At 55.1% G+C, this 230686-nt stretch carries 212 protein-coding genes, 10 tRNA genes, 10 pseudogenes and 1 riboswitch (2 of these 233 only partly in view); of the genes and pseudogenes, 136 read left to right on the top strand and 96 right to left on the bottom strand.

Annotated features, from left to right (window positions below; genetic code table 11):
• The 15 genes and pseudogenes from Q3H59_RS14950 to Q3H59_RS14880 form a co-directional block, all read left to right on the top strand.
• Positions 1 to 516, top strand: the 3' portion of a protein-coding gene (locus Q3H59_RS14950; RefSeq protein ID WP_309835608.1) for a hypothetical protein. Its footprint begins 402 nt before the window's first position; 516 of the gene's 918 nt are visible here — the last part of the coding sequence; its start codon lies off the left edge, out of view; the stop codon is at positions 514 to 516.
• A gap of 74 nt (positions 517 to 590) precedes the next feature.
• Positions 591 to 1466 (top strand): GTPase family protein, encoded by an 876-nt coding sequence (locus Q3H59_RS14945; RefSeq protein WP_309835606.1) that lies wholly within the window; start codon positions 591 to 593, stop codon positions 1464 to 1466.
• Positions 1467 to 1551: 85 nt separating this feature from the next.
• Positions 1552 to 2388 carry a DUF932 domain-containing protein gene (locus Q3H59_RS14940; RefSeq protein WP_309835604.1) on the top strand — a complete coding sequence of 279 codons (837 nt, stop codon included), beginning with the start codon at positions 1552 to 1554 and terminating at the stop codon, positions 2386 to 2388.
• Between the two features lie 206 nt (positions 2389 to 2594).
• Positions 2595 to 3311 carry a WYL domain-containing protein gene (locus tag Q3H59_RS14935; RefSeq protein ID WP_309835602.1) on the top strand — a complete coding sequence of 239 codons (717 nt, stop codon included), beginning with the start codon at positions 2595 to 2597 and terminating at the stop codon, positions 3309 to 3311.
• The gene (locus Q3H59_RS14930; protein ID WP_309835600.1) at positions 3308 to 3937 is read left to right on the top strand and encodes a hypothetical protein; all 630 of its coding nucleotides are present in this window, start codon (positions 3308 to 3310) and stop codon (positions 3935 to 3937) included. Before Q3H59_RS14935 ends, Q3H59_RS14930 begins: the two co-directional genes overlap by 4 nt.
• 15 nt (positions 3938 to 3952) lie before the next feature.
• Positions 3953 to 4402 carry a YfjS/YafY family lipoprotein gene (locus tag Q3H59_RS14925; RefSeq protein WP_309835598.1) on the top strand — a complete coding sequence of 150 codons (450 nt, stop codon included), beginning with the start codon at positions 3953 to 3955 and terminating at the stop codon, positions 4400 to 4402.
• The gene (locus Q3H59_RS14920; RefSeq protein WP_405042230.1) at positions 4402 to 4839 is read left to right on the top strand and encodes an IrmA family protein; all 438 of its coding nucleotides are present in this window, start codon (positions 4402 to 4404) and stop codon (positions 4837 to 4839) included. Before Q3H59_RS14925 ends, Q3H59_RS14920 begins: the two co-directional genes overlap by 1 nt.
• Positions 4840 to 4965: 126 nt before the next feature.
• Positions 4966 to 5379, top strand: coding sequence for an antirestriction protein (locus Q3H59_RS14915; protein WP_309835594.1), 414 nt, complete (start codon positions 4966 to 4968; stop codon positions 5377 to 5379).
• 14 nt (positions 5380 to 5393) lie between these two features.
• Entirely contained in the window at positions 5394 to 5861 is a 468-nt protein-coding gene (gene radC, locus Q3H59_RS14910) for a DNA repair protein RadC (protein ID WP_309835592.1), read from the top strand.
• Positions 5862 to 5871: 10 nt separating this feature from the next.
• Positions 5872 to 6198 (top strand): type IV toxin-antitoxin system YeeU family antitoxin, encoded by a 327-nt coding sequence (locus Q3H59_RS14905; RefSeq protein WP_309835591.1) that lies wholly within the window; start codon positions 5872 to 5874, stop codon positions 6196 to 6198.
• 31 nt (positions 6199 to 6229) lie between these two features.
• A complete protein-coding gene (locus Q3H59_RS14900) occupies positions 6230 to 6610 on the top strand; it encodes a TA system toxin CbtA family protein (protein ID WP_309835589.1) in 381 nt (126 codons plus the stop codon).
• Positions 6607 to 7098 carry a DUF5983 family protein gene (locus Q3H59_RS14895; RefSeq protein WP_309835587.1) on the top strand — a complete coding sequence of 164 codons (492 nt, stop codon included), beginning with the start codon at positions 6607 to 6609 and terminating at the stop codon, positions 7096 to 7098. Before Q3H59_RS14900 ends, Q3H59_RS14895 begins: the two co-directional genes overlap by 4 nt.
• A 91-nt stretch (positions 7099 to 7189) precedes the next feature.
• Positions 7190 to 8023, top strand: coding sequence for a DUF4942 domain-containing protein (locus Q3H59_RS14890; RefSeq protein ID WP_309835585.1), 834 nt, complete (start codon positions 7190 to 7192; stop codon positions 8021 to 8023).
• A gap of 110 nt (positions 8024 to 8133) precedes the next feature.
• Positions 8134 to 9381, top strand: coding sequence for a PD-(D/E)XK nuclease family protein (locus Q3H59_RS14885; protein WP_309835583.1), 1248 nt, complete (start codon positions 8134 to 8136; stop codon positions 9379 to 9381).
• Positions 9382 to 9840: 459 nt separating this feature from the next.
• A pseudogene (locus Q3H59_RS14880) lies at positions 9841 to 11040 on the top strand (tyrosine-type recombinase/integrase).
• Here the strand turns inward: Q3H59_RS14880 and Q3H59_RS14875 are convergent.
• Positions 11037 to 11312 (bottom strand): hypothetical protein, encoded by a 276-nt coding sequence (locus Q3H59_RS14875; RefSeq protein WP_309835582.1) that lies wholly within the window; start codon positions 11310 to 11312, stop codon positions 11037 to 11039. The pseudogene Q3H59_RS14880 and the gene Q3H59_RS14875 overlap by 4 nt on opposite strands.
• Before the next feature lie 27 nt (positions 11313 to 11339).
• On the opposite strand from Q3H59_RS14875, the gene Q3H59_RS14870 reads away from it, so the two are divergent.
• Positions 11340 to 11987, top strand: a complete 648-nt coding sequence (locus Q3H59_RS14870) for a hypothetical protein (RefSeq protein ID WP_309835580.1) — start codon at positions 11340 to 11342, stop codon at positions 11985 to 11987.
• 327 nt (positions 11988 to 12314) lie between these two features.
• On the opposite strand, the gene Q3H59_RS14865 is transcribed toward Q3H59_RS14870, so the two are convergent.
• The 12 genes and pseudogenes from Q3H59_RS14865 to Q3H59_RS14810 all read right to left on the bottom strand — a co-directional run bounded on the left by Q3H59_RS14865 (position 12315) and on the right by Q3H59_RS14810 (position 23240).
• Positions 12315 to 13418 carry an XRE family transcriptional regulator gene (locus Q3H59_RS14865; RefSeq protein WP_309835578.1) on the bottom strand — a complete coding sequence of 368 codons (1104 nt, stop codon included), beginning with the start codon at positions 13416 to 13418 and terminating at the stop codon, positions 12315 to 12317.
• A complete protein-coding gene (locus Q3H59_RS14860; RefSeq protein WP_309835576.1) occupies positions 13399 to 14049 on the bottom strand; it encodes a hypothetical protein in 651 nt (216 codons plus the stop codon). Before Q3H59_RS14860 ends, Q3H59_RS14865 begins: the two co-directional genes overlap by 20 nt.
• 211 nt (positions 14050 to 14260) lie before the next feature.
• Positions 14261 to 14702, bottom strand: a pseudogene (locus tag Q3H59_RS14855) (IS21 family transposase); the annotation flags it as partial.
• A 25-nt stretch (positions 14703 to 14727) separates the two neighbouring features.
• Positions 14728 to 15249 carry a type VI secretion system lipoprotein TssJ gene (gene tssJ / locus Q3H59_RS14850; RefSeq protein ID WP_309835574.1) on the bottom strand — a complete coding sequence of 174 codons (522 nt, stop codon included), beginning with the start codon at positions 15247 to 15249 and terminating at the stop codon, positions 14728 to 14730.
• Between the two features lie 6 nt (positions 15250 to 15255).
• On the bottom strand, positions 15256 to 16344 hold the full coding sequence (locus Q3H59_RS14845) for a phage late control D family protein (RefSeq protein WP_309835572.1): 1089 nt from the start codon (positions 16342 to 16344) through the stop codon (positions 15256 to 15258).
• A gap of 36 nt (positions 16345 to 16380) precedes the next feature.
• On the bottom strand, positions 16381 to 17037 hold the full coding sequence (tssL, locus tag Q3H59_RS14840) for a type VI secretion system protein TssL, short form (RefSeq protein ID WP_309835570.1): 657 nt from the start codon (positions 17035 to 17037) through the stop codon (positions 16381 to 16383).
• A gap of 556 nt (positions 17038 to 17593) precedes the next feature.
• The gene (locus tag Q3H59_RS14835) at positions 17594 to 18076 is read right to left on the bottom strand and encodes a tellurium resistance protein TerW (RefSeq protein ID WP_192236659.1); all 483 of its coding nucleotides are present in this window, start codon (positions 18074 to 18076) and stop codon (positions 17594 to 17596) included.
• Between the two features lie 175 nt (positions 18077 to 18251).
• On the bottom strand, positions 18252 to 19196 hold the full coding sequence (locus Q3H59_RS14830) for an HpcH/HpaI aldolase/citrate lyase family protein (protein WP_280172561.1): 945 nt from the start codon (positions 19194 to 19196) through the stop codon (positions 18252 to 18254).
• A pseudogene (locus tag Q3H59_RS14825) lies at positions 19196 to 20276 on the bottom strand (cysteine protease StiP family protein). Before Q3H59_RS14825 ends, Q3H59_RS14830 begins: the two are co-directional and overlap by 1 nt.
• Positions 20266 to 21051, bottom strand: coding sequence for a hypothetical protein (locus Q3H59_RS14820; protein WP_271460070.1), 786 nt, complete (start codon positions 21049 to 21051; stop codon positions 20266 to 20268). Before Q3H59_RS14820 ends, Q3H59_RS14825 begins: the two are co-directional and overlap by 11 nt.
• On the bottom strand, positions 21044 to 22171 hold the full coding sequence (locus Q3H59_RS14815) for a phosphoribosyltransferase domain-containing protein (RefSeq protein WP_309835568.1): 1128 nt from the start codon (positions 22169 to 22171) through the stop codon (positions 21044 to 21046). The genes Q3H59_RS14820 and Q3H59_RS14815 overlap by 8 nt, the downstream gene beginning before the upstream one ends.
• A gap of 10 nt (positions 22172 to 22181) precedes the next feature.
• Positions 22182 to 23240: an ATP-grasp domain-containing protein gene (locus Q3H59_RS14810; RefSeq protein WP_309835566.1), complete on the bottom strand. Its 1059-nt coding sequence runs from the start codon at positions 23238 to 23240 to the stop codon at positions 22182 to 22184.
• 320 nt (positions 23241 to 23560) lie between these two features.
• On the opposite strand from Q3H59_RS14810, the gene Q3H59_RS14805 reads away from it, so the two are divergent.
• From Q3H59_RS14805 to Q3H59_RS14780, 6 genes are read left to right on the top strand one after another with little or no spacing between them, the layout of a single operon-like run.
• Positions 23561 to 24145: a TerD family protein gene (locus Q3H59_RS14805; RefSeq protein ID WP_101763278.1), complete on the top strand. Its 585-nt coding sequence runs from the start codon at positions 23561 to 23563 to the stop codon at positions 24143 to 24145.
• Complete coding sequence (locus Q3H59_RS14800) at positions 24145 to 25326, top strand: TerD family protein (protein ID WP_271460067.1); 1182 nt, start codon at positions 24145 to 24147, stop codon at positions 25324 to 25326. The genes Q3H59_RS14805 and Q3H59_RS14800 overlap by 1 nt, the downstream gene beginning before the upstream one ends.
• A gap of 20 nt (positions 25327 to 25346) precedes the next feature.
• Entirely contained in the window at positions 25347 to 25802 is a 456-nt protein-coding gene (locus Q3H59_RS14795; protein WP_192236653.1) for a tellurite resistance TerB family protein, read from the top strand.
• Positions 25803 to 25826: 24 nt separating this feature from the next.
• Positions 25827 to 26864, top strand: a complete 1038-nt coding sequence (locus Q3H59_RS14790; protein ID WP_217547281.1) for a TerC/Alx family metal homeostasis membrane protein — start codon at positions 25827 to 25829, stop codon at positions 26862 to 26864.
• A 50-nt stretch (positions 26865 to 26914) separates the two neighbouring features.
• Positions 26915 to 27493 carry a TerD family protein gene (locus tag Q3H59_RS14785; RefSeq protein ID WP_008103744.1) on the top strand — a complete coding sequence of 193 codons (579 nt, stop codon included), beginning with the start codon at positions 26915 to 26917 and terminating at the stop codon, positions 27491 to 27493.
• A 57-nt stretch (positions 27494 to 27550) separates the two neighbouring features.
• Positions 27551 to 28126, top strand: a complete 576-nt coding sequence (locus Q3H59_RS14780; RefSeq protein WP_101763275.1) for a TerD family protein — start codon at positions 27551 to 27553, stop codon at positions 28124 to 28126.
• A gap of 125 nt (positions 28127 to 28251) precedes the next feature.
• On the opposite strand, the gene Q3H59_RS14775 is transcribed toward Q3H59_RS14780, so the two are convergent.
• Positions 28252 to 28932 carry an HAD family hydrolase gene (locus Q3H59_RS14775; RefSeq protein WP_101763273.1) on the bottom strand — a complete coding sequence of 227 codons (681 nt, stop codon included), beginning with the start codon at positions 28930 to 28932 and terminating at the stop codon, positions 28252 to 28254.
• Between the two features lie 111 nt (positions 28933 to 29043).
• The gene (locus Q3H59_RS14770; protein WP_101763272.1) at positions 29044 to 30168 is read right to left on the bottom strand and encodes an AI-2E family transporter; all 1125 of its coding nucleotides are present in this window, start codon (positions 30166 to 30168) and stop codon (positions 29044 to 29046) included.
• 204 nt (positions 30169 to 30372) lie between these two features.
• Between Q3H59_RS14770 and Q3H59_RS14765 the strand changes: the two genes are divergently transcribed.
• The 4 genes from Q3H59_RS14765 (at position 30373) to Q3H59_RS14750 (ending at position 34877) form a co-directional block, all read left to right on the top strand.
• Positions 30373 to 30603 carry a DUF1272 domain-containing protein gene (locus Q3H59_RS14765; protein WP_192414137.1) on the top strand — a complete coding sequence of 77 codons (231 nt, stop codon included), beginning with the start codon at positions 30373 to 30375 and terminating at the stop codon, positions 30601 to 30603.
• Positions 30604 to 31401: 798 nt separating this feature from the next.
• Positions 31402 to 31887, top strand: a complete 486-nt coding sequence (locus Q3H59_RS14760; RefSeq protein ID WP_137385350.1) for an RcnB family protein — start codon at positions 31402 to 31404, stop codon at positions 31885 to 31887.
• Positions 31888 to 31995: 108 nt separating this feature from the next.
• A complete protein-coding gene (locus Q3H59_RS14755) occupies positions 31996 to 32823 on the top strand; it encodes a Cof-type HAD-IIB family hydrolase (RefSeq protein ID WP_309835558.1) in 828 nt (275 codons plus the stop codon).
• Between the two features lie 125 nt (positions 32824 to 32948).
• Positions 32949 to 34877: a methyl-accepting chemotaxis protein gene (locus Q3H59_RS14750; protein WP_309835556.1), complete on the top strand. Its 1929-nt coding sequence runs from the start codon at positions 32949 to 32951 to the stop codon at positions 34875 to 34877.
• A gap of 32 nt (positions 34878 to 34909) precedes the next feature.
• On the opposite strand, the gene Q3H59_RS14745 is transcribed toward Q3H59_RS14750, so the two are convergent.
• Entirely contained in the window at positions 34910 to 36061 is a 1152-nt protein-coding gene (locus tag Q3H59_RS14745) for an iron-containing alcohol dehydrogenase (RefSeq protein ID WP_309835554.1), read from the bottom strand.
• A gap of 283 nt (positions 36062 to 36344) precedes the next feature.
• Here Q3H59_RS14745 and gntT point away from each other — a divergent pair, with 283 nt between their 5' ends.
• Complete coding sequence (gene gntT, locus Q3H59_RS14740) at positions 36345 to 37661, top strand: gluconate transporter (RefSeq protein ID WP_309835552.1); 1317 nt, start codon at positions 36345 to 36347, stop codon at positions 37659 to 37661.
• Positions 37662 to 37700: 39 nt separating this feature from the next.
• On the opposite strand, the gene Q3H59_RS14735 is transcribed toward gntT, so the two are convergent.
• A complete protein-coding gene (locus Q3H59_RS14735) occupies positions 37701 to 38783 on the bottom strand; it encodes a malate/lactate/ureidoglycolate dehydrogenase (protein WP_210081530.1) in 1083 nt (360 codons plus the stop codon).
• A gap of 106 nt (positions 38784 to 38889) precedes the next feature.
• Positions 38890 to 39135 carry a hypothetical protein gene (locus tag Q3H59_RS14730; RefSeq protein WP_309835550.1) on the bottom strand — a complete coding sequence of 82 codons (246 nt, stop codon included), beginning with the start codon at positions 39133 to 39135 and terminating at the stop codon, positions 38890 to 38892.
• Positions 39136 to 40082: 947 nt separating this feature from the next.
• On the opposite strand from Q3H59_RS14730, the gene pagP reads away from it, so the two are divergent.
• The 3 genes from pagP to Q3H59_RS14715 all read left to right on the top strand — a co-directional run bounded on the left by pagP (position 40083) and on the right by Q3H59_RS14715 (position 41797).
• A complete protein-coding gene (gene pagP, locus Q3H59_RS14725) occupies positions 40083 to 40655 on the top strand; it encodes a lipid IV(A) palmitoyltransferase PagP (RefSeq protein WP_101763264.1) in 573 nt (190 codons plus the stop codon).
• Between the two features lie 150 nt (positions 40656 to 40805).
• Positions 40806 to 41015, top strand: coding sequence for a transcription antiterminator/RNA stability regulator CspE (cspE, locus tag Q3H59_RS14720; protein ID WP_007890714.1), 210 nt, complete (start codon positions 40806 to 40808; stop codon positions 41013 to 41015).
• A gap of 356 nt (positions 41016 to 41371) precedes the next feature.
• The gene (locus tag Q3H59_RS14715; protein WP_309835548.1) at positions 41372 to 41797 is read left to right on the top strand and encodes a GNAT family N-acetyltransferase; all 426 of its coding nucleotides are present in this window, start codon (positions 41372 to 41374) and stop codon (positions 41795 to 41797) included.
• On the opposite strand, the gene Q3H59_RS14710 is transcribed toward Q3H59_RS14715, so the two are convergent.
• On the bottom strand, positions 41781 to 43136 hold the full coding sequence (locus Q3H59_RS14710) for an aminotransferase class I/II-fold pyridoxal phosphate-dependent enzyme (protein WP_309835545.1): 1356 nt from the start codon (positions 43134 to 43136) through the stop codon (positions 41781 to 41783). The two genes, Q3H59_RS14715 and Q3H59_RS14710, sit on opposite strands and share 17 nt — an antisense overlap.
• A gap of 137 nt (positions 43137 to 43273) precedes the next feature.
• On the opposite strand from Q3H59_RS14710, the gene Q3H59_RS14705 reads away from it, so the two are divergent.
• From Q3H59_RS14705 to tatE, 6 genes are all read left to right on the top strand, one after another.
• Positions 43274 to 44233, top strand: coding sequence for an ABC transporter substrate-binding protein (locus tag Q3H59_RS14705; protein WP_101763261.1), 960 nt, complete (start codon positions 43274 to 43276; stop codon positions 44231 to 44233).
• Positions 44234 to 44235: 2 nt separating this feature from the next.
• A complete protein-coding gene (locus Q3H59_RS14700; RefSeq protein WP_008103707.1) occupies positions 44236 to 45030 on the top strand; it encodes a deaminated glutathione amidase in 795 nt (264 codons plus the stop codon).
• 19 nt (positions 45031 to 45049) lie between these two features.
• Complete coding sequence (locus Q3H59_RS14695; RefSeq protein ID WP_110865710.1) at positions 45050 to 45937, top strand: ABC transporter substrate-binding protein; 888 nt, start codon at positions 45050 to 45052, stop codon at positions 45935 to 45937.
• The gene (locus tag Q3H59_RS14690; RefSeq protein WP_309835541.1) at positions 45934 to 46893 is read left to right on the top strand and encodes an amino acid ABC transporter permease; all 960 of its coding nucleotides are present in this window, start codon (positions 45934 to 45936) and stop codon (positions 46891 to 46893) included. Before Q3H59_RS14695 ends, Q3H59_RS14690 begins: the two co-directional genes overlap by 4 nt.
• Complete coding sequence (locus Q3H59_RS14685) at positions 46890 to 47660, top strand: amino acid ABC transporter ATP-binding protein (RefSeq protein WP_101763257.1); 771 nt, start codon at positions 46890 to 46892, stop codon at positions 47658 to 47660. The genes Q3H59_RS14690 and Q3H59_RS14685 overlap by 4 nt, the downstream gene beginning before the upstream one ends.
• A gap of 98 nt (positions 47661 to 47758) precedes the next feature.
• Positions 47759 to 47962, top strand: a complete 204-nt coding sequence (gene tatE / locus Q3H59_RS14680; RefSeq protein ID WP_064740541.1) for a twin-arginine translocase subunit TatE — start codon at positions 47759 to 47761, stop codon at positions 47960 to 47962.
• Positions 47963 to 48050: 88 nt separating this feature from the next.
• Here the strand turns inward: tatE and Q3H59_RS14675 are convergent, their stop codons facing one another.
• From Q3H59_RS14675 to leuS, 14 genes are all read right to left on the bottom strand, one after another.
• Positions 48051 to 49079 carry a hypothetical protein gene (locus Q3H59_RS14675; RefSeq protein ID WP_309835538.1) on the bottom strand — a complete coding sequence of 343 codons (1029 nt, stop codon included), beginning with the start codon at positions 49077 to 49079 and terminating at the stop codon, positions 48051 to 48053.
• 147 nt (positions 49080 to 49226) lie between these two features.
• Positions 49227 to 50192: a lipoyl synthase gene (gene lipA, locus Q3H59_RS14670; RefSeq protein WP_101763255.1), complete on the bottom strand. Its 966-nt coding sequence runs from the start codon at positions 50190 to 50192 to the stop codon at positions 49227 to 49229.
• 176 nt (positions 50193 to 50368) lie between these two features.
• A complete protein-coding gene (gene lipB, locus Q3H59_RS14665) occupies positions 50369 to 51019 on the bottom strand; it encodes a lipoyl(octanoyl) transferase LipB (RefSeq protein WP_309835535.1) in 651 nt (216 codons plus the stop codon).
• Positions 51020 to 51088: 69 nt separating this feature from the next.
• Complete coding sequence (gene ybeD / locus Q3H59_RS14660) at positions 51089 to 51352, bottom strand: DUF493 family protein YbeD (protein WP_008103691.1); 264 nt, start codon at positions 51350 to 51352, stop codon at positions 51089 to 51091.
• A gap of 96 nt (positions 51353 to 51448) precedes the next feature.
• Positions 51449 to 52660 carry a D-alanyl-D-alanine carboxypeptidase DacA gene (dacA, locus tag Q3H59_RS14655; RefSeq protein ID WP_101763253.1) on the bottom strand — a complete coding sequence of 404 codons (1212 nt, stop codon included), beginning with the start codon at positions 52658 to 52660 and terminating at the stop codon, positions 51449 to 51451.
• 117 nt (positions 52661 to 52777) lie between these two features.
• A complete protein-coding gene (gene rlpA, locus Q3H59_RS14650; protein WP_309835532.1) occupies positions 52778 to 53872 on the bottom strand; it encodes an endolytic peptidoglycan transglycosylase RlpA in 1095 nt (364 codons plus the stop codon).
• Positions 53873 to 53882: 10 nt separating this feature from the next.
• The gene (gene mrdB, locus Q3H59_RS14645) at positions 53883 to 54995 is read right to left on the bottom strand and encodes a peptidoglycan glycosyltransferase MrdB (RefSeq protein ID WP_101763316.1); all 1113 of its coding nucleotides are present in this window, start codon (positions 54993 to 54995) and stop codon (positions 53883 to 53885) included.
• 8 nt (positions 54996 to 55003) lie between these two features.
• Positions 55004 to 56908, bottom strand: coding sequence for a peptidoglycan DD-transpeptidase MrdA (mrdA, locus tag Q3H59_RS14640; protein ID WP_101763251.1), 1905 nt, complete (start codon positions 56906 to 56908; stop codon positions 55004 to 55006).
• Positions 56909 to 56941: 33 nt separating this feature from the next.
• On the bottom strand, positions 56942 to 57412 hold the full coding sequence (gene rlmH / locus Q3H59_RS14635) for a 23S rRNA (pseudouridine(1915)-N(3))-methyltransferase RlmH (RefSeq protein ID WP_008103678.1): 471 nt from the start codon (positions 57410 to 57412) through the stop codon (positions 56942 to 56944).
• A 3-nt stretch (positions 57413 to 57415) separates the two neighbouring features.
• On the bottom strand, positions 57416 to 57733 hold the full coding sequence (rsfS, locus tag Q3H59_RS14630; protein ID WP_008103673.1) for a ribosome silencing factor: 318 nt from the start codon (positions 57731 to 57733) through the stop codon (positions 57416 to 57418).
• 91 nt (positions 57734 to 57824) lie between these two features.
• On the bottom strand, positions 57825 to 58469 hold the full coding sequence (gene nadD / locus Q3H59_RS14625) for a nicotinate-nucleotide adenylyltransferase (protein WP_192414165.1): 645 nt from the start codon (positions 58467 to 58469) through the stop codon (positions 57825 to 57827).
• A complete protein-coding gene (gene holA, locus Q3H59_RS14620; protein ID WP_110865717.1) occupies positions 58462 to 59493 on the bottom strand; it encodes a DNA polymerase III subunit delta in 1032 nt (343 codons plus the stop codon). Before holA ends, nadD begins: the two co-directional genes overlap by 8 nt.
• Positions 59490 to 60089 carry an LPS assembly lipoprotein LptE gene (gene lptE / locus Q3H59_RS14615; protein ID WP_110865718.1) on the bottom strand — a complete coding sequence of 200 codons (600 nt, stop codon included), beginning with the start codon at positions 60087 to 60089 and terminating at the stop codon, positions 59490 to 59492. Before lptE ends, holA begins: the two co-directional genes overlap by 4 nt.
• A gap of 14 nt (positions 60090 to 60103) precedes the next feature.
• A complete protein-coding gene (gene leuS, locus Q3H59_RS14610; protein WP_137385363.1) occupies positions 60104 to 62686 on the bottom strand; it encodes a leucine--tRNA ligase in 2583 nt (860 codons plus the stop codon).
• A 222-nt stretch (positions 62687 to 62908) separates the two neighbouring features.
• Here leuS and Q3H59_RS14605 point away from each other — a divergent pair, with 222 nt between their 5' ends.
• Positions 62909 to 63391 carry a zinc ribbon-containing protein gene (locus tag Q3H59_RS14605; RefSeq protein ID WP_007890691.1) on the top strand — a complete coding sequence of 161 codons (483 nt, stop codon included), beginning with the start codon at positions 62909 to 62911 and terminating at the stop codon, positions 63389 to 63391.
• Positions 63392 to 63475: 84 nt separating this feature from the next.
• On the opposite strand, the gene Q3H59_RS14600 is transcribed toward Q3H59_RS14605, so the two are convergent.
• The 9 genes from Q3H59_RS14600 to miaB form a co-directional block, all read right to left on the bottom strand.
• The gene (locus Q3H59_RS14600) at positions 63476 to 64201 is read right to left on the bottom strand and encodes an amino acid ABC transporter ATP-binding protein (protein ID WP_008103661.1); all 726 of its coding nucleotides are present in this window, start codon (positions 64199 to 64201) and stop codon (positions 63476 to 63478) included.
• Complete coding sequence (gene gltK / locus Q3H59_RS14595; RefSeq protein ID WP_101763247.1) at positions 64202 to 64879, bottom strand: glutamate/aspartate ABC transporter permease GltK; 678 nt, start codon at positions 64877 to 64879, stop codon at positions 64202 to 64204.
• Positions 64879 to 65619 carry an amino acid ABC transporter permease gene (locus tag Q3H59_RS14590; RefSeq protein ID WP_061717388.1) on the bottom strand — a complete coding sequence of 247 codons (741 nt, stop codon included), beginning with the start codon at positions 65617 to 65619 and terminating at the stop codon, positions 64879 to 64881. Before Q3H59_RS14590 ends, gltK begins: the two co-directional genes overlap by 1 nt.
• Positions 65620 to 65780: 161 nt before the next feature.
• Positions 65781 to 66674, bottom strand: coding sequence for a glutamate/aspartate ABC transporter substrate-binding protein (locus Q3H59_RS14585; RefSeq protein WP_101763246.1), 894 nt, complete (start codon positions 66672 to 66674; stop codon positions 65781 to 65783).
• Between the two features lie 437 nt (positions 66675 to 67111).
• Complete coding sequence (lnt, locus tag Q3H59_RS14580) at positions 67112 to 68638, bottom strand: apolipoprotein N-acyltransferase (RefSeq protein ID WP_309835518.1); 1527 nt, start codon at positions 68636 to 68638, stop codon at positions 67112 to 67114.
• A gap of 4 nt (positions 68639 to 68642) precedes the next feature.
• Positions 68643 to 69524 carry a CNNM family magnesium/cobalt transport protein CorC gene (corC, locus tag Q3H59_RS14575; RefSeq protein WP_101763244.1) on the bottom strand — a complete coding sequence of 294 codons (882 nt, stop codon included), beginning with the start codon at positions 69522 to 69524 and terminating at the stop codon, positions 68643 to 68645.
• Positions 69525 to 69606: 82 nt separating this feature from the next.
• A complete protein-coding gene (ybeY, locus tag Q3H59_RS14570; protein ID WP_008103651.1) occupies positions 69607 to 70080 on the bottom strand; it encodes an rRNA maturation RNase YbeY in 474 nt (157 codons plus the stop codon).
• Positions 70077 to 71150 (bottom strand): PhoH family protein, encoded by a 1074-nt coding sequence (locus tag Q3H59_RS14565; protein WP_101763243.1) that lies wholly within the window; start codon positions 71148 to 71150, stop codon positions 70077 to 70079. The genes ybeY and Q3H59_RS14565 overlap by 4 nt, the downstream gene beginning before the upstream one ends.
• A gap of 207 nt (positions 71151 to 71357) precedes the next feature.
• Positions 71358 to 72782: a tRNA (N6-isopentenyl adenosine(37)-C2)-methylthiotransferase MiaB gene (gene miaB, locus Q3H59_RS14560; protein WP_309835517.1), complete on the bottom strand. Its 1425-nt coding sequence runs from the start codon at positions 72780 to 72782 to the stop codon at positions 71358 to 71360.
• 169 nt (positions 72783 to 72951) lie between these two features.
• On the opposite strand from miaB, the gene ubiF reads away from it, so the two are divergent.
• Positions 72952 to 74124 (top strand): 3-demethoxyubiquinol 3-hydroxylase, encoded by a 1173-nt coding sequence (ubiF, locus tag Q3H59_RS14555; RefSeq protein WP_309835516.1) that lies wholly within the window; start codon positions 72952 to 72954, stop codon positions 74122 to 74124.
• 103 nt (positions 74125 to 74227) lie between these two features.
• Here the strand turns inward: ubiF and Q3H59_RS14550 are convergent.
• The 12 genes and pseudogenes from Q3H59_RS14550 to nagB all read right to left on the bottom strand — a co-directional run bounded on the left by Q3H59_RS14550 (position 74228) and on the right by nagB (position 81122).
• Positions 74228 to 74302, bottom strand: a tRNA-Gln gene (locus tag Q3H59_RS14550).
• Between the two features lie 28 nt (positions 74303 to 74330).
• A tRNA-Gln gene (locus tag Q3H59_RS14545) sits at positions 74331 to 74405 on the bottom strand.
• 6 nt (positions 74406 to 74411) lie between these two features.
• Positions 74412 to 74488: transfer RNA gene (locus tag Q3H59_RS14540), tRNA-Met, on the bottom strand.
• Between the two features lie 26 nt (positions 74489 to 74514).
• Positions 74515 to 74589 (bottom strand) — tRNA-Gln (locus Q3H59_RS14535).
• A 34-nt stretch (positions 74590 to 74623) separates the two neighbouring features.
• Positions 74624 to 74698 (bottom strand) — tRNA-Gln (locus Q3H59_RS14530).
• Positions 74699 to 74719: 21 nt separating this feature from the next.
• Positions 74720 to 74804: transfer RNA gene (locus tag Q3H59_RS14525), tRNA-Leu, on the bottom strand.
• A 7-nt stretch (positions 74805 to 74811) separates the two neighbouring features.
• Positions 74812 to 74888 (bottom strand) — tRNA-Met (locus Q3H59_RS14520).
• A 215-nt stretch (positions 74889 to 75103) separates the two neighbouring features.
• Positions 75104 to 76771 carry an asparagine synthase B gene (gene asnB, locus Q3H59_RS14515; RefSeq protein WP_008107047.1) on the bottom strand — a complete coding sequence of 556 codons (1668 nt, stop codon included), beginning with the start codon at positions 76769 to 76771 and terminating at the stop codon, positions 75104 to 75106.
• Between the two features lie 317 nt (positions 76772 to 77088).
• A pseudogene (locus Q3H59_RS14510) lies at positions 77089 to 77842 on the bottom strand (HAD-IIA family hydrolase).
• A 41-nt stretch (positions 77843 to 77883) separates the two neighbouring features.
• The gene (locus tag Q3H59_RS14505; protein WP_137385370.1) at positions 77884 to 79104 is read right to left on the bottom strand and encodes an N-acetylglucosamine repressor; all 1221 of its coding nucleotides are present in this window, start codon (positions 79102 to 79104) and stop codon (positions 77884 to 77886) included.
• Between the two features lie 7 nt (positions 79105 to 79111).
• Positions 79112 to 80260, bottom strand: a complete 1149-nt coding sequence (gene nagA, locus Q3H59_RS14500) for an N-acetylglucosamine-6-phosphate deacetylase (RefSeq protein ID WP_309835515.1) — start codon at positions 80258 to 80260, stop codon at positions 79112 to 79114.
• Between the two features lie 61 nt (positions 80261 to 80321).
• Complete coding sequence (gene nagB, locus Q3H59_RS14495; protein WP_110865725.1) at positions 80322 to 81122, bottom strand: glucosamine-6-phosphate deaminase; 801 nt, start codon at positions 81120 to 81122, stop codon at positions 80322 to 80324.
• 341 nt (positions 81123 to 81463) lie between these two features.
• Here nagB and nagE point away from each other — a divergent pair, with 341 nt between their 5' ends.
• From nagE to Q3H59_RS14480, 3 genes are all read left to right on the top strand, one after another.
• A complete protein-coding gene (gene nagE, locus Q3H59_RS14490; protein ID WP_192414251.1) occupies positions 81464 to 83491 on the top strand; it encodes an N-acetylglucosamine-specific PTS transporter subunit IIBC in 2028 nt (675 codons plus the stop codon).
• Positions 83492 to 83643: 152 nt separating this feature from the next.
• The gene (gene glnS / locus Q3H59_RS14485) at positions 83644 to 85311 is read left to right on the top strand and encodes a glutamine--tRNA ligase (protein ID WP_271460053.1); all 1668 of its coding nucleotides are present in this window, start codon (positions 83644 to 83646) and stop codon (positions 85309 to 85311) included.
• A 236-nt stretch (positions 85312 to 85547) separates the two neighbouring features.
• Positions 85548 to 85943, top strand: a complete 396-nt coding sequence (locus Q3H59_RS14480) for a hypothetical protein (protein WP_101763235.1) — start codon at positions 85548 to 85550, stop codon at positions 85941 to 85943.
• 61 nt (positions 85944 to 86004) lie between these two features.
• Here Q3H59_RS14480 and fur read toward each other — a convergent pair whose 3' ends face one another.
• The 4 genes and pseudogenes from fur to ybfF all read right to left on the bottom strand — a co-directional run bounded on the left by fur (position 86005) and on the right by ybfF (position 88685).
• A complete protein-coding gene (gene fur / locus Q3H59_RS14475) occupies positions 86005 to 86454 on the bottom strand; it encodes a ferric iron uptake transcriptional regulator (RefSeq protein ID WP_007890672.1) in 450 nt (149 codons plus the stop codon).
• A gap of 354 nt (positions 86455 to 86808) precedes the next feature.
• Positions 86809 to 87340 (bottom strand): annotated as a pseudogene (gene fldA, locus Q3H59_RS14470) (flavodoxin FldA).
• 137 nt (positions 87341 to 87477) lie between these two features.
• The gene (gene ybfE, locus Q3H59_RS14465) at positions 87478 to 87753 is read right to left on the bottom strand and encodes a LexA regulated protein (RefSeq protein WP_309835514.1); all 276 of its coding nucleotides are present in this window, start codon (positions 87751 to 87753) and stop codon (positions 87478 to 87480) included.
• A gap of 167 nt (positions 87754 to 87920) precedes the next feature.
• Positions 87921 to 88685: an esterase gene (gene ybfF / locus Q3H59_RS14460; protein ID WP_309835512.1), complete on the bottom strand. Its 765-nt coding sequence runs from the start codon at positions 88683 to 88685 to the stop codon at positions 87921 to 87923.
• A 248-nt stretch (positions 88686 to 88933) separates the two neighbouring features.
• Here ybfF and seqA point away from each other — a divergent pair, with 248 nt between their 5' ends.
• Together seqA and pgm are read left to right on the top strand one after the other, a co-directional pair.
• On the top strand, positions 88934 to 89473 hold the full coding sequence (gene seqA, locus Q3H59_RS14455) for a replication initiation negative regulator SeqA (RefSeq protein ID WP_110865729.1): 540 nt from the start codon (positions 88934 to 88936) through the stop codon (positions 89471 to 89473).
• A gap of 24 nt (positions 89474 to 89497) precedes the next feature.
• Positions 89498 to 91138 (top strand): phosphoglucomutase (alpha-D-glucose-1,6-bisphosphate-dependent), encoded by a 1641-nt coding sequence (gene pgm, locus Q3H59_RS14450; protein ID WP_309835510.1) that lies wholly within the window; start codon positions 89498 to 89500, stop codon positions 91136 to 91138.
• A 39-nt stretch (positions 91139 to 91177) separates the two neighbouring features.
• Here pgm and kdpE read toward each other — a convergent pair whose 3' ends face one another.
• Complete coding sequence (kdpE, locus tag Q3H59_RS14445) at positions 91178 to 91852, bottom strand: two-component system response regulator KdpE (RefSeq protein WP_101763229.1); 675 nt, start codon at positions 91850 to 91852, stop codon at positions 91178 to 91180.
• Positions 91853 to 92100: 248 nt separating this feature from the next.
• Between kdpE and Q3H59_RS14440 the strand changes: the two genes are divergently transcribed.
• From Q3H59_RS14440 to nei, 11 genes are all read left to right on the top strand, one after another.
• Entirely contained in the window at positions 92101 to 92301 is a 201-nt protein-coding gene (locus tag Q3H59_RS14440; RefSeq protein WP_309835508.1) for a YbfA family protein, read from the top strand.
• Positions 92302 to 92454: 153 nt separating this feature from the next.
• On the top strand, positions 92455 to 93411 hold the full coding sequence (locus Q3H59_RS14435; protein WP_101763228.1) for a 2-thiouracil desulfurase family protein: 957 nt from the start codon (positions 92455 to 92457) through the stop codon (positions 93409 to 93411).
• A gap of 12 nt (positions 93412 to 93423) precedes the next feature.
• Entirely contained in the window at positions 93424 to 94851 is a 1428-nt protein-coding gene (gene phrB, locus Q3H59_RS14430) for a deoxyribodipyrimidine photo-lyase (RefSeq protein WP_309835505.1), read from the top strand.
• Positions 94852 to 94869: 18 nt separating this feature from the next.
• Positions 94870 to 95613: a type 2 GTP cyclohydrolase I gene (locus Q3H59_RS14425; protein WP_222181643.1), complete on the top strand. Its 744-nt coding sequence runs from the start codon at positions 94870 to 94872 to the stop codon at positions 95611 to 95613.
• Positions 95614 to 95787: 174 nt separating this feature from the next.
• Positions 95788 to 96444, top strand: a complete 657-nt coding sequence (gene pxpB, locus Q3H59_RS14420; protein WP_309835503.1) for a 5-oxoprolinase subunit PxpB — start codon at positions 95788 to 95790, stop codon at positions 96442 to 96444.
• Positions 96438 to 97370, top strand: a complete 933-nt coding sequence (pxpC, locus tag Q3H59_RS14415) for a 5-oxoprolinase subunit PxpC (RefSeq protein WP_309835501.1) — start codon at positions 96438 to 96440, stop codon at positions 97368 to 97370. Before pxpB ends, pxpC begins: the two co-directional genes overlap by 7 nt.
• Complete coding sequence (pxpA, locus tag Q3H59_RS14410) at positions 97360 to 98097, top strand: 5-oxoprolinase subunit PxpA (protein WP_309835499.1); 738 nt, start codon at positions 97360 to 97362, stop codon at positions 98095 to 98097. The genes pxpC and pxpA overlap by 11 nt, the downstream gene beginning before the upstream one ends.
• Positions 98098 to 98156: 59 nt before the next feature.
• Positions 98157 to 98885 (top strand): DUF969 domain-containing protein, encoded by a 729-nt coding sequence (locus Q3H59_RS14405; RefSeq protein WP_101763222.1) that lies wholly within the window; start codon positions 98157 to 98159, stop codon positions 98883 to 98885.
• Entirely contained in the window at positions 98885 to 99901 is a 1017-nt protein-coding gene (locus tag Q3H59_RS14400; protein ID WP_309835497.1) for a DUF979 domain-containing protein, read from the top strand. Before Q3H59_RS14405 ends, Q3H59_RS14400 begins: the two co-directional genes overlap by 1 nt.
• A 7-nt stretch (positions 99902 to 99908) precedes the next feature.
• Positions 99909 to 100556 (top strand): pyroglutamyl-peptidase I, encoded by a 648-nt coding sequence (pcp, locus tag Q3H59_RS14395; RefSeq protein WP_101763220.1) that lies wholly within the window; start codon positions 99909 to 99911, stop codon positions 100554 to 100556.
• An 11-nt stretch (positions 100557 to 100567) separates the two neighbouring features.
• Positions 100568 to 101356, top strand: coding sequence for an endonuclease VIII (nei, locus tag Q3H59_RS14390; RefSeq protein WP_309835495.1), 789 nt, complete (start codon positions 100568 to 100570; stop codon positions 101354 to 101356).
• A gap of 36 nt (positions 101357 to 101392) precedes the next feature.
• Here nei and Q3H59_RS14385 read toward each other — a convergent pair whose 3' ends face one another.
• Complete coding sequence (locus tag Q3H59_RS14385; protein ID WP_008107361.1) at positions 101393 to 102676, bottom strand: citrate synthase; 1284 nt, start codon at positions 102674 to 102676, stop codon at positions 101393 to 101395.
• 636 nt (positions 102677 to 103312) lie between these two features.
• On the opposite strand from Q3H59_RS14385, the gene sdhC reads away from it, so the two are divergent.
• From sdhC to Q3H59_RS14275, 22 genes are all read left to right on the top strand, one after another.
• On the top strand, positions 103313 to 103702 hold the full coding sequence (sdhC, locus tag Q3H59_RS14380) for a succinate dehydrogenase cytochrome b556 subunit (protein ID WP_101763218.1): 390 nt from the start codon (positions 103313 to 103315) through the stop codon (positions 103700 to 103702).
• Positions 103696 to 104043, top strand: coding sequence for a succinate dehydrogenase membrane anchor subunit (sdhD, locus tag Q3H59_RS14375; RefSeq protein WP_049850912.1), 348 nt, complete (start codon positions 103696 to 103698; stop codon positions 104041 to 104043). Before sdhC ends, sdhD begins: the two co-directional genes overlap by 7 nt.
• Positions 104044 to 105810 (top strand): succinate dehydrogenase flavoprotein subunit, encoded by a 1767-nt coding sequence (gene sdhA / locus Q3H59_RS14370; protein ID WP_101763217.1) that lies wholly within the window; start codon positions 104044 to 104046, stop codon positions 105808 to 105810. It begins immediately after the preceding gene.
• 14 nt (positions 105811 to 105824) lie between these two features.
• A complete protein-coding gene (locus Q3H59_RS14365; RefSeq protein ID WP_007890649.1) occupies positions 105825 to 106541 on the top strand; it encodes a succinate dehydrogenase iron-sulfur subunit in 717 nt (238 codons plus the stop codon).
• A 207-nt stretch (positions 106542 to 106748) separates the two neighbouring features.
• Positions 106749 to 109556, top strand: a complete 2808-nt coding sequence (gene sucA, locus Q3H59_RS14360) for a 2-oxoglutarate dehydrogenase E1 component (RefSeq protein ID WP_110865741.1) — start codon at positions 106749 to 106751, stop codon at positions 109554 to 109556.
• Between the two features lie 15 nt (positions 109557 to 109571).
• On the top strand, positions 109572 to 110798 hold the full coding sequence (gene odhB / locus Q3H59_RS14355) for a 2-oxoglutarate dehydrogenase complex dihydrolipoyllysine-residue succinyltransferase (protein ID WP_101763215.1): 1227 nt from the start codon (positions 109572 to 109574) through the stop codon (positions 110796 to 110798).
• Positions 110799 to 110858: 60 nt separating this feature from the next.
• Positions 110859 to 112034 carry an ADP-forming succinate--CoA ligase subunit beta gene (gene sucC / locus Q3H59_RS14350; protein WP_309835487.1) on the top strand — a complete coding sequence of 392 codons (1176 nt, stop codon included), beginning with the start codon at positions 110859 to 110861 and terminating at the stop codon, positions 112032 to 112034.
• Positions 112034 to 112909 carry a succinate--CoA ligase subunit alpha gene (gene sucD / locus Q3H59_RS14345; protein WP_110865742.1) on the top strand — a complete coding sequence of 292 codons (876 nt, stop codon included), beginning with the start codon at positions 112034 to 112036 and terminating at the stop codon, positions 112907 to 112909. The genes sucC and sucD overlap by 1 nt, the downstream gene beginning before the upstream one ends.
• 664 nt (positions 112910 to 113573) lie before the next feature.
• On the top strand, positions 113574 to 115145 hold the full coding sequence (gene cydA, locus Q3H59_RS14340; RefSeq protein ID WP_101763213.1) for a cytochrome ubiquinol oxidase subunit I: 1572 nt from the start codon (positions 113574 to 113576) through the stop codon (positions 115143 to 115145).
• 11 nt (positions 115146 to 115156) lie between these two features.
• Positions 115157 to 116296: a cytochrome d ubiquinol oxidase subunit II gene (gene cydB, locus Q3H59_RS14335; protein WP_192236625.1), complete on the top strand. Its 1140-nt coding sequence runs from the start codon at positions 115157 to 115159 to the stop codon at positions 116294 to 116296.
• A gap of 15 nt (positions 116297 to 116311) precedes the next feature.
• Positions 116312 to 116425 carry a cytochrome bd-I oxidase subunit CydX gene (gene cydX / locus Q3H59_RS14330; protein WP_007890642.1) on the top strand — a complete coding sequence of 38 codons (114 nt, stop codon included), beginning with the start codon at positions 116312 to 116314 and terminating at the stop codon, positions 116423 to 116425.
• On the top strand, positions 116425 to 116718 hold the full coding sequence (gene ybgE / locus Q3H59_RS14325) for a cyd operon protein YbgE (RefSeq protein WP_192414186.1): 294 nt from the start codon (positions 116425 to 116427) through the stop codon (positions 116716 to 116718). The genes cydX and ybgE overlap by 1 nt, the downstream gene beginning before the upstream one ends.
• Positions 116719 to 116916: 198 nt before the next feature.
• Positions 116917 to 117321 (top strand): tol-pal system-associated acyl-CoA thioesterase, encoded by a 405-nt coding sequence (ybgC, locus tag Q3H59_RS14320; RefSeq protein ID WP_008107385.1) that lies wholly within the window; start codon positions 116917 to 116919, stop codon positions 117319 to 117321.
• Positions 117318 to 118004 (top strand): Tol-Pal system protein TolQ, encoded by a 687-nt coding sequence (gene tolQ, locus Q3H59_RS14315; protein ID WP_309835482.1) that lies wholly within the window; start codon positions 117318 to 117320, stop codon positions 118002 to 118004. Before ybgC ends, tolQ begins: the two co-directional genes overlap by 4 nt.
• A 13-nt stretch (positions 118005 to 118017) precedes the next feature.
• Positions 118018 to 118446, top strand: coding sequence for a colicin uptake protein TolR (gene tolR, locus Q3H59_RS14310; protein ID WP_008107389.1), 429 nt, complete (start codon positions 118018 to 118020; stop codon positions 118444 to 118446).
• 26 nt (positions 118447 to 118472) lie between these two features.
• Positions 118473 to 119750, top strand: a complete 1278-nt coding sequence (tolA, locus tag Q3H59_RS14305; protein ID WP_309835479.1) for a cell envelope integrity protein TolA — start codon at positions 118473 to 118475, stop codon at positions 119748 to 119750.
• 116 nt (positions 119751 to 119866) lie between these two features.
• Entirely contained in the window at positions 119867 to 121162 is a 1296-nt protein-coding gene (tolB, locus tag Q3H59_RS14300) for a Tol-Pal system beta propeller repeat protein TolB (protein ID WP_101763208.1), read from the top strand.
• 64 nt (positions 121163 to 121226) lie between these two features.
• The gene (gene pal, locus Q3H59_RS14295) at positions 121227 to 121745 is read left to right on the top strand and encodes a peptidoglycan-associated lipoprotein Pal (RefSeq protein WP_101763207.1); all 519 of its coding nucleotides are present in this window, start codon (positions 121227 to 121229) and stop codon (positions 121743 to 121745) included.
• Between the two features lie 9 nt (positions 121746 to 121754).
• Positions 121755 to 122549: a cell division protein CpoB gene (gene cpoB / locus Q3H59_RS14290; protein ID WP_101763206.1), complete on the top strand. Its 795-nt coding sequence runs from the start codon at positions 121755 to 121757 to the stop codon at positions 122547 to 122549.
• 166 nt (positions 122550 to 122715) lie between these two features.
• Positions 122716 to 122791 (top strand) — tRNA-Lys (locus Q3H59_RS14285).
• 53 nt (positions 122792 to 122844) lie between these two features.
• A tRNA-Lys gene (locus tag Q3H59_RS14280) sits at positions 122845 to 122920 on the top strand.
• Positions 122921 to 122947: 27 nt separating this feature from the next.
• Positions 122948 to 123023, top strand: a tRNA-Lys gene (locus tag Q3H59_RS14275).
• Positions 123024 to 123463: 440 nt separating this feature from the next.
• Here Q3H59_RS14275 and Q3H59_RS14270 read toward each other — a convergent pair.
• Complete coding sequence (locus Q3H59_RS14270) at positions 123464 to 124930, bottom strand: AlkA N-terminal domain-containing protein (protein ID WP_309836714.1); 1467 nt, start codon at positions 124928 to 124930, stop codon at positions 123464 to 123466.
• 158 nt (positions 124931 to 125088) lie between these two features.
• On the opposite strand from Q3H59_RS14270, the gene Q3H59_RS14265 reads away from it, so the two are divergent.
• The 3 genes from Q3H59_RS14265 to pnuC all read left to right on the top strand — a co-directional run bounded on the left by Q3H59_RS14265 (position 125089) and on the right by pnuC (position 127542).
• Complete coding sequence (locus Q3H59_RS14265) at positions 125089 to 125595, top strand: methylated-DNA--[protein]-cysteine S-methyltransferase (protein ID WP_110865747.1); 507 nt, start codon at positions 125089 to 125091, stop codon at positions 125593 to 125595.
• A 135-nt stretch (positions 125596 to 125730) separates the two neighbouring features.
• Positions 125731 to 126792 (top strand): quinolinate synthase NadA, encoded by a 1062-nt coding sequence (nadA, locus tag Q3H59_RS14260; protein WP_101763203.1) that lies wholly within the window; start codon positions 125731 to 125733, stop codon positions 126790 to 126792.
• Positions 126793 to 126819: 27 nt separating this feature from the next.
• A complete protein-coding gene (gene pnuC / locus Q3H59_RS14255) occupies positions 126820 to 127542 on the top strand; it encodes a nicotinamide riboside transporter PnuC (protein ID WP_110865748.1) in 723 nt (240 codons plus the stop codon).
• Here pnuC and zitB read toward each other — a convergent pair.
• The 4 genes from zitB to Q3H59_RS14235 form a co-directional block, all read right to left on the bottom strand.
• Positions 127536 to 128501 (bottom strand): CDF family zinc transporter ZitB, encoded by a 966-nt coding sequence (gene zitB, locus Q3H59_RS14250; protein WP_309835473.1) that lies wholly within the window; start codon positions 128499 to 128501, stop codon positions 127536 to 127538. The two genes, pnuC and zitB, sit on opposite strands and share 7 nt — an antisense overlap.
• A complete protein-coding gene (locus Q3H59_RS14245) occupies positions 128470 to 131556 on the bottom strand; it encodes an ATP-binding protein (protein WP_309835472.1) in 3087 nt (1028 codons plus the stop codon). The genes zitB and Q3H59_RS14245 overlap by 32 nt, the downstream gene beginning before the upstream one ends.
• Entirely contained in the window at positions 131538 to 132122 is a 585-nt protein-coding gene (locus tag Q3H59_RS14240) for a response regulator transcription factor (protein ID WP_110865750.1), read from the bottom strand. The genes Q3H59_RS14245 and Q3H59_RS14240 overlap by 19 nt, the downstream gene beginning before the upstream one ends.
• A 103-nt stretch (positions 132123 to 132225) precedes the next feature.
• Positions 132226 to 132582 (bottom strand): YbgS-like family protein, encoded by a 357-nt coding sequence (locus Q3H59_RS14235; protein ID WP_192236776.1) that lies wholly within the window; start codon positions 132580 to 132582, stop codon positions 132226 to 132228.
• Between the two features lie 299 nt (positions 132583 to 132881).
• Here Q3H59_RS14235 and aroG point away from each other — a divergent pair, with 299 nt between their 5' ends.
• Complete coding sequence (gene aroG / locus Q3H59_RS14230) at positions 132882 to 133934, top strand: 3-deoxy-7-phosphoheptulonate synthase AroG (protein ID WP_110865751.1); 1053 nt, start codon at positions 132882 to 132884, stop codon at positions 133932 to 133934.
• Between the two features lie 60 nt (positions 133935 to 133994).
• Here the strand turns inward: aroG and gpmA are convergent, their stop codons facing one another.
• From gpmA to galT, 4 genes and pseudogenes are all read right to left on the bottom strand, one after another.
• Complete coding sequence (gpmA, locus tag Q3H59_RS14225; protein WP_008109047.1) at positions 133995 to 134747, bottom strand: 2,3-diphosphoglycerate-dependent phosphoglycerate mutase; 753 nt, start codon at positions 134745 to 134747, stop codon at positions 133995 to 133997.
• A 150-nt stretch (positions 134748 to 134897) separates the two neighbouring features.
• Positions 134898 to 135933: pseudogene (galM, locus tag Q3H59_RS14220) on the bottom strand (galactose-1-epimerase).
• A pseudogene (galK, locus tag Q3H59_RS14215) lies at positions 135927 to 137076 on the bottom strand (galactokinase). The pseudogenes galM and galK overlap by 7 nt, the downstream one beginning before the upstream one ends.
• The gene (galT, locus tag Q3H59_RS14210; protein ID WP_222233149.1) at positions 137077 to 138120 is read right to left on the bottom strand and encodes a galactose-1-phosphate uridylyltransferase; all 1044 of its coding nucleotides are present in this window, start codon (positions 138118 to 138120) and stop codon (positions 137077 to 137079) included.
• A 90-nt stretch (positions 138121 to 138210) separates the two neighbouring features.
• Here galT and Q3H59_RS14205 point away from each other — a divergent pair, with 90 nt between their 5' ends.
• Entirely contained in the window at positions 138211 to 138411 is a 201-nt protein-coding gene (locus tag Q3H59_RS14205; RefSeq protein WP_309835468.1) for a hypothetical protein, read from the top strand.
• On the opposite strand, the gene modF is transcribed toward Q3H59_RS14205, so the two are convergent.
• Together modF and modE are read right to left on the bottom strand one after the other, a co-directional pair.
• Positions 138412 to 139884: a molybdate ABC transporter ATP-binding protein ModF gene (gene modF / locus Q3H59_RS14200; RefSeq protein ID WP_192414199.1), complete on the bottom strand. Its 1473-nt coding sequence runs from the start codon at positions 139882 to 139884 to the stop codon at positions 138412 to 138414.
• Between the two features lie 76 nt (positions 139885 to 139960).
• Positions 139961 to 140743 carry a molybdenum-dependent transcriptional regulator gene (modE, locus tag Q3H59_RS14195; RefSeq protein WP_101763193.1) on the bottom strand — a complete coding sequence of 261 codons (783 nt, stop codon included), beginning with the start codon at positions 140741 to 140743 and terminating at the stop codon, positions 139961 to 139963.
• A 118-nt stretch (positions 140744 to 140861) separates the two neighbouring features.
• Here modE and Q3H59_RS14190 point away from each other — a divergent pair, with 118 nt between their 5' ends.
• The 4 genes from Q3H59_RS14190 (at position 140862) to modC (ending at position 143669) form a co-directional block, all read left to right on the top strand.
• Positions 140862 to 141020 (top strand): AcrZ family multidrug efflux pump-associated protein, encoded by a 159-nt coding sequence (locus Q3H59_RS14190; protein WP_007890616.1) that lies wholly within the window; start codon positions 140862 to 140864, stop codon positions 141018 to 141020.
• A 128-nt stretch (positions 141021 to 141148) separates the two neighbouring features.
• Entirely contained in the window at positions 141149 to 141922 is a 774-nt protein-coding gene (modA, locus tag Q3H59_RS14185) for a molybdate ABC transporter substrate-binding protein (protein ID WP_309835461.1), read from the top strand.
• The gene (gene modB, locus Q3H59_RS14180; RefSeq protein WP_176971419.1) at positions 141919 to 142611 is read left to right on the top strand and encodes a molybdate ABC transporter permease subunit; all 693 of its coding nucleotides are present in this window, start codon (positions 141919 to 141921) and stop codon (positions 142609 to 142611) included. Before modA ends, modB begins: the two co-directional genes overlap by 4 nt.
• Positions 142611 to 143669 carry a molybdenum ABC transporter ATP-binding protein ModC gene (modC, locus tag Q3H59_RS14175; RefSeq protein ID WP_280172594.1) on the top strand — a complete coding sequence of 353 codons (1059 nt, stop codon included), beginning with the start codon at positions 142611 to 142613 and terminating at the stop codon, positions 143667 to 143669. The genes modB and modC overlap by 1 nt, the downstream gene beginning before the upstream one ends.
• A gap of 62 nt (positions 143670 to 143731) precedes the next feature.
• Here the strand turns inward: modC and Q3H59_RS14170 are convergent, their stop codons facing one another.
• On the bottom strand, positions 143732 to 144550 hold the full coding sequence (locus Q3H59_RS14170; protein WP_176971421.1) for a pyridoxal phosphatase: 819 nt from the start codon (positions 144548 to 144550) through the stop codon (positions 143732 to 143734).
• 148 nt (positions 144551 to 144698) lie between these two features.
• On the opposite strand from Q3H59_RS14170, the gene pgl reads away from it, so the two are divergent.
• On the top strand, positions 144699 to 145694 hold the full coding sequence (gene pgl / locus Q3H59_RS14165; RefSeq protein ID WP_309835457.1) for a 6-phosphogluconolactonase: 996 nt from the start codon (positions 144699 to 144701) through the stop codon (positions 145692 to 145694).
• 60 nt (positions 145695 to 145754) lie between these two features.
• On the opposite strand, the gene Q3H59_RS14160 is transcribed toward pgl, so the two are convergent.
• Positions 145755 to 146231 carry a kinase inhibitor gene (locus Q3H59_RS14160; protein ID WP_101763187.1) on the bottom strand — a complete coding sequence of 159 codons (477 nt, stop codon included), beginning with the start codon at positions 146229 to 146231 and terminating at the stop codon, positions 145755 to 145757.
• A gap of 30 nt (positions 146232 to 146261) precedes the next feature.
• Complete coding sequence (gene bioA / locus Q3H59_RS14155) at positions 146262 to 147557, bottom strand: adenosylmethionine--8-amino-7-oxononanoate transaminase (RefSeq protein ID WP_309835455.1); 1296 nt, start codon at positions 147555 to 147557, stop codon at positions 146262 to 146264.
• 88 nt (positions 147558 to 147645) lie between these two features.
• On the opposite strand from bioA, the gene bioB reads away from it, so the two are divergent.
• The 4 genes and pseudogenes from bioB to bioD all read left to right on the top strand — a co-directional run bounded on the left by bioB (position 147646) and on the right by bioD (position 151237).
• Positions 147646 to 148677 carry a biotin synthase BioB gene (bioB, locus tag Q3H59_RS14150; RefSeq protein ID WP_192236606.1) on the top strand — a complete coding sequence of 344 codons (1032 nt, stop codon included), beginning with the start codon at positions 147646 to 147648 and terminating at the stop codon, positions 148675 to 148677.
• Positions 148678 to 149830 (top strand): annotated as a pseudogene (gene bioF / locus Q3H59_RS14145) (8-amino-7-oxononanoate synthase). It abuts the gene before it with no gap.
• Complete coding sequence (bioC, locus tag Q3H59_RS14140) at positions 149814 to 150569, top strand: malonyl-ACP O-methyltransferase BioC (protein ID WP_309835452.1); 756 nt, start codon at positions 149814 to 149816, stop codon at positions 150567 to 150569. Before bioF ends, bioC begins: the two are co-directional and overlap by 17 nt.
• Positions 150566 to 151237: a dethiobiotin synthase gene (bioD, locus tag Q3H59_RS14135; RefSeq protein ID WP_309835450.1), complete on the top strand. Its 672-nt coding sequence runs from the start codon at positions 150566 to 150568 to the stop codon at positions 151235 to 151237. The genes bioC and bioD overlap by 4 nt, the downstream gene beginning before the upstream one ends.
• Positions 151238 to 151276: 39 nt before the next feature.
• On the opposite strand, the gene Q3H59_RS14130 is transcribed toward bioD, so the two are convergent.
• Entirely contained in the window at positions 151277 to 151993 is a 717-nt protein-coding gene (locus Q3H59_RS14130; protein ID WP_110865765.1) for an ABC transporter ATP-binding protein, read from the bottom strand.
• 901 nt (positions 151994 to 152894) lie between these two features.
• On the opposite strand from Q3H59_RS14130, the gene uvrB reads away from it, so the two are divergent.
• The gene (gene uvrB / locus Q3H59_RS14125; protein ID WP_101763180.1) at positions 152895 to 154916 is read left to right on the top strand and encodes an excinuclease ABC subunit UvrB; all 2022 of its coding nucleotides are present in this window, start codon (positions 152895 to 152897) and stop codon (positions 154914 to 154916) included.
• 86 nt (positions 154917 to 155002) lie between these two features.
• On the opposite strand, the gene yvcK is transcribed toward uvrB, so the two are convergent.
• Positions 155003 to 155905, bottom strand: a complete 903-nt coding sequence (yvcK, locus tag Q3H59_RS14120; protein ID WP_309835447.1) for a uridine diphosphate-N-acetylglucosamine-binding protein YvcK — start codon at positions 155903 to 155905, stop codon at positions 155003 to 155005.
• A gap of 195 nt (positions 155906 to 156100) precedes the next feature.
• Positions 156101 to 156236: riboswitch (molybdenum cofactor riboswitch) on the top strand.
• On the opposite strand from yvcK, the gene moaA reads away from it, so the two are divergent.
• The 7 genes and pseudogenes from moaA (at position 156226) to Q3H59_RS14085 (ending at position 160874) form a co-directional block, all read left to right on the top strand.
• Positions 156226 to 157212: a GTP 3',8-cyclase MoaA gene (gene moaA / locus Q3H59_RS14115; protein WP_110865767.1), complete on the top strand. Its 987-nt coding sequence runs from the start codon at positions 156226 to 156228 to the stop codon at positions 157210 to 157212. It overlaps the preceding riboswitch by 11 nt.
• Positions 157213 to 157229: 17 nt before the next feature.
• Positions 157230 to 157746, top strand: a pseudogene (moaB, locus tag Q3H59_RS14110) (molybdenum cofactor biosynthesis protein B).
• Between the two features lie 2 nt (positions 157747 to 157748).
• On the top strand, positions 157749 to 158234 hold the full coding sequence (moaC, locus tag Q3H59_RS14105; RefSeq protein ID WP_101763176.1) for a cyclic pyranopterin monophosphate synthase MoaC: 486 nt from the start codon (positions 157749 to 157751) through the stop codon (positions 158232 to 158234).
• Positions 158227 to 158472: a molybdopterin synthase sulfur carrier subunit gene (gene moaD, locus Q3H59_RS14100; RefSeq protein ID WP_101763175.1), complete on the top strand. Its 246-nt coding sequence runs from the start codon at positions 158227 to 158229 to the stop codon at positions 158470 to 158472. Before moaC ends, moaD begins: the two co-directional genes overlap by 8 nt.
• A gap of 2 nt (positions 158473 to 158474) precedes the next feature.
• Positions 158475 to 158927 (top strand): molybdopterin synthase catalytic subunit MoaE, encoded by a 453-nt coding sequence (gene moaE / locus Q3H59_RS14095; RefSeq protein WP_280172881.1) that lies wholly within the window; start codon positions 158475 to 158477, stop codon positions 158925 to 158927.
• A gap of 81 nt (positions 158928 to 159008) precedes the next feature.
• A complete protein-coding gene (locus tag Q3H59_RS14090; protein ID WP_309835443.1) occupies positions 159009 to 160103 on the top strand; it encodes a DUF1615 domain-containing protein in 1095 nt (364 codons plus the stop codon).
• Between the two features lie 63 nt (positions 160104 to 160166).
• Positions 160167 to 160874 carry a Bax inhibitor-1/YccA family protein gene (locus Q3H59_RS14085; RefSeq protein ID WP_101763172.1) on the top strand — a complete coding sequence of 236 codons (708 nt, stop codon included), beginning with the start codon at positions 160167 to 160169 and terminating at the stop codon, positions 160872 to 160874.
• Positions 160875 to 160931: 57 nt separating this feature from the next.
• Here the strand turns inward: Q3H59_RS14085 and Q3H59_RS14080 are convergent, their stop codons facing one another.
• The 3 genes from Q3H59_RS14080 to Q3H59_RS14070 are packed head-to-tail and all read right to left on the bottom strand — an operon-like array spanning position 160932 to position 163908.
• Positions 160932 to 161906 (bottom strand): lysylphosphatidylglycerol synthase domain-containing protein, encoded by a 975-nt coding sequence (locus Q3H59_RS14080; RefSeq protein WP_101763171.1) that lies wholly within the window; start codon positions 161904 to 161906, stop codon positions 160932 to 160934.
• Positions 161906 to 163150, bottom strand: a complete 1245-nt coding sequence (clsB, locus tag Q3H59_RS14075; protein ID WP_137385413.1) for a cardiolipin synthase ClsB — start codon at positions 163148 to 163150, stop codon at positions 161906 to 161908. Before clsB ends, Q3H59_RS14080 begins: the two co-directional genes overlap by 1 nt.
• Entirely contained in the window at positions 163147 to 163908 is a 762-nt protein-coding gene (locus Q3H59_RS14070; protein ID WP_101763169.1) for an endonuclease/exonuclease/phosphatase family protein, read from the bottom strand. Before Q3H59_RS14070 ends, clsB begins: the two co-directional genes overlap by 4 nt.
• Positions 163909 to 164085: 177 nt before the next feature.
• On the opposite strand from Q3H59_RS14070, the gene Q3H59_RS14065 reads away from it, so the two are divergent.
• The 4 genes from Q3H59_RS14065 (at position 164086) to Q3H59_RS14050 (ending at position 168423) form a co-directional block, all read left to right on the top strand.
• Entirely contained in the window at positions 164086 to 164478 is a 393-nt protein-coding gene (locus Q3H59_RS14065; protein WP_101763168.1) for a YbhQ family protein, read from the top strand.
• A 215-nt stretch (positions 164479 to 164693) separates the two neighbouring features.
• The gene (gene rhlE / locus Q3H59_RS14060; RefSeq protein WP_008102680.1) at positions 164694 to 166082 is read left to right on the top strand and encodes an ATP-dependent RNA helicase RhlE; all 1389 of its coding nucleotides are present in this window, start codon (positions 164694 to 164696) and stop codon (positions 166080 to 166082) included.
• A 4-nt stretch (positions 166083 to 166086) separates the two neighbouring features.
• Complete coding sequence (dusC, locus tag Q3H59_RS14055) at positions 166087 to 167037, top strand: tRNA dihydrouridine(16) synthase DusC (protein ID WP_309835435.1); 951 nt, start codon at positions 166087 to 166089, stop codon at positions 167035 to 167037.
• 177 nt (positions 167038 to 167214) lie between these two features.
• On the top strand, positions 167215 to 168423 hold the full coding sequence (locus Q3H59_RS14050; RefSeq protein WP_101763166.1) for an MFS transporter: 1209 nt from the start codon (positions 167215 to 167217) through the stop codon (positions 168421 to 168423).
• Between the two features lie 44 nt (positions 168424 to 168467).
• Here the strand turns inward: Q3H59_RS14050 and Q3H59_RS14045 are convergent, their stop codons facing one another.
• Complete coding sequence (locus Q3H59_RS14045) at positions 168468 to 170078, bottom strand: inorganic phosphate transporter (RefSeq protein ID WP_309835433.1); 1611 nt, start codon at positions 170076 to 170078, stop codon at positions 168468 to 168470.
• A 162-nt stretch (positions 170079 to 170240) separates the two neighbouring features.
• Between Q3H59_RS14045 and Q3H59_RS14040 the strand changes: the two genes are divergently transcribed.
• The gene (locus tag Q3H59_RS14040; protein ID WP_280172606.1) at positions 170241 to 171266 is read left to right on the top strand and encodes a transporter; all 1026 of its coding nucleotides are present in this window, start codon (positions 170241 to 170243) and stop codon (positions 171264 to 171266) included.
• Positions 171267 to 171349: 83 nt separating this feature from the next.
• Here the strand turns inward: Q3H59_RS14040 and Q3H59_RS14035 are convergent, their stop codons facing one another.
• Both Q3H59_RS14035 and Q3H59_RS14030 read right to left on the bottom strand, forming a co-directional pair.
• Positions 171350 to 172402, bottom strand: coding sequence for a L,D-transpeptidase family protein (locus tag Q3H59_RS14035; protein ID WP_101763163.1), 1053 nt, complete (start codon positions 172400 to 172402; stop codon positions 171350 to 171352).
• Between the two features lie 196 nt (positions 172403 to 172598).
• Positions 172599 to 174413, bottom strand: a complete 1815-nt coding sequence (locus tag Q3H59_RS14030; protein ID WP_101763162.1) for a glycoside hydrolase family 15 protein — start codon at positions 174411 to 174413, stop codon at positions 172599 to 172601.
• A 117-nt stretch (positions 174414 to 174530) separates the two neighbouring features.
• On the opposite strand from Q3H59_RS14030, the gene Q3H59_RS14025 reads away from it, so the two are divergent.
• On the top strand, positions 174531 to 175307 hold the full coding sequence (locus Q3H59_RS14025) for an SDR family oxidoreductase (RefSeq protein ID WP_110865774.1): 777 nt from the start codon (positions 174531 to 174533) through the stop codon (positions 175305 to 175307).
• On the opposite strand, the gene Q3H59_RS14020 is transcribed toward Q3H59_RS14025, so the two are convergent.
• A complete protein-coding gene (locus Q3H59_RS14020; RefSeq protein WP_137385418.1) occupies positions 175308 to 175883 on the bottom strand; it encodes a DedA family protein in 576 nt (191 codons plus the stop codon).
• 166 nt (positions 175884 to 176049) lie between these two features.
• Here Q3H59_RS14020 and Q3H59_RS14015 point away from each other — a divergent pair, with 166 nt between their 5' ends.
• The 3 genes and pseudogenes from Q3H59_RS14015 to Q3H59_RS14005 all read left to right on the top strand — a co-directional run bounded on the left by Q3H59_RS14015 (position 176050) and on the right by Q3H59_RS14005 (position 180589).
• The gene (locus tag Q3H59_RS14015) at positions 176050 to 176637 is read left to right on the top strand and encodes a Yip1 family protein (RefSeq protein WP_101763159.1); all 588 of its coding nucleotides are present in this window, start codon (positions 176050 to 176052) and stop codon (positions 176635 to 176637) included.
• Positions 176638 to 176962: 325 nt separating this feature from the next.
• Positions 176963 to 177893 (top strand): annotated as a pseudogene (pbpG, locus tag Q3H59_RS14010) (D-alanyl-D-alanine endopeptidase).
• 254 nt (positions 177894 to 178147) lie between these two features.
• On the top strand, positions 178148 to 180589 hold the full coding sequence (locus tag Q3H59_RS14005) for a DUF3772 domain-containing protein (RefSeq protein ID WP_101763157.1): 2442 nt from the start codon (positions 178148 to 178150) through the stop codon (positions 180587 to 180589).
• Positions 180590 to 180902: 313 nt separating this feature from the next.
• On the opposite strand, the gene dld is transcribed toward Q3H59_RS14005, so the two are convergent.
• Positions 180903 to 182612 carry a D-lactate dehydrogenase gene (dld, locus tag Q3H59_RS14000; RefSeq protein WP_309835427.1) on the bottom strand — a complete coding sequence of 570 codons (1710 nt, stop codon included), beginning with the start codon at positions 182610 to 182612 and terminating at the stop codon, positions 180903 to 180905.
• 154 nt (positions 182613 to 182766) lie between these two features.
• Between dld and bglX the strand changes: the two genes are divergently transcribed.
• Together bglX and Q3H59_RS13990 are read left to right on the top strand one after the other, a co-directional pair.
• On the top strand, positions 182767 to 185064 hold the full coding sequence (bglX, locus tag Q3H59_RS13995; protein WP_280172609.1) for a beta-glucosidase BglX: 2298 nt from the start codon (positions 182767 to 182769) through the stop codon (positions 185062 to 185064).
• 145 nt (positions 185065 to 185209) lie between these two features.
• Positions 185210 to 186073: an oxygenase MpaB family protein gene (locus Q3H59_RS13990; protein WP_192414235.1), complete on the top strand. Its 864-nt coding sequence runs from the start codon at positions 185210 to 185212 to the stop codon at positions 186071 to 186073.
• A 3-nt stretch (positions 186074 to 186076) separates the two neighbouring features.
• Here the strand turns inward: Q3H59_RS13990 and Q3H59_RS13985 are convergent, their stop codons facing one another.
• Positions 186077 to 186370 carry a hypothetical protein gene (locus Q3H59_RS13985; RefSeq protein WP_192414237.1) on the bottom strand — a complete coding sequence of 98 codons (294 nt, stop codon included), beginning with the start codon at positions 186368 to 186370 and terminating at the stop codon, positions 186077 to 186079.
• Between the two features lie 225 nt (positions 186371 to 186595).
• Between Q3H59_RS13985 and Q3H59_RS13980 the strand changes: the two genes are divergently transcribed.
• The gene (locus Q3H59_RS13980) at positions 186596 to 187708 is read left to right on the top strand and encodes a suppressor of fused domain protein (RefSeq protein WP_008102641.1); all 1113 of its coding nucleotides are present in this window, start codon (positions 186596 to 186598) and stop codon (positions 187706 to 187708) included.
• A 152-nt stretch (positions 187709 to 187860) separates the two neighbouring features.
• A complete protein-coding gene (locus Q3H59_RS13975; protein ID WP_192236589.1) occupies positions 187861 to 189756 on the top strand; it encodes a methyl-accepting chemotaxis protein in 1896 nt (631 codons plus the stop codon).
• A 615-nt stretch (positions 189757 to 190371) separates the two neighbouring features.
• On the opposite strand, the gene Q3H59_RS13970 is transcribed toward Q3H59_RS13975, so the two are convergent.
• A complete protein-coding gene (locus tag Q3H59_RS13970) occupies positions 190372 to 192600 on the bottom strand; it encodes an AAA family ATPase (protein WP_101763151.1) in 2229 nt (742 codons plus the stop codon).
• 854 nt (positions 192601 to 193454) lie between these two features.
• Here Q3H59_RS13970 and idi point away from each other — a divergent pair.
• Entirely contained in the window at positions 193455 to 193988 is a 534-nt protein-coding gene (idi, locus tag Q3H59_RS13965; RefSeq protein WP_192236588.1) for an isopentenyl-diphosphate Delta-isomerase, read from the top strand.
• Between the two features lie 39 nt (positions 193989 to 194027).
• Here idi and Q3H59_RS13960 read toward each other — a convergent pair whose 3' ends face one another.
• On the bottom strand, positions 194028 to 195494 hold the full coding sequence (locus Q3H59_RS13960; RefSeq protein WP_101763149.1) for an MFS transporter: 1467 nt from the start codon (positions 195492 to 195494) through the stop codon (positions 194028 to 194030).
• Between the two features lie 215 nt (positions 195495 to 195709).
• Here Q3H59_RS13960 and Q3H59_RS13955 point away from each other — a divergent pair, with 215 nt between their 5' ends.
• Genes Q3H59_RS13955 through Q3H59_RS13940 form a run of 4 tightly spaced genes read left to right on the top strand, consistent with a single transcriptional unit; the run spans position 195710 to position 199447 of the window.
• On the top strand, positions 195710 to 196618 hold the full coding sequence (locus Q3H59_RS13955; RefSeq protein ID WP_101763148.1) for an ABC transporter substrate-binding protein: 909 nt from the start codon (positions 195710 to 195712) through the stop codon (positions 196616 to 196618).
• Between the two features lie 3 nt (positions 196619 to 196621).
• The gene (locus tag Q3H59_RS13950; protein WP_101763147.1) at positions 196622 to 197788 is read left to right on the top strand and encodes an ABC transporter permease; all 1167 of its coding nucleotides are present in this window, start codon (positions 196622 to 196624) and stop codon (positions 197786 to 197788) included.
• Positions 197781 to 198716 (top strand): ABC transporter ATP-binding protein, encoded by a 936-nt coding sequence (locus Q3H59_RS13945; protein WP_309835415.1) that lies wholly within the window; start codon positions 197781 to 197783, stop codon positions 198714 to 198716. Before Q3H59_RS13950 ends, Q3H59_RS13945 begins: the two co-directional genes overlap by 8 nt.
• Positions 198716 to 199447 (top strand): ABC transporter permease, encoded by a 732-nt coding sequence (locus tag Q3H59_RS13940; protein ID WP_309835413.1) that lies wholly within the window; start codon positions 198716 to 198718, stop codon positions 199445 to 199447. The genes Q3H59_RS13945 and Q3H59_RS13940 overlap by 1 nt, the downstream gene beginning before the upstream one ends.
• A gap of 170 nt (positions 199448 to 199617) precedes the next feature.
• Here the strand turns inward: Q3H59_RS13940 and Q3H59_RS13935 are convergent, their stop codons facing one another.
• Positions 199618 to 200352, bottom strand: coding sequence for a MerR family transcriptional regulator (locus Q3H59_RS13935; RefSeq protein WP_101763312.1), 735 nt, complete (start codon positions 200350 to 200352; stop codon positions 199618 to 199620).
• Between the two features lie 151 nt (positions 200353 to 200503).
• Between Q3H59_RS13935 and Q3H59_RS13930 the strand changes: the two genes are divergently transcribed.
• Both Q3H59_RS13930 and Q3H59_RS13925 read left to right on the top strand, forming a co-directional pair.
• A complete protein-coding gene (locus tag Q3H59_RS13930) occupies positions 200504 to 201067 on the top strand; it encodes a helix-turn-helix domain-containing protein (RefSeq protein ID WP_277974673.1) in 564 nt (187 codons plus the stop codon).
• Positions 201064 to 201582: a GNAT family N-acetyltransferase gene (locus Q3H59_RS13925; RefSeq protein ID WP_192236583.1), complete on the top strand. Its 519-nt coding sequence runs from the start codon at positions 201064 to 201066 to the stop codon at positions 201580 to 201582. The genes Q3H59_RS13930 and Q3H59_RS13925 overlap by 4 nt, the downstream gene beginning before the upstream one ends.
• A 188-nt stretch (positions 201583 to 201770) precedes the next feature.
• On the opposite strand, the gene Q3H59_RS13920 is transcribed toward Q3H59_RS13925, so the two are convergent.
• Positions 201771 to 202742, bottom strand: a complete 972-nt coding sequence (locus tag Q3H59_RS13920; protein ID WP_192236582.1) for a LysR family transcriptional regulator — start codon at positions 202740 to 202742, stop codon at positions 201771 to 201773.
• A gap of 157 nt (positions 202743 to 202899) precedes the next feature.
• On the opposite strand from Q3H59_RS13920, the gene argH reads away from it, so the two are divergent.
• The 7 genes from argH to Q3H59_RS13885 are packed head-to-tail and all read left to right on the top strand — an operon-like array spanning position 202900 to position 209914.
• Entirely contained in the window at positions 202900 to 204327 is a 1428-nt protein-coding gene (gene argH, locus Q3H59_RS13915; RefSeq protein WP_309835410.1) for an argininosuccinate lyase, read from the top strand.
• Between the two features lie 9 nt (positions 204328 to 204336).
• Positions 204337 to 205215, top strand: a complete 879-nt coding sequence (locus Q3H59_RS13910) for an amino acid ABC transporter permease (RefSeq protein ID WP_101763141.1) — start codon at positions 204337 to 204339, stop codon at positions 205213 to 205215.
• A gap of 13 nt (positions 205216 to 205228) precedes the next feature.
• On the top strand, positions 205229 to 205993 hold the full coding sequence (locus Q3H59_RS13905; RefSeq protein ID WP_008102604.1) for an amino acid ABC transporter ATP-binding protein: 765 nt from the start codon (positions 205229 to 205231) through the stop codon (positions 205991 to 205993).
• A gap of 17 nt (positions 205994 to 206010) precedes the next feature.
• Complete coding sequence (locus Q3H59_RS13900) at positions 206011 to 206832, top strand: ABC transporter substrate-binding protein (protein WP_309835406.1); 822 nt, start codon at positions 206011 to 206013, stop codon at positions 206830 to 206832.
• A gap of 11 nt (positions 206833 to 206843) precedes the next feature.
• Entirely contained in the window at positions 206844 to 207689 is an 846-nt protein-coding gene (locus Q3H59_RS13895; protein WP_101763139.1) for a polysaccharide deacetylase, read from the top strand.
• Entirely contained in the window at positions 207682 to 208569 is an 888-nt protein-coding gene (locus tag Q3H59_RS13890; protein WP_309835404.1) for a polysaccharide deacetylase, read from the top strand. The genes Q3H59_RS13895 and Q3H59_RS13890 overlap by 8 nt, the downstream gene beginning before the upstream one ends.
• On the top strand, positions 208553 to 209914 hold the full coding sequence (locus Q3H59_RS13885; RefSeq protein ID WP_309835403.1) for an MmgE/PrpD family protein: 1362 nt from the start codon (positions 208553 to 208555) through the stop codon (positions 209912 to 209914). The genes Q3H59_RS13890 and Q3H59_RS13885 overlap by 17 nt, the downstream gene beginning before the upstream one ends.
• Positions 209915 to 210173: 259 nt before the next feature.
• Here the strand turns inward: Q3H59_RS13885 and Q3H59_RS13880 are convergent, their stop codons facing one another.
• Together Q3H59_RS13880 and speB are read right to left on the bottom strand one after the other, a co-directional pair.
• Positions 210174 to 211259 carry an iron-containing alcohol dehydrogenase family protein gene (locus Q3H59_RS13880; RefSeq protein ID WP_192413944.1) on the bottom strand — a complete coding sequence of 362 codons (1086 nt, stop codon included), beginning with the start codon at positions 211257 to 211259 and terminating at the stop codon, positions 210174 to 210176.
• Positions 211259 to 212215, bottom strand: coding sequence for an agmatinase (speB, locus tag Q3H59_RS13875; protein WP_405041826.1), 957 nt, complete (start codon positions 212213 to 212215; stop codon positions 211259 to 211261). The genes Q3H59_RS13880 and speB overlap by 1 nt, the downstream gene beginning before the upstream one ends.
• A 124-nt stretch (positions 212216 to 212339) precedes the next feature.
• On the opposite strand from speB, the gene Q3H59_RS13870 reads away from it, so the two are divergent.
• Genes Q3H59_RS13870 through ybiB form a run of 3 tightly spaced genes read left to right on the top strand, consistent with a single transcriptional unit; the run spans position 212340 to position 216456 of the window.
• The gene (locus tag Q3H59_RS13870) at positions 212340 to 213236 is read left to right on the top strand and encodes a LysR family transcriptional regulator (protein WP_101763134.1); all 897 of its coding nucleotides are present in this window, start codon (positions 212340 to 212342) and stop codon (positions 213234 to 213236) included.
• Between the two features lie 54 nt (positions 213237 to 213290).
• Complete coding sequence (gene dinG, locus Q3H59_RS13865; RefSeq protein ID WP_101763133.1) at positions 213291 to 215435, top strand: ATP-dependent DNA helicase DinG; 2145 nt, start codon at positions 213291 to 213293, stop codon at positions 215433 to 215435.
• A 52-nt stretch (positions 215436 to 215487) separates the two neighbouring features.
• Positions 215488 to 216456, top strand: coding sequence for a DNA-binding protein YbiB (gene ybiB / locus Q3H59_RS13860; RefSeq protein WP_309835397.1), 969 nt, complete (start codon positions 215488 to 215490; stop codon positions 216454 to 216456).
• 163 nt (positions 216457 to 216619) lie between these two features.
• Here ybiB and Q3H59_RS13855 read toward each other — a convergent pair whose 3' ends face one another.
• The gene (locus Q3H59_RS13855) at positions 216620 to 217777 is read right to left on the bottom strand and encodes a M20 aminoacylase family protein (RefSeq protein ID WP_309835394.1); all 1158 of its coding nucleotides are present in this window, start codon (positions 217775 to 217777) and stop codon (positions 216620 to 216622) included.
• Between the two features lie 313 nt (positions 217778 to 218090).
• On the opposite strand from Q3H59_RS13855, the gene Q3H59_RS13850 reads away from it, so the two are divergent.
• Positions 218091 to 219245, top strand: coding sequence for an IS481 family transposase (locus tag Q3H59_RS13850; protein WP_309832769.1), 1155 nt, complete (start codon positions 218091 to 218093; stop codon positions 219243 to 219245).
• A gap of 99 nt (positions 219246 to 219344) precedes the next feature.
• On the opposite strand, the gene hutU is transcribed toward Q3H59_RS13850, so the two are convergent.
• Both hutU and hutH read right to left on the bottom strand, forming a co-directional pair.
• Complete coding sequence (gene hutU, locus Q3H59_RS13845) at positions 219345 to 221030, bottom strand: urocanate hydratase (RefSeq protein ID WP_192413984.1); 1686 nt, start codon at positions 221028 to 221030, stop codon at positions 219345 to 219347.
• A 10-nt stretch (positions 221031 to 221040) separates the two neighbouring features.
• Complete coding sequence (gene hutH / locus Q3H59_RS13840) at positions 221041 to 222594, bottom strand: histidine ammonia-lyase (RefSeq protein WP_309835390.1); 1554 nt, start codon at positions 222592 to 222594, stop codon at positions 221041 to 221043.
• 319 nt (positions 222595 to 222913) lie between these two features.
• Here hutH and hutC point away from each other — a divergent pair, with 319 nt between their 5' ends.
• Positions 222914 to 223669, top strand: coding sequence for a histidine utilization repressor (gene hutC / locus Q3H59_RS13835; protein WP_008102577.1), 756 nt, complete (start codon positions 222914 to 222916; stop codon positions 223667 to 223669).
• Here the strand turns inward: hutC and Q3H59_RS13830 are convergent.
• Both Q3H59_RS13830 and Q3H59_RS13825 read right to left on the bottom strand, forming a co-directional pair.
• The gene (locus Q3H59_RS13830; RefSeq protein WP_309835388.1) at positions 223653 to 224192 is read right to left on the bottom strand and encodes a HutD family protein; all 540 of its coding nucleotides are present in this window, start codon (positions 224190 to 224192) and stop codon (positions 223653 to 223655) included. The two genes, hutC and Q3H59_RS13830, sit on opposite strands and share 17 nt — an antisense overlap.
• Positions 224189 to 225544, bottom strand: coding sequence for a formimidoylglutamate deiminase (locus Q3H59_RS13825; RefSeq protein WP_309835385.1), 1356 nt, complete (start codon positions 225542 to 225544; stop codon positions 224189 to 224191). Before Q3H59_RS13825 ends, Q3H59_RS13830 begins: the two co-directional genes overlap by 4 nt.
• A gap of 85 nt (positions 225545 to 225629) precedes the next feature.
• Between Q3H59_RS13825 and hutI the strand changes: the two genes are divergently transcribed.
• The 6 genes from hutI to Q3H59_RS13795 form a co-directional block, all read left to right on the top strand.
• The gene (hutI, locus tag Q3H59_RS13820) at positions 225630 to 226847 is read left to right on the top strand and encodes an imidazolonepropionase (RefSeq protein WP_309835383.1); all 1218 of its coding nucleotides are present in this window, start codon (positions 225630 to 225632) and stop codon (positions 226845 to 226847) included.
• On the top strand, positions 226844 to 227635 hold the full coding sequence (gene hutG / locus Q3H59_RS13815; protein WP_309835381.1) for an N-formylglutamate deformylase: 792 nt from the start codon (positions 226844 to 226846) through the stop codon (positions 227633 to 227635). Before hutI ends, hutG begins: the two co-directional genes overlap by 4 nt.
• Positions 227636 to 228027: 392 nt before the next feature.
• Positions 228028 to 228879, top strand: a complete 852-nt coding sequence (locus Q3H59_RS13810) for a transporter substrate-binding domain-containing protein (RefSeq protein WP_309835379.1) — start codon at positions 228028 to 228030, stop codon at positions 228877 to 228879.
• Between the two features lie 12 nt (positions 228880 to 228891).
• On the top strand, positions 228892 to 229611 hold the full coding sequence (locus Q3H59_RS13805; RefSeq protein ID WP_101761023.1) for an ABC transporter permease: 720 nt from the start codon (positions 228892 to 228894) through the stop codon (positions 229609 to 229611).
• 11 nt (positions 229612 to 229622) lie between these two features.
• On the top strand, positions 229623 to 230351 hold the full coding sequence (locus tag Q3H59_RS13800) for an ABC transporter permease (RefSeq protein ID WP_101761022.1): 729 nt from the start codon (positions 229623 to 229625) through the stop codon (positions 230349 to 230351).
• 1 nt (position 230352) lies between these two features.
• Positions 230353 to 230686, top strand: the 5' portion of a protein-coding gene (locus Q3H59_RS13795) for an ABC transporter ATP-binding protein (protein WP_101761021.1). It continues 461 nt past the right edge of the window; the window shows 334 of its 795 coding nt (coding positions 1-334); its start codon is at positions 230353 to 230355; the stop codon falls past the right edge of the window.

The following is a 230686-nucleotide window of genomic DNA, read 5'->3' as shown; positions in this document are numbered from 1 at the left end:
ATTGTAAGCTTTATAGATTATTGTGCATTAAGGCATGGTCGTGAAAGTTTAACCAAGTTTATAAATTTGAAATGTTCACAATGGCATCAAAGCGTTTGTCGATCATTGAATTCTCTTTGGATAGATAGTGACAAAGTTATCAAATCTAAAAATAGTGAGTATGATTGGATTTTAAAAAGACTACATGATGAAAGAATATTTTATACTACACCGTCATTTGAAAGCAATGAGTTAAAAAGTGCATTTATTTTTTGTCGTTTGGATTTATGGGTTTCAAATAATAGAAATGCTGAAGTGGATTTGTTTTTTATAAAACTTAAGAAATCGTGGTCACAGAAGAAATTTAGAGATGGAGTCAAAGATAAGAAAGTATTGAACACTTACATCAGTGGTGAATCCAAGTCCAAACTTGAAAAAATGGCGAAGTTTAAGGGGGTGAAGTTGAATGAAGTGTTAGAGGAAATTATTGATTATTCATACGGAAATTGGATCTCATCAAAGAATGGATTGGAATAATTAATAAATATATATTATCTCTTTGAAGTGATGGTTATTACTAATAAATTAAGCATGATCACCAAGAGATATAGATGACAAAACTCAATGGATATAAAGTTATAGAGAGTAGATTGCAATACATACCACTGCCTACAGCCCATGCCATAATGGGTAAAATCAGTGAAATAGTAAACTCAGAACCTGTCATTGGCATTATGGGTAAAACCGGGGCGGGCAAGAGCAGCCTATGCAATGCTCTCTTTCAGGGTGAAGTATCGCCAGTAAATGATGTTAGCTCATGTACCCGTAATGCTTTACGTGTTCGCATAAATACTGGAGACCGTTATTTAACGCTAATTGATCTTCCTGGCGTGGGCGAAAGCCAGCAACGCGACCGGGAATATACTTCGCTTTATCGGCGTTTGTTGCCAGAAGTTGATTTGATAATCTGGGTGATAAAAGCCGATGATCGGGTGCTAGCGGTAGATGAACATTTTTACAGAGATGTATTAACCGATCCTTATCAGGGCAAAGTGTTATTTGTCATTAACCAGGCTGACAAAATTGAACCGTGTCACGAATGGGACTTCAGAAGGAACCAACCTTCACCTCTTCAAATCGCTAATATCGATCTCAAAGTTCAGGACATCACACGGCTATTACAGCCAGTCAATCCGGTCTGCTCCATTTCAGTTAAGACCAACTGGAATCTGAAAGAGATGGTAGAGGTCATGGTCGAATGTCTGCCGGAAAAATCCAGTAGCCCTGTAACAGCGCAACTACATCGTCATCTTCGAACTGAGCGCGTCAAAGAGACGGCAAGAAACGATTTTGGCAGCGCCGTCGGTGGAATACTGGATGTTGTAGCTTCGCTTCCTGTAGTTCCCAGGCCAGTAAAATCGCTGATTCATCAGATTCGTGATGCAGTGGTTTCGATCGCCCGTTCTGTATGGGATTTTTTCTTCTAAGCAGTAATCTTCACGAATTTACACGGAAAGGCCCCGACGCATATGCGTCGGGGCCTTTCTTTTATTATGCAAACAGGAGTTAATCATGGTTCGTCTCGCTTCACGTTTCGGTGCTGCCAACGTCATTTGCAAAGATCGCCCACTCACGCACGATGAACTGTTTCGCACTGTGCCCAGTATTTTCAGTGAAACTAAACATGGCTCCCGTAGCGATCGTTACACCTATATTCCCACGATCACTCTGCTGGACAATCTAAAGCGAGAAGGTTTCCAGCCTTTCTTTGCCTGCCAGACACGAGTCAGAGATCTCAGTAAGCGGGATCATACTAAGCACATGCTGCGACTGCGCCGGGAAGGACAGATAACGGGCAATCAGGTTCCTGAGATCATTCTGCTTAATTCGCATGATGGATCCAGTTCCTATCAAATGTTGCCGGGCCTTTTCCGCGCAGTGTGCCAGAACGGACTCATTTGCGGTGAAACATTTGGGGAGGTTCGCGTACCTCACAAAGGTGATGTGGTCGAGCGGGTGATTGAAGGCGCTTATGAAGTGCTAGGTATCTTCGAGAGTGTCGACGAAAAGCGGGAGGAGATGCAACAAATGATACTTCCTCCGCCCGCTCAGCAGGCACTGGCAAAAGCAGCGCTTACCTATCGCTTTGGTGATGAGCATCATCCTGTCACTGAGTCGCAAATATTATCGCCACGACGCTGGCAGGACAATAACCCGGATCTCTGGACGACATACCAGCGCATCCAGGAAAACCTGATTAAAGGCGGACTCAGAGGCAGAAATGCACAGGGCAGAAACCAGCAGACGCGCTCGGTTCGGGGCATTGACGGTGACGTGAAGCTTAATCGCGCACTCTGGGTGATGGCTGAAACCATGCTGGAACATGCTCAGGGACGCACGCCTATATAACTTGGCAGAAAAATTAACAAATTAGGGACACACCCTGTCCGCATTGTGTATTACCTGGTTTGGTCAATTCCAGCAAGTTTCACTGAATCCCGCCTGCAACCCCGCTTCAGCAAATCTCAAAATATTTTCTCATGCGGTCATAACCTGTCCGACCCAACCTTTAAAATAACCTCAATATTTCAGTATGTTAATTGCGGAGATGACCTATGTGTCAAGCCAAACGTCGCTATGACAAACTTGCCATAAGGTTGTCGTTGATCATCAGCCGTCTGGTGGCCGGAGAGACGCTTAACTTGAGCAAACTGGCGGTTGAGTTCGGCGTTTCAGTACGTACTCTGCGGCGCGATTTCCGGGAAAGGCTTATATACCTAGATCTGGAATATCACAACGGGAACTGCCGGTTGCTTACCGGGGGCAACGTGGTCCGGCGCGAGCACATCGCGCTGGCTTTTGCCCGCCAGAGTGGTGTGGCTGGATTATTTCCGGGACTCGATCACCGCTTGGTCAATACCCTGCTTGAAAGTGGTATCGAAGCGCCGTGCATTGTCTGGCAGCCCGCATCAACAATGGGTGAATCACATCAAGGAATTTTCCAGCGGATTACTTCCGCTATCACCGGGCGGCGTCGCATCACGCTTCTGGCTGAAGGGCACCGTTGTGAGCAACTTGCGCCATATCGCCTTATCTCGCTTGAAGGTCGCTGGTATCTCACGGGCGAACTCGAAGGCCAGATATCGGTAATTACCCTGACTGATATTCAGACCATCGCCATCAGTAGTGAAAACTTCACCATGAATGAGCCTTTATTGACGCTGATTTCAGACTCTGAATTTATCAAGGCACTTCCCCATTTTCGATTCTTCAAGTCTTTGCTTACCGGTGCCGATAACCGGTTAACATTTCATAAGGATAACCAGCAATGAAATACTCTCCTATTAAGGCATTGATTGCCTCGTTAATGCTCGCCGCGACATTTCAGAGTAGCGCGACCATAACCGGAACGGTTAAGGCGTGGCCTTATATGCAATCCGCTGGCTGGAAGTCAGCAGATGGATATGATTTTGAAAAGATGCACAATGCACTCTATCAGGCCGAAATAATCGACAACTATCCGTGGACGAAACAATTTCTGCTGCGCGTTCGCGGCGGTGGTTCATTCTATCTGGCGGATAAAGCCTCCAAAACTGTTCGCCATCTAAAGATCAAGCCGGAGAGTGGTTACAGCTCAGATTTGACTTCAGTCTATCAGGGTGAGGATAACGGTAAAGGATGCTTCCTTGCTGTTATCGATGGAAAAGCGCTGGCGCTGAACAAAGCTGAGGATGACATCACCGCCAGTTTTCCTCCCCGGCCAAATGCCTCTCACGAACTGGCGCAGGTCAGAGAACAGTTTAAGCCAGAAGTTGTCGCCGTATTTCCGGACAACTGTGTTAACAAGCAGCAGGAAGCGGCTATGAATGCCAAACGTTCGTCGGATGAACGAACCCTGCAGCAGTGGGTCGCTAAAGAAAGCCTAAAAGAATTGTGCCGCAGGACGGGCAATTGCTAATCAGGGAGAGAGCCGATGATTCATTTTCCAAAACTGCTGGTTGCAGTTGCCTTAACGACTTCAGTGCTGCTGACGGGATGTGACAACAGTGATGATGGTGGTATTAACACGATTTCTAAATACCAGGACCTGACACCGCCACCCTTCAGCGATATCGTGTCGTCGAAAAGTGATATCGCCTACCAGTGGATCAAAAAAGATGCATTTGGTCAGGAACAGTATCGGGTGATTAAAACGGTTAAATCACCTGATGGTTGTAAATCAGGTAATTATTACTACATCGCCGATATGCGGGAGAAGACAGTCCAGCCACTCATGTCTGCGCTATGCCTATCCGATAATATTGCGCTGAGCTTTAAAGAAGAAACCGATAACTATACCGGTGAAAAATCCGTCATTTATTCCCATGATGGAAAAGAGATGGGTAAAATCTACATGCCTAAAAATCAGGAGGATAATCAATGATAAAAGGAAGTCGAACAATTCTGGCTCTAATAGCACTCTCCATCTCAGGCATTTCATCAGCTTATGCCGAAGAACAGCGCTACATCAGCATACGCAATACTGACAGTGTCTGGGTACCAGGTGGGATATGTTCTCTTCAGTTCCGGCTGGACAATGGCGGCAGCGGTCAGGGCTTTAACAAGCTTGCTGTGACTATGCGGGTTAAAGATAACAAGGGAGACATTCTTGAGGAGGGGATAATGGATGTCGAACCCTTTGGCGACAGTGATGCCACGCGCTCGCAAAATGCTTATCTTGAAACCACTTGCAATGATGACGCCAGCTCGGTTGAGGTTGTTAAGGCAACTGAAATGATAAATGGTAAAGAGTTCAGTTTGCCATTGTCAGTATTCGATACGCAGTATTATAAGCCACTGACAGTCACTGTTAATAAGTAACCCGCCTTAATATAAAACATAAAGCTTAGAGCCCCCACTGCTTCCGCAGTGGGGGCTTTTTATTTATCAAATGCTCGTTAGCAAATCAATTTTATTTAAACTGAAATTTAATAAGGCATTATTTAAATGAAAGAATCTTTAATTACCAATGATTCGGTTTCAGAAGAAATGCGACTGCAATTCTGGCCGAAACACTTCGGCAAAATCCCGCAGTGGATGCTGCTGGAGCCTCGCGCTTTCGCATGGATGGATCGCCTGTGCGAAGCCTACAACGGTGGATACTGGAATTATTACACGCTCAGCAACGGCGGTGCCTTCATCGCACCTGACAGCGAGGACAGCTGGGCGATGTTCAACAAGCTGAATGGCAACAGCGCGGAAATTAGCAGCGAAGCCGCTGGCATCGCAGTCTGCCTGCTGAACTGGAGCCACCATGCCTGCAGAACTGGCAGCCACGCCATGAGTGAACACTACTATCGCCTGCGCGAATTTGCGCTGAGACATCCTGAAAGCAACGCCATCATGCACATCATCGACTGAAGGTGGAGAACATTATGGAAAGTACTGCATTACCTCATCCACTCACTTCACACCGCACCATAAAACGCGCCCTGACGCTTATCGAAAATCACCTGCGCGAACCCGGAGTGGCGTTTACTTCGGCAGCACTCACCCGCGACTGGCTGCGGCTGAACCTCGCTGGACTGGAGCGGGAAGTGTTTATGGTGGTGTTTCTGGATAATCAGAATCGGCTGCTGGCGCACGAAACCCTGTTCCACGGCTCCATCACCAGCACGGAAGTTCATCCTCGTGAGGTGGTTAAAGCCGCACTGCGGCACAACGCCGCTGCGGCAATCTTTGCTCACAACCATCCGTCTGGATATGCCGAGCCCAGTGACGCCGACCGGCGTATAACCGAACGGCTGAAAAAAGCGCTGGCACTGGTTGTGGTGCGCGTGCTGGATCATCTGATTGTCGGCAGCAAAGAGATTGTTTCGTTTGTCGAACGCGGCTGGTCATAAAGGAGGACATATGCATTTTGAACAATGGGGACTGACGTGCGGTAAAAAGCCGTGCTTCGGTGCCAGGCTGGTGCAGGAAGGCAACCGGCTGCACTTCCTGGCTGACCGGGCAGGATTCACCGGCGACTTCAGTGACGATGAGGCACTGCGGCTTGACCAGGCTTTTCCACTGATAATGAAACAGCTGGAACAGATGCTTTCAACCGGTGAGCTGAATCCTCGCCATCAGCAACGCGTTAACTTGAATCACATTGGACTGACCTGCGAAGCTGACACGCTTGGCTCACACGGTTATGTTTACATCGCGATATATCCCTCTTCGACTGTAACCGGCTGACCGGCCGCCTCCAAAAAACAGGACACACCCAATGCAAACTTTACCGTTACCCAAGCCACGGGCGGCTGAGCCATGCCCGTCGCCCGTGCAGGTCTGGCAGTTGCTGCTCACACATCTGCTGGATAAACACTATGGCCTCACGCTCAACGACACCCCGTTTGGCGATGACAGCGTGATTCAAGCGCACATCAACGCCGGTATCTCCCTATGTGATGCTGTCAATTTGATTGTGGAAAGGTATGAACTGGTGCGCACCGACCACAGCCGTTTCAGCCTCACCGAACACTCTTCACTGATTGGTGCCATCGACATTCTGCGTGCCCGTCATGCAACCGGACTGATAGTAAGCAGCGGCTACAGCACCATAACCCGCATCACAACGGGCCGGTATCGGGAGGAAAAAGCACAGTGAAAATCGGTCTGAACTTCAGTGCTGACAGCATCAATGTGCTGGCGCTGAACATGGGGAAAATCGCTATTGAGGTTGACGGCATCGACATCGCTGAGCTGATGAATGCCGTTAATACGCAGGGACTGTCGCTGCGTATCGCGGAAGAATCCGGCAAAGTGGTGGTTGAAAACCCGCTGCCTGCAGGCACCCGCCTGACTGGCGTCTGCTGCAGCACTGCCCATATCACCAGCGAGGATAATTCGCTGCTGTATACGCTTTCTCTCCAGGCACAGGAGTACAGCGATGCGGAGTGGATACATTTTACCGAATCAGGTTACCTCATCAGGCTCGATATCTGGTCATATCCGCTGCTGCGCCTGAAGCGGCTGGGCCTTTCAAAAGTCTGCCGAAGGCTCGTTGCTAGGCTGATAAGCCATTACGGCATCGGCCTGGTTCATCTCGATGCATTTGGCGAACTGCTGCCGGGATTTGACACTTTTGATTGGTAACCTTACCTGCCCAATCCTTTCATATTCCTTTCTCACATCAACACATTCACCCGCCCTTAAACCGGCGAGTGTTTTCATTTATGGAGACAACATGCAACCAGAACCAGACGTACTTACCGACCATACCGATATTATCTGTTCCACCAGCTTCGAACGCATCGTCACCGGACGTGATGCCGCACTGGTACAGATTGGGCAATTGATTCAGCAGCTCAACACCATTTCTCAGCTCACTGCCGGAATCGGTGGCGGAAATGCCTCTGACTGGGCGATGAAGCAGGGGCATCGCTATGACTGCTGGCTGATGGAAAAACCGGAGAAAGCGTTGCCAGAGATCACCCGCAATATTGACCGTAGCCTGTGGCGCGAGCTGATGCTGAAATCCGGCATGCTATCGCTGATGGATGCGCAGGCTCGAACACAGTGGTATCAGAATCTGGACGATGGCGACCTACCCGCCATTAGTGAAGCCAACATCCTCAGCACCTTTGAACGGTTACATCAGAGCAAAGCAGAAGTGTTTGAACGCGGCATCATCAACGTGTTTAAAGGACTGTCATGGGATTACAAAACCAACAGCCCGTGCTTCTTCGGCAAGAAGATCATCATCAACAATCTGGTGACGCACAACCGTTGGGGCTACAGTCTGACGTGGGGGTTCAGGCGTGATCAACTGGCCGACCTTGAAAGAATGCTGTACTTGCTCGATGGCAAAGTGATACCTGACAATCGCGCAGACATTTCCATCAACCTGATGGATCACATCCGTGACAACCCTGGCAAGGATGTTTATAAAGATGCGTACTTCTCCATCCGCTACTTTCAGAAGGGCACTGCACATGTCACCTTCAAGCACCCTGAGTTAGTGGAGAAGATGAACGACATCATCGCTAAGCATTATCCAGGAATGTTGGCTGAAAGATAGCGAAGGATTAGAATAAGTTGGCCTCAAGCGCAGGTGATCTTAGTCAGCAATTGCCTGTAAAATAGCCGAAGTGTTTTAAGAGGCCAATTTATCACACAAGGGACTGAATAATGGAAAAGATCAATGAGTGGCGAGATATAAGAGAGTTGCTGCGTAGCACTGTGTTAATGCAAGAAGGCTATCATCAAGCAAAGAAACGTTATTCCAGTAAGATAGCTCCTGATTTCCGTTTGTTACGTTTTTTCAATATTAATGAAAATACGCTTTCTAAGTGTTTGGCATTCCTTCTTAGACCCGACGAAAGCCATGCCCAAGGTGATCTGTTTCTCAGTAGTTTTTATCAATTAATAGATAAATCAGAAGTGATCAAAGCTGATATGAAGGCTCAGATTTCAACTGAATACACTATTTTTAATAGTCGTAGAATTGATATATTGGTCTCGGATCAAAACGAGTTAACAGGTATTGAAAACAAACCTTGGGCAGTCGACCAAAAGGATCAACTTTATGATTATGCTCACTGGTTAGCAGCGGAAGCGAAACGGCGAGGCGGCGGATGGTCCTTAGTATATCTCTGTAATAATGAGATAAGTGAGTTTACTTTTCGCTCAAAGTCATCTGATGATATAAACAAGCATGTTAAACCCATCACTTTCTTCCAATTGGAAAACTGGCTTTCGCAGTGTGCATTGCACATTGAGGCACCAGCAGTACGATGCTTTGTAGACGCTCTAATAAAATTCATTCGCGAAGATATCAATGGAGAAACAGCTATGGAATTGCAAAATGAACTCACAGAAAAGCTGGTCGCTTCACCGCAAAATCTCAGCGCAGCATTTTTAATTACTCAGAATATGCGCCAGGTTAAAGAACGCCTGTGGAATGATTTCATCGTATATCTGCGTCAGCAACTATCCCCAATGGGATTCAAGGTTGATATGAATGATGAGTTGAGGACGGGCAGTAAATACGCAACGTTCTCGGTGTTATTTAAAGAAGGTGATGATTTCAAATTATGCTGGGAGTTTGAAACCAGTGATTACCGCAATCTGGCTTTCGGGATCTGCTCAACTGTTGAGCCACACGAGAAATTGCATAATGAATATTTTCCTGCAATCGCTCAAGCGATGAGACATGTTTTTCCTGAAATCGATGCAAAAATCGAAAGCGAAGGATGGTGGCCTTGGTGGTGCTATATTGATGCGGGCATGAATGTCCCACGCAATTGGAATATGGAATCAGATGCCTGGGCATTGCTGCTTGAACGTGGTGAAGGTAGTTTTGCACAATCAATAACCAATATTGCAAAACGCATCCATGACGAAATGGACTTATCCTTGTTAAGGACGTCTTCCTAAAATCAGAGTGAAGGTTTGAACGCTCAGCGTTTATTGCGACCTCTGACCCACTGAACTCTTCAGCTTCTGATCGAGTTGAAGAGTAGTCACTCCGGCTTGTTGGTTGCGTGGAAGCTAACAGTTAAAATTATCAGTCTCATGCTAAGGGTAACTAAGCAGATCCAACCAGCAAAACCACGCAAAACAATGTGTTGGTATAATCGTTGGTATAAATTTTTTCGAACACGATTTTGTGGTTTTCAGTCAATGGGTTAGGTTGTTAATTTGAATCCTGTAGGGCGTACCATTTCTAAGTAACACATCTCTTCTGAACCTTCTTTGTTTACTTAATACTCCCTGATATCGCCGGGTTTTATCTGTCGCGAGCTCAACCAAATTCTACTCAGTTCTACCTAAATCAAGTGGTATCTGAGGGCCTTAGCGGGGACTTATCTCGTTCAGTGGGAATTAGGGGCCCACATGCAACTGAATGCACGGTAGTTCGACACTGCAAAACCAAGAGAGAAAGAATACAAATTAACGGATGGCGGCGGGCTCTACCTGCTGATCAAACCCAACGGAGCTAAATACTGGCGCTTGAAATACCGCGTGATGGGTAAAGAGAAGAAGCTCTCTATCGGTGTTTATCCCGACATCTCATTGGCTGATGCTCGTTTGAAGCGAGAGGAAGCGCGCAAGGTCGTTGCGCTTGGCGGATATCCAAGTGAAGAGAAACGGGTTGAAAAACTGGCGCAGAAGGCAAATGTTGAAAATAACTTCAAAGCTATCGCGCTGGAATGGCATGAGTATAAGCGTACCGGATGGTCGAAAGGGTACGCTGATGACTTGATGGAAGCGTTTGAGAACGACATTTTCCCAGATCTTGGTAAGCGACCAATTACAGAGATAAAGCCGCTGGAGATGCTGACAACGCTGCGTAAGTTAGAAAAGCGCGGTGTTCTCGACAAACTGCGCAAAATCCGACAGGCGTGTAACCAGGTATTCAGATACGCGATTGTTACTGGCCGGGCGGAGAGTAACCCTGCTTCTGAGCTTTCAAGTGCATTGGCAACGCCAAAATCACAGCATTTTCCCCATCTGCTCGCTGAGGAGTTACCCGAGTTCTTACAGGCGCTAGAAGCTTACTCGGGTAGCCCAATTACTTGTCTTGCAACGCGTATTCTAATGCTGACCGGTGTGCGCACTATTGAGCTACGTCTGGCTGAGTGGAAAGAGTTCGATTTCGATAAAGCGATTTGGGAAGTGCCTAAAGAACGTATGGAGATGCGGCGGCCACATATGGTGCCATTGTCAATTCAGGTGGTTGAAGCACTTCGCGAAATCCAATCGGTTACAGGGCGTTATTCTCTGGTATTTCCAGGACGCAATGACATTACTAAACCGATGAGTGAAGCGAGTATAAATCAGGTGTTAAAGCGTATTGGGTATCACGGGAAGGCGACAGGACATGGGTTCAGGCACACGATGAGTACCATCCTGCATGAGCAGGGGTACAACACTGCATGGATTGAATTGCAGTTGGCACATGTGGACAAGAACACGATTCGAGGGACATACAACCACGCGCAGTATCTGGAGCAGAGAAGGGAAATGTTGCAGTGGTATGGGGATTATGTGGATGCCTTACGATTGAATAAAAGTTTCGCCAAAGTTAGTTAACAACGCCCCAGCTTACATCCATAGGGGGTAACCTGAACATCAAGAACCGTGATGACAAAGCCAAGGTTTCCCTGAACAAAGCGGTCTATCTGAGCCCCGAGTTTCAGGCGCTGTGGGATCGTATTAAATACAAAACTACGTTCCGCGTAGACTTTGATACCAATGCGCTGATCGAAAAGTGCGCCGAAGAAATCAAAATCAACCTTCAGGTGGGCAAGGCTCGCTTCACTTACCGCAAGGCGAAGACTGAAATAGACCGTGGTGGAGTGCATACACAACAGGTTCAGGAAACAACCAGCGTGTACGAATCCCGCGCGTTCGATTTGCCCGATTTGATCACTTACTTACAGAACGAAACAAACCTGACGCGCCGCACCATCGTTGCTATTATCAACAAAAGTGGTCGTCTGGAATCATTCAAGAACAACCCTCAGAAGTTTATCGAGCAGGCCGCCAACATCATCAAAAGCCAGATGCGGCTTTTTATCGTCGATGGTATCAAGTACCAGAAAATTGGCGATGATCAGTTTTACGGACAAGAACTGTTTGAAACGAACGAGCTGTTTGGCTATCTGAAAGACAACATGGTGAAAGCTGAAAAATCAGTATTCGACCACGTGGTTTACGACTCCGATATAGAGCTTGAATTTGCCTCGGCCTTCGAACGAAATGACGACATCAAGCTCTACGCCAAACTCCCCGGTTGGTTCAAAATCGATACGCCATTGGGCGGTTATAACCCCGACTGGGCAGTGCTGATTGAGCAAGATGGTAAAGATAAACTCTATTTCGTTGTCGAAACCAAAAGCACGCTCTTCTCGGTGGAACGTCGCCCGGAGGAAAATGCCAAAATCAAATGTGGGTTCGCACACTTTGAAGCGCTGGGTGACGATGTTATCTTTACCGTATCGAACTCGATGGATGAGTTTTCCGGGCAATATCAGTGAGGGGTATGGGGCTGAAATATGCCCCACTACTCTGACCTGCTCTCGGTGATTCAGTACATTCTTGATGGTACAATTTCGCAATACCGGATGGACAACACGACTGGGAAGATCGTGGCGAAGAGAGATACTGATCATTCGTGAGACTTGAATGTTACCTCAGCGCCATACTGCGAATCGGGCAATAATAATTAGGTGTGAGCTAATTAAATTAAATGAAAAAAGGGTCCATGATGAACATGAACCCTTTTTTCACCAGCCACTAGATCAATCAAACGATTCTTACACGATCGGCACTAGCCAATGTCGGGTTGCTTTCGATGCTAAAATTCAAACAAGTTGGAATAAATTTTTTGGATTTGAAAATGGGCGATTTACAGAGAAAAGTTCTCTAACCAGTTGCTGGCTTAACCCAGTTTTCATGAGAATTTTCACCCACGTTTCATCGTCCAACATTTCGATGGCTTCAGCTAGCATACTAGGCTCTTCAGGACGTAATAGTTCATCACCAGGCTCTACTTTTGTATAGCCTTTCGAATTCAGATGCATGTAACCAGTCCTAGCTTGATCCTGGGTTAACAGCCCCAATGTACTGGCTCGATAAATGCACATTTTAAGGCTAATTTTCCATCTGAGTTTAAACTCAACCAAAGCGTTCCAATCAAATTGTTTCCCTCTAATACGTGGAAATTCTTTAATGAACGATAATCTAGGAACTAACAGCGCACTCGAAAAGCGATCAGCTTGTGACTCTGTCAGATTATCACCAGTAGTAATACCCTCATGCATTACCAAGTGCCCTAATTCATGGCCCAAATCTGAGCGAAATCTGCAGATGCTTTTTTTAACATTGTTCCTGATAATAACTGGTCTGTTATTATGGACGGTGAAAGCATCAACTCTATCATCTACCCCTGTGACATGAGCAACTATCACCCCCAGACTCTCAGTCAGTTTAACCATTGACGAAATCGGCCCCAGACCTAAGCTCCAGGCTCTCCGACAATCCTCTGCCACTCGTTCAATATCATTCGGAGTAAGCAATTCAGCTCCTGGATGTTCAGGTATAGAGACATCCGGGAATTCAATTTCACCTTCAATAGCTGAGATTATTATATTTAGTATCTCAGCCCTGGCTAAGACACTATTTGTGAGTGTTTGTGTCCTTGACTTTTTACTCCGGAAGTGGCAAACATCACTTTCAAGTGCATATTTTCGCTCTGTAAAAAGAAAATCAGGATTAATCATGAGAGCAGAAGCTATCAGCTCTAACATTTGCTCAGATGGTCTAAATCCTTTCTCAAGTTTGCTAACAAATTGCTTTGTCTTGCCAATTTTCTCGGCTAACTCTTCGCAAGAAAGCCCAACAGCCATCCTAGCTAGTTTGAGCTTATCACCACGGTATTCAGTGAAGTCAATCACCTGATGTTCCATTGTTGCTCACATCCGAATCTTGATCTTTGTTACGACGGCGAAGTGACGCTTTGCCGATCTCTGCTTCGTCAGGGAGGGTATTAGAATTAAGAGGCATAAGCGGCACAGAAGCGGTGGATTGATGAGAAACCATGCTCACCTGAGCGCCATATGCATTAAATCCTACGAGAGCAACCTCCCAGCGCGGTAATGTTGACTCTAACTCACCATCTTCCTCTTCAGATATAAATGGCTCAGCTAAAATACGCCATGTGATATCTTGTTCGGGCTCAATATCACCAAATAAAGAAAGCTGTTCGTGTTCAACTTTGTTCCGGAGCAGGCGATGCCTTTTCTTAGGGTTATTTATGCAATCCTTAGAAAATTGCAGAGGGATTTGATTTAAGGCTAGGACGTAATCCAAACCTTTTGACACCATTTCCAGACCCGGAATAGTCCCTTCACTTTGAATAAGATGATTTCTCACCCAGTCATATGCTCTGACACCTTCAGACCAATTACTATCCAACGTGTGCTTATGGTAGTACAACAACTCTAGAACGTTAGCAATCTCTGCCAACAGTTGTCGTACGTTGCTTTCAGCAAGATAAGGCTGAAACTCCCAACAAGGTGCTAATTGGTCGCTGCTCATTTCAAGTTTCGCTTTTTTTGTGATTCGTAAACCACATGTTTTCGCATTATCTTGATTTTGTCAACCAAGAAGAATGAAAAAATCGCAAAAGCGTAACACCGTTTACTTAAGATGTTTTAAGTGAACGGGATACTGGGTTTTTGAGCTTCGAACGGTCTTCTTTTTGGGCCGTTTTCTCTTTCTTGCCAAGATAAATTGCTTCACATTTTCTTCAGCTTCGTTGGGCTACCGCCAGCATGGACTGCTGCTCTTCAGTCCAGCGATCACAGGGGAGCGTTTTGATCGTTTCATGAACTCGCTGATTCGCTACATCGTATAACCACCGTAGGCCATGCCGGTTGGCGGTCTCAACATCAACAACGATGTCCATCGGACGAAGTCGAGTCATCAGCGGGGATGTAGAAGCTGTTGCGGGTATATTGCACCATGCGTTCAACTTTTCCTTTTGTCTGCGCACGGTACGGTCGGCATAGCCTGGGAGTAGAGCCCATCTCTTTACCGAACTGCCAGAGTGATGGATTAAAGCGGTGGCCGCCTGGCTGATACGCATCACGTTCCAGCACGACTGTCTTCATGTTGTCGTAAAGGATCTCCTGCGGAACACCACCAAAAAAACGGAAGGCATTACGATGGCAGCTCTCCAGCGCGTCATAATCTCAAAAAAAAGAGGCTGTTGAATTAGTTGCTGGCCTGCTTTAGCTGCAGGGCATACTTTGCCATCTCAACCACCCGCGCCTTATCCGGATCAAGCTCCTCCCGACTCAACACAAGCCGCCAGTCATTTTTACGAATATCCGGCGTGCGATATTGTACGACGATGGCAACAAATTGTGCCTGTTCATCCAGCGGCATGGTGAACGGCACCGTTTGCTGCGGGCGAATCTGTACTTCTCTTTCTGCCACCAAATCGGCGCTCAGCGCATGCTCAGCATCACTAATCAGGGTGTTGTAGTCGGCTTTATCAAATCCCTGTCGGTCCTTGAGCGTAAATACCTGTACGCGCGTTGCGAGTGACATGCCATCCTCATCTGGGTTCAGCTCTGCGCGGGCACGAAACTCCAGATGCACGGTTTTTACCTTTTTATAAAACACCGCTTTTGCCACGTCTTTTGTGCCGTCAGTGACGCTCTGCGTCAGGCCACATCCTGCCACCAGCGCGGCGAACATCAGGGGCAGGGTGCGTTGTATTCTCCGTTTCATTAATCGTTAGGCGGTATCGCGCGAAATACGGGTTGATGAGGTAGACACTACCAGCAGGCCATCCGGCGCGTCTGGCCACTCTTTACCTTGTGGCGAGATCACCATGCCCGGACGGATATCCATGCCGTTGCTCATACCGTCGAAAGTGACCTGCTCGGTGATCAGGCGTTCCTGGCGACGTCTGACAAACCACTGTCCCTGTTCCGGTAGAGCCTGGTACTCCTTGCCCAGTAACTGATAGTTTTCACCACAGCGATACAGCTCTCCCGTAAGCGCAGGCTTATCAGGATCGGTTTCCGCTTGCGCCAGCATGTCATTTTGCGCGTTGCGGTAATACTCATCATTGAGTCGTGTGCTGGCGGCAACGGATTGGCGATTAACGGAAATATCCCAGAGAGATTCCAGGCCGCCATCAAATAACCCTGACGGATGGCGAAAGACGATGCTTTGCTCAGCACCATAGGCCTGCGCGCTGTCACCCAGTACCAGCACATCTCGGTGGTTTTCTTCATCCCAGGTGAAGTAATAAAAGACACCAATGCGCGACAGATGACGCTCTATAAAGGCGAGATCGCTCTCCGCATATGAGATATAGAAATCGCGAATCGGATATTGAGTATTCAGGCGAAAGTGATAATCCAGCGAGGAGTATTCCCAGCGTTTAAGGATATCCTCTACCGCACCCGGTACACTTTTATGCTGGTAAACGGCATAGGTCAGACTGTTTTTTAGCAGCGCAAGGCGCGATTCCAGCGTGACCACATAACGTGTTTGGTCAGCAGAGGATTCGCACTGCTGGAAAGCGGTAACTACACCGCGCAAAATGCGGGGTTCCACTGACTGCCAGGGTTGGCCGTCAGGGTAAAACAATAACTGGGCCGTGCTGTTAATCAGAATATCGGCGGGAATATCGCGTGTAGCACTGGTGAGTTCAATACTGTACTTCCACGGCGAATTTAATGCCTCTTCACCGCTAAAACGCAGCACTGACAAAAGAATATCGGGACGCTGATTTTTCAGCGTCTGGATGCTCAGTTGATAGTGGCTGTATATCGGCGTCTTGCCAGCCGTAATCACAAAATCCTTCTTGCCCATTTACAGATTCCTTCCTGAAATTTGTTTGCCTGAAGCCTACCCTTTGACTAACAGATATTGCAGATGACCGTTCATGATGAAAGTGGCGAGAATAATGGCAACCAGCACACTGCTGCGAATAAGCCACGGAGAACGTTGCCAGAAAGATGTTTTATGTTTCGAGCGCTGGATAATTATTGCTGAGTCGGCAGATCCAATCTGCTTCGGCATTAGCGCTTTTAGCTGCTGCATCAGCAACTGGCGCTCCTCATCGTCTTCCGTTCGGTATTTTCCGGCATAACCCAAATGCAACATTCTGTAGTAGCAGCTAATAGCGGCTTGAGCTGTTGCAGGTTCACGAAGCAGATTTTTGACGCGGTCAAAGAATTGCTCACCACCAATGAGGTGCCCGAGAAAGTGCCCCTGCAAAGGTGTGCGTTTCCACCAGGCAGAGATATCAGCTTGCGGAATGGTCATGATCAGTTCGTCGAGAAAGACGCAGTGCGCAAATTTGATTTCTTCGCAGAGAGAAGCTGATGCTCCCGCTGTCGTGAGGTGATGCTGAACCTGTTGAATCGTATTGAAGCAGCGCTGATAGAGTGCATCATCAATCGTGATGGATTGCCCATTACGGATCGCGAGCGCCAATAGCCAGGTATCCTGCATCAGCTCATCGAGAGTATTCGCTGTGATGTTGTGTTGTGAAAACGTCATGGGCACCTTCCTGGTAACGCCTGAACATTGTTAATCCATTAATCCAATTACCGATTTCAATCGAGAAATGGCTGTTGCTCACGCTGCTTACTTAGCCGAGCAAAGGTGGACTCGCTGCCCTGAAAGAGCGATCTCCACCTACCAACGGCCCTGAGGATATTACAAGGAGTGATAGTTGATCAAACTAACAATTTGAGTTTGTGAAACAGGATTCCAATTTTAAGCAAGGATTTTCACTCGACATTACTAGTAATCCTAATGCGATTCAGTAACTGCGGTTTTTTATTTTACATTCTGATTTTGAACGATTTTTGATAATTTAATAAAGGGGAAGGCTGTTCTGCGTGAGTAAACATGTGGTGCGAAGATGTGAATGTTGAGGATGAAAATAACGATCGATGAAACGTGATTACGTTAACAGTTTTGGCAGGTTAGGGGACATTGGCAAGGTCTATAAGGTCCAGCAAAAATTTAAGGGCCTGAGGTAGATTGGTATCGCTGAAGTGCGTCGGCAATACATCCCACCACTCAATGTTGTTAAACCACTGCTGAAATATTACTGCCGTTTTAACTCGTTCTTTTTAAGCACTAACTTTTCAATCAACTCATCCAGCCCGCTCTCGACCAGCATCTCCACCGCATCACTCCGTGTCGTTTCACTCAATCGCACAACCTGGTCGATCTTCCTTAAAACAGACATCCTCAACGACAGCGACACCGCTTTCTTTTTCTCTTTATCCAGAAATACCCGGCTGACGGTTTCGCTCTGTTGCAGTTCGGCATTAAGTTTGAGCGCTTCATTAATATGGCGCAGGCTTTTCTTATCGAGTTTGCCGGGTTCAGTGAGTTGGTAGCAATGGGTGAGGCGGCTGTATTTGATCTCCGCAGACCAGGATTCACGCAGCTCTTTTAGCGCGCGCGTCAGCGTGGGTTCGGAGCAGTCTAGCGAGGCGAGAATACGGCTGGATGCAACCGGTTTGCCGCTGCTGAGCAGTGAGGCGAGCATGAATACGCGTGTCTGTCGGGTACTGAGTTGCATGGTCGATTGAGGCCTGCGTTAGTGGTCAATGGTCGGTATCGCCCTCCTGGCAAATGGTTTTCGACAGTATCAGAGGGTATTTAAATATCAGGTAAATAGGGCCCGAAAATTCCTACGTCCGGTTTGTGATTCAGTGGTAACGCGGTGGGCAGGAATGCCCACCCTGCGGGGGTTGTCAGGTTACCAGCATCAAGGCGCCGTCTGAGCGGGTATCAGGTGCGATGCCATATTCCTGCGCGCGCGCCAGGATGGCGGCGGCCCAGCGGCGATGCGTCGCCGGTTCGCACATCGCGCCCTGCGATTTGAATACCGCCTGGCTTGAATTAAGGATGCGGAAGGCATCCGCTTGATCGCTGGCGGAAACCATCAACATCTCCTGAATCTTGCCGATTTGGCTCGGGTGAATGGCGGTTTTGCCCACCAAACCGTGCGCGATATCCAGCGCCAGTTCCTGATCCATAATCTGCTGATCGTCGATGTGCTCGCACACCGGCGCGGTCAGCGCAAAATCGCGCGACGCGAATACCGCCACCAGCATTTTGATGGTGTAACCCATCGGGCTGTCATACAGCGTGAAGTGGCGCGAACGGCGCAGCGACAGCACATTCATCAAATCGTTACCGCCGATGCGCAGGGCGATCACGCGCTCGCGGCAGGCATGGTTTTGCAGCGTGAGGGCCAGCTCGCGCATCGCCACCACATCGAACACCTCTTCGGTTTCCAGCGTCGGCATCATGCACAGATGGCTCGGTTCGAGAATCTGCCACCACATCGGCAAGGAGTCGGCGGTGAATTTCGGCAGCACAAAACCGTCTATCGCGCTGAGGTTGAGGTTTTCCACCAGCCACGCGCCCATCTCGCTGTTGCGCGGACGGATAAACACCAACGGCCACTGCGCGTTGCCATTGGCACGCTGTTCGGCGTTCAACACATTTAAGATTTGCTGGAGATTGTGCAGCGCCTGCGGCAAATCCGCATCACTGACCGCATCTTCCAGGCAGATCACCAGCGAGCGCAGGCCACTGATTTTATTGTGCAGAATGGCATCGACGATATCGCTGCGCACCGCCGGCATATACAGCGTTGCGCCCAATCGCCATGGAGAGAGACGGCCGTTCATCACAGCACCTTTTTGATTATCGTCACGGCGCGGTATTGCCCAAGATCGGCACCCGCTTCTGTGATGGTTCAGCCCTTTTTGTTGGGCAAGATAGACCAGCAGCGCCACGTCGGGATCGTTCACCGAACGGACCAGCACCTGATCCGGCACGCGACGCAGCACGGCGCGCGTGGCTTCGGCGATGCCCGGCTTAATGCGGTTGATGCTGTTCACCTGATAACGCGCCGCCAGCATGGCGATCACCGCTTCACTTTGCGCCACCAGCTGCTGCTGATGTTGTGGATCCTGCTGGCACGCGGGCAGGGCGCTGACATCCAGCGATCGCGCATATTCCGCCACGGTGTTCACCAGCTGCTGGCTGCAATCGTATTGCGCCAGATGGTCGCACTGCACGCAGCCGTGCAAGCCCGCTTCAGACCACAACGAGCGCGAGATTAACCCTGAAACCGGCGCGCCCATAATGCCAAACGGGATCAGCCAGTCATCATCGCTGGCCGAAAGCCACGCCCGACCGCACGGATCGGCCAGCACCACCAAGCGCGGCTGTGCCGGATAGCCGGGACGATGTTCGAGGCTGCGGATCAGCTCGCCGGTGATGGCGCCTTTGCCGGTCCAACCATCGACGAACACAATGCCTGCGGTGCCGTGGCGCGCTTCGATGATCTCCAGCGCAGCCTCATCAATCCCGCGATCGCGGATGATGCTGATGCCGTAATGGTACGATTCGCGGCCCATCGCGCGCAGCGCCTGTTGCAGCATCACGCCGAGCGGCACACCCGCGCGTACCAGGCTGGCGAGCACAATCGGCGTGTCGCCAAACTGGTGTGCCAGCGTCCGCGCCAGCATGGTGACTTCTTTCGCCAGGCGCCCGGCACCTGCGTCAAGCGCGCGGGAAAACAGCTCAAGGTGCCAGCGCGTCGGTTCCGGTTCCTGGCTCAACATCTCGGAATAGTGACGCGCACCGGATTGGATCAGCTGCTCTTTTTGCTCCACCGGCGTCATGTCGATCTCGACCGGCTTAAGCAGAAATTCGACGTCGCCGGCTCGGTACGATCCAGAGAAAGGCAAGTTATTCACCATCTGTTTGTTCTCCGAATATGGCCTGGTTGATGCGTTCGGCAAACTGGCTCTGACGCGGAATGCCGTACCAGCTGCACAGCTTCATAAAGCGGTGATCGCTGAGGCTGTCGCCAAGGCCAATCACCGGGAAAACGCCGCGCTCGTCACGCAGTTTTTCCAGCAGGTAGCTGACGGCTAAACCTTTTTCCACCACGTTCGGTAGCCAGGCGACGTTGTTGCTGTTGCGATGGATGTAGTAGCCGGCGGTGGGGAAGCGTTGCTCGATTTCATCGGCGATGGCGTAAAGCTCTTCGAGGCGCGTGCTGTCGCGGTGCTTCATCACCAGATAGATCGGCGTGACGCCATATTCATAGTTGATGCGCGCCCAGCCGTTGATGTCGCGCTCTGCCATCAGGTCGGTGATCGCCTGCTGCATTGAGAGCAGCGCCGGGCCGTACGGCGTCAGTTTTTCCAGCATCTGCGCGCGCCATTCGGCATCTTCCTCGCCTTGCGGGTTAAGGATCACCGCGCCGTGCGTGGTCACCGCCCACGATCGGAAAGGGATCTGCACGCGGGCGATCTCTTCGGTGCCGCGGGCGGTGACCGGGATCAAATCGGCCTGCTCGATCATCCAGTCAACCAGCATCGACTGCTCTTCGGTCATAAAGCTGCGCGGTTGCAGGCTGAGATCGAGCGCGCCGGTACGGAACGGCTCAAGATCCAGCTCGTCCACCATTTTGCGGCGCGTTTGAAATAGCGTGTCGTCAAGGTCGGAAAAAATCACCGGTTTATTCATAGCTAATTACTTCCACCTGTGGCGCAACTTGGGCCAGTGCCGTGGTTAACAGCGGATCCACGCTGTCGACCGGCGTTTCGATGCACAGCAAAATGCGGTCAAACTGCTGATGCGCCACGTTGTAAACGAAGTTGGCGATGCCGAGACCGTAGTTATCACCGAAGGCGATAGCTGATTCGATGGCAAATCCGGTAGCGATTGGCGAGCGCGTGGTGGAGCTGTATTTCACCTCTGCGCCCTGAGTCGCCAGACGTTCAGCCAGCAAGAAAGGTTCCCAGACAAATTCGCTGCTGCCGAGCACGAGGATTTTTTCTCCCGGCTGCGCCTGAATCGCGCAACCCAGATCGCCCGCTGGCGCTGCCATACCAAGTCGGCCCCAGCGCTGTTTGCCGGTGATGGGCACGGTGGCGGCATCGTTAAGCACCATCGCTGGCATCGGTGGCAGTGCGGCGTCGGGATCCTGCTGCCAGTGCCAGTCGCCTTGCACCAGCGACACGCTGCGCATCGGCACCGGACAGCGCGCGGATAACGCATCGCCGCTCCAGTCGGTGAGCGTGACGGCGATAACCTGCTCGATCTGCGTTAAGCCGCCGTCGTTGCGCAGCGCGTCGAGCAGGTTAATAAAGGTGTTGCCGGTGGTGGCTTCGTCATCAATCATCACCAGCGTGCGCGCGTTGAGCACGCGCTGACGCAGCTGCGCATCATCGGGCAGGTAGATCAGATGATCGGTGGCGTGGCTGTGATTCTCTTTAAACTCGCACAGCAAATCCGCCTGCTGCGGATGGCGCGTTGAGGTGAGATACACCGGCTCACTGACGTGCTGGCGCACTTCATCAAACACGCCTGCGCCGAGGCCAACGGCGGTTTCCGCCATGCCGATAAACAGCACCGGGCCGTCAGAAAGCGGCGGAAACTGCTCCGCCAGCTGGCGATACACGGCGCGCATTTTCTCCGGCGCCACCGGAATGTGGCGGCCAAGCACTTTACTGACGAACAAAAAAGCGCGCTTGGGATTGCGGCGCTCGGCGATCTCGAACAGATCGTCGATGGCGCTGATGCCGCCGGTTGGCGTAACGCTCAGCGTGCCGCATGACAGCGTCCTGCTCCAAAGTGTGGTCATGGATTGTTCCTTATTGAACCTGGTTGGACAGGACGGGGTTGTACGCCACCACGTCGCTCAGCGCGCGGACGGTGGCTGGCGTGAAGTCGCGGCGGGCGTTGTCGATCACCTGCTGCTGACTGATCAAGCCTAGCTGGCGCAGGGCAAACAAGCCGGGAAGATTGACGCCGCTGAAACGGGTGTAACCAATGCCGCCGGAAGGGCGCATATTGATCTCCAGTAATAGCGGTTTGCCGCTGGCGTCATTGCGCGTCTGCACGTTGATCAATCCATCCGCGCCCATCGCAGCGGCACAGGCTAGCGCCAGCTCAAAGGCTTCGCCGCGGTTTTCCAGATACTGCAGCGCCCCTTCTTTGCGGCGCGCCACGGCGGCCAGCACCTTGCCGTTTTCCGCCAGCATATCAACCGAATATTCCGGGCCTGGCAGATACGGCATCAGAACCAGCGGCTCCATGCTGTCGGCGGCCTCCAGCGCCTGTAAGTAATATTCGGCTTTCACCCGGCGTGCGTCGGGATGGGTAAACGGCGCCATCGGCGAGACGCTTTCATCAAACTGCCAGAATCCCATGCCATAAATACCGGTAACCGGTTTTACGCACAGCGGCAGATCGCCAAAGGGTTTACCGGCGATCAGCTCACGCAACTGTACGGGCGAATCAATGCGCAGTGAAGGCACCACCGGCAAATTCAGGCTTTTCATATGGTGGGCAAACGCGATTTTGTCATCGGCCAGATCCAGCATCGCAACATCGCGTGCGCCGGTGGTTAAGCGCGCACCGCTGGCTTCGATAGCGGCGCGATGGGCTTCAAACCAATGAGCATGTCGACCGGTATGGATTGCCTGAATGGCATATTTTTCTACGGTAGAAAGAATAAATTTGAGGCGCTGATTAACATCACCGGGTTCAATTAATGCATGATCCGCCAGAGAAAGTATTTCATTACGCGATTGGCGATGTGATGCATAAATCGACACGTTGTAGTTATGTTTTTTAGCTGCAGATGTTATGCCATTAATTATATCGCGCTGGGAGGATAAACCTTCCATTAGCCAAATTTTGTGAGACATTTCTAATTATTTCCGCAAGAGGCTGGTGGCTGGATTATGGTTTGCGAGTTTATTTCTCACTTCGAAATGAGTCAATCATAATATGATTTTTTACCCTAACGTAACCTTATGAATTTTAATGTAAAGAATTGTCATGTTTAGTGCGTTGCTGGTTCGGGCTGGATTCTTTTAAGTTGTTCTTATGCAAGGCTTTATTGTGTTTCATAAAATTGCTGTGAAAATTAATGCTGAACATGAATATCCTCATGTTATGATTTTGCCCTCATGGAATTTGATGCAAATATAAAACCCTTTTCAAACCTGTTTGAAGGAATTATGACATGGTTTCATTAAGCAAGAATCAGACGGTTTCACTCAGCAAACAAACCGCTTCGCTGAATAAATTACATTTCGGCTTAGGCTGGGATCCCATTAAAAAGAAAGGCTTCATGGGCAAGCTTTTTGGTGGTGGCAGCGATTCCATCGATCTGGATGCCAGCTGCGTATTACTGGATCAATCCGGTCACGCCATTGATACCATCTGGTTCCGCGCATTAACCTCCAAATGTGGTGCGGTGAAACACAGCGGCGATAATCGTACTGGCGAAGGCGATGGCGACGATGAAGTGATCATCGTTGAGTTGTCACGTCTGCCAGCTAACGTTGAGTATCTGGCGTTCACCGTGAACAGCTTCCAGGGGCAAACCTTCAACGAAGTGGAAAATGCCTTCTGCCGCGTGGTGGATCAAAACGGCAAAGAGCTGGCGCGCTATGAGCTGACTGAGCAAGGCAGCCATACCGGCATCGTGATTGCTTCGCTGCACCGCAACGGCGGACTGTGGGACTTCACGGCGCATGGCCGCGCGAGTGCCGGCCGTACCATTGACGCGATGCAAAACGACATCGTTGCCGCAGTGGTGCGCTAATGAATATGACGCCGGGGAGCAATGCTCCCGTTCCCGCTAATCTGCTGACGGTGCGCGTACTCGCTGGCGCCGCCGTTGATGCTTCGGCCTTTCGTCTGTTCACCAGCGGCAAAGTCAATGGCGATGCCGATATGGTGTTCTACGGTCAGCCGGATAACGATGACCGCACCATCAGCCTGAAAAGCGAAGGGCACAACTCTGCCTTTTCTGTCGATCTCACCCGCTTGCGTCCTGACGTGCAGAAAGTGGCCTTTACCGTTACCTGTGACGGCGGCCGCAACGTGTCGGGTTTGCAACGTCTGGCGATTCAGGTGGAGCAGAGCGGTGAAGTGTTGCTGAATGGCAGCGTGGAGCTGGTAGGACGTCAGGAAGCGGCGTTGATCCTCGGCGAACTTTACCGCCGCAATAATGAGTGGAAATTCCGCTTTATTGCGCAGGGTTTCAACGGCGGCTTAAAGCCACTGGCGGAACATTTTGGTGTGGATGTGGCTGAACCCGCGCCTGCCCCAACGCCTGCGCCTGCACCGCAGGCGGCACCGGCTCCAGCACCGACACCCGCGCCGGCAAAAATCAATCTGAGCAAAGTGTCTCTTACCAAAGAGAAGCCAGCCATCAGCCTGACCAAGCGCGATAACTTCGGTGAGATCCGCATCAATCTGAACTGGCACCGTGAAACCAGCAGTGGCGGCGGCGGATTGCGCGGATTGTTCGGCGGCAACAAAGGCGTGGATCTCGATCTCGGCGCCTTCGTTGAGCTGCAAGACGGCTCGCGCGGTGTGATCCAGGCGCTGGGCGGCAATTTTGGCGCTATGCATGCCAAACCTTTCGTACACTTGCAGGGCGACGATCGCACTGGCGAAGTGACCGACGGCGAATGGCTGCACATCAACGGTCGCGAATGGAGTCAGATTCGCGAGGTATTAATTTTCGCCTTCATCTATCAAGGTGCGGCGAGCTGGGACAAGACGGATGGCGTAGTCACGCTGCACATTCCAGACCAGCCTCCGATTGAAACGCGTATGACTGAAGGGGAGAACCGCCGCAACATGTGTGCGATTGCTCGCCTGGTCAATGAGAACGGCAGTATCCGCGTCGAGCGTATCAATCAGTTCTTTAACGGGCATTCCGATATGGACAAAGCTTTCGGTTGGGGATTCAACTGGCGAGCCGGCTCCAAATAATAACAGACAGAGGATTCACTATGAGCTTTTTCAACAAGGTCAAAGGGGCATTTAATTCCGGCCGCGATGAATTAACCAAACAGGTTAGCCGCTTTAAGAACAAGAAATTTATGCAAGGCACCGTCGCGGTGTGCGCACGCATTGCGGTGGCAGACGGCGGCGTGAGCGCGGAAGAGAAGCAGAAGATGATCGGTTTTCTGCGCGCCTCCGAAGAGTTGAAAGTCTTTGATACCAATGAAGTGATTGAGTTCTTCAACAAGCTGGTGAGCAGCTTTGATTTCGATCTGGAAATCGGCAAGGGCGAAACCATGAAGCACATCATGGCGTTGAAAGATCAGCCGGAAGCCGCACAGTTGGCGATCCGCGTAGGTATTGCTGTCGGTAAGAGTGATGGTGATTTTGATGCTGACGAGCAGAAAGCGGTGCGCGAAATCGCCGTCGCTTTGGGCTTTGATCCAGCAATATTTGGTCTGTAATTTTTTATCTTTTAAGGGTTCATCATGGTGTCTACGCACATTGGCTTCCCAACTGAAACTGTCGCGGTTTTCATCGCGCTGTCGGTGGGCGCTATTTTTATCGACCTGTTCATGCACCGCGGCGACAAGCCGATTTCGCTGAAAAGCGCGGCGCTGTGGTCGGTGTTCTGGGTGGCGGTGGCGATGGGTTTCGCCGGCTTCCTCTATATCCATCACGGCGCTGAAGTTGCCAGCCTGTTCGTGACCGGTTATGCGCTGGAGAAAGTACTCTCCGTCGATAACCTGTTCGTGATGATGGCGATCTTCTCGTGGTTTGCTGTTCCGGACCGCTATCGTCACCGCGTGCTCTACTGGGGCATCATCGGTGCCATCGTTTTCCGTGGCATCTTCGTGGCGATCGGTACCGGCTTGCTGAGCCTTGGTCCGTATGTCGAAATCGTGTTTGCGCTGATCGTCGCGTGGACGGCGGTGATGATGCTGAAAAGCGGCGACGACAGCGACGAGATCGAAGATTACTCGCAGCATCTTGCTTATCGCATGGTGAAGCGCTTCTTCCCAATCTGGCCAAAAATGCGCGGTAACGCCTTCCTGCTGAATCAGAAGGAAGTTGATGAAGAGCTGCAGAAGCCAGAAAACAAAGACGTAGTGATTGGTCGCGGCAAGAAAGCGGCGCTGTATGCCACGCCGTTGATGCTGTGTGTGGCGGTGGTTGAACTCTCTGACGTGATGTTCGCCTTTGACTCCGTGCCGGCGATTATCGCAGTAAGCCGTGAACCGCTGATCGTTTATAGCGCCATGATGTTCGCCATCCTCGGCTTGCGTACACTGTACTTCGTACTTGAAGCATTGAAGCAGTATCTGGTTCACCTCGAGAAAGCCGTTATCGTGCTGCTGTTCTTCATCGCGGTGAAACTGGGTCTGAATGCTACCGATCATATCTGGCATCACGGCTACAGCATCTCTGCTAGCGCCAGCCTGTTTGTGGTACTCGGCGTGTTAGCGGTCGGTATCGTGCTCAGCGTGATGTTCCCCGGTAAACCCGAGGAAAAAGAAGAGAGTTGATCTTCTGCCAGCAATGAGTCTGAAAAATCATTAACCAAGAGGTAATTACAATGAGCGTTTCTCTTTCTAAAGGCGGTAACGTTTCGCTGAGCAAAGCGGCACCAACCATGAAAAACGTCCTCGTTGGCCTTGGCTGGGATGCACGTTCCACCGATGGTCAGGACTTTGACCTTGATGCGTCAGCGTTCTTGCTGTCCGCCAGCGGCAAAGTCCGCGGCGATGCTGACTTTATTTTCTACAACAATCTGGTCTCTTCCGACGGTTCCGTTTCCCACACCGGTGACAACCGTACTGGTGCAGGCGATGGCGATGATGAATCGCTGAAAATCAAACTGGATTTGATCCCGGCTGACGTCGACAAGATTGTGTTTGTGGTCACCATCCACGATGCGCAGACCCGTCGTCAGAGCTTTGGCCAGGTTTCCGGCGCGTTTATCCGCCTGGTCAACGATGACGATCGCAGTGAAGTGGCGCGTTACGATTTGACCGAAGATGCCTCCACCGAAACCGCGATGCTGTTTGGTGAGCTGTACCGTAACGGCGCCGAGTGGAAATTCCGCGCGGTAGGCCAGGGTTATGCCGGCGGCCTCGCTTCGGTATGTGCTCAGTACGGCATCAACGCGTCTTAATTATCACGGGCAGCTTCGCGCTGCCCGCATCATCCAATTAAAAGCAGGAGCTTTAAAATGGCAGTTTCTCTGGTAAAAGGCGGTAACGTTTCCCTGACTAAAGAAGCACCCACCATGAATGTTGCCATGGCGGGTCTGGGTTGGGATGCACGTGTAACAGATGGTCAGGATTTCGACCTCGACGCGTCAGTATTTATGGTCGGTGACGACGGTAAAGTGCTGAGCGATGCCAGCTTCATCTTCTTCAACAACAAGCAGAGCGCTTGTGGTTCCGTTGAGCATCAGGGCGATAACCGCACCGGTGCCGGCGATGGCGATGACGAGCAGGTTAAAATTACCCTGTCTAAAGTACCGGCTGAGGTGAAGAAGCTGGTCTTCGCGGTGACCATTTATGATGCCGAAGCGCGTAAGCAGAACTTCGGCATGGTGAGCAACAGCTTCATGCGTATCTTCAATAATGACAGCGGTGCTGAAATCGCCCGTTTCGACCTGTCTGAAGATGCCTCTACCGAAACCGCGATGGTGTTCGGTGAGCTGTATCGCAATGGTGCCGAGTGGAAATTCAAAGCCGTTGGTCAGGGCTTCGCAGGCGGCCTGTCAGCGCTGGCTTCGCAGCACGGCGTGAGCGTCTGATTCAAAGCATTGCTAACAAAGCCCCGGCTGGTCCGGGGCTTTTTACTGTCTCAATAATGGATCAAAACGACTAAGTGCTTATTGCGTAGCGACGAAGTGTCAATCGGTCGCCATGAATGGTGCGCCTAAGGATCCAGACGCAGCATGCGCAGTTTTTCCATTGGCACGCGGCGTTTTTTCCACGTTGGATGGAAATGACGCCAGTGTGGATCCTGCGCGGCGGCCAGTAACTCAAAATCACCGCGCGTATCGCCCCAGGCGCGCAGGTGATAGTTATGCAGCGGGCCGTAAACGCTTTCCAGTCGCTTGACCTTTTGCCCGCAGCGGCAGTTATGGCCGGTAATTTTACCAGTAAGAATGCCGTCAACGACTTCTAATTGGGTACCGATCAGATTGATGCCCAGACGCTCGGCGAAGGGTTCTAACACCATCGCTGGCGAGGCGGAACAGATGGTCACTTCGGCGCTGGAGTTCACTTCAGCGGCAACCGCTAACAGCCCGGCTGGGCGCATTAGCTTATTCCAGTTTGCCGCGCAGAAAAGTTGCGCCTGCTGGCGAATCCATTGCTCCTCAACGCCGGTTAAAAAGGTGTGAATCAACACTTCTTTTAACTCATCACGCGTTAGCTTTTTCCGCATGCAGCGCAGCGTAGGGAATGCCAGTTTGGCAATTTTGCGTGCGAACGCGCGTTTGCCAAAGCTGAAACGCAGAAAGGGGATGAAGCTGTCGTGAATGGTCAGCGTGCCGTCAAAATCGAAGACTGACAGAACCTGATTTTCACGCGCTAAGGAGGATTCCATGGACATGTTGTTCTCTTTTGTCGCAAGCCGTAATCAATGCCACGATGATAGCAAATGGCTGGCCGATATTCTCATGCGTGAATGCGGCTACCGATAAACGGTAGCCGTTTGAAACGCTTACTCGCGGATTTTGCCCTCTTCCTCGCGGGTTTTACCCTCTTCGATAAACTCTTCGTCAATCTCTTCAGAGTTCTCACGGTTATCGCGACCGGAGAGCAGATTCCAGCAGGCAATAAACAGCGCGGCGATCAGCGGACCAATGACAAAGCCGTTGATGCCGTAAACTTCCATGCCGCCCAGCGTGGAGATCAGGATCAGATAGTCCGGCATTTTGGTGTCTTTACCGACCAGCAGCGGACGCAGAATATTATCCACCAGGCCAACCACCACCACGAAGAAGCCAATCAGGAACAGCGCTTTCCAGATGGCGCTGGTGGCGAAGAAGAAGATGGTTGCCGGTACCCAAACAATGGCGGAACCGACCGCCGGAATCAGTGACAGGAACGCCATCAAGGTGCCCCACAGCAAGCTGCCATCAATGCCAGTGATCCAGAAGGCGATGCCGCCCAGCACACCTTGTACCACCGCAACCACCACCGTGCCTTTGACCGTGGCGCGCGATACCGCTGCGAACTTCATCAGCAGGTGATGTTTCACGTAGGTTGAAAGCGGCAGCGCTTCAAGAATTAAATTCACCAGCCAGGCGCCATCTTTCAGCAGGAAGAACAGCAGATAGAGCATCACGCCAAAGCCAACGGTAAAGGTGAAGGTCCCTTTGCCGATCAGGAACACGCTGCCCGCCATGTATTGGCCGCCTTTCAGCGCAAAGCCAGAGAGCTTCTGCTGAATCTCCTGCGCGTTGTTCAGGTTGTTATCGGCGAGATAGTTGCGTGCCCAGGAAGGCAGATGCTGCAGCAGATCGGCAAACACCGCAGGGAACTGCGCGGAGTTGTTCTGCAGCTTGGTGTAGACGGTGTTAACTTCAACCACCATTGAAGAGGTGATCAGCGCCAGCGGCGTGAACACCATCAGGCAGATAATCAGTAACGTAGCGAACGAAGCCAGACCGTTGCGATCGCCCATTTTACGGCGCAGCAGCGACTTCAGTGGATGGAAGATCACCGCCAGAATCGCGGCCCAGAAAATGGCAGAAAAATAGGGTGTCAGCACATCAAAAAAGGCGAAGGTGACGATCGCCAAAATAACGATAAAGAAGCCTAAATTAAGTCCTTTAATACGCATTACATAGTCTCGTCAGTAGATAGGGCGAATGAACTATAGAACGCTTAAAGGGGAAAGTAATGTTTTTAGGATCGATGGTTCGTTTAAGCTCGTGAAGAGAGCAGACACAGGATGTCCCGATTTGTCCGCCTGATGTCTGTTCACTGGCTGGCGCGGCAGCACTATAACGGTGATGATGGTGGCTGAAACTCACCGGAGGAAATCATGCTGGAACTACGTCCTAACTGCGAATGCTGCGATAGAGATCTGCCGCCGGCGTCGCTTGAGGCGCGCATCTGTTCATTTGAATGTACGTTCTGTGTGGCGTGCGCGGAAGGTATCCTGGCGCAGCGCTGCCCGAATTGCAGCGGTGAACTGGTGCGTCGACCGATTCGTCCTGCTGCAGCGTTAGCACGTCATCCGGCGTCCTCAACGCGCCATTTATCTTCTTCATGAGATAGTGAGCGTGCAAACGAATATTCTGCTCATGTAAACGTTTACCCTAAATAGTTTATCACGCTGCCTCGTGATATTTAAACGTTACGAAAGCAGGGTAATTTTGAGCACGATAGTAATCACCGCTGTGTATTAATGTTGGTGATAAACAATCCGGGACTAATAAGGAGCAGTAATTGTTAAATACTCATCAGGTTGCGTGTGAGGCGTGCTGAGATTATAAAGGTTTAAGAAGTCAATGCTGTTGTTTTTAAAGGGCTATTAACCATTCTTGATAGCATGGATTAGCTGCTTGAATGCCTTGTTATTGTGTCTTTGCTGAATCTGGTCAGAGCACAGACCTTATTTACCCTGAAACATCGTTCCTAAAATAATATTTGTTTCTGTCATTTAATTTTTGCGTATTTTTCTGAAAAATAGCCCTTTTCAAAAGAAGTTTTCAATTTTAAATGGTATTGTTTGCTGGCAATGCTAGTGATGTGGCGTTGTGTGCTTCAGTTTTACCCTCACTTTTGCAGGGTTTACCCCTTTATGCAATTTATGGAAATTGAATTATCCTCCCGATCCTTGCGATCGGGTTTTTCTTTATATTTCCCGCTCTCGCCGCAATAAACGCTGATGCGTCTCTTCGATCCTGTTAATGTCAGAAAATACACAATCGTTAAGAAAGTGATAAGTTGACGTAATTTCCTGTAAGTATGCGGTTTTTAAGAGTTTTGGAAATGCTTTTCTGTCTCCAGTTAATCAATAGTAATGCTTAACGGCACAGCAACCGCCGTTATCATTGGAGGCAACACCATGAAAAAAACAACATTAACTCTTATTGCGTCATTTATTGCATGCAGCACACTGTTATCTAGCGTCTCCTGGGCAGACGGCCCTGGTGACCAGCGCTGGCAGCCGCACGGCGGCGACCAGCATCAGGACCACGGACGTGGCCCGGATCGTGGCGGCGACCGCGGACCGGATCGCGGCAATCATCATGACCGTGGCCACGATCGCGGCCCCGGCCCGGATCGTCATGACCGTTATGCTGACCATCGTATGCCGGAAGGGCATCGTGACGGCGACCGCTTCGCCTGGGGCGGACATGACTTCCGTCGCGGCTATCCGGCACCGCCGGAGTTTCGTGGTCCGCATTATCGCGTAGATGACTGGCGTGACCGTGGTCTGTATGAACCACCGCGTGGTGAGCATTGGGCTTACATCGACGGTAATTACGTGCTGGTGGCCGCAGCAACCGGCATCATTACCGCGATTCTGCTCAACGGCGCGTTCAACTAATCTCCCCGGCGGATGGCTGCGGCCATCCGTGTTTCTCTGCGCTTTATCCGCTCACCAGGTTATTCTCTCTACGACCCGTTTTTCCTTTCGATACGTTAAGGAGTGATGATGACCGTGGTAAAAATGGTGGCGGTGGATAAAGACGGCACCTTTCTCGACGACAATAAACAGTACAACCGCGCGCGTTTTAACGCCTGCTATCAGGAAATGAAGCAGCGCGGCATCAAGTTTGTGGTAGCCAGCGGCAACCAGTATTACCAACTCAAATCCTTCTTCCCTGAGATCGCCCACGAAATTGCCTTCGTGGCGGAGAACGGCGCGTGGATTATCGATTGTGATGAAGAGTTATTCTGCGGCGAGTTTTCCCATCCTGATATTGATGCGGTGCTGGATACATTGCACAACGGTAACTATCCCGAACTGCGTTACATCCTGTGCGGACGCGACAGCGCGTACTACTTCGAAGGCCTTGATGAAAAGTGGCTGGTGAAAATGCGTCACTATTGCCACCGCCTGAAGGCGATTCGCAGCCTCGATGACGTGGCGGGCGATAAGCTGTTCAAGTTCGCGCTGAATCTGTCTGATGATTACGTGGAACCGCTGATGGCGGACATTGAGCGTCTGCATCAGGGGGCGGCCGCCGCCACGTCCAGCGGTCATGGATCGGTGGATTTGATCGTGCCGGGCAACCATAAAGGTCACGGCCTCGATCTGTTGGGCAAACGCTGGGGCATCGAACGCAGTGAAATTCTGGTGTTTGGCGACGGCGGTAACGATCTCGAAATGCTGCAGCAGTCGGGCTTCAGCTTTGCCATGGCGAACGCACCGCAGAAGGTCAAAGATGCGGCCCGCTTTGAAGCGCCGGGTAATAACGACGAGGGCGTTTTACAGGTGATTGAGCAGATGCTGGCCGGCAAACCGCCGTTTGTCATCTGATCGTCATTTACAGCTGAATTTATTCTTTGCTTTGCCGATATTCGATTGTGACGGAACGCACAATTCGCCGCTGAGCGGCACTTCTTATCTCAATCGTTAATGCAGTCGGTTAGAAAGGATAAATTATGTTGCCAACCCGTTTGGCTGCCCGCATGACGCTGGGTGGCCTGCTATTACTGTGCGTCACCACCGCAGTCGTATTTTCCGTTCTGTTGTTGCGCGGTCAGCCGCGCGTCATCGAAGCCAGCCATACGCTGATTGAGCAGGCCGGTAGCAATCTGGTCAGCCAATTAAATCAGCAGCTGGTGCGCATTGAAGGCGAGGCCGTCAGCATGGCGCGCCTTGCTGAAGTGTTGCCGCACGATGCCACGCTGTGGCAGCAAAGCTTCCCACAAATCATCAACAGCAGCGGCAATAAAACCATTGCCGGCGGCGGCGTGTGGCCGGAACCCGATGCGTTTAGCGCCGGAGTGCAGCGTCGTAGCTTCTTCTGGGCGCGTCAGGGTGATGGCGCGCTGGCCTATTCCGATGACTACAACCTGCCTGCGGGCAACGGCTATCAACAGGAAAGCTGGTACAGCGCGGTGCGTAACGGACCGCGCGATCGTTGCGGTTGGTCGGAGGTGTATCAGGATCCGGTCTCCGGTGTGAAAATGGTGACCTGCAGCGTGCCGTATGCGGCGGGCGATCGGTTTGCCGGTGTCGCAACGCTGGATGTGCAGCTGGATAATCTTGCGGGCTTTATGCAGCAGAAAGGGCAGGTGACGGGCGGTTATGCCTTTGCGCTCGATAGCGCGGGCAATCTGCTCTATTACCCAGGCCAGGATATGAAATCGCTCACCACCTTGAGCAGCCTGGCGGAAAAATCCAGCTGGCTGGCGCCGCTGGCCGCCCGTATCACCCAGTTGAAGGGCGATGGCGATGTATTACAACTGTCGGATTTTGCAGACGGCTACTTGCACAACAGCGCGCAGGTGACGCTGTTCCGCATGCCCGGCACCGGTTGGGTGATTGGCCTGGTAACGCCGGAAAGTGCCGTCAGCGGCCTGGCGCGTACCATGATGCGCGACATCTTCACTTTCCTGATTCCGGCGATGATCGTGCTGCTGCTGTTAACCTGGGCGTTTACCCAACGCATTGGCCAACGTCTGAAGGCGACGCACGCGGCGCTGGATGAGATTGCCAATGGCGATGGCGATTTAACCCGCCGTCTGACCAAAAGTGGGCGCGATGAGCTGGCGGATATTGCCGGTGCGTTCAACAGCTTTGTCGATAAGATCGCTGGCGTGATTACCCGCGTGCAGGGCAGCGGCGAAACGGTGGCGGCCAACGCATCGGGATTAGCGCACAGCAACACCGCGCTGTCGGAGAAAATCGCTGAGCAGGCTGCGGCGCTTGAGCAGAGTGCGGCGGCGATGGAGCAGCTTAACGCCACCGTGCAGCAAAACGCTGAAAATACCCGACTGGCCGATGCTGCCGCCGAACAGACCGCGCAGATTGCCCGCAGCAGCAGCGAAGTGATGGGCGAAGTGGTGAGCACCATGGGCGCTATTCAATCCTCGTCGCGCCGCGTGGCGGAGATTCTGACGGTGATTGACAGCATCGCGTTTCAAACCAACATCCTTGCCCTGAATGCGGCGGTGGAAGCGGCACGCGCTGGTGAGCAAGGGCGTGGTTTTGCGGTGGTGGCATCTGAAGTGCGCGCCTTAGCCCAGCGCAGCGCCACGGCGGCGCAGGAGATCAAAGCGCTGATTGCCGATTCCGACAGCAACGTGCTGGCCGGCAGTAAACTGGTGGAAGGCGCGGGGCAGCAGCTTTCGCAACTGGTTTCCGACGTGCATAAAGTGAAGCAGGTAGTCAGCGAGATGCGCGTGGCTGGTGATGAGCAGAGCAAAGGTATTGCGGAAGTGACGCTGGCCGTATCACAGATGGAGCGCGGTATTCAGCAAAACCTGAGGCTGGTGACGCAAACCGCCGAAAATACCCAGGCGCTGCGTGATGAAGCGGCGCAGCTGGCGCAAGAGATGGCGATGTTTAAAGTGGCTGAGCAGTAAAAAATCGGGCAGCGTCGGCTGCCCGTTATCATTTAGACGATGCGCCAGGCGGCGGCAATCATCTCGGTTAACGTCGGTGCATCGTAGCTGACCCAGCCGTTTTTGCTGTTGGCGCGCGACACAATCCAGTCAACGTCGATGGCTGACAGCGTTGGGCCTTCTAACCAGAACGGCACGATCGCCTGCTGCTGGATCCAGGCTTTCAACGCCAGCGCGGGCGGCGCGGGATCGTCCGGCAGCAGCTGTTGGCCGAACTGCGCCATCAAACGTTGCTGTTCAGCATGCTCGGTTTCTGCCAGCACCTCGAGGAACGGGAACAGTAAACGTCCGCACACTTCGCCGTGATGGAACGGCTTGATTGCCCCCAACTCACCGGCAATGCCGTGGATCACGCCCAATCCGGCGCTGCTCAGACACACGCCACCCAACCATGACGCCATCATCATCGCTTCGCGCGCGGCATCTCCACGCTCGTCGTCACGGTTTAAATCTGGCCAGGCCTGGAAGAACAGTCGCAGCCCATTAAGCGCAGTTTGCTGGGTGAACAAATTGCCTTTGCGCGACAGATAGGCTTCGAAAAGATGGGTGAAGGCATCGATGGCGCAGGTTGCCAGCACGCTGTCGGGCGCGCCTTTTAGCAGATCAGGATCGAGAATTGCGACCTGCGGCACAAACACCGGATGGCGCAGCGACGCTTTGACCTGAATATGCTGCTGATCGGTCACCACTGCGTTCTGCGTGGCTTCGCTGCCGGTGCCGGCCGTGGTGGGAATGGCGATCAGCGGCAAGGTCACCGCTTGCACTGGCGTATCACCGACTTTCTCCAGATAGCGCGCGGTATTCAGCGGGTGCTGCATCATCGCGCTAAAGGCTTTAGCCGCATCCAGCACGCTGCCGCCACCAATCGCCACCACGCGATCAACATGGCCGCGCCAGCGTCGCACCCAGCCATCAATCTCATCTGGCGAGGCTTCATGGCTGACAATCTCGTAACCGATGATGTGATCGTTGAGCGCGGCACCTAAGCGCGTCCAGGCCGGACCATTCAGGAATGAGCGGCCGCAAAACAGCAGCGTCGGCTGGGTATTGGCCGCCAGCAGCGGAATCAGTTGGTCAATGCTGCCGCGCCCAAACAGGGTTTGTTGATTACTGTACAACTCGATCAGATTCTCACTCACCTGCACGTCCTTCTTGTTTGGCTCAAAGACCTAAGTGTAACCATAAGCCATGACACTCCCGCTGCAAACATTCTGATAACCCGCTGGCAAAAAGTTGATCACCTTCGCAAAACAGAAATTCCGCTGCGGCGCCAGGTGCTTTGTACGCAATGTTACCCTTAACATGATACCCGTAACATTGCTCGGCAGGATGTTTCCTGTGGTGCACGTTGTTGATTCTCATGTCCTCTGGGATAACCAAAATAAACCGCTGCCGGTAACTTACCGTGCGCAAAAGTGGAGAAAAATTATGCCATTACTCTATGTGGCGATTGGCGTAGCGTTACTGCTGTTGCTGATGATTCGTTTCAAACTGAACGGATTTATTGCGCTGATTCTGGTGGCGCTGGCCGTTGGCATGATGCAGGGCATGCCGGTCAACAAAGTTATCGTTTCGATTAAAACCGGCGTCGGCGGCACGTTGGGCAGCCTCGCGCTGATCATGGGCTTCGGCGCGATGCTGGGTAAACTGCTGGCGGATTGCGGCGGGGCGCAGCGAATCGCCACCACGTTAATCGCTAAATTTGGTGAGAAGCATATTCAGTGGGCGCTGGTATTGACCGGCTTCACCGTCGGCTTTGCGCTGTTCTACGAAGTGGGCTTTGTGCTGATGCTGCCGTTGGTGTTCAGCATCGCCGCCTCCGCGCGCGTGCCGCTGCTGTACGTGGGTGTGCCGATGGCGGCCGCGCTCTCGGTCACACACGGTTTCTTGCCACCGCATCCGGGCCCAACTGCGATCGCCACGCTGTTCAACGCCGATATGGGGAAAACGCTGCTGTACGGAACGCTGCTGGGGATTCCTACCGTTATTCTTGCCGGTCCGGTTTATGCGCGCTTCCTGAAAGGCATTGATAAGCCGATCCCGGAAGGCTTATGGAACCCGAAAACCTTTACCGAAGCGGAAATGCCTGGCTTTGGCGTCAGCGTCTGGACGGCATTGGTGCCGGTGGTGCTGATGGCGTTGCGCGCGGTGGCGGAGATGCTGCTGCCGAAAGGTCACGTGTTGTTGCCGTATGCCGAGTTCTTTGGTGACCCCATTATGGCAACCTTGATTGCCGTGCTGATCGCCATCTTCACCTTTGGTCTCAACCGTGGCCGCAGCATGGAAGACGTGATGGGCACCATCACCGATTCGATCAAGATCATCGCGATGATGCTGTTAGTGATTGGTGGTGGCGGGGCGTTCAAACAGGTGCTGGTGGACAGCGGCGTCGATAAATATATCGCCAGCATGATGCATGAAACCCATCTTTCGCCGATCTTCATGGCGTGGTCGATTGCTGCGGTGCTGCGTATTGCGCTGGGTTCCGCTACCGTGGCGGCGATTACGGCAGGCGGGATTGTCGCACCGTTGATCATCACCAGCGGCGCCAGTCCGGAACTGATGGTGATTGCGGTCGGCTCCGGCAGCGTGATTTTCTCTCACGTCAACGATCCGGGCTTCTGGCTGTTTAAGGAGTATTTCAACCTGACCATCGGCGAAACTTTCCGCTCATGGTCGGCGCTGGAAACCATCATTTCGGTATGCGGTTTGCTGGGTTGTTTACTGCTTGCCAACGTCATCTAAGCATCAAGGCTGAGGCACTGCGCCTCAGCCGCTTGCGGTTTACTGTGTTAAGGCGCGGAACGCCGCGAGTTCCTCTTGCGGCATTCCCGCTTGTAACGCCGCGTCACAGATTTGCTCCCAGCTGTTGCTGTCGAGAGGAATGCCATCGCGTTCACGTGCCACGCGGTTCTGCTCTTCCCACTCGCCGGGCACCTGAATTGGTGCTTCGCCACTTTGCGGCGACTGTTTCACCCAATCCAGGAATGATTCCGCTTCTTCCTGCATCGCAGGCGCATCAAACGCATCCGGATTCACGATGATGGTGGTCATGCAGTTGAAAATGGCATCGTGGCTGGTGACCAGCGTCTCATCATGCGTGGTGCGTCCGCCGGACAGCGCGCCGCCGAGAATTTCACACATGGTTGCCAGCGCATAGCCTTTGTGCAGACCAAACGGCATCAGTGAACCATACGGCGCCTGATGCATCACGCCCGGTTCGGTGGTCGGCTGGCCTTGATGATCAATCAGATAACCTGGCGCGACCTGCTGCTCTTTATTCCACGCCACTCGCGTTTTACCAAAGGCGATGCCGCTGGTGGCGAAATCGAGCAACAGCGGTTTGGCATTGCGGCGCGGGAAAATGGCGCAAAAAGGATTAGTGCCAAAACGACGATCGCTACCGTTAAACGGCGCGACCATCGGATCGCCCATCACGTTAACAAAGTGGAACGAGACAAAACCGGCGGCCGCACACTGTTCTGCCCAATGGCCGATGCGACCAATGTGGTGCGAATGGTGTAAACCAACCGCCGCAATACCTAACCTGGCTGCGCGCTCAATACCGAGTTGCATCGCCTCAAAGGCCGCCACCTGACCAAAACCGTTGTGCCCGTGCAGCGTCAGCACCGCGCCGGCGTCTTTTGCAATGCTGGCATGTTGGTTGAGTTGCAAAAAGCCCTGTGCCAGCGATTTCATGTAGCTCGGAATCATGCCAACGCCGTGTGAATCGTGACCCGCCAGATTCGCGGCCACCAAATGGTCGGCGACCAGGCGCGCTTCTTCGGCGCTGCTGCCAGCATGTAACCAAATGGCTTGAACAAACTGATGAAGGCGAGAAGGGGGAATAAGATGCAGAGTACTCATACGGTCAATCTCCTTATCATGAACAATCATGCATCCTGTGCCGAAACCAGTAATAACCGCAAGTCAATGATAAGAAGTAAAGGGCCACAACGTGTGGCCCAAAAACTCAGTGCGGCTGTGCAAAGCCCGCTTTAACCATCTGATCGCGCAGCGCGTGGGTAATTTCACGGTTTCCGCCAGTGATCGGATAAATGACATTGTTGACGACATCGTCAAGATAGTGCTCTTCAAATTCCTGCAGGGTGAGTTGCGTGCCACCTTCATCATTAATCGCAATACTGCCGCTGATGTGGTTGCCGTAATCCTTTGCCTTAAGGCTATAACGCCCCATGCTGGTATTAATCGTGCTCATAAGAATCTCCTTGTTACGTCGGCATTGATAACAATCGAGGCCTCTTCAGGCGCTATAAGTTTAGACTGCGGACAGGCGCTGAGTGCGGAATCAAGGAGAGGGAAAATCGCAGGCTGCGACCCGTCTCGCAGAATTCAATCGGCATTAAGCGAAACGATAGCAAAGGGTTGTGACCACTCTCGCAGCGCCCAGCGAAAGCAGAATGATCATCTATACTGGTTAGCAGACACGTTATTTTTCATACTTGAAGGAGCGAACAATGAAAATAATTCTGTGGGTTATCGCCATCATCTTCATCGTTGGGTTACTGACACTAACAGGCGTCTTTAAACTGATTTTCTGACAACAACAGGCACCTGCGGGTGCCTGAATTTTTTATTCAGCATAGGATTTTTCGCTGTCATTAAAAGACGCAATCGGCAGGATGAGATCGCCCAGCGTCAACGGTTTCTGACACTGTGCGCAGCAGGCACCATGATGATTTATTGCATCGACCTGTTTGCAGTCCGTTAAGGTGTAAAAAAATTTAGTGCAACCGCAGCGGCTACAACGAATAGTCATGTCAGTTTTTTCCCCATCTCCGTCCTGGAGTATCGAGATTTATCTTATTCGTCGGGCGAGTTCAATTGATAAATTTTATTAATTTATTCCATGCGTGAATAGTTGACACTAAGTCACTGAAAGCTATCTTATTGCTTGCCGTCATCCTCACAACATGATTGCACTTTGTGTACATCCCTCAGTAATACCTTTCCGTTTATCCGGCGTTTCAATTTCACGTTCCGCATGAGGTAAAATTCGCCGTCAACCGAGAATTAGCCTGGAGATATTAAGCCTGTTTTTTAATATCCTTTTGGCGATTACTTAGGAATGCGTCGTACAAGAATCTGAAAAATTTACCTCAGGGTAGTGCATTTTTTCAGCACGAATTAACAGGAAATTACGTTGTGAATCGGCACTTTTCTGCAGTTTTGTTAGGCTGCATTTTGACCTCATCGGTCTCATTTTCGGCATCAGCGGTAACAACTTCACAAGCCATCAAATCAGGCTGGAACACCTTTAGCGATAACGTGTCGCAAACCTGGTCGCAACCGCAGAATTATGATTTTTATCTGCCGGCGATTACCTGGCACAACCGTTGGACTTACGACGATGAACACATCGATAAATACAACGAGCGCCCGTGGGGCGCAGGTGCGGGCGTTTCGCGCTGGGATGAGAAAGGTAACTGGCACGGTTTGTACCTGATGGCGTTCAAGGACTCCTTCAACAAATGGGAGCCGATTGGCGGTTACGGTTGGGAAGCGACCTGGCGACCGCTTAGCGATCAGAACTTTCATTTGGGCGCCGGATACACGGCGGGTGTAACGGCGCGGGATAACTGGCGCTACATCCCGGTTCCGCTGATATTGCCTTTGGCATCAATTGGATATGGTCCTGCCACTTTCCAAATGACTTATATTCCCGGCACTTACAATAACGGCAACGTTTACTTTGCTTGGCTGAGATTTGAGTTTTAAGCGCTGGCGGCACGCATAAAGTGTGATCAGCATGCAAAAAATCAATATTTATCACTTTTTCATCAAATCGCACTGGACAAATGTCACCGCAATTGCTGTACTAGACGTCGACACAGTTTAGTGTCCTTTTTTCATGTAAAGGTAATATAGATGTCTAAGATCAAAGGTAACGTAAAGTGGTTTAATGAGTCGAAAGGCTTCGGTTTCATTACTCCAGAAGATGGCAGCAAAGATGTATTCGTACACTTCTCTGCAATCAACAGCAACGGTTTCAAAACTCTGGCTGAAGGTCAACGCGTTGAGTTCGAAATCACTGACGGCGCTAAAGGCCCATCAGCTGCTAACGTTATCGCACTGTAATTTAACAGTTCGAATTCTGAAAACCCGCCTTATGGCGGGTTTTTTTTATTCATTTTTAGGCTCGCCACCAAATAATCATCCAGCTCGCTAAGGCAAGCATGCTGATGCTCAGCGCCATTAACTCATCGAAAGTGCGTGGAATAAGGTTTTTCATTTCGCCTGCCTCAGAAAGAGATTTCCCTCAGCATGCCAATGCCAGATTAAGCCAGCCTTAAGCCGTTATGACATTCTCGTGACAAGGCAGATTCTGCGGCACATCTCACAGATAACTTCCGTAACATAGCCACAACAATGCTTACTTGCAGATTTTTGTCCGGCAACGCTATATAACTGCTCAGGGAAAATGAGGAGGCAGGATGAACATACGTCAGGCACAGGCAAAAGACAGTTTTGCATTGAGCGCGTTGCTAACCGAATTAGGTTATAGCGCGACGGAAGGATTTATCGATACGCGTTTGACTCAGCTTATTCATCATCCCGATGAAATGTTGTTGGTCGCGGAACACGGCAATCAGGTGCTGGGCTTCCTCTCGTTGCACTTTATTCCGCAGCTGGCATTGGCCGGCGATTTTGCCCGAATCAGCTACTTCTGTATTGCCGAAGGCGAGCGCAGCAAAGGCAGCGGGCAGCAGTTATTGAACCACGCCGAACAGCTGGCGCGGTCACGCGGTTGCGACCGTATGGAAGTGCACTGCCATTCATCGCGCCTCAAAGCCAACCAGTTCTATGCGCGTGAAGGCTATGTGGAATCACCGCGCTATCACATTAAAGCTCTGGGTTAAGATTGAGCTCGCGTCCGCTGGCTATTACGATGGCATCGGCGATGCTGTCGAGTTGTGCAACAGGCAGCAGCGCGGCGCTGACGCGAATGAACTGCCGGCTGCTAATGCTACAGCGTTCCCCGGGCAGCACGGCGATACCGCGCGCGGCTAGCGTGATCATCGCGTACTGCTCCGATTCCACCGGAATCCAAACGCTCAATCCATCGCGCTCTTCCAGCACCAGACCGCGTTTCGCCAGCGCGGCCAGTAACTGCTGGCGACGCTGCGCATAGGTGGCTTTGGCCTGCTGAATACGCTGCTGAGTCTCTTCATCATTGAGCATCCACGCCACGGCATCCTGCAAAATACGGCTGGTCCAGCTCACGCCAAAGTTGCGCCACGCTTGCAGGCGCTTCACCATTTCGGCGTTTCCTGATAACACCGCCAGCCGCAAATCCGGCCCATAAGCTTTAGAAAACGAGTGCACATGCAGCACGCGTTCGGGATAGTGGAAGCCGAGGCTAAACACCGGGTAGCGCGACAGATCGCCAATGCCGTCATCCTCGACAATGACGGTGCTGCTGTTTGCCAGCACGCGCGCCAACTCTGCACTGCGACGCTGGCTCACGCTGTTTCCGGTAGCGGAATGGGTGCGCGGTTGATAAATAAACATCGCCGGAGATTTCTGCATCAGCGTGGTCAGCGTCGAGGGAATGGGACCTTGCTCATCGCAGGGCAGCGGCAGAATTTCAGCACCGATGTTGTCTAAAATATCCAGTAATCGCGTGGCGGTAGGATCTTCGATTACCACACGGTCGCCCGGTGACAGCAACGTCTGCACGATCAGGTTCATGGCATCGAAGCCGCCATCGGTTGCCAACCAGGCTTCGGCGGGATAGGGCCAACGTGGCGCTACGGCATCCAGCAATTGCGGTGAAATCGCCTCACGCTGATAACTATTCAGTTGCGGCGATGCAATGCCCGCCAGCATCGCCCGACGCAGATCCGGCAATAACGTTGGATCCGGTGAGGCCATCGCCAGTGACGCCTGAACATTCTCGCCGTAATTGCCGATCTTCTCGAAGCGAATCGGACGCGGCATCACGCTGTTACCGCTCACCCACACGCCGCTGCGACCTTTACCCGCCAGCACTTTCTGCTTCTTCAGTTGCGCCCAGGCAGCCGAAACGGTTGCCGGGCTCACGCCTAATCGCTCAGCCAATTCCCGTACTGCCGGCATCTGCATGCCCACCGCAATCTGCCCATCGCGAATTAGCGTGGATGCCGCATGCGTGATGCCTTTCACCGAAGCATCCGTGATCTGCTGGCTGAGCCACTCCAAATCCACACTTTGCGTCATAAGAAAATCCTTTGTTCAGTAACAAATAATAGATTGTTCAGATTAGTATTCGCGATTTAGACTCAAATTCAAGCACTATTTGCTGCATAAATAATCACAGCCGCAGGGCTGGCAGAACAGACGGGGAAGGCAAAACTATGGTAACCATCAGACTGGCGGTACGTGACTGGGATTACTTCACACCGCTGGCACTTGGCGATATCAAGCCGGAAGGTTTCACGCTGGAGATCGATCGCGTTGGCACGCTGGTGGATAACCTCGCCACCAGCGATAAATACGATGCCGGTGAGGTGTCGTTTAGCCGCTTTGCTCAGGCTCGGGCAAAAGGTGACACTTCACTGTTGGGCCTGCCACACTTTCTGATGCGCGGTTTCCGTCAGCGCTGCATCATTACGCGCAGCGACAGCCCGATTACCTCGCCAGCGCAGCTGAAAGGTAAAAAAATCGGCGTCACCGGCTGGCAGGATTCGGGCAACACCTGGACGCGCACCGTGCTGCGTGAAGCGGGAGTGGAGATTGATGATGCGTACTGGTTTGCCGGGCGTTTGACTGAGGATCACCCGATTGTTGATCGTCTGGCCGGTTTTGGTCGTCCGGGGCGTATTGAACCGGCGCCAGGTGAGCGTCCACTGATCGCGTTGCTGAAAGCCGGTGAGCTGGATGCTGTCTTTACCCCTTTTATGCCGGAAGGTTTTTTCCTTGCCGATTCGGGTTTGCGCCAGCTGCAGGTGGATTTTGCTGCTGCCGAGCGCGACTACTTTAATCGCGTCGGTTATGTGCCTGGCATTCACTTACTGGCTCTGAAGCCCGCCTTAGCGGAGGCGCATCCGTGGCTGCCTCAGGCGCTGAGCGACATCATCGATCGTTCGTACCAGATGTGGATGAAGAAGCGCGAGAAATACGCCGACACTACGCCGTGGCTGCTGGACGATTTGCGGCGCACCGCGCAGGAATTACCGGCCAACTGGAATCAGAACGGATTTTCCGTTAACAAAAAGATGATTGCCGACTTTGCGAATGAGCTGTTCCAGCAAGGCCTAACCCAAACATTGCTGACGCCGGAAGCGATTTTCCCGGCTGCGGCGCAAGGAGAATAACCATGAAAGTAGCAATGGGACAATTCGCCGTTAGCCGCGAATGGCAGGAAAACACCGATATCTGCATCGGATTGATGAACCAGGCATTGGCGGGCGGTGCTGATCTGCTGGTGCTGCCGGAAGGCGTGCTGGCGCGTGATATCGCCGATCCTGATCTGGTATTGAAAGCGGCGCAGCCACTTGATGGTCCTTTCGTCACGCAGCTGCTGGCGGTTAGCAAAGGCAACAATCTGACCACCATGATGAGCGTGCACGTGCCGACAGAAGGGCAGAAGGCGCTCAATGTACTGATCGCCATTCGCAACGGCGAAATCATCGCCGAGTACGTGAAACTGCACCTTTACGATGCCTTCGCCATGCAGGAGTCGCAGCGCGTGAATCCGGGGCGCGAAATTCCGCCGCTGGTTGACGTGGCGGGCATGAAAGTCGGGTTGATGACCTGCTACGACGTGCGCTTTCCAGAGCTGGCGCGTCGCTTAGTGCTTGACGGCGCGGATGTGCTGGTGCTGCCGGCAGCGTGGGTGAAAGGCCCGCTGAAAGAGATGCACTGGGAGTTGCTGACCACCGCGCGTGCGCTGGAAAACACCTGCTACATGGTGGCGGTGGGCGAATGTGGGCCACGCAATATCGGCAACAGTCTGGTAATCGATCCGTTGGGCGTGGCGATTGCCAAAGCGCCGGAATCGGCCGCGCTGGTGTTTGCCGATCTCGATCCACAGCGCATCGCCTACGCTCGCAGCGTACTGCCGGTGCTGGAAAATCGCTGTTTTGCGCGTCCCGAACTTAAACCACTTTGATCGCTGGGGAATCTGACTGATGAAAATTCTTGCTACCGCCATCGCGCTGTCATTGGGCCTCACGGCCTGTTTCGCTCAGGCCGCCGACGTGATTCCTGCGCAAAAAGTGGATCAGGCGCTGCACGATCGTCTGCCAGCAGAGATCAAAAGCAGCGGTAAAATGATCTCGGTGAACAACGGATCTTTTCCTCCGTATGAGATCGTTAACGGTCCGCACTCAATGGACGGCGCTTCCGCCGATCTCACCGAAGCGCTGGCACAATTGCTGGGCGTGAAGATTGAACATGCCACCGTCAGCGGTTTATCGGGCGTGCTCACCGGCATTAATTCCGGCCGCTACCAGATGGCGATTGGCCCGATTGGCGATTATCCGGATCGTCAGCAGAAGGTTGATTTTATCGACTTCGTGCAGGAGTTCGTGGTGTTTGGCGTGCAGAAAGGCAATCCCTCGAAGATTAACGGTCTGGAAGATACCTGCGGTAAACGCATTGCGGTAATGGCGGCCGGTTCTGCGGAGCAGGTGATTCGCAAGCAGTCCGATGCCTGTGTCGCGGCGGGTAAACCGGCGGTGGTGGTGCAATCCTTCACCGACCAGCCATCGTCGATTTTAGCCGTGCGTTCAAAACGTTCCGATGCTTTCTTCTCCTCGCAGGCGCCGCTGACTTACTTCATCGAACAGGCCAATGGCCAGCTGGAGCTGTCGGGCAAAGGCAAGAAAAACGGCTTTGGCGACATTTTCCAGGGCACCGTGGTACCCAAGGGTTCTGAACTCGGCAACGTGGTGCTGGATGCGTACAAAGAGCTGTTCAATAACGGCACTTACGCGGCCATCATGAAGAAGTGGAAATTAGACGGCAACGTGTTGCAGCAACCGGGACGTAACCTGGCGCAAGGGGCTGCAAAATGAGTCCGGTCACCAACAATTCGCGAGCCAGGGATAAGGCCGACGTGCAGCAGCGCGATGTGGCTTTTGCCCGCAGTGCGCCCACTTATGGGCGCTGGATCTCATGGATTTTGGTGCTGGTTATTGCCGCGAACTTCCTCTGGCTGGTGGCGACCAACCCCAATTTCGAGTGGAACGTGGTGCTGCAGTGGTTCACCGAAGGTTCGGTGATGAAAGGCCTGCAGGTCACGCTCGGCTTGACGGTGGTGTCGATGATTCTCGGCACGCTGCTCGGGCTGCTGTTGGGCGTCTGGCGTCTCTCGGAAAACAAATTGCTGAGCGGCTTATCGTCGCTCTACATCTGGTTTTTCCGGGGTACGCCGCTGCTGGTACAGCTGATCTTTTGGTACAACCTGTCGACGCTGTTTCCCACCATCGCAATCACTCTTCCGTGGACGGATATCACTTTTGCCAGCTGGAACACCAACGATCTGATCACGCCACTGACCGCAGCCATTGCCGGACTGGCGCTCAATGAAGCGGCTTATATGGCCGAGATCATTCGCGCCGGCCTGCTGTCAGTGGATAACGGTCAGGTCGAAACCACCCAGGCGTTTGGCATGAGCCGCAGTCGTGCGCTGCGCCGCGTGATCATTCCACAGGCGATGCGTTCAATTATTCCGCCTACCGGCAACCAGTTGATCAGCATGATCAAAGCGACCTCGCTGGTAAGTGTGATCGCTATGGGCGATCTGTTGTACTCGGTGCAGGCCGTTTATAACCGCACCTTTGAAATTATCCCGATGCTGATGGTCGCAGTGATCTGGTATCTGCTTATCACCTCGATTCTTAACGTTGGCCAGTCCGCCATCGAGCGTTACTACGCCCGTGGCACCACCCGCACGGTGGTGAATAAACGTCGCGTTTCTGCTAACGAAGCCGCGCCTGCCGTCGCGCACCGTCTGAAGGAGGATGTATGAGTGAAGTTCAGCCACTGGTGCGTGCGCGTAATGTGCAGAAGAGTTATGGCGATAATGAAGTGCTGAAAGGCATCGATCTCGATGTGTTTCCCGGTGAAGTGGTGGTGATTCTCGGGCCATCAGGTTCGGGTAAATCCACCTTTTTACGCTGTATTAACCATCTGGAAGACATGAATGCCGGTTCGATTGTGGTCGGTGACGATCAGATCGGTTATGAACTGAAGCGCGGTATTTTGCATCGTCTGTCGGCGCGTAAAATTGCTCATCAGCGCCAGAAAATCGGCATGGTGTTTCAGCAGTTCAACCTCTATCCGCACATGACGGTGCTGCAAAACATCATTGAAGCGCCGATAGGTGTGCACAAGTTTACACGGCAGGATGCACTCAAGCATGCGCGTGAACTGCTGGCGACCGTGGGATTGAGTGACAAAGCCGACGCCTGGCCGCGTCATCTATCCGGTGGCCAGCAGCAGCGCGTGGCGATTGCGCGTGCGCTGGCGATTAAACCGGCGCTGATGCTGTTCGATGAACCCACTTCGGCACTCGATCCGGAATTAGTTGGCGAAGTGCTGGCCACCATGCGCACCTTAGCCGATCAAGGGCTAACCATGATTGTCGTGACCCATGAAATTGGTTTCGCGCGTGAGGCGGCCGATCGCGTGGTGTTTATGGATGGCGGCGTGGTAGTGGAGCAGGGTAGTCCGGAGCAGGTGATTGGTAACCCGCAACATCCGCGCACGCAGGCATTTCTCAGCCGCTTTATCTGAGCAGGCGGTCTCACTCTGTTACAGATTGCAGTTGAGGCCGTTTATAAACTGCGCGTTAATAGTCAGGTCCGTTTTTCACATTGGTTGAAAGGTAAATTATGGAAGGTATCAGTATTGCCAAACTGCTGATCATCGGTGCGCTCATCGTACTGCTTTTTGGCACCAATAAGTTACGTTCACTGGGTGGCGATCTGGGTTCCGCAATCAAAGGCTTCAAAAAAGCCATGAAAGATGATGAATCCGGCGCATCCAAAAGCAGCGCTGAAGAAGTGCCTGCTGAACGTGTCAGCCACAAAGAGTAATCTCTGCGCCTAACGTCAATAAGTGTAAATATTTATTACGTTGATAAAAAACCAGACTGTCGCCAGCCTGGTTTTTGTTTTTTGCGTCTTAGTGCCAATTGGCGTAAATGATTTCCTGCTCATCCACATCAAATATTGTTGAGCCATATAAGCCATCAAAGTCGCTCAACCCATCCTGTGTATGCCAGCCCTGCAACATATCATCAGTTAAAATTAAGGGTATCAACGATATTGTTTCTTCTTCCTCGGCTGTAATAACATCAATGAGTGCTATTTCAATTTTATCTGATTCACTCTCATCAATTGGCATAATGATTTCGCCTATTTTAGGCTTAGTCAAAAACGGATAATCAATTTTGCCACCCATTACGCCTTGCGGATTAATGGGGACTGCACTAAAAACATGTTGAGCGACAGAAATATCGGTGGGCAGTTCAAACTGCCAACGGCCTTGGCTATCAATTTCAGAGCTGCCGACCCACACATCATCAAGATAAAAGTATAACGTCGTACCAACTGGCGCATTACCGCTGAAAGACCCTTCATCCTCATTCAGATCATCAATGATGACCTCATCTTCAGTGATGACCTTTGACTTTACCTGTACTGAAAGTTGAGGTTTGGCACTCTCGCGTTCAGGTAGCGTGGTAATTTCCACAATCTCGTGGTGCATGCCGATAGCCGGTTGCCACAGTTGTGGCTGAGGAGCATTGAATTTCGCTTCCAGCAAATCAAAATTCCATTCAGGTTCAGGCTCTTCATTAATCACAGGGAGTACATTCTCCTGGGAAGTTTGAAAAGCGATGTCTTCAGCATAAGGCATGATGTGTCGCACCTCTTCGGGCATTACAGCGACAGTTTCATGACCCTTTAGTGGCAACTCTAAATGAATTTCATCGTATCGATGCTCAATACTGATAGCGGTAGCGATAAATGCATTGGCACAGGAGGCGTGAGATGAAGTATAGGGATTGGTGTTATCTATGGGCGTGGTGCGCGCTTTAAGCGCATCCAAACTCTCTCCGGATGCACTGTTAAGCCGCACATCGGGTATTTGACCTGACAAATCGGGTTCCCGGAGAAAATCGAGCCCCTTTAAGTGAGAGGATGTTTGCATTATCTGACCTTCAAAAATAAGCACTGAGAAAAGAGAAATAGGCTCTTATGGCCTCAGCGATTAAAGCGACAGATTTGAGACAGGGATTAAGACTTTTAAGGAGATATTTGCGATTGCGCCCTGGTAAGAGCGCAATCGCGAAGCATATTACTTAACTTCCAGACCTTTGGCCTGCATATCAGCATGATAAGAAGAGCGCACAAACGGGCCGCAGGCGGCATGGGTGAAGCCCATTGCCATTGCTTCTTCTTTCATTTCGTCAAACTCGGCCGGGCTAACGTAGCGCTGCACCGGCAAGTGGTGACGGCTCGGCTGCAAATACTGTCCCAGCGTCAGCATGGTGACGCCGTGGCGACGCAGATCGCGCATCACTTCAATGATTTCAGCATTGGTTTCGCCAAGGCCGACCATCAAACCCGATTTAGTCGGGATATCCGGATGCGCTTCTTTGAAACGCTCCAGCAATTTCAGTGACCAATCGTAGTTGGCGCCAGGACGGACCTGACGGTACACGCGCGGCACGTTTTCCAGATTGTGGTTAAACACATCCGGTGGCGTCGCGGTGAGGATTTCCAGCGCGCGATCCATACGACCACGGAAGTCCGGCACCAATGTTTCAATTTTGATGGTTGGGCTTTTTTCGCGAATCGCGCTGATGCAGTCAGCAAAGTGCTGGGCACCGCCGTCGCGCAGGTCATCACGGTCCACAGAAGTGATGACCACATAACGCAGCGCCATATCGGCAATGGTTTGTGCCAGTTTCAGCGGTTCGTTAGCATCAGGCATATTCGGACGGCCGTGCGCCACGTCGCAGAATGGGCAGCGACGGGTACAGATCGCGCCAAGGATCATAAAGGTCGCGGTACCGTGGTTGAAACACTCTGCGAGGTTAGGGCAGGAGGCTTCTTCACACACCGAGTGCAGACCGTTTTTACGCATCGCGGCCTTGATGCCCTGAATGCGGCTGGAGTCCGCAGGCAGTTTGATCTTCATCCATTCCGGCTTACGCAGAATTTCTTCACGCTCAACCATCACGGTTTTCACCGGGATCAGCGCCATTTTGTCGGCATCGCGATACTTGACGCCACGTTCCATCTGAATTGGTTTACTCATAAATCTGCAGGTTCCGGTCGGGATTGCGATTTGAAAGCTTCCTCACTCAAACTGAGAACCAGGCTTTCAACTTTTTTTGAAAATATGGCAAAAATTATATCATCTCGTCTGCTCATAAGCAGCCGATTCGCCGGTGCAAAAGTTACAATTTTGTAAATAGGCACGTACAGTCAAGGTCAGACCGCGGCATCACTTTGCCATTCCAGTTGGGTAAATCCGGTTAAACGGGCGAAATGCTGCACCAGACGCGGCTGCACATCTGCCGGCGTGACGCCCGGCTGCAGCTGGCTAAGCTGCGTCATTTGCATCCCGGCATATCCGCACGGATTGATGCGCAGGAACGGCGTTAAATCCATCGCCACATTCAGTGCCAGGCCGTGAAACGAGCAGCCTTTACGAATACGCAGTCCCAGCGAACAAATCTTGTCATCGCCAACGTACACGCCCGGCGCATCCGGTCGCGCCCGCGCGCTGATGTCATAGTCGGCCAGCGTGGCGATCACCGTTTCTTCTAACGCCGTCACTAACTCGCGCACGCCCATCTTGCGACGTTTCACGTCAATCAGCACATACATTACCTGTTGGCCGGGGCCGTGATAGGTTACCTGGCCGCCGCGATCGCTTTGTACCACCGGAATATCGCCCGGCATCAGCAGATGTTCAGCTTTCCCTGCCTGGCCCTGGGTAAACACCGGATGATGTTCCACCAGCCAGATTTCATCGGCAGTGCTGCTGTCGCGTTGATCGGTAAAGTGATGCATGGCATCGGAGATGGGTTGCCAATCGCGCTGGCCGAGTTGACGAACAAGAAGCGTATTAGCTGACAAAGCAGAGATCCGGTAAAGAGTGGAAGGCAGAGTATAACGCTGGCAAAGCGGACTTTGCCAGCGCCAGAATTACAGCACCATGCGCACGATTTCGATGTTGCCCAGCTCTTCATACAGGGTTTCAACCTGCTCAATGTGGGTGGCGATGATGGTAATGGAAACAGAGTGATAGTTGCCTTTGCTGCTTGGCTTAACGTCCGGTTTGTAATCGCCTGGCGCGTGGCGCTGCACCACTTCAACCACTTGATCAACCAGCTCCGGTTGCGCCAAACCCATCACTTTGTAAGTGAAAGGCGTAGGGAATTCGAGCAGTTCATTCAATTTGGTTTTCATACATTGACTCCGGTGCTTAAAAAACAGGCTCCCGCCGAGGCGGGAGCAAAGATAGTAACTTAATTGGGGGCAAATTGGCGTTTTTTCAAGCGCGCCTTAGCCGAACCAGTGGTGGAACATCAGTTTGATGTAATCGATGATGCGGCCGAAGAAACCACCTTCTTTCACTTCATTCAGCACCACCAGCGGACGCTGTTCCACAGTTTTGCCGTCGAGCTGGAAGTTGATGCTGCCCACTACCTGATTTTTCTGCAGCGGCGCATGCAGTTCAGTGTTGTTCAGCACATAGCTGGCTTTGAGATCTTTCATGCGGCCACGCGGAATGGTCAGATAGGCATCTTTCTCCACGCCCAGCTGGACACGATCGCTGTCACCGAACCACACAGGCTCAGAGGCAAACTCTTTGCCCGCTTTCAGCGGTGCGACGGTTTCAAAGAAGCGGAAGCCCCACGTCAGCAACTTCTTGCTCTCGGTTTCACGGCCTTTAAAGGTACGACCGCCCATCACCGCGGAGATCAAACGCATCTGGCCTTCTGTTGCCGAGGCGACCAGGTTGTAACCCGCTGCGTCTGTGTGGCCGGTTTTAATGCCATCGACGTTCAGGCTGGTATCCCACAGCAAACCGTTACGGTTGGTCTGCTTGATGTTATTAAAGGTGAAATCTTTTTCACGGTAAACCGCGTACTCATCGGGTACGTCACGGATCAGCGCCTGGCCGATCAACGCCATATCGCGCGGCGAGCTGTATTGGCCTTCGGCATCCAAACCGTGCACGGTCTGGAAGTGGGTGTTTTTCAGACCCAGCGCGCCAACGTAGTTGTTCATCAGGTTGACGAATGCGTCCTGGCTGCCAGCAACGTAATCCGCCATCGCTACACAAGCGTCGTTACCTGATTGCAGCACGATACCGCGCGTCAGCTGAGAAACCGGCACACGATCGCCAGGCTTGAGGAACATCAGTGATGAACCTTTGAATACCGGATTACCGGTTGCCCAGGCATCTTTACCCACGGTCACGATGTCATCGTTATGGATTTTTCCCGCTTTGACCGCCTGACCAATCACGTAGCTGGTCATCATTTTGGTCAGGCTTGCCGGATCGCGGCGTGCATCCGCGTTCTTTTCGGCCAGCACTTTGCCGGAGTTATAGTCGATCAGCACATAAGCTTCAGCATCAATGTCCGGTACACCCGGAATCATAGTCTTAAGATTAACATCGTCCGCAAATGCGGCATGGCTGAGAGAAAGGGCGACCAGTGATCCCACTGTCAGGCGTTTCAGAAAACGAGAAGGTTTCAGCGTATTCATGTTCAGGACTACAACATCCGTGGGTTTAGAGTGAAAAAAGTGCCTAACTATAGCAAACGTCCGATCGGGCGACATCTTGCTTTGCAAATCAGTTTCAGCAGGAAATGTCACTGTCCGTTACATCGATGGACGGGCAGTGGTAATAAATGAGCTCATTTGCGCTTCAGTGTTCAGACGCTGCTGCAAGGCAGCGGCTTCGGCACGGCTTTTATAGCCACCTAACTGAATGCGATAGACGTTGCCATTGGCTTCAACCGCGCCCGGCACGCCAAAGCGTTTACCCAGGCTTTCGGCCAACTGACGTGCACGCGCCGGATCGTTAATCGCGCCAACCTGAACCACATAACCGCTGCCGGCATGGGCATTCTGGCTGGTAGCTGGTGCGGCGGCAGCGGCTGGCGCCGAAGACGTTGCTGGGGCTGGGGCGGCAACCGGCTCGTTGCCTTCCAGCACGCCCGTAGCTAACGGCTGTGGTGCGCCGAGAAAACCACTGCTCTGGACGGGCGCACCCATGCTGTCACTGCTTTGCAAGGTGCTGTTATCGACAGCGCGCACATCCTGCGGTGCAGGCGCTGGCGCAGCATTGGCGCTGCCGCCCATCATCACCATGCCGCCGCCGAGATCGGGACGCGCGGGCAGGGCATAACTCTGTTTGGCGACGGTGGTACCGATGGTGCCGGGACCGGAAACGGAACCATCCGGCGCCACTTTAATGTAATCAACGCGCACGCGGGTGTTGTTAGAGATATTCAGGCGATCGCCCGCCGCACGCGACAAGTCGATAATGCGGCCTGGCGTGTAAGGGCCACGATCGTTGACGCGTACCACAATTTGGCGGCCGTTGGCGAGGTTAGTGACACGCACATAGCTCGGCAGCGGCAGCGTTGGATGCGCGGCGGTCATGCCTTCCGGATCGTAAGATTCACCGATAGCGGTGCGATTCCCCTGCGCTTCGTCACCGTACCAGGTGGCTAAACCCACTTCGCTGTAGTTCGAAGGATCTTTGATCACGCGGTAGTTTTTACCGTTGACGCTGTAATCCTGGCTGGTGGAAGGATTGATCGGTTCATAACGTGGTTCCACGCCAGGAATTTCCACTACCGGGCCGTTATAGGCCGGTTGCGGTGGCGCAGTATTATTCTGCTGTTCCGGTGTGGAACAGGCAGCCAGTACCAATGATGCCAGTGCAACCCCAAGCCAGTCCTTACGCATGTGCAGCCTCTTAAACGCTTTTAGATAACATTTTTCGATGAGTATGGATCGACATCACGATGCCAAATCCAGCCATTAACACAATCAATGCCGATCCGCCGTAGCTCACCAGCGGCAGCGGTACGCCAACCACCGGTAAGATACCACTTACCATGCCAATGTTAACGAAAACATAAACGAATAAAATCAGCATCAAACCGCCCGCCATCACGCGACCAAAGGTGGTTTGCGCACGCGCCGCGATAATCAGTCCGCGCATGATCAGCAGCAAATAGAGTACCAGCAGTAACAACACGCCAACCAGACCAAGTTCTTCCGCTAAAACGGCAAAAATAAAGTCGGTATGGCGTTCAGGCAGGAATTCCAGCTGCGATTGGGTGCCGTGCAGCCAGCCTTTGCCGCGCAGGCCACCGGAACCGATAGCAATCTTCGACTGAATGATGTGATAACCGGCGCCGAGCGGATCGCTTTCCGGGTCCAGCAGCATCATCACGCGGGCGCGCTGGTAATCGTGCATCAGGAAGAACCACAAAATCGGGATAAAGGCGGCGACCAGCAATACCGCGATACCAATCAGCTTCCAGCTCATGCCGGATAAGAACAGTACAAACAGGCCGGAAGCGGCGATCAGAATCGAGGTGCCGAGATCGGGTTGTGCCGCCACCAGCAGCGTCGGCATGAAAATCAGAATCAACGCGATGCCGGTGTTTTTCAGCGTCGGCGGGCAGACATCGCGGTTAATAAAGCGCGCCACCATCAGCGGCACGGCAATCTTGGCAATCTCCGAGGGCTGAAAACGCACAAAACCAAGATCGAGCCAGCGCTGTGCGCCTTTACTGATGTGACCAAACGCGTCCACCGCTATCAGCAATATCACGCAGACAATATAGAGATAGGGCGCCCAGCTTTCATAGACGCGCGGCGGCACCTGCGCCAGCACCAGCATAACGATGATGCCCATGGCAATCTGCCCGAACTTACGCTCGGTCATGCCTGGATCCTGTCCGCTTGCGCTCCAGATGACGATGGCGCTGTAGGTCAGCAAGCTGAGAATGATCAGCATAAACAGGGGGTCGATATGGATGCGCGTCCAGATCGATCTTTTCTGCGGACTATCGTTCATGGACATTGTCATTCACCTTCGTAGCCGGGCGGTGTCGGTGCGGCTTCTGGCAGCACGGTATTGTTGTCGCCTAACATAATGTGGTCGAGAATCTGGCGCATAACGGTGCCGACAGCCGGGCCTGCGCCGCCGTTTTCCAGAATCATGGTGACGGCCACGCGCGGTTTATCGTAAGGCGCATAGGCAGTCATTAATTTATGGTCACGCAGACGTTCGGCAATCTTGTGCGCGTTATAGACTTCATTTTCTTTCAGTCCGTAAACCTGCGCGGTACCGGATTTGGCAGCGATTTTGTAGGGCGCATCGGCAAAGCTCTTGTGCGCGGTACCGTTAGCGCGGTTGGCTACGCCATACATGCCGTCTTTGGCAATTTCCCAGTAACCTGAATGAATATCGCCAATCGGTGCATCCGGAACCTGGCGATAGGGCACCATCACCTGGCCTTCACGCGTGGCGCGCAGTAAGTGCGGCACTTTGATCACACCGTCATTGATCAGGATCATCATCGCTTTGTTCATCTGAATGGGCGTCGCGGTCCAGTAACCCTGGCCGATACCAACCGGAATGGTGTCACCTTGATACCACGGCTTCTTAAAGCGCTTCAGCTTCCATTCGCGCGTGGGCATGTTGCCCGCGCTCTCCTGCGGCAGATCAATGCCGGTGCGATGGCCGTAACCAAACTTGGTCATCCACTCTGACAGGCGATCGATGCCCATATCGTAGGCAACCTGATAGAAGAAGGTATCCGCCGATTCTTCCAGCGATTTAGTGACGTTCAGGCGACCGTGGCCCCATTTTTTCCAGTCACGATAGCGCTTTTCCGAGCCGGGCAGTTGCCACCAGCCGGGATCGAATAGGCTGGTATTGCGGTTGATCACGCCTGCGCTCAGCGCCGACACGGCAACGTAAGGTTTCACCGTTGACGCTGGGGGATAGGAGGCCTGCAGCGCACGGTTATACAGCGGACGATTTTCGTCGCTTAATAGCGCTTTATAATCTTTGCTCGAGATACCGTCGACAAACAGGTTCGGGTCGTAACTGGGGGTAGAAACCAGTGCAAGAATTTCGCCGGTGCGTGGATCGCTCACCACCACTGCCGCGCGGCTGCCGGTCAACAAGGTTTCGATGTACTGCTGCAGTTTGAGGTCAACCGTCAGGTAGATATCGCGTCCGGCCTGCGGAGATTGCTCGTGCAGCTGTCGAATGACGCGGCCACGGTTGTTAACTTCAACCTCTTCATAACCGGTTTTACCGTGCAGCACATCTTCGTAATAATTTTCGATGCCGAGCTTGCCGATATCATGCGTAGCCGCATAGTTCGGCCATTTGCCTTCCTGATCGAGGCGTGTAACGTCGCGATCGTTGATTTTGGAGACGTAGCCCACTACGTGCGTCAGCGTCTGGCCATACGGATAGTAGCGGCGCTGATAGCCTTTTACTTCCACGCCAGGAAAACGGTATTGATTGACGGCGAAACGCGCCACTTGCACTTCGTTTAAACCGATTTTGACCGGAATCGAGGTAAAGCGGCGCGAGCGTTTGCGCTCTTTGTCAAACGCATCGAGATCGTCGTCGGTCAGATCCAGTACCGGACGCAGATCCTGTAAGGTCTGCTTCAGATTGTCGACCTTTTCCGGCATCAGTTCGGCCTGATAAATCGTGCGGTTTACTGCCAGCGGGACGCCGGTGCGATCGAAAATAATGCCGCGGCTCGGTGCCACCGGCACCAGCTTAATGCGGTTTTCATTTGAACGGGTGCTGTAGTCGTCAAAGCGCAGAATTTGCAGGTGGTACATGTTGACCACCAGAATGCTGGAGAGCAGCAGAATGCCAACAAAAGCCACCAATGCTCGGCGGACAAAAAGTTTCTGTTCGGCAGTGTAATCGCGAAAGGCGTTGCTCTGTAATTTCATCCGCTACATTTATTGTCTGGGGTTGTCAGGCGTTTATTCACGATGATAAGGATGATTCGTGGTGATGCTCCACGCACGATACAGGCTTTCCGCTACCAGCACACGCACCAGCGGATGTGGCAACGTGAGCGCTGACAGTGACCAGCTTTGTTCAGCAGCGGCTTTGCACGCGGGCGCCAGTCCTTCCGGACCGCCGATTAACAGGCTGACATCGCGGCCATCCAGTTTCCAGCGTTCAAGCTGCTGCGCCAGCTGTGGGGTTTCCCACGGCTGTCCGGGAATATCCAGCGTGACAATACGATTGCCTTTACCCACGGCGGCCAGCATCGCTTCACCTTCTTTTTCCAGAATGCGTTTGATGTCAGCGTTCTTGCCGCGTTTGCCGGCAGTTACTTCGATCAGTTCAAACGGCATATCTTTCGGGAAGCGGCGCAGATACTCCATGAAACCGGTCTGAACCCAGTCGGGCATTTTGGTGCCGACGGCCACAAGCTGCAGTTTCACGTCTTAGCTCCAGAGTTTTTCCAGCTCGTACAGCTGGCGGCTCTCTGCTTCCATCACGTGCACAATCACGTCACCCAGGTCAACGACCACCCAATCGGAGGCGGTTTTACTGTCTACACCCAGCGGCTTAAGGCCCGCAGTGCGCGATTCCTGCACCACATGATCGGCGATAGAAGCGACGTGACGTGTTGAAGTGCCGGTGCAAATGATCATGCAATCGGTGATGCTGGATTTGCCCTGAACATCAATAGCAATGATGTCCTGGCCTTTGAGATCATCAATCTTATCAATAACGAACTCTTGGAGTGCTTTACCTTGCAAAAGGTTCCCCTTAAAAACAGGTGATTACGGACGGGCTAACGATGCGAGAAAGGTAGCCGAAAATGAAGCGGCGCAGTATAGCATGCTGCCTTTAGCTGCGATATAAGCCAACGCTATCGATGTAGCCGATCACTGCATCTGGCAGTAAATCCGCGCAGGAGATGCCTGCATGGCGGCGCTGACGGATTTCGGTGGCGGAAATGTCGAACAGCGGCGTATCCGCCAGCCAGATGTGTCCTGCTGGCGAGTGATGAAGCTGCTGCACATCATCGGCCAGATGCTCATCAAGCCACTGCTGCATCTCGGGCGTCTCCATCTGCGTGGCGTAACCTGGACGCTTACACACCAGCAAATGGCACAGCGACAATAGATCCTGCCAGCGATGCCATTTGGCTAACGTTAGCAGAGAATCCTGACCAATGATAAACCCGAGGGGCTGTTCTGGGCCGCGTTCCGCACGCAGTGCTTCCAGCGTGGCAACTGTCCAGGACGGCGTTGCACGCGCCAGTTCACGCGTATCGATATCAAATAGCGGGCGATCGGCAATAGCACAGCGCAGCATCTCAACGCGCTGTTGTGCACTGGCTTCCGGCTGCGGGCGATGCGGCGGCACGTTGTTCGGCAGCAGCGTGACCTTTTTTAATCCCACTTGCTGTGCCAGCGCTTCTACCGGGCGCAAATGGCCGTAGTGAATCGGATCGAAGGTGCCGCCAAACAGAGCGTAGAGTTTAGACATCAGTAAAGCTCAATGGGAAATCGCGGTGACACAGCAGCAGCGACAGTGTTTCCAGCTGCGGCCACAGGTTTTGTCCGTAATCCTGCTTCATGCTGAGTTCCAGCTCTGCCAGCAAATGCACCGCGCGCTGTAAACGCTGTGCATCAAGGCGCTGCAAGGCTTCAGTAAACAGCGCGCGACGGTTTTGCCAGATACGTTGCTGATCCATCAGCGTGCGCAGCGCTTGTTTCGCCTGATTCCGCTGCAGGTGCAGCAGCGTGAGTAAATCGCGTTGCAGCGTGCGCAGTAGAATCACCGCTTCGCTGTCCTCTTTCTCCAGCTGATGCAGGATGTGCAGGGCGCGTTTACTTTTCCCTGCCAGCAATGCATCCACCCAATGGAACGGGGTAAAGTGCGCGGCATCGTTGACGGCGGCTTCCACACGCGGCAGCGTTAATTTGCCATCCGGCCACAGCAGCGATAAGCGTTCCAGCGCCTGCGACAGCGCCAGCAGATTCCCTTCGTAGCAGTAGCAAAGCAGCTGGATCGCCGCATCATCTACGCTGAGTTTCATCGCTTTGGCGCGACTCGCCACCCAGCGCGGCAGCTGTGCCTGTTCAGGCGTCTGGCATGGGACCATTACCGCCTGCGTACTCAGCGCTTTGAACCAGGCGCTGTTCTCCTGCGCTTTGGTCAGTTTCGCCAGGCGCAGCACCAGCAAAATATCGCTGTGCAGCAGCGTGGAGAGTTTCACTAACTGCTCGGCGATAGCGGCATTGGGGCCGTTTTCGGGCAGTTGCAGCGTCAGGGTTTGGCGTTGGGTAAACAAGCTGAGCGATTGGCAGCTAACGAAGATCGCATCCCAGTCGGTTTGCGCATCAATGGTGACGCTGAAGTGCTCTTCAAATCCCTGTGCGCTGGCGGTAGCACGGATTGCATCCGCGCTTTCCTGAATCAGCAGAGGTTCATTACCGGTGAGAAAATAACAGGCGCGCAGCCCCTCTCGAAGCTGCGCGCTCAGTTGTTCAGGATAAATCCTGATCATTGCAGACTGGTAGCTGACGAAGAGGACACTTCCGGTGAGTTCTGTCCCGGTGCAATCGTCTCAGGCTGCGGCAAAGTATCTTTGTTGCTTTCCTGCGCGGCATGCACGGTCAGCAGTTTACGTACTAACTGCTCGGACGCGCGCTGACGCATCTCCTGCACGATCATATCTTGCTCGGCATCCTTCGCCAGTGCGGCGTTCGGGTTGTCGAAGAAAGAACGATACACGGTGGTGCTGATCGGGTAGATACCTTTACCCGGCAGCAGAACCTGTGCGGTGACCGTCATCACCAGCGAGTATTCCGCGGTGGTACCGCTGATAAACACCGATGCGGTATCGCGTCCCTGGCCTTCAGCACCCAGACGCAGCGTTGGGTATTTGGCGCTGGCCGCTTTGCTGTCTTCAATGATGGTGACATTGTTGATGCGCAGCTGCTGGCGCACGGCACGCGCCAGTGGGCCATAGGGATCGCCGCTCTGGACGATAAGGGTTTTCATCTCACTCGGCACCGAGGTGGTGCCGCGCGGGTGGAAACCACAGCCTGCGGTAATCACTACCGCAAGCAGGACAAACAGCCTGATAATCAGTTGTCGCACAGTTCCTCCTGAACTTAACCTACGACCAGGTTAAGCAGTTTGCCAGGGACATAAATCACTTTACGAATGGTGACGCCATCCAGATATTTCGCCACCAAATGCTCCTGCGCAGCACGCGCCTGCACCTGCTCCTGCGTGGCATCCGGCGCAACGGTAATCTTGCCGCGCACTTTGCCATTCACCTGCACTACCACCAGCAGCGAATCTTCCACCATGGCCGCTTCATCGGCTACCGGCCAGCTGGCTTCGTCGATGCTGCCTTCGCCGCCCAGCGCTTGCCACAATACATAGCTGGCGTGCGGAGTGAATGGATAGAGCAGACGCGTCACTGCGACCAGCGCTTCCTGCAGCAGCGCGCGATCTTGCTCGCTCTCCTGCGGGGCACGGATCAGTTTGTTCATCAGCTCCATAATGGCAGCGATGGCGGTGTTGAACGTCTGACGACGACCCACATCATCGGCCACTTTGGCGATGGTTTTGTGCAGATCGCGACGCAACGCTTTCTGGTCGTCATTCAGGTTATTGACGTCCAGCGCCACGGTCGCGCCTTTCGCAATGTGCTCGTAAGCCAGTTTCCATACGCGCTTCAGGAAGCGGTTAGCACCTTCAACGCCCGATTCCTGCCACTCCAGCGTCATCTCTGCTGGCGAAGCAAACATCATGAACAGACGAACGGTATCTGCACCGTAACGCTCAACCATCAGCTGGGGATCGATGCCGTTGTTTTTCGACTTCGACATTTTGCTCATGCCGGCGTAAATCACTTCACGACCTTCGTTGTCGGTGGCTTTGATAATGCGGCCTTTCTCGTCGCGTTCTACGGTCACGTCAACCGGAGAAACCCAGTTACGCTCGCCGTTCACGCCGAGGTAGTAGAACGCATCAGCCAGCACCATGCCCTGACACAGCAGGCGTTTGGCCGGCTCATCAGAGTTCACCAGGCCAGCATCACGCAGCAGCTTGTGATAGAAGCGGAAATACATCAGGTGCATGATGGCGTGTTCGATACCGCCAACATACTGATCGACCGGTAGCCAGTAGTTCGCCGCCGCCGGATCCAGCATGCCTTCATGATAGTTGGCGCAGGTATAACGCGCGTAATACCAGGATGACTCCATAAAGGTGTCAAAGGTGTCGGTTTCACGCAGCGCAGGCTGGCCATTAACGGTGGTTTTGGCCCACTCAGGATCGGCTTTGATTGGGCTGGTGATACCATCCATCACCACGTCTTCTGGCAGGATGACCGGCAACTGATCTTCTGGCGTTGGCATCACGGTGCCATCTTCCAACGTCACCATTGGAATTGGCGCGCCCCAGTAACGTTGACGGGAAACGCCCCAGTCGCGCAGACGGTAATTGACTTTACGCACGCCCACGCCTTTGGCAGCCAGCGCATCGGCGATGGCGTTAAAGCCCGCCTGATGATCCAGACCGTTGTATTCACCCGAGTTGAACAGCGCGCCTTTTTCGGTCATCGCGGCAGCACTCAGGTCCGGTTCAGAACCGTCGAGATTCAGGATCACCGGCTTAATGTTCAGGTTGTACTTGGTAGCGAACTCCCAGTCACGCTGATCGTGGCCTGGAACAGCCATTACCGCGCCGGTGCCGTATTCCATCAGCACGAAGTTAGCGACCCACACCGGAATTTCTTCACCGGTCAGCGGATGGATAGCGAACAGGCCGGTGGCCACGCCTTTCTTCTCCATCGTTGCCATATCGGCTTCGGCGACTTTGGTGGTACGGCATTCGTCGATAAATTCAGCCAGCGCAGGATTAGTGGCAGCTGCTTGCTGCGCCAGTGGGTGACCTGCGGCAACCGCCACATAGGTTGCACCCATAAAGGTGTCTGGACGGGTGGTGTAAACGGTCAGCTTCTCAGCGCTGTTGGCAACGTCAAAGGTGATTTCCACGCCTTCAGAGCGGCCAATCCAGTTGCGCTGCATGGTTTTGACCTGCTCCGGCCAATCTTCCAGCTTATCGAGATCGTTGAGCAGCTCTTCCGCATAGGCGGTGATTTTGACGAACCACTGTGGGATCTCTTTGCGCTCAACTTTGGTATCACAGCGCCAGCAGCAGCCGTCGATAACCTGTTCGTTGGCCAGCACGGTCTGATCGTTAGGGCACCAGTTCACCGCCGAGGTCTTTTTATAGACCATGTCTTTTTCATATAGCTTAGTAAAGAACCACTGTTCCCAGCGATAGTATTCTGGCTGGCAGGTCGCCAGTTCGCGGCTCCAGTCATAGCCAAAACCCAGTAATTTCAGCTGGTTCTTCATGTAAGCGATATTGTCGTACGTCCACGGCGCCGGCGCGGTGTTGTTTTTCACCGCAGCGCCTTCGGCTGGCAGACCAAACGCATCCCAGCCAATTGGCTGCAGAACGTTTTTGCCGAGCATACGCTGGTAACGTGCAATCACATCGCCAATGGTGTAATTACGCACGTGCCCCATGTGCAGGCGGCCAGAAGGATAGGGCAGCATCGAAAGGCAATAATATTTCTCTTTGCCTTCCTGCTCGGTCACTTTAAAGGTTTCGTTTTCGTCCCAGTGTTGTTGGACGCGGGATTCTATCTCTTCCGGGCGGTATTGCTCTTGCATGGCTGCCTGTGGTCCTTTGTGAAAATCGCTAAGCATACTTTTAGATCCACATAGCATACCCATAAGGCTGCGCATCAACAACTTTTCACGCCCTCGCCGGCCGGATTTCTGCCGAATGCGCCGCCGCTTTCACCCTTTTGTGATTTCTTAGGTTGCTGCCGATGCAATTGTGACAAAACCGCTAAACTTAACAGCAGTATCCGCAGCGGAAAGGAGAATAAAATGAATAATGTGGCGCAGGAATACCGTGCAACGATTGAAGCATTATCCCAACGATTGGATCATGGCGAGCGCGATGTTGATGCGCTGGTGGCCGAGGCGCGGCAAAGTTTGCTGGCGAAAAAAACGCTGTCACCCGCCGAGGTCAATGAAGTGATGCGCGCCGTGCGGCGCGATTTACACGAGTTTGCGCTGAGCTATCAGGAGTCTTCTGATGTGGTCGGCGATTCAGTGTTTTTGCGCGTGATTCGTGAAAGCCTGTGGAAAGAGCTGGCGGATATCACCGATAAAAGTCAGCTCGAGTGGCGTGAAGTGTTTCAGGATTTGCGCCATCACGGCGTCTACCAGAGCGGTGAAGTGGTGGGGCTGGGGAATTTAGTCTGTGAGAAGTGCGGCTTCACACGGGCGATTTATACGCCAGAGAGCTTAACGCGCTGCCCGGAGTGCGGGCACGATCAGTTCCAGCGCCAGCCGTTTGAACCCTGATTTTATGAATGAATAACCCCGCGCGATGAATCGCGCCGCTACGGGTACGAGCACTTATCGTAGCGGCGCAATTTATTGCGCTAATCAGTGCAGGATCTTCGCCAGGAAGTCTTTCGCACGATCGGATTGCGGATTGTTAAAGAAGTCATCCTTATTGGTGTCTTCGATAATTTTCCCTTCATCCATAAAGATCACGCGGTTAGCGACTTTGCGCGCAAAGCCCATTTCATGCGTCACCACCATCATGGTCATGCCTTCATTCGCCAGCTCAACCATCACGTCCAACACTTCGTTGATCATTTCAGGATCAAGCGCTGACGTCGGCTCATCAAACAGCATCGCCACCGGATCCATGCACAACGCACGCGCGATTGCCACGCGCTGCTGCTGGCCGCCGGAAAGCTGGCCGGGAAACTTATCCGCGTGCGCAGAGAGCCCAACGCGTTTTAGCAAGCCCTGCGCTTTCTCACGTGAGGCCGCTTTATCACGCTTCAGCACTTTGACCTGCGCCAGCGTCAGGTTCTCGATGATGCTGAGATGAGGGAACAGCTCGAAATGCTGGAACACCATGCCCACTTTGCTACGCAATTGAGCGAGGTTGGTTTTTTTGTTGTTCACTTCGGTGCCGGTCACCTGAATGCTGCCCTTTTGAATCGGCTCCAGGCCGTTCACGGTTTTAATCAGCGTTGATTTACCTGAGCCAGACGGACCGCAGACCACTACCACTTCACCTTTTTTCACTTCGGTGGAGCAGTCGGTCAGCACCTGAAAGTGCCCATACCACTTTGAAACATTTTTCAGGCTAATCATTTAAACCGTCCTCTTTCTTTTCAGATAGGTAACCAACAGCGAAGCGCTCAGGCTGATCACAAAGTAGACCAGACCAGCAAACAAAATCATTTCAACCTGGGTTCCGTCACGCTCACCTATGGTTGAAGCGGTGCGGAAGAAATCGGCCAGGCTCAGTACATACACCAGCGACGTATCCTGGAACAGCACGATGCCCTGCGTCAGCAGCAGCGGCACCATGGCGCGGAACGCCTGCGGCAATACGATCAGTTTCATCGATTGCCAGTGCGTCATGCCGAGCGCCAGCGCGGCATTGGACTGCCCGCGTGAGATGCTCTGAATACCGGCGCGGATGATTTCCGAGTAGTACGCGGCCTCAAAGAGCGCAAATGCCACCATGGCAGAAATCAGGCGGATATCTGATTTAGGCGATAAGCCCAGCACCTGTTGCAGGAAGGCGGGCACCACCAAATAGAACCACAGCAGCACCATCACCAAGGGTACGGAGCGGAACAGGTTGACGTACAGCTTGGCAAACCAGCGTATCGGCGCAATCGGCGACAAGCGCATCACCGCCAAAATCGTGCCCCAGATAATGCCAAACACCACGGCAATCGCGGTGATCTTGAAGGTAATGATCAACCCATTCCACAAGTAAGGCAGGCTGGGAACAATTGAACTCCAGTCAAACTCGTACATTATTTGCCTCCCATATTGCCAGGCAGGCGAATTTTGCGTTCTACCACACTCATAATCAGCATGATGACCAGGTTAATGCCGACGTACGCCAGAGTGATGGCGGTAAAGGATTCATAGGCATGCGCGGAGTAATCCAGCAGCTTGCCGGCCTGCGCCGCCATATCCACCAGTCCGATGGTTGAGGCGATCGCCGAGTTCTTCACCAGATTAAGCATTTCCGACGTCATCGGCGGCACAATCACGCGATAGGCATTCGGCAGCAGCACATAGCGATAGGTTTGCGGCAGCGTCAGGCCCATCGCCAGGCCGGCATTTTTCTGACCGCGTGGCAGCGACTGAATCGCCGCGCGTACCTGTTCACAGACGCGCGCTGCGGTGAACAAACCAAGGCAAATCGTCGAGGAGACGAAGAACTGAATATTGGGATCCAATTCCGACTTAAACCACATGCCCAGCTTTTCGCCCACCAGTTCTGGCGCAACCAGATACCAGAAGAAGAACTGCACAATCAGCGGGATATTACGGAATAGCTCCACGTAGCAGGTGCCAATTGCCGCCAACAGGCGGTTGGGCACGGTACGCAGAATGCCAAATAAGGAACCTACCAGGAAGGCGATAATCCAGGCGCAGCAGGACACCGCAATGGTGACCTGAAAACCGGACCACAGCCAGCCGAGGTAAGTCGTATTGCCGAACGGGGCCTGTTCAAGAAAAATGCCCCAGTTCCAATCGATACCCATAACGAGCTCCGGTAAAAAAAGGGTAGCGAGGCTACCCATAAGATTGTTGAGCGGTGTCTTGCATCCTGCTTCAGGGGAACGGCCTGTTACAGTCTGTCTGTCCGCACCGCATGTTCAGCAATCGAGAGGGCAGCGGGGCTGCCCTTGTTGTCGTTGTTAATTCAGAGTGCTTTGTCGTTCGGTGCTTTGAACAGGGCCTGCATATCGCTTGAGAGTTCGAAGTTTAGGTTCAGATTCTTCGGTGGAATCGGTTTTTTGAACCAGGTTTCAAACCATTTTGAGGCTTCGCCAGAGGTTTGCGCTTTAGCAATGGTTTCATCCATCAGCTGTTTGAACTGTGGATCCTGATTACGCAGCATGCAGCCGTAAGCTTCTTTCGACTGCGGTGTACCCACGATGTCCCAGTTGTCTGGCTTCTTGGCTTTGGCACGTTCACCTGCCAGCAGCGCGTCATCCATCATGAAGGCCACAGCACGACCGGTTTCCAGCGTACGGAAAGAATCGCCATGGTCTTTCGCGCTGATGATGCGCATATCCATTTTTTGCTCGTCGTTCAGTTTGTGCAGCAGAACTTCTGAAGTGGTACCGGAGGTCACGACAACGGTTTTACCCTTCAGATCAGGGAAATCTTTGATGTCGCCGCCTTTTTTCACCAGCAGACGCGTACCGATGATGAACACGGTGTCAGAGAATGCCGCTTGCTTCTGACGCTCCAGGTTGTTGGTGGTAGAACCGCACTCAAAATCGTAAGTTCCGTTCTGCAACAGAGGAATACGGTTCTGCGAAGTAATCGGCAGCATTTTGATCTGCAAATCAGGCTTATTCAGTTTGGCTTTAATAGCCGCGATGATGGCGTTTGAATAATCCTGTGAATAGCCAACCACTTTTTGCTGGTTGTCATAGTAAGAAAAGGGAACTGATGATTCACGATGCCCAACGACGATCACGCCGCTATCATTGATTTTTTTCAGGGTACCGGTGAGATCTTCCGCCTGGGCCGCTCCCGCTGCTGCTCCCAACAGCAAAAGAGATAATGCCACTTTGCGTATCTGCATGTTCCAACTCCTTCGTATGGATGTCGCGCAGAACATAAACTGCGCAGATTGTGATATTGTGTGTATTTCGTGCTGCTTTTTTTGTTATCCCATAGCGCAACCGCACGCAGGATAGTGATTAACATAGCGAATTGTTAACGCAATGAAACAAAAAAGTTTCTTTTTTGCGAGCCGCTCCGCACCAATAAAAGGCAAAAATTCCCCGATGCGCTAATAGAGTGCGCATCATTGCCATAAATTAGCGCGTAAAGGTTGCACTACGCTGACAAAAGCCGATGTTTGCGAAAATCACTGAAATAAATAGCAATGATCGTGCCAGCACGATGAAGAAGTGTAAAAAGCCAGCAGAGAATCGGGGAAAGCACCACGGAAGGAAGAGAAAACAGCGCATAAAAAAGGCGAAGTATTCACTTCGCCTGTTTGCATAGCTGCCTGAACTAATGGCGACGGCGCAGAATGGCCAACACAATGCTAATCAACGTCACTAGCCACACTGGCCAGATGCCCGCTTTCGCATACGGCGTTTCACCCTTGGTTGGCGTGACTTTGGCTTCCAGCACATTGCGTGTGAACTGCGGCAACGCTTTCTCCACCTCACCATTGGCATTCACTACTGCGGTAACACCGTTATTGGTGGAGCGCAGTAACGGACGTCCCAGCTCCAGCGCACGCATGCGCGCCATCTGGAAATGCTGCCACGGTCCGATGGAGTGACCGAACCAGGCATCGTTGGAGACGGTCAGCAGGAAGTTGGTATCGGGACGGAAGTTGGCGCGCACTTGTTCGCCCAGCACGATCTCATAGCAGATAGCGCTGGTCAGGTTATAACCCGACACTTTCAGCTGCGGCTGGACATAGGCGCCACGGCTGAAGGAGGACATCGGCAAATCGAAGAACGGCGCCAGCGGACGCAGCAACGCTTCCAGCGGCACAAACTCACCAAATGGCACCAGATGATTCTTCTGATAGCGGTTCTGGCTTTGATAGCTGTAAGGCTGCTCGCCACCCAGCACAATTACCGAGTTATAGTCGTGATAGCGATTATCGCCTTCCACGCGAGAATCCACGATACCGGTAATCAGTGAGCTGCCGCGCGCGCGCAGGTCAGCATCCAGCGCCCGCAGGAACGGCTGCTGGTTGCTTTCCAGATCGGTAATCGCTGATTCGGGCCAGATAATGATCGGTGCTTTGCCGATAAAAGGCTGGCTATAGGAGGTGTAAACGCGCAGCGTGTTCAGCAGTTGCTGCGGATCCCACTTCATCGACTGCGGAATATTGCCTTGCACCATCGCAACATCAACGCTGCGTTCCGGCAGCGGCTGATACCACTGCATCATGCGCAGCGGCCACGGCAGTAACAGCAGGAGCGCGGCGGCTATCAAGCTTTTCACGGTACGATGATGCAGCGCGTGCACCAGCAAGCCGGCGATCACCATCAACAGGAAGGTAATGGTTTCAACGCCTGCGAGCGGCGCGAGGCCTTTTAGCGGACCGTCAATCTGGCTGTAGCCAAACTGCAGCCACGGAAAGCCGGTGAGCACCCAACCGCGCAGGAATTCGCTAATCTGCCACAGCGCGGGTGCCGCTAAAGCCAAACGCCACAGCGTGGCGCGCGGCCAGAAACGGTTGAGCAGGATGGCAAACAGCATCGGATAGAGCGACAGATAAGCCGCCAGCAGAATCACCAGCAAGATGTTTACCGGGCCGGGCATGCCGCCAAAGGTGGCGATGCTGACGTAAACCCAATTGATGCCGCTGCCAAACAGTCCAAAGCCCCAAACGAAGCCGATTGCCGCAGCCTGCGCAGTGCGACGTTCCAGCAGCAACAGTTGCAGACCAAACAGCGAAATTATCGCCGCAGGCCAGAAATCGTAGGGGGAAAAGGAAAGGGTGCCAATGGCACCCGTAACTAACGCCAGCAGCAGGCGAACCCGCTGCTGCGAGTAAAGAGAGGCTAAAGCCATAACGTTATTCGTCTTCCAGTTGCGGTTGTGGTGAGTCTTCCGGAATTTTTACATGCACCTGGATGATACGGCGGCTGTCAGCCATGGCGACTTTGAACTGATAGCCATCAATGACAATACTTTCGCCGCGAGCGGGAAGGTGGCCGAATCCCTGCATGACCAATCCGCCAATGGTATCGACTTCGTCATCGCTGAAATCGGTGCCAAAGACCTCATTAAAATCTTCAATTGGCGTTAAGGCGCGCATGGTGTAGGTGTAACGATTGAGCTGGCGGATATCACGATCTTCTTCATCGTCATACTCATCTTCAATTTCGCCAACAATCAGCTCAAGAATATCTTCAATGGTCACCAGACCAGAGACGCCACCAAATTCATCAATGACAATCGCCATGTGATAACGCTGCGAGCGGAACTCCTTCAGCATGCGATCGACGCGCTTGCTTTCAGGAACCACCACGGCGGTGCGCAGCACTTTTTCCATACTGAACGGCTCAGACGCGCTGGCCATAAACGGCAGCAGGTCTTTGGCCATCAAAATGCCTTCGACGTGGTCTTTGTCTTCGCTGATCACCGGGAAGCGTGAGTGGGCGGATTCAATAATCACCGCAAGGCACTCTTCCAGCGTTTGGTTGCGTTTCAGGGTGATCATTTGCGAGCGAGGGATCATGATGTCGCGCACGCGCTGTTCGGCAATGTCCAGCACCCCTTCGAGCATGTCGCGGGTGTCCTGATCAATCAGCTCTTTTTGCTCAGAATCGCGGATTAACCCCAGCAGTTCATCACGGTTTTTGGGTTCACCGTGAAACAGTTGGTTGATTAACAGGGAGAAAAATCCCTTTTTACTACTGGGTGCGTCGCTGTTTTGAGAATGGTCGTCGCTCATGGCGTTTTTATTTCGTTCTCTCTAATGAGGGATTGGGGCTGCTGGCATCCGCGCCAGCAGCGCAATAACCTGAACCAGCGGCTCAGGCGTCTTCTTTCTCCGAAATGTACGGATCAGGATAACCAAGAGCAAGCATTATCTCGGTCTCCAGCGCCTCCATCTCTTCGGCTTCTTCATCTTCGATATGGTCGTAACCCAGCAGATGCAGCGTACCGTGCACCACCATATGCGCCCAGTGGGCTTCGACGGTTTTGCCTTGTTCAGCAGCCTCTTGCTCGACAACCTGACGGCAAATAATCAGATCGCCGAGCAGTGGCAGTTCAATTCCCGGCGGTGCTTCAAACGGGAATGACAGCACGTTGGTCGGCTTATCTTTTCCGCGATAAGTCAGATTAAGCTCATTACTCTCGGCTTCATCCACCAGACGAATCGTGACTTCGCTTTCCGGTTGAAACGGCGTTACCGCCGCTTCCAGCCAGCGTTGAAAATCACTCTCCGCTGGCAGATGGTTTTCATCGGCGCAGGCCAGTTGTAAATCAAGAATCACCGCGCTCATGAACGCTCCTGCGGGCTTGTTTGGCTGGCAAGCTGAGCCGCGATAGCTTCGCGTTTGCGCTCTTCTGCCTGTTGATCACGGCGTTTCTGGTCGGCGGTTTCCCAGGCTTCATAAGCATTCACGATGCGCGCGACAACCGGATGACGCACCACGTCTTCGCTGTGGAAAAAGTTAAAGCTAATCTCATCGACTTCTGCCAGCACTTCAATGGCGTGGCGCAGGCCGGATTTGGTGCTGCGCGGCAAGTCAATCTGCGTGATATCGCCGGTAATGACCGCTTTGGAATTAAAGCCGATACGCGTCAGGAACATCTTCATCTGTTCGATAGTGGTGTTCTGGCTCTCATCGAGAATCACAAAGGCGTCGTTCAGCGTGCGTCCGCGCATGTAGGCCAGCGGAGCCACTTCAATCACGTTGCGCTCAATCAGTTTCTCTACGCGCTCAAAGCCGAGCATTTCGAACAGCGCGTCGTACAGCGGGCGCAGGTAGGGATCGACCTTCTGGCTGAGATCGCCGGGCAGGAAGCCGAGTTTCTCACCCGCTTCAACCGCCGGACGCGTCAGCAGAATACGGCGAATCTCCTGACGCTCCAGCGCATCCACTGCGGCAGCGACCGCCAGATAGGTTTTACCGGTACCGGCCGGGCCGATACCAAAGGTAATGTCGTGCGAGAAGATATTGGCGATGTATTGCGCCTGGTTAGGCGTACGCGGTTTGATTACGCCACGCTTGGTTTTGATGTTCACCGCTTTGCCGAATTCCGGCACGCTCTCAGCGCTCTGTTCCAGAACGCCGCTCTCTTTGATTGCCAGGTGAATCTGGTCCGGTTCGATATCTTTGATCTGACCGCGCATTGGGGCGGTATCAACATACAGCGTGCGCAGGATATTGACGGCAGCGTCCACACAGAGCGAGCGGCCGGTAAGCGTGAATTGGTTGTCACGGCGTTTGATTTCAAGGCCCAAACGGCGCTCCAGCTGTTTCACATTGTCATCCATCGGACCGCACAAGCTCATCAGTCGTTGGTTATCTGCCGGTTCAAGGGCGATTTCACGCGTTTCGATATTCAAATGAATCCTTAAGGTCACTCAGGGCCAGTTGAAAAGGTGTGCCGGATGTCGAAGAGCAATCTCTCCACATCTTTATGAAATTATTTATGGCGCTGCGCACTGGCGCAAGCTTCAGAGTCGATATTTGGGCAGCACTTGTGGAAAGCAAGGGCCTGGGGATGAAACAGGCGACAGCGCTTTGTGCGCTATCGCTCAACGTTCGAGGTTTCAAGGCTGGAACAGTCCGACGCCGATGTCGTTCTCTTTGCGGGTACGCGCAATCACTGACGCCGGGCTTTCGGCCACACGGAGCGCCATTTGATCTTCGGTGCGCACCAGCACGCCGCGCAGGGAGCTGGCATAGACATCAACAATTTCGACATCAACAAACTTCCCGATCATTTCAACCGGTGCTTCGAAGTTCACCACGCGGTTATTATCGGTGCGGCCGGTCAGTTCCATCACATTTTTACGCGAAATGCCTTCCACCAGCACGCGCTGCGTGGTGCCCAGCATGCGGCGGCTCCACGACATCACCTGCTGATTGATGCGGTCCTGCAGGATGAAAAGACGCTGCTTTTTCTCCTCTTCTGTCACATCGTCGGGCAGATCGGCGGCCGGCGTGCCTGGGCGCATGGAGTAGATAAAGCTGAAGCTGACATCGAAATTCACTTCACCGACCAGCTTCATGGTCTGCTCAAAATCCTGCTGCGTTTCGCCGGGGAAACCGATGATGAAATCAGAGCTCAGCTGGATATCCGGACGTGCGGCTTTCAGCTTGCGGATAATCGCTTTGTACTCGAGTGCGGTGTGCGCGCGCTTCATCAGCGTCAGGATGCGATCTGATCCGCTCTGAACCGGCAGATGCAGGAAGCTCGCCAGCTCGGGCGTATCGCGGTAAACCTCGATGATGTCATCGGTAAATTCAATAGGATGGCTGGTGGTGAAGCGAATACGGTCAATGCCGTCGATCGCCGCCACTAAGCGCAGCAACTCAGCAAAGGTGCAGATATCGCCATCAAAGGTGGCGCCGCGATAGGCGTTGACGTTCTGGCCCAGCAGGTTGACTTCACGTACGCCCTGAGCGGCAAGCTGGGCGATTTCCAGCAGAATATCGTCGCTCGGACGGCTAACTTCCTCACCGCGCGTGTAAGGCACCACGCAGAAAGTACAATATTTGTTGCAGCCTTCCATGATCGACACAAAGGCGGTTGGGCCATCGGCGCGCGGTTCTGGCAGGCGATCAAACTTCTCAATTTCAGGGAAGCTGATGTCAACAACCGGGCTTTTACTGCCGCGCACGGTGTTAATCATCTCCGGCAGACGATGCAAGGTCTGCGGGCCAAAGACGATATCGACGTAACTGGCGCGCTGGCGCAGACGTTCACCTTCTTGTGAGGCCACGCAGCCACCCACGCCGATGATCAGATCGGGATTGCTCGCTTTCAGCTTTTTCCAACGGCCTAACAGAGCAAAAACCTTCTCCTGCGCCTTTTCACGGATGGAGCAGGTGTTGAGCAGCAGAACGTCCGCCTCTTCAGCTTCCTCGGTAAGGGTGTAGCCGTGCGTACTGTTCAGCAGATCGGCCATCTTCGATGAATCGTATTCATTCATCTGACAGCCCCAGGTTTTGATGTGCAGTTTTTTGGTCATCGAACTAGCCATTGATTCAAGCGAAGTGCAGGGCGCGTATTGTAATGCTTCGACGCTGTTGTTACCAGGCTTCACGCATCTGCATCGCATCGCGCTGCTAATTTCCGGTACACTTTAGCTATCAACGTGATGCTGGAAGGTTTCACGGCAAAAAGAAGGATTAGAGTCGATGCAGGATTCACATTTTGATGTGGTGATCGTGGGCGGTGGCATGGTTGGTGCGGCGCTGGCGTGTGGCCTGGCGCAGCAGCAGTTTCGCGTAGCGGTCATTGAACGGGCGGAACCGGCAAGCTTTGATGCCTGCAGCGAGCCAGATGTGCGTATCTCCGCCATCGGTGCGTCGTCGGTGGCGCTGCTGCAGCAACTGGATGTCTGGCAGCGTGTGCAGGCGATGCGCTGCGCGCCCTATCGCCAGCTGGAAACCTGGGAGTGGCAAAACGCGCATGTGAAGTTTGATGCGGCCTCGCTTGGGTTGCCCGAGCTGGGCTTTATGGTGGAAAACAGCGTGCTGCAGCGTGCGTTGTGGGAAAAAATGCAGCAAGAAGGCATCACACTGATCTGCCCGGCGAGCTTGCAGGGTTTGCAGCCGCACAGCGCCGGCTGGCAGGTGCAACTCGATAATGGCCAAACGCTGGATGCGCGTTTAGTGGTCGGCGCAGATGGTGCCAACTCGCGTGTGCGTCAGTTAGCGGGCATTGGCGTGCGCGGCTGGAACTATGCGCAATCCTGCATGCTGATAAGCGTGGAGTGCGAGCAGGAGGCGGGCGATGCCACCTGGCAGCAGTTTACGCCGCAAGGGCCGCGCGCTTTCCTGCCGCTGTTTGATCGTCGTGCTTCGCTGGTGTGGTACGACGCGCCAGCACGAATTCGTCAGCTGCAAAGTTTGCCGCTCCCGCAACTGGAGAAAGAGATTTATGCTCACTTCCCGGCACGCGTTGGCCGTATTCAGGTCAAAACTGCGGCCTCTTTCCCGCTGGTGCGACGTCATGCTACGCGTTATGTGATGCCGGGATTGGCGCTGGTGGGGGATGCGGCGCACACCATCAATCCGCTGGCCGGGCAGGGCGTTAATCTGGGTTATAGGGATGTGGATGCGTTGATCACGACGCTGGTTGAGGCGCGCAACCAGGCGGAGCTCTGGTCATCGGATGCTGTGCTGCAGCGTTATCATCGTCAGCGTTACAAAGATAATTTACTGATGCAGGGCGGAATGGATCTGTTCTACTTTACGTTTAGCAATAAACTGCCGCCGCTGCGTTTTGCGCGAAACCTGGCGCTGATTGCGGCGGAGAATGCCGGCGCGTTGAAACGCAAGGTGCTGCGTTACGCATTAGGTTTGTGATTGTAGGGAGCGTATTGATGCGCTCCTGGTTAAAAGTTTGCTCGCCACTTTGCCAAACGCAGAAAACAATAAAGCCCGCATAAGCGGGCTTTATTGTGCAATTTGGCTGGGGTGCAGGGATTCGAACCCCGGAATGCTGGTATCAGAAACCAGTGCCTTACCGCTTGGCGACACCCCAATAGGTGTTTGATCAAATTGTCTTTTTATGGCTGGGGTGCAGGGATTCGAACCCCGGAATGCTGGTATCAGAAACCAGAGCCTTACCGCTTGGCGACACCCCAATAATTTGGTGGCTACGACGGGATTTGAACCTGTGACCCCATCATTATGAGTGATGTGCTCTAACCAGCTGAGCTACGTAGCCTTTGTACTGCTTACTGCGTCCGACGATGGCTGGGATACCTGGATTCGAACCAGGGAATGCCGGTATCAAAAACCGGTGCCTTACCGCTTGGCGATATCCCATTCGTCGACTTTGTATCCACAACATAATCCGGATTGGCTGGGGTACCAGGATTCGAACCTGGGAATGCTGGTATCAAAAACCAGTGCCTTACCGCTTGGCGATACCCCATCCGGCTGCCGAAGACTGAAATGGTGCGGGAGGCGAGACTTGAACTCGCACACCTTGCGGCGCTAGAACCTAAATCTAGTGCGTCTACCAATTTCGCCACTCCCGCAAAAAGATGGTGGCTACGACGGGATTTGAACCTGTGACCCCATCATTATGAGTGATGTGCTCTAACCAGCTGAGCTACGTAGCCATCTTTTTCGCGTAACCTTCATCGGCGTTGCGGGGCGCATTATGCGTATTGAGTCTTGTAGCGTCAACAATTTTTTTGCCGTTTTTTGCCTTAAAATGCCTGTTTGTCTGGCTTGTAACCAGGCTGGTGATTTATTCGGCAAATTTCAAAGGTTGTACGATAGATTGCATAAAAAAGGGGCTCAAATGAGCCCCATATCTTGTTGAGTAAAAACCTTATTTATACGCGGACTGATGCACACCAACGGCACGACCTGAAGGGTCATCCATGGATTTAAAGGCTTCATCCCACTCGATCGCTTTAGCCGAAGAACAGGCCACTGATGGACCGCCTGGCACACACTCTGCGGCGCTGGCGATCGGGAACAATTCCTCAAAGATTTCGCGATACAGATACGCTTCTTTCGAGTTCGGTGTGTTGTACGGGAAGCGGAAGTGCGCAGTCGACAACTGTTGGTCGGTGATTTGCTTCGCCGCCACTTCTTTCAGCGTATCTATCCAGCTGTAGCCCACACCATCAGAGAACTGCTCTTTCTGACGCCACGCCACGCTCTCCGGCAGGTAAGAAGAGAAGCATTCGCGCAGGATGTGTTTTTCCATCTTGCCGTTGCTGCCACAGAGTTTGTCTGCCGGGTTGATGCGCATCGCCACGTCGAGGAATTTCTTGTCGAGGAACGGCACACGCGCTTCCACGCCCCAGGCGGACATCGCTTTGTTGGCGCGAGCACAGTCAAACATGTGCAGAGCCAGCAGTTTACGTACGTTCTCTTCGTGGAATTCTTTGGCGTTTGGCGCCTTATGGAAATAGAGGTAGCCGCCAAAGACTTCATCCGCACCTTCACCGGACAACACCATTTTGATGCCCATCGCTTTGATCTTACGCGACATTAAATACATCGGCGTAGAGGCGCGAATGGTGGTCACATCATAGGTTTCGATGTGGTAAATCACGTCACGGATCGCATCCAGGCCTTCCTGCACGGTGAAATGGATTTCGTGGTGCACGGTACCGAGGTGTTCTGCGACTGATTTCGCTGCTTTCAGGTCTGGAGAACCTTCCAGGCCAACCGCGAAGGAGTGCAGCTGCGGCCACCATGCATCGCTCTTATCCGCATCTTCAACACGTTTCGCAGCAAAGCGTTTGGTCACGGCAGAGATGATGGATGAGTCCAGGCCGCCAGACAGCAGAACGCCGTAAGGCACGTCAGACATCAGGTGACTTTTTACTGACTCTTCCAGCGCATGTTTCAGCTCGGCGGCATCCGTGGTGTTGTGCTCAACAGCGGAATATTCCATCCAGTCACGCTGCCAGTAACGACGGATTTCACCATCGGCGCTCGACATGTAGCTTCCCGGCGGGAACTCTTTGATGCTGCGGCACACTGGCACCAGCGCTTTCATCTCGGAAGCGACATATAGGTTGCCGTGCTCGTCGTTGCCCATATACAGCGGGATAATGCCGATATGGTCGCGACCAATCAGATATTGTTGCTTCACGCTGTCCCACAGAATGAAGGCGAACATGCCTTGCAGCTCGTCGAGGAAATCGACGCCTTTTTCCTGATACAGCGCGAGGATCACTTCACAGTCAGAACCGGTCTGGAAAGCGTAACGATCGCTCAACTCAGCACGCAGCGCCTGATGGTTGTAAATTTCGCCGTTAACAGCCAGTACGTGGGTGTGGTCAGCGTTATACAGCGGCTGTGCGCCGTTGTTAACGTCAACAATCGACAGACGCTCATGCACCAGAATGGCTTTATCATCCGCATAAACACCTGACCAATCCGGGCCGCGGTGACGCATCAGACGAGAAGATTCCAGCGCTTTCTTGCGCAGCTCAATAGGATCGCTTTTCAGATCCAGCACACCAAAAATTGAACACATAACTGACTCCTGATCTCACCTTGTGGCGAAGTTATTTCTACGTTTGTCCGGCAGCCTTGGCTGCGTGATGTATAAGAAAATGCGCTAAATGGCGGTGTTAGTGCAAGCAAAATTGCGATTCTTTGATAAAAAGAATGTTGATGGGCAAATAATATTGAATATTATTCAATTAATAAGCGTTTATTTTAGATGCCATCTAATAAAACTGCATTATCGTTCGTTTTGTAGGCATAAGGCGAGCGGTAAAGAAAGGCATAACCACAGAAAAAACAAAAGCCCTGCATAAGCAGGGCCATAAGAAGGGGTAATGGCTGGAATCAGAACAGGTCGATATCGGCGACCGATGGGTAAATCCAATCCGGGCGGAAAGGCATCGCATCAATATCACTCAGTGTGGAAACGCCAGACAGCACCAGAATGGTTTCCAGACCCGCCTGGAAGCCTGCCAGAATGTCTGTCCGCAGGTTATCGCCCACAATAACCGTCTCTTCCGAATGCGCATGCATTTTGTTTAACGCCGCGCGCATGATATACGGACTCGGTTTGCCGACGTAAAACGGTTTACGACCGGAGATGGTTTCGATACCGGCGCAGAGTGCTCCGCAGGCAGGAACAAAGCCGCGTGCATGTGTATCGGGATTAGTGGCGATAAAGCGGGCGCCATTGGCCACGAAGAAAGCGGCTTTGTGCATCATTTCCCAATTGAAGGAGCGGGTTTCGCCGACGATAACGAAATCTGGATTAACGTCGGTGATGGTGAAGCCAGCTTTATACAGCTCATGAATCAGCGCACCTTCGCCAATTACGTAGGCTTTTTTCCCTTCCTGACGGCGCAGGAAATCGGCGGTGGCCATCGCCGAGGTGTAAAACACCGAATCCGGTACGTCAATGCCGGCGTTGGCAAAGCGGTTCGCCAGATCCAGCGCGGTTTGCGAAGGATAATTGGTCAACACCACCAACGGCATATCCTTCGCCAGAATGCGCTGCAGAAAATTCTTTCGCGCCGGGAACGGCGGTATTGTCATGCATCAACACGCCGTCGATGTCACAGATTACGCTTTTAATCGTCATAGATTGCATCCGGTCGGGCCTGCTTGACAGCAGGCTGGTGATTACTCTTCCAGCAGATGTTGCAGCAAAATGCCATTCAGCATTGCGCGTTTTGCCAACGCAAAGGCGCCAATCGCCGAGCGATGATCGAGCTCGGAACGCACCACCGGCAGATTTTTACGGAAGGCAGGCAGCGTCTGCGTATTGATACACCCTTCAATAGCAGGAAACAGTACTTTATCGGCTTCAGTGATTTCACCGGCCAACACCACTTTTTGCGGATTGAACAGGTTGATGGCGATAGCAATCGCCTTGCCTAAATAGCGGCCGACATATTCAATCACTTCGCACGCCAGCGCGTCGCCATGATTAGCGGCGCGACAAATCTGCGGCATCAGGCAATCATTTAACGTTAATGAACTGGGATACCCTTGATTCAGTAGATGACGTACGCGGTTTTCAATCGCGCCATTAGCCGCAATGGTTTCCAGACAGCCAAAGTTACCGCAGTGGCAGCGTTCACCCAGCGGATCAACCTGAATATGGCCAATCTCGCCCACGTTGCCGTTACTGCCGAGGAAAATGTGGCCGTTGGCGATGATTCCGGCACCGGTGCCGCGATGCAAACGCACCAGAATGGAGTCTGCGCAATCGCGACTTGCACCGAAGTAGTGCTCGGCCAGCGCCAGGCTACGGATGTCATGACCAACAAAGCTGGTGACGTTGAAGCGTTTTTTCAGGCTGGAAACCAGCGGCCAATGACTTACCGCGATGTGCGGCATGTAGCGAATGATGCCGTTAATGGGATCGACCAATCCGGGCAGAATCACCGAGATAGCAATCAGTTCATGAATCTTACGCTGATGCGCGGCCATAAAGGCGCTGATGGCATTGAACAGCGCGTTCTCCAGCGTTTCCTGCGTGCGCTCGGGCAGCGGATAATCTTCCTGCGCCAGCGATTTCCCGCTCAGATCAAACAGCGTCAAGGTCGCGTCATTACGCCCTAAGCGCACGCCGATAGTATGAAAATGACGGGTTTCAGTAATGATGGAGATCGCGCGACGCCCACCGGTGGAGGCTTGTTGCTCCACCTCTTTGATGAGGCCGCGCTCAATGAGCTGGCGGGTAATTTTGGTGACACTGGCGGGCGCAAGCTGACTGTGTTCGGCAATCTGAATGCGCGAAATTGGCCCCTGCTGATCGATTAGCCGATAAACGGCTGCACTATTGAGTTGTTTAACAAGATCAACATTTCCTATTTGAGACTGGCCGCCAGTGGTCATTCAATGCTTACTCGCTGAGGACGTTGTCTCCGTTGACGAACGTCTTAGTGATTTGATAATCGCGGGTAAAGACAGTCAGGTTGGCGACTTTTCCTGCTTCGACCGTGCCTAACTGCTTCTCCACACCCATCGCCTGCGCTGGATAGAGCGTCGCCATACGCAGCGCTTCATCAAGAGCGATACCGCAATGTTCAACGCTGTTCTGCACCGCTTCAATCATGGTCAAGGCAGAACCGCTGAGCGTACCGTTCTCGTCAACGCACAGGCCATCGCGATAGTATATTGTTTTGCCTGCAAAAATAAATTGATCAATCGATGCGCCCGCCGGTGCTGTGGCATCCGTCACTAACACCAGCTTGTCGCCTTTAATGCGTTTTGCATTGCGCACATTAGCGTAATGGACATGTAAACCATCCGCAATGATGCCGCAGTATACATCAGGCGAATCAAACAGCGCACCGATCAGACCTGGCTCACGTCCAGCGAAGGTTGGCATGGCATTGTAGAGATGCGTAGCAAAGCTGACGCCCGCGCTGAAGCCAATTTTTGCTTCTTCATAGGTCGCGTTGGAGTGACCCGCTGACACGATGATGCCGGCATCGCGCAGCTGACGAATCACCTCGCTGCCCGCATTTTCAGGTGCCAGCGTGACTTTAGTGATGACGTCGGCATTGGCGCAGAGGAAATCCACCCGCTCGGCATCCGGCAGGCGAATCAATTCAGGATTGTGTGTACCTTTTTTAGCTTTATTCAGCCACGGACCTTCCAGATGCAGGCCGATTGCCTGATTCTGATGCTTGGCCAGGTAAGCGCGCATGGTTTCGACTGCGCGTCTCATCAGCGCATCGGTGCTGGTAATCAGTGTTGGCAAATAGCTGGTGCAGCCTGATTTCTCGTTGGCGCGCTGCATGATCTCAAGCGTTTCAACGCTTAACGCATTGATGTCATCATTGAACTGCACGCCGCCACAGCCGTTAAGCTGCAAATCAATAAAACCAGGAGCGATAAACGCACCAGCCACATCCTGCTGTGCAATTGCCGCGTCCAGGGCATCACGCGGACACACGCGCTCAATCAGGCCATCTGCAATCACAACTGCATGATTGTCCAGAATTTCATGACCAGTAAAAATCCGGCCGTTCACTAATGCGTACATCGTTTCTCTCTCCCGGCTAAGCCTGCTGCCTGAAAGCAGCAGGTTTTGTTACAACGTGTTTTCACACACCTTTCATATTTTCCGCTTCCATTTCGCGGAAATATTTCACGGTTTTCACTTTCAGTTCCATGGTGGCTGGCTCGTCACATACCACGACAGATTTGGCATGCAGCTGCAGGCAGCTGATGGTCCACATGTGGTTGACGTTACCTTCAACCGCAGCCTGCAGCGCTTGCGCTTTCAGGTGGCCGGTAACCAGAATCATCACTTCTTCAGCATCCAGCAGCGTACCGACACCAACCGTCAGGGCGTATTTCGGCACCTGATCCACATCACCATTAAAGAAGCGTGAGTTTGCAATACGCGTATCGTGCGTCAGGGTTTTGATGCGGGTACGTGAGGAGAGGGAAGAAGCCGGTTCGTTAAAGGCGATGTGACCATCGTTGCCCACGCCGCCCATAAACAGGTTAATTTTGCCGTAAGCGCGGATCTTCTCTTCGTATTGGCGACATTCTGCGTCAATATCTTCGGCATTACCATTCAGAAGATTGATATTTTGCTGTTGAATATCAACATGATCGAAAAAGTTACGGTACATGAAACTGTGGTAACTTTCCGGATGCTCTTTTGGCAGGCCAACGTACTCATCCATGTTGAAGGTGACAACGTGCTTGAAACTAACCTGGCCCGCTTTGTGCATATCGATCAGGTGCTTGTAAGCTTCCAGCGGTGTTCCACCGGTTGGCAGACCCAGCACGAAGGGACGTTCTGCGCTAGGCTTAAACGCATTAATGCGGTTAACAATGTGGCGTGCAGCCCATTTACCCACTTGGGTCGGTGTGGCCAAAGGGATCAGTCTCATGTCTTCACCTCAATTAAGATTGGAAATGTGGAGTTGCCGTTTCTCTGACAGTTTTGCCCTTAAGCGTAATGCGTTTAAGCGTAGCCACCAGGGATAAGTGCGACTCGATATTTTTTATCATAAAATAAGTTTGTGGTGCTGGCTAGCATTTCGCATTATCAAACCACCATTTTGGTGATTAAAGTCACAGTTGTAGTGGTTTTAATTTGCGAGGCGAATTAATTTATCTTTACACTGCGCCTCGTGGTGAAAAGTGTCATCAAGGTACCGGGCGACGGGATAATAAAATCAACCTGCGCCACGGCATAACGCCAGTCTCATAGGGGGAGAATAAGGTGAGTATTCTAGGATATCTGCAAAAGGTCGGCCGCGCGCTTATGGTGCCGGTAGCGACTTTGCCGGCAGCGGCAATCTTGATGGGCGTTGGATACTGGATCGATCCAGATAGCTGGGGCGCAGGCAATGCGCTGGCAGCACTGTTGATCAAATCGGGTTCGGCAATCATCGACAATATGCCAGTGCTGTTTGCCATTGGTGTGGCATACGGTATGTCAAAAGATAAAGACGGCGCTGCAGCGTTAACCGGTTTTGTCGGCTTTCTTGTTGTGACCACACTCTGTTCTCCGGCAGCGGTGGCAATGATTCAGAAGATGCCGGTGGAGCAAGTTCCCGCTGCCTTCGGTAAAATTAATAACCAGTTTGTTGGCATTCTTGTCGGGATTCTTTCTGCTGAAGTCTATAACCGCTTTAGTCATGTTGAACTGCCAAAAGCGTTGTCCTTCTTTAGCGGTCGCCGTCTGGTGCCGATCCTTGTATCGTTCCTGATGATCCTGGTTGCGTTCATTCTGATGTATATCTGGCCGATCATTTTCGGTGGACTGGTAAGTTTTGGTGAGCATATTCAGAAGCTGGGTTCCGTCGGTGCGGGCATCTACGCTTTCTTTAACCGTCTGCTGATTCCTGTTGGCTTACACCACGCATTGAACTCGGTATTCTGGTTCGATGTTGCCGGTATCAACGATATTCCTAAATTCCTTGGCGGCGCGCAGTCTATCGCTGAAGGTACAGGTATCCCTGGCATCACCGGTCGTTATCAGGCGGGCTTCTTCCCAATCATGATGTTTGGTCTTCCAGGTGCAGCGCTGGCAATTTACCACTGCGCACGCCCGGAAAACCGCGCTAAAGTCGGCGGCATTATGCTGGCGGCGGCCTTTGCCGCCTTCTTTACGGGTATCACTGAACCGCTGGAATTCTCCTTCATGTTCGTGGCGCCGGTGCTGTATGTGATTCACGCGGCACTGACCGGTCTTTCAGTTTTCATCGCCGCGAGCATGCAGTGGATTGCCGGTTTCGGCTTCAGTGCGGGTCTGGTGGATATGGTGCTGTCAACGCGCAACCCGCTGGCGGTGCACTGGTGGATGCTGATCCCACAAGGTCTGGTGTTCTTCGTTATCTACTACGTGGTATTCCGCTTCACCATCCAGAAATTCAACCTGATGACGCCGGGCCGCGAACTCTCTGCGGGCGATGAAACCGATGGTTATGACGTCAATGTCGATAACAGCGGCAACGGTGAAAGCCAAACTGAATCTCTGGCGCGTCGTTATATTGCGGCGGTAGGTGGCTCAGAAAACCTGACCAACATCGATGCCTGTATCACACGTCTACGTCTGAACGTTAAAGATTCCGCGCAGGTTAATGAAGGTGTCGCTAAACGTCTCGGTGCTTCAGGTGTGATTCGTCTGAACAAGCAGAGCGTACAGGTTATTGTCGGTACGCAGGCGGAAAGCATTGCAACAGCAATGAAAACCGTACTGAGCAAAGGTCCAGTTGCGGCATCTGCCGCGGCGTCAACGGCTGCTCCTGCTGCTGCTGTAAAACCGCAGGCGGTGCTGAACAGCGAAAAAGCCGTGATTGCTACGCTGCTGGCGCCAGTAACCGGTGACATCGTTGCGCTGGAAAATGTGCCTGACGAAGCATTCGCCAGCAAGGCAGTCGGTGATGGTCTGGCCATCAAGCCAACCGGCAAAACCGTGGTTGCGCCAACCGCCGGAACCGTGGTGAAGATCTTCAATACCAACCATGCGTTCTGCCTTGAGGCGGAAAACGGCGTCGAGATCGTGGTACATATGGGGCTGGATACAGTAGCGCTGGAAGGTAAAGGCTTCACGCGTCTGGTTGAAGAGGGCGCAACGGTCACTGCAGGTCAGCCAATCCTGGAAATGGATCTGGACTTCCTCAATGCCAACGCCCGCTCGATGATCAGTCCGGTTGTGGTCAGCAATAGCGATGATTTCGCTGGTCTGAATTTACTGGCAACCGGTTCAGTGGTTGCAGGCCAAACCCCGCTGTACGAGGTTAAAGGCTAAGTCCTTGTGATTGAGCCAGAAGGCAGGAAGCGATTCCTGCCTTTTTTGTTTTAAAACGACCAACAAACGGTTGTTTCCCTCCTGCGCTTTGTGGATCATACTCCGTTACTTCGTGGTACAAATCACCCGTTATAGTTTTTGAGGATTTTGAGATGAGTGAGGCTGAAGCCCGCCCAACGAACTTTATTCGTCAGATCATCGACGAAGATTTGGCGAGCGGTAAGCACAACAGTGTGCATACCCGTTTCCCGCCTGAGCCCAATGGTTATCTGCATATTGGCCATGCGAAATCTATCTGCCTGAACTTTGGTATCGCGCAAGACTACCAAGGTCAGTGCAATCTGCGTTTCGACGACACTAACCCAGTTAAAGAAGATCTGGAGTTTGTCGAATCCATTAAGCGTGACGTGCAATGGCTGGGCTTTGAGTGGAGCGGCAACATTCGTTACTCCTCAGACTACTTCGACCAACTGTTCAACTATGCGGTTGAGCTGATCAACAAAGGTCTGGCTTACGTTGATGAACTGTCGGCGGATGAGATCCGTGAGTATCGCGGTTCACTGACGGCGCCGGGTAAAAACAGCCCATATCGCGATCGCAGCGTGGAAGAAAACCTGGCGCTGTTCGAGAAGATGCGCGATGGCGGTTTCGAAGAGGGCAAAGCCTGTCTGCGTGCCAAAATCGACATGGCGTCCAGCTTTATCGTGATGCGCGATCCGGTGCTGTACCGCATTAAATTTGCCGATCACCATCAGACCGGCAGCAAGTGGTGCATCTACCCGATGTACGACTTCACTCATTGCATTTCGGATGCGATCGAAGGCATTACGCACTCTCTCTGCACGTTGGAGTTCCAGGATAACCGTCGTCTGTATGATTGGGTGCTGGATAACATCACCATTCCGGTTCATCCGCGGCAGTACGAGTTCTCACGCCTGAATCTGGAATACGCGGTGATGTCAAAGCGTAAACTGACTCAGCTGGTAAGCGAGAAGGTGGTAGAAGGCTGGGACGATCCGCGCATGCTGACCGTTTCGGGTCTGCGTCGTCGTGGTTATAGCGCCGCTTCTATCCGTGAGTTCTGCCGCCGTATTGGTGTGACCAAACAGGACAATATCGTGGAGATGGCTTCACTGGAATCGTGCATTCGTGACGATCTCAATGAAAACGCACCGCGTGCGATGGCGGTAATGGATCCGTTGAAAGTGGTGATCGAGAACCTGCCTGCAGGTCACGATGAGATCATCACTATGCCGAATCATCCAAACAAACCGGAGATGGGCACGCGTGAAGTGCCATTCAGCCGTGAAGTGTGGATCGATCGCGCTGACTTCCGTGAAGAAGCCAACAAGCAGTACAAACGTCTGGTGCTGGGTAAAGAAGTGCGTCTGCGTAATGCTTACGTGATCCGTGCCGAACGTGTGGCGAAGGATGCTGAAGGCAATATTACCTGCATCTATTGTACTTGCGACGTTGATACGCTGAGCAAAGATCCGGCCGATGGCCGTAAAGTGAAAGGCGTTATCCATTGGGTTTCTGCAATCCACGCGCTGCCAGCGGAATTCCGCCTGTACGATCGTCTGTTCAGTGTGCCAAATCCGGGCGCGGCTGAGGATTTCCTCACCACCATCAACCCGAACTCACTGGAAATCAAACAGGGCTTCGTTGAGCCTGGCTTACGTGCAGCCGATCCGATGGCACCGTACCAGTTCGAACGCGAAGGCTATTTCTGTGCTGATAGCGTCTATTCACAGCCCTCCAGGCTGGTGTTTAACCGCACCGTGGGTTTGCGTGACACTTGGGCAAAAATCGGCGATTAATATTTTTAGTCGCGAGCACGATAAGATCATGAAAGGGCGAGCAATCGCCCTTTTTTATTATCTCTATTTGGCCAGATACGACCTTTTATGCTGCACGCCCTCAACGAGCCATTAATTCCCTATTTGCGACTATTCTGACTTTAGAAAAATTAACCCATTTGGCAGTGTGAAAAACTTTTTTTCAGGTAGGCTATGCGCTCTCAGACGGTGCTCTGCGGCTTATCTAAGGAAAAAAAATGACAACTCTCGCCCAGGAAGCCAGGCATAGCGTGGTGGTTTTACATCAGCTTATTGAACGTATTTTCAATCAGGCGGAAGGCAGTGACGACAGCATTGATCTTTTTTTATCGCACTTTCATCCCGAGTTCAAAATGGTCACGCCGCAAGGCAAACGATTGGACCTCAATGAAATGGAAGTGCTGTTTCGCCAGTTGCAGGGGCAGCGTGAAGGCATGCGCATTGCCACCAGTGAGCACGCCATCATCTCGCAGCAAAGCGAGGAAGTGACGATTCAGTATCGTGAATTACAGATGATGAACGGCATCAATCAGAGTCGCATTTCACTGGCGGTATTGGATTGCAGCACCGCCATTCCGCGCTGGCGCTACCTGCAGGAAACGCTTGTCGCCTGATTACAGGCATAAAAAAACCGGCTCAAGCGCCGGTTTTTTTTATACTGCATAGCACACTCAATTACTTATCGTGGAGCGTATCGTCTTCGCGGCAGTCTCCCAGAGCACAATGACCGTACAGGTACAGGCTGTGGTTGCTGAGCTTAATGCCGTGGCGAGTGGCAATTTCACGCTGACGCGTTTCGATTGATTCATCGCTAAATTCGATAACTTTGCCACAATCCAGGCAGATCAAGTGATCGTGGTGATGCTGCTGAGTCAGTTCGAAGACAGATTTGCCGCCTTCAAAGTTGTGACGGGTTACGATGCCCGCGTCGTCAAACTGGTTAAGAACGCGATACACCGTTGCCAGACCAATCTCTTCGCCCATATCAATCAGGCGCTTATACAAATCTTCCGCACTGACGTGATGGGACTCTGGGCCGGGTCCCTGAAGCACTTCCAGAATTTTCAGTCTGGGTAGCGTGACTTTCAGGCCAGCCTTCTTCAATGCGGAGTTGTTGTCAGTCATGCGGATATTGTCCTGTTACTTTGCTAGTCACTTGCGGCGCAGGGGCCTTGAATGTTTAGGTCAACGCGCATTCTCATTTGCGTCTCATTATAGAACTCAAGCAGTGAAATGAAAACCAAGGCAACGTCCTTAATCACCAAAGGTTGTAAGGATATCGTCACTAACGTCTTCAAGACGCTTGGGTTTTGGATTCCATTTCACTCAGCCTCATTCTACTGCCAGAGGAATAAGCGGATGACCATTGCGGGTATTCTACAGATTTGCGGGGAAAAGTTAAAAAACCGTAGCTATTATTTTTATAGGAAATTCCGTTACCCGATGTGAGGCAGTGCGCACATCGGGCAGAGCAGGGAATTAAGCTTCAATAATCTCTTTCAGCTGCAGCTCATCAAAGATCTGCTTCACCCACTTCTCAACACGTTCGTTGGTCAATTCCGGCTGACGGTCTTCGTCAATGGCCAAACCAAGGAAGTTTTTGTCATCGGCCAGGCCTTTAGAGGCTTCAAAATGATAGCCTTCGATTGGCCAGTGACCGACGATCACCGCACCATTCGGCTCAATGATGTCACGGATAGTACCCATCGCATCACAGAAGTACTCGGCGTAATCTTCCTGATCGCCACAACCAAACAGCGCTACCAGCTTGCCATTGAAATCAATCTCTTCCAGCGTCGGGAAGAAATCATCCCAGTCACACTGCGCTTCGCCGTAATACCAGGTTGGGATACCCAGCAGCAGGATGTCGAACGCTTCGAGATCTTCTTTGGTGCTCTTAGCAATGTCATGCACTTCGGCGACATCTTTACCCAGGTTGTTTCTGGATCATCTTTGCAATGTTTTCAGTGTTGCCGGTATCGCTGCCGAAGAAAATGCCTACGATTGCCATGGGTTAGGTAACCTCTTAAATCCTGATTGTGAAAGTAAGTCAGTTGACTGCACAGTTATGCGAATAATAGCAGACCGGTAAAAAGTGCGGAACGTATAAAGCCGTGACTTTGTGTTCCAGCGTGCGGTCTCCGCGCGTTACGACAGTTTGAGCTGTGCCAGCAGCATTTGTTCAATCAATTCGCTGCGACTGATGTTTTGCTGCTCGGCCAGCGTGCTGAGGGCGTCAACCGCCTCGCTCGACATCTTCAGCTCAACACGACGCAGCCCACGCACTTTATCGCGCTTGAGCTGATTGCGTTTGTTGATGCGTAACTGTTCATCACGCGTCAGCGGGCTGGTTTTCGGGCGACCAGGACGCCGCTCGTCTGCGAAGAGATCAAGCGTAGTGCGGTCTGTCTGTTCTTTTGCCATGGTTTGTAAAACTGAGTGGGCGCGAACGGCGGAAAGGCGCTGCGCGATTAAAACATTATCGGCCCGACCACGGCGAAAAAATATCCGTGGCAAATTTTTAGCGCGACATCATACTCCAGCGCCTTCCCTGACGCCAACCCTAAAGCGCAAGCGGCAAGCTTTTGCTTTTACAGGTTAAAAAAACGCCGAACCGCGCGTAACACCGCATCGGGTTTCTCGGCGTGCACCCAGTGTCCAGCACCGCTGATCACATGTGCATGCGCCTGCGGGAACTGACGCAGCAGCGCATCGCGATGCTGATTATCCAGATAAGGCGAGTCGCCGCCGCGGATAAACAGTGCCGGATGCGGCCACGCAGGAATCTCTTCCCAGCCGGAAATGGTGCTATAGTTATCCCACAGCGCCGGCACATTAAAGCGCCATTCGCCCTCTGCGAAAGATTTGAGGATGAACTGGATCACGCCTTCTTCATCAATATGCTGACACATTACTTCAGCGGCTTCGCTGCGGCGCGTGACGCCCGCGGCGCTCACGGCCCGAATAGCGGCAAAAATTTCGTCATGGCGGCGCGTTTGGTAATCTACGGGCGCGATATCGATCATCACCATTTTATCGATACGTTCCGGCGCGATGGCACTGAGCGCCATGGCGATTTTGCCGCCCATCGAGTGTCCGATTACACCCGCGCGATCGATATGGTGCGCATCCAGCGTTTCGACAATGTCCTGCGCCATCACGTGATAATTCATCTCATCGCTACGCGCCGACAAGCCGTGATTGCGCACGTCAACTTGCAGCGTCGGACGTGCGTCACGCATCCCACGCGCCAGCACGCCAAGGTTATCAAGGCTGCCAAAAAGACCATGGATCAACAGAATCGGCGTGGCATCGGGGGCAGATTGTTCAGTTTGCAGACGGGCGTTCAAAATCATGGCTAAAGTTCTTACGGTTGTGACCTTGGCTTAGGTTATCATGGATTCACCTGTCCAGCAGTCAGGCCGGTGGGCATTAGGGCATATTCCGACTTTTGCCCGTAAACGTTGCCAACGCTATCGGCTGCCACGGATTTAACTTTATAATCCTTATGTTAGAACCCGCTCACGTTTTGCACGACTGGATTTTGCTAAGGACGTTGCAATGATGCGTGGTTCTGTCATTTGCCAGAATCGTACGGAAAAAGATGAAAACGATTGAAGTTGACGAAGAACTCTACCGTTATATTGCCAGCCACACGCAGCACATTGGTGAAAGCGCCTCAGATATTTTGCGCCGCATGTTGAAGTTCACCGCCGGACAGAGCGCACCCGCTGCGCCCGCCGCTGGTGCATCAATGAAAGAAGCGCAACCTGCCAGCCGTGAAGCGCGTCCTCAGGATCGCGTCCGTGCGGTACGTGAGCTGCTACTTTCCGATGAATATGCCGAGCAGAATAAGGCGGTTAACCGCTTCATGTTGGTACTGTCAACGCTCTATCGTCTTGATCCGGCTGCGTTTGCTGAAGCTACTGCCTCGCTGCAGGGCCGTACCCGCGTCTACTTTGCGGGCGACGAGCACACGCTGCTGCAAAATGGCACCCATACCAAGCCGAAGCACGTTCCCGGCACACCGTACTGGGTGATCACGAACACCAATACAGGCCGCAAATGCAGCATGGTGGAACACATCATGCTGGCTATGCAGTTCCCACAGGAACTGACAGAGAAAGTTCGCGGCACCATTTAACTGAAGCGTCAGGGAGAAGCGCCAATGGCCAATCACCCCCGTGCCGGGCAGCCTGCCCAGCAGAGCGATTTGATTAACGTTGCACAATTAACCTCGCAGTATTACGTCCTGAAGCCCGATGTGGCGAATCCGGATCATGCGGTGAAATTTGGCACTTCAGGCCACCGCGGTAGCGCGGGACGCCAAAGCTTCAATGAACAGCACATTTTGGCGATCGCGCAGGCGATTGCTGAAGAGCGTAAAAAGAATGGCATTACCGGTCCGTGCTACGTCGGTAAAGACACGCATGCACTGTCTGAGCCAGCGATTCTGTCGGTGCTGGAAGTGCTGGCCGCTAATGGCGTGGACGTAATTGTTCAGCAGGACAATGGCTACACGCCAACGCCTGCAATCTCGAACGCGATTCTTGAGCACAACAAACGCGGCGGCGCGCAGGCGGACGGCATCGTTATCACGCCTTCGCATAATCCACCGGAAGATGGTGGTATCAAATACAATCCGCCAAACGGTGGCCCGGCTGATACCAACGTTACCAGAGTGGTGGAAGATCGCGCTAACCAGCTGATCAAAGGCGAGCTGAAAGACGTGAAACGTCTGCCGCTGGATCAGGCATGGGCGAGCGGCCACATCGTTGAGCAGGATCTGATCCAGCCATACGTTGAAGGTCTGGCGCAGGTGATTGACTTCGCCGCCATCCAGAAAGCCGGCCTGAAAATTGGCGTCGATCCGTTAGGCGGTTCCGGCATTGCTTACTGGCAGCGCATTGCTGAGCACTACAAACTGGATCTGACCATCGTGAACGATGCGATCGATCAGACTTTCCGCTTCATGCATCTGGATAAAGATGGCGTGGTGCGTATGGACTGCTCATCCGAGTGCGCGATGGCCGGTTTGCTGGCGTACAAAGACAAATTCGATCTGGCCTTTGGTAACGATCCTGATTACGACCGTCACGGCATCGTCACGCCTGCAGGTCTGATGAATCCAAACCACTATCTGGCGGTGGCAATCAACTACCTGTTCCAGCATCGCCCACAGTGGGGCAAAGACGTTGCTGTGGGTAAAACCCTGGTTTCCAGCGCGATGATCGACCGCGTGGTTAACGACATTGGACGTAAGCTGGTGGAAGTGCCGGTTGGTTTCAAATGGTTCGTTGATGGTCTGTTCGATGGCAGCTTCGGTTTCGGCGGTGAAGAGAGCGCGGGCGCATCCTTCCTGCGTTTCGATGGCTCAGCCTGGTCAACCGATAAAGACGGCATCATTCTGTGCCTGCTGGCTGCTGAAATCACTGCAGTAACTGGCAAGAACCCGCAGCAGCACTATGACGAGCTGGCCGAACGCTTTGGTGCGCCAAGCTATAACCGTCTGCAGGCTCCGGCGACTTCTGCACAGAAAGCCGCGCTGTCTAAGCTGTCACCCGAAATGGTGAGCGCAGATACGCTGGCGGGTGATCCGATCACCGCACGCCTGACTGCCGCGCCGGGTAACGGTGCGTCAATTGGTGGTCTGAAAGTGATGACGGAAAACGGCTGGTTCGCCGCGCGTCCATCAGGTACAGAAGACGCGTACAAAATCTACTGCGAAAGCTTCCTGGGTGCTGAACATCGTCAGCAAATCGAGAAAGAAGCGGTTGAGATTGTTAGCGAAGTACTGAAAAACGCCTGATTGGGCAGTGAAGAAAAAAGGCCGCTTAGCGGCCTTTTTTTATGGCATAAATCGATAGCCGATGCCGGTTTCGGTCAGCAAATGGCTGGGCTGCGTGGGATTCGCTTCCAGCTTCTGCCGCAAGTGCCCCATATAGATGCGCAAATAATGGCTGTGCTCCACCGCATTGGGCCCCCAAACCTGATTCAGTAATTGACGCTGGGTCAGCACTTTTCCGGCGTTGTTCACCAGCAAACTCAGCAGACGGAATTCAGTCGGTGTCAGATGCACTTCCTGTTGGTTGCGCAGTACACGGCGCGCCGCCAAATCGACGCTCACTTCACCAAATTTCACAATCGGTTCTGGCTGGTTGCTTTGATGGCGACGCAGCGCCACGCGCACACGCGCCAGCAGTTCACCTATGCCAAACGGCTTAGTGAGATAATCATCCGCACCCGCGTCCAGCGCATCAATCTTATCCTGCTCATCGCTCCGTGCCGACAGCACAATCACCGGCATGCTGCTCCATTGACGAACTTCACGGATAAAGTCATTGCCATCACCATCCGGCAAGCCGAGATCGAGGATCACCAGATCCGGCTTACGCGTCGCCGCTTCAATCAGGCCGCGCTGCAGTTGCTCCGCTTCCACAATCTTCAGGCCTTCGCTCTCCAGCGCCAGGCGCACGAAACGGCGAATCTCTTTTTCATCTTCCACTATCAAGATGGTCGTCACGCTGCCTCCAGCGGCAAAAAAAAGTTAACGCATCACTTTAGCAATAAAGCGGCCCGGCGTCCGTCACGAAGTTTTTAACTTGAAAGCATCGTTTAATTCACAATCTTGTAACTAACTTTCATCACCACACAAATTGCTGAAAAAAAGTGCAAATATAGTGGTCGGATGAGTAGTAAAATTACACAACAACGGGTAATATCTGAACCAGATCACATTTCAACGCAATGTTTACCACAAGGGGGCCAAAGATGGATCGCGCATATCCACTGTATAGAATCGTACTGCGCCGCGTGCTGGTGGTAGCAATCGGTTTGCTGGCGCTGCCAGTGATGTTATTCCGCTCAGATCGCGCACGTTTGTACAGTTACCTGCATCGTATGTGGTGCAAAACCAGCACGAAACCCGTCTGGCTGGCGCAGTCTGAAGCGGCTGCCGGCATTCACTGGTAAGCGATTTTAGCGCAGTATTAACCCGGCGACTTCACGTGAAGCGCCGGGTTTTTTTTATCGATAATTTTCACGCCCACCGCGCGTTCCCGCTGTTATCTCCGCGCATTTCAGCTACACTTAAAACCTCTACAAGATTTATGAGGTTGTACAAGTATGAGCGAGAAAATTCCTGTTGGTATCAGCGCTTGCCTGCTCGGGGATAACGTCCGATTTGATGGTGGCCATAAACGTTTTGCTTTCGCCACGGACGAACTCGTGCCATTTGTGCGCTTTGAACCTGTATGTCCCGAAATGGCGATTGGCTTACCGACGCCGCGTCCGGCTTTGCGCCTGGTAAAAGAGAGCGATGAAAACATCCATCTCTGTTTCAGCAAAGATGGCGGCGAAGAGGTGACGGAAAAGATGCAGCGCTGGTCCGCCGAACGCGTGAAGTCGCTACATCATCTGTGCGGCTACATCCTCTGTGCCAAATCCCCTAGCTGTGGGTTGGAACGTGTCCGCGTTTACGAGCCTGAAACCAACAACAATCGCAAAGCGGGCACCGGCATGTTTACCGCATTTTTACAGAAAGAGATGCCGTGGCTGCCGCTGGAAGAGGATGGTCGTCTGCATGACGACGCTATCCGCGAAAACTTTATCGGCCGCGTCTATGCGCTGCACGAATTCAACGAAATGTGGCGCAGCGGATTATCGCGCCACAAGCTGATGGCCTTCCATAGTCGCTACAAATTGCTGCTGCTTTCTCATGCGCAGGATGAGTACCGCGAGATGGGCCGCTTTGTCGCGGCGATGGACCAGTGGGATTCGCTGGAGGATTACGCCTTTGAGTACCGCAGTCGTCTGATGCACCTGATGTCACATCAGGCATCACGACGCAATCACACTAACGTGCTGATGCATGTACAAGGCTACTTCCGTCCGCAGTTGAGTTCGCCGCAGCGTCAGGAGCTGGCGCAACTGATTGATCGTTATCGTCAGGGCGTACAGCCGCTGTTAGCTCCGATCACCATGCTGAAACATTACATGGCGGAATACCCGCATCCGTGGCTGGCACAGCAGCGCTATTTTGATCCTTATCCGGAAGCGCTGCGTTTGCGCTACGGCCAATAATTTCGGGGCTTTATGACCACCCATTTGGTTTGGCTGCGCAACGATCTGCGCATCAATGACAACATGGCGCTGGCCGCTGCCTGCCGCGATAGCCAGGCCAAAGTGATTGCGCTGTTTATCGCTACACCACAGCAGTGGCAGCAACACCATATGGCGCCAAAGCAGGCGGCGTTCATCCAGCAAAATCTCAGCTTGTTGCAGAAGTCACTGGCTGAACGCGGCATTCCTCTGCATTTCCATCAGTGCGATGACTTTGCCGCTTCGATTGAATATCTGGCGAAATTTTGCCAGCAGCAACGGGTTGATGCGCTGTTCTACAACTACCAGTACGAAATCAACGAGCGTGAACGCGATGCGCAGGCGGAGAAACGTCTGGATGCGCAGGGCGTAGTATGTCAGGGATTCGATGACAGCTTGCTGTTGCCGCCGGGCAGCGTGCAAACCGGCAGCAACACCATGTTCAAAGTGTTCACGCCGTTCAGCAAAGCCTTTGTTCGTCGTTTACATCAGGGCTTACCGGAGTGCCATCAGGCACCGAAAGCGCGTGATGGTGCGCCCATCAGTATTAAAAAGAAGATTCCCGCTTTTGATTATCCTTGTGAAGCCTTTGATGAAAGCCTGTTCCCGGCGGGAGAAGAGGCGGCGTTAAAACAGCTGCGCCACTTCGCTAAACAGGCGGTGCAGCATTATCCGGATCAGCGTGATTTACCGGCCATTGACGGCACCAGCCGCTTATCGGTTTATTTGACCACTGGCGTACTGTCGCCGCGCCAATGTCTTCATCGCGTGCTCAAAGAGCATCCCGATGCGCTCAACGAGGGCAAGGCCTTTACCTGGCTGAACGAACTGATCTGGCGTGAATTCTATCGTCATCTAATGGTGGCGTTTCCGGCGCTGTGTAAGCATCAGCCGTTTGTCGACTGGACGCGCAACGTGGATTGGCAGCAAAACGACGCACATCTCACAGCCTGGCAACAGGGCAAAACCGGCTATCCGATTGTTGATGCGGCGATGCGCCAGCTCAACACGCTCGGCTGGATGCATAATCGCTTGCGCATGATTACCGCCAGTTTCCTGGTGAAGGATCTGCTGATCGACTGGCGTGAAGGCGAGCGTTATTTCATGCAGCAGCTGATCGATGGCGATCTGGCCGCCAACAATGGCGGCTGGCAGTGGGCCGCGTCAACTGGCACCGATGCCGCGCCCTATTTTCGTATCTTCAATCCCACCACGCAGGGCGAGCGCTTCGATAAACAGGGCGAGTTTATTCGTCAGTGGCTGCCGGAACTCAGCGACGTGCCCGACAGCGATATCCATCAGCCGCAAGTGTGGGCGCAGAAAAATAACAACAAACTCGATTATCCCGCGCCAATCGTGGAACATAAGGACGCACGTAAAAAGACACTAGACGCCTTTGAGCGCGCCCGCAGCGCGGCTTGAGGCGGTCAGGGAGCCGTAATGAATAATGTCGAGTTAGAACAGATCGTTAACCAGCAGCTGAATAACAGCGCCTTCAGCGACTACGCGCCGAACGGTTTGCAGGTGGAAGGGCGCGCCGAGGTGAAAACCATCATCACTGGCGTAACCGCGTGTCAGGCGCTGCTGGACGAGGCGGTGAAGCGCAATGCCGATGCGGTGCTGGTGCATCACGGTTACTTCTGGAAAAGCGAAGCGCCGGTGATTAAAGGCATGAAGCGCCAGCGTCTGCGCACGCTGCTGGCCAATGATATCAATTTGTATGGCTGGCATCTGCCGCTGGATGCCCATCCGGAGTTGGGTAATAACGCGCAGCTGGCGCGTCTGTTTGATATTGCAGTGAAAGGCGAGATTCAGCCGCTGGTGCCGTGGGGCGAGCTGGCACAACCACTGAGTGGCGCGGCGCTGGCGGAAAAAATTGCTCAACGTTTAGGTCGCACACCGCTGCACTGTGGTGATAACGCGCCGGCATTGATCAAGCGCGTTGCCTGGTGCAGCGGCGGCGGTCAGGGCTTTATCGATAGCGCGGCAGCCTTTGGCGTCGATGCCTTTATTACCGGCGAAGTCTCCGAGCAAACCATCCACAGCGCGCGCGAACAAGGTTTGCACTTCTATGCCGCCGGACACCACGCGACCGAACGCGGCGGCATCAAGGCGCTGGGTGAATGGTTAGCTGCCCATCATGGCCTTGATGTGACCTTTATCGACATCGACAATCCGGCCTGATTTCTCCCCTCTCACGCCCTTAACCTGCGTTAAGGGCGCAAATCTGTTGACACATCTCTGTCACTTTCGCATAACTTATGGCTTTTACGCATAAACGAGAAGTTCGTTCGCTATGAATGGCGATCCTGCAACATTCGTTCTGCGACATGTAAGACTTTTACCAGGAGGTTGTTTTTGCAACGAGCACGTTGTTATCTGCTAGGTGAGCGCGCGGTGGTGCTGGAACTGGAGCCACCGGTTTCGTTGACCAGCCAGCAGCGCATCTGGGGATTGTGTCAGCGACTGCAGCAAAACGAGCAGGTTGAGGAAGTGATTCCTGGCATGAACAACCTGACGTTGCTGCTGCACGATCCGCAACGCAATGCATTGGACGCGATTGAGCGTTTGCAGCGTTGGTGGGAAGAGAGCGAAGCGCAGCTGCCGGAATCGCGCCGCGTCGAGATTCCAGTTGTGTACGGCGGCGCAGGCGGGCCGGATCTGCAGGAGGTGGCGGAGCGCGCCAACATGACGGCCAGGCAAGCGGTAGAACTGCACAGCAGCATCGATTATGTGGTCTATTTCATCGGCTTCCAACCTGGTTTCCCTTATCTCGGCGGCCTGGATGAGCGTTTACACACGCCACGCCGCGCTGAACCGCGCGTGCTGGTGCCGAGCGGCTCGGTGGGCATCGGCGGCAGCCAAACCGGCATCTATCCATTAGCCGCGCCCGGCGGCTGGCAACTGATTGGTCATACGCCGCTCAGCCTGTTCGACCCGCTTCAGCATCCGCCGACACTGTTACGCCCCGGCGATAGCGTGCGTTTTGTGCCGCAGCAGGAGGGCGTATGTTGAAAATTCTCCGCGCGGGCATGATGACCTCGCTACAAGATCACGGCCGCAACGGCTTTCGCCAATATGGCATCAGCGTGGGCGGCGCGCTCGATCAACCGGCAATGCGCACCGCCAATATGCTGGTGGGTAACCCCGAGCAGAGCGCGGTGCTGGAAATCGTGCTGGGACAATTTAAAACGCAGTTTACCCGTGATGGCTGGTTTGCATTGACGGGCGCGGGCTGCAATGCCGATCTGGACGGCAAACCGGTCTGGACCGGCTGGCGTCTGCCGGTGAAAAAAGGGCAGGTGCTGACGCTGGCAACGCCAACGCGCGGCATGCGCAGTTATCTGGCGGTCAACGGTGGTTTTGCCGTGCCGGACATGCTCGGTTCGGTCAGTACCGATCTCAAGGCAGCGTTTGGCGGCTGGCAGGGACGTAAACTGCAGGATGGCGACGAGCTGCCGTTGGGTAAACCGACGCGCGACTTCAAAGATAAAGCTGGCGTGCGTCAACTGCTGTGGGGCAACCGCATCCGCGCCTTAGCGGGCCCGGAATATAACGAGTTCTCGCGTGAGGCGCAGCAGGGTTTCTGGCGCAGCCCGTGGAAGCTCAGTCCGCAAAGTAACCGCATGGGTTATCGCCTGCAGGGACGTCAACTGCATCGCGATGCGACGCGCGATTTGCTGTCGCACGGTTTAGTGCCCGGCGTGGTACAAGTGCCGCCCAATGGCCAGCCGATTGTGTTGATGGCGGATGCACAAACCACCGGCGGCTATCCGCGCATTGCCTGCATCATCGAAGCCGATCTCTATCATCTGGCGCAAATTCGTCTCGGCGAACCGATTCACTTTATCCACTGCACGCTGGAAGACGCGATACACGCCAAACAGCATCAACAACGTTCCTTCGACCAAATAGCCTGGGGATTGGCCCATGAAGATTGATCTTAACGCCGATCTCGGCGAAGGCAGCGCCAGCGATCGGGAGCTGCTGACGCTGGTGAGTTCAGCCAATATCGCCTGCGGCTTCCACGCTGGTGATGCGCAAACCATGCTGCAATCGGTGCGCTGGGCGAAAGCGTCTGGCGTGGCGATTGGCGCGCATCCGAGTTTCCCCGATCGGGAAAACTTTGGCCGTACCGCTATGCAGCTGCCGCCGGAAACGGTGTATGCGCAGATGATCTACCAGATTGGTGCGCTGAAAAGCATTGCCGAGAGCGAAGGCGAACGGCTGGTACACGTCAAGCCGCACGGCATGCTGTACAACCAGGCGGCGGGCGATCCGCAACTGGCGGATGCCATCGCGCGCGCGGTAAAAGCCGTGGATAGCGGATTGATTCTGGTCGGATTGGCGGGCAGCGCGTCGATTGCGGCGGCGGCGCATCATGGTCTGCGCACCCGCGAAGAGGTGTTTGCCGATCGCGGCTATCTGGCGAGCGGGGCGTTAGTGCCACGCAGCCAGCGGCAAGCGATGATTGAAGATGCCGATCAGGCGCTGGCGCAAACGCTGGCGATGGTGCAGCAGCGTCAGGTGCAGAGCATCAGCGGAGAATGGGTCAAGGTTAACGCCGAAACCGTCTGTTTACACGGTGATGGCGCACATGCGCTGCAGTTCGCCCGCACGCTGCGCGCGGCATTTGCGACCAGTCAGATTGCGGTCACCAGCGCATAACGTTTTTACTCATTGCCCGGCATCACGCCGGGCTTTGTCTTTTCACATAAGGGAACAACATGGATAACGTGGTAAACCTCTGGCCGCTGCTAGGCATTGCCGCCATCATTCTGGGTTTTGTGCTGCGCTTTAACCCGGTGCTGGTGGTGATTGTGGCGGGCTTCGTCACCGGGTTGGCAGCGCATCTGCCGCTGGCTGACATTCTGGAAAAACTCGGCTCTGGCTTCCTCAATACGCGTAACCTGCCGCTGATTCTGCTGCTGCCGCTGGCTGTTATCGGTTTGCTGGAGCGTCATGGCCTGAAAGAGCGGGCGCAAAGCTGGATCGCGCAGATCAAAACCGCCACCGCCGGCCGCTTGCTGATCGTCTACCTGTTTGTGCGTGAAGCCACCGCCGCGCTGGGCTTAACCAGCTTGGGCGGGCATCCGCAGATGGTGCGTCCGCTGCTGGCGCCGATGGCCGAAGGTGCCACAGAAAACCGCTACGGTGATGTCCCGCCAGACGTGCGCCATCGTCTGCGCGCCATGTCTGCAGCGACCGATAACGTCGGTCTGTTCTTTGGCGAGGATATCTTCGTTGCCTTTGGCGCGATTATCTTCATGCATAACTTTATGCAGGAATCTGCCGGTATCAGCACCGAACCGCTGCATATCGCGCTGTGGGGCATTCCTACCGCGCTCTGTGCTTTCCTCATTCATTCAGCTCGTCTGGTGCGTCTCGATCGCCAGCTGTCGCGTGAATTGGGCGCGTTGAACCAGCAGGCGCTGAACGCCAAAGGAGCGAAGTAATGTTCCAGCAACAATATTTGATGTGGCTGGCAGGGGTGATCCTGCTGGTGGTTGCCGTGCTTTCATGGCGTGACAGCGCTAACCCGCGCCGTTTTACCACCGGTCTGTTCTGGGCGCTCTACGGCCTGATTTTCCTGATTGGCGACGGTGCTTATCAACTGATGGAGCATTGGGCGGGCGATGCGGAACTGGGCAGCCGCTGGTTGCATATCGGCGTGGGTGTGGCCGTGGTGTTGATGGCGCTGATTGCCGGTTTCGGCGGCGTGCGTCTGGGGCGTTATCATCAGCGCAGCGATGAGCAGAAACAGGAAAGTGCTAAACGTCTGCACAACAAACTGTTCTTGCCAGCGCTGGCGATTCCACTGGTGACGGTGATTGGCGTGCTGGCGTTTAACCATATTCCCGGTTTGCAGGATACGGTGTTTGGTCCCGGCAATCACGCCACGCTGGTGACGCTGTTCTCCATGATGATTGGCTGCCTGCTGGGCTGGCTGATCGCATTGAAAATCACCCATGAAAAGCCGCTGCAGTCGATGCAGGAAACCCGTCGCCTGCTGGATGCGGTCGGTTGGGCGTTTATTCTGCCGCAGATTCTGGCCACGCTTGGCCTGTTGTTCACCAGCGCCGGTGTCGGCACGGCAATTTCGCATCTCACCGAACAGTATCTGGCGGTAGATAATCGCCTGATTGCCGTCGCGGTGTATGCGGGTGGCATGGCATTGCTGACCATGGTGATGGGCAATGCGTTTGCTGCCTTCCCGATTGTCACCGCCGGCATCGGTATTCCGATTCTGGTGCTGCAGCACGGCGGCAATCCGGCGGTAATGGCGGCGATTGGGATGTTCTCCGGCTATTGCGGCACGTTGATGACGCCAATGGCGGCCAACTTCAACATCGTGCCGGCGCGCCTGCTGGAGCTGCCGGACCGCAACGCGGTGATCAAGGCTCAGGTGCCAACCGGTGTGCTACTGTTGGTAGTGAATATTTTCCTGCTCTACTTCCTGATGTTCTTGTGAGGTTGCGATGAAAACGGTGTTAATGACGGCGTTTGAGCCTTTTGGTGGCGAAAACATCAACCCTTCGTGGGAAGCGGTGCGCACCTTCGACGGCAAAGAGATCGCCGGTGCACGCATTGTGGTACGCCAGCTGCCGGTGGTATTTGCCACTTGCGGTGAAGTGCTGACGCGCGCGCTGGAGGAGATTCAACCCGACCGCGTGTTGTGCGTCGGGCAAGCCGGCGGCCGCGCCGATATTACCGTTGAACGCGTTGCGATTAACGTGGATGACGCGCGCATACCGGATAACAACCAGCAGCAACCGATCGATCAGCCCATCGAGGCGGATGGCCCGGCGGCTTATTTCTCCACGCTGCCGATCAAAGCGATGGTTGCCGCGCTGCGTGAAGTGGGTGTGCCGGCCTCGGTATCGCAAACCGCCGGCACCTTCACCTGTAACCACGTGATGTACAGCCTGCTGCACTGGATCCACACCACCAACAGCAAGGCGCGCGGCGGTTTCGTTCATATCCCGTATATGCCGGAACAAGCGGTGCACCATCCCGGCGTGGCCAGCATGGCGACTGCAAGCGTGATTCAGGCGCTGGAAACCTCGCTGCAGGTGATCCTGAGTACCGAAAATGATATCCGCGTCGTCGGTGGCGCTACGCATTAAAAGGAGTTGTTATGCCTGAGGGACCGGAGATCCGCCGCGCGGCGGATCAGCTGGCAGAGGCAATGGTCGGCAAACCCCTTACCGATGTGTGGTTTGCCTTTCCACAGCTGAAAACCTACGAACCTGCGCTGATGGATGCCACCATCAACGCCTTCGAAACGCGCGGTAAAGCGCTGCTCACCCACTTCTCCAATGGTTTGACGCTCTACAGCCACAATCAGCTGTACGGCGTGTGGCGCGTGGTGCCAACCGGTACGCAACCGAATACCACGCGCCAGCTGCGCGTTCGGCTCGCAACGGCGGATAAAACCATTTTGCTGTATAGCGCCTCGGATATTGAGCTGCTCAACGCTGATACCTTAGCTGCGCATCCGTTTTTGCAGCGCGTGGGCCCGGATGTGCTGGATGCCAGCTTAACGGTGGAAGAGGTGCGCGAGCGTTTGCTGTCGCCGCGTTTTCGTCGTCGCCAGTTCAGCGGCTTGCTGCTTGATCAGGCCTTTTTAGCCGGCCTCGGCAATTATCTGCGCGTGGAGATTTTGTGGCATGCCGGATTGCTGGCGTCGCATCGGGCGCAGGACCTCAGCGAACAGCAGCTGACGGCGTTAAGTGAGGCGATGCTGGCGGTGCCGCGTTTGTCATACGAGATGCGTGGCAGCATGAAGAAGTATCATGAAGAAGCAGCGTTTCGCTTCGAGGTGTTTCATCGGCAGGGTAAAAAGTGTCGGCGGTGCGGCGCGGTGGTTGAGAAGGGCGTGCTGTCATCGCGGCCGTTTTACTGGTGCCCGGGATGCCAGTTGTAGCGCTATAAAAAAGGCGGCCAGATGGCCGCCTTTCTCTTATTTATCCAGCGCCGAGGTGAATGGACGCTCGGTGTAACCGGTATACAGCTGACGCGGACGGGCGATTTTCATGCCTTCGTCGTGCATCTCTTTCCAGTGTGCAATCCAGCCCACGGTGCGCGCCATGGCGAAGATAACGGTAAACATGGAAGACGGAATGCCCATCGCTTTCAGGATGATGCCTGAATAGAAATCGACGTTTGGATAGAGTTTACGCTCGATGAAGTACGGGTCGTTCAGCGCGATGTGTTCCAGCTCCATCGCCACTTCCAGCAGATCATCTTTCATGCCCAGTTCGTTCAGCACTTCGTGACAGGTATCGCGCATCACGGTGGCACGTGGATCGTAGTTTTTGTACACGCGGTGGCCGAAGCCCATCAGACGGAACGAATCGTTCTTATCTTTCGCTCGTTTAACAAACTCAGGGATGTGATCAACGGTGCTGATCTCTTCCAGCATGCGCAGTGTCGCTTCGTTGGCACCGCCGTGCGCCGGTCCCCACAGTGAAGCGATACCGGCGGCGATACAGGCAAACGGGTTCGCGCCTGAAGAGCCTGCGGTACGCACGGTAGAGGTAGACGCGTTCTGCTCATGGTCGGCGTGCAGAATCAGAATACGGTCCATCGCGCGTTCCAGCACTGGATTCACTTTGTACTCTTCGCACGGCGTGGCGAACATCATGTGCAGGAAGTTACCGGCATAAGAGAGGTCGTTGCGCGGATAGACAAACGGCTGGCCAATCGAGTACTTGTAGCACATCGCTGCCATGGTCGGCATTTTCGACAGCAGGCGGAACGCAGCGATTTCACGGTGACGCTCAATGTTGACGTCTAAAGAGTCGTGATAAAACGCTGCCAGCGCACCGGTCACGCCACACATTACTGCCATTGGATGCGAATCGCGGCGGAAGCCGTGGAACAGTCGGGTGATTTGCTCGTGAATCATGGTGTGGCGGGTAACGGTGGTGCGGAACTCTTCAAACTGGGCTTGGGTCGGGGCTTCGCCATTTAACAGGATGTAACACACTTCAAGATAGTTAGAGTGGGTTGCCAGCTGATCAATCGGGAAACCGCGGTGTAACAGAATACCTTCGTCACCATCAATAAAGGTGATTTTAGATTCGCAGGACGCCGTAGAGGTGAAGCCGGGATCGAAGGTGAACAGGCCTTGTGAGCCAAGGGCGCGGACATCAACTACATCTTGTCCCAGCGTGCCTTGCATCACGTCCAGTTCAACAGAAGTATTATCTTGTAGGGTTAGCGTCACTTTTTTATCTGTCATTATTTCGTCTCCATAGCGCCTTTAAGGTAAGGATCTTAGACACCAGAATAGCCATGTTGTTACGTAAAACCACAATCTTCACAGCATCACTCTGCGGTAACGTTGGTCGTGCAGGGTTACAGAGTAAATGCTGAACTGGGCCATTCGGTGGCGTCGGGGCATGACATGCTGCACATCGAGGATGTTAAAGTTCCTGTCACGACATAACTTCTTGGTAACCAATAACCTGATGCTTTGTGTTACTTGTATTGGCAATGTTACATAACTTGAGCTTAGGGGAAAGTGTATCCCCATAACTTTTGTGCATCATAGGACTTTAATGCGATTGTTTGTAACTGAAATGTTGATTCTTTGTCAAATCAGATAATTAAAAATGTATAAATTGTGAAAATCGTGAAGGTGATCACTGTTCAGCCTAAATGTGACCAAAGAGATTGTAGGGGAATTGTAATCAGAATGTGATCCTCCTATACTGCGGCCAGGTCTCCGGAACACCCTGACACCAGGAGCCACCCAGCGTTTTACCCGCTTTATTTAACACTGGATGTTGCTATTTTGGTGGCGGTTGCAGTCTGAACACACGCTGTGTCTCTGATGCAACTCAGGACCGGAGGAAGCAAAATAAAAAAGAGCTGTGTGGGCAAAACCGTGAAAAAACAAAGACCTGTTAACTTGGATCTCTCGACGATCCGGTTTCCCGTTACTGCAATATCGTCCATTCTCCACCGCGTCTCCGGCGTGATCACCTTTGTCGCTCTCGGAATTCTGCTCTGGTTACTGGGTCTCTCTCTCTCCTCTCCAGAAGGTTTCCAGCAAGCGGCATCCATCATGGATAGCTTCTTCGCCAAATTCATCATGTGGGGCATTTTAACTGCGCTGGCGTATCACGCTGTGAGCGGTATTCGCCATATGTTGGCTGATTTTGGTGTAACAGCAGAAACCCTGCAGGTGGGAACCCGTTCCGCGCAAGCGGCTTTTGTTATCACTGTCGTGCTCTCAATTTTGGCTGGAGTCCTCGTATGGTAAGCAATGCTTCTGCATTAGGACGCAACGGTATCCATGACTGGCTGTTACTGCGTGCTGCTGCAATCTTAATTACGCTCTATATTCTCTACATCCTCGGTTTTGTCGTGATGACAGGCACGCTGACGTATGACGTCTGGCATGGCTTCTTCTCGTCCGCCTTCACGAAAGTGTTCACCATGTTGACGCTGTTCTCGATTCTGATCCACGGCTGGATTGGAATGTGGCAGGTGCTGACTGACTACGTGAAACCTGTTGCAACCCGTTTGTTGCTGCAGTTTGTGATTGTGGTTGCGCTGTTGTCATATGCGATTTATGGAACCGTTGTTGTGTGGGGTGTGTAAATGAGTTTGCCAGTCAGAGAATTTGATGCCGTGGTGATCGGCGCGGGTGGCGCAGGAATGCGCGCCGCTCTGCAAATCTCCCAATCGGGCCAGACTTGTGCCCTGTTATCCAAAGTATTCCCAACCCGTTCCCATACCGTATCGGCGCAGGGCGGTATTACCGTTGCGCTGGGTAACACCCATGACGATAACTGGGAATGGCACATGTACGACACCGTCAAAGGTTCCGACTTTATCGGCGACCAGGACGCGATCGAATATATGTGTCATGTCGGTCCGGAAGCGATTCTGGAACTGGAACACATGGGATTGCCGTTCTCCCGTCTGGATGACGGCCGGGTGTATCAGCGTCCGTTTGGTGGTCAGTCGAAGAATTTTGGCGGTGAGCAGGCGGCACGTACCGCTGCAGCTGCCGACCGTACCGGCCACGCCTTGCTGCATACGCTGTATCAGCAGAACCTGAAAAACAAAACCACCATCTTCTCCGAATGGTACGCGCTGGATCTGGTGAAAAACGAAGACGGCGCGATTGTCGGCTGTACGGCTATCTGCATGGAAACCGGCGAAACCGTCTATTTCAAAGCCAAGGCCACTATTCTGGCGACCGGCGGCGCGGGCCGTATTTACCAATCCACCACTAACGCCCACATCAACACTGGTGACGGCGTTGGCATGGCGCTGCGCGCCGGCGTGCCGGTGCAGGATATGGAAATGTGGCAGTTCCACCCAACCGGTATTGCCGGTGCGGGCGTGCTGGTTACTGAAGGTTGCCGTGGTGAAGGTGGTTACCTGCTGAATAAGCACGGTGAACGCTTCATGGAACGTTATGCGCCGAACGCCAAAGATCTGGCGGGTCGTGATGTGGTTGCGCGTTCGATGATGGTGGAAATCCGTGAAGGTCGCGGTTGCGATGGCCCCTGGGGTCCGCACATTAAACTGAAACTCGACCATCTCGGTGCCGAAGTGCTGGAGTCGCGTCTGCCGGGCATCCTTGAGCTGTCGCGTACCTTTGCCCACGTCGACCCAATTAAAGAACCGATTCCGGTGATCCCGACCTGCCACTACATGATGGGCGGCGTGCCGACCAAAGTGACCGGCCAGGCGCTGCGTGTGAATGAGCAGGGCCAGGATGAGGTGATTCCGGGTCTGTTCGCCGTCGGTGAAATCGCCTGCGTATCGGTTCATGGCGCTAACCGCCTCGGCGGCAACTCGCTGCTCGATCTGGTGGTGTTCGGTCGCGCAGCCGGTGTGCATCTGCTGGAGTGTATTGAAGAGCAGGGCGAACTGCGTGAAGCCACGCCGGAAAATATCGATGCAGCGATGGCGCGCTTCAACCGCTGGGAAAATAACACCACCGGTGAAGATCCTGTCGAAATCCGTAAAGCGCTGCAGCGCTGCATGCAGAACAACTTCTCGGTGTTCCGCGATGGCGATGCGATGCGTGAAGGTCTGGAAGAGCTGAAAGTGATTCGTGAGCGTCTGAAATCAGCGCGTCTTGATGACCGTTCGCCAGACTTCAACACCCAGCGTATCGAGTGCCTTGAGCTGGATAACCTGATGGAAACCGCTTACGCCACCGCTGTTGCCGCCAACTTCCGTACCGAAAGCCGTGGTGCACATAGCCGCTTCGACTTCCCGGACCGCGATGATGAAAACTGGCTGTGCCACAGTCTCTATGTTCCGCAGACGGAAAGCATGACGCGCCGTGAGGTGAACATGCAACCGAAACTGCGTGCGGCCTTCCCGCCGAAAGCGCGTACCTACTAATTGCGGAGATCATCATGAGACTCGAATTTTCAATCTATCGTTACAACCCGGAAGTCGATGCCAAGCCGCGCATGCAGGAGTACACCCTGGAGTCGGAAGATGGTCGCGACATGATGCTGTTGGATGCGCTGATCCGTCTGAAAGAGAAAGACCCTACGCTGGCTTTCCGTCGCTCTTGCCGTGAAGGCGTGTGCGGTTCAGATGGTCTGAACATGAACGGTAAAAATGGTCTGGCGTGTATCACGCCGATCTCTGCGCTGGGCAACGGTTCGAAGAAAATTGTTATCCGTCCACTGCCAGGTTTGCCGGTGATCCGCGACCTCGTGGTAGACATGGGACAATTCTATGCACAGTATGAGAAGATTAAGCCTTTCCTGTTGAATAATGGGGAAAATCCACCGGCGCGCGAGCATTTACAGAGCCCAGCCGAGCGTGAGCATCTGGACGGTTTGTATGAGTGTATTCTCTGCGCCTGTTGCTCAACGTCGTGCCCGTCGTTCTGGTGGAATCCGGACAAGTTTGTCGGTCCGGCTGGCCTGCTGGCCGCTTACCGTTTCCTGATCGACAGCCGCGACACGGAAACCAATGCGCGTCTCGACAATCTCAACGATGCTTTCAGTGTTTTCCGCTGTCACAGCATCATGAACTGTGTGAGCGTGTGCCCGAAAGGCCTAAACCCAACGCGCGCCATCGGCCATATTAAGTCGATGCTGCTGCAACGCGGGGCGTAACAGAAAAAGTCACTCTCCGGGAACCTGAGTTCCCGGATGTTTACGGAAGCCTCTATAAGCGCGGTGCTGACCACGCTTATAAAGGTTCCCTTACGAGCCAGGCGCCGGTAGCGCACAGGTTCGTATCGCTGAACTCACTACGGCAAGCCGCGTAAGCGGTAAAAAATGAAACCTCATAAAAAGCAGATTAATGCTTAAGGGATCACAATGCAGAACAGCGCGATGAAACCCTGGCTGGACTCCTCCTGGCTGGCCGGCGCGAACCAATCTTACATAGAGCAGCTCTATGAGGATTTCCTGACCGATCCTGACTCAGTTGATGACATGTGGCGCGAGCTGTTCCAACAGCTGCCGGGCACTGGCGTGAAACCTGAGCAATTTCACTCCACCACGCGTGACTACTTCCGCCGCCTGGCTAAAGACGCTACGCGTTACACATCAACCGTGACCGATCCGGCAACCAACTCCAAACAGGTAAAAGTGCTGCAGCTGATTAATGCGTTCCGCTTCCGCGGCCATCAGCATGCAAACCTCGATCCGCTTGGCCTGTGGAAACAGGACACGGTAGCCGACCTCGATCCGGCTTATCACGATCTGACCGACGCCGATTTTCAGGAAAGCTTTAACGTAGGCTCTTTTGCTATCGGCAAAGAGACCATGAAGCTGGCCGATCTGTTTGCGGCGCTGCAGCAGACTTACTGTGGCTCGATTGGTGCTGAGTACATGCACATCAACAACACCGACGAGAAGCGCTGGATTCAGCAGCGTCTGGAATCGGTGGTGGGCCACGCGTCTTTCAGCAGTGACGAGAAAAAAGGTTTCCTGAAAGAGCTGACCGCGGCAGAAGGCCTGGAAAAATATCTGGGTGCAAAATTCCCGGGTGCGAAGCGCTTCTCGCTGGAAGGCGGCGATGCACTGGTGCCCATGCTGCGCGAGATGATTCGTCACGCGGGCAAGAGCGGTACGCGCGAAGTGGTGCTGGGTATGGCGCACCGCGGTCGTCTCAACGTACTGATCAACGTATTAGGTAAGAAGCCGCAGGATCTGTTCGACGAATTCTCCGGCAAGCACAAAGAACACCTCGGCACCGGCGACGTGAAGTACCACATGGGCTTCTCGTCTGACGTGGAAACCGAAGGCGGCTTAGTGCACCTGGCGCTGGCGTTCAACCCGTCGCATCTGGAAATCGTAAGCCCGGTAGTGATGGGGTCGGTGCGTGCGCGTCTGGATCGTCTGGCTGAGCCAAGCAGCAACAAAGTTCTGCCAATCACCATTCACGGTGATGCCGCTGTTATTGGTCAGGGCGTGGTGCAGGAAACCCTGAACATGTCGCAGGCGCGTGGCTACGAAGTGGGCGGTACCGTTCGCATCGTGATCAACAACCAGGTTGGTTTCACCACCTCCAACCCGAAAGATGCGCGCTCTACGCCGTACTGTACGGATATCGGCAAGATGGTGCTGGCACCGATTTTCCACGTTAACGCGGACGATCCGGAAGCCGTAGCCTTTGTGACTCGCCTGGCGCTGGATTATCGCAACACCTTTAAACGTGATGTCTTCATCGACCTGGTGTGCTATCGCCGTCACGGCCACAACGAAGCCGACGAGCCAAGTGCAACGCAGCCGTTGATGTACCAGAAAATCAAAAAGCATCCGACGCCGCGTAAACTCTATGCCGATCAGCTGGAAAGCGAAGGCGTAGCGACCAGCGAAGATGCCACCGAGATGGTCAATCTCTATCGCGACGCGCTGGATGAAGGCGAATGCGTGGTGCCAGAGTGGCGTCCGATGAGCCTGCACTCATTCACCTGGTCGCCGTATCTGAACCACGAGTGGGACGAAAGCTACCCGGCGACCGTGGAACTGAAACGCCTGCAGGAACTGGCGCGCCGCATCAGCAGCGTACCGGAATCGGTAGAAGTGCAGTCTCGCGTTGCCAAGATCTACAACGATCGCAAAGAGATGGCCGAAGGCAACAAAGCGTTCGACTGGGGCGGTGCAGAAAACCTCGCCTACGCCACGCTGGTTGACGAGGGGATTCCGGTGCGTCTTTCCGGTGAAGATACCGGTCGCGGGACCTTCTTCCACCGTCATGCGGTAATCCACAACCAGACCAACGGCTCAACCTACACGCCGCTGCACCATGTCCATAACGGCCAGGGTCAGTTCAAAGTGTGGGATTCCGTGCTGTCTGAAGAAGCGGTACTGGCTTTCGAATACGGTTATGCCACCGCAGAACCGCGCGTGCTGACCATCTGGGAAGCGCAGTTCGGCGACTTCGCCAATGGCGCGCAGGTCGTGATCGACCAGTTCATCAGCTCCGGCGAACAGAAATGGGGCCGTATGTGTGGCCTGGTCATGTTGCTACCGCACGGTTATGAAGGTCAGGGTCCTGAGCACTCCTCAGCGCGTCTGGAGCGTTATCTGCAACTCTGTGCTGAACAGAACATGCAGGTGTGCGTGCCTTCTACGCCAGCGCAGGTTTACCACATGCTGCGTCGTCAGGCGCTGCGCGGTATGCGCCGTCCGCTGATCGTCATGTCACCGAAATCACTGCTGCGTCATCCGCTGGCGATTTCCAGCCTGGAAGAGTTGGCCACAGGCAGCTTCCAGCCAGCGATTGGTGAGATCGACGATCTCGATCCACAACAGGTAAAACGCGTGGTGCTGTGTTCGGGCAAGGTTTATTACGATCTGCTGGAGCAGCGTCGTAAAAACGAGCAGACCGACGTGGCCATCGTGCGTATCGAACAACTCTATCCGTTCCCGCACAAAGTCGTGCAGGACGTATTGAAAAACTATGCTCATGTGCAGGATTTCGTGTGGTGTCAGGAAGAGCCGCTGAATCAGGGCGCATGGTATTGCAGTCAGCATCATTTCCGCGAAGTGGTTCCATTTGGTGCGTCACTGCGTTATGCAGGCCGTCCGGCTTCTGCTTCACCGGCCGTGGGCTACATGTCCGTACATCAAAAACAGCAGCAAGACCTGGTTAATGACGCGCTGAACCTTGGTTAATAAAAAGGAAAGAAAATGAGTAGCGTAGAAATTCTCGTTCCCGATTTGCCTGAATCCGTAGCGGACGCAACGGTTGCAACCTGGCACAAAAAACCTGGCGACTCTGTGAGCCGCGATGAAGTACTGGTAGAGATTGAAACTGACAAAGTGGTTCTGGAAGTGCCTGCTTCAGCGGATGGCATCCTGGAAGCCGTGCTGGAAGAGGAAGGCGCTACCGTCACTTCTCGTCAGATTCTGGGCCGTCTGAAAGAGGGCAACAGCGGCGGGAAAGAGACTGCGGCCAAAGCGGAAAGCAACGAATCTACACCGGCACAGCGCCAGACCGCTTCGCTGGAAGAAGAGAGCAACGATGCGCTCAGCCCAGCGGTACGCCGCCTGATTGCTGAAAACAACCTCGATGCCAGCCAGATTAAAGGCACCGGCGTTGGTGGCCGTCTGACGCGTGAAGATGTGGAAAAACATCTGGCGAAGAAAGCTGACGGTGGCAAAGCTGCACCGGCTGCAGCGCCAGCCGCTGCTGCACCGCAGGCCGCTGTGGCTAACCGCAGCGAAAAACGCGTACCGATGACGCGTCTGCGTAAGCGTGTTGCCGAGCGTCTGCTGGAAGCGAAAAACAGCACCGCGATGTTGACCACGTTCAACGAAATCAACATGAAGCCAATCATGGATCTGCGCAAGCAGTACGGCGATGCGTTCGAGAAACGTCACGGCGTGCGTCTGGGCTTCATGTCCTTCTACATCAAAGCGGTAGTGGAAGCGCTGAAACGCTTCCCGGAAGTGAACGCGTCTATTGATGGCGAAGATGTGGTTTACCACAACTATTTCGATGTGAGCATTGCGGTTTCTACCCCGCGTGGTCTGGTTACGCCGGTGCTGAAAGATGTTGATGCACTGAGCATGGCCGACATTGAGAAGAAAATTAAAGAGCTGGCGGTGAAAGGCCGTGACGGCAAGTTGACGGTTGAAGAGCTGACCGGCGGTAACTTCACCATCACCAACGGTGGTGTGTTTGGTTCGCTGATGTCTACGCCAATCATCAACCCGCCGCAGAGCGCGATTCTCGGCATGCACGCCATCAAAGATCGCCCAATGGCGGTTAATGGTCAGGTTGTGATTCTGCCAATGATGTATCTGGCGCTCTCTTACGATCACCGTTTGATTGATGGTCGTGAATCCGTTGGCTATCTGGTGGCGGTGAAAGAGATGCTGGAAGATCCAGCTCGCCTGCTGCTGGACGTCTAATTTCGCCGGGCGCGCGGTGTGAAGGCGCGCCCAAACTCATACCTGAATGGATAGAACATCATGAATTTACATGAATACCAGGCGAAGCAGCTGTTTGCACGCTATGGCATGCCAGCACCGACAGGCTACGCCTGCACCACGCCACGTGAAGCTGAAGAAGCCGCGTCTAAAATTGGCGCAGGTCCGTGGGTAGTGAAATGTCAGGTTCATGCCGGTGGCCGCGGTAAAGCGGGCGGCGTGAAAGTGGTGAACAGCAAAGAAGACATTCGTGCTTTTGCTGAACACTGGCTGGGCAAACGTCTGGTGACCTATCAAACTGATGCGCACGGTCAGCCGGTAAACCAGATTCTGGTTGAAGCCGCGACGGATATCGATCAGGAGCTGTATCTGGGTGCGGTTGTTGACCGTGCTACCCGTCGTGTCATCTTCATGGCTTCGACAGAAGGCGGTGTTGAGATTGAGAAAGTGGCAGAAGAAACGCCACACTTGATCCACAAGATGGCGCTCGATCCATTAGCGGGTCCACAGCCGTATCAGGGGCGCGAGTTGGCGTTCAAACTCGGCCTGACCGGCAAGCAAGTTAGCCAGTTCACCAAAATCTTCATGGGCCTGGCGACCATGTTCCTTGAGCGCGATCTGGCGATGGTTGAGATTAACCCGCTGGTGATCACCAAGCAGGGCGATCTGATCTGCCTCGACGGTAAACTGGGCGCGGACGGTAACGCACTGTTCCGTCAGCCGGAACTGCGTGAAATGCGCGATCCGAGCCAGGAAGATCCACGTGAAGCCCACGCAACGCAGTGGGAACTGAACTATGTTGCGCTGGATGGCAACATCGGCTGTATGGTGAACGGCGCCGGTCTGGCGATGGGCACCATGGACATCGTGAAACATCACGGTGGTGAGCCAGCAAACTTCCTGGACGTTGGCGGCGGCGCAACCAAAGAGCGCGTCACCGAAGCCTTCACGAAGCTAAAAATCATCCTGTCTGACGATGCAGTGAAAGCTGTGTTCGTTAACATCTTCGGCGGCATTGTGCGTTGCGATCTGATCGCAGACGGCATCATCGGTGCCGTGGCAGAAGTGGGTGTCAACGTGCCAGTTGTGGTACGTCTGGAAGGTAACAACGCCGAGCTGGGCGCTAAGAAATTGGCGGACAGCGGTCTGAACATCATTGCAGCAACCAGCCTGACAGACGCTGCACAGCGTGTTGTAGCTGCAGCGGAGGGTAAATAATGTCCATTTTGATCGACAAAAACACCAAAGTCATTTGCCAGGGTTTCACCGGTGGTCAAGGGACGTTCCACTCTGAGCAGGCGCTGGCTTACGGTACGCAGCTGGTTGGCGGTGTAACGCCAGGCAAAGGCGGCACCACGCATCTCGGCCTGCCGGTGTTCAACACCGTACGTGAAGCAGTAGAAGCCACCGGCGCAACCGCCACCGTGATTTACGTTCCAGCGCCGTTCTGCAAAGACGGTATTCTGGAAGCGATCGATGCGGGTATTAAACTGATCATCACCATCACCGAAGGTATCCCAACGCTGGATATGCTGACCGTGAAAGTGAAGCTGGATGAAGCTGGCGTGCGCATGATCGGCCCGAACTGCCCAGGCGTGATCACGCCAGGCGAATGTAAGATCGGTATCATGCCAGGCCACATTCACCAGCCAGGCCGCGTAGGTATCGTATCGCGTTCAGGTACGCTGACTTATGAAGCCGTTAAGCAGACCACTGACATCGGCTACGGCCAGTCAACCTGCGTAGGTATCGGTGGTGACCCGATCCCTGGCTCTAACTTCATCGATATCCTGAAATTGTTCCAGGAAGATCCACAGACCGAAGCGATCGTGATGATCGGTGAGATCGGTGGTAGCGCGGAAGAAGAAGCAGCAGCTTACATCAAAGCACATGTGACCAAGCCGGTTGTCGGCTACATCGCCGGTGTGACTGCACCGAAAGGCAAACGTATGGGCCACGCAGGCGCCATCATTGCCGGTGGTAAAGGTACCGCTGATGAGAAATTTGCTGCGCTGGAAGCGGCCGGTGTGAAAACCGTACGCAGCCTGGCAGACATTGGTGACGCGGTTAAAGCGGTTTTACCACTCAAATAAGCCAATACAGACTGACAATGAAAAGCCACCTTCGGGTGGCTTTTTTTTTGGTAATAACCCGCCTGAAAGAGAGGGAAAAAAGCGCAACGGCTTCAAAAAATTGCGGCTATGCTTACTCTGTCATCAAGGTAAAGAAGGGAAAAGGCGCTGGATTTTTGTCAAGCAATTACCGTGCGGCTTTCCAAAATGAGGTTAAATAATTGCGGAAAAGGTAATTATATTCTTAATAATATGATGATGTTGTGACATCTAATTAACAACCACTTTAACACTACATATCCGGAAATTTATTGTCTTAATCTAGATCAATAATTGGCGACTTATAGGAAACTTTACCGCTAGCAAAAGGCCGACTAACCGGTATAAATTGCGCTGCATCAATTCAGTCTTCGTCATAATTTATCAGGAGTTTGTGCCAGGCGTTGTTATATCAATTCTGCCGCCTCCTCGTGTTACTCCTGCTTTAAATTGACTGAAAAGATCGGTTTTTAAGGGAATTTTATCACTGTTACTCGCTCTCTTCGGGCAACAGCTTTCTCTGTTCTATCAGTAACAAAACTGGAATCAATAATCAGTCGTTCCTGAATCTTGTTCTGCGCGTCAATGTCTGTTGTTTGCCGTTGTCATCCGCAGGGGAAGTTCATGCGAGGAGCAAGGAGTCATCATGTTAGATATTGTCGAGCTGTCGCGTTTACAGTTTGCCCTGACGGCGATGTACCATTTCCTGTTCGTGCCATTAACGCTGGGTATGGCGTTTTTATTGGCGATCATGGAAACGGTATATGTCCTGACGGGTAAACAAATTTATAAAGATATGACCAAGTTCTGGGGCAAGTTGTTTGGTATTAACTTTGCACTCGGCGTGGCTACCGGCCTGACCATGGAATTCCAGTTCGGTACCAACTGGTCATATTATTCACACTATGTCGGCGATATCTTCGGTGCGCCGCTCGCCATCGAAGGTTTAATGGCGTTCTTCCTCGAATCCACCTTTGTTGGCCTGTTCTTCTTCGGCTGGGATCGCCTCGGTAAGGTGCAACACCTTGCGGTGACCTGGCTGGTGGCGCTCGGTTCGAACATGTCCGCGCTGTGGATTCTGGTGGCGAACGGCTGGATGCAAAACCCCATTGCATCGGAATTCAATTTCGAAACCATGCGTATGGAGATGTTGAGTTTCTCCGAGCTAGTGCTGAACCCGGTTGCGCAGGTGAAGTTTGTCCATACCGTGGCCGCCGGTTACACCACGGGCGCGATGTTCATCCTTGGTATCAGCGCATGGTATCTGCTGAAAGGGCGCGACATTGCTTTCGCTAAACGCTCTTTCGCCATCGCAGCCAGTTTCGGTATGGCGGCGATTCTGTCAGTGATCGTACTGGGTGACGAATCCGGTTATGAAATCGGTGACGTGCAGAAAACCAAACTGGCGGCAATTGAAGCGGAATGGGAAACCCAACCGGCTCCGGCTGCATTTACGCTGTTTGGTATTCCGGATCAGGAGACGCAGGAGAACAAATATGCGATTCAGATTCCGTATCTGCTCGGCCTGATCGCCACGCGTTCAGTGGATACGCCGGTCACCGGTTTGAAAGAACTGCTGGCACAACATGAAGTGCGTATTCGTAACGGCATGAAAGCCTACGCGCTGCTGAACGAACTGCGTGGTGGCAGTAAAGATCCTGAGGTGCGCAGCCAGTTTGAAGCCAGCAAACAGGATCTCGGTTATGGCCTGCTGCTGAAGCGCTATACGCCGGATGTGGCTAACGCCAGCGAAGAGCAGATTCAGAAAGCGACACAGGATTCGATCCCACGCGTTGCGCCACTGTACTTCGCCTTCCGCATCATGGTGCTGGGCGGTGTGCTGATGCTGGGCATTATTGCGCTCTCCTTCTGGAGCGTGATTCGTAACCGCATCGGTAAGTCTCGCTGGTTACTGAAAGCCGCGTTGTACGGCATTCCATTACCGTGGATTGCGATTGAAGCGGGTTGGTTCGTTGCTGAGTATGGTCGCCAGCCGTGGGCAATTGGTGAGGTGCTGCCAACCGCGGTCGCTAACTCCTCATTGACCGTCGGCGATCTGCTGTTCTCAATGACGCTGATTTGCGGTCTCTACACCTTGTTCCTTGTGGCGGAAATGTACCTGATGTTCAAGTTCGCGCGCCTCGGTCCGAGCAGCCTGAAAACCGGCCGCTATCATCATGAAACGCTGAAGACATCATCTCAGCCGGCGCGTGGATAAGGAGAGCGACCATGTTTGATTACGAAGTATTGCGCTTTGTCTGGTGGCTGCTGATTGGCGTGTTGCTGATCGGTTTCGCGGTCACCGATGGCTTTGATATGGGCGTTGGTATGCTGACGCGCATTCTGGGTCGTACTGATACCGAACGTCGCATCATGATTAATACCATTGCGCCGCACTGGGACGGAAACCAGGTTTGGCTGATCACCGCCGGTGGCGCGCTGTTTGCCGCCTGGCCAATGGTATATGCCGCGGCGTTCTCAGGATTCTACGTGGCGATGATTCTGGTGCTGGCTTCACTGTTCTTCCGTCCGGTTGGATTTGATTACCGTTCAAAGATTGAAGATATGCGCTGGCGCGGCATGTGGGATTGGGGCATTTTCATCGGCAGCTTTGTTCCGCCGCTGGTGATTGGTGTGGCGTTCGGCAACCTGCTGCAAGGGGTGCCGTTCCACGCTGACGAATATCTGCGTCTCTTCTATACCGGCAATTTCTTCCAACTGCTGAATCCTTTTGGCTTGCTGGCGGGTGTGGTGAGTGTGGCGATGATCCTGACGCAGGGCGCAACCTATCTGCAGATGCGGACTGCTGGTGAACTGCACGTCCGCAGCCGCAGCACCGCGCAAATCTCGGCGCTGGTAATGATGGTGTGCTTCATTCTCGCGGGCGTGTGGGTGAAATACGGCATTGACGGTTATGTGCTGAAAAGCGTTATCGATCATCACGCGGCATCCAACCCGTTGGGTAAAGATGTGGTGCGTGAAGCCGGTGCGTGGATGGTGAACTTCGAGCAGATGCCAGTGCTGTGGCTGTTCCCGCTGTTGGGCGTGGTGTTGCCGCTGCTGACCGTTCTCTGCTCGCGTATCGAGAAGGGCGCTCTGGCGTTTATCTCGTCTTCATTGACCTTAGCTTGCGTGATCATGACGGCCGGGATTGCGATGTTCCCCTTCATCATGCCATCCAGCACCGTGCCGGGCATCAGCCTGACCATGTGGGATGCCACGTCTAGCCTGCTGACGCTGAAAGTGATGACCATTGCCGCCATCATCTTTGTACCGATTATCCTGGCGTACACCGCGTGGTGTTATTACAAGATGTTTGGCCGTATCACCAAAGAACACATTGAGAGCAATACGCACTCCCTGTACTGATTAAGGAGATTGAGCATGTGGTATTTTGCCTGGATTCTTGGCACCTTGCTGGCCTGTGCGTTCGGTGTGATTACGGCGCTGGCGCTGGAGCACGTTGAAGAGAGCAGCGCGAAGGACGAGCAAGTCTGATGCGCGCACTGATTCAGACGCTTTATCGTCTGATGGACAAGGGCCCGCTTCGGGCCCTTTCGCTAATCCTCGCGCTGTGGCTGGCGGGCTGTGTCATTTGGCAGCCTTCACGCTTTGCCGCGCGTACCAGTGATTTAGCGATATGGCATGGAATGCTGCTGATTTGGGCCGTTTGTACCGGCGTGATTCACGGCACTGGATTTCGCCCTCAGCGCCTGCGCTGGCAAGCGCTCTTCTCGCCGTTGCCCGCGATGATAGTTTTAGTAGCAGGAATTTTCTGGTTCTACTATTAAGTCCAGGCTCAGGACTTAAAAACGCCGCAATTTCAGACGCTGACGTGAGGTTTTGTCAGCGTCCGGTCAAGAAACATCCTATAAATCCTTCCAGTTGTTAACCTGTGATAATTATTTTCTCGCGGCGTCAGCGGACCATTCCCAAGCCGATCTCTCTTGCGTATAGTAGCAACGTTTAAAATGAGACCGGGATGTAGAGTGAGTACAACGCTGTTTCGCTGGCCGGTTCGTGTCTATTACGAAGACACCGATGCCGGTGGTGTGGTTTACCACGCCAGTTATCTTGCTTTCTATGAACGAGCACGTACCGAAATGTTGCGCCAGCACCATTTCAATCAGCAGGTCCTGTTGGAAGAGCAGGTGGCTTTTGTGGTACGACGCATGACGATCGATTTTGTTGCGGCTGCACGTCTGGACGATCTTTTGGAAATTCAAACAGAAGTGACCTCAATGACGCGTGCAACGATGACGTTCTCGCAGCGTATCGTGAATGCAGAAGGCAAAGTGCTAAATGAAGCAGAAGTCCTGATTGCCTGCATCAACCCACATCTAATGAAGCCAATTGCGCTTCCCAAGTCTATTGTCGCGGAGTTCAAGCAGTGACTGACATGAATGTTCTTGATTTGTTCCTGAAGGCGAGCTTTCTGGTCAAACTTATCATGTTGATTTTGATCGGCTTTTCTATTGCCTCATGGGCGATCATTATTCAGCGGACGCGCATTTTGAATGCGGCGGGGCGCGAAGCCGAAGCGTTTGAAGATAAGTTCTGGTCGGGTATCGAGCTGTCACGCCTGTATCAGGAAAGCCAGGGACGCCGCGATGAACTGAGCGGATCTGAGCAAATTTTCTATTCGGGTTTCAAAGAGTTTGCGCGTTTGCATCGTGCTAACAACCATGCGCCAGAAGCGGTTGTTGAGGGCGCGAGCCGTGCGATGCGCATCTCCTTCAATCGTGAACTGGAAACGCTGGAAACTCACATTCCTTTCCTTGGCACCGTTGGCTCCATCAGTCCGTATATCGGTCTGTTTGGTACGGTGTGGGGGATCATGCACGCCTTTATCGCCCTCGGTGCGGTAAAACAGGCCACGCTGCAGATGGTTGCACCGGGTATTGCCGAAGCGTTGATCGCGACCGCAATCGGTCTGTTTGCGGCCATTCCTGCCGTTATGGCGTACAACCGTCTGAACCAGCGCGTTAACAAGCTGGAACAGGGCTACGATAACTTCATGGAAGAGTTCACGGCTATCCTGCATCGTCAGGCTTTCTCCACCGACAACACGAAGTAAGTCGAGGTTTACGATGGCCAGAACCCGTGGTCGCGGTAAACGCGACCTTAAGTCGGAAATCAACATTGTTCCACTGCTGGACGTGCTGTTGGTGTTGCTGCTCATCTTTATGGCAACCGCGCCGATTATTACCCAGAGTGTGGAAGTGGATCTGCCGGATGCGACAGATTCAAAAACCGTCTCAACTGATGATAATCCACCGGTGATTGTTGAAGTGTCTGGTGTTGGCCAGTACAGCCTGGTGGTGGATCACGATCGTATGACGCAGTTGCCGCCGGAGCAGGTGGTGAGCGAAGCGCAGCGCCGGATTGAAGCCAATCCGAAAACGGTCTTCCTGATCGGCGGTGCGAAAGACGTCCCTTACGACGAAATCATCAAGGCGCTGAACCTGTTACATCAGGCAGGCGTGAAATCTGTCGGTTTGATGACGCAGCCGATTTAAAGCGAACCGTTTTTTGGGAACCGAGTGTGTCGAAGGCAACCGAGCAGAACGACAAGTTAAAGCGCGCGATAATCGTTTCGGTGATTCTGCACATCGTGCTGATCGCCCTACTGATTTGGAGCTCGTTTAACGAAAAAATCGAATCCAGCGGCGGTGGCGGTGGCAGTGATATTGACGCAGTGATGGTCGATTCCGGCGCCGTGGTTGAGCAGTATAACCGCCAGCAGAATCAGCAACGAGACAGTCAGCGCGCCGAGCAGCAGCGTCAGAAGCAGTCGCAGCAGCAGGCCGAAGAGTTACAGCAGAAACAAGCTGCCGAGCAGCAGCGCCTGAAAGAGATGGAAAAAGAGCGCTTGCAGGCCCAGCAGGAAGCCAAAGAGCAGGCGAAGCAGCAGGCCGAGCAGCAGAAAGCCGCTCAAGCCGCCGCTAAGCAAGCCCAGGAACAGCAGAAAACTGCTGAAGCCGCCGCAGCGAAAGCCAAGGCTGATGCCAAAGCGGAAGCTGATGCGCAGGCAAAAGCAGCGGCTGACGCCAAAGCCAAAGCGGTAGAAGAAGCCAAGCAAGCCGCGGCTGACGCGAAGAAGAAAGCAGAAGAGCAGGCGAAAGCCGCTGCCGCTGAAGCAGCGAAAGAGAAAGCGGCGCAGCAGGCAAAAGCGGCCGCAGAATCGAAAGCCAAAGCGGATGCTGAAGCCAAAGCGCAGGCTGCTGCCGATGCCAAGGCGAAAGCGGCTCAGGAAGCCAAAGAGGCTAAAGAGCAGGCGGCTGCTGAGGCGAAGGAAAAAGCCGCAGCAGAAGCCAAAGAGAAGGCTGCTGCCGAGGCGAAAGCCAAGGCCGATGCGGCTGCTAAGGCCAAAGCGGATGCAAAAGCGAAAGCGGCTGCGGATGCCAAAAAAGCCGCCGCTGAAGCTGCGAAGAACGAAAATGCGGTTGATGACCTGTTAGGTGGTTTGTCTTCTGGTAAGAATGCACCGAAAAGCGGCACCGCATCGGGTGGCGCTGCAGGGCAGGGCAATCAGAAGAAAGCGGGCGCGTCAGGCGCAGATATCAATAATTATCTGGGGCAAGTGGTCGGGGCGATTCAGAGCCGTTTCTACGATGCAGATTTGTACAAAGGTAAAGAGTGTAACCTGCGTATTAAACTGGCACCGGATGGTTTGCTGATTGACGTTAAATCGGAAGGTGGCGACCCCGCCTTGTGTCAAGCGGCAATTGCTGCCGCGAAGCAGGCGCGGATTCCGAAGCCGCCTTCGCAGGCGGTGTATGAAGTGTTTAAAAACGCACCGATGCGTTTCAAACCAGAATAATGCAGTAACGTACGGCAGGTTGAACTAAGGTTAGCTTGCCATACTCTATGAGTACTCGTGTTTTTCAGGAACTGTGCGAATTATCATGAACCTCTGGTTCAGGTAAGGGAGAAAAAATGAAGCAGGCACTTCGTGTAACCTTAGGTTTTTTTGTACTGCTGTGGGCAGCAATGCTTCATGCAGAAGTCCGTATTGAAATTACGCAGGGCGTTAACACCGCACGTCCTATTGGTGTGGTTCCGTTCCAGTGGGCTGGCCCAGGCGCGGCACCAGAAGACATCGGCGGGATCGTCTCTGCTGACTTACGTAACAGCGGTAAATTTAATCCGCTCGATCGTTCTCGTCTGCCACAACAGCCAGCCAGCGCGCAGGAAGTTCAACCTGCCGCATGGAGCGCATTGGGTATTGATGCGGTCGTAGTTGGTCAGGTAACGCCTAACGCTGACGGCAGCTATCAAGTTGCCTATCAGCTGGTGGACACCGGCGGCGCGCCAGGCACCGTGCTGGCGCAGAACTCTTATAAAGTGACTAAGCAGTGGCTGCGTTACGCAGCGCACACCGCCAGTGACGAAGTGTTCGAAAAGCTGACCGGCATCAAAGGCGCATTCCGTACCCGCATTGCCTATGTGGTGCAGACCAATGGCGGTCAGTTCCCGTATGAGTTGCGCGTGTCGGATTACGATGGCTACAACCAGTTTGTGGTTCACCGTTCACCGCAGCCATTAATGTCTCCGGCCTGGTCGCCAGATGGCAGCAAAGTGGCTTACGTGACCTTCGAAAGCGGCAAATCTGCGCTGGTGGTTCAGACGCTGTCTAACGGTGCAATCCGTCAGGTGGCTTCTTATCCGCGTCATAACGGTGCGCCAGCCTTCTCACCAGACGGTTCTAAACTGGCCTTCGCGCTGTCGAAAACCGGTAGCCTGAACCTGTATGTGATGGATCTGGCTTCTGGTCAGACGCGTCAGGTGACCGATGGTCGCTACAACAGCACTGAACCAACGTGGTTCCCGGACAGCCAGACACTGGCTTACACCTCGGATCAGGCCGGTGCGCCCCAGATTTATAAAGTTGGTATCAACGGCGGTGCGCCACAACGTATTACCTGGGAAGGTGCGCAAAACCAGGATGCGGATGTGTCAACCGACGGCAAAACTATGGTGATGATCAGCAGCGCCGGTGGCGCTCAGCACGTCGCCAAACAGGATCTGGTAACGGGAGCCGTTCAAACAATAACGGACACGTTCCTGGATGAAACGCCGAGTCTGGCGCCAAACGGCACAATGGTAATCTATAGCTCTACTCAGGGGATGGGTTCCGTGTTGCAATTGGTTTCAACCGACGGGCGTTTCAAAGCGCGTCTTCCGGCAACTGATGGACAGGTCAAATTCCCTGCCTGGTCGCCGTATCTGTGATGCATAGGTCCCCTGCACGGCGGGGGATTAAAATGTATGGCAAACAAAATAATAGGATAAAGAAATGCAACTGAACAAAGTGCTGAAGGGTTTGATGCTGGCTCTGCCGGTTATCGCAGTAGCTGCATGTAGCTCACACAAAAACAACAACAACGATCAGACTGGCATGGGCGCTAACGACGGTGCTTACGGTGCTGGTCAGAACGGCGGTAACATGTCTTCTGATGAGCAAGCGCGCCTGCAGATGCAGCAGCTGCAGCAGAACAACATCGTTTACTTCGGTCTGGACAAATATGACGTGGCTTCTGACTACGCTCAGATGCTGGATCAGCACGCTGCATTCCTGCGTGGCAACCCATCTTACAAAGTGACCATCGAAGGTCATGCGGATGAGCGCGGTACCCCAGAATACAACATCGCCCTGGGCGAGCGTCGTGCAAGCGCCGTCAAGATGTATCTGCAAGGCAAAGGCGTTTCTGCTGACCAGATGTCTATCGTTTCTTACGGTAAAGAAAAACCAGCTGTACTGGGTCATGACGAAGCGGCTTACGCTAAAAACCGTCGTGCCGTACTGGTTTACTAAGAAAATATCATGATGAGTAACTTCAGACTTCATCTGTTGAGTCTGTCGTTACTGGTTGGTTTAGCGGCTCCTTTGGGGGCCGCTAATGCCCAGGCGTCAATCAGTAGCGTTGGCTCAGGCTCGGTCGAAGACCGTGTCACCACTCTTGAACGTATCTCTAATGCCCAGGCTCAGCTTTTGCAGCAATTGCAGCAGCAGATGAGCGACAACCAAAGCGATATCGATTCGCTGCGCGGGCAAATCCAGCAAAACAGCTATCAGCTTAATCAGGTGATTGAGCGCCAGAAGCAGCTCTATCAGCAAATCGACAGCCTTAGCTCCGGCAGTAATGGTGCGCAGGCGAGCGGTGGTGCTGATGCCGCTGCAGCGGGCGCTGCGGCTTCTGCGGATAGCGGTAGCAGCGCCAGTTCGGCCGCGCCAGCGCAAACCGGCGATGCCAACACGGACTACAATGCTGCGGTTGCGCTGATTCTGGAGAAGAAGCAGTACGATCAGGCGATTACTGCCCTGCAGGCTTGGGTGAAGAAATATCCTGATTCTACCTATCAGCCGAATGCCAATTACTGGCTGGGTCAGCTGTATTACAACAAGGGTAAAAAAGACGATTCGGCCTATTACTTTGCCACTGTGGTAAAAAATTACGCGAAATCGCCTAAAGCCCCGGAAGCGCTGTTTAAGGTTGGTGTGATCATGCAGGAGAAGAACGACACGGCGAAAGCCAAGGCTGTCTTCCAGCAAGTGATCAAACAATTCCCAAATAGTGATTCTGCTAAGCAGGCGCAAAAACGCCTTGCCGGGTTGTAATTTGTGCCTAAAAGACCGGATTTCGTGTGATTTCTGGTCTTACAGCATGAAAGGTAAGCAATTGAGACATTTAGTGGAAAATAAGGGTTGCGCCCTCCCGCTAAATCAGTAATATATGCCGCCGTTGCCGGGACATATCTTAACAAGTATCGGCAGCACTGAAGATGGGTCGTTAGCTCAGTTGGTAGAGCAGTTGACTTTTAATCAATTGGTCGCAGGTTCGAATCCTGCACGACCCACCATCTCAACCCGTTGTAAGAGAGATGATTTCTTCAGTAAGCTTCACAACCTTGATGGGTCGTTAGCTCAGTTGGTAGAGCAGTTGACTTTTAATCAATTGGTCGCAGGTTCGAATCCTGCACGACCCACCATCAAGTAAAGGTTGTAAGCCCCACAGCGGGTCGTTAGCTCAGTTGGTAGAGCAGTTGACTTTTAATCAATTGGTCGCAGGTTCGAATCCTGCACGACCCACCAGTTATGTAGAAAGGCGCCCTAAAGGCGCCTTTTTGCTTTTCTACGCTAGGTGGATTTGCTTTGAGATGGTGCACCGGCCAGATAAGGCGGGGCGGATCGCGAAGAAACCTCACATCCCTGTGGATCGGCCTCGCAAGTCCTCGCCTCATCCATGAGGCTCGCCCGCAAGCGGGCAACGCTTCGCGTTGTGCAAAAACGCTCCCGGCGTTTTTGTCCATGGCTCGGACGCTTCGCTCCTCCTGCTCCCGCCTTTTCTGGCCCTTATGCTTTGTCGTTGCTTGAAATAATCACACGCATACTGAACGAAGACGAAAGGACCGGGCGGTGGAGTAAAGCTTCCGGCGCATGGATGCGCCGGCAGAGCCTACAGGGATGTATCCACGGCGACTTTACGGAACCGCCCGGTCCTTCCGGCTGGTTGGCAAGCTTTTAAGCTAAATCTATTTTTTAAACTTAACCGGCGTCAGACTTTTCCAGATATGCAGCACCGCATAGCTGCGCCACGGCCGCCAAACCTGCGATATCTGCTCCGCCACTTTGGCACTCACGCCGCCGAGATTATTACGAATCGCAATATCCTCTTTGGGAAACGCATCAGGCCAGCGCAGCGCGCGCATGGCGATATAACTTGCCGTCCACGGCCCAATGCCTTTTAGCGCCAGTAACTGCTGCTGAACCACGTCTGGATTCACCGCACCGTTAAAGCGTAATGCGCCGGAAGCACAGGCCTGCGCCAACGCCTGAATGGCATGTGAACGCGCACTGACGATTCCCAGGCTGGCAATATCATCGATGCTCGCCGCCGCTAGCGACTCCGCATTTGGCGGCAAACGCGAAAGTTCTGACCACGGCGTTACCAGCGGTTCACCAAAGCGCTGTGCCATTCGGCTGCTTAGCGTGGTTGCGGCTTTCACGGTAACCTGCTGCCCGAGTATCGCGCGCACACCCAACTCAAAGCCGTCAAACGCACCAGGAACGCGTAAGCCGGGAAAGCGCGATAAGCTCTCGGCTAAAAGCGGATCGTGGCTTAGATGCTCAGCTATGCGCTGTGGCTGCGCATCCAAATCAAATAGATCGCGCAGACGACGCAGCAAAGCGGGCAGCACTGGCGTCAGCGACGTTGTGAATTGCACCTTCAGCGACTGTTTACCCGCAACATGGCTCACGCGCACCCAGCCGCGACAGTTGCCCAGCGCCACGGTGCGGTGATACATGCCCTCGTTCACCCATTCCACTTCCTTCATCACGCGCTGTTGCAGGAAATCGAGCATCGCATCCCAATCGTAAGGCGGCCGATAACTCAGGCGCAGTTCGGCGCTCTCCTGCGTGGTTTTCACGGCGTCGGGTTGATTCTGCTTGCGCAGGCGGGAGGGCGTCATGCGATAGCGCGCCTGGAACACATCGTTAAAGCGCCTCAAACTGCGGAAGCCGCTGGCGTAAGCAATTTCCGTGACTGGCAAAGAGGTTTCTGTCAGAAGTTGCTTGGCTAGCAGCATACGACGTGTCTGACGCAGCTCTAAAGGCGATACGCCGAGCTCCTGCTGCACCACGCGACGCAATTGACGTTCACTGAGGGCAAACTCGCTAGCGATGTCTGCCAGCGTCTCCTGCTCTTCCAGCAAGCCCTCTTCGATGCGGCGAATTAAACGATCGGCAATGCGGTGATGGCTATCCACCGGCGCAGAGCCGGGCGCCAGTTCCGGACGGCAGCGTAAACACGGACGGAAGTGCGCTTTCTCGGCGGCCTCTGCGCTACTAAAAAACAGGCAGTTCTTCTGCATCGGCGCTTTCACCGGACAAATAGGGCGGCAATAGATGCCGGTGGATGTCACGCCAACAAAAAACAGCCCGTCGAAGCGGCTATCGCGCGACGTCAGCGCCTGGTACGCAATTTCAGCATCAAACATCATCGTCTCCGGCAAATAAACGGCATGGTCGCGCAAGCTGAACAGGAAAACTCGCTGCTTTCGGACAGCTAACCAGTTTATGCTGATGACCGAAAACAGCCAGTTTCCTGCGGCGGAAATGCGATAATCGCCAGCAGAGAATATGCCGGAGGTGCACCATGTATCATGCCAAAATCATCGCGACGCCCGTTGGCGAGCTCACGCTTGTTGCCACCGATAAAGGATTGTCGGCGATTCTGTGGGAAAACGAAGGGGCGCAGCGCGTGCCGCTGAAGCCGATCAGCCGTAACGATCAGCATCCGATTCTGTGTGAGGCCGAACGCCAGCTGCGCGAATATTTCGCCGGTGAGCGTCAGCAGTTTGATATGCCGTACGACACCGTCGGCACCGAGTTCCAGAAAAAAGTGTGGCAGGCACTGCTCACCATCCCGTTTGGTGAAACGCGCAGCTACCAGCAAATCGCCGAGCAGATCGGCAATCCGAAAGCGGTGCGCGCCGTGGGCGCAGCGAACGGTAAAAATCCGCTGTCGATTATGGCGCCGTGCCATCGCGTGATTGGCAGCAACGGCAAACTTACCGGTTTTGCAGGTGGGCTCACCGTTAAAGCCTTCCTGCTGGAGCTGGAAAGTCCGCAGAAAACGTTGAGCAGCGCATTGTTGCTGTAGAGCGCGCAAAAAAGAGACGACACTCTCGCGCAATTCCGCTATCGTGTTTAGCATATAAAACACGATAGCGGTTTTTATGCCGCATCATTGCCGTAACAGGCAATTTTGTTAAATTGAGAAAACGAGAGCCGTGTCATGAGCCTGATGTTCGATCCTGAAAGCGCGATCTATCCTTTCCCGCCGAAACCGGCACGTCTCAGCGACGATGAAAAAGCCCATTATAAAAACAAAATCAAACGCTTGCTGAAAGAACGCGATGCGGTGATGGTGGCGCATTACTACACCGATCCCGAAATTCAGGCGCTGGCGGAAGAGACCGGCGGCTGCGTATCGGACTCACTGGAAATGGCCCGTTTCGGCAGTACTCATCCCGCTAAAACCTTGCTGGTGGCGGGCGTGCGTTTTATGGGTGAAACCGCAAAAATCCTTAGCCCGGAAAAAACCGTGCTGATGCCCACCTTGCAGGCGGAATGCTCGCTCGATCTCGGTTGCCCAATTGAAGAATTTAACCGCTTCTGCGATCAGCATCCCGATCGCACGGTGGTGGTGTATGCCAACACCTCGGCGGCGGTTAAAGCGCGTGCGGATTGGGTCGTCACCTCGAGCATCGCGGTTGAGCTGATTGAGCATCTCGACAGCCTCGGCGAGAAAATCATCTGGGCACCGGATCGCCATCTCGGCCGCTACGTCACGCAAAAATCCGGCGCGGATGTGCTGTGCTGGCAGGGCGCCTGTATTGTGCATGACGAATTCAAAACACAGGCTTTGCAACGCATGAAGGCGCTCTATCCGCATGCGGCTGTGCTGGTGCATCCTGAATCACCGCAGGCGATTGTCGATCTGGCTGATGCGGTGGGATCCACCAGTCAGCTGATTCAGGCGGCGCAAAGTTTGCCGCATCCGCAGATGATCGTCGCCACCGATCGCGGCATCTTCTACAAAATGCAGCAGGCGGTGCCGAACAAAGAGTTGCTGGAAGCGCCCACCGCAGGCGAGGGCGCCACCTGCCGCAGCTGTGCGCACTGTCCTTGGATGGCGATGAACGGCCTGAAAGCGATTGCCGAAGGACTGGAGCGTGGCGGCAGCGCGCATGAGATCCATGTGGATAGCGCGTTGCGTGAGGCCGCGTTGCTACCGCTCAACCGCATGCTATCCTTTGCTGCAGATCTCAAACTTAAAATCAAAGGGAATGCATGACGGGCTCCCGTTACACAGGCACCTTATATGGACTTCTTTAGCACGCAAAATATTCTGGTTCACATTCCGCTCGGCGTTGGCGGCTACGATCTCTCATGGATCGAAGCCGTTGGCACCCTTGCGGGCCTGCTGTGCATCTGGCTCGCCAGTCTTGAGAAAATCATCAACTACTTTTTCGGGCTGATAAACGTCACGCTGTTCGCGGTGATTTTCTTCCAGATTCAGCTCTACGCCAGCTTGTTGCTGCAACTGTTCTTCTTCGTCGCCAACGTTTACGGCTGGTACGCGTGGAGTCGGCAAACCTCTAACAACGAAACGGAGCTGAGAATTCGCTGGCTGCCGCTGCCGAAAGCATTGGGCTGGGGCGCGGCGTGCGTGGTGGCGATTGCGCTGATGACGGTGTACATCGATCCGGTCTTTGCCTTCCTGACCAAAACAGCGGTCGGCATCATGCAAAGTCTGGGGCTCAACGTGGCGATGCCGCAACTGCAGCCTGACGCGTTCCCGTTCTGGGATTCGTGCATGATGGTGCTGTCGATTGTGGCGATGATTTTGATGACGCGTAAGTACGTTGAGAACTGGCTGCTTTGGGTGGTGATCAACGTTATCAGCGTGATGATCTTTGCGCGTCAGGGCGTATATGCCATGTCACTGGAGTACGCGATTCTGACGCTGATTGCGCTTAACGGTTCGCGCCTGTGGATGCAAAGCGCACGCGAACATGGCTCGCGCGCGCTGTCCCATCAGTGATGATGAGCGTGACCTTCCAGCGCAGCATGATCGTGGTGATCGTGCTGCGCGGCGCTATTATCTAAACACAACTCGCAGTCCGGCCCGCTGCACGGCTGATATTCCATCTGCACCGTGGCGTGGGCAATCTGATAGTGCTCATGCAAATAGTGGTGAATGCGCTTAAGCAGGCCGTCATGATCGTATGGCGGAATCACCTGCACATGCAGCGTCAGCACCGGTTTTTCACCCACTTGCCACAAATGAACGTGATGCACGTTACGTACTTCATCGATATTGCGCGTCAGCTCACGTGTCAGTTTATCCGCGTTGATATGGCCCGGCGCACCTTCCAGCAACTCATGCAGGCTCTCGCGCAATAGCGACCAGGCGCTACGTACCACCAGCAATGACACCAGCAGCGACAAAATCGGGTCGATTGGCGTCCAGCCGGTCAGCATGATGATCACCGCCGCGACAATCGCACCGACCGAACCCAGCAAATCGCCCAGCACATGCAATGCCGCCGCACGTACGTTGAGATTCTTCTCTTCGCTGCCGCGATGCAGCAGCCAGAACGACAGCAGATTGGCCAGCAAACCGGCAATGGCGATGCCGAGCATCAATCCGCCGGCAATCGGCTGGGGTTCATAGAAGCGACGCAGCGCTTCCCAGACAATCAGCACCGTAATCACCAATAGCGCAATGGCGTTGACGAACGCCGCTAAGGTGGTGAGACGCAGCAAGCCGAAGGTATGGCGCGCGTTAGGCTTGCGCTGAGCAAACTGCACCGCGAGTAACGCCATCAGCAGCGCGGCGGCATCGGTCAACATATGTCCGGCATCGGCCAGCAGCGCCAGCGAGCCAGAAACCAGCCCGCCGATCACTTCGGCCACCATAAACAGCGCCGTTACGCCAAACGCCGCGGCCAGTCGTTTGTGGTTGCCGTTAGCGGTCCCGTGAGAATGCGTGTGTGCCATAATTATCCAGTTGTTTAAGTAACCTGTTTGTTAATGATATCAGTAAATTGAGATCATCAAGCGGCAACTGCTGCTGTTTAACCTGCTCAATCAACTGCTGACAGCGCTCGGCTACCTCATCAATGCCCAGCATCAACCAGCTGCCCTTCATGCGGTGTGCAGCCTGTTCCAGCGCCGTCCAATTTTGTGTATCGCGCGCGTTCAACAGCAAATCCCGATCCTGTTGCAGCGTGCGCTGCAAGGTTTGACAGATGCGCGGAATAAATGCCTGATTATCCTGCGCCAGAATCAGTAAGCTGTTTGGCAAGACATCCAATGGATCTTTTACTGCGCGCGCCAGCAGCGGTGCCAGATGATCGAGTTCAATGGGTTTGAGCAGCAGAGCTTCGTCATCCAGCAAGGCGATTTTCAGCAACTGAACATCTGCAGAGCAGAGCACGCGCAGCGAGGTGCTGCCGCGCTGGCGCTGACGACGGCGCAGAATACGCAGCAGCGTTAAACCATCCGGGCGCGGCATCATCTGGTCGATAAACAGAATATCGAAGGCGCGCTGAGCATCGGCGCGCAGCAGCGCTCGGCCCTCTTCAAATACCTGCGCCTCAACGCCAAACATCGCCAGCTGCTGCTGCATCACCAAAAGATTGGTCGGGTGATCGTCCACAATCGCCACGCGCAGCTGCGGGTAAACAGGCCAGCTGGCTGTGCGCTCGGTTAACGGCTCTTCGCTCACCACTAATGGCAACTGCACGCTGACCGTGGTGCCGCTGCCCGGTGCTGAAGTGAGCGTTAGCGTACCGCCCATTCGTTGCACAATCTCGCGACAGATAAACAAACCTAAGCCGCTGCCTTGCACCGCATGGCTTTTGCCGGACGGCGCCTGATACCACGGCTCAAACAGTTTTGCCTGCTCGTTAAGCGGGATGCCGCTTCCGGTGTCGGTGACCGTAAGCTGGATGTGCTCACTGACCGCCAGCGACAGGCGCACTTCGCCTTCGCGGGTAAACTTAAGGGCGTTGGCCACCAGATTATTCACTACCTGCTGCAGGCGATCGCCATCCAGCAACACGCTGGCAGGCAGCGGCGTCAGGGCTTCGGCAATCAGGTTCGGCCCGGCATCGCGCATTAAGGGATGATAAAACTGCTGCTGTTGCTGCAGCCAGAGCGTCAGATTGAGCGGACGCGGCGCCAGACGGAAGCTCTGGCTCTCAATACGCGCGTGATCCTGCAAGTCGTTCAATAGCGCCATCAGCGACCGCGCGCTGCTGTGCATCAGCGCCAGCCGTTCACTCGGATGCTGCTGCTGTTCCAGCTCCAGCAAACCGAGTATCGCCTGCATCGGCGTGCGCAGTTCGTGGCTGGCAGTGGCAAGAAACTGGCTTTTGGCGGCATTGGCGCGTTCGGCCTGCTCACGCTGCAATCGGTCACGGCGCTGCTGCCAGTAACGACGCGTCAGCAAGCCCAACAGCAACAGAATAATTACGCCTGCCGCAAGCAAAATCATCAGCGGAATATTGCGCATCGCCATCGTCGTGCCGGGCTGCGGCGGCTGTGACCAGCTGACGCGCATCTGGTTGAGCGTATCAGGCGGGATTTGCTGCAATGCATGGTCGAGCAGGGCGCGCAGCTCAGGCTGTTCAGCACTGACCTGCGGCGCCAGCGGCCAGGCGATATCGCTGGCAGCAAACGCCAGATGCACACGATTATCTTCGTGACTCGCCATACGCCAGCGGGCAGAAAGCACGTTATCTACCAGCGCATCGATCTGACCGTTATTCAGCGCTTGCCACAGCTGCGTCCGATCGTCGAACGGCTGCGGCGTAATACCTGACGGCAGCAAACGTATGGCGAGATCGTCGCGTAATACGCCCACGCGCTGGCCTTGTAACGATTGCCAGTTCATTGGCTGATGCGTGGCTAGCGTGTAAATGCCCCAAATGGCGCGCCATACCGGCAAAGTATTGCTGCCGGGATCGTCGCCATACAGCGGCTGCAACAGGTTGAGCATCACCTGCTGTTGCTGCAGTAGCGTGGCGGCCTGCTGCGGATTGTTGACCCAGCGCGGGGTAAAACGCAGGCCGGTACTTTGGCTAAGCGCGTTCAGCATGTCGATGCCGAAGCCGCGCGCGTTGCCGCTGCTGTCGCGATAGCTCCAGGGCGCGTTATCCGCTTCAACCGCATACGGAATCTCAGTATGTTGCGCCAGCCACTGTTTTTCGCTGGCCGACAGCATCAGGGTTTGCGTGTCCTGATAACGCAGCAGCGGCGGGCTCCAGCGCTGCTGGACGCGACTGCTGAACTCGGCGGGCAGCAGACGCAGCTGGCTGTTAAGCCAGTGGATCAGCGCGGCATTGCGCGTCATTGCGCGTAGCGTTAATTCGCCCGCGCCAGGATCGGCAGTGATTTGGTAAATTTGTCCTTGCTGCAGCTGGCCCAGCAAGAAACCGGCGCTGGCTTCATCGGCGACCAGATAATCGCTTTGCTGATTGAGCAGCGCATACAGCGCCTGCAGATCGCCCGGCAAGGTGTGCCAGCGATGCTGCTGCACAAATTCAGTGGGCAACTGCGCCAGCGTAGCTTCGGCAATGGTGAGCTGCGCGGTTTCGCTATTGAACATCACCGCGCGCTGATTATCCCGGTTACGATAAATGCGAATCGGGCTGCTGTACCAGCTGTCGCTGAGCAGCACATCGGATGGGAGCTGGGCATGTTGATTACTCAACACCAAATCCACCTCGCCGCGCTGCAAGGCTGCCAGTTGCTGCGCGCGATCGGCATAGCTTTGCAGCGTGAAATGCGTACCGGTCAACTGGCTTAGGGCGCTGAGATAGTCGGCGTCGATGCCCCAGAGGTGATCGCCAATGCGCATCGCCCAGGGTGCGCTGTTTTGTGCCGGCACCGCGACGCGCAACGTTGCGCCAGGCCACGGCTCGGCGTGTGGGGCTGGCATCATCGCAGGTAACATCACGCTGCTGGCGGGTTGCAGATCGGCTTTCGCCATCACACTCAGCAGCAGCGTACACAGCAGCAAACAGATCCTCACTGCTGCGCTTTCCACAGCTCAGCCAGCTCAACCACCGACTGTACGCCGGTTTTCTCCAGGATGTTCTTCTTGTGGGTGCTAACGGTTTTATTGCTGATATGCAGCTGTTCGCCAATCTGCAGATTCGAGAGGCCGCGCACCAGCAACGCTACAATCTGCTGCTCTTTCTCGGTTAACGGCAGTTCGATACGTTCCGGCAGCGGCGGAAAAGCCTGCTGGCCGCCTAGCACCGCCAGAATCGCGCTCAGCAGTTGCGCCATGCTTTGGCTTTTCACCACGTAACCAGCAGCGCCAAGCGACACGGCGCTGAGCAGCGTGTGGCGGCTCTGCTGCGCGGAATAGATCAACACCGGGCAGTGCTGATTACGCATGCGCAACCGGCGCAGCAGTTCGAGTCCGTCGCAATCGGGTAAACCGATATCCAGCACAATTAAATCGATGGGATGTTGTTGAAGCAGTTGGCGCGCCTGCGCTTCGTCGCCAGCGGCGTGAATGTTCAACGTGATAGGAGCGTTAACGCAAGCCGCTTCCAGTGCGACGGCAACTAACGGGTGATCATCAATAAGCAGCAATGAAGCCATGAAATAGTTCCTGTGAATTTCATTGCTTCAGCATAGCGGAAAAGGGCGGGGGGCAAAATAAAAGGGAGAGCCGAAGCTCTCCCTTGATCAAACAGAAGGAAACTTATTGCGAAGTACCGTCTGTTTTATGTTTCACGTGGCCGCCACCCTCTTTAGTGTCGACTTTTTTATTCATGTCCGGGCATTTGCCGTCTTTGCACATGCTGTTTTTGTGCACCTGGTTGGCTGACATATTGCTTGAGTCAGTGCCTGACGTTGCTGCGCTGTTGGTATTGGTGCTACCGCTGTTAATTTTGCTGTTATCAACATTATTAGGTGGCAGATTTTGTTTTGCACCGCCAGCTGCTGCACCGGCTTCAGCTGAAGCGTTGGCCGCACCATTGTTGTTATCCGCAGCCATTACAGCACCGCTACCCATGGTCATCGCTGCTGTCAGAAAGATCATTGCAAACTTATTCATCATTATGCTCCAGTAATTAATGGATAGTTGCCGTCTAACACCCGCTGGTGTTGAGTGACGAAAATAGCGTGCCGCGATGGAATAAAATCCACCTTATACGCTTCACTTAAAAATTTAATTTTGCAAACACATCATTCCTTAGTGCTTACATTTAAAAAGCTTAGTGCATGGATATATAAATGCAAATTTGAGATGTACATTTTAAGCGCGGTGCGTAATTTACACCCACCGCGTGAAGGGCTAAAGTGGGCGGGTTGCGCCCGACGGACGTTGGGCCAGAAATTTGAATGGAATTGTGTATGGATTACCAGAACGATGATTTACGCATCAGAGAGATCAAAGAGTTACTGCCTCCTGTTGCTTTGCTTGAAAAATTCCCCGCCACCGATAAAGCGGCTGCAACCGTAGCGCAGTCACGTCAGGCGATTCACCGCATTCTTCATGGCGAAGACGATCGTCTGCTGGTGGTGATCGGTCCGTGCTCAATTCACGATACCCAGGCTGCGCAAGAGTATGCGACGCGCCTGCTGGCACTGCGTGATGAGCTGAAAGACGATCTCGAAGTGGTGATGCGCGTTTACTTTGAAAAACCGCGCACCACGGTGGGCTGGAAAGGGCTGATCAACGATCCGTTTATGGATGGCAGCTTCCAGATCAACGACGGCCTGCGCCTGGCGCGCAAGCTGCTGGTGGATATCAACGATATCGGGTTGCCAGCCGCCGGTGAGTTCCTCGATATGATCACGCCACAATATATGGCCGATCTGATGAGCTGGGGCGCGATTGGTGCACGTACCACCGAATCGCAGGTGCATCGCGAACTCTCTTCCGGCCTCTCTTGCCCGGTGGGCTTCAAAAACGGTACCGACGGCACCATCAAAGTGGCGATTGACGCCATCGGTGCGGCCAGCGCGCCACACTGCTTCCTGTCAGTCACCAAATATGGTCACTCGGCGATTGTCGAAACCAGCGGTAACGAAGACTGCCACATCATCCTGCGCGGCGGCAAAGAGCCGAACTACAGCGCCGAACACGTGGCGGCCGTGAAAACCGGTCTGGAGAAAGCAGGCTTGCGTCCGCAAGTGATGATCGACTTCAGCCATGCTAATAGCAGCAAGCAGTTCCAGCGTCAGATGGTGGTTGCCGACGACGTGGCACAGCAAATTGCCGGTGGTGAGCAGGCGATTACTGGCGTGATGATTGAGAGTCATCTGGTGGAAGGTAATCAGAGCCTCGAAAGCGGCAAACCGCTGGTGTACGGCCAGAGCGTGACCGATGCCTGTATCGGCTGGGAAGACACCGAGAAGGCGTTGCGTCAGCTGGCTCAGGCGGTCAAACAGCGCCGCAGCTAAGCCATTCGGCAATAAAAAAGGCCAGACTTGCGTCTGGCCTTTTTGCGTTTCAGCGTTCGTTTACTTCGCTTTACCCTGGTTTGCTACGGCTGCGGCTTTCGCAGCAATCTCATCAGCATCACCCAGATAGTAACGTTTGAGTGGCTTGAAGTTCTCATCGAACTCATACACCAACGGCACGCCAGTTGGGATGTTCAGTTCGAGGATCTCGTCTTCGCTCAGGTTGTCGAGGTATTTAACCAGCGCACGCAGTGAGTTGCCGTGTGCAGCAACGATCACTTTCTCACCGCTCTTAATGCGCGGCAGAATGCTTTCGTTCCAGTAAGGAATCACGCGTTCGATGGTCAGCGCCAGGCTTTCGGTGGTTGGCAGCTGCGCGTCAGTCAGTGAAGCGTAACGCGGATCGTGGCCAGGGAAACGCTCATCAGCGCGATCGAGTTCGGGTGGCGTGATAGCAAAGCCACGACGCCACTGTTTCACCTGCTCGTCACCGTATTTAGCGGCGGTTTCTGCTTTATCCAGACCTTGCAGCGCACCGTAGTGACGCTCGTTCAGACGCCAGGTTTTTTCAACCGGCAGCCAAGCCTGATCCAACTCATCCAGCACATTCCACAGGGTGTGAATAGCGCGCTTCAGCACTGAGGTGTAAGCGAAATCAAACACGAAACCTTCTTTCTTCAGCAGCTGACCGGCTGCTTTGGCTTCAGTGCGACCTTTGTCAGACAGGTCAACGTCGTACCATCCGGTGAAGCGGTTTTCCTGGTTCCACTGGCTTTCGCCGTGTCGCACCAGTACCAGCTTAGTTACGGCCATAGCTTTACTCCTTAATGCTCGATTTACGATTAGTATTGAAACCGGCTGCGGCCACTGAGAAGCGGCTCACTAATAGCGCCATACCATAGCGGAAAACAACGCACGGCGTAAGCCTGTCGGCAGCGCAGTGCGCGTTTTTCATCCGGTGGCTCAGTGCGGCGTGAAGCGATAACGCGTCACGGACTGCCAGCTGTCGCCGGGTTGCAGCCAGCAATCGGGCTGCGGCCACTCTGCATGGTTAGGCGAATCCGGTAAAAATTCGCTCTCCAGAGCGATGCCCTGGAAAGCAGTATAGCTGTCCTGCTCACGGGCGCGTGTTCCCGCCAGATAGTTGCCGGTGTAGAACTGCAGCGCCGGAGCGGCAGTAAACACGCTCAGCTCCAGCTTGCCATCGGCAGACCATAAATGGGCGGCGGGCTGGCTGCTGTCGCCAGCGGTGTTAAGCAAAAAGGCGTGGTCATAGCCTTTCACCGCTTTTTGATCGTCATCGGCGAGGAACTCATCGGCGACGCGCTTCGGCTGGCGGGAAATCAAAACTGTTTCCCGCCACCTCTTTCAGCGGCGCGTTAGGAATGCCTTCGCTGTCCACCGGCAGGTAACGATCGGCGTGCAGTTGTAAGCGATGCTGGCGCGCATCACCATGATGCGCATCAAGATTAAAGTAAGCATGGTTGGTGAGATTGACCGGGCAAGGCTTGTCGGTTTGCGCTTCATAGCGAATCGACAAGCAATTATCGTCATCAAGTTGATAGATGACATTGGCGATCACATTGCCGGGATAACCCTGATCGCCATCGGGCGAATCGAGGCGATAGTGCACCTCGCTTTCGCTCTGACTGAGAATCTGCCAGCGACGTTTATCGAAACCTTCCGGCCCGCCGTGCAGCTGATGTGCGCCCTGATTCGCTGCCAGCAGCAGGTTAAGCGGCTTCAGTTCGGCCGAGGCGATGCGGTTCGCGTAGCGGCCAATCGTCGCGCCAAGATAAGCATCCTGATGCAGATAATCGGACGGCGTGGCACAGCCGAGCAGCGCTTCACGCACGCTGTGGTCCAACATTGGCACGCGCGCTGACAGCCAGGTCGCGCCCCAATCCATAAAAGTAGCCACCATGCCGTTGCGATTGCGCAGCACAGTGATGCGCCACGGTTGCCCGTCTGGCGCGTGTGAATTCACATCACTTACCATTGGCCTGCTCCTGCGGACGCTTTGCACACGTAGAAGGTCTCTTTGATGCCGGTTTGCGCTTCATACTTCTCAGCGACCACCGCTTTCACCGCATCGACCAGATCGGTTGGCATCAGCGCCACGATGCAGCCACCGAAACCGCCGCCGGTCATACGCACGCCGCCGCGCGGGCCGATTTCTGCTTTCACAATCTCAACCAGCTGATCGATTTGCGGCACGGTGATTTCGAAATCGTCACGCATTGAGGCGTGCGATTCGGCCATCAGTTCGCCCATGCGTTTCAGATCGCCCGCGCTTAACGCATCGGCGGCTTCCAGCGTGCGCGCATTTTCGCTAATCACGTGACGCACGCGTTTTGCCACCAACGCATCCAGCTCACCAGCAGAGGCTTCAAACTCTTCCAGCGTCACATCGCGCAGCGCCGGTTTATTGAAGAAGCGTGCGCCAGTTTCACACTGTTCACGACGCGTATTGTATTCGCTGCCCACCAGGCTACGACGGAAGTTGGAGTTGATGATCACCACCGCGACATCTTCCGGCATTGATACCGCGCGCGTGCCGAGCGTACGACAATCCAGCAGCATGGCGTGATCCGGCTGACCGAGCGCCGAGATCAGCTGATCCATGATGCCGCAGTTGCAGCCGACAAACTGGTTTTCCGCTTCCTGACCGTTCACCGCAATCGCTGCGCCATCGAGGTTTAATGCATACAGCTGCTGGAATACGGTACCTACCGCCACTTCCAGCGACGCCGAAGAACTCAGGCCCGCGCCTTGTGGCACGTTGCCGCTGATCACCATATCGACGCCGCCAAAGCTGGCATCGCGTTTCTGCAGATGTTTTCACCACGCCGCGCACGTAGTTGGCCCACATTGGCTCTTTCAGCGGCTCAATCGGCGCATCCAGCGAGAAGCTGTCCTGCTGATTGTCGTAATCGACGGCAATCACGCGCACCTGGCGATCATCGCGTTTGGCGCAGGCAATCACGGTTTGATAATCGATGGCGCACGGCAGCACAAAGCCATCGTTGTAGTCGGTGTGTTCGCCAATCAGATTGACGCGGCCCGGCGCCTGAATGCTGTGTGTCGCCTGATAGCCGAAAGTGTCAGCGAAAACCTGTTGAGTAATGGATTTTAATGACATTTATTGCGCCTCGCGGAAATGGACATCGCTGACAGAACGCAGACGTTCAGCTGCCTGTTCCGCCGTTAAATCACGTTGGGTTTCGGCCAGCATTTCATAGCCAACCATAAATTTGCGTACCGTGGCTGAACGCAGCAGCGGCGGATAGAAGTGTGCGTGCAGCTGCCAGTGATCGTTGGCTTCGCCGTTGAACGGCGCGCCGTGCCAGCCCATCGAATAGGGGAAAGAGCACTGGAACAGGTTGTCGTAGCGGCTGGTGAGCTGCTTAAGCGCCAGCGCCAGATCGGTGCGCTGCGGCTCGGAGAGATCGGTGATGCGTTTCACATGGGCTTTCGGCAGCAGCAAGGTTTCAAACGGCCACGCCGCCCACCACGGCACCACGGCCAGCCAGTGTTCGGTTTCCACCACCGTACGGCTGCCATCGCTCAACTCGCGCGCAGCGTAATCGACCAGCAGCGGCGTGCCTTTCTCGGCAAAATAGTGACGTTGGTTGTCATCTTCTTTCTGCGCTTCGTTCGGCAGGAAGCTGTTGGCCCAAATCTGGCCATGCGGATGCGGGTTGGAGCAGCCCATCGCCGCGCCTTTGTTTTCAAACACCTGCACCCAAGGATAGTGCTGGCCGAGATCGGCAGTCTGTTCCTGCCAGGTCCGCACGATATCTTCCAGCCCGCTCAGCGGCAGTTCCGGCAGCGTTTTGCTGTGATCCGGCGAGAAGCAGATCACCCGGCTGGTACCGCGCGCGCTTTCGCAGCGCATCAACAGATCGTCGCTTTGAGGTGCGTCTGGCGTGTTAGTCATCAGCGCGGCAAAGTCATTGGTGAACACGTAAGTGCTTTTATAGTTGGGGTTTTTGTCACCGGTAATGCGGGTGTTTCCAGCACAAAGGAAGCAGTCAGGATCGTGCGCTGGCAGTTGCTCCAGTGCCGGGGTTTCCTGCGCACCTTGCCACGGGCGCTTAGCGCGATGCGGTGAGACCAGCACCCATTGATCGATCAATGGGTTATAACGGCGATGCGGGTGATCGACCGGGTTAAATTTTTCCATGATGAGTCCTGGTAAACAGCAAACAGATAAAAATGATTTTGATCAAAGTAGCACAAAGACCAGCGTGAAAGCGTGATCCAGTCTGGATAAATGGTATCGTTTACACAAGGTGACGATTCTCATTTTGTGGGGTTGTTGCGTGTGTTTGTTGAATTACCAGGCGATGAAATGGTAACGCTTACATTGCCTTCATACTCCGAACTGCTGCTGCTTGCCGCAGCTCGAATTATTTTGGCAATGGCGCTATGCACGTTAGATGTTTGTAGGATTGCCACTTATGGCAACCGCTAATTAACGCAGCGACTCTTGCAGGAAACCGTAACCCTGTTCCTGGGCGACAAAACTCAGGCGATGGGTGATGCACTGCGGCGCATCTTCGGCGTGGTGGGAGACAAACAGCAGTTGCGTACGGCCTTCGCCAATCAGCACATCAACAAAGCGGCGCACCAACTGGCGGTTAATCGGATCAAGCCCCTGCAACGGCTCATCGAGAATGAGTAGCGTGGGATGTTTCACCAGCGCGCGCGCAATTAGCACCAGCCGCTGCTGGCCCCACGACAAACTGTGGAACGGCGCATCCGCCAGCTGATTATCCATACCGAGCAGCGCCAGCCACTGACGCGCCAGCGCTTTTTGCCGATCGGACACCGCCTGATACAGACCAATCGAATCGAAGAAGCCGGAGAGCACCACGGTGCGCACATTACAGCTGACGCGATAATCGAGGTGCAGGCTGCTGCTGACGTAACCGATGTGCTGCTTGATGTCCCAGATGGTTTCACCGCTGCCGCGTCGGATGCCAAACAGCGTCAAATCGTTGCTGTAACCCTGCGGATGATCGCCGGTTACCAAACTGAGCAGGGTGGATTTACCCGCGCCGTTCGGCCCCACAATCTGCCAGTGTTCACCGGGATTAACCTGCCAGTTCAGGCCATCAATCACCGCTTTGTCGTTGTACGACACCACGCCGTTGCGCAGCATCACGCGCGGCGCATCTTCGGCCAGCTGCGGCAGTTGATCGGGTTGATCCGCCTGCGGCAGCGCCATGCCAGCAAGCTTCTCGCTGTGCGCCAGCTGCGCCACCAGCGCTTCGGCCAGAATCGCGCCCCGTTCGCCTACGTGGGTTAACGTGCATTCGGCCAACACGCCGACCTTCTCGACAAAATCGGGAATATCATCAAAGCGATTGAGCACCAGCACTACGCTAAAACCGCTTCGATGCAGATCGTTGAGGGTTTGCGCCAGGCTGGCGCGCGACGCCACATCCAGCCCATCGAAAGGTTCATCGAGGATCAGCAGATCCGGCTGCGCCATTAGCGCCTGACACAACAGCGTTTTGCGCGTCTCGCCGGTGGAGAGATATTTGAACCGACGATCGAGCAGATAAGTGATGCCAAACTGCTGCGCCAGCGCCTGACAGCGCGCCTCATCTTGCACTTCATCCTGAATGATCTGTGCGGCGGTGCGACCGGTATCGTCTTCGCCTTCACTCAGTAGATCGGTGTTATTACGTTCCCACTCATCGCTGACCAGTTTCTGTAGCTGCTCCAGCGATAGGCGCGTACGACGCTGAAAATCCTGCTGCACGCTGCCTTTACCGGGCTGCAACTCGCCGGATAGGGCGCGCGCCAGCGATGACTTGCCGCTGCCGTTGGCGCCGACAAACGCCCAGCTTTCGCCGCTGTTGAGGGTTAAATCGTTAAGGGACAGTGCTCGAGTAGCGCTAAGGTGAAACGTACCTTGCGAAATTTGCAATGAAGCCATGATCTATTCCGTTTTATGCATCGTGTCGTCCAGTTTTAGCCAGCCACGCAGGGGAAGTCAAATCATGGCGTGGATTTCAGAGCAGTGTGGCGATGATGGCGTGTTCGGCATTAAAACTGGCGGTGACGCTGGCACCAACCTGCAGATTCTGCTGTTTCACCGCCTCATTGGTGACGGTCGCGCACAGCGTTTCGCCACTCGGCAACGCCATCAATACTTCGCTAAGCTGATCGCCGGGCTCAATTGCGCTGATCTGCGCAGCCAGTTGATTGTCGCTGCTGGCGGCAGCGTGACTGACGTGAATCCACGGTGCTTTAATCAGCACCAGCACCTCTTTGCCGCTGTCGAGCTGCAAGCGTTCGGCACTGCGTGCGGTGATCGCCACCTGCAGGCGCGTTACGCCATCGGCGAGCAGCACCTCAAGGTGCTGCTGCACCTGCTGATGATCGCTGGCCAGCACCGTACCAAACAGCTGATTGCGCGCGCTGGTTTGCAGCGAGAAACGCGCAATCGCCGCCAGCAAACTGTCGAGCGGCAAGCTGTCGTTTTGCAGCACATCGAAAGCCTTTTGTTGGATCTGCTCCATCAACTGGAACAGCTGAATCAGCCGCTCGCCATAACGCGTCAGCTGCGCGCCGCCGCCGCCTTTACCGCCGGTGGCGCGATCCACCAGCGTTTTGTCGGCCAGCTGATTCATCTCATTGATCGCATCCCAGGCACTTTTATAACTGATGCCCGCCAGTTTCGCGCCCTGGCTGATGGAGCCGGTTTGCTGCACGCGTTTCAGTAATTCGATGCGACGCGGATCGGCAAACAGCTTTTGCTGAAGACGAATATGGAGAGAAAGTTCTGCCTGCATGTCAGCTCCTTAGGTTAATCCGCTCAGTTTACTGCTTAAAAGTAAAAGCACGAAAAGGGCAGTGCGTTTTTTTCGCTAACCGTTACAATCACTTTTTTATTTTCTGCGTGAGGTTTCCATGCTGGAACTGTTAAAAAGCCTGGCTGTGGCTATCATCATGGTGCCGATTGTGATGGCGATTATGCTCGGTTTGATTTACGGCCTGGGTGAAGTTTTCAACGTCATCTCAAAATTTGGCCGCCGCGACGATCGTCCTGCCAACAGCTCACAACACTAATTTCTCAACGCCCGCTTCCTGCGGGCGTTTTGTTTCTGAACTTCCGTAAAATCCTGCCGATATAAAGCTCATGACGCATTTGCGCGTACGTTGTATTATCAAATATATAACGTAACAAGGAGCAACAAATGCGAACCATCAAGTACCGTTGGGCTGCTGCAACCGTTTTAAGCGTTTCATTGGCCGGTCATGCCGCGGCCGCAGAGAAAATCACCGTGTTTGCAGCGGCATCGCTGACCAATGCGCTGCAGGACATTGCGACGCAGTACCAGAAGAAAAGCGGTGTAGAAGTGGTATCCTCTTTTGCCTCTTCTTCGGTGCTGGCGCGCCAGATCGATCAGGGCGCACCGGCCGATCTGTTCATCTCTGCCGATCAGCAGTGGATGGACGATGTGGTGGCAAAAAACAGCGTGGTGAGCAGCACGCGCTATACGCTGCTTGGCAACGATTTAGTGCTGATTGCACCGAAAAGCGACGCGGCTAAAGCGGTCACACTTGATAGCAAAACCGACTGGAAAAGCCTGCTGAAAGGCGAGCGTCTGGCGGTGGGCGATCCGGATCACGTGCCGGCCGGCATTTATGCCAAAGAAGCATTACAAAAACTCGGCGCGTGGGACGCTTTATCCCCGCAGCTGGCGCCAGCCAACAACGTGCGCGCCGCGCTAGCATTGGTTGAGCGTAACGAAACGCCGTACGGCATCGTGTATGGTTCGGACGCGGTAGCCAGCCAGAAAGTGCAGGTCGTGGGACGATTCCCGGAAGATAGCCACAAGCCAGTGGAATATCCGATGGCGATTGTCAAAGAACATCAGAACGCAACGGTGGAAGCCTTCTACAACTATTTGCAGGGGCCGGATGCCGCTGCCGTGTTTAAACAGTATGGATTCACGCCGAAGAAATGATATTGAGCGATCCCGAATGGCAGGCCGTTTTTCTCAGCCTGAAAGTGTCCTGTGTAGCTGTGATATGCAGCTTGCCGTTTGGCATCCTGATGGCCTGGATTCTGGCGCGCTGCCGCTTTCCGGGCAAAACCCTGTTGGACAGCATCGTCCACCTGCCGCTGGTGCTGCCGCCGGTGGTGGTCGGCTATCTGCTGCTGATCGCCTTAGGCCGGCGCGGTTTTATCGGCGAATGGCTGTATGACTGGTTCGGTTTCACCTTTGCCTTTAGCTGGCGCGGCGCGGTAATCGCTTCGGCGGTGATGGCGTTTCCGCTGATGGTGCGTGCAATTCGTCTTGCGCTGGAAGCGGTGGATACCAAACTGGAGCTGGCCGCACGCACGCTGGGTGCCGGGCGCTGGCGCGTATTTTTCACTATTACGCTTCCGCTCACCTTGCCGGGCATTATTGTTGGCACGGTGCTGGCCTTTGCCCGTTCGCTGGGCGAATTTGGTGCCACCATCACGTTTGTCTCCAACATTCCCGGCGAGACGCGCACCATTCCGTCGGCGATGTTTACCCTGATTGAAACGCCGGGCGCGGAAGGCACCGCCGCGCGCCTCTGTGCGGTGGCGATAGCGTTAGCGCTGATGTCGCTGGTGGCGTCTGAGCTGCTGGCGCGCTGGGGCCGTAAACGGCTGGGAGCGGCATAATGCTCAATCTGCAACTTTCTCAGCAGTTGGGCGAGCACCTGCTCGACGTTAACGTCAATATTCCCGCCAGCGGCATTACCGCCATTTTCGGCGTGTCGGGTGCGGGCAAAACCTCGTTGATTAACGCGATTGGCGGATTAACCCAGCCGCAGAGCGGGCGTATTGAGTTAAACGATCGCCTGCTGTTCGATTCGGCCACGCGCGTGAATTTGCCGCCGGAAAAGCGCCGTATCGGCTATGTGTTTCAGGACGCGCGGCTGTTTCCACATTATCGCGTGCGCGGCAATCTGCAATACGGCATGGCGGCCTCAATGAAGCCGCAGTTCAACGCGCTGGTGGCGCTGCTGGGTTTAGAATCGCTGCTGACGCGTTTTCCTGCGTCGCTTTCGGGCGGTGAAAAACAGCGCGTGGCGATAGGCCGCGCGTTGCTGACGGCGCCCGATATTCTGCTGATGGATGAGCCGCTGGCGTCGCTTGATCTGCCGCGCAAACGTGAGCTGATGCCCTATCTGCAAAAGCTGGCGAAGCAGGTCGATATTCCCATTCTTTACGTATCGCACAGCCTCGATGAAATCCTGCAGTTAGCGGATAACGTGCTGGTGCTGGATGCGGGCCAGGTGAAAGCCTTTGGCCCGCTGGAAAAAGTGTGGAGCAGTTCGGCGATGCGTCCGTGGCTGCCGCTCGCCGAGCGCACCAGCGTGCTGCGCGTGCAGGTGCTGGAGCAGCATCCTGATTACCCAATGACCGCGCTGTCGCTTGGCGATCAGCATATTTGGGTGAGCCGGGTGAATCAGCCGCTGAAAACGCCGCTGCGTATTCGCATCGCCTCAGCCGATGTGTCGCTGGCATTGCAGCCGCCGCATAACACCTCGATCCGCAATATATTGCCGGCGCAGGTGGTTGAACTGCTGGAGATTGACGATCAGGTGGAAGTGAAGCTGCGCATTGGCATCAGCGAACTGTGGGCGCGCATTTCGCCGTGGGCGCGCGATGAGCTGGGCATCCGACCGGATCAGTGGCTGTATGCGCAGATCAAGAGCGTGTCGATAGCAGCGTAAATGGATTCATTGCGCGGTGTGAGAAAAATCCGCGCCATGAATTGCGCCGCTACATCTTACGGTTACAGAACCTCTTGATAGATCACTTCGGCGATGCCCGGCTCCAGATTGGTGCCAATCACCTTTTTGGCGCGCGCTTTGATGGCGTCATCGGCATTGCCCATCGCCACGCCCAACCCCACCTGTTCCAGCATGCTGAGATCGTTGTAGTTGTCGCCAAACGCCAGCACGTCTTGCATGCTAAAGCCCTGACTCTCAACCCACTGCGCCAGACGCTTGCCTTTGCTGTTGCCGCCTTTGGCGATATCCACCTGATCGTGCCACGACCATTCACACGCCAGACCGAGTTCGGCTTCGGTGCGTTCGGCAAACTGCTGTAGCGCGCGCGTGTCGGGATGCGACAGCGCGAATTTCCAGATCGAATCAGCCTCAATCGCCGCCTGCGCCAGGCTTGGCACCTGCAGGAACAGCGGACGCTGCGCTTCCGGCAACGATTGCGCCCAGTTAAGCGTACGCGTCACATGGCCGGTTGGCGTTTGGTACAGCATCGCATCATCGACATACAGCAGACCGTGAATGTTCTCTTCATCCAGCATCTCAATCACCCGAGCAGCTTTGCTTTTATCCAGCGGATCGGCGGCCAGCACCTGTTTCGCGGGATAATCATACAAATAGGTGCCATTACAGCAAATTGCGGGTGTATCCAGCTTAAGTGCCTGATAAAAAGGGTGGATAGCGCAGTGGTGGCGACCGGTGACGATCAACACTTTCACGCCCGCCTGTTGCGCGCGGGCCAGCGCTTCGATGGATTCTGGCAAGATGGTTTTGTTCGGGGTCAGCAGGGTGCCGTCGAGGTCAAGGGCGATTACGCGGTAGCTCATTACACTTTCCGTCCGGGAGTTGGCAAAGCATTGAGTCTACACCCGGCAACGGCCCTGAGACAAAAAACAGGGCACAAATGAATCCAGCGCGACAAAATGAAACGCGCTACAGTTATCCCTTTCATCAGGCAGCGAATAAGGAAAACGCATGAAACAAGTCGTGTATACCGCCAGTCCCGAGAGCCAGCAGATTCATGCCTGGCAGTTGCAGGAAGATGGCGCACTGACGTTATTGCAGGTAACAGATGTTGCCGGCCAGGTGCAGCCGATGGTGGTGAGCCCGAAGAAAGATTTTCTCTATGTCGGTGTGCGTCCGAATTTTCGCGTGCTGGCGTTTCGCATTGCGGCCGACGGCACGTTGAGCCTCGCCGGTGAAGCACCGCTGCCGGGCAGCGCAACCCACATCTCCACCGATCGTCAGGGCAATTATCTGTTCTGCGGCTCGTATAACGATGCCTGCGTCAGCATCAGCCCGATTGGCAGCGATGGTTTGCCGCAAGCGCCAGTTCAGGTGATCAGCGGATTAGACGGTTGCCACTCCGCCAATATCGATCTGAATAACCAAACGCTGTTTGTACCGGCACTGAAGCAGGACCGCATCTGCCTGTATCAGTTGAACGCAGACGGCACTCTGGCTCCGCGTGAACAAGCGCAGGTCACCACCGTTGAAGGTGCCGGTCCGCGTCACATGGCCTTCCATCCGAATGGCGCATATGGCTACGTGGTGAACGAGTTGGATAGCACCGTGGATGTCTGGGCGCTGAAAAATGTGCACGGCCAGGTTGAGCGCGTGCAGAGCCTTGATATGATGCCGAAAGATTTCAGCGACACGCGCTGGGCGGCGGACATCCACATCACGCCGGATGGCCGTTTCCTCTATGCCTGCGACCGTACCAGCAGCACCATTACGGTGTTCAGCATCAGTGAAGATGGCTCGGTGCTGGCGATTGAAGGCTACCAGCCAACTGAAACCCAGCCGCGCGGCTTCAATATTGATCACAGCGGTCAATATCTGGTAGCGGCGGGACAGAAATCGCACCACATCGAAGTGTATAAGATTCAGGAACGCGGCCTGCTTAATCCGCTGGCGCGTTACGCGGTAGGACAAGGCCCAATGTGGGTGGTTATCCACTCGTTGGGATAAGTGAAATGCCTGCCTGATCAAACAGGCAGGCATATTCCCTAACAGCGCGATTCTGAACTGTTACGCGTACTTCACCGTAATCGACGCACTGGCCAGCGCATGGAAATGCACATTAAAGCCAACCATCGCGCCGCTCGCGCCTTCATCCACGTCAATTTTATCCGTATCCAGCGCATGCACCGTAAAGATGTAGCGATGGGATTCGCCCTGCGGTGGCGCTGCGCCGCCGTAGCCGGTTTGGCCAAAATCGGTACGCGTCTGAATGGCGCTCTCCGGCAAGTCCGCCACGCCGGAACCGGCACCCTGCGGCAACACGGTAACGTCAGCCGGAATGTTCGCTACCACCCAATGCCACCAGCCGGAACCGGTAGGCGCGTCAGGATCGTAGCAGGTGACAACAAAGCTTTTTGTGCCTGCCGGTACATCATCCCACGCCAGATGCGGTGACAGATTGTCGCCCTGGTAACCCATGCCATTGAAAACGTGTCGCTCTGGCATCTTATCGCCGTCGTTAAAATCCTGGCTAACTACGCGCATGATCGCTCCTTTTATGGTTGTGCAGAACCCTCAATCATGGTGGAAATGCGCCGCAACATCCAGTGCCGCACCGACCGCTTGCGTCAGTTTCGTCAGTTCGGCGGCAGAAATCAGATAAGGTGGCATCAGGTAGATCAAGCGCCCAAACGGACGAATCCACACGCCGCGTTCAACGAAGAAGTGCTGCAGCGCCGCCATGTTCACGGCCTGATGGGTTTCGATCACGCCAATCGCACCCAGCACGCGCGCATCGGCCACTGCATGATGACGGCGCAGCGGCAGCAGCTCGGTGCGCAGCTGCTGTTCGATGCGCGCCACCTGCGTTATCCAGCCGCCTTCATTGATCATCTTCAGACTTTCCACCGCCACCGCGCAGGCCAGCGGATTGCCCATAAAAGTAGGGCCGTGCATAAAGCAGCCCGCTGCGCTGCGGCTAATGGTGTCGGCGACTTCACGCGTGGTCAGCGTGGCGGAGAGCGTCATGGTGCCGCCGGTCAGCGCTTTGCCCAGGCAGAGAATGTCCGGCGTGATACCCGCATGGTCGCAGGCAAATAGCTTGCCGCTGCGGCCAAATCCGGTGGCGATCTCATCGGCAATCAGCAGCAAACCGTAGCGATCGCACAGCTCGCGCACCTGCTGCAGATAGCGCGGATGGTAGAAACGCATCCCGCCAGCGCCTTGCACAATCGGCTCCAGAATCACCGCCGCAATCTCCCGATGGTGGATTTCCACCAGCTGCGCAAAATCGGCGAAATCGGCCTCGTTCCACGCGTCATCGAAAGCGCACTGCGGCGCGTTAGCGAACAGATGTTCCGGCAGATAGCCGCGCCACAGGCTGTGCATCGAATTTTCCGGATCGCACACCGACATCGCGGCAAAGGTATCACCGTGATAGCCGCGCTTCAGCGTAAGGAATTTCTGTCGCGTTTGGTTGCGTCCCAGCCAGTATTGCAGCGCCATTTTCATCGACACTTCGACAGCGATTGAACCCGAATCGGCGAGGAACACGCACTCCAGCGCCTCAGGCGTCATGGCAACCAGCTGGCGGCTCAGTTCCACCGCCGCCGGATGGGTGATGCCGCCAAACATCACATGCGACATCTGCGTCATTTGCTGCTGCAGCGCCTGATTGAGACGCGGATGGTTGTAGCCGTGGATTGCCGCCCACCACGACGACATGCCGTCCACCAGTTCACGTCCGTCGGCCAACTGCAGCTGGCAGCCGTGCGCCGCCACAATCGGATAACAGGGCAGGGGATCGCGCATCGACGTGTAGGGATGCCAGATATGCTGGCGGTCAAAGTTGAGGTCGTCCTGAGTGAACATGTGAGTTGTAAACCATTTTAAAAAGATTTAGTTTACAAGTATAACCACGTTAATCGTCGGGATGAACCCCCTTTTTCTGGAGTAAGCAATGGCAAACCGCTGGACACTGACACAAGCTCAGGCACTTTTCGATAAACCTTTCCTTGAGTTGATGTTTGAAGCGCAGCAAGTGCATCGTCAACACTTCGATCCACGCCAGGTGCAGGTCAGCACGCTGCTATCAATCAAAACCGGCGCCTGTCCGGAAGACTGTAAATACTGTCCGCAGAGCGCGCGCTACAAAACCGGGCTGGAATCGGAACGTCTGATGGAAGTGGACGCGGTGCTGGAGTCGGCGCGCAAAGCCAAAGCGGCGGGATCGAGCCGTTTCTGTATGGGCGCCGCGTGGAAAAACCCGCACGAGCGCGACATGCCTTACCTTCAGCAGATGGTGCAAGGCGTGAAAGCGATGGGCATGGAAACCTGCATGACGCTTGGCACGCTGGATGGCGACCAGGCGCAGCGCCTCGCCGAAGCGGGACTGGATTTCTACAACCACAACCTCGACACCTCGCCAGAGTTTTACGGCAACATCATCACCACGCGCAGCTATCAGGAACGTCTGGATACGCTGGATAAAGTGCGCGGCGCGGGCATCAAGGTGTGTTCCGGCGGCATTGTGGGTCTGGGTGAAACGGTGAAAGATCGTGCGGGCTTGCTGGTGCAGCTGGCGAATCTGCCGACGCCGCCCGAAAGCGTACCGATCAACATGTTGGTGAAGGTCAAAGGCACGCCGCTGGCCGATAACGACGATGTTGAACCCTTCGACTTTATTCGCACCATCGCGGTGGCGCGCATCATGATGCCCTCGTCGCATGTGCGTCTTTCTGCCGGACGCGAGCAGATGAGCGAGCAAACGCAGGCGATGTGCTTTATGGCCGGCGCTAACTCCATCTTCTACGGCTGCAAACTGCTTACCACGCCAAATCCGGAAGAGGACAAGGATCTGATTCTGTTCCGCAAACTGGGCCTGAATCCGGAGCACACCGCGACAACGGCGGGTGACAATGAGCAGCAGCATCAGCTCAGCGAGCAGCTGCTGCACGCGGATACCGAGCAGTTCTACAACGCGGCGGTGTAAATGGGCTGGTCACAACGTATCGACGAGGCGCTGACGGCGCGGCGTGCCGCGGATGGCTGGCGTTTACGGCGTCGCGTTGAGCACAACAGCGTGCGGGAAAATTACGCTGGAGGGTCAGCGTTATCGTCACTTCTCCAGCAACGACTATCTTGGCTTGAGCCAGCATCCGGCGGTAATTGCCGCGTGGCAGCAGGGCGCGGCCGAGACGGGTGCTGGCGCGGGTGCATCCGGGCATGTGACCGGCTACAGCCGCCACCATGCGCAGCTCGAAGCGGAGCTGGCGGACTGGCTGGGCTATTCGCGCGCGCTGCTGTTTATTTCGGGGTTTGCCGCCAATCAGGCGGTGATCCATCTGCTGGCGGAAAAGCAGGATCGCATCTTCGCCGATAAGCTGGCGCACGCTTCACTGCTGGATGCCGCCAGCCACAGCCCGGCGAGCCTGCGCCGTTTTGCCCATAACCAGCCGGAAAGCCTGGCGAAGCTGCTGGCAACGCCGTCGGAAGGCGGCACGCTGGTGGTGACCGAAGGCGTGTTCAGCATGGACGGCGACAGCGCTCCGCTAACACAGATCGCCGCAGAGACGCGGCGCGGCAACGGCTGGCTGCTGGTGGATGATGCGCACGGTATCGGCATGACCGGCGCGCAAGGGCGCGGCAGCTGCTGGCATCAGCAGGTCAAACCGGAACTGCTGATCGTTACCTTCGGCAAAGGGTTTGGCGTCAGCGGCGCGGCGCTGCTGTGCGATGACGCCACCGCTGATTACGTCGAGCAGTTTTCCCGCCATCTGATCTACTCCACCGCGATGCCACCGGCGCAGTGCTATGCGCTGCTGGCGGCACTGAGGCAGATTCAGCAAGGTGATGCGCTGCGCGAAAAACTGCACAGCCACATTGCGCGTTTCCGCGCCGCTGCGGCGGATTTGCCGTGGCAGCTGGTCGATTCTGCGAGCGCCATCCAGCCGCTGATCGTTGGCGAAAACAGCGCGGCAATGGCGTTGTCGCAGCGGCTGGCGCAGGCCGGCTGTTGGGTCAGTGCGATTCGGCCACCAACCGTGCCGCCGGGCACCGCGCGGCTACGCATCACGCTTACCGCTGCACATCACACCGATGACATTGATCGTTTGCTGGAGGCGCTGTATGACGCTGCAGGTTAACAAACAGGCCGTGGCGCAGGCTTTTGGTCGTGCGGCTGCCCATTACGAGCAACACGCGCAGTTACAGCGGCTGAGCGGCGATGCGCTGCTGGCGCTGGCGCCCGCTGGTTTTGGTCCGCACCTGCTGGATGCCGGGTGCGGTACCGGCTGGTATAGCCGCTACTGGCGCGATCGCGGGCGCACGCTGACGGCGCTCGATCTGTCGCCCAACATGCTGCAAACCGCGCGCGATCAGCAATCGGCGCAGCACTATCTGTTGGGCGATATCGATGCGGTACCGCTGCCGGACGCCAGCGTTGACGGCGTGTGGAGCAATCTGGCGGTGCAGTGGAGCAGCGACTTGCATACTGCGCTGCTGCAGTTTTTGCGCGTCACGCGGCCGGGCGGCACGGTGCTGTTTTCCACGCTGCTCGACGGTTCGCTGCACGAAGTGCATCACGCGTGGGCGCAGCGGGATGGTCGCCGGCACGCCAACCGTTTCCTCAGCGCTGCCCAGTTTCATGCGGCCACCGCGACGCTGCCGATCGCTGCGCAGCAGCAGGTTATCACCCTGCATTTTCCCAGTGCGCTCAGCGCTATGCGATCGCTGAAAGGCATTGGGGCCACGCACCTGCACGATGGTCGCGGCGCCAGCGTGCTAACGCGTTCCCAACTGGCACAGCTTGAGCAGCGCTGGCCGCAGGACGAGTCCGGTTATCGCCTGAGTTATCACCTGATGTATGGAGTTTTAAGCAAATGACACGCTGGTTTATTACCGGAACCGATACCGAAGTGGGCAAAACCGTGGCCAGCGGCGCGCTGCTGCAGGCGGCAAGCGCCGCCGGTTTACGCACCGCAGGCTATAAGCCGGTGGCATCCGGCTGCGAAATCACGCCGCAAGGCATTCGCAACAGCGACGCGCTGGCGTTGCAGCGCTACAGCACCTTGTCGTTAAGCTACGAGCAGGTGAACCCGCTGGCGTTTGTCGAGCCGACCTCGCCGCATATCATCAGCGCGGAAGAGGGCAGGCCGATTAGCTTTGCCACGCTGTCAGCGGGCTTGCGCGCGCTGGAGCAGCAGGCAGAATGGGTGTTAGTCGAAGGCGCAGGCGGGTGGTTTACGCCGCTGTCGGAGACGAAAACTTACGCCGATTGGGTGGAAGCCGAGCAGCTGCCGGTGATTCTGGTGGTGGGTGTGAAGTTAGGCTGCATCAATCATGCCATGCTCACCGCCGAAGCGGTTAAAGCGCGCGGATTGCGCCTTGCGGGCTGGATTGCCAATGATATTCAGCCGCCGGGCAAACGCCATCAGGAGTATATGGCTACGCTGCGTCAGCGCATTGATGCGCCGTTCCTCGGTGAGATTCCGCACCTGCGCGATGAGGCGCAGCAGGCCGAGTGCGGGCGTTATTTGACGTTGCCGCAATAAATAACCCGGGTCGCCATTCACGGCGACCTGGCTACATCTTCACCTTGCGGTCAGCCACTTATTCACCGTCAAATCATCCAGCTGCGCCACTTTGCCGTGCGCCACATTGCGTCCGCGATGCAGCAGCAGGAAATAATCGGCGACGCGGCGGACAAACGAGACGTGCTGCTCAAGCAGCAGAATGGTTAAACCATACTCACGGTTTAACCGACGAATCAGATTGCCCATCTCCTCTTCCAGCCACGGCGACATCCCTTCTGTCGGCTCATCCAGAATCACCAGCTTGGGTTGCAGCACCAGCGCACGCGCCAGGGCCAAATGTTGTTGCTGTTCCATTGGCAACTCGCCGCTGCGCTGATGGCGCAATGAATAGAGTGCCGGGAACAGGTCAAACACCATTTCCGGAATGGCACGGCTACGATCGTCCTGTGCCGCCATCAGGGCGATCAGCAGGTTGTCCTCCACGCTCATTTGCGAGAAAATATGCCTTCCTTGCGGCACATAACCAATGCCGGTGCGCGCGCGCAGTTCGGCCGGTTGCAACAGTAAATCTTCCGGCGGCGCGCCATCTTCCTGCCAGGTCATTGAGCCACTGTTAATTGGCAGGCGGCCCATAATGCAGTTCACCAACGTGGTTTTGCCCATGCCGGGACTGCCCAGCACGCCGGTACAGGTGCCCGGCGGCAGATCGAGATCGACATCCCACAGAATGTGATTTTGACCGTAAAACTGATTCACCGAACGTAAACTCAGCATCTGACATACTCCTTCCAGATTATTAGCCTGAATGCTCCCGCTCTGTGTCGTCTGGCATACAGTCGTGCACGATTGATGGACACCGCTGTCGTCGGCAAGCGCCGATATGGACTCGTCACTCCATAGTGCTAACACTGCAATTCCCAGGCCAGTTTAGGAATTCAGGCGCATCTACGGCGGAAACCTGACAAATCAGCGGCTAAAAGTTGAGAAACGCTTAACAATTGCCAGCGGTGATAAACCGACTGCACTTTGACGGTGCTGACTGCTTAACGTTTCTGGTGCATTTGATCGTTCGTAAGGCAATAACCGGAGAAATAAATGGCCTTAACGCCTGACTTTTCGCCGGGCACGGGAAGGTAAAGCCGGAAAAAGGGGGGTAATGCGACACGCACGGCGGGAAAAATAAATGCGAAAAATTTTTTTTTCACGCTTAAGAATGGGCGGGAGAAAATTATACACAGCTGATGGGCTCGGGGCTGGATTCACTTATCCACCATTACTGTGGATAACCTTGTGCATTAGCGACTGAAAACCGTGTGGAAGCGAGTAAATTCGCGGCCTTCCTACATTATGATGAGAAACTGGGCTTTTGAGTCAAAGTGAATTAAAACAGCAGGTTAGTTAAAATCAAGCATGCGAATTATCTGCCTTGTCATCGGACTGCAATTTAATGACACTCTATTGACAAATGTTAAAAGCATCCTCCGCCTGGGGATAACATTGCGCAACAACAACTTGCCGCCTGCCGCTTAAATTGCACTGAAGAGAATCGCCGTCAGGTGCCATTATCGTGCAAGGTTACTGTGATTATGTCCAGTATTTTTTTCTGGCAAATTCGCCATAGCAGAGTAGAATTAGCAGCCTGCCCGCCGACTTCATCTGCTGGAACCGCTAAAACATGAGCAAAGTCTTTAAACTCAACTCCGCTTTCAAGCCTTCAGGGGATCAACCTGAGGCGATTCGCCGTCTCGAAGAGGGACTGGAAGATGGACTCGCGCATCAAACGCTGTTGGGCGTGACCGGCTCAGGTAAAACCTTTACCGTGGCGAATGTGATTGCCGACCTCAACCGCCCGACGATGGTGCTGGCGCCAAATAAAACCCTGGCGGCGCAGCTCTACGGGGAGATGAAGGAGTTCTTCCCGGATAACGCGGTGGAGTTTTTCGTCTCATATTACGATTACTATCAGCCTGAAGCCTATGTGCCGAGTTCTGACACCTTTATCGAAAAAGATGCCTCGGTGAATGAGCACATTGAGCAGATGCGTCTGTCGGCGACCAAAGCGCTGCTGGAGCGCCGTGATGTCATCGTCGTGGCCTCGGTTTCGGCGATCTACGGTTTGGGCGATCCCGATCTCTACCTGAAAATGATGCTGCATCTGACGCGCGGCATGATTATCGATCAGCGCAGCATTTTGCGTCGTCTGGCGGAGCTGCAGTACAGCCGCAACGATCAGGCCTTCCAGCGCGGCACCTTCCGCGTGCGCGGCGAAGTGATTGATGTGTTCCCGGCGGAATCGGACGACATTGCGCTGCGTATTGAGCTGTTTGATGAAGAAGTTGAGCGGCTGTCGCTGTTTGATCCGCTCACCGGGCAGATTGATTCGGTGATCCCGCGCTTTACCGTCTATCCGAAAACGCACTATGTGACGCCGCGTGAGCGCATTCTTAAGGCGATGGAAGAGATCAAAGATGAGCTGGTGGTGCGCCGCAAAGTGCTGCTGGAGAACAATAAGTTGCTGGAAGAGCAGCGTATTTCCCAGCGTACGCAGTTCGATCTCGAGATGATGAACGAGTTGGGTTACTGCTCCGGCATCGAAAACTACTCGCGCTATCTCTCCGGGCGCGGACCGGGCGAGCCGCCGCCGACCTTGTTCGACTATTTACCGGCGGATGGCTTGCTGGTGGTCGACGAATCGCACGTCACCATTCCGCAGATTGGCGGCATGTATCGTGGTGACCGCGCGCGTAAAGAGACGCTGGTGGAGTACGGTTTCCGCCTGCCGTCGGCGCTGGATAACCGTCCGATGAAGTTTGAAGAGTTTGAAGCAGCCGCTCCGCAAACCATTTACGTGTCGGCCACGCCGGGCAATTACGAGCTGGAAAAATCGGGTGGCGAAGTGATCGATCAGCTGGTGCGTCCAACCGGCCTGCTGGATCCGATTCTGGAAGTACGGCCGGTGGCGACGCAGGTTGACGATTTGCTGTCGGAAATCCGCAAGCGTGTTGAGATTAACGAGCGCGTGCTGGTGACTGTGCTGACCAAGCGTATGGCGGAAGATCTTACCGAATACCTGGTGGAGCACGGCGAGAAGGTGCGCTATCTGCACTCGGATATCGATACTGTGGAACGTATGGAGATCATCCGCGATTTACGTCTTGGCGAATTTGATGTGCTGGTTGGCATCAACTTGCTGCGAGAAGGTCTGGATATGCCGGAAGTGTCGCTGGTGGCGATTCTTGATGCTGATAAAGAGGGCTTCCTGCGTTCGGAGCGTTCGCTGATACAGACCATTGGTCGCGCCGCGCGTAACATCAATGGCCGGGCGATTCTCTACGCCGATAAAATCACGCCGTCGATGGAGCGCGCGATGGGCGAAACCGAGCGTCGTCGAGAGAAGCAGCAGAAATACAACGAAGAGAATGGCATTACGCCGCAAGGGCTCAACAAGAAGATCACCGATATTCTTGAGCTCGGCAAAAACGTAGTGAAAACGCGCGGTAAAGGCAAAACCGCCTCACGCACCGCAGCAGAAGCGGAAGCCAACTATATGGCGCTTACGCCGCAGGCGATGCAGAAGAAGATTCACGAGCTGGAAGGGCAGATGCAGCAGCACGCGCAGAATCTGGAGTTTGAAGAGGCTGCCAGCGTGCGCGATCAGTTACATCAATTGCGCGAGCTGTTTATTGCGGCTTCGTGATCGTGGTATCCAGGTCGCCATGAATGACGACCCTACAGGAATTCAGCGTGGTTTTCGTAGGGTGCGCATTCATGCGCGCCTGGAAATTAAACGGCCTGAATCGCGTGTTCCAGCGCGATGCGCAGCAGCTGGCGGTCATGGCGATATTTGATGTCGGCGGCCTCCAGCGGTTCGCGAATAATTAAACGCTCTTCCACGCCGCGAATATCGGCGGCCGGACTCACCACCACCGCATCAATCACCCGCTTGCCAATCGCTTTCTCCATAATCGCCAACTTGTCGGCCACATTCAGGCTAGCCGCCGCTGGGCTCAGTTCGCGGCCCAGATTGCCGATAAACACCATGGTGGCAGGCGTACGGCGCAGCGCGCGCGCCATCTCTTCCATCAGCAGAATCGGCATCAGGCTGGTGTAGAAGCTGCCTGGGCCAATCAGAATCAAATCCGCTTCGCCAATCGCCTCGATGGCTTCACGGGTTGGCAATACATTCGGATGTAACATCAACTCTTGGGGCGGCTGCTTCATCTCATCAATTGCCGTTTCGCCGTACACCATATTGCCTTCGCCATCCTGCGCCACCAGATCGACCGGCTGTTCCGACATCGGGATCAGAAACGCATCGACCTTGAGCAGATTGCGGATGATGTTGATGGCTTCCAGCGGGCGCACGCTGAGATGATCAAGCGCCTTCAGCATCAGGTTGCCCAGATTATGCCCGGACAGCTCGCCATTGCCGGTGAAGCGATACTCAAACATCGCGGTGGCGACGCTCGGTTCGGTGATCAACTGATTGATGCAGTTACGCATATCGCCCCACGCAATGCCGCCTTCCGAGCGGCGAATGCGGCCGGTGGATCCGCCGTTATCGGTGGTGGTGACGATGCCGGTCAGGCGCGAACCTAACGGTGCCAGCGCCGACATCACGCGACCCAAACCGTGTCCGCCACCTAATGCCACTACGCGATCCAAATCTGCCAGGGTTCGATTCATGTTTCTCCTTTGTCACTGACGTCCTCGCGTTGAGGCGTAGTTGAACTGATGTGCATCAATATCTGTGGTGCATTTTACCGTATCCTGTCGCGAAAATGCGGTGAAAAAACGTTATGCATCAAGATATATAGCGAAAATCACTCATGGATGCTAACCGTTAATCGCGCTACCATTCGTTTTAACCGTGTTGTCCATAATGACAACAAACTCCCAAGCCTGGTTTCCTAAGTCGTTATCGATATGGAAGCCAGGCCGCAGCCTTGAGCTGCCAGGGTGCAGAAAGAAATGACTGCATCTCCCGACTTTGGAAAGGTGTTCAGGTGCCACAATTTACAGATGCCTATGCGCGCAGCTTTTACTATCTGCGCCTGTCGGTCACGGATGTGTGTAACTTCCGTTGTACCTACTGTTTGCCGAACGGCTATAAGCCGAACGGTACGCACAATAAAAGTTTTCTCTCGCTGGATGAGATTCGTCGCGTGACGCGTGCCTTTGCGGCGGCGGGCACGGAAAAAGTGCGCCTGACGGGCGGCGAACCCTCCATGCGGCGTGATTTTACCGACATCATCGCTGCAGTGCGTGAAAACGCCGCCATTCGCCAGATCGCGATGACCACCAACGGTTATCGCATGGCGCGTGACGTACATGCCTGGCGCGCTGCCGGTCTCACCCATATCAACGTCAGCGTCGATAGCCTCGACGCACGCCAGTTTCACGCCATTACTGGCCAGGACAAATTTGCCGAGGTGATGGCGGGAATCGACGCCGCCTTTGATGCCGGTTTCGAGAAAGTGAAAGTCAACAGCGTGCTGATGCGCGATGTGAACAGCCACAGCCTCAGCACCTTCCTTGAGTGGCTGCGCCTGCGACCGATTCAACTGCGCTTTATCGAACTAATGGAAACCGGCGAAGGCAGCGATCTGTTCCGCCGTCATCACATCTCCGGTGAAGTGATCCGCGACCAGCTGATCCTGCAAGGCTGGCAACGCCAGCCGCGCGGCCGCAGCGACGGTCCGGCGCAGGTGTTCCGTCATCCCGATTATCAGGGCGAAGTCGGCCTGATCATGCCGTACGAGAAAGATTTCTGTGCCAGCTGCAACCGCCTGCGCGTCTCGGCGCTGGGCAATCTGCATCTGTGCCTGTTTGGTGACGGCGGCGTGTCGCTGCGCGATCTGCTGGCCTCTGACGATCAGCAAGACGAGTTGCAGGCGCGCATTGCGCACAGCCTTGGACAGAAAAAGCAGACGCATTTCCTGCATCAGGGCAATACCGGCATCACGCAAAATCTCTCCTTTATTGGTGGCTAAACACAGGAGTTACGGCCATGGGTAAACCTTCCGGCGAATTTGTCGCCTTAAATGTGGCGGTGAATGACCGTCTCGGATAGCCGCGATGCCAGCAATGACACATCGGGCGATTATCTGCGTGAAGCGCTGGCGGAAGCCGGGCATCAGGTGGTTGATCGCGCGATTGTGCCAGATAACCGCTATCGCATTCGCGCCACGGTATCGCGCTGGATTGCCAGCGACGATGTGCAAGTGGTGATCGTTAACGGCGGCACCGGTTTCAATAGCAAAAACAGCACGCCAGAAGCGTTGCTGCCGCTACTGGACCGCGAAATCGAAGGCTTTGGCGAGCTGTTCCGCATGATCTCCTATGAAGAGATCGGCAGCTCAACGCTGCAGTCACGCGCGGTGGCTGGATTAGCCAATCAGACACTGATTTTTGCCGTGCCGGGATCGACCAACGCCTGCCGCAGCGCCTGGGAACGCATTATCGAAGATCAGCTGGATGCGCGTACGCGTCCGTGTAATTTCGTCTCACATTTGAAGAAGTTGTAAGTATGTCATCGTTAACTCATATCAATGCCGCTGGCGAAGCCCACATGGTGGATGTCTCAGGTAAAACCGAAACGGTGCGCGAAGCGCAGGCCGAAGCGCTGGTGCTGATGAGCGCCGAAACGCTGCAGATGATTATTGACGGCAGCCATCACAAAGGCGACGTGTTCGCCACCGCACGCATCGCCGGTATTCAGGCGGCGAAACGCACCTGGGAACTGATTCCGCTCTGTCATCCGCTGATGCTGAGCAAGGTGGAAGTTACCTTGCTGGCGGAACCGCAGCATAATCGCGTGCGCGTCACCTCACTCTGTCGTCTCACCGGTAAAACCGGCGTTGAGATGGAAGCGTTGACGGCGGCGTCCGTTGCAGCGCTGACCATCTATGACATGTGCAAAGCGGTGCAAAAAGACATCGTCATCGACCAGCTGCGTTTGCTGACTAAAAGCGGCGGCAAATCCGGCGACTTCAGGGCGGTGAGCCATGATTAAGGTGCTGTTTTTTGCTCAGGTGCGGGAATTAACCGGCACCGCTTCACTGGATTTGCAGCCTGACTACGCCGATGTCGCCACGCTGCGCGCGGCGTTAGCGGAAAAGGGCGATCGCTGGGCGCTGGCGCTGGAATCCGGCAAGCTGCTGGCGGCGGTAAACCAAACGCTGGTGCCGATGAGTCATCCGCTGCGTGCGGGTGATGAAGTGGCCTTTTTCCCGCCGGTTACCGGAGGCTGATGATGGAAACGCGGATTCGTGTGGGTTCAGAGCCGTTCAACGTCGGCGAAGAGTACGAAAAACTCGCCGCCCATGACAGCGACGGCGCGGTCGTCACCTTCACCGGCAAAGTGCGCAATCACAATCTCGGTGCCAGCGTGGCGGCCTTGACGCTGGAGCACTATCCCGGCATGACGGAAAAAGCGCTGGGGGAGATCGTAGAAGACGCGCGTCAGCGCTGGGCGCTGCAGCAGGTTACGGTGATCCATCGCGTTGGCGAACTGTTTCCCGGCGATGAGATCGTGTTTGTGGGCGTCAGCAGCGCGCATCGCGGCAGCGCATTCGCCGCCACCGAGTTCATCATGGATTACCTGAAAACCCGCGCGCCGTTCTGGAAGCGTGAAGCCACCGCCGCAGGCGACCGCTGGGTTGATGCCCGTGATAGCGATCATCAGGCCGCTGAGCGCTGGAGCTAGCGCGCAAAATCCTCCCGCTCCGATAGCGGCAGGCCACTGAAAACGTTAAGGTACGGTTTTTTATTGGCGTCAGGGAGCAGGATGAACACGAGCAAGATGATTAAAGGCGCAGCTTTGCTGGCTGCGCTGGTGCTGGCCGGTTGTAGCACGAAAAAAGAGCCGCAGGCGCCCGCGCGTCAGCCCGCCGATGTAAAAAGCCAAATCCAGCAGTTGTTGCCCAGCGACGTGAAACAGAAATCCGCCTGGGCCGACGATATCTATACCGCGTTCCGCGTGCAGCAAATTGATGTCAGCGTCAGCAACCTCTGCGCGGTGATTGCCGTCACCGATCAGGAGTCTAACTTCAGCGCCGATGCGGTGGTGCCGGGTTTACCGAAAATCGCCTGGGGCGAGATTGATCGCCGCGCTGCCAAAGTGCATGTGCCGGCATTTCTGGTGCGCACCGCACTGCTGATCAAATCACCGAATGGCGAAAGCTATGCCGCGCGTCTGGATAAGGTACGCAGCGAGAAAGAGCTGAGCGCCATTTTTGATGATTTCATCGATATGGTGCCGATGGGGCAGAAGCTGTTCGGCAACCTCAACCCAATTCATACCGGCGGGCCGATGCAGGTCAGCATTGCGTTTGCGGAAGCGCACGCCAAAGGCTATCCGTATGCGGTTGACGGCTCGATTCGTCGTGAAGTCTTCACTCGTCGCGGTGGTATCTACTTCGGCACGCTGCATCTGCTTGGCTACCCGGCCGATTACAGCCAGCCGCTGTATCGCTTTGCCGACTTCAACGCCGGTTGGTACGCCAGCCGCAACGCCGCATTTCAGGCGGCCATCGCGCGCGCCAGCGGCATCAAGCTGGCACTGGACGGCGACCTCATCGTCTATGGCAGCGATCAGGCCGGTTCCACCGAACTGGCGGTGCGCAGCCTGAGCAAGCAGCTGGATATGAGCAATCGCGAAATCCGCCGCGATCTGGAGAAGGGCGACACTGAAGATTTTGCTAACAGCACGCTGTGGAAGCAGACCTTTATCCTCGCCGATAAGATGGCCGGAAAACGTCTGCCGCGCGAAATGCTGCCGGGCATAAAGCTGGAGAGCCCGAAAATCACCCGCAATCTCACCACCGCGTGGTTTGCTCAGCGCGTAAATGGCCGCTATCAACAGTGCTTGACGCGCCGTTGACGCAAACGGGTGTACACTCCACACTTACAGAGTATGTTAACGTAACCGCTAATGAGGCGCTTCATGGATCGATATCCACGTAATGATTCAATCGTGCAGCAGGCATCCACCTCGCTGCAGACCTACATGGCGCAGGTGTATGGCTGGATGACCTGCGGCTTGCTGCTCACCGCGTTTGTTTCGTGGTTTGCTGCCCGCACACCTGCAGTAATGGAACTGGTGTTTGCTAACCGCATCACTTTCTTCGGCTTGATCATCGCGCAGTTAGCGCTGGTGTTTGTGTTGTCTGGCATGGTGCATCGGCTGAGCGGCGCGGTCGCCACCGCACTGTTTATGCTCTATTCGGCGCTAACCGGATTAACCATGGCGAGTATTTTCCTCGTTTACACCTACTCATCCATCGCCAGCACCTTCTTCGTGACGGCCGGGATGTTCGGTGCCATGAGCTTCTACGGTTACACCACTAAGCGCGACCTGAGCCGTTTTGGCAGCCTGCTGTTTATGGCGCTGATCGGTATTTTGCTGGCGTCACTGGTGAACTTCTGGCTGAAAAGTCCGGCGCTGATGTGGGCGATTACCTATATCGGCGTGGTGGTGTTTGTTGGCTTAACCGCCTATGACACGCAGAGGCTGAAGGCGATTGGCGAGAATATCAACGTCAATGACAAAGAGAACCTGCGTCGCGCCTCAATCATGGGTGCGTTAACGCTGTATCTCGACTTCATCAACCTGTTCCTGATGCTGCTGCGCATCTTCGGCAACCGCCGCTAAACCACGCACCAAACTGTCCCCTTTCCCGCCTGCGGGAGAGGGGAACTCCGCACAAACTCACCGCGATACCGATTTCTCCATCTTCTGCTCATTCTTCTGCCGTAAATGCTTCGCGCGGCTCTCCAGCCACAAATAGAGCACCAGCGCCACCAACAGCGGCAGAATAAAATAGAGCACGCGATAAGCCAGCAGCGCTGCAATAATGGTGCCGTGCGAGGCGTGTTGCCCACTGAGCAGCGCCAAAAATACCGCTTCCAGCACGCCAATCCCGGCCGGGATGTGAATGATCACACCGGCGATACTGCTGATCAGCAACACGCCTAACACAATCGGATAATCCACCTGACGCGCCAGCAGTAGCCAGATAATCATGCCCATCACCATCCAGTTGGCGCAGGAGACCGCAAACTGGAACAGCGCCATGCGCAGTGAAGGCAGCTGCAGATGCTGGCCTTTAACCGTCCAGCGGCGCTTCTTCGCGAAGGCGCAAGCCCACAAGTAGACCGCCACCATCACCAGCAGCACCGCGCCAATGATGCGCAGCGTGGTTTCACCAATGAACCAACCGGAGGGAATCGGCACCATGCCCGCCGCAAACACCACGCCGGCCAGCAGAATATAGCCTAGCCAGTTGGTGGCGATGCTCAGCGAGAAAATGCGCGTAATGGTATTGCCCGGCAAACCGAGTCTTGAGTAGAGCCGATAGCGCATCGCCACGCCGCCAACCCAGGTGCTGAGCGTCAGGTTGAAGGCATAACAGATAAACGACACCAGCATCACCTGGCGCTTCGCCAGCTTATGGCCGCAGTAGGCTCGTCCAATCAGGTCGTACAAGCCATAGGTCAGATAACTCACCACCACCAGTGCAGCAGCGCTTAGCACCACATAGCGGTTATAGCCGACGATCACCGTATAGACGTCTTCCCAGTTCACCTTGCGCGCATACACCACCAGCAGCACAATCACCGCAATAAAAAACAGCCAGGTGAGGATTTTCTTCGCCAGTTGCCAGCGCGGATTCTTTTTCGACATTAGGATTTTGCTCCTGAATTATCGGCTTCAACCCGATCCTGAGTTTCCATTTCGGGTTGTACGGGGGGAGCAACTTGCGACAAGTGTGGCGTGTGCGCAGGCAACCATCCGGCAATAGCCGGGAAGTGACGTAAAAAGTGGAACACAATTACGCCCTTGGTGAGCTGCCACCAGTTGCGCGGCGGCAGCTTGTCATCCTCCACGCGCACGCAGTCCTGCTGAATCAGCAGTTCCAGATTGTCGCGCAGCGTCTGGTTGAAAGCGCGATCGTGCACCATCAAATTGGCTTCCAGATTGAGTGATAAACTCAGCGGATCGAGGTTGCTGGAGCCGACGGTGGACCACTGCTGATCCTGTACCGCTATTTTGCCGTGCAGCGGGCGGCGGCAATATTCATACACTTCCACACCGCCATCGACCAGGTAGTTGTACAGCAACTCGGCACCGACTTTGACGATCGGCATATCGGGCTCGCCCTGCACAATCAGCCTGACGCGCACGCCGCGCTGAGCCGCGCTGCGCATTTCGCGCAGCAGACGATAGCCGGGGAAGAAGTAGGCGTTGGCGATGATCACATCCTTCTGTGCCTTGCGCAGCATGGCGAGATAGTGCTGTTCGATGTCGTCGCGGTGTTCGTCGTTATCGCGATAGACAAACAGTACCTGCGCTTCACCGGGCATGGCGTTGACCGCCGGGCGATGGGAGCGCGCACCCCACCAGCGCCGCGTGTGCTGTTCGCTGCCCATTTGTTGCTGCACGTATTGGGCAATATCCAGCACCACCGGGCCTTTCACCTCCACGGCATAATCCTGTTTGGCCTCTGCACCGAAATCGATGTTATGTTCAGCGGAGAAGTTGATGCCGCCGACAAAGGCGATCTGTTCATCGATCACCACGATCTTGCGGTGCAGGCGACGAAACACATTGGTGCGCATGCCGAGCACCAGCGGACGCGGATCGTAATAGATAAAGCGCACGCCCGCGGCCGTCAGGCTATCAACAAATCGGTCGGAGAGGTCTGGCGAGCCGTAGCCATCGACCATCACCTCGACTTTGACCCCGCGCTGCGCCGCCTTGAGCAGCTGTTCGTGCAGATCGTTGCCGACTTCGTCCTCAAACAGGATGAAGGTTTCCAGCAGCAGCGTGCGCTCGGCGCGTTGGATCGCGCCTGATACGCGCGGGAAAAACTGGTCACCATTTTCTAACAGACGGAGCTGATTACCGTCGCGCCAATTGAAACTCATAGGAAAATCTCCACCGCTAACGGCGCATGATCGGACAGGTGAGACCAGGGTTTAACCGGCAGCGCCCACGGCTTACTCACCGTAGCGTTGCGGATGTAGATACGATCTAGCCGTAACAGCGGAAAACGCGCCGGGAAGGTGCGGGCAGGGCGGCCGGTTTTGATGCTGAACACTTCCTCTAAGCCCACCGCGCGTTTGAGAAAGCGATTGGCGCTGACCTGCCAGTCATTAAAATCACCGGCCACCACCAAAGGCGCATCGGGCGGCAGCGTATCGATAAAGTCGCACATCATCTTCATCTGCGCCTGGCGATGTTTCTCCTTCAGACCGAGATGTACGCAGAACACATGCAGCGGTTCCGCCCGATCCGGCAGGCGGATTTGGCAGTGCAACATGCCGCGTTTTTCACTTCCGGCGACGGAAATATCGCGGTTTTCATATTCAACGATGGGAAAGCGTGACAATATCGCGTTCCCGTGATGTCCCTCGGGATAAACCGCGTTGCGGCCATAGGCAAAATCGTTCCACATGGTATCGGCCAGAAATTCGTAATGGGAGGTTTCCGGCCAGTTTTCAATGTGCAGCGAATGGATGGCGTGGGTACCCATTACCTCTTGCAGGAAGACGATATCCGCCGATGTGGCGCGAACAGCATCACGCAATTCCGGCAGGATAAAGCGGCGATTAAAGCTGGTGAAACCCTTGTGGGTATTGATCGTCAGGACTTTAAATGAAAATCCTTGCGTATTTTGTGGCATACTTCGACGCGCTCCTTTTCATCATCAACAGCACAAAGTGTAGTCTTTGTCACAAATGGATGGTGTTAAGGGCAGAAAATTAGGGCGTAATCCGAAATTTGCTTTACATTGAGGACGTTCGTCTGGCCTCCAGCCAGATACACTTGGGCGACCTGTTGGGTCTGCCAGGAGAAGAGAATGAAATGGTCTAATCGTGTTCAGATTGTTACCGGACAAACTTGTTTGCACATTGCAATGCACCTGCTGGTGATTGCCGCACTGGTTTGGGGCTGGAAACATAGGGCGCTGGTTGAAGTGAGCAGTACCCTGGTGGCAGCTTATGCGGTGGTATTCATTACCATGCTGGTCATGCAGCGTAGTGCCCGTTTACGTAGAATGGGTGATTCCCTCGAAGAGGTGACCACCACTTACTACTTTGGCGCAGCGATGTTAACGCTGTTCCTGATCTCCCGCTTTATCCATAACAACCTGCTGATTGGTCTCCTCGGCGTGGTGATGTTGGTGGGACCGGCGCTGGTTTCACTGCTGGCGAAAGAGCCGGTTCAGCGCATCGAGAAGAAGCGCAGTTGATCGATTAGGGACCGCAACCCTGCGGACCTGACCAAAAGGAGCCCAATGCGGCTCCTTTTTTTATGGATGCTGTCTGCGCGGAAAGCTGCTAAACTCGCGCCCTTACGCATGGTAGTTTGTGCCCTTTTCACACGTGAGCCCCGCGCTTGCGTCATATCCCTCCTGAAAACTACATCGCCTACGGCGGTCAGGACGGTTCGGAGTAATACACCTGCATGTCATTTGACTCTCTCGGCTTAAGTGCCGATATTTTGCGTGCGGTAGCAGAACAAGGCTACCAAGAGCCGACGCCGATTCAGCGTCAGGCCATTCCTGTGGTGCTGGCTGGTCGTGACCTGCTGGCGAGCGCCCAAACCGGCACCGGTAAAACCGCCGGCTTTACGCTGCCGTTGCTGCAGCGTCTGACTGCAAAACCGTCCACGGCGCGTGGCCGCCGTCCGGTGCGTGCGTTGATCCTGACCCCGACCCGCGAACTGGCGGCTCAGGTTGGCGAGAACGTGCGTGAGTACAGCCAATATCTCGATATCCGTTCGCTGGTGGTATTTGGCGGCGTGAGCATCAACCCGCAGATGATGAAACTGCGCGGCGGCGTTGACGTGCTGGTGGCGACACCGGGCCGTCTGCTCGATCTGGCGCACCAGAACGCGGTTGATCTGTCACAGGTTGAAATCCTCGTGCTGGATGAAGCGGATCGTATGCTCGACATGGGCTTCATCCACGACATCCGTCGCGTGCTGGCGCGTCTGCCTGCTAAGCGTCAGAACCTGCTGTTCTCTGCCACCTTCTCTGACGAGATCAAAACCCTGGCGGAAAAACTACTTACCAACCCAGAACAGGTTGAAGTTGCGCGTCGTAACACCGCCTCTGAGCAAGTTTCACAGCAAGTGCATTTCGTGGATAAGAAGCGCAAGCGGGAACTGCTGTCGCTGATGATTGGTCGTGATAACTGGCAGCAAGTGCTGGTGTTCACCCGTACCAAACACGGCGCCAATCATCTGGCTGAGCAGCTGAACAAAGACGGCATCACCGCCGCCGCGATCCACGGCAACAAGAGCCAGGGCGCGCGTACCCGTGCATTGGCTGACTTCAAATCCGGCGGCATTCGCGTGCTGGTCGCGACCGACATCGCGGCGCGTGGTCTGGATATCGAAGAGCTGCCACACGTGGTGAACTACGAGCTGCCAAACGTGGCGGAAGATTACGTGCACCGTATCGGTCGTACCGGCCGTGCGGCTGCTACCGGCGCGGCACTGTCGCTGGTGTGTGTTGATGAACACAAACTGCTGCGTGACATTGAGCGTCTGCTGAAGCGTGAAATCCCGCGCATCGAGCTGCCTGGTTTCGAAGTCGATCCCAGCATCAAAGCCGAGCCAATCCAGAACGGTCGTCAGCAGCAGGGCGGCGGTCGCGGTCAAGGTGGACGTGGTCAAGGCCAGGGTCGCGGTCAGGGCGGCAACGTTTCTCGCCCGCACAGCGGCAATGCGCCACGTCCGCAGGGTGAAGCGCGTTCCGCGCGTCGTCCAGCGCAGGGCGCAAGCCAGGCTGCGCCAGCCGCCAACAGCGGTCGTCGTCGTCCGGCACCGAAGAAAACCGGGAACGCCTAACGTCATGAGGGTGTTGCTGGCGCCGATGGAGGGCGTGCTTGATTCGCTGGTGCGTGAGCTGCTCTCCGGGGTGAATGATTATGACTTGTGCGTGACCGAGTTTTTGCGCGTGGTCGATCAGCTGCTGCCGGTAAAATCCTTCTATCGTTTGTGTCCTGAGCTGCATAATCACAGCCGCACGCCGTCAGGCACGCGCGTTCGCATGCAGCTGCTCGGGCAATACCCCGAGTGGCTGGCCGAGAACGCCGCGCGCGCGGTGGAACTCGGTTCCTGGGGCGTTGATCTCAACTGCGGCTGTCCGTCGAAGCTGGTCAACGGCAGCGGCGGCGGTGCCACCTTGCTGAAAGATCCCGAACTGATTTATCGCGGCGCGAAAGCGATGCGTGAAGCGGTGCCGGATCATCTGCCGGTGACGGTGAAAGTGCGCCTTGGCTGGGATTCCGGCGATCGTCGTTTTGAGATCGCCGATGCGGTGCAACAAGCCGGTGCCAGCGAGCTGGTGGTGCACGGTCGTACTAAAGAAGACGGTTATCGCGCCGAAAACATTAACTGGCAGGCGATTGGCGAAATTCGCCAGCGTCTGCGCATTCCGGTGATCGCCAACGGTGAGATCTGGAACTGGCAGGACGCGCAGGATTGCATGCGCATTACCGGCTGCGATGCGGTGATGATAGGGCGCGGTGCGCTCAACGTGCCGAATCTGGCGCGCGTGGTGAAATACAACGAAGCGCCGATGGCGTGGCCCGACGTGGTTGCCTTGTTGCTTAAGTACACTCAGCTGGAAAAGCAGGGCGATACCGGCATGTATCACGTGGCGCGCATCAAGCAGTGGCTTGGCTACCTGCGCAAGGCGTATCACCAAGCCGACGGCTTGTTCAGCGAAGTGCGCACCTTGCGCGTTTCCGCCGATATTGCTGATGCAATTGACCGACATGCCACACGTATCATCGCATAATCACCAATACGCACATTTCGTAGCAGCGCGATTTATTGCGCCATATGAAAGACCGGATGTGTGCTCATTATTTCCTCCAATCTGTTAGTACTTTATAACTAAAAAAGTCGCGATCTCTTAGCAGGCTAAGGTTATAGTTATTGTCCATTTTCATCACCGTTCCCGACGCCACTTTCCATGTCTGACGCCGCTGTACTGAGTAACGCTCAGTTAAATAAACGTATTCTCTCCGTCATTGTTTTCACCTTCTTTTGCTACCTTTCGGTGGGTTTGCCGCTCGCGGTGCTGCCGGGATTCGTACATAACCAGCTTGGATTCAGCTCGTTCATCGCCGGATTAATCATCAGCCTGCAATATTTCGCTACGCTATTAAGCCGCCCGCACTCCGGTCGTCTGGCGGATCGCTTTGGTCCGAAGCGCGTGGTGATGATGGGATTGGTGTTCTGCGGCATGAGCGGCGTGTTATCGATTATCGCCGCGCTGTGCAGCGACATGCCGCTGCTGAGCCTGGCGCTGCTGGCGGCGGGGCGCTTGTTCCTCGGCGTAGGTGAAAGCTTCAGTAGCACCGGATCGACGCTGTGGGGCATGAACATTGTCGGTCCGCTGCAAACCGCGCGGGTGATCTCGTGGAACGGCGTAGCCACCTATTTCGCCATGGCGATTGGTGCACCGCTCGGCGTGCTGCTGAATCAGTGGTTTGGCATCAGCGGCTTTGCTGGTTTGGTGGCGATCATGGGCGTTGCCGGATTCTGGATGGCGAGTCGCAAAGCGGGCGTCAGCGTCTCCGCCGGCGTGCGCATTCCGTTTCATCGCGTGGTCAGCCGCGTGTGGATGTTTGGGCTGGCGCTTGGCTTTGGCACCATCGGTTTCGGCGTAATTTCCACCTTTATCACGCTCTATTTCGCCAGCCGCGACTGGAGCGGTGCGGCGTTCGCGCTGACGCTGTTCAGCCTCGGCTTTGTGATTGTGCGCCTCGGTTTTGGTCGCTACATCACGCGTTTCGGTGGCCTGAAAGTGTCGCTGGTGTCATTTGTGCTGGAGTGTGCCGGACTGCTGCTGATTTGGCAGGCCGACAGCATCTGGCTGGTGGATTTGGGCGCGTTTCTCACCGGCGGCGGTTTCTCGCTGGTGTTCCCGGCGCTGGGCGTGGAAGCGGTGAAGCGTGTACAGCAGCAGGATCAGGGTTCGGCACTCGGCACCTATTCGGCGTTTCTCGATTTAGGCCTGGGATTAACCGGTCCGGTGGCGGGCTTGCTGATTGGGCATTGGGGCATGCAATCGGTCTATCTGGCGGCGGCGCTGATGGTGCTGGGCGCATTTGCCATCACGCTGCGTCTGCACCAGCAACACGGCCGCCAGACGGCTGCGCAAGCGCTGAGCGAATAACGCTTCACCGGCAAACCCCCGTGCGCCGCCGTTGTTTACCGCAGTTAAAAGTGGATAAACAGGGCGTAAAGCAACCCCGAAAGTAACACGGATACCGGCAGCGTCAGCACCCACGCCATCGCCAGATTGCGGATGGTGGCGAGTTGCAGACCTGAACGGTTGGCGGCCATCGTACCGGCGACGCCGGATGAGAGCACATGGGTAGTAGAAACCGGCAGGCCAAACGCGTCGGCCGCGCCGATGGTCGCCATCGCTACCAGCTCAGCGCTGGCACCTTGCGCGTAGGTCAGATGGGTTTTGCCTATGCGTTCGCCCACCGTCACCACAATGCGACGCCAGCCAACCAGGGTGCCGAGACCCAGCGCTATCGCCACCACCACTTTCACCCACATCGGGATAAAGCGCGTGGCGGCATCCAGCTCTTTCTTCACCGCCGCCAGGTTGCGCGCGGTCTCTTCTGGCAGCGCTACTTTGGCGCTTTGCAGATGCTTAATGGTTTCGGAGGCCAGATACATGTCGTTTCGCGTGTTGGTCACCGCCTGCGCCGGGATATTTTCCACCGCGCCGTAGCGACGAATCTGGTCGCCGATATCGCCCAGCATCATGCCGAGCGCCGGCAACACCTGTGGGCGATTCTGGCTGGTGCGCACGAATTCGGTCAGCACCTCGCGCGGCGCGGGCATGGCGGCGGGCGCCGGTTGCAGCGTCAGCAGTTGCTGTTCCGTCACCTGAGTTAAGGCGGCGACGCGCGGAATCTGCTCCGGCGGCAGCGAGCGGTTCAACGCGTAGGCAATCGGCATGGTGCCGACCAGAATCAGCATGATTAGGCCCATGCCTTTCTGCCCGTCATTCGAGCCGTGCGCGAACGATACGCCGGTGCAGGTGAGGATCAGCAAGCCGCGAATCCACACCGGCGGCGGCTGGTTGCCCTTCGGCGCTTCATACAGCTGGCGATTGCGGATAAAGGCTTTCATCGCCAGCAGCAGCAGTGCGGCGCAGACGAAGCCGACAATCGGCGACAGCAGCAGCGCATACCCGACTTTAATTGCCTGATCCCAATCCACGCCGCTGGTGCCGCTGCGGCCATGCAGCAAGGCGTTCGCCACGCCAACGCCGATAATCGAACCGATCAGCGTATGCGAAGAGGAGGCCGGTAAACCAAAATACCAGGTGCCGAGGTTCCAGATAATCGCCGAGAACAGCAGCGCATAGACCATGGCAAAGCCGTGGCCGCTGCCCGCTTGCAGAATTAACTCCACCGGCAGCAGCGAGATGATGCCGAACGCCACCACGCCGCTGGAGAGCAGCACGCCCAAAAAGTTACAGAAACCGGACCACATCACCGCCACGCCCGGCGACAGCGAATGGGTGTAGATCACCGTGGCGACGGCGTTGGCGGTATCGTGGAAACCGTTCACAAATTCAAAACCGAGCGCAATGATCAGCGCCACGCCGAGCAGCAGGAACGGTATGTAGCTGGTGACCGGCGCACCGGTCTCTTCAACGTCATTAAACAGGTTGATGCCGGCATACAGCAGGCCAGCGATCAGCAACAGTACAAAGATCAGGCGTGAGGCAGGGCCGTTGCCGCGGTTAAGGTTCGGGCGTCCGCTGTGGGACGAGGAGGTCGATGCAGGTAAACTGTTTTCAGCCATAAAACACCTCAGTGTTAAATCACGATGCTCGAACGGCACCCGTTAATGGCAGTGTGATACGTGGTTTGTATGACAGAATGATGATGGCGCACGCCCGGTGTCATCTTGCTGCAACATCCCTGTCGCACGCTGTGGATCTGACCGCTCGGGAATGACCTGCTAATGCTCCAGCCCGTACTACCGCTCGCCTCGCTGCCGGACTTCAATAACGACGTCGCCGGACTGATTCATGGTTATCTGTTTACGCCCGCGTCGCTGCCACAGCGGCTCAATGCACGCGAAGCGGCCCAGCTATCGCAGCAGCAGCTGCCGCAGTCGACCTTTATCTGGCTGCACATCAACCTTAATCACGCGCGTGCTGAACGCTGGGTTCAGGACCACTTTGGCGTAGACCACGATTTTTTCGACGAGATACATTCTGCTTCGCCGCGCACCCGTTTAGCCCAGCAAAACGATGCGCTGCTGGCGGTACTCAATGACGTCACCTTCAGTAAAGAGGAGCGCAGCACGCAGAACGCCACGTTGTGGATGTGGTGCTGCCCGCGTGTGGTGGTCACCGCGCGTTTTCGCCCGGTTGGCATGATCGAACGCATGCATCAGCAGATGAATGAACTGAAGTTCGCCGAGCCGGATGCGATGCTGCTATGGCTGCTTGGCGAGCAGGAAGCGCAGCTGGAGCAAGTGGTGCGGCGTTCCAGTCAGGCGGTGGATGCGATTGAAGAGCGCTTGCTGAGTGCGGCGATCAAAACCAATCGCCGCGAGCTGGGACAACTGCGTCGTATGCTGCTGCGCGTGCAGCGTTTGCTGGCACCGGAACCGGCGGCGCTGTTCCGCTTGCTGAATCGTCCGCCCAAATGGCTAAAGCGTGAACCCCTGGGCGAGCTGCGAATTTTCACCGAAGAGTTCAGCGTGGCGCTGAATGATTTGGCGAGTTTGATGGAGCGGATTCGTTTGCTACAGGAAGAGATTGCCGCACGATTGATGGAGCAGAGCAACCGCACGCTGTTTTTGCTGACAGTGATCACCGTGCTGGCGCTGCCGATCAATATCGTGGCGGGATTTTTTGGCATGAACGTGGGCGGGATTCCGCTGGCGAATAATCCGCACGGCTTTTTGCTGCTGGTGTTAGTAGTACTGGCGTTTACCTTGGTGGCGGGTTGGCTGGCGTTTCGACGACCGCGTGATTGATTGACGTTGCGCGATGAATCGCGCCGCTACGGTAGGTGCATATATCTGTAGCGGCGCAATTTATTGCGCGTCTTAACGCGCGATTACAGGCTGGTGGCCGGCTGCGCTGCTGGCGCTGCGCCATTGATACCTTGCGGTGTCATTGGCTCTTCTTTCGGCAATGCGTCAGAAGACTCCTGAACCGGCACCGGTGCTGGCTGCACTTCGCCAGCTGGACCGTTGATTTTGATCGGCATACCGTTACGCGCCTGGATAGCGTTGTTGACCGCATCCTGGTTGGTGCTGGCATCGGCAATCACTTTGGTCACAGCGGAAGTCAGATTGATCGGCACCACTTCGCGTGAATTGAACTGCTCTTCGGTGGTCGACAGCGGATTGTGTACTTCCACGTAGCGCGAACCATCTGGCTCAACGGTGGCTTTCACCGGCTGATCGATGAACTGTACGCGCGTACCAACCGGCACGTTGTCGAACAGCCATTTGATGTCGTCAGCACGCAGACGCACACAGCCGTGGCTTACGCGCAGGCCGATACCGAAGTTGGCGTTGGTGCCGTGAATCGCATACAGGCGGCCGATATAGAGCGCGTGCAGGCCCATCGGGTTATCCGGACCCGCCGGGAACACCGCAGGAATGCTCTCGCCGCGTGCCGCATATTCTGCGTGCATCGCTTTGGTTGGCGTCCAGGTTGGGCCATCTTTCTTACGCTCAACCTTGGTCGTCCAGTTGACCGGCGTATCTTTACCCAGCTCGCCGATACCGATTGGCAGCACGACCACGGTCTTGGTGCCTTTCGGGTAGTAGTAAAGACGCATCTCAGCGCTGTTGATCACGATGCCTTCACGCGGCGCGTCAGGCAGAATCAGCTGCTGTGGGATGATCATTTTAGTGCCAGCTTTTGGCAGATAAACGTCAACGCCCGGATTGGCTTCAAGCATATTGCTGAGGCCCATCTGATACTGTGCAGCAAAGGCTTCCAGCGGAAGTTTGCTGTCATCAGGGACAGTGATTTCAATGTTTTCGCCGATCAGACGGCTGTTAGCCGGCGGCAGCGGATAGACTACTGCAAATGCCGACTGGCTGAACGCCGCCAGTGCGAGGGCGAGTGAAGCGAACGCGCGAATGCTCATTTTCATGTTTTTCAAGTCGTTATGGCCATGTTTCAGGCTTGTCAGTGTGTCGAATCCATCGTGGTCAGTATGACCCGCTGCGCATTATATGTGCATTGGCGCATTGATGGAAATCAGGATTTTTACTGGCTGCATATACTTTACGCAATTCCTTGTCTTTACCCGACAATTCCCTTCGATCCGCAGCCCAAAATGTGAATTTTCACGGCTGCCACAGCGTCACTTCATTACTCAGTTTACGATTGAGGAAAAAAGCGGCACTGATTAACGCCAGATGCGTCAACGCCTGCGGCATGTTACCCAACGCTTCGCCGTGTGAAGTGAACTCTTCGGCGTACAAACCAAGCGGATTGGCGTAACTCAGCAGCTTTTCAAACTCAAAATGCGCCTCATGTACGCGACCGGCTCGCGCCAGACACTCCACATACCAGAATGAGCAGGCACCGAAAGATCCTTCTCCGCCGGTTAAAGCATCGGCAGGCGTCTCGTGAATGTTATAGCGTCGGACTAAACCGTCGCTCACCAGATGCGTTTTAATCGCGTCCAGCGTCGAAATCCAGTCGGGATCGGTGGAGCTGACAAAGCGCACCAGCGGCATCAGCAGCATCGAAGCATCCAGGAAATTACCGCCGCGCGTCGCGGTGAAATGGCCCAGCTCCGGGTTCCAGAAGTTCTGCCAGATATCGTCGCGGATCTCGCTGCGCACCTTATCCCAGCGGTCGTACGGCATCGGCAGCGAACGTTTCAGGCCAAGGCGCAGTGCGCGATCGAGCGCGACCCAACACATCAGGCGTGAATGCAGGAAATGTTCCGGCTCGCCGCGCATCTCCCAGATCCCGGCATCGGGCTGATTCCAGTTCACGCAGACGTAATCGATCATATCGGAGACGTACTTCCAGCCGCGATGCGAAATTGCCTCGCCATATTTATTGGCGAGGTAGATGGCATCCATCAACTCGCCGTAAATATCGAGCTGCGTCTGGCGCCAGGCATCATTGCCGATGCGCACCGGACGTGAATTGGCGTAGCCGGAAAGATTGAGCAACTCGGTTTCGTGCAGCTCGGTGCCGCTGTCGAGGCGATACATCACTTGCAGATGCGGCGTGTCGTCGTGGCTGTGCTCGACGCAGCGGCCGACCCATTTGGTAAAGTCGCGCGCTTCTTCGGTGTAGCCGAGGCGCATCAGCGCGTACATGCTGAATGAGGCATCGCGGATCCACGAGGCGCGATAATCCCAGTTGCGCTCGCCGCCCAACTCTTCGGGTAAGCCGAAAGTAGCGGCGGCGGCGATGGAACCGTGCTGATGCGAAGTGAGTAACTTCAGCGCCAGCGCTGAACGCGTCACCATCTCCTGCCAGCGGCCGCGGTAGGAACTGTGGCTGCTCCAGCGTCGCCAGTACTCCAGCGTGTCGTGGAAACAGTGCTCGGTGGCGATGGTGGCCACGTTAGGATCGTCATCGTTACCAAAGACAAACTCAGCGGTTTCCCCGGCTTTCAGGGTAAATTCCGCCACCGCGCTGTGATTCTCACGCGTCATCACCACCGAAGCGCTGAGGCGCAACGCCGGTTGTCCCGACGCAAGGAAGGCGATACCGCCTGGCCGCAGTTCGGTGGTGGTTTCGGCACGCGCGTAGTCGTGGCGTGGCGCACACAGCAGATGAAAGGTGGCGGTGCCGCGTACCATCTTTACGCGGCGCACGATACGCGGCACTTTGCTCTGCTCATCGCAGATCGGCATGTAATCGGTGATCTCTGCCACGCCGGCGTCATCCAGCCAGCGGGTTTGCAGAATATTGGTATCCGGTAAATAGAGCTGTTGCTGGCGGGCATTTTTCCAGTCCGGCGCGAGGGAGAACAGGCCGGCCTCATCGCTGTCCAGTAGCGCGGCGAAAACCGACGGGCTATCGAGCGCCGGCCAGCAGAGATAATCGATGGTGCCATCGTTAGCAATCAGTGCGCAGGTGCGTAAATCACCAATCACGCCATGGTCGTCTATTCTGCGTTTAATCTCGCTCATCGTGCCCCCTTTGCCGTAGGTAATTGTTAACTATAGACGAAACGGCAGATTCGGCGGCCCCGAGGCACAGAAGGATAACTTCTATACTGTAAAGACACCCTCAATCAGGAGAATGTTATGAGCTTAGGAAAACAGAAAGTCGCTGTGGTTACCGGATCCAGTTCAGGCATTGGTCGCAGCTGTGCGGTGATGCTGGCCGAAGCGGGTTATACGCTGGGCATCACCTGGAGTTCGGATGAAGAGGGCGCCCAGGAAACCGCGCGCATGGTGGAGAGTCGTGGACAGCAGGCGCAGGTGCGGCAGGTTGATCTCTCCGATCCGCAAGCCGGCGCTCAGCAACTGACGCAGCTGATCAACTCGCTGGGGCGCATTGACGTATTGGTGTGTAATGCCGGCGTGATGACCAAAGCCGACTTTCTCGATGTCACCTTTGAGGATTGGCGCAAAGTGTTCAACGTGGATGTCGATGGCGCGTTTCTTTGCGGGCAGATTGCCGCGCGCCATATGGTTGACCAGGGCGACGGCGGACGCATCATCAATATTACGTCGGTGCATGAACACACGCCGCTGCCGGATGCCACCGCCTATACCGCTGCCAAACATGCGCTCGGCGGCTTGACCAAATCGATGGCGCTGAGTCTCTTACCGCACCATATTCTGGTGAACGCGGTCGCACCGGGCGCAATTGCCACGGCGATGAACGATATGAAAGATGACCAGCAAGGACGACGTATGCCGGAAATCCCGATTGGGCGTCCCGGCGATACGCGTGAAGTGGCGAGTTTAGTGGCATGGCTCTGTTCGGAGTGGGCAACTTATACCACCGGACAATCGTTTATTGTCGACGGTGGTTTTATGTTGGCCAATCCGCAGTTTAAGGGGTACCACTCGTAATCAACCGGCGCGGCGGTGATTCCAGTGGCGAATGATGTAACGCAAGACAATGCCAAAAATCACCGCCGCCGCCAGCCATAACAGCGGCTTGAGGTGCTGATCGATCTTGTGCAGCCACGGCGCGACAATCTGTCCGGCAAAGTAGCCAAGCGAGACAAAGATCAGCGCCCACAGCGCCGCACCAACCACGTTCAGAATGAAGAAACGCAGCGGCTTGAGGCGGCTGGTGCCAATAATGATCGGCCCGACAATGCGGAAGCCGTACATAAAGCGCACGCCAATCACGAACAGGCTCGGGTGTTTTTGAATCAGCCGCTTAGCCTTGCCAATTGTTTCCTGATGTTTACTGAAACGGCGCAAAATGCGCGTGCCATAACGGCGTCCCAGCCAGAACAGCAGCTGATCGCCAATAATGCCGCCGATCATCGCCGCCAGCACCACGCCGCTGAAGTGCAATAAGCCTTCATGCGCCGCCACACCGCCTAACAACGTGAACGTTTCCCCTTCGGCAATACAACCAATCAGCAGCGCCAGATAACCGTATTGGGTGATTAATCCATTGATATCGAGATGCAAATTATCCTCCCTGCAAAGTGTGAAATCGCTATTAGTGTATACCAGCGGCTTAATTTGTGTGGCGCCCCGCAAAAACGGCGCCGACGATTATACTTGAGCTAACGCTGCCTCCGTTGATCAGGCCGTTGGCTGTAAGGGCAGCCCATCGCAGCAAAGGAGTAAATGTATGAATCATGTCTGGGGTTTACTGGCGCATCCAGGTCAGGAAATGCGCGATATTAAACAGGAAAATGAGAGCGTTTCGCACCATTACACCCATCATGTTCTGTTAATGGCGGCGATCCCGGTGATCTGCGCCTTTATCGGTACCACGCAGCTGGGCTGGAATCTGGGCGAAGGGCAGTTCGTACAACTCAATCTACTGACCGGTATCGGTCTCGGCATTCTGTTCTATCTGATTATCCTCGGCGGCGTGGCGGTAATGGGCCGCGTGATCCACTGGATGGCGCGTAACTATCCGCAGCGTCCCAGCTTGCAGCGCTGTACGGTGTTTGCCGGCTATGTGGCCACGCCGCTGTTCCTCAGCGGGCTGGTGGCGCTCTATCCGCTTGTGTGGCTGTGCGTGCTGGTGGGCGCGATGGCGCTGGTTTACACCGGTTATCTGCTTTACGTCGGCATCCCGGTGTTCCTGAGCATCGACCGTGATGAGAGCTTGCGCTTCTCCGGATCAACATTGGCGATTGGTGTGCTGGTGTTTGAAGTGCTGCTGGCGCTGACGGTGGTTCTGTGGGGTTACGGGCCACGGTTGTTCTGAGGAAGGCCTGGTCGGCATCAATGGCGTAATGCCGATCAGTTAAGCGCCGTATCAAATCACCGCACCTTCCGTAGCGGCGCGATTTATCGCGCAATGAATTGCGCCGCTACAAGCTGTGCTTTCGGTAATCAGGGATTTTCATATCTTAATGGACGAGCATCACGTCATCCATGGCGACCTTTTTAACGCCCGGAAACAATCTCAATAAGAAATTTCTCAGGTAAGTGCGTATGATACTGCTGCCAGCCCGCATCCCGTCTGGATTGTTGCGGGCGGCCTGTGTCTCAACACAGCGCAAAACTCCTGACCGGATTTTTTTGACACGATGTCTGCAAAAATGCGTATTTCCTTGCTGTCGCTGGCGCTGTTTGTCGCCGCGCCAGCCGCTATAACGCCCGCGCTCGCTGCGCCGGCGGCACTCGCAAACCTGGCGCCGATTGCCCAACCGCAAATCGCCTCCGGCAGTGCCATGATTGTCGATCTGGAAAACAACAAGGTGCTGTTTTCCAGCCATCCTAACCGCGTACGTCCGATCGCCTCACTCACTAAAGTGATGACGGCGATGGTGGTGTTGGATGCCAAACTGCCGATGGATGAAATGCTGTCGGTGGATATCAGCCATACCGCTGAGATGCGCGGTGTGTTCTCCCGCGTCAAACTGAACAGCGAAATCAGCCGCCGCAACATGCTGCTACTGGCGCTGATGTCCTCGGAAAACCGCGCTGCCGCCAGCCTGGCGCATCACTATCCGGGCGGTTACGATGCGTTTATTCGCGCCATGAACGCCAAAGCACGCTCACTTGGCATGACGCACACGCGCTATGTCGAGCCGACGGGCCTGTCGATTCAGAACGTTTCCAGCGCGGAAGATCTGGTTAAACTGTTGAAAGCCACGCGACAGTACCCGCTGATTGGCGAACTGAGCACCACCAAAGAAGACACCGCCGTATTCAAACATCCGAGCTACGCGCTGCCGTTCCGTAACACCAATCATCTGGTGTACAAAAACGACTGGCGCATCCAGCTGACCAAAACCGGTTATACCGATGAAGCCGGGCACTGTCTGGTGATGCGCACGGTGATCAACAACCGTCCGGTGGCGCTGGTGGTGCTGGATGCCTTTGGTAAATATACCCATTTTCGCCGATGCCAACCGCCTGCGCGACTGGCTGGAAACCGGCAAAGCCGCACCGGTTCCGGCCGCTGCGCTGGCGTATAAGAAGCAGAAATCAGGTTTGACCGCGAATAATGAATAACTGGATTTAAAGCACGCACATACCGTAGCGGCGCAATCTATTGCCCATTGCAGATTCTGCAGGATGCGCAATAGATTACGCCGCTACAGATTGTGCGTTGTGTTGTTACGCTCATCTGCAAAAACGCTTATCGTTAGCGCCAAAGTTTTACACCTTCATTCCTATAGTTTCAGTGTCGGCAACGTCTTAAACTAGCCGCCATTCACGATCGCACTTGCGTTTATCGGCTGTTATTACGCTGGAATCTCATTCATATGTTCAAGTTTCGTCATCTGTTTACCCCGTTTTTACTGCTGCTTGTGCTGTTAGCTCCCACGCTGAGCGTGGCCGCAGATACGCCGCCCAACGATCAGGCAGAGGACGCCGCACCCAAGGTGAATGCCTCGGTCGAGCTGCCTAAGATGCAGAAAATTCTCGACAAAATTAAAGGCCAGGTCTCGGGCGATACCAATGAAAGCCAGCTCAACCAGCTTAATGAGATGGCGCTGGAGCTTTCCGGTAATGCCGAAACCCTCGGCCAGGCGTTGATCCCGCAGGGCCAGCAATTGGATGCACAATTGGCGGTTCTTGGCCCGGCACCGAAAGCCGATAGCGGCGTGAAAGAGACGCCTGAAGTGACGCGCAAACGTGCGGCGCTGGAGAGCCAGAAAGCCAAGCTGGACGATCAGATCAAACAAGCCGATGGCATCAAAAACGGTGCGCTGGTGCTGTCATCGCAGATCGTCAACCTGCGTCGTGACCAGCTGAAAAGCCAGCTGGCGCTGAACTCTGGCAGTATCCTTGGCCCGCGCTTCTGGGCGCCGCTGGTCAGCAGTCAGGATCTTGATGGCGAGAAGATCAGCGAGTTTATTACTGAATTGCAGGACACCGCCGCGCTGTCGTGGGAATCTGGCTGGCGTTTCGGCACCGTGGCCTGGCTGTTTGCCGCGATGCTGGTGATGACGCTGGGCCGTCGCTACAGCGAAGAGTTCTTTGCCTGGGTCAGCATTCATAAGATGCCGGAAGGGCGCTTACGTCGCAGCTTCCTCGCCGCCACCACCGCGCTCACCACGCTGGCCGCGGTGGTGATCACCTTTAACTTCATCGCGCTGGCCTTTACCCGCCGTGATGAAGTCTCGGGTGATGTGCAGGATTTTGTTGATCGGCTGGTGCAGCTCAGCGTCTATTGCGGCTTGATTGCCGGCTTAGGCCGCGCGTTCCTCTCCACACGTCGCCCAAGCTGGCGTTTGCCGGCCATCTCCAACGAAGTCGCGCAAGCCCTGAAGCCGTTCCCGCCGTTCACTGCGGCGCTGGTGTTTATTTTTCAGACGGTGGAAGCCTTCAACTACAGCGTCGGCACCAGCCTGAATACCACCATTTTTGCTAACGGCTTGACCGCGCTGCTGATTGGCAGCACTGGACTGGCGATCGGCATGCGCATCAACCGCGTACGCCGTCGCATGGTGCAGGAAGGTCAGCAGCCTGAAGCGCGTTCAACGCTGGTGGGATTGGTGCAGCTGGCGCTGATGCTGACGGCGCTCGGCATCCTGATTTCACTGATCATCGGTTACGTCACGCTGGCGCGCTTCCTTAGCTATGAAGTGATTTGGTGCGGCATTTTGTTTGGTTCGTTCTACTTCCTCAGCCATCTGGTGAATGACGGCTGCGAAAGCCTGTTCTCCACCAGCAATGCCACCGGCAAGCGCCTGCAAACCACGCTGAATATTGATGAGCGTTACCTGCAACAGGCGGCGACGCTGCTCAGCGCGCTGGGTAAAACCGTGCTGATTGCCATTCTGGCGCTGGCACTGCTGAACGGCACCTTTGCCTCATCAACGCCGATTGAGCTGATCCAGAAGGTGATTGAGTTCTGGGGCGGCAAAGGGCTGGAGTCGCTGAACATTGTGCCGGCGCACATGGTCAATGCAATTCTCTGTCTGGTGGTGGGCATTTACGTGCTGCGTTCGGTGCGTCGCTGGCTGGATAAAGATTTCCTGCCCAAAACCACCATGGACGTCGGCATGCGCGTGTCGCTGGTGACGCTGTTTAGCAATATCGGTTACGTGCTGATTATCCTGCTGACGCTGTCGATTATGGGCCTGCAGTGGAACAAACTGGCGTGGATTGTGAGCGCCTTGTCGGTCGGTATCGGTTTCGGCTTACAGGAGATTGTGAAGAACTTTATTTCCGGCCTGATTCTGTTGACCGAGCGCCCGGTGAAAGTGGGCGATCTGGTGAGCATCAGCGGCATTGAAGGGGATATCCGTCGTATTAACGTGCGCGCCACCGAAATTCAGCTCGGCGACAAATCGACGGTGATTGTGCCGAACTCGCAGTTTATTTCGCAGAACGTGCGTAACGCCACCATGGGTAACGCGCAGGGCGTGGTCACCATCTTGCTGACGTTCCCGCTGGATATCGATCCGGTGCGGGTGCGTGAAATTCTGCTGGAAGTGTATCAGGAGAACGAACGTATTCTGGAGACGCCGGAGCCGTCCGTGTCGTTCAAAGATTTGACGCCAGCGGGCATCGTGTTGAGCGTCACCGGCAACGTTGCCGGTCAACGCCAGATTTCCGGTGCCAAGAGCGATCTGCTGTTCGATATTCTGACGCGTCTGCGCAAAGAGGGCATTATGCTATCGACGCCGCAGACCATGATCATCGAGCGCCGCGCCGTGGCCGCAGCACAAGATCAGCAAAGCGATCCGTTGCCATAAATGCGTAGGGTGGCCATTTATGGCCTAATGCTCGTTAGTTAAGCCGACGACGAGTGCGCAGGCCGGGGCCATTTTTGGTCCGGCGGTCCTCGCGCCGCTTGCGCGGTACCTTCACTTCGCTCGTTTGCCTGACGGACCGGCGGAGACGGGACGTCCCTGTCCCGGCTCCGCCTTTCGCCCGCGTCCTGCGGGCTCTCCTGGCTTCCTCGTTTCGTTCAGCGCTGCGGATTGCCGGCCCAAAAGCGTCCCCGGCCTGCTCCGAAGCTTCAGTGAGTGCTGCTAAAAAGGGCACATTTACCGCCACCGCCCGGTCTCAAACTTTCACCGCCCAACCTTTCTGCTTACTGGTTTTCCCAATTCCTGGATTAAAACTGTTGGTGGGATCGAGCTGCTGATAAAACGCCTGCAGCTGCGGTTTCGCCTGATACAGATGGCCCACGTTATGCTCGGCCGGATACTCGGCGCCGCGCGCGGCTAAAATCGCCAGCATCTTCTCTTTTAACGTATGCGCATCCACGCCTTTTTTTACGATGTAATCCTGATGGAACACGTGGCAGAAGAAGTGGCCGTAGTAGAGACGGTGGATCAGATCGTTATCGAACTCGGGCGGCAGGCGTTCAAACCACGCTTCATCATTACGACGCAGCGCGATATCCAGCGCCAGAATGTCTTCCACTTCATCGGCATGCACCGCGTGATAGCGCACCGCAGCTCCGGCGGCGGCAAAGCGATGCAGGAACGCGTGCGCGCCCTCTTTGGCGTCACAGGCGAAGAACGCGCCGCCGCCTTCGCGGAAATATTCGGTCAGATAGGCCTGCGCTTCGGCAACGCCGTCGCCGGACATCTTCAGCATCAGGTGATGCTCATATTTGTCGCGATACTGCTTAAGGCGTTTAGGCAGATGCGCCGGTAGCCAGCTGCTGATGCGCTGCAATAAACGATCGGTGAGATGTGGTTTCACCCAGTTCAGCTTGCCTAGCCAGGCATCCACGCGGCCTTTCAGGGTGAAAAACAGCGGCATTTTGTCGGTGCCAAGTTTATCAATCATCACGAAAGTATCTTTGCCGTACACCTCGGCGATGTCGAAAATGTCGCGGTGCATATATTCGCCCGCCACAGGCAGATGGGTAAATTCCGCCAGTATATGGCGGCGAATATCGCCCAGTTCCGCCGGATTATTGGTGCCGATGTAGAACACCTGCTGCTGCGGTTCGGTGGGGAAAGTATCCAGACGCACGGCAAACACCGCCAGCTTACCGGCGCAGCCGGAGGCTTCAAACAGGCGACGCTCATCGGCGTTGAAGCGCGCTGGCGTCTCTGCATGGATATCGCGCACGCGTTCGGCGTATTCATGATCCGAGGCGTGGCGTTCATCCCAGCGCACATCGCTCTGCTGCCAGCGATCGTCATCCAGCCGACCCAACATCTCTTCCGGCGAATGGCCGAGATCGATGCCGAGATGGTTCACCAGCTTGAGTTTGCCGCTGGCATCAATCTGCGCAAACAGCGCCATTTCGCTGTAGGCCGGACCGCGTTTGATCAGCGAACCGCCCGAGTTATTGCAAATCCCGCCCATTACCGAGGCGCCAATGCAGGAGGAACCGATCACCGAATGCGGCTCGCGGCCAAGCGGCTTCAGCGCTTTTTCCAGCTGATACAGCGTGCTGCCTGGGAAGGCGAGGATCTGTTTGCCGTTGTCGATCAGCTGCAACTTATCCAGACGCAAGGTGCTGATGATCACCACTGGACGATCGTAATCGTTGCCGTTTGGCGTGGAACCTTCGGTCAGGCCGGTGTTGGCGGCCTGCATCAAAATGATCGCATCGGCGCTCACCAGCGCCTGCAACGCACGCCACAGCTCAAGCAGCGAACCGGGGAAAATCACCGCCAGCGCTTCGCCTTCGCCCGAGCGAAAACCTTTACGGTAGCGCGCGGTCTGTTCCGCGTCGGTTAACAGGTTCGACGATCCGACCAGACGACGCAGTTCGGCGAGCAGAGTAGGGTGCGAAGTGTTGTTATTCATTGGCCTATCCTTGTCTTTAACATGGCGCTTTTACTGTAGCATGCGCCAGCGACAGGAGCGCGGTGTGACATGGCGGCTACCTGCTATCCTCATCTTGTGGCAAACTGCCCCGGTTATTTCGATATTGCGCAGTCACTTAAGAGAACCCGACCTGATGAAATGGATTTACTCTGTTAGCCTCGCTGTCTCCTTAGCCATGCAACCCGCTTTCGCGGACGATCTGTTTGGCCCACATCCGATGACTGAACAGGCGCGCGACGCCTTTGTGAATCAGCTGCTCAGCAAAATGACCCTTGATGAAAAAATCGGGCAGATGCGTTTGATCAGCGTAGGACCGGATACGCCAAAATCGGCGATTCGCGACATGATTCAGCACGGTCAGGTCGGGGCAATTTTTAACACCGTGACGCGTCAGGATATTCGCGCCATGCAGGATCAGGTGATGCAGCTCAGCCGCCTGAAAATTCCGCTGTTCTTCGCCTATGACGTGGTGCACGGTCAGCGCACCATTTTCCCGATTCCACTTGGCCTGGCGGCAAGCTGGGATCTGGATGCCATCGCTGAGGTGGGACGCGTCTCTGCTTATGAAGCCGCGGATGACGGCCTTAACATGACGTGGGCGCCGATGGTTGATGTGTCCCGCGAACCTCGTTGGGGACGCGGCTCGGAAGGCTTTGGTGAAGACACCTTCCTCAGCGCGCAAATGGGCAGCAGCATGGTGAAAGCCATGCAGGGCAAAAGCGCGGCGGATCGCTACTCGATCATGACCAGCGTGAAGCACTTCGCGGCCTACGGCGCAGTGGAAGGTGGACGAGATTACAACACCGTCGACATGAGCCCGCAGCGCCTGTTCCAGGATTATCTGCCGCCGTATAAAGCCTCATTGGATGCGGGCAGCGGTGGCGTAATGGTGGCGCTTAACTCATTGAATGGCACACCGGCCACAGCAGACAGTTGGCTGCTGAAAGACATCCTGCGCGGCGACTGGAAGTTCAAAGGCATCACCATTAGCGATCACGGTGCGATTAAAGAACTGATTAAACACGGCGTAGCCAGCGATCCACAGGATGCGGTGCGCATTGCGATGAAATCAGGCATCGACATGAGCATGAGCGACGAGTACTACAGCAAATATCTGCCGGGCCTGGTGAAGAGCGGCGCGGTGAGCATGGCGGAAGTGGACGATGCCGCGCGCCATGTGCTGAACGTCAAATATGACATGGGCTTGTTTAACGATCCTTACAGTCATTTAGGGCCGAAAGAGAGTGATCCGCAGGACACCAATGCGGAAAGCCGTTTGCATCGCGCCGAAGCGCGTGACGTGGCGCGTAAAAGCATTGTGCTGCTGAAAAACTGGCGCGAAACGCTGCCGCTGAAGAAAGACGCCACCATTGCGTTAGTGGGTCCGCTAGCGGATAGCCAGCGCGACATCATGGGCAGCTGGTCGGCCGCCGGCGTGGCGAAACAGTCGATTCCGCTGCTGCAAGGCGTGCGCAATGCGATGGCGGGCAAAGGCACGGTGCTGTACGCCAAAGGCGCTAACATCACCGACAACAAAGGCATTCAGGACTTCCTCAATCTGTATGAGCAGGCGGTCAGCGTGGACAAGCGTTCACCGCAGGAGCTGATTGACGAAGCGGTAGCGCAGGCGAAAAAAGCTGATGTGGTGGTGGCTGCCGTGGGTGAAGCGCAGGGCATGGCGCATGAAGCCTCCAGCCGCAGCGATTTGGTGATCCCGGAAAGTCAGCAGAAGCTGCTGGCCGCACTGAAGGCCACCGGCAAACCGCTGGTGATCGTGCTGATGAACGGCCGTCCGCTGACGGTGGTGAAGGAAGATCAGCAAGCCGATGCGATGCTGGAAACCTGGTTTAGCGGTACTGAAGGCGGCAACGCGATCGCCGATGTGCTGTTCGGCGATTACAACCCGTCGGGCAAGCTGCCGGTCTCCTTCCCGCGTTCGGTGGGCCAGATTCCGATTTATTACAACCACTTGCCAACCGGTCGTCCCTACAACTTCGCCAGGCCGAACAAGTACACCTCGCACTACTACGATGCGGTGAACGGTCCGCTTTATCCGTTTGGTTACGGCCTGAGCTACACCACCTTCACGGTGTCGCCGGTGAAGATGTCGTCACGCACTATGCCGCGTAACGGCTCGGTGGAAGCGTCAGTGACCGTGACCAATAGCGGTAAACGCGATGGCGCGACCGTGGTGCAGCTTTATCTCAACGATCCGGTCGCCAGCATTAGCCGTCCGGTGCAGGAGCTGCGCGGCTTCCAGCGCATCATGCTGAAAGCCGGTGAATCGCAGACCGTGAAGTTTAAGATCGACGTTGATGCGCTGAAATTCTGGAACCAGAAGATGCAGCAGGTTGCCGAGCCAGGCAAAATCAACGTGATGATTGGACTGGATTCGGTGCGCACGCAGGATGCACAGTTTGATTATCTGTAATCGCTGATGCCCCTCACCCTAACCCTCTCCCGCACGCGGGAGAGGGAACCGATGGGTGCGGTATTCAATCCCGGCTCGATCCTCTCCCTCTCCCGCGTGCGGGAGAGGGCCGGGGTGAGGGCAACAACCGCACAAGCACAAACCCATGAACATCCGCGAACGCATCCAACAGCAAGTCTTCCGCCTCAACGGCCTGTCACTCAACGAATTCGACATCTCGCAACCGCCTGGCGATCCCGGTTTATTTGGCCCGGACCACGTTATCTGGCGCGTCCATGGCGACTTCCCCTCCATGCTGTGCGGCGGCATCAGCGCCTTAATGTTGCAGATGCTGCATCCGGCGGCGCTGGCGGGCGTGTGGGATCACTCCAATTTCCGGCAGGACATGATGGGCCGCCTGCGGCGCACCAGCCAGTTTATCGCCGTCACCACCTTCGGTAATACCGCCGATGCCAACATCCTTATCGACCGCGTCAAACGGATTCACCTGCGCGTCACCGGTGTCGATAACGCGGGCAAGCCGTATGCCGCCAGCGATCCGCATCTGCTCACTTGGGTACACGTCGCGGAAACCAGCCGTTTTCTGGCGGCGCATCTGCGCTACAAAAATCCGCAGCTCAGCCTGGCCGATCAGGATCGTTACTATCAAGAAGCGGCATTAGTTGCCGAGGCGCTTGGCGCACAGCGGGTGCCGAAAAGCGTGCAGGCGGTTGAGGCGTATCTACAGATGATGCGGCCCGAGTTGCTCTGTGATGCGCGCACGCTGGAGGTGATGCAATTGCTGATTAACGCGCCTGCACCTAGCTGGCAGGCGAAACCGGCAATGCGCGTGATGCTGAAAGCGGGAATGGGATTGTTGCCTGACTGGGCACAACAGCAGATTCAGCAGCCAGTTGGGCCGCTAACGCAGTGGCGTGTGGATCGGGAAATGGCGGTGATTGCGGGGCTGCTGCGCTGGTCGATTCAGCGCGGCGCTTATACCCGCGCCATGCAGCGCATGGGCCGCTAAGCGTTACAAATGCAGCTCATCCTCTTTCTGCGTGTAGGTGCGCGGTGTGCGCGCTTCACGTTTTAGTGCCTGCTGACGTTGCTGATAATGGTGCAGCATCATGCCAAGTCCGAGTCCCATCAGCGCCAGCGGCAGCAGGCTGTAATAGATATCAAGCGGTAATAACACCAGCAACGCCACGCCGCCCAGCAATAGCGTCAGCGACGTCATCACCCATGTATAACGGATAAACAGCCACACCAACATCGCGAAAATAACCACGTCACGCAGGTTCAGATCGAGGTTTTGCAGCACCATGATGGCAGCTCCAAAGAGGTGAATGCGCAAACCATATCACGCGAAATGGTAAAAGAATCGCAAATTAATCTGAAGCTTGTCAGCGTGTTAAGCGGCAATTGATAAGCCGCACTCATCTTTCCCTTCCGGCACTTTGAGAGTTTTACCCTTGTGTCACATGGCACGAGTGCCGATCCTGCTCTATTCTCGGGGAAAATGGATTCCTCCAGGTAATATCGAGGCGTTATGACCCACCAACCTCTGATTGCTGAGGTGCCGAATCAGCAACACACACTAACCGCGATCGTCGAGCAGGATGCGCGTACGGCCTATTTTTATATCTGGCCGAATGACCTGTTTCGCAGCCAATACGCGGTGCGCGGCTGCTGGCTGCGTAACCTGCTGCCTGCGCCCGCGCAGGAAGATCGTGAAGCGATGGAGCAGGGCATCGCGCCGCTGCTGAGTGCCGAGTATTGCCGCACGCTGGAAGCCGAGCCGATGCTCGATCCCGCCGGCTTACAGGTGCTGTGGGAGCCCAGCGACGACGGCGCCGCGCTGTGGTATTACGGCCAGCTGCTGGCGGTGATCCCTGGCTGGAGCCTGTATCAGGATAAGCAGGTAAGTTTTTCTGCTGCCTGCATCAAAGAGAATCGCCTGACCGCACCGCTGGGATCGGCCTCCACCAACGATTACTACGCGCGCGCTGAACAGCAGCGTCACTTCTGGCGTGACTGGCACGACGGACACTTGTGGGATGTGGTGCAGCGCGAGCTGATGCAGTGTTATCAGGCGCAGTTTGGCGAATCGGTAAAATATTACTCCATCGATCAAGGCAACTGGCCGCCAATGGCGATTTCACAGCACTTGCACAATGGCGTTTGGTATTTCCTGACGCTTGGCATGGGGATCCGTCCGATGCCGCAGGTGGATCACCTGTTTGACGAGCTGGCGCCGCAGTATCGCCGCGTCGAGCTGGCGATGGCGGTAGACGGTGAAGTGATGACCGAAGCCAATGCAGTGCAGATGGCGAGCGCGCTGGCTGAGTTTGCCCATCTGCCGTGGGCGCGCCTGACCTGGATTGGCGAAGGGCATACGCTGGCGTCAGAAGTGGCGCCGGTTGGCTTTGAAAGCTTCCTGCTGGCCAACGATCTCGCTCCCGAAGCGGCGCAATTCCGCCTGCCGAAACGCGATGGCGATCGCGTGAATCTGCTGTGGTCCACGCCAATTACTGAAGCCGAACGCCAGTTTGCGCAGGCTGACGATCGCGGTGGGCAGCAGCTGCTGCAACGTTTGCTGGCGGACGGCAATAATCATGTGTTCCGGCCGCGCCAGGAAGTGGTTGAAACTCCCGCTCCGTAAATCAGGTCGGCATCGATGCCGACCCTACGATTTTAAATTATCACCCAAATCAACTATTTCACTGCTTTGTGATCGCGCTCACCTCAAGTTCCCCATTAACACGCCGTTAACCTCGATCAGGCAACTCGCCAACCAGGGTAAGGGCACACATAATGTTCAAAACAACACAATCCCGTTTCACCGCGACGCTGGTCGCCTTTTTTGCCGGTCTGATGCTGGTTACCGTGCTGGTAATTAATCAGTTTATCGCTCCGCAACTCTCCGAAAATGAAAGTCGTCTGGTACGTTACGAAGTGGACGGCCTGGCCGGACGCATCGTCGAGCAGATGAACCGCGTACAGGCACAGCAGCGCGCCATTACCGAAGCCGCAGGCGTGATGGACAGCGCAGCCATTGATACCTTGCTGCCCGCCTTAGTTAACCAATATCAGGACAGCAACGTGTTCGGCGGTGGCATCTGGCCGTTACCGAACCGTCGCGATCCGGCCAAAGAGAAAGACAGTTCGTTCTTTGCGCGCAACGCCAGTAACCAGCTGCAGGTCAACACCTACTGGAACTCGGACGCCGCCGACAAATACTGGGAGCAATCCTGGTACAAAGATGGTTTGAGCGCGCCGAAGGGCCAGTGCGCATGGGCAAAAGCCTATCAGGATGCTGCCAGCCCGCAGCCACGTACCAACTGCGCGATGGCGATCTATCGCGATGGCACCGTATGGGGCGTGGCGACCATTGACGTGACGCTCGGCTTCTTCAACCAGCTGGCAAAACAGATGGGTGAGGCGATTCAGGGCCGCGTACTGATCGTTGAAGCTGACGGTAAAGTGGTGGGTAACGCCGCGCTGGTGGATGGTGCGCCGAAGCTGGAAAACCTCGCCGATACCCAGCTGCCGATGGCGTCCGCGTTAAAAGGTCTGCTGGCGCAGGCGGGCAGCCAGCCCGCGCAAACCACCTTTGCAGGTGAAGATGGCGAACACACGCTGTTTGTGCAGGCGATTGCCGGTAGCCCGTGGTATCTCGCCAGCGATGTGCCGTCGAGCTTGCTGGATGCGCAAACTCACAGCATGTTGACGCGTCTGGGTCTGGTGCAGATTCCGCTGGCGGTGATCCTGCTGTTGGTGCTGCTGGGCTTTGTGCGCGCCATGATGAAACGCCTCGCGGTGCTGAACAGCAACATTGAAGCCTTATCGACCGGCGGTGCCGATTTGACGCAGCGTCTGCCCGCCAGTAATAGCCCGGAATTCAATGCCGTGGCGCAGAGCTTCAACCAGTTCATCGCCTATCTGCAAGGCCTGATGCGTCAGGTGGGCGATAGCGCGCTGGCGATTACGGCGGCTTCGCGTGAAATTGCCAGCGGCAACGCCGATCTCTCGGCGCGTACCGAATCGCAGGCCAGCTCGATTGTTGAAACGGCAGCATCGATGGAAGAGCTGACCGGCACGGTACGTCAGAACGCCGATAACGCCACGCATGCGAATCAGCTGGCGGATGGCGCGTCGCAGGTTGCGGCACGCGGCACCGAAGTGGTGCGTCAGGTGGTCACCACCATGGGCGCGATTAATCACTCTTCGCGCAAAGTGGTTGATATCATCAGTGTCATCGACAGCATCGCCTTCCAGACAAACATCCTGGCGCTGAACGCCGCGGTAGAGGCGGCGCGCGCCGGTGAACAGGGGCGCGGTTTTGCCGTGGTGGCATCAGAAGTGCGCAACCTGGCACAGCGCTCGGCTAACTCGGCGCGTGAAATTAAGAAGCTGATTGAGGAGTCGGTAGCGAATATTGATACCGGCAGCCAACTGGTGGAGCAGGCCGGGCAAACCATGGATGAGCTGATGCAGGGCGTCAGCAGCGTGACCACGCTGATGAGCGAAATCATGTCAGCGAGCCGCGAGCAGAGCATGGGCATCGATCAGGTTAACGTGGCGATTACCCAGCTGGACGGCAGCACTCAGCAGAACGCCGCGCTGGTCGAGCAGGTTTCAGCCGCCGCGCAGTCGATGCAGCAGCAAAGCGTGCAGCTGGAGCAGGTGGTGCAAAGCTTTAAGCTGTAAGTTTTGTGGAGTCGGTCGCCATGCATGGCGACCGCTATCAAACCGCTTGCGAAAACTGATTACGAATCTCTTCACGCACGGTATGCAGCGTAGTATTGGCACCTGTGCAGCGATCAACTAACTTACCCTTCAATAAAAGATCAAAAATCGGCGACTGCGGGCGATTCAGTCGATTTTGAATCAACTGCACCTCTTAACAACTCATCATTAACTTTTTTGTTGAGGCATGTAAGTCGAAGGCATTTAGATCCCATAGATTTGCTTAACCAAGCTTTCACTCCTTTGTAATGGAAACCATTATTTTGACGTGGGGAACGTTAACAACGTTTACGTGAAAAAAAAGCTTATACAACTAATTCGATGGTATGTAGTGGACCTTTTCATCAGAATACAATAAAATCCCCGGGTTACCGCTTGGGATATCTACTTTGCATAACTCTTCGTATTAGCTTTATACAAAGGGTGTAAAGGCTGCTATTGGCAACAATGGTGCTTGCATGGAGATTACCTCATGTTAAAACTAGTGAACGTACGTCAGTACAATCGCTATCGTTTTGGTCGTTGGGAGACGGTGTGTAAACACCGTCGTTCTTACCCAACCCGATGATATGCGGCCTAAGCGGTAGCAACCTCATCTTCCTCGTCCGGCTCATCTATTTCCATCATTTTAATATAATGCTTTTCGTCGCCAGTCATGATAAATATTTTCTTTAATTGATCTATATATTTTTGAGGTGAAATGTCACCCATGTCTGAAATGTTTACTGCATCTGAATGTGAGCCTCTATTAATAAAACGATAGAATGCTCTAAAGCTTTGGTTATTTTCATCTTTAGCAAGCTTTATGAGTTCAGCTTGAAGTGCATCTGTTTTATGTACGAATGCAAAGTAATATTCAAGTATATTTCTCATTATGTTAGGTATAATAATTTTATTAATCTTTCCATCTTGAGCATCTTTTAATAACTGCCATAAAGATTGATATTCATTTTTCAAACTACTTTTTTCAATTTCCTCGAAAGTACTATGCGTATTTTTGCTTATTCTTCCTAGACTATAATCTCTCTTGAAAATTTTATCATTTCTGCTTCGGGGCGCCAATTTAACCAATTCATGGAAAAAGTATAAGTTATGGGTAAGTATTATTATCTTCTTAGGTTGAGGTGTTTCCAGAACTTCAAAGTGAATCATTGATGCTATATCATAAATGTAGTTTTGCGATAAGCTTGAAATTGGATCATCAATAACTATAAGCGATTCCCTGTTATCATAATCTAATTTATCAGTTTTCCCTTTGCAGTATTCTATAAAATAAAGGAAAGTAATTAGGGTTTTTTCACCTTCACTAAGTGAGCGATATACCCCTTCAGTAGAGGTATTGTCTGCACGCGAGATGACATATTTATCTTCGCTAGATAAGTGTTTTTTTATGCTGAAATTGTCAATGCCAAGGTTTTTAAGTCTATTGTTAATAGAATCTATTGTTAAATCAATGTTCGAGACATTAGTACGTAATTCTGATATCCGATTGTTATTATCCTTTCCTTTCTTAATTATTAAATCTAAATCTTTTCTTGCGATCTCTATTAATGATTTATTTTTCAAGCTGCTTTTGTTTAGGTCATCAAAGTCTATATGGCAAAAATCTTTCGCTCCTGCCCATATTTTTCCTTGAATAATGTTTTCACTACGTTTGAAAGTTTTAGACTTTGCGTTAATGTCGTTAATTTTAATATTATATTTAACTATGTCTTCGAAAATATTATTGTAGGATTCGTTGTCGAAATTTAAAGTAATCGATATCGAAGGGTTGTTTATTTTATCATTGAGTAATGAAATGTTTGCACTAAGAATTTTATGCAATACTTTTATATATGTTAAAGATTTATTTTTTTCATCGTCAGTTAAAATTAAGCATTGTGTTAGCTCAAGTTCGACCAGTTGTAAGTTATCTTCCATTTCCTTGCTTAATTTGTTTTTAATTATCTTTATTTGATTTGTTTTTTTGTTATAGCTTTCATCAAAGATTGATTCGATAGCTTTTGTGAAGTCATCGCTTATTGTTTTTTCTTGGCAAAAAGGGCAAGTTTTTTCTCTAAGATATAGCTCTTTACCAGTTTTCACCCAGTCAAGGTTATTCAATTCTTTTATATTATCAGAAAGGTAACTATTACTGAGGTCAATAATAGGTGTTGCTAATAGGTCATGTTCACTAGGTAATAAAAAGTCTTTTATTGGTAAGGTGATTGTTGGGGATTCTATATTGTTATGTCTTAGTAACTCATCATATTCTTGAATGAGTGAGTTAAGATCTATTCCAGGAAGCCTTTGAGAAGGCTTTAATTTTTCGAAGAATGATTTTTTGCTGCCTAGACTTCCTTTCATTAATGATTTTAAAGAGGATGCTCTGATATTTTCTGTTTTACTCCAGACTGCATCAATACATTTAATTTCTGCTTTATTTTCATTTTCAACTAAATTATCCAAATAAGCCTTTTTTTCTAAGTATTGTTTTGTAAGTGATTGTTTTTCTGATTCTTTTTCGGCTATTTCCTTTTCGATATCAGCATTTTCTTTGCTAAGGGTAAAAACTCCTTTTTGTTCGGCAGTATTGAAGAAGTTTTCTTCAATAAATTTAGCATTATATACAAAAGGTCGATAATGTTGAATGAATGTACACTCACATTCCTTAAAAGATGCATCGCTCATGTTATAGAAAAAATTGGATATTGTTGACTTCCCAGCGCCATTTTGTCCATAAATAATGTTTATTTTTTTTCTTAAGTCTATTTTTGTGGTTTGTTCTTTACTATAACTTGTTATGTTTTTTAATCTAAGTTCCATTTTGATATCTCACATTTAATTAAGTTTATGGCATGCTGTTTAAATTACATGTTGATATTTATTCAATTAGATAATCGTTAGTTTAATGCATCGGTGTCAAGTTTGGTACTTCATCTCATACATTATCCCAAATCCAATCCTCCGTTGACTGATTCGAACCTCCACTATCCTTAAAAAGTTAACATATGTATATATTCAATAATATGCATACTTAGAGGGTTGTCATGAATAGATAAAAGAAATGTTGCTATATTTTAATAAGTTAGCTGATAGTAAGGTACACAGGGCTTCATCTAGCCATATACAATCTACTAAATCATAACTGGGATAGTTAATAACGGTATATGTTCAGATATAATAACGCTGGATCATTAAAATGTTCAAGTAATTAATGACATCATTCATGACTCGACTAAACGCTTGGCTGAACTATGAGGAAAGCAACTTTGGAAAGATATTGCCGCACTTGATGTCATTTCACCTTACATTCAAAATTCAAACTGACGCAGCGTAGGCTTTAAATTCATATTAAAGGAATAGCGCAATGAAAGTTGGGTGGCACATCGGCACGTTGTGATCTCGAACGCGTGTAGTGATCGAAGGTTTGACAGACTTCATTTACAACCAGGTGTGGGGCGCTTCACGCGATAAGCTGCCCGCGCATCCTGCTACTGTCCGCCAATTGAGCTGAAAGAGTTAGGGCGATAACGTCAATTTACCCTCTTTTACGATGAATCCTCCGCAGGCTGCTACGCTTTAATGTGCCCACGTTAACGCACGGAATGTGCGCTATTTCCTCCATCAACCCGTTGGAGGTTGTGTACAATAGCTGCGAATTTTCCGAAGGAGTTGTCATGCCCGCCATTGAAGTTATTCTCGTTGACCACCTCGATCGCCCTATCGGCAAAATGGAAAAGCTGGAAGTGCATGAAAAAGGATTGCTGCATCGCGCGGTGACGGTTTACGTGTTCAATTCGCGCCATGAAGTGCTGTTGCAACGCCGTGCCAGCAGCAAATATCACTGTGGTGGATTGTGGAGTAACACCTGCTGCAGTCATCCCTATCCGCAGGAATCCACGCGCGATGCCGCCGAGCGCCGTTTGCGTGAAGAGATGGGCATGAATGTTGCGTTAACGCCGGTGTTTGAGCTGAGCTACAACCTGCCGCTGAGTAACGGCTTGACCGAGCATGAATATGGCCACGTGTTCTTCGCCATCAGCGATGAGCAGCCGGTCCTCAACCCGGAAGAGGCGGATGCATGGTGCTATCGCTCGATTGCGCAGATTCAGCAGGAGATGCAGGAGAATCCGGCGCAGTTCACGCCGTGGTTTTTGCATACCTTCCCGCGCATTCCCAATACGCTGGGCGAGTTTCGCCTGACGGCTTAAAGACGAAGGTCGCCATTTATGGCGACCTCTGTTAATCCATCACTGAAAATCTTCCGCATCCACGTCGTAACCCGACGGCTCCCAGCGAATCGCCAGCAGCGCCAGTAAGCCAATCAGTGGCGCAAGGAAAATCACCCAGAACACGCCGGTACCAAACGCCGCCACCAGCAGCGGGAAGGTGAACAGCGACACGGTGGAACTGCCGCGCATCAGCGTCTGGTTGAAGCCAACGCCCACGCCGCGCAGCGAAGCCGGATAGCTTAGCGAAGCAAATGTCATAGTATGCGAGCCGGGACCAAAGCCCTGACCAAACAGGAACAGCGCCAGCATGGCAATCGCCACCGCCGCCTGTTCGCCGCCTTCCGGACGACCAATCAATGCTAATCCCAGCAGCGCCACGCACTGACAAGCGTAACCGGCCACCGACATCTTCCACGCGCCGAGACGCGGCACCAGCCGCACCGCCAGCAAGCCGCCGACAAAGGCAAATAGCAGATTCAGCGCCAGCGACACCAGAATGGTGGTCAGCATCGATTGCGCAAAGAAGCTGGAGATAATCACCGGCAGGCCAAACGCCACCGCGTTATAGGCAAACGACGAGGCGATGGAGGTGACGGTTGCCAGAATGGTACGGCGACGATAGACGCCCTGCAGCAGCGCGCCGTAGTTGCGCCAGCTGGCTTTACGTACCGCTTTCTGCGGCGTCAGATCGGCGTCATCCGCCACCTGCGCGTTGATGTTGTAAGAGTTGCGCAGAATCTCCGCCGCGCCTGTGAGGTTGCCCTGATTGGCTGCCCAAATCGGCGACTCACTCATGTAACGGCTGCGAATAGCGATGATCAGCAGCGCAGGCACCGCACCAAAACCCAGAATCAAACGCCACAGCCAATCGGTGTGGCTTTCGGGCAACACCGCATACAGCAGCAGGACCAGCAGGTAGGAAATACTGATCGCCGCGTACCATGTCGGACACCACATCGCCACGCTGGCGGCCTTATTGCCTTGCCCGCGCAGCTTCGAAAACTCGGCGAGAAACGCCATCGCCACCGGTAAGTCGATCCCGACGCCGAGGCCCATCACAAAGCGCGCACCGGCCAGCACATATTCGTTTGGCGCAAACGCACAGGCTAACGCTGCCACCACGAAGAAGAACATGTCGGCCATAAACACGCGATAGCGGCCGATTTTGTCGGTGAGGTAGCCGCCAATCAGCGCCCCAACAATAGCACCGAAGGTAATCGCCGATGCCACCATGCCGGTACCTGCGGGCGTCAGCTGGAACTCGCGCGTCACGTCTTTGATGCCAAACGCCAATGCACCGAGATCATAGGCGTCAAGGAACACGCCGCCCAGCGCAATCGCGATGACGATGCGCGCGTTGCTGCGTGATTCGTTGCTGTTGTTCACCAGCCCGGAGACATCGGCCGCGCTGCGGATCCATTTGGTCTCACCGGTGGGGACATTCCCTGCCTGCGCGACGTGCGCCGGAGAAGCTAAGTCGGTCATGATGTTTTGTAATTTATTGTAATGAGCGGGACTGTGAGCATAAGCCGCCGTCTTAACATCGAAAATTCCAATTGGTTATATGTGCTGCGTTTTGGTTATAACCGATAGGCAATTGATAGCAAAAAAAGCACGAAGTAAGCCGCTTGACCGCGCCTATCCCCTTTCGCCAGGCTACGCTTGATAGTCACACAATGAAAACAAATGAGGGAAGCGGGATGATAAAGCAGGGTTTATTGGGAATGATGGCATTGGCAATGAGCATGGGTGCAGCGCAGGCGGCGGATCCGGTGAAAGTTGGTTCCAAAATTGATACCGAAGGCTCGCTACTCGGCAACATTATTCTGCAGGTGCTGGACAAACATGGGGTAAAAACCGTCAATAAAATCCAGCTCGGTACCACGCAAGTGGTGCGCGGCGCGATCACCGCTGGTGAGCTGGATATCTACCCGGAATACACCGGCAATGGCGCATTCTTCTTCAACGATGAAAAAGACACGGCGTGGAAGAACGCTCAGCAGGGCTACGAGAAGGTGAAAAAACTCGACGCCGAGAAAAATCATCTGGTGTGGCTGACGCCCGCGCCAGCTAACAATACCTGGACGATTGCGGTGCGCGGCGACGTGGCGCAGAAGAACAACCTCAACACGCTGGACGATCTCAGCGCTTACCTGAAAAAAGGCGGCACTTTCAAACTGGCTGCCTCGGCGGAATTTATCGAACGCAGCGATGCGTTACCGGCGTTTGAAAAAGCCTACAACTTCAAACTGGAGCAGGCGCAGCTGCTGTCGCTGGCCGGTGGCGACACCGCCGTGACCATCAAAGCGGCGGCGCAGCAAACCTCTGGCGTGAACGCGGCGATGGCGTACGGCACCGACGGTCCGGTAGCGGCGCTGGGCCTGCAAACGCTGAGCGATCCGAAAGGCGTGCAGCCGATTTATGCCCCTGCGCCGGTGATCCGCGAAAGCGTGCTCAAACAATATCCGGACATCGGCAATTGGCTGCAGCCGGTCTTCAGCAAGCTGGATGAGAAAACCCTGCAGCAGCTGAATGCGCAGATCGCGGTGGATGGTCAGGATGCCAGCCAGGTCGCGAAACAGTGGCTACAGACCAATAAGTTGCTGTAAGCAGTGTCGTCGTTGTTATTCCGACCGCGCCAGCAGCCGGTGCTGCTGGTGTTAATCGCGCTTATCACGCTGGCGCTGTTTGCCTTGCCGCTATTGAGCTTTGCCGCCAATCGACTGGTCTCTGGCCAGCCGCTGACGTTATGGCAGGTGACCAACAGCATACTGCTGTTCATCCCGTTGCTGTGGCTGTGGCAGAGCTTGTGGTGGCCGCCGCGCCGCATTCACGCGATATCGGTGCTGCTGGCGGCGGAAGTGCTGCTGGCCTTACTCATCTGGCTGGCCGGACAACAGGCCACGCAACTGGCGAACAGCGGGAGCCCGCTGGCGCGCACCGCGTTTGGCAGCGGCTTGTGGTGTGCGGCGGCGCTGGCGCTGCTGCTGGCGGCGGAAGCGGTCCGGCAAATCACCCGCAGTACCCCGTGGCGCATTGTGCTCAACCTGCAAATCTGGCTGCTGCCGCTGGCGCTGTTACTCAGCGGTCATCTTGATCGTCTCTCGCTTTTGAAAGAGTACGCCAACCGCACGGCGGTGTTTGATGCGGCCTTCACGCAGCATTTGTGGCTGCTGGGCGGCACGTTGCTGCCGACGGTAATCATCGGATTGCCGCTCGGGCTGGCGATTGCGCGGCGTCCGCGCTGGCAGAATGCCGCATTTAGCGTGCTTAACCTGATTCAAACGGTGCCGTCGGTGGCGCTGTTCGGTTTACTGATTGCGCCGCTGGCGGGATTGGTGGCGCATTTTCCGCTGCTGGCCCGTTGGGGCATCAGCGGCATCGGTATTGCGCCGGCCTTGATTGCGCTGGTGCTCTACGCGCTGCTGCCGCTGGTGCGCAGCGTGGTGGCCGGTTTGCAGCAGGTGCCGCAGGAAGTGCGTGAAACCGCGCGCGGCATGGGCATGAGCGCGTGGCAACAGTTCTGGCACGCCGAACTGCCGCTGGCGCTGCCGGTGTGGCTCTCCGGGCTGCGCGTGGTGGTGGTGCAAACCGTGGGCCTGGCGGTGGTCGCGGCGCTGATTGGGGCGGGCGGATTCGGCGCCATTGTTTTTCAGGGATTGCTCAGCAGCGCGCTGGATCTGGTGCTGCTGGGCGTGATTCCGGTGGTGGCGCTGGCGGTGATTTTTGATGCGCTGCTGCGTTTACTGTCGGCACTGCTGGAGAGACGTCATGATTGAATTTCACCAGGTGAGCAAAGTGTTCGCTGGCAAAGAGGCGATACGTAACCTGTCGCTGAAGATTGAGAAGGGCAGTTTTACCGTGCTGATTGGCACCTCAGGTTCGGGCAAATCGACCACGCTGAAGATGATCAACCGGCTGGTGGAGCACGACAGCGGCGAAATCCGTTTTGCCGGCGAAGCCATCGAAACCATGGATGCGCGCGCGTTGCGCCGCCGCATCGGTTATGCCATTCAGTCGATTGGCCTGTTTCCGCACTGGAACGTGGCGAAGAACATCGGCACCGTGCCCTCGCTGCTCGGCTGGCCGCAGGCGAAGATCACTCACCGCGTCGATGAGCTGCTGGCGCTGCTCAATCTCGACAGCCATCTGGCGACGCGCATGCCGCATCAGCTGTCGGGCGGACAGCAGCAGCGCGTCGGCGTGGCGCGTGCGCTGGCGGCCGATCCCGAGTTGCTGCTGATGGATGAACCTTTCGGCGCGCTCGATCCGGTTAACCGTCTGGCGCTGCAACACGAGATGCTGCGCATTCAGAAAATGTCCGGTCGCACCGTGGTGCTGGTGACGCACGACATCGACGAAGCGCTAACGCTGGCCGATCAGCTGGTGCTGATGGACGGCGGCGAAATCGTGCAGCAGGGCAGGCCAATCGATCTGCTGACGCAGCCGGTGAACGACTTTGCCCGCGAGTTCTTTGGTCGCAGCGAGCTCGGCGTGCGTTTGCTGGCGCTGGGACGTGCGGGGAGCGCGGCGCGACGCGGTGAATGGCTGGACGCCGAACCGATTGCCGAATCGCTGACGCTGCGTGAAGCGCTGTCGCAATTTATTGCGCGCCGCACCGACAAATTGCCGGTGATCGATCAGCAGCAACAGCCGCTGGGCGTGCTGCACTTCAGCGATCTGCTGCGCCAGCGGGAGGCGAGCTGATGCGGCTGTTACGCGATCCGCTCTACTGGCTGCTGGCGGCCTTTCTGCTGCTGTTGTGGGGCTTGCCGCACAGCGGCCTGCTGTTTGCCCACTGGTTTCCGCAGCTGGAGCGTCCGCTCTATCAGCAGGAGAGTTTCTGGCGGCTGGCGCTGGCGCATCTGGCGTTAGTGGTCAGCGGCAGCCTGCTGGCGTTGCTGGTCGGCGTTGGCTGTGCGGTGTTTGCTACGCGTCACGCCGGGCGCGCCTTTCGTCCGCTGCTGGAAACCGTGGCGGCGGCCGGGCAAACCTTTCCGCCGGTTGCGGTGTTAGCGATTGCGGTGCCAGTGATGGGGTTTGGTGCCACGCCCGCGGTGATGGCGCTGTTTATCTACGGCTTGCTACCGATTTTGCAGGGCACGCTGGCAGGTTTAGATAGCGTACCGGCCAGCAATCGTGAAATCGCGGTCGGCCTCGGCATGGGGCCGTGGCGACGCTTGTGGCAGATTGAGCTGGCGCTGGCGGCACCGGTGATCATGGCGGGCGTGCGAACCTCGGTGATGATCAACATCGGCACGGCAACTATCGCCTCTACGGTGGGCGCGGAGAGTCTGGGATCGCCAGTGATAATCGGTCTTAGCGGCTTTAACACCGCCTATGTGATACAGGGCGCGCTGCTGGTGGCGCTGCTGGCGTTGATTTGCGATCGCCTGTTAGAGCGCGTGCAGCGCAAACTTAGTGGGTATGCACAATGAGGCTGTAGCCGACCAGCATCATGCCGCCCATGCCGCCAAGCGCCATGATGGCAAACAGGGAACCGATAAGGAGTTTATTCCAGTTCATGAGGAGACCTGAGAAAAGAAATTTAGGGCGGCATGATAACGCGCACACCACGCCAGGCAAAGGCCGTGTGTGCGATTTTACTTTATGCGGGATCGTGCAGGTGAATGGCAAAACCCTGCGCCTGCCAGTGTTCAAACTGCTCGACCTGACGACGCGTCGGCTTTTTGCCGGTCCAGATAAACAGGTTTTGTCCGGGGAATAACTCAGGGCGCGGCATATCCAGCGGCTCCGCCAACACATCCATGCGCCAGCCTTGCTGCGACAAACGCCAGGCTTCCAGCCAGATGCGGGTACGATCTTCCACCGCCCAACCCAGCATCAAGGCATCTTTACCGGCTTTTTTACGTCCACAGGCCAGACAAAACGCCACATAATCAATCAGCGCGCCATCAAGCAGACTGCACATGGTGCGCGCGGTGTTCTGATCTAAACCAAGACGCTGGCGAACCGGCACGAACACGTGATCGATTAACGCATCCACCGGATGTTCCCGGCCAATATTGGCAATTTTAACGCGCAATTTCGCCGGGCGAACGTGGCGCAGTACGCTCATCAACTCTTCCTGTAGCGCCGACCAACCGTCATCCACATTGACCGTGGCGCCTTCCAGCAACGCTTTCACTTTGCCAACGGGCACGCCGCTCTCTATCCAGCGTTTTATCTCTTCGATACGCTGAACATCTTCATCATCAAACTGCCGATGACCACCTTCGGTACGCTGGGGTTTTAACAGACCGTAACGTCGCTGCCAGGCGCGAAGCGTTACCGGGTTGATTCCACAGCGTTCGGCCACATCCCCGATACTGTATAAGGCCATAAAGTCCTCAAAAATTCTGACCTGCATAACAACACCTTAACCCCCACGACTGGGTTGTACAATGATTTTTTAATTGTACAACTTGACCGCTTTATTTATTTAAGGTCATATCTCATATGTGAGATTTATTTCTCGTATATGAGAGGTGAAGATGTCTGCTTCGGATACCGACGATCGACTGGCGGCGCGACTGGCTGAATTACGCGTACAACGCGGTTGGTCATTAGATGAATTGGCGATGGCGACCGGCATCAGTCGGGCGTCATTGTCGCGCATTGAACGCGCCGAAACGAGCCCCACAGCCGCTTTGCTTAACCGCCTTTGCGTGGCCTACGGCTTGACCATGTCGCGCCTGCTGAGCGAGGTGGAAGAGGAGGCTGCGCTGCTGCTGAAAGCGGCGCAACAGCCGGTATGGCGCGATGACGCCAGCGGCTTCCAGCGCCGCAACGTATCACCGCCCGCCAGCCACTTTAAAGCGGAAGTGGTGGAAGGTGTGCTGCGTCCTGGCGCGCGCATTGATTACGATGCGCCGCCGATTCAGGGACTGGAGCAGCACATCTGGCTGCAATCAGGCGAGCTGACCATCAGCATGAACGATCAGCACTGGACGCTGCAGGCAGGCGACTGTCTGCGCTTTCATCTCACCGGCAAATCCGCGTTTGCCGCCCATGCCGAAGGCGGCGCGCGCTACATTTTGGTGGTATGCAAACCATGATTGACATCGAACCTCTCAGCGCCACCCAGGCGCAGCCGCTGCTGGCGGCATTATGTGATGTGCTGCAGGGCTGCGTCGCCGATGGCGCCAGCGTGGGCTTTATTGATGCAGACGATCGCGCGGCCATTGAGCGCTTCTGGCAGGACAAAATTTACAGCCTGGCGAGCGGCGACAATCAGTTGCTGGTGGCGTATCAGCAGGGCGTGATTGTGGCGACGGTGATGGTGGGATTCAGCGCAATGCCGAACGGTCGCCATCGGGCGGAGATCAGTAAGCTGCTGGTGCATCCCCGCGCCAGACGTCAGGGCATCGCGCGCCGCCTGATGCAGCAGGCGGAACAGCTGGCGGCACAGCAGGGAAAAACCCTGCTGGTGCTGGATACGCGCAGCGGCGACGTGGCAACGGATCTCTATTTGTCGATGGATTGGCAGATTGCTGGGTCGATTCCGCTGTATGCCGAGTCAACCGAAGGTGTGCTGGATGCGACTACGGTGATGTATAAGGTGTTGGGGTGATTGTGATTGTGCTCGCTGTCCCCCTCCTCGGTCCTCCCCCATAAATGGGGGAGGAAGATGCTGCCACATGTCAGTGTTGAAGCTGCATGTGGCAGTGTCTCCTTCCCCCGCTTGCGGGGGAAGGCCGGGATGGGGGACAGCGAGCACAAAACCCAGGCACAGCGAGCACAATCTCCAAACGCACCAACTCAGTGCGGTCCTTCCGCCTCGCCAATCCCCAGCGCCTGCATAAACAGCCGGATAATCGGGTTTATTTTGCGGCCCTTCTTCATCATCAAACAAAACGGGTTTTCACGGCGAGTCGAATCATCACCCAACTCACACAGCTGCCCACGCGCAATAAACGCGGCGGCATAATGTTCCGGTAAATAACCAATAAAATGGCCGGTTAAAATCAGCATGGCGACAGATTCAACCTGAACCGCCTGCACGCCGCTGTCCTGTAAAGGAATGATGCGACGATCGTCGCGCGGCGTCACATATAAATGATTAATAATTTTCTGCTCACGTAATATGTCCAGCGATATATTTTTATCGCACGATCCAGAATATAAAGGATGTGACATAGAGCAATATAATTTTGAATATTCCTTATAAAGCGGGAAGTAATCAAAATCACTTTTCATTTCATAAACCGGTGCAATACCACAATGAAAACGGCCTTCGCTGATGCCGCGCTCAATATCATCTAATTGCGCGGTTTGCAGTCGAATTTGTACCTTTGGCGCTTTCTGGTGCAGCTGTTGCACCGCTGCGGTGACCGGAGATTGCGGATCGGAGATGGTGTTATCCACCACGCAAATGGCAATGTCGCCCAGCAGTTCGTTGCGGCTGTTGTGCAGCCGCTCGCGAAACAGATTCAGCGAGACGAACAGCTCCAGCGTGGCTTGGTAGACGTTGATGCCGTACTGCGTCAGCTCAAAACCTTCGCGTCCGCGGCTGCATAACGTCATACCGAGACGAATTTCCAGATCGGAAACCTGTTTACTGATCGCCGCCAGACCAATATTCAATTCGTGGCTGGCAGCGGTTAATCCGCCCGCTTCTACCACGCATTTAAATACCCGCAGTAATTTTAAATCGATATTACTCAGTGCCAGAACCGCATTATCGCTGCGATTATTTGCATTGTTTCCGGACTGGGAAACTTTACTTTCCATTTTTGCTATTCAACTCCGGAATAATTGCGGTGAAAGTACAGTGAACCTGAAATAGGCCCTATTTACCAGTGTAGCCATAAAATAAGTTTTTATTATTTCAACTGGCTCATCCATATCTTTTTCATATCGCTGATGATTATCTGTAAGGGGAAATAGCATGTCTGATAATGCCGAACTGTTATGGGGCGCGCGTTTTAAAGCGGCACCGGCGGCGAGTTTAACCGCGCTGTCTCGTAGCCCGGATTATTACTTTGCATTGGCACCTTACGATCTGGCGGGCTGCCGGGCGCATGCCCGTGAACTGGCACGCGGCGAGCTGCTGAGCGCCGATGAGCTCAGCACCATGCTGGCGGCCATTGACGCGTTAGACGCCGATTATCGCGCCGGTCAGCTGCATCCGATTGCCGCCGACGAAGATGTGCACACCTTTATCGAACGCGCGCTGACCGAGCGTTTAGGTCCGCTGGGCGGCAAGCTGCGCGCCGGGCGTTCGCGTAACGATCAAACCGTTAACGACCTGCGTCTTTACCTGCGCGACAACGGTCGCAAGGTGGTGAGCGCGCTGCTGGCCTTGCAGCAGGCGCTGGTCGAGCAGGCGGCACAGCACACCGAAAGCGTCGCGCCCGGTTTCACGCATCTGCAGCAGGCGCAGCCGATTGTTTTTGGTCATCAACTGTTGGCTCACGCGCAATCCTTTGCCCGCGATATTGAACGTATGCAGGATTGGGATCGCCGCAGCGCACGCTGTCCGCTCGGTGCCGCTGCGATGGCCGGTTCCGCTATTGCGCTCCAGCCGGAGCAGGCCGCCGCCGATCTTTCCTATCTCGCGCCGTGCGAAAACTCCATTGATGCCGTTGCCAGCCGCGACTATGCCGCTGAATTCCTGTTTGTCACCAGCATGATCGGCATCAACCTGTCACGCCTGTGCGAAGAAGTGTGCATGTGGGCATCGCGCCAGTTCCGCTGGGTGGAGCTGCATGACAGCTACGCCACCGGCAGCTCCATCATGCCGCAGAAGAAAAACCCGGACATCGCCGAACTGACGCGCGGCCGCGCTGGCCGACTGGTCGGCAATCTGATGGCGCTGCTCACCACCATGAAAGCGATGCCGCTCTCCTACAACCGCGATCTCAGCGACGACAAACGCAACGTGATTGATGCGGTGGATACGCTGCTGCTGGTGCTACCGGCGATGGCAGGCATGATGGCGACGCTGAAATTCAACACCGACGTGATGCGCGAGCAGGCACCGGACGGCTTCACGCTGGCGACCGAAGTGGCCGACTGGCTGGCGATGCGCGGTGTGCCGTTCCGCGAAGCGCATGAGATCACCGGCCAGCTGGTGCAATTGTGCGAGCGCGAAAACTGCGGTCTGTCGGATCTCAGCGATGCGCAACTGCAGGCGGTGGATGTCCGCTTAACGCCGGAGGTGCGCAGTGCGCTGACGCTGGAAGCCGCGCTGGCGGCCCGTAGCGGCTACGGCGGTACCGCACCGGCACGCGTACGTGAGCAACTGGCACGTCTGCAAACCCTGATGCAGGACCAGCAGCGCTGGACCGACGATTACGCTGGCCCACGCGCCTGAGGAGAACTTATGTCGCAATCAACGCCGATTGAGCCGGGTTTGAACAACAGCCGCGAGCAGACGCATTACGATCTCGATCGTTACCAAGTGGTGCCGCGCCGTTACTACGGCCGTATCACCGCGTCGGCGGTGATTCTGCTGCTGCTGGCGCTGCTGGTAAACGCCTTTGCGCACGGCAATATCGAATGGTCGTTTGTCGGCCAGTTCTTTACCGCCCAGGCGATTCTCAACGGCGTGGTCAACACGCTGATCATGTCGGTGCTGGCGATGGGGCTCGGCGTACTGTTTGGCGTCATCACCGCCATCATGTACATGTCGCCGAATCCGGTGTTGCACTACATCGCCGTGGGCTACGCGTGGATTTTTCGCGGCACGCCGCTGATTCTGCAGCTGCTGCTGTGGTTTAACCTCGCGCTGGTGTTTCCCACTATCAGCATTCCCGGCGTGTTCAGCGTGCAAACCGTCACCATCATGACGCCGTTCCTCGCCGCGCTGCTCGGTTTGAGCATCAATCAGGGCGCGTACACCTCGGAAGTGGTGCGCGCGGGCCTGCTGTCGGTGGATACCGGGCAATACGAAGCGGCGAAAGCCATCGGCATGCCGCGTCTGCAGGCGCTGCAGCGCATCATTCTGCCGCAGGCGATGCGCGTGATTCTGCCGCCGGTCGGCAACGAATTTATTAGCATGATCAAAACCACCAGCCTCGCCAGCATGATTCAGTACTCCGAACTGCTCTACAACACGCAAACCATCTACTTCGCCAACGCGCGCGTCATGGAACTACTGTTCGTGGCAGGCATTTGGTACCTGATTGTGGTCACGGTGTTGTCGTTTGGACAGAGCCGACTGGAACGTTATTTCTCACGCGGCCATCGTCAGCGTCAGTAATCAGGAGCCCAACATGAGAAACATCGTGCGCGCCGTTAAGGTGAACAAATATTTCGACCAGTTCCACGCCCTGAAGGATGTCAGCCTCGAAGTGAACTACGGCGAGGTGATGTGCATCCTCGGCCCATCCGGTTCCGGCAAAAGCACCTTTTTGCGCTGCATTAACCAGCTGGAGAAGGTCGATAAAGGCGGAATTTGGGTCGACAACGAGCTGGCGGGCTATCGCATCGCCGGTAACAAACTGCATGCGCTAAGCGACAAGCAGATTGCGCGCCAGCGCCTGCAAACCGGCATGGTATTCCAGCGTTTTAACCTGTTCCCACACAAAACCGCGCTGGAGAACATCATCGAAGGGCCGTGTCGCGTGCTGCTGCGCCCAAGGCGCGAAGCCAGCGAAGAGGCGATGGCGCTGCTCGATCGCGTTGGTCTGGCGCACAAAGCGCACGACTATCCGCAGTCGCTCTCCGGCGGCCAGCAGCAGCGCGTGGCGATTGCTCGTGCGCTGGCGATGAAACCCAAACTGATGCTGTTTGACGAACCCACCTCGGCGCTGGATCCGGAGATGGTGGGCGAAGTGCTGGCGGTGATGCGTCAGCTGGCAAAAGAGGGCACCACCATGCTGGTGGTCACCCACGAAATGGGCTTTGCCCGTGAGGTGGCCAATCAGGTGGTGTTTATGGACGAGGGACGGATTATCGAGCAGGGCGCACCGGAAGACATTCTGCTGAACCCGCAAAATCCACGGATGAAAAACTTTATTAACGCGATTCTTCTTTAAACATTACCGGGGTGAATATGAAAAAGCTGTTATTGAGTGCCATCAGTGCCGCCGTATTGCTTCAATCCTCTGCCTGGGCAGACATCGCCGTACCCGCGGCGATCAAAGAGAAAGGGCTGACGGTAGCGATCATGCCGAACTATCCGCCAATGGATTTTAAAGATCCGGCGACCAACCAGCTGACCGGCGTGGATTACGACCTCGGCCAGGCGATTGGTGAAAAACTCGGCGTGAAGATCAACTGGCAGGAGATCGCCTTCGAACAGATGGTGAACGCGGTGGTGACCAGGCGCGTCGATCTGGTGATGTCCGGCATGACGGACACCAAAGAGCGTCAGCAGGTGGTGAACTTTATCGACTACTTCAAAACCGGCCCGCAGTTCTACACCCAATCCGCGCGCAGCGACATCAACAGCGCGATGGATCTGTGCGGTAAGAAAGTCGGTACCAGCCGTCGCACCACCTTCCCGCAGGAGATTGCCAACTGGTCAAAAGCGCACTGTGAAGCGGCCGGTAAGGCGGCGATCATTGTGGTAGGTGCTGAAGGCACCGCCGATGCGCGCACCCAGCTGCGTCAGAACCGTCTGGATGGCGTGGTGCAGGGCAGTGAAACGCTGCCGTACATCATGGATCTGGAAAAGGGCAAATATAAGGCGCTGGATAAAGCCTTCTCCTTCCAGTACACCGGCATGGCGATTGGTAAAGATGCGGGCGAGCTGACCACCGCGATTCAGGCGGCGATCGACGCGATGATTGCTGATGGCTCTTACCAGAAAATCCTCGGCAAATGGGGTCTGGCAGACAACGGCGTGGCGAAGGCGACCGTCAACCAGGGCTAAGGAGCGCGCAGATGCAACAACCGGGCGCAGTGCGCTGGCCGCAGGGTAAACGCGGCTGTATGGCGCTGGCGTTTGACCTCGACGGTCCCACCGGCGATGCCATGCTGAATGGCAGCCTGTGGTCAACGCCAGAGTATTTTACCTTTGGGGCTTACGGGCCGTACCGCGCGCTCGGGCGTCTGCTTGACCTGCTGCGCGCCTTCCACCTTCCCGCCACCTTCTTTGTGCCGGCGTGGGTGGTGGAGCAGTGGCCGCAGCAGTGTCAGGCGATTATCGAACAGGGCCACGAAGTGGCCTATCACGGCTATCGCCACGAATCCTTTTGGGCGATTTCACCGGATGAACAGCGCGCAGTCATGGCGAAATCCGCTGAAGTCTTTCACCAGCATCTGGGCATCACCGCCTGCGGTTTTCGTACGCCGTCGGGCGACTGGCATGCGGAAACGCCACAAATCCTGCGTGACGCGGGCGTGATCTACTCCAGCAGCATGCGCGGCGACGATCGCCCCTACAGCATTCCGGTGGCGGGCCATACGCCGCTGGTGGAGATCCCCGGTAAGTGGGAGATGGATGATTACGCCTCGCTGGCCTACACGCGCCAGCCCGACTTCCCCAAAGGCGGCGACCGCATCGCCAGCTATGCGCACACGCGTGATAACTGGCAGCGCGAGTTCGATGGCGCGATGGATGAAGGCTTGTGCCTCACCACGCTGTTCCACCCGAAAATCTCCGGCCAGCCGGGACGCTTGCTGCTGCTGGAACAGCTGTTTGCACATATGACGGCGCGCGATGACGTTTGGTTTGCGCGCTGCGACGCGGTGGCGCAGTGGTATTTGCAGGAGCAACAGCATGACTGAACCTTCACGCTGGCCGCTGGGTTTCCAGTCGGCGGCGATCCTCACTATCGATTTCAACGATATTCACGGCATTCTCACCCAGGCTCCGGCAGTGGCGGGGCGTGATAAAACGCTGTCGGTATGGCGCTACGGCACGCTGCGCGGCGTCGATCGCTTGCTGGCGCTGCTGGCAGAAAAGCAGCTCAAAGCCAGCTGGTGTATGCCCGCGATTGTCGCCGAACAGCAGCCGGAACTGGTGCAGCGCATCGTGACCGGCGGCCATGAAATCGCCTGCAGCGGCGATAGCCACGAAGATTTCTCGCTGCTGACGCTGGAGCAGCAGATCGCCAGCGTGACGCGCGGCTGCGACAAACTGGCGCAGATAACCGGACGCAAAATCACGGGGTTCCGCACGCCCGCCGGGCAGTGGAAACCGGGACTGGCGCAGGCGTTGATCGCACGCGGCATTCAATGGTCCTCCAGTTGGCGCGGCGACGATTTGCCGTATTTCCATCCCGGTACGCGTCTGGTGGAATTGCCGATGCACTACACGCTGGAAGATGAGCCGTACTTCGCCTTTAACCTCAGCCCGGCTATTCCGCCGGGACAATCGCGCATCGCGCCGTATGGCGAAACCCTGGCGAATATGACGCAGGATTTCCACGGCTTCCACCGCTTTGGCCTGTGCTACTTGCTGCGCCTGCATCCGGAAATCATCGGCACCGCCGGACGTATTGGCCTGCTGCGGGCGCTGCTCGACATGCTGCAACAGCACAATGTGTGGATCGCCACCGCTGAGCAGGCGGCGGCGCACTGGCAGACGCAGCCGGATAACGATGTCTGCCATCCGGCGGAGGTGTTTACCCGCATCACTGGAGGTGCGCATGGCGAACTCGCTTGATCAACTGGCGGCCTTTATCGCCGGGACGCGTTTTGCACAACTGCCTGAACCGCTGGTGGAGCAGGCAAAATGCCATCTGCTTGATACGCTCGGAGCTTCGCTGGCGGGCTGCGACAGCCCGATCTGGCGCGAGTGTCTGGCGCTGGTGCAGGCCGAAGGTGGCCGCGAACAGGCGCAAATTTGGGGCAGCGCGCAGCAGGCCAGTCCGCGTCAGGCGGCGTGGCTGAACGGCGTGGCGGCGCACATGTATGAACTCGACGATACCGGCGGCTGCGATCACTCCGGTGCGGTGGTGATCCCGGCGCTGCTGGCGGCTTTGCCGCTGGCGACGCAGCCGGTGGACGGGCAAGCGCTGCTGGTGGCGATGGTGATCGGCTATGACGTTGGCCGCCGCGTGTTAGAAGCCTGCGGCGGTTACTCGGCGCACAACGGCGCAGGCTGGCACTCTACCGCCAGCTGCGGCGTGTTTGGTGCGGCGGCGGCGGTCTGTTCGCTGCTGCAGCTGGATCGCGCGCAGTGTGCGTCTGCGCTGGGCATTGCCGCCAGCTTCAGCGGCGGTTTGTGGGGCTTTATTCACGACGGATCGCACACCAAAAAACTGCATGCCGCGCGCGCAGCAGAAGGCGGCGTGCAGGCCGCGCTGCTGGCACAACGCGGTATCAGCGGCCCTTCAGCGGTGTTTGAACCACGCTGGGGCGGCTTCCTGCAAACCTTAGCGGCGGAAACCCAGCAGCCGCAGGCCTTGACGGCCGATCTCGGCGAGGTGTGGAAACTGGCGCGCTGCTCGATCAAACCTTACGCTTCGTGCCGTGGCACCCACGCGGCTATTGATGCGCTGGGAATCCTGCTGCAACAGCATAATGTGCGGGTTGAGCAGATTGCGCGCATCGTGGTGGGCGTTAATCCGTTCCTGCTGGAGATGTGCGGCGGACGCGAGTTACACAGCCTGGCGGCGGCGCAGATGAGCCTGCCGTATGCGCTGGCGGCGCGCGCACTGTACGGCTCGGCGGAGCTGGCCAGTTATGACGATGCCCAGCGCCTGCATCCCGATGTGGAAGCGTTGCTGGCACGTATTGAGCTGGTGATCGATGAGCAGCAGAGCCGCGACGACGAGCCGTGGGTGCGGCTGGAAACCGGGCAGGGCGCGCAGTGGCAGCAGCATGTGCCGGTGCCGTCAGGCGCGCCAACCAATCCGCTCACGCTGGATGCCTTGCTGGCGAAATACCGCAGTTTGGCCGCGCGCGTATTGCCGCTGGAGCAGGTCGAACGGCTCGAGGCGGTGTGTCTGGAGCTGGATGAAGTGGCGGATGTGCGGGAAGTGGTGGGGTTGTTGGGGATTGGGTGATTTTCCCCTTTTGGCGTGTGCTCGCTGTCCCCCATCCCGGCCTTCCCCCATTAATGGGGGAAGGAGACGCTGCCACATGCAGCTTCAGAACGAATATGTGGCAGCATCTTCCTCCCCCATTTATGGGGGAGGACCGAGGAGGGGGACAGCGAGCACATTCAAACCACAGCGAGCACATTCAAACCACAGCGTGCACATTCAAACCACAGCGTGCACATTCAAACCACAGCGAGCACATTCAAGCCACAGCGAGCACAAACTAAACCCTGCCCGCTAACCCCTCAATCCGCGCTATCGCTGCCAGCAAGCGCGCTTCGGTCACTGCTTCGGCCATGTTCTCCATATCCGGCGCATGCACCGATTCGCGCACAATCAGTGCCAGCTCACTTTCATCCAGCGCGGCAATCTCGCTCAGCGTCAGCGGCACGCCGCAATCGCGCGCCAGGCGCATCTCATCCAGCACTTCCTCATCGGTGCGGTTCTCCAGCGCCAGCAAACAGAGGTTGCCAAAGCCGACCAGCAAGCCGTGCCCAAACTCGCGGGTTTTATCGCAGAAGGTAAAGCCTTCATAAATCGCATGCGAAGCCGCCGCGTGTGCGCCATTGCTCATTAGCGAGGTTAATCCTGCCCAGGTGAAGATCGCATCCAGCACCTGATCGAGCGACGCGCTGCTCTCACCACGCAGCACTGCGGCATAGGCTGCCGGTCCATGTTCACCAATCACGTCATAACAGATCTGGCTGTGCGCCAGTGACGAGAGCGCATTGCCCTCGCGTGCCGGATGACGTGCGCTGACCGCGCGGAACTCGTACCACTTCGCCAGCGTATCGCCCAGCCCGGCGGCCAGCCAGCGGGCGGGCGCTTTAGCCAGCAGCTCGCTGTCAATGATCACCGCCGCCGGTGCCTGCGGCAGCGGGAAGATGTCGAAGAAATTGCCGTTATCGTCATAGCGAATACTCAGCGGCGTCACCGCGGAACAGGTGGCGGCGATGGTTGGCAGCGTGATCACCGGCACGCCGAGCTGGGCGCCTACCGCTTTCACCGTATCCAGCGATTTACCGCCGCCCACGCCAATCAGCACCTCGGCGTGCAGCTCGCTGGCCATCGCCGCCAGACGGTTGATCTGATTGATCGAGGTTTCACCGCCAAACCACTCTTGAGCTAACAGCGTGACATTGGCCGCCAGCAGCTGCGCGCGAACCTGCGCTTCTACTGCCTGCAACGCCTGATGGCCGCCAATCAGCAGCGCACGCTGTCCCAGTCCGGCGCAGATCGCGCCTAATTGGTTGATCACGCCCGCACCGCGCAGCACGCGCGCCGGGAAAACCAGATTCTGTTGTGTCATCACTTGTTCTCTGTGTAACGGACGCCGGGCAACACGCACAGCATCTCATAAAGGATATTGGCCGCCAGCTGCGAGGTCATACCGCTGATGTCGTACGGCGGCGAGACTTCCACCAGATCGCCGCCCACCAGATTGAGTCCACGACAGCCGCGCACGATCTCCAGCCCTTGCATCGAGGTTAAACCGCCCACTTCCGGCGTGCCGGTGCCGGGTGCCCACGCGGGATCGAAACTGTCGATGTCGTAAGAGAGATACACCGGGCCGTCGCCGATACGCGCGCGCACCTCGGCCATCAGCGGCGTCATGGAGCGATACCAGCACTGCTCGGCGGGCACCAGATGGAAGCCCTGATCGACGCCCCACTGAAAATCATCGGCGGCATAGCCTTGCGCACGTTGCCCGATCTGCACCACGCGCTGGCAGTCGAGCAGGCCCTCTTCCACCGCGCGGCGGAACGTGGTGCCATGCGCGATCTTCTCGCCAAACATCTCGTCGTTGGTGTCGGTGTGGGCATCAATGTGAATCAGCCCCATCGGCCCATGCTTCTTCGCCAGCGCGCGCAAAATCGGCAACGTCAGCGTGTGATCGCCGCCCAGCGTTAACGGGATAATCGGCCAGTTATTCAGCTCGGTATAATAGTTTTCAATGATATCGACTGATTTCAGCAGGCTGTAAGTGTTGATCGGCACATCACCGAGATCGCCGACGCGCAGCGAATCAAAGGGCGCGGCGCCGGTGGCCATGTTGTAGGGTCGGATCATGACTGAATCGGCGCGGATGGCGCGTGGGCCATAGCGCGTACCGCTGCGCTGCGAGGTGCCGATATCCAGCGGAATGCCGATGAACGCCACATCCAAATCGGCTGGTGATTCAGCGGCGGGTAAACGCATCATGGTGCCGCGTCCGGCGAAACGGGGCATTTCGTTGCCGCCTTGCGGCTGGGGGAAATCGGTCATCACGCACTCCTTCAGTCAGGTGAAACCCATCATTACCCAGCCCGCGCGCCGGAAAAATCCTTGACAGCCGATAATCACTTCAGAGATTACTTAACTTTAGTCAGCAATCTCTGAAGGAAAATCGGTGCAGACGCTTCCCAATCTTAAACTGCTGCAGGTGTTCGCCAGCGTGGTGGAAAATCAGGGCTATTCGCGCGCGCAGCAGGCGCTGAACATGACCACGCCGGCCATCAGCGCCTACATGAGCGAGCTCGAGAGCCAGCTCGGTTTTATCCTCTGTCAGCGCGGGCGCGGCGGCTTTACCCTGACCAGCAAAGGCGAGCAGTTCTATCGCTACAGTCAGGAGATGCTGGCGACGCTGGCGGGTTGGCAGGAGCAGGTAGAGACGCTGAAAAGCGCGCAGGGCGGCACTTTCTCGCTTGGCGTGGTGGACGCCACCGTCACCGATAGCACGCTGGATCTGCCTGCCGCTATCGCCCGCTTTAACCAGCGCTTTCCGGCGGTATTCTTTAATCTGAGCGTGCGCGATCCCAATGAGTTGCAGCAGCAGTTGCTGGAGGATCGGCTCGATTTGGCGATTGGGCACTTTCCGCTGCGCGCCAGCAATCTGGTGACCATTCCGCTTTACGAAGAACAGCATTGGCTCTATTGCAGCCCGCAACATCCGCTGGCTGAGGGTCATCCGGATGTGCGCACCGTGCAGCAAACCGGCATGGTGACGCGGCGTTACTGGAATCAGCAGGAGCTGAACAAGCGCGGCTTCCGCCAGAGCAATGCGTCGGTGGAGAGCATCGAAGCGCAGCTGACGTTGATTCTCTCTGGCCGCTTCATTGGCTATTTGCCCGAACACTACGCGCGCAGCGGGGAACTGCAGGGCACGCTGCGTCGCCTGCTGCCGCACCATTTCCACTTCCGCGCGCCTTTCTCTTTTGCGTTCCGCCGTGGGCGCGCGCGTGAAACCTTAATCCGCGCGATGCGTGAAATTCTGAATCCAGCGCGAAAAAATAGCAGCGAAAGCTGACGCTGCGCCAATACTGTGTAAAAATACAGGCCAATTCAGCAAACAGTAACGAAAATGGCCCTGACAGCAGCGATAAAAAGCCAGATTGCGCAATGGTATAAGGCGCTGCAGCAGCAGGTTCCTGACTTTATCCCGCGCGCGCCGCAGCGCCAGATGATTGCCGAAGTGGCGAAAAGTCTGGCCGGTGACGAAGGTCGTCATCTGGCGATTGAAGCGCCCACCGGCGTCGGCAAAACTCTCTCTTATTTGATTCCCGGCATTGCGGTGAGCCGCGCCGAGGAGAAGCGGCTGGTGATCAGCACCGCCAACGTGGCGTTGCAGGACCAGATCTTCAGCAAGGATCTGCCGCTGCTGAAGAAAATCATCCCCGATCTCACCTTTACCGCCGCCTTTGGCCGTGGACGCTATGTTTGTCCGCGCAACCTTGCGGCGCTGGCGGCGACCGAAGATCAGCAGGGCGATTTGCTGCTCTATCTGGATGAAGAGGCGGTCACCGGCTCGAAAGAGGAGCAGAAATTCTGCGCCAAGCTAGAGAAGCAGCTCAGTAGCTACCGCTGGGATGGCTTGCGCGATCACACCGATGTCAACATCGAGGACAGCTTGTGGCAACGCCTCTCCACCGACAAAGCCAACTGCCTTGGCCATCACTGCCGCTGGTATCGTGAATGCCCGTTCTTTGTCGCGCGTCGCGAAATTGAGCAGGCGGATGTGGTGGTCGCCAACCATGCGTTGGTGATGGCGGCGATGGAGAATGAATCGGTGCTGCCACCGGCGAAAAACCTGATGCTGGTGCTGGACGAAGGCCATCATCTGCCGGAAGTGGCGCGCGATGCGCTGGAGATGAGCGCGGAGATCACGCCCGGCTGGAGCAGTTTGCAGCTCGATCTGTTTGTGCGGCTGGTGGAAACCATCATGGCGCAGTTCCGCCCAAAATCGCCGCCGCCGCTCACCAACCCGGAGCGCCTGAAAGGTCACTGCGATGAAATGCGCGAGCTGCTGCAGATCCTGTGCGATGCGCTCAATCCGCTGCTGCCGGGCCATAATCAGCCGGGCGAGTTCCGCTTTGTACTGGGTGAATTGCCGGAAGAGCTGTTGAGCCTGTGCGCGCGGCTGTTCAAGCTGAGTGACGCGCTGCGCGGCTTAAGCGAAGGCCTGCTCAACGAGTTGGGCGAGCAAACCGGGAAAGCCGATATCATGCGGCTGCATAAAGCTATCATTCAGCTCAATCGCCACTTCGGCTGGTTCGAGTCGATTAGCAAATTGTGGCGGCTGGCGGCGATGGAGAAAGCTTCCAATGCGCCGGTGTCGAAGTGGATTACGCGTGAGATTCGTGAAGGCCAGGCGCATCTGCTGTTCCACTGCGCGGGCATTCGCGTGAGCGATCAGCTGGAAAAAATCCTGTGGCGCAAAATCCCGCATGTGGTGGTGACGTCAGCCACCTTGCGATCGCTCAACAGCTTCAACCGTTTGCAGGAGATGTCCGGCCTGAGCGAGAAAGCCGGCGACCGCTTTGTGGCGTTGGATTCACCGTTTAACCATATCGACCAGGGCAAGCTGGTGATTCCGCAGATGCAGTTTGAGCCGCAGATGGCGCAGGAAGCGGAGCACATTGCCGAGATGGCGCGCTTTTTCCGCCAGCAGATCGCCGAAGAGAAGCACAAAGGGGTGCTGGTGCTGTTCGCCAGCGGCCGCGCGATGCAGCAGTTTGTCGCACATATTCCTGATCTGCGCCTGTCGATGCTGGTGCAGGGCGATCAGCCGCGTTCGCGCCTGGTGGCGTTGCATCGGGAACGCGTCGAAGCCGGTAAAATCAGTATTCTGGTCGGGCTGCAATCGTTCGCCGAAGGGCTGGATTTGAAAGGCGATCTGCTGTCGCAGGTGCATATCCATAAAATCGCTTTTCCACCGGTGGACAGTCCGGTAATTTTGACCGAGGGCGAATGGCTGAAGAGCCTGAAACGCTATCCGTTCGAAGTGCAGAGCTTGCCGAGCGCCTCCTTTACCTTGATTCAGCAGGTAGGACGTTTGATTCGCAGCCACAGCTGCTTTGGCGAAATCGTGATTTACGATCGCCGCCTGCTCAACAAAGCCTATGGCAGCCGACTGCTGGCCGCGCTACCGGTGTTCCCGATTGAGCAACCGCCGATGCCGGAAGCCAGCAGTGACAAGACGAAAAAACGTCGCAGTAAGAAAATCTAACGATCAATTTTGGCAGCCGCACGGCGGCGCGCCCTGGAAGCGGGAATGCCTGATGGAACTGAATAAAATTATTAAAGAGATTGGGCGCGGTAAAAATCACGCGCGCGATATCGATTTCGCCACCGCGCAGGCGCTCTACAGCGCGATGCTGGCCGGTGACGTGCCGGAGCTGGAGCTGGGTGGCGTGCTGATTGCGCTGCGCATCAAGGGCGAAGGCGAAGAGGAGATGCGCGGTTTTTATCACGCGATGCAGCAGCAGATGATGCCGTTGCAGGCACCCGCTAACCGTCCGATGCCGATTGTCATTCCCAGTTACAACGGCGCGCGCCGTCAGGGCAATCTGACGCCGCTGCTGGCGCTGCTGCTGGTGAAGCTGGGCTTTCCGGTGCTGCTGCACGGCGTCAGCGACGATCCTACGCGCATCACCACCGAAGCGGTGCTGGCAGCGCTGGACATCGCGCCTGTCACCTCCGCCGCACAGGCGCAGGCGAAGCTGGATAACGGCGAACTGGCGTTTATCACCATCGACCATCTGTGTGCGCCAATGGCGCAACAGCTGTCGCTGCGCTGGCGCATGGGCGTGCGTAACAGTGCGCATACGCTGGCGAAACTGGCGACGCCGTTTGCCGAACGTGCTGCGCTGCGCCTGGCCAGCGTCTCGCATCCGGAATATGTGCCGCGCGTGGGGAAATTCTTCCAGGATATTGATGCACCGGCGATTCTGCTCAACGGTACCGAAGGCGAGGTGTATGCCAATCCGCAGCGCTGCCCGGCGATTAACTACATTCGTGGCGCGGGTGCAGAAGCGGAAGTGTGGGTTGAGCGCCAGCCGGAAGTCAGTGTGGAACTGCCGGAAAGCAAAAGCGCACAGGACACCGCCGCGTGGATCAATCAGGTATTAGCCGGGGAACGCGCGGTGCCGCAGGCGCTGCGTTTGCAGCTGGCGTGTTGTTTGATGGCGACCGGTGAATCGGCTAGCCTGGCGGATGCAGAAGTGAAGTTACAGTTGGCGGGGATGTGAAGAATAAAGCCATTGAATTAAGCGCCTCATTTACAGCGCACACAAGCTGTAGCGGCGCGATTAATCGCGCTGTTCAATGGCGGCAATGTCGCCATCCCGCGATTGCGCAATAAATTGCGCCGCGACGGCACGAGCAAGCATCCGCCATTGCTGGCGACCGCCCTTACGCTTTCGCCAGCACGCGCTCTACCAACTGCTGCCAGAAGGTAATACCAATCGGCAGCAGCTCATCATTAAAGTCGTAATTGGCGTTATGCAGCGGTGCGGACGGCGTTGCGCCATCGGCACCCAGCCAGAAATAGGCACCGGGGCAGGCTTGCAGCATGCAGGCAAAATCTTCCGAAGCCATTGAAGGGTTCACCTGCCAGTGAACCTGCGCCTCGCCAAGCACATCAACCGCCACCGCACGCACCTGTTCGGCTTGATTTGCATGGTTGGCGGTGACCGGATAACCGGGATACCAGTGAATCTCGCCGCTGACGCCAAACGGGCGCGGCAACGTCGTGACAAAATCCTCAATCAGACCGCGCACGCGATTGCGCACGTCGGTCTGCAAACATCGCACCGTGCCGCGCAACACAATCTGTTCAGGAATGACGTTAATCGCTTCGCCGCCGTGAATCTGCGTCACGCTCACCACCGCCGAAGCCAGTGGCGACAGACGACGCGACGGAATGGTTTGCAGCGCCAGAATCAGTTCGGCGGCGACCACCATTGGATCGGCTCCGCTTTCCGGCATCGCCGCATGGCAGCTTTTACCGTGCAGCGTAATTTCGAACGAGTCGAGTGACGCCATCATCGCATCCGGATTCACCGCCAGCGTGCCCACCGGCATGCCCGGCCAGTTGTGCATGGCGTAAACCGCATCCATCGGGAAGCGCTGGAACAGGCCTTCTTCCACCATTTTGCGCGCGCCACCCAGATTCTCTTCGGCGGGCTGGAAGATGAAGTGAATGGTGCCGCTGAAGTTACGCGTAGCCGCCAGCTGACAAGCCGCCGCCAGCAGAATAGAAGTGTGACCATCATGGCCGCAGGCGTGCATGACGCCGGCTGTTTGCGACTTCCACTGCGGCGCGCCTTTTTCGGTGATCGGCAGCGCATCCATATCGGCGCGCAGACCAATAACCGGTCCGGGACCGTTCTCTAATGTGCCGATTACGCCGGTGCCCGCTAAGCCACGAAACACCTGTAATCCGGCCTCGGTGAGGACCTGTGCGACGAGCTCGCTGGTCTGCTGCTCCTGGTAACCCAGCTCAGGATGTTGGTGTAACTGACGACGCCAGTTGAGGGCGTTTTCCAGCAGTGCAGCAGGCAGGCTCATAAGGTAAGGCTCTCCATTAGCAGCGTGAGCTGCAAAATAATGTATTTACTGTAGTGGCAAGCGTATGGCGGCGTCTATCGCGGAACGGAATAATTTGGCTATAGGGTATAGCGGAATGGAATATAGCAAACGGGCTTGTAAGTTCCTTCCCCCGCTTGCGGGAGAAGGCTGGGATCAGAGGAATGCTGCACAATGTTGAAAGGTGCGCGCTGTCCCTCACCCTAACCCTCTCCCGCTGTACAGTCCGGGGACATGGTGAACACTTGTTCGGGGACATGGTAGACACTTACAACTAAGGCATAAGAACCCGTTTATGGAGTCGCTTATGTCCTGGGATGCGAGAGATACCATGTCATTACGTAAAGAGTTTGTTCTGTTCGCCTCGCAAGACGGGGCGAACATCCGCGCACTCTGCCGTCACTACGGCATTTCTTCCGCCACTGCCTACAAGTGGCTTCGCCGCTGGGCTGAAGAGGGAGAATCCGGTCTTGAGGACCGCCCCTGCATACCCCATCACTCTCCCAACCGCTCGTCTGACGACATCACTGACCTGCTTCGTATGGCGCATGAACTTCATCAGCACTGGGGCGCGCGCAAGATAAAGCGCTGGCTCGAAGACCGCGGACACCGCATGCCCGCCTTCAGCACCGTCCACAGCCTGATGGCCCGCCACGACCTGCTGCCGGGCTCAGCTCCGGGTGTCCCGGCCACGGGCCGGTTTGAACATGCGGCCCCGAACCAGCTCTGGCAGATGGATTTCAAGGGGCATTTTCCCTTTGGCGGCGGCCGCTGCCACCCGCTTACCCTCCTTGACGATCACTCCCGCTTCTCGCTTTGCCTCGTACACTGCGCTGATGAGCGGCGTGAGACGGTGCAGAAGCAGCTGGTCAGAGTCTTTGAACGTTACGGCCTGCCGGACCGGATGACGATGGATAACGGTTCACCGTGGGGCGACACTACCGGGACCTGGACGGCCGTCGAGCTGTGGCTTATGCGACAGGGTATCCGGGTGGGGCACTCCCGGCCTTATCATCCGCAGACGCAGGGCAAGCTGGAGCGCTTTCACCGCAGCCTGAAGGCTGAAGTGCTGCAGGGGAAGTGGTTCGCGGACGACGGTGAGCTGCAGCGCGCCTTCGATCACTGGCGGACGATTTATAACCTTGAACGCCCGCATGAGGCGCTGGATATGGCGGTGCCGGCGTCGCGCTATCAGCCATCGGCTCGGCAGTACAGCGCCAGCGTAACGTCAGCGGAATACGACGAGGGCGTGATGGTCAGGAAGGTAGATATCAGTGGGAAGCTGACTATAAAAGGCCTGAGTCTGAAGGCAGGCAAGGCGTTCAGGGGAGAGCACGTTGGCCTGAAGGAGATGCAGGAAGACGGGTGCTACGAGGTATGGTGGTACAGCACAAAAGTGGGGGTGATCGACCTGAAGAAAAAGTCGATCACCATGGGTAAAGGATGTTAAAAAGTGTTCACCATGTCCCCGAACACCTGTCTACCATGTCCCCGGACTGTACACCCGCAGGCGGGAGAGGGGACTGATTGGAGAACGCTAATTGAAACGTTATTTCTGCATCGGCAGGTTGAGACCGTGCTCCTGCGCGCAGCTTTGCGCTAATTCGTAACCTGCATCCGCGTGACGCATCACGCCGGTGGCCGGATCGTTCCACAGCACGCGGCCCAGACGCGCATCGGCTTCTTTGCTGCCGTCACACACAATCACCACGCCGGAGTGCTGTGAAAAGCCCATGCCGACGCCGCCGCCATGATGCAGACTCACCCAGGTCGCGCCGCCTGCAGTGTTCAGCAGGGCATTGAGCAGCGGCCAATCGGATACCGCATCCGAGCCGTCTTTCATCGCTTCGGTTTCACGGTTCGGTGACGCCACGGAACCGCAATCCAGATGGTCGCGACCGATGACGATCGGCGCTTTCAGCTCGCCGTTACGCACCATTTCGTTGAACGCCAGCGCCGCTTTGTGGCGCTCGCCGAGACCCAGCCAGCAGATACGCGCCGGTAAGCCCTGGAAGGCGATACGCTCCTGCGCCATGTCGAGCCAGCGGTGCAGATTCTGGTGATCCGGGAACAGCTCTTTCAGCTTGGCATCGGTTTTGTAGATATCTTCCGCATCACCTGACAGCGCCACCCAACGGAACGGGCCTTTGCCTTCGCAGAACAGCGGGCGAATATAGGCCGGCACAAAACCCGGGAAATCGAAGGCGTTTTTCACGCCCTCATCCAGCGCCACCTGACGGATGTTATTGCCGTAATCCACGGTCGGGACGCCCATGTGATGGAAATCCAGCATCGCCTGCACATGTACCGCCATTGAGGCGCGCGCGGCTTTCTCCACCGCTTTCGGGTTGCTGACACGCTCGGCTTCCCAGCGCGCCAGATCCCAGCCGACCGGCAGATAACCGTTAATCGGATCGTGTGCTGAGGTCTGATCGGTGACGATGTCCGGCTTCATGCCGCCCGCTTTGGCACGTTTCACCAGCTCCGGCACGATTTCAGCGGCGTTGCCCAGCAGACCAACAGAAATGGCACGTTTCTCTTTGTTGGCCTGATCAATCAGCGCCAGTGCTTCGTCCAGCGTATAGGCTTTGTGGTCGACGTAGCGGGTGCGGATACGGAAATCGATACGTGATTCCTGGCACTCAATCGCCAGCACGCTGGCACCGGCCAACACACCCGCCAGCGGTTGTGCGCCGCCCATGCCGCCCAAACCGGCGGTGAGGATCCAGCGGCCGCTGAGATTGCTGTCGTAATGCTGACGACCCGCTTCAGCGAAGGTTTCGAAGGTACCTTGCACGATGCCCTGCGCACCGATGTAGATCCACGAACCGGCGGTCATCTGGCCGTACATCATCAGGCCTTTTTGATCCAGTTCGTGGAAGTGATCCCAATTGGCCCAATGCGGCACCAGATTCGAGTTAGCCAGCAGCACGCGCGGCGCATCGGCATGCGTACGGAACACGCCCACCGGTTTACCGGACTGGATGAGCAGCGTCTCTTCCGGCTGCAGGGCGCGCAGCGAACGCAGGATCTGCTCAAAGCACTCCCAGTTACGCGCGGCTTTACCGATGCCGCCGTACACCACCAGATCTTCCGGGCGTTCTGCCACGTCAGGATCGAGGTTGTTCTGGATCATGCGGTAAGCCGCTTCAATCAACCAGTTGGCGCAGTGCAATTCATTACCGCGCGGCGCACGGATTTCACGGGCTACAGCCTGAGTCAAAGTTTCGCTCATCATCGATTCCTTAATTAACAGTCTTACGCTGGCTTGGCAGCAGCGCGGTAAGAGATTCAGGCCATGCAGGTGCGCTGGCCCACAGACGCATGGATTCGATATCCGGCGCCAGTAAACGGTCGTGATCGAGGAAGGCCACCTTCTCGCGAATGCGGCTCATCTCTTGCTCCAGCGTCGGCGAACTCTGCAGCGGACGATGGAAATCAATGCCTTGTGCCGCAGCCATCGCCTCAATGCCGACCACAGCGGCGGTGTTGAAGCACATGCTGCCGAGGCGGCGGGCCGCGTAGGTCGCCATCGAGACGTGATCTTCCTGGTTAGCGGAGGTTGGCAGGCTGTCAACGCTGCCCGGATGCGCCAGCGATTTGTTCTCAGACGCCAGCGCTGCAGCAGTGACCTGCGCTATCATAAAGCCGGAGTTAACGCCGCCATCATTGACGAGGAACGGCGGTAAACCGGAAAGGCCGGTATCCAGCAGCAGCGCCAGACGACGCTCGGAGATCGCGCCGATTTCGGCAATCGCCAGCGCCAGAATATCGGCGGCGAAGGCCACCGGCTCGGCGTGGAAGTTACCGCCGGAAATCACATCGCCACTGTCGCTGAACACCAGCGGATTATCGGAGGCGGCGTTGGCTTCAATCTGCAACACGCGCGCGGCGTGCGACAGGTTATCGAGGCAGGCGCCCATCACCTGTGGCACGCAGCGAATCGAGTAGGGATCCTGCACGCGGCCGCAGTGGGTGTGTGAGCCGAGGATTTCACTGCCAGCTAATAAAGAGGAGACGGCAGCGGCAACGTTGATCTGTCCCACCTGGCCGCGCGCTTCGTGGATCCGCGCATCGTAAGGTTTCACCGAGCCTTTAATCGCTTCCAGCGACAGTGCGCCGGCCATCAGGCCCGCCGCGAACAGGTTTTCCGCTTCGAACAACCCGCGCAGCGCCAGCGCATTCGAAACCTGCGTGCCGTTGAGCAGCGCCAGACCTTCTTTGGGGCCCAGCACAATCGGCTGCAGGCCAACGCGCGCTAAGCCTTCGGTCGCGGGGATTAACTCGCCATCGACGCGTACCTGACCTTCGCCCAGCAGCATCAGGGAAAGATGTGCCAGCGGGGCCAGATCGCCTGACGCGCCCACCGAACCTTTCTCCGGGATGCACGGCATTACACCGGCGTTGAACAGCGCCAGCAGCGCTTCAATCAGTTCGATACGCACGCCAGAGTGACCGCGCGCCAGGCTGATAATTTTGGTGGCGACCACCAGACGCGCCACGTTGTCCGGCAGCAAATCGCCGAGGCCAACGCTGTGCGACAGCACCAGATTGCGCTGCAGCTCGGCCAGCCGCGCTGAAGGGATCTGCGTCTGCGCCAGCTTGCCGAAACCGGTGTTGATGCCATACACCACTTTGCCGGATGCGACGATGGCATCGACGGTTTCATGGGCACGCGCAATCGCTGCTCGCGCTTCATCGGCCAACGTGAGCGTTACCTTGCTTTGATAGATGGTGCGCAAGGTAGCGAGGTCCACTTCACCGGGAACGAGGCGAATTTCCTGAACCGAACCTGACATAGTCTACTCCTGTCTATACAAGTGATCTGGCATGAATGGGACGCCGATATTTTGCGATGTGGCTGTCCGATTTGCCGTGGATTGCGATGAGTGAAGCATAAGTGTCTAATCTTGTCTATACAAGTAGCAAGCGCTATGCCAGATTGTTCTTGTTCTGTGAAATACGACGCAATGCGCGTTATGCAGTGTAAACGCAGCGGGATTGCACCGGAGCAGGGCGAAAGCTGCACCAATACTGGGCGCCTTGCACAATTAGATGTATATACATTTACGGGCTGAGACAGTAAACTTTGGGCATTATTCTTTAAAGGAACAGGAAATGGCGGAGCAAACAGCAGTAGCACAGCTGGCTGCGGCGATGGGCGATGAGCCTGCGCCGATTTACCAGCGGGTGAAGCAGGCGATCGTCAGCCAAATCCGCGAAGGTCACTGGAAAGCCAACCAGCGCGTGCCGTCTGAGAGTGAGCTGGTGAACGAGCTGGGAGTCAGTCGTATGACCATTAACCGCGCGCTGCGTGAACTCACCAGCGAGGGTTTTCTGGTGCGCATGCAGGGTGTGGGCACCTTTGTCGCGGAGATGAAGGGCTACACCGCGATGCTGGAAGTGCACAACATCGCCGATGAGATCGCGCAGCGCGGCCATCGTCACAGCTGCAAGATTTTGTCGATTGGGCAGATGAAGGCCGATCCGGAACAGGCGGCGGTGCTGGGATTATCCACCGGGCAAACGCTGTTCCATTCGTTGATTGTGCATTACGAAAACGATCTGCCGGTACAGCTGGAAGATCGCTTGGTCAATCCGCTAGTGGCGCCGGATTATCTCAGCCAGGATTATCATCAGCTGACGCCGTACACCTATTTGATGCGCGTTGCGCCGCTGACCGCCGGTGAGCATATTGTGGAAGCGGTGCTGCCGGATCTGCGTCAGCGTAAGCATCTGGCGCTGGATGAACATGAGCCGTGCCTGCTGATTCGTCGTCAGACGTGGAGCGACAACAAGATTGTGACCTACGCGCGCCTGTTGTATCCGGGATCGCGCTATAAGTTGCTGGGGCGCTTTAGAGGACACGGCTAAGCGTGACAAATAACAGTCTGGCATCCGGCGTTTGCGGTGCCAGCTCAAGCTTTTCATCCAGCCACCAGATCCCCTGATCCACTTCTAGCGTCTCTCCGGCCGTAGTTTGCCATATTCCCGCCACCACCCACGCCACGCCGTTTTCACTGCTGACCGTTTCTTGCGCGATGCTCACCGCCGATCGCCAGCTGTCGCGCCGCGTCATGATATTGAAATCCTGACAGCTACCCGAAATGGTGGCTTCAATCGCCCATTCACCGGGAAACGCCCACGGCTGCAGCGAGGTTAAGCGCTGCTGAGCCTGTTCACTCTGCAGTAAAACGCTGTCGCCGTGTAGCAGGGTAATCACGCGATCAATGCCGGGAAAAGGTGAAAACGGCCCGTCGGCGGAGATGGTAGCGATGCTGGCGCGCCAGGCAAACTGCGCGTCGCCCGGCGGATAGCTGACGATTTCTCGTGTTTCACCGCCGCCGTTGCGCCAGCGGCTGACCGCAAGCTGGTCGTAGGCAAAACGGGTGCTCATTGTAATGCCCTCATCGCCCCGGCAAAGTTCGCTGCTGCACGCTCTTCTGCCGCATGATGGCCTTCGCTGATCACCTGCTTGCCCGCCACAAACACGTCGCGGATCTGTTCGCGCTGGCCGCCAAACAGCCAGCGGTTCAACAGCGCTGTGCTGCTAACGCTGCTGAGGAACGCGTCTTCTGCCAGCACCAGCCAGTCAGCACGTTTGCCTACCGCCAGTTCACCCGCCGGCAAACCACATGCCTGCGCGCCGCCCTGTGCGGCTTGCTGCCACAGCAGATCGCCTACGGAAGGTTGATTGGGCAAGGTGATGCGGTTGCGACGACGATCGTGCAGTCGCTGGCCGTACTCCAGCCAGCGCAGCTCTTCCAATGCGCTAAGCGACACGTGGCTGTCGGAGCCAATGCCCCAGCGGCCGCCGCGCGCGATGTACTCCACCGCTGGGAAAATGCCGTCGCCGAGGTTGGCTTCCGTGGTCGGACACAATCCCGCTACCGCGCCGCTTGCCGCCATGCGCTGAATTTCGTCGTCATCAAGATGAGTGGCGTGAATCAAGCACCAGCGCTGATCGACCGCGAAGCGGTTGAGCAGCCACGCCACCGGACGCTCACCGCTCCACGCCAGGCTGTCGTTAACCTCTTTCTCCTGCTCGGCGACGTGAATGTGCACCGGCACATCCTGCGGGCAGGCGGCTAATACTTCGTGCATCTGCGCTTCATTTACCGCGCGCAGCGAATGGAAGCAGATGCCATGATTAAGCAGCGGCTTATCCGCGCTCCAGCTCGCTACGCGCTGCTGCTGTTGCAGATAGGCGTCGGTTTGCTGAATGAAACGGCGCTGGCCATCGCTGGCCGGCTGCGAACCAAAACCGCTGTAGCTGTAGAGCACCGGCAGCAAGGTTTGACCGATGCCGGCGGTCTCCGCTGCCGCCATCAGTGCCAGCTGCATGGCATCATCGGCGTAGGGTTTGCCGTGCGCATCGTGGTGCAAATAGTGGAATTCCGCCACCTGGCTGTAGCCGCCTTTCAGCATGTCGATGTAGAGATGCGTGGCAATAGCACCAACCTGCTCGGGCGACAGGCGCTGCACTATGCGATACATCAGATCGCGCCATGTCCAGAAGCTGTCCTGCGGATCGCCCGCTACTTCAGCCAATCCCGCCATCGCGCGCTGGAAGGCGTGTGAATGCAGATTCGCTATCGCCGGAATCACCGGTCCGGCAAGACGCGTGGCATCGCCGGGCTCGCTGTTGGGCGCGAGTTGGGTGATCTGTCCGACTGCGTTGGTGGTAATCAGCACGCGCTCATGCCAGCCGTCGGCCAGCAGTGCGCGTGGGGCAAAATAGGTTGTCATGGTTGATCCTGCATGGCGGAAAGTTGTATATACATATACATACTTTGAAGCGCAGTGTAAATCGCCGAACGCGAAGGGGAGTGGGATGGCAGAAACAGAGCAGATCGACAGCCTGTGGCTGGGGGCCGACATCGTTACGATGCGTGACGGGCACTACAATCTGATTGCCGACGGCGTGCTGGCGGTCGATCAGGGAAAACTGATTTGGGTGGGGCCACGCAGTGAATGCCCGGCTTTTGCCGCGCGCGAACAGCACCAATTTTCCGGCGGCATCATCACGCCCGGTCTGGTGGATTGCCATACGCATCTGGTGTTTGGCGGCGATCGCAGCCAGGAGTTTGAGCAGCGTCTTAATGGTGTGAGCTATGCAGAAATCGCTGCACAGGGCGGCGGCATTCTCTCCACGGTGCGCGCCACCCGCGCGGCCTCGCAGCAAGAGCTGGTGGCAAGTGCGCGCTGGCGGCTGGATCGCCTGCTGGCGGAAGGCGTCACCACGGTAGAGATCAAATCCGGTTACGGCCTCGATGAGACCAGCGAACTGACCATGCTGCGCGCCATTCGTGAGTTGGCGGAAACGGTGCCTGCCGATGTGCAGGCCACTTGCTTAGCCGCGCACGGTTTCCCGCCGGAGTTTAAAGACAATCCGCAAGGCTGGATCGATATCATCTGCCAGCGCCTGTTACCGCAGGTGAAAGCAGAAGGGTTGGCGGATGCGGTGGATGCGTTTTGCGAGCATTTGGCCTTTTCTCCTGAGCAAGTTCGCACGGTCTTTGATGCCGCCAAAGCATTGGGCATGGCGGTGAAACTGCACGCCGAGCAGCTTTCGGCGCTGGGCGGCGCGGCACTGGCGGCCAGTTACGGTGCGCTCTCCGCCGATCATCTGGAGTACGCCACCGCAGCGGATGCGCAAGCGATGGCGCAGCACGGCACCGTGGCGGTGTTGCTGCCGGGCGCGTTTTATCTGTTGCGTGAAACCCAGCGTCCGCCGGTTGCACTGTTTCGAGAACACGGCGTAGCGATGGCGCTGGCCAGCGATGCCAATCCGGGCACCTCACCGGCGCTTTCGCTGCGACTGATGTTGAACATGGGCTGCACGCTGTTTGGTTTAACGCCGGAAGAGGCGTTAGCGGGCGTGACCTTGTGGGGCGCCAAAGCGCTGGGATTACAGCACTCGCACGGTTCGCTGGAAGCGGGCAAGGTGGCGAATTTTGTTCACTGGCCGCTGGCGCGTCCGGCTGAGCTGGTTTACTGGCTGGGCGGCGAATTGCCGTGCCAGGTTATTTATCGTGGAGAAGCGCAATGACACCTTTTCATTTCACCGCCGGTAAGATTCCGCTGCTGGTCAGCATTCCTCACGCCGGCACGCAGTTAACGCCGGAAGTGGACGCCGGGCTGAGCGACGCAGCGCGCGGCCTGCCGGATACCGATTGGCACTTGCCGCTGCTGTACGATTTTGTGCGCGATCTCGGCGCCAGCGTGTTAATTGGTCACTATTCACGTTTTGTCATTGACCTTAATCGCCCGGCGGATAATCAGCCGCTCTACACCACGGCGACCACCGGCTTGTATCCGGAAACCCTGTTCGACGGCAGCCCCACCTTTGCACCGGGTAAAACGCCGAGCGCCGAGGTACGCCAGGGTTATCTGGACACGATTTGGCAGCCTTATCATCAACAGCTGCAGCAGGAGCTGGCACGCCTGAAAGCTGAACATGGTTACGCGCTGCTGTTTGATGCGCACTCGATCGCCTCGGTGATCCCACGTCTGTTTGAGGGGCGTTTACCGGATCTCAACATCGGTACCAATGATGGCGCCAGCTGTTCAACGGCGGTGATCAACGCGATCAAACAGGTGTGTAATGCGCAAAACGATTACAGTTGGATCGCGAACGGACGCTTTAAAGGCGGCTATATTACCCGCGCCTACGGCCAGCCGGAGCATGGCGTGCAGGCGGTGCAGCTGGAGCTGGCGCAGCTCAATTATATGGATGAAACCCCGCCGTTTGCCTGGCAGCAGGATCGCGCTGCGCAGCTGCAGAAGGTGCTGAAACCGCTGATGCAGGCGTTTTTAGACGCCGGTAAACCTAAGTAAATCCCCGCATCTATTCGTAGCGGTGCAATTTATTGCACGTTATTCAGATTGGCAATGTGGTCGCCATTCATACGCGCGATTAATCGCGCCGCTACGATTCATGATCCTGCACCATCACAATGCACACCTTGCCTCCTCGCGGTGCAATATTATGTCCATCGCGTGACCATCTCCCTGAATTTGCGGCTTTGCCGATTTGGCATAGTGCTTGCTAGGTTGTATGTACAAGTAAAGACCGCGCAGCGATTATGAATTTTTATACTGGCTGGCTCACAAAAAGCTTATGCCGACAATGATCTGCCGCACGCTAACTTGTATATACATGAAAGGTCATCTGCAAATATTGCATAAGCAGAGACTGCCAAATTCGATTAATAGCCAGGAGATGCCGCATGACGCACCGCTCCCCGATTCGCCGTTTTTGCCTCACGACCCTGTTTGCCAGCCTGATGATCAGCGGCATTGCCGTCCAGGCGAAAGAGTGGAAATCGATCACCATCGCTACCGAAGGCAGCTATGAACCCTGGAACCTGACGCTGCCGGGCGGCAAGTTGGGCGGCTTTGAACCGGAACTGATGGAAGACCTGTGCAAGCGCATGGGCATTCAGTGCAAGCTGGTGGTGCAGAACTGGGACGGCATGATCGCCGGCCTCAACGCCGGAAAATATGACGTGATCATGGATGCGATTGTCATCACGCCAGATCGTAAAAAAGTGGTTAACTTCACCACGCCATACGCTTCAACGCCCGCCACCTTTATCACCACTAAAGACAATCCGCTGCTGCCGGCCGATCACAACATCATCAAGCTGCATGACGATGAGAAAGCGATCAACGCGGCAATTGCCCCACTGAAAGCGGCGCTGAAGGGTAAAACCATTGGTATCGCTTCCGGCACGGTTTACACGCCCTTTATCGACAAGTACTTCAAAGGCGATACCGAGGTACGCGAATACACTTCTTCGGCGGACGCGATGCTCGATCTGCAATCCGGTCGTATCGATGCGGTGTTCGATGACGTGACCTTTGCGCAATCAATGCTGGCGCGCAAAGAGAACAACAATCTGGTCTTCAGCGGCCCACAGCTCGGCGGTCCAATTTGGGGCGAGGGCGAAGCGATGGGCGTACGCATGGCGGATAACGATCTGAAAGCCAGGCTCGATGAAGCGATCCATGCCGCGCTGGCTGACGGCACGGTGAAAAAGCTCAGTGAGAAGTGGTTTAAAACTGACGTAACTCCGTAAGTGAGGTGAAAGATGATGAGCCTGCTGAGTTTTGGTGCTGATGGTTGGGGCCGGCTGATCCTGAGCGCCGCCTGCACCACGCTGCTGCTGTCGCTGGTGGCGCTGATGATTGGTGCGGTGGTCGGTTCCGGTGTGGCGGCCGCCAAATTATCGCCTCAGCGCTGGCTGCGCTGGTTGGGTGAAGGCTATTCGGTGGTGTTTCGCGGCATCCCGGAACTGCTGGTGATCTACCTGTTCTATTTTGGTGGATCCGGCCTGATTACGCTGGTTGGGCAGATGTTCGGCGCAGATGGCTTTATCGAAGCGCCGCCGTTCCTGATTGGGGCGCTGGCCATCGGGCTCATCTCGGGTTCGTATCAGGGTGAAGTGTATCGCGCGGCGCGTCTGGCGCTGGCCAAAGGCGAAGTGGAAGCGGCGGTGGCGATTGGCATGCCGCGCTGGCGCATCGCGCAACGCATTCTGCTGCCGCAGGTGGTGCGTTACGCGCTGCCGGGCATGTCGAACGTGTGGCAGATGAGCCTGAAAGACTCGGCGCTGGTGTCGGTCACCGGCATCGTCGAGCTGATGCGCGCCAGCCAGGTTGCGGCGGGATCCACGCGCGATTACTTCACGTTTTATCTGGTTGGCGCTGCCTGTTATCTGGTGCTGACGCTGGTGTCTAATCATGCGTTTCGTCGGGCAGAGTCGCGCCTTGGTCGCGCGTGGCAAAGTCGCACTGCGGCGCAGCATTAAGGAGCAGCAGCATGATCGACTTCGCTTTTCTCTCGGATACCTTCCTCAAACTGAGCGCCGCGCTGCCGGTGACGCTTGGCCTGTTTATCAGCGCCTTTCTCTGCGGCGGCATATTGGCGATTGGCATTTTGTCACTGCGCATGAGCCGCTGGCGGGTGCTGAGCGGCTTCGCACGCGGCTACATTCTGGTGTTTCGCGGCTCGCCGCTGATGATTCAGCTGTTTCTCATCTATTACGGTCTTGGCCAGTTTGGCGTCATCCGCCACAGCTTCGTCTGGCCGTTCCTGCGCGAGCCATTTATCTGCGCGGTACTGGCGCTGTCACTCTGTACGGCAGCTTACACCGCTGAGATTTTGCGTGGAGCGCTGCTCGCCGTGCCGGCTGGACAAGTGGAAGCCGGTCTCGCCTGCGGCATGTCACGCTGGCTGCTGCTGCGCCGCATTATCGCGCCGATCATGCTGCGCTATGCGCTGCCGGCGTATTCCACCGAAGCGATTTTGCTGGTGAAGTCCACCGCACTCGCCAGCCTCGTCACCGTGTGGGACGTGACTGGCGTGGCGCAGCAGATCATTCAGCGTACCTATCGCACCATGGAGGTGTTTGTCTGTGCGGCGGCGATCTACCTGATCCTCAACTTTATTATCGTCCAGCTATACGCGCTGTTAGAGCGCCGTCTGACCCCGGCGCATCGTGTCGCAAAAAAGCCGATGCCCGCCGTTAAACCGCTTGCCGGAGAGTAATATGCATTCCACATCACCCGTTACCTTATCCGCCACTGATATCCATAAATCCTTTGGCGCGATGGAAGTTCTGAAAGGCATTTCGCTACAGGCGCATCAAGGCGATGTCATCTCGATTCTTGGTGCCAGCGGCTCGGGCAAAAGTACCTTGCTGCGCTGCATCAACCTGCTGGAAACGCCGGATGCTGGCGTGGTGAGTGTCGGCGGCGAAACCATTGAGATGAAACGCCATGCGCGCGGCCATCAGCTGGCGGCCAATCCGAAACAGATTGAGCGTTTGCGTTCACGCCTTGGCATGGTGTTCCAGAGCTTTAATCTTTGGTCGCACATGACGG

The organism is Pantoea sp. SORGH_AS_0659, from assembly GCF_031453915.1.
GTDB classification, from domain to species: domain Bacteria; phylum Pseudomonadota; class Gammaproteobacteria; order Enterobacterales; family Enterobacteriaceae; genus Pantoea; species Pantoea leporis.
The sequence above is the reverse complement of the archived record's forward strand: the minus strand, read 5'-3'. Positions and strand labels throughout refer to the sequence as shown.

Bases quoted from the DNA above. Each gene is read 5' to 3' on its own strand.
- Q3H59_RS14945 (WP_309835606.1), top strand. From the start codon at position 591: ATGACAAAACTCAATGGATATAAAGTTATAGAGAGTAGATTGCAATAC.
- Q3H59_RS14940 (WP_309835604.1), top strand. From the start codon at position 1,552: ATGGTTCGTCTCGCTTCACGTTTCGGTGCTGCCAACGTCATTTGCAAA.
- Q3H59_RS14935 (WP_309835602.1), top strand. From the start codon at position 2,595: ATGTGTCAAGCCAAACGTCGCTATGACAAACTTGCCATAAGGTTGTCG.
- Q3H59_RS14930 (WP_309835600.1), top strand. From the start codon at position 3,308: ATGAAATACTCTCCTATTAAGGCATTGATTGCCTCGTTAATGCTCGCC.
- Q3H59_RS14925 (WP_309835598.1), top strand. From the start codon at position 3,953: ATGATTCATTTTCCAAAACTGCTGGTTGCAGTTGCCTTAACGACTTCA.
- Q3H59_RS14915 (WP_309835594.1), top strand. From the start codon at position 4,966: ATGAAAGAATCTTTAATTACCAATGATTCGGTTTCAGAAGAAATGCGA.
- radC (WP_309835592.1), top strand. From the start codon at position 5,394: ATGGAAAGTACTGCATTACCTCATCCACTCACTTCACACCGCACCATA.
- Q3H59_RS14905 (WP_309835591.1), top strand. From the start codon at position 5,872: ATGCATTTTGAACAATGGGGACTGACGTGCGGTAAAAAGCCGTGCTTC.
- Q3H59_RS14900 (WP_309835589.1), top strand. From the start codon at position 6,230: ATGCAAACTTTACCGTTACCCAAGCCACGGGCGGCTGAGCCATGCCCG.
- Q3H59_RS14890 (WP_309835585.1), top strand. From the start codon at position 7,190: ATGCAACCAGAACCAGACGTACTTACCGACCATACCGATATTATCTGT.
- Q3H59_RS14885 (WP_309835583.1), top strand. From the start codon at position 8,134: ATGGAAAAGATCAATGAGTGGCGAGATATAAGAGAGTTGCTGCGTAGC.
- Q3H59_RS14875 (WP_309835582.1), bottom strand. From the start codon at position 11,312: ATGCACTCCACCACGGTCTATTTCAGTCTTCGCCTTGCGGTAAGTGAA.
- Q3H59_RS14865 (WP_309835578.1), bottom strand. From the start codon at position 13,418: ATGGAACATCAGGTGATTGACTTCACTGAATACCGTGGTGATAAGCTC.
- Q3H59_RS14860 (WP_309835576.1), bottom strand. From the start codon at position 14,049: ATGAGCAGCGACCAATTAGCACCTTGTTGGGAGTTTCAGCCTTATCTT.
- tssJ (WP_309835574.1), bottom strand. From the start codon at position 15,249: ATGAAACGGAGAATACAACGCACCCTGCCCCTGATGTTCGCCGCGCTG.
- Q3H59_RS14845 (WP_309835572.1), bottom strand. From the start codon at position 16,344: ATGGGCAAGAAGGATTTTGTGATTACGGCTGGCAAGACGCCGATATAC.
- tssL (WP_309835570.1), bottom strand. From the start codon at position 17,037: ATGACGTTTTCACAACACAACATCACAGCGAATACTCTCGATGAGCTG.
- Q3H59_RS14835 (WP_192236659.1), bottom strand. From the start codon at position 18,076: ATGCAACTCAGTACCCGACAGACACGCGTATTCATGCTCGCCTCACTG.
- Q3H59_RS14830 (WP_280172561.1), bottom strand. From the start codon at position 19,196: ATGAACGGCCGTCTCTCTCCATGGCGATTGGGCGCAACGCTGTATATG.
- Q3H59_RS14820 (WP_271460070.1), bottom strand. From the start codon at position 21,051: ATGAATAAACCGGTGATTTTTTCCGACCTTGACGACACGCTATTTCAA.
- Q3H59_RS14815 (WP_309835568.1), bottom strand. From the start codon at position 22,171: ATGACCACACTTTGGAGCAGGACGCTGTCATGCGGCACGCTGAGCGTT.
- Q3H59_RS14810 (WP_309835566.1), bottom strand. From the start codon at position 23,240: ATGTCTCACAAAATTTGGCTAATGGAAGGTTTATCCTCCCAGCGCGAT.
- Q3H59_RS14805 (WP_101763278.1), top strand. From the start codon at position 23,561: ATGGTTTCATTAAGCAAGAATCAGACGGTTTCACTCAGCAAACAAACC.
- Q3H59_RS14800 (WP_271460067.1), top strand. From the start codon at position 24,145: ATGAATATGACGCCGGGGAGCAATGCTCCCGTTCCCGCTAATCTGCTG.
- Q3H59_RS14795 (WP_192236653.1), top strand. From the start codon at position 25,347: ATGAGCTTTTTCAACAAGGTCAAAGGGGCATTTAATTCCGGCCGCGAT.
- Q3H59_RS14790 (WP_217547281.1), top strand. From the start codon at position 25,827: ATGGTGTCTACGCACATTGGCTTCCCAACTGAAACTGTCGCGGTTTTC.
- Q3H59_RS14785 (WP_008103744.1), top strand. From the start codon at position 26,915: ATGAGCGTTTCTCTTTCTAAAGGCGGTAACGTTTCGCTGAGCAAAGCG.
- Q3H59_RS14780 (WP_101763275.1), top strand. From the start codon at position 27,551: ATGGCAGTTTCTCTGGTAAAAGGCGGTAACGTTTCCCTGACTAAAGAA.
- Q3H59_RS14775 (WP_101763273.1), bottom strand. From the start codon at position 28,932: ATGTCCATGGAATCCTCCTTAGCGCGTGAAAATCAGGTTCTGTCAGTC.
- Q3H59_RS14770 (WP_101763272.1), bottom strand. From the start codon at position 30,168: ATGCGTATTAAAGGACTTAATTTAGGCTTCTTTATCGTTATTTTGGCG.
- Q3H59_RS14765 (WP_192414137.1), top strand. From the start codon at position 30,373: ATGCTGGAACTACGTCCTAACTGCGAATGCTGCGATAGAGATCTGCCG.
- Q3H59_RS14760 (WP_137385350.1), top strand. From the start codon at position 31,402: ATGAAAAAAACAACATTAACTCTTATTGCGTCATTTATTGCATGCAGC.
- Q3H59_RS14755 (WP_309835558.1), top strand. From the start codon at position 31,996: ATGACCGTGGTAAAAATGGTGGCGGTGGATAAAGACGGCACCTTTCTC.
- Q3H59_RS14750 (WP_309835556.1), top strand. From the start codon at position 32,949: ATGTTGCCAACCCGTTTGGCTGCCCGCATGACGCTGGGTGGCCTGCTA.
- gntT (WP_309835552.1), top strand. From the start codon at position 36,345: ATGCCATTACTCTATGTGGCGATTGGCGTAGCGTTACTGCTGTTGCTG.
- Q3H59_RS14735 (WP_210081530.1), bottom strand. From the start codon at position 38,783: ATGAGTACTCTGCATCTTATTCCCCCTTCTCGCCTTCATCAGTTTGTT.
- Q3H59_RS14730 (WP_309835550.1), bottom strand. From the start codon at position 39,135: ATGAGCACGATTAATACCAGCATGGGGCGTTATAGCCTTAAGGCAAAG.
- cspE (WP_007890714.1), top strand. From the start codon at position 40,806: ATGTCTAAGATCAAAGGTAACGTAAAGTGGTTTAATGAGTCGAAAGGC.
- Q3H59_RS14715 (WP_309835548.1), top strand. From the start codon at position 41,372: ATGAACATACGTCAGGCACAGGCAAAAGACAGTTTTGCATTGAGCGCG.
- Q3H59_RS14710 (WP_309835545.1), bottom strand. From the start codon at position 43,136: ATGACGCAAAGTGTGGATTTGGAGTGGCTCAGCCAGCAGATCACGGAT.
- Q3H59_RS14705 (WP_101763261.1), top strand. From the start codon at position 43,274: ATGGTAACCATCAGACTGGCGGTACGTGACTGGGATTACTTCACACCG.
- Q3H59_RS14700 (WP_008103707.1), top strand. From the start codon at position 44,236: ATGAAAGTAGCAATGGGACAATTCGCCGTTAGCCGCGAATGGCAGGAA.
- Q3H59_RS14695 (WP_110865710.1), top strand. From the start codon at position 45,050: ATGAAAATTCTTGCTACCGCCATCGCGCTGTCATTGGGCCTCACGGCC.
- Q3H59_RS14690 (WP_309835541.1), top strand. From the start codon at position 45,934: ATGAGTCCGGTCACCAACAATTCGCGAGCCAGGGATAAGGCCGACGTG.
- Q3H59_RS14685 (WP_101763257.1), top strand. From the start codon at position 46,890: ATGAGTGAAGTTCAGCCACTGGTGCGTGCGCGTAATGTGCAGAAGAGT.
- tatE (WP_064740541.1), top strand. From the start codon at position 47,759: ATGGAAGGTATCAGTATTGCCAAACTGCTGATCATCGGTGCGCTCATC.
- Q3H59_RS14675 (WP_309835538.1), bottom strand. From the start codon at position 49,079: ATGCAAACATCCTCTCACTTAAAGGGGCTCGATTTTCTCCGGGAACCC.
- lipA (WP_101763255.1), bottom strand. From the start codon at position 50,192: ATGAGTAAACCAATTCAGATGGAACGTGGCGTCAAGTATCGCGATGCC.
- ybeD (WP_008103691.1), bottom strand. From the start codon at position 51,352: ATGAAAACCAAATTGAATGAACTGCTCGAATTCCCTACGCCTTTCACT.
- dacA (WP_101763253.1), bottom strand. From the start codon at position 52,660: ATGAATACGCTGAAACCTTCTCGTTTTCTGAAACGCCTGACAGTGGGA.
- rlpA (WP_309835532.1), bottom strand. From the start codon at position 53,872: ATGCGTAAGGACTGGCTTGGGGTTGCACTGGCATCATTGGTACTGGCT.
- mrdB (WP_101763316.1), bottom strand. From the start codon at position 54,995: ATGAACGATAGTCCGCAGAAAAGATCGATCTGGACGCGCATCCATATC.
- mrdA (WP_101763251.1), bottom strand. From the start codon at position 56,908: ATGAAATTACAGAGCAACGCCTTTCGCGATTACACTGCCGAACAGAAA.
- nadD (WP_192414165.1), bottom strand. From the start codon at position 58,469: ATGTCTAAACTCTACGCTCTGTTTGGCGGCACCTTCGATCCGATTCAC.
- holA (WP_110865717.1), bottom strand. From the start codon at position 59,493: ATGATCAGGATTTATCCTGAACAACTGAGCGCGCAGCTTCGAGAGGGG.
- leuS (WP_137385363.1), bottom strand. From the start codon at position 62,686: ATGCAAGAGCAATACCGCCCGGAAGAGATAGAATCCCGCGTCCAACAA.
- Q3H59_RS14605 (WP_007890691.1), top strand. From the start codon at position 62,909: ATGAATAATGTGGCGCAGGAATACCGTGCAACGATTGAAGCATTATCC.
- Q3H59_RS14600 (WP_008103661.1), bottom strand. From the start codon at position 64,201: ATGATTAGCCTGAAAAATGTTTCAAAGTGGTATGGGCACTTTCAGGTG.
- gltK (WP_101763247.1), bottom strand. From the start codon at position 64,879: ATGTACGAGTTTGACTGGAGTTCAATTGTTCCCAGCCTGCCTTACTTG.
- Q3H59_RS14590 (WP_061717388.1), bottom strand. From the start codon at position 65,619: ATGGGTATCGATTGGAACTGGGGCATTTTTCTTGAACAGGCCCCGTTC.
- Q3H59_RS14585 (WP_101763246.1), bottom strand. From the start codon at position 66,674: ATGCAGATACGCAAAGTGGCATTATCTCTTTTGCTGTTGGGAGCAGCA.
- lnt (WP_309835518.1), bottom strand. From the start codon at position 68,638: ATGGCTTTAGCCTCTCTTTACTCGCAGCAGCGGGTTCGCCTGCTGCTG.
- corC (WP_101763244.1), bottom strand. From the start codon at position 69,524: ATGAGCGACGACCATTCTCAAAACAGCGACGCACCCAGTAGTAAAAAG.
- ybeY (WP_008103651.1), bottom strand. From the start codon at position 70,080: ATGAGCGCGGTGATTCTTGATTTACAACTGGCCTGCGCCGATGAAAAC.
- miaB (WP_309835517.1), bottom strand. From the start codon at position 72,782: ATGACCAAAAAACTGCACATCAAAACCTGGGGCTGTCAGATGAATGAA.
- ubiF (WP_309835516.1), top strand. From the start codon at position 72,952: ATGCAGGATTCACATTTTGATGTGGTGATCGTGGGCGGTGGCATGGTT.
- asnB (WP_008107047.1), bottom strand. From the start codon at position 76,771: ATGTGTTCAATTTTTGGTGTGCTGGATCTGAAAAGCGATCCTATTGAG.
- Q3H59_RS14505 (WP_137385370.1), bottom strand. From the start codon at position 79,104: ATGACCACTGGCGGCCAGTCTCAAATAGGAAATGTTGATCTTGTTAAA.
- nagA (WP_309835515.1), bottom strand. From the start codon at position 80,260: ATGTACGCATTAGTGAACGGCCGGATTTTTACTGGTCATGAAATTCTG.
- nagB (WP_110865725.1), bottom strand. From the start codon at position 81,122: ATGAGACTGATCCCTTTGGCCACACCGACCCAAGTGGGTAAATGGGCT.
- glnS (WP_271460053.1), top strand. From the start codon at position 83,644: ATGAGTGAGGCTGAAGCCCGCCCAACGAACTTTATTCGTCAGATCATC.
- Q3H59_RS14480 (WP_101763235.1), top strand. From the start codon at position 85,548: ATGACAACTCTCGCCCAGGAAGCCAGGCATAGCGTGGTGGTTTTACAT.
- fur (WP_007890672.1), bottom strand. From the start codon at position 86,454: ATGACTGACAACAACTCCGCATTGAAGAAGGCTGGCCTGAAAGTCACG.
- ybfE (WP_309835514.1), bottom strand. From the start codon at position 87,753: ATGGCAAAAGAACAGACAGACCGCACTACGCTTGATCTCTTCGCAGAC.
- ybfF (WP_309835512.1), bottom strand. From the start codon at position 88,685: ATGATTTTGAACGCCCGTCTGCAAACTGAACAATCTGCCCCCGATGCC.
- seqA (WP_110865729.1), top strand. From the start codon at position 88,934: ATGAAAACGATTGAAGTTGACGAAGAACTCTACCGTTATATTGCCAGC.
- pgm (WP_309835510.1), top strand. From the start codon at position 89,498: ATGGCCAATCACCCCCGTGCCGGGCAGCCTGCCCAGCAGAGCGATTTG.
- Q3H59_RS14440 (WP_309835508.1), top strand. From the start codon at position 92,101: ATGGATCGCGCATATCCACTGTATAGAATCGTACTGCGCCGCGTGCTG.
- Q3H59_RS14435 (WP_101763228.1), top strand. From the start codon at position 92,455: ATGAGCGAGAAAATTCCTGTTGGTATCAGCGCTTGCCTGCTCGGGGAT.
- phrB (WP_309835505.1), top strand. From the start codon at position 93,424: ATGACCACCCATTTGGTTTGGCTGCGCAACGATCTGCGCATCAATGAC.
- Q3H59_RS14425 (WP_222181643.1), top strand. From the start codon at position 94,870: ATGAATAATGTCGAGTTAGAACAGATCGTTAACCAGCAGCTGAATAAC.
- pxpC (WP_309835501.1), top strand. From the start codon at position 96,438: ATGTTGAAAATTCTCCGCGCGGGCATGATGACCTCGCTACAAGATCAC.
- pxpA (WP_309835499.1), top strand. From the start codon at position 97,360: ATGAAGATTGATCTTAACGCCGATCTCGGCGAAGGCAGCGCCAGCGAT.
- Q3H59_RS14405 (WP_101763222.1), top strand. From the start codon at position 98,157: ATGGATAACGTGGTAAACCTCTGGCCGCTGCTAGGCATTGCCGCCATC.
- Q3H59_RS14400 (WP_309835497.1), top strand. From the start codon at position 98,885: ATGTTCCAGCAACAATATTTGATGTGGCTGGCAGGGGTGATCCTGCTG.
- pcp (WP_101763220.1), top strand. From the start codon at position 99,909: ATGAAAACGGTGTTAATGACGGCGTTTGAGCCTTTTGGTGGCGAAAAC.
- nei (WP_309835495.1), top strand. From the start codon at position 100,568: ATGCCTGAGGGACCGGAGATCCGCCGCGCGGCGGATCAGCTGGCAGAG.
- Q3H59_RS14385 (WP_008107361.1), bottom strand. From the start codon at position 102,676: ATGACAGATAAAAAAGTGACGCTAACCCTACAAGATAATACTTCTGTT.
- sdhD (WP_049850912.1), top strand. From the start codon at position 103,696: ATGGTAAGCAATGCTTCTGCATTAGGACGCAACGGTATCCATGACTGG.
- sdhA (WP_101763217.1), top strand. From the start codon at position 104,044: ATGAGTTTGCCAGTCAGAGAATTTGATGCCGTGGTGATCGGCGCGGGT.
- Q3H59_RS14365 (WP_007890649.1), top strand. From the start codon at position 105,825: ATGAGACTCGAATTTTCAATCTATCGTTACAACCCGGAAGTCGATGCC.
- sucA (WP_110865741.1), top strand. From the start codon at position 106,749: ATGCAGAACAGCGCGATGAAACCCTGGCTGGACTCCTCCTGGCTGGCC.
- odhB (WP_101763215.1), top strand. From the start codon at position 109,572: ATGAGTAGCGTAGAAATTCTCGTTCCCGATTTGCCTGAATCCGTAGCG.
- sucC (WP_309835487.1), top strand. From the start codon at position 110,859: ATGAATTTACATGAATACCAGGCGAAGCAGCTGTTTGCACGCTATGGC.
- sucD (WP_110865742.1), top strand. From the start codon at position 112,034: ATGTCCATTTTGATCGACAAAAACACCAAAGTCATTTGCCAGGGTTTC.
- cydA (WP_101763213.1), top strand. From the start codon at position 113,574: ATGTTAGATATTGTCGAGCTGTCGCGTTTACAGTTTGCCCTGACGGCG.
- cydB (WP_192236625.1), top strand. From the start codon at position 115,157: ATGTTTGATTACGAAGTATTGCGCTTTGTCTGGTGGCTGCTGATTGGC.
- cydX (WP_007890642.1), top strand. From the start codon at position 116,312: ATGTGGTATTTTGCCTGGATTCTTGGCACCTTGCTGGCCTGTGCGTTC.
- ybgE (WP_192414186.1), top strand. From the start codon at position 116,425: ATGCGCGCACTGATTCAGACGCTTTATCGTCTGATGGACAAGGGCCCG.
- tolR (WP_008107389.1), top strand. From the start codon at position 118,018: ATGGCCAGAACCCGTGGTCGCGGTAAACGCGACCTTAAGTCGGAAATC.
- tolB (WP_101763208.1), top strand. From the start codon at position 119,867: ATGAAGCAGGCACTTCGTGTAACCTTAGGTTTTTTTGTACTGCTGTGG.
- pal (WP_101763207.1), top strand. From the start codon at position 121,227: ATGCAACTGAACAAAGTGCTGAAGGGTTTGATGCTGGCTCTGCCGGTT.
- cpoB (WP_101763206.1), top strand. From the start codon at position 121,755: ATGATGAGTAACTTCAGACTTCATCTGTTGAGTCTGTCGTTACTGGTT.
- Q3H59_RS14270 (WP_309836714.1), bottom strand. From the start codon at position 124,930: ATGTTTGATGCTGAAATTGCGTACCAGGCGCTGACGTCGCGCGATAGC.
- Q3H59_RS14265 (WP_110865747.1), top strand. From the start codon at position 125,089: ATGTATCATGCCAAAATCATCGCGACGCCCGTTGGCGAGCTCACGCTT.
- nadA (WP_101763203.1), top strand. From the start codon at position 125,731: ATGAGCCTGATGTTCGATCCTGAAAGCGCGATCTATCCTTTCCCGCCG.
- pnuC (WP_110865748.1), top strand. From the start codon at position 126,820: ATGGACTTCTTTAGCACGCAAAATATTCTGGTTCACATTCCGCTCGGC.
- zitB (WP_309835473.1), bottom strand. From the start codon at position 128,501: ATGGCACACACGCATTCTCACGGGACCGCTAACGGCAACCACAAACGA.
- Q3H59_RS14240 (WP_110865750.1), bottom strand. From the start codon at position 132,122: ATGGCTTCATTGCTGCTTATTGATGATCACCCGTTAGTTGCCGTCGCA.
- Q3H59_RS14235 (WP_192236776.1), bottom strand. From the start codon at position 132,582: ATGAATAAGTTTGCAATGATCTTTCTGACAGCAGCGATGACCATGGGT.
- aroG (WP_110865751.1), top strand. From the start codon at position 132,882: ATGGATTACCAGAACGATGATTTACGCATCAGAGAGATCAAAGAGTTA.
- gpmA (WP_008109047.1), bottom strand. From the start codon at position 134,747: ATGGCCGTAACTAAGCTGGTACTGGTGCGACACGGCGAAAGCCAGTGG.
- galT (WP_222233149.1), bottom strand. From the start codon at position 138,120: ATGGAAAAATTTAACCCGGTCGATCACCCGCATCGCCGTTATAACCCA.
- Q3H59_RS14205 (WP_309835468.1), top strand. From the start codon at position 138,211: ATGGTATCGTTTACACAAGGTGACGATTCTCATTTTGTGGGGTTGTTG.
- modF (WP_192414199.1), bottom strand. From the start codon at position 139,884: ATGGCTTCATTGCAAATTTCGCAAGGTACGTTTCACCTTAGCGCTACT.
- modE (WP_101763193.1), bottom strand. From the start codon at position 140,743: ATGCAGGCAGAACTTTCTCTCCATATTCGTCTTCAGCAAAAGCTGTTT.
- Q3H59_RS14190 (WP_007890616.1), top strand. From the start codon at position 140,862: ATGCTGGAACTGTTAAAAAGCCTGGCTGTGGCTATCATCATGGTGCCG.
- modA (WP_309835461.1), top strand. From the start codon at position 141,149: ATGCGAACCATCAAGTACCGTTGGGCTGCTGCAACCGTTTTAAGCGTT.
- modB (WP_176971419.1), top strand. From the start codon at position 141,919: ATGATATTGAGCGATCCCGAATGGCAGGCCGTTTTTCTCAGCCTGAAA.
- modC (WP_280172594.1), top strand. From the start codon at position 142,611: ATGCTCAATCTGCAACTTTCTCAGCAGTTGGGCGAGCACCTGCTCGAC.
- Q3H59_RS14170 (WP_176971421.1), bottom strand. From the start codon at position 144,550: ATGAGCTACCGCGTAATCGCCCTTGACCTCGACGGCACCCTGCTGACC.
- pgl (WP_309835457.1), top strand. From the start codon at position 144,699: ATGAAACAAGTCGTGTATACCGCCAGTCCCGAGAGCCAGCAGATTCAT.
- Q3H59_RS14160 (WP_101763187.1), bottom strand. From the start codon at position 146,231: ATGCGCGTAGTTAGCCAGGATTTTAACGACGGCGATAAGATGCCAGAG.
- bioA (WP_309835455.1), bottom strand. From the start codon at position 147,557: ATGTTCACTCAGGACGACCTCAACTTTGACCGCCAGCATATCTGGCAT.
- bioB (WP_192236606.1), top strand. From the start codon at position 147,646: ATGGCAAACCGCTGGACACTGACACAAGCTCAGGCACTTTTCGATAAA.
- bioC (WP_309835452.1), top strand. From the start codon at position 149,814: ATGACGCTGCAGGTTAACAAACAGGCCGTGGCGCAGGCTTTTGGTCGT.
- bioD (WP_309835450.1), top strand. From the start codon at position 150,566: ATGACACGCTGGTTTATTACCGGAACCGATACCGAAGTGGGCAAAACC.
- Q3H59_RS14130 (WP_110865765.1), bottom strand. From the start codon at position 151,993: ATGCTGAGTTTACGTTCGGTGAATCAGTTTTACGGTCAAAATCACATT.
- uvrB (WP_101763180.1), top strand. From the start codon at position 152,895: ATGAGCAAAGTCTTTAAACTCAACTCCGCTTTCAAGCCTTCAGGGGAT.
- yvcK (WP_309835447.1), bottom strand. From the start codon at position 155,905: ATGAATCGAACCCTGGCAGATTTGGATCGCGTAGTGGCATTAGGTGGC.
- moaC (WP_101763176.1), top strand. From the start codon at position 157,749: ATGTCATCGTTAACTCATATCAATGCCGCTGGCGAAGCCCACATGGTG.
- moaD (WP_101763175.1), top strand. From the start codon at position 158,227: ATGATTAAGGTGCTGTTTTTTGCTCAGGTGCGGGAATTAACCGGCACC.
- moaE (WP_280172881.1), top strand. From the start codon at position 158,475: ATGGAAACGCGGATTCGTGTGGGTTCAGAGCCGTTCAACGTCGGCGAA.
- Q3H59_RS14090 (WP_309835443.1), top strand. From the start codon at position 159,009: ATGAACACGAGCAAGATGATTAAAGGCGCAGCTTTGCTGGCTGCGCTG.
- Q3H59_RS14085 (WP_101763172.1), top strand. From the start codon at position 160,167: ATGGATCGATATCCACGTAATGATTCAATCGTGCAGCAGGCATCCACC.
- Q3H59_RS14080 (WP_101763171.1), bottom strand. From the start codon at position 161,906: ATGTCGAAAAAGAATCCGCGCTGGCAACTGGCGAAGAAAATCCTCACC.
- clsB (WP_137385413.1), bottom strand. From the start codon at position 163,150: ATGAGTTTCAATTGGCGCGACGGTAATCAGCTCCGTCTGTTAGAAAAT.
- Q3H59_RS14070 (WP_101763169.1), bottom strand. From the start codon at position 163,908: ATGCCACAAAATACGCAAGGATTTTCATTTAAAGTCCTGACGATCAAT.
- Q3H59_RS14065 (WP_101763168.1), top strand. From the start codon at position 164,086: ATGAAATGGTCTAATCGTGTTCAGATTGTTACCGGACAAACTTGTTTG.
- rhlE (WP_008102680.1), top strand. From the start codon at position 164,694: ATGTCATTTGACTCTCTCGGCTTAAGTGCCGATATTTTGCGTGCGGTA.
- dusC (WP_309835435.1), top strand. From the start codon at position 166,087: ATGAGGGTGTTGCTGGCGCCGATGGAGGGCGTGCTTGATTCGCTGGTG.
- Q3H59_RS14050 (WP_101763166.1), top strand. From the start codon at position 167,215: ATGTCTGACGCCGCTGTACTGAGTAACGCTCAGTTAAATAAACGTATT.
- Q3H59_RS14045 (WP_309835433.1), bottom strand. From the start codon at position 170,078: ATGGCTGAAAACAGTTTACCTGCATCGACCTCCTCGTCCCACAGCGGA.
- Q3H59_RS14040 (WP_280172606.1), top strand. From the start codon at position 170,241: ATGCTCCAGCCCGTACTACCGCTCGCCTCGCTGCCGGACTTCAATAAC.
- Q3H59_RS14035 (WP_101763163.1), bottom strand. From the start codon at position 172,402: ATGAAAATGAGCATTCGCGCGTTCGCTTCACTCGCCCTCGCACTGGCG.
- Q3H59_RS14030 (WP_101763162.1), bottom strand. From the start codon at position 174,413: ATGAGCGAGATTAAACGCAGAATAGACGACCATGGCGTGATTGGTGAT.
- Q3H59_RS14025 (WP_110865774.1), top strand. From the start codon at position 174,531: ATGAGCTTAGGAAAACAGAAAGTCGCTGTGGTTACCGGATCCAGTTCA.
- Q3H59_RS14015 (WP_101763159.1), top strand. From the start codon at position 176,050: ATGAATCATGTCTGGGGTTTACTGGCGCATCCAGGTCAGGAAATGCGC.
- Q3H59_RS14005 (WP_101763157.1), top strand. From the start codon at position 178,148: ATGTTCAAGTTTCGTCATCTGTTTACCCCGTTTTTACTGCTGCTTGTG.
- dld (WP_309835427.1), bottom strand. From the start codon at position 182,612: ATGAATAACAACACTTCGCACCCTACTCTGCTCGCCGAACTGCGTCGT.
- bglX (WP_280172609.1), top strand. From the start codon at position 182,767: ATGAAATGGATTTACTCTGTTAGCCTCGCTGTCTCCTTAGCCATGCAA.
- Q3H59_RS13990 (WP_192414235.1), top strand. From the start codon at position 185,210: ATGAACATCCGCGAACGCATCCAACAGCAAGTCTTCCGCCTCAACGGC.
- Q3H59_RS13985 (WP_192414237.1), bottom strand. From the start codon at position 186,370: ATGGTGCTGCAAAACCTCGATCTGAACCTGCGTGACGTGGTTATTTTC.
- Q3H59_RS13980 (WP_008102641.1), top strand. From the start codon at position 186,596: ATGACCCACCAACCTCTGATTGCTGAGGTGCCGAATCAGCAACACACA.
- Q3H59_RS13975 (WP_192236589.1), top strand. From the start codon at position 187,861: ATGTTCAAAACAACACAATCCCGTTTCACCGCGACGCTGGTCGCCTTT.
- Q3H59_RS13970 (WP_101763151.1), bottom strand. From the start codon at position 192,600: ATGGAACTTAGATTAAAAAACATAACAAGTTATAGTAAAGAACAAACC.
- idi (WP_192236588.1), top strand. From the start codon at position 193,455: ATGCCCGCCATTGAAGTTATTCTCGTTGACCACCTCGATCGCCCTATC.
- Q3H59_RS13960 (WP_101763149.1), bottom strand. From the start codon at position 195,494: ATGACCGACTTAGCTTCTCCGGCGCACGTCGCGCAGGCAGGGAATGTC.
- Q3H59_RS13955 (WP_101763148.1), top strand. From the start codon at position 195,710: ATGATAAAGCAGGGTTTATTGGGAATGATGGCATTGGCAATGAGCATG.
- Q3H59_RS13945 (WP_309835415.1), top strand. From the start codon at position 197,781: ATGATTGAATTTCACCAGGTGAGCAAAGTGTTCGCTGGCAAAGAGGCG.
- Q3H59_RS13940 (WP_309835413.1), top strand. From the start codon at position 198,716: ATGCGGCTGTTACGCGATCCGCTCTACTGGCTGCTGGCGGCCTTTCTG.
- Q3H59_RS13935 (WP_101763312.1), bottom strand. From the start codon at position 200,352: ATGGCCTTATACAGTATCGGGGATGTGGCCGAACGCTGTGGAATCAAC.
- Q3H59_RS13930 (WP_277974673.1), top strand. From the start codon at position 200,504: ATGTCTGCTTCGGATACCGACGATCGACTGGCGGCGCGACTGGCTGAA.
- Q3H59_RS13925 (WP_192236583.1), top strand. From the start codon at position 201,064: ATGATTGACATCGAACCTCTCAGCGCCACCCAGGCGCAGCCGCTGCTG.
- Q3H59_RS13920 (WP_192236582.1), bottom strand. From the start codon at position 202,742: ATGGAAAGTAAAGTTTCCCAGTCCGGAAACAATGCAAATAATCGCAGC.
- argH (WP_309835410.1), top strand. From the start codon at position 202,900: ATGTCTGATAATGCCGAACTGTTATGGGGCGCGCGTTTTAAAGCGGCA.
- Q3H59_RS13910 (WP_101763141.1), top strand. From the start codon at position 204,337: ATGTCGCAATCAACGCCGATTGAGCCGGGTTTGAACAACAGCCGCGAG.
- Q3H59_RS13905 (WP_008102604.1), top strand. From the start codon at position 205,229: ATGAGAAACATCGTGCGCGCCGTTAAGGTGAACAAATATTTCGACCAG.
- Q3H59_RS13900 (WP_309835406.1), top strand. From the start codon at position 206,011: ATGAAAAAGCTGTTATTGAGTGCCATCAGTGCCGCCGTATTGCTTCAA.
- Q3H59_RS13895 (WP_101763139.1), top strand. From the start codon at position 206,844: ATGCAACAACCGGGCGCAGTGCGCTGGCCGCAGGGTAAACGCGGCTGT.
- Q3H59_RS13890 (WP_309835404.1), top strand. From the start codon at position 207,682: ATGACTGAACCTTCACGCTGGCCGCTGGGTTTCCAGTCGGCGGCGATC.
- Q3H59_RS13885 (WP_309835403.1), top strand. From the start codon at position 208,553: ATGGCGAACTCGCTTGATCAACTGGCGGCCTTTATCGCCGGGACGCGT.
- Q3H59_RS13880 (WP_192413944.1), bottom strand. From the start codon at position 211,259: ATGACACAACAGAATCTGGTTTTCCCGGCGCGCGTGCTGCGCGGTGCG.
- speB (WP_405041826.1), bottom strand. From the start codon at position 212,215: ATGACCGATTTCCCCCAGCCGCAAGGCGGCAACGAAATGCCCCGTTTC.
- dinG (WP_101763133.1), top strand. From the start codon at position 213,291: ATGGCCCTGACAGCAGCGATAAAAAGCCAGATTGCGCAATGGTATAAG.
- ybiB (WP_309835397.1), top strand. From the start codon at position 215,488: ATGGAACTGAATAAAATTATTAAAGAGATTGGGCGCGGTAAAAATCAC.
- Q3H59_RS13855 (WP_309835394.1), bottom strand. From the start codon at position 217,777: ATGAGCCTGCCTGCTGCACTGCTGGAAAACGCCCTCAACTGGCGTCGT.
- Q3H59_RS13850 (WP_309832769.1), top strand. From the start codon at position 218,091: ATGGAGTCGCTTATGTCCTGGGATGCGAGAGATACCATGTCATTACGT.
- hutU (WP_192413984.1), bottom strand. From the start codon at position 221,030: ATGAGCGAAACTTTGACTCAGGCTGTAGCCCGTGAAATCCGTGCGCCG.
- hutH (WP_309835390.1), bottom strand. From the start codon at position 222,594: ATGTCAGGTTCGGTTCAGGAAATTCGCCTCGTTCCCGGTGAAGTGGAC.
- hutC (WP_008102577.1), top strand. From the start codon at position 222,914: ATGGCGGAGCAAACAGCAGTAGCACAGCTGGCTGCGGCGATGGGCGAT.
- Q3H59_RS13830 (WP_309835388.1), bottom strand. From the start codon at position 224,192: ATGAGCACCCGTTTTGCCTACGACCAGCTTGCGGTCAGCCGCTGGCGC.
- Q3H59_RS13825 (WP_309835385.1), bottom strand. From the start codon at position 225,544: ATGACAACCTATTTTGCCCCACGCGCACTGCTGGCCGACGGCTGGCAT.
- hutI (WP_309835383.1), top strand. From the start codon at position 225,630: ATGGCAGAAACAGAGCAGATCGACAGCCTGTGGCTGGGGGCCGACATC.
- hutG (WP_309835381.1), top strand. From the start codon at position 226,844: ATGACACCTTTTCATTTCACCGCCGGTAAGATTCCGCTGCTGGTCAGC.
- Q3H59_RS13810 (WP_309835379.1), top strand. From the start codon at position 228,028: ATGACGCACCGCTCCCCGATTCGCCGTTTTTGCCTCACGACCCTGTTT.
- Q3H59_RS13805 (WP_101761023.1), top strand. From the start codon at position 228,892: ATGATGAGCCTGCTGAGTTTTGGTGCTGATGGTTGGGGCCGGCTGATC.
- Q3H59_RS13800 (WP_101761022.1), top strand. From the start codon at position 229,623: ATGATCGACTTCGCTTTTCTCTCGGATACCTTCCTCAAACTGAGCGCC.